This window comes from Oceanicola sp. 22II-s10i (genome assembly GCF_002210105.1).
In the GTDB taxonomy this organism is placed as follows: domain Bacteria; phylum Pseudomonadota; class Alphaproteobacteria; order Rhodobacterales; family Rhodobacteraceae; genus Pseudooceanicola.
This window is the reverse complement of the sequence record NZ_AQQU01000005.1, coordinates 168,167-361,052: the sequence shown is the minus strand read 5'-3', so window position 1 is coordinate 361,052 and position 192,886 is coordinate 168,167. Positions and strand designations below refer to the sequence as shown.

Genomic DNA, 192,886 nt, shown 5'->3' with positions numbered 1-192,886 from the left:
TCGCGATGGAAGAGAAGCTGCGCTTCGCCATCCGTGAAGGCGGCCGGACCGTCGGTTCGGGCGTTGTGTCGAAAATCCTGAAGTAAGGATTTTCGACCGGTGAGCGGCAGGTGAATTGGCGAAGCCAGATCACCGAGAGCTCACACGGCTGCATATAGGGCGCGGCCCCGGCCGCCCCTCCCGAGACCGGCACGCAAGAGCCGGGCGGGGGACACAGGACAGGGCCGTCCCGCAAGGGCGGCCCTTTTCGCATCCCCGGCCCGCACATATGAAACCCCTTGGCGTCCCCCCCGCCGCTTTCTATCTTCCCCCCCATGACAGAGCATGACGACCTGCCGGTCCTCGTCACCGGCGCCTCGGGCTACATCGCGCGCCACGTGCTGCGCGACCTCCTCGACAGCGGCCACCGGGTCCGCGCGTCCCTCCGGTCGTTGGACAAGGCGGACGAGGTGCGGGACGCCCTGCGCCCGGCCCTGTCCGACCCGGCCGCCGCCGACACGCGGCTCGACTTCGTCAGGCTGGACCTGACCCGTGACGATGGCTGGGCCGGGGCGCTGGCGGGCACCCGCGCGCTGATCCACACCGCCTCGCCCTTCCCGCTGAGCCAGCCCAAGGACCGCGACGACCTGATCCGGCCCGCCGTCGGCGGCACCGAGCGCGCGTTGCAGGCCGCCGCTGCGGCGGGCGTGACCCGCGTCGTGCTCACCTCGTCGATCGCCGCGATCATCACGCAGGACCCGCTGGACCGCGCGACGCCCCGGACCGAGGCGGACTGGACCGATCCCGATCATCCCGCCTGCACCGCCTACAGCGCGTCCAAGACGCTGGCCGAGCGCCGGGCATGGGACCTGGCCGGGGCGCATGGCCTCGACCTCACCACGGTGAACCCCGGCCTCGTCGTCGGCCCGCCGCTCGGGGGCCGCTACGGATCCTCCGTCTCGGTCGTCCGGCGCATCCTGTCGGCGAAGGATCCGGGACAGCCCCGGCTGATGGCGGACATCGTCCACGTCCGCGACGTGGCGCGCCTGCATGTGCTGGCGCTCGAGACGCCCGCAACCGCCGGGTCCCGGCTGATCGCCACCGGCGGCGCGATGTGGTTCGGCGAGATCGCCGGGGCACTGCGGGCCGCCTTCCCGGACCGGAAGATCAAGGCCCGCGAGGTGCCGGACTGGATGATCCGCTTCATCGGCCTGTTCGACGGCGCGGCGAAGTCGATTGTGCCGGTGCTGGGGGCCCGGATGTTCACGGACGCCGCAACCTCGGCCCGCCTGACCGGCATCGACTTCGTTCCCGCGCGCGAGGCCGTTATCGAAACCGCACAATGGCTGGTGGACAATGCCCAGGTCTGACGGGGGCGGCTGCCTCATGCTGGCGCATGCGCTGGACGGCGACACGCCCGGCGCCCGCCTGGACGAGGCCCGCGCCGTCAACGTGCTGCGCGACGACACGCTGGGCTGGGCGCATCTGTCGGCGGATCATCCCGACACGCCCGGATGGATCGCCGAAAACCTCGGCTACCTGGACGAGGCGGTGATCGAGGCGCTGACCGCTTCCGCCACACGGTCGCGGGCGATGCGGATCGGGAACGGCATCCTCGTCATCCTGCGTGGCGTGAACACCAACGAGGGGCGCGATCCCGAGGACATGGTCTCGGTCCGGGTCTGGGCCGATGCCAACCGGATCGTTACCCTGTCGCGGCAGCGTGTGAAGGCGCTCGGCGACATTTCCGACATGCTGGCGGCGGGCGACGGGCCGACGACCGCGGGTGAGTTCCTGTCACTGCTGGCCGCCCGGCTGAACGCCCGGCTGGAGCCGCTGGTCGCCCAACTCGACATCGAAACCGACGCGCTGGAGCCGCGCGTGGTCGGCACCCCGGACCACACCCTGCGCCAGCAGATCGTCGCGATGCGCCTGCAGGTGATCGAGCTGCGCCGCCACTCCGCGCCGCAGAAGGGCGCGCTTGAGGATATGGAGCAGTCCGATCTGCCCTTCTTCGACGAGGGCGACCGCCTGCACATCGCCGAGACACGGCAGAGCCTGACACGGCAGCTGGAAAACCTCGACGAGATGCGCGACAGCCTCGCCGTTCTGCGCGACGAGCTGTCGGGCCAGCTGTCGGACCGGCTGAACCGGCACATGTATTTCCTGTCGATCATCTCGGCGATCTTCCTGCCGCTCGGCTTTCTGACCGGTCTGCTGGGGATCAACGTCGGTGGCGTTCCGGGGGCGGGCAGCCCGGATGCCTTCTGGCTGTTCTGCGCGATGCTGGCGGTCATCATCGCCCTTCAGATCGCCATTCTGCGCTTCATGCGATGGCTGTGACGGAAACCCTGCGAAACCGGCCATCAACCCCCTTGATCTTGCGCGGCTGAGGCAATATCGAAACGCACGGCCTAGGGGTATAGCTCAGTTGGTAGAGCATCGGTCTCCAAAACCGAGGGTCGCGGGTTCGAGTCCTGCTGCCCCTGCCAGGTCGCCTTCTCCGTCAGTGTTGTCCGAACCACCTATCGCACCTGTCGCCTGACCGGTGCGCCGCTTGCCTATGCTAGCCGTCGCAGGCGCAGCCGATGCCCTTGCGGCAGGTCTTGTCCCGGCTGATGCAGCTGTCGCCGCAGGCCTTGCCTTTCCGGCAGGTCTTGCAACAGGCCGCGAGCAGGGCGTTCCTTGATGGCTCGGCCAGACGTTCCAGCCGTTCGATCAGGGTGGGCTGCTGGAGCGCCTGCGTGCCCGGCGGCACCGAAAACAGTGCGCCTGCGTCCGCGACACTCGTGGTTGCCAGCACGACGGCCAGCGCAATGGCGATGCTACGCACCGGATCCCTCCCGACTCCGTCCCCGCGAGAAGGTTAACGCGACATTTAGGCGGAATCCTGGCCAAATGCGCGGCGTCCTTCGCGGGCGTCGCGCGGCGGCCGAGGTCAGGACAGGTCCTTCAGCACCTGCCGGACAATCGCGATGTCTTCGGGGTTCGACAGGTTCGGCGCATGGCCGCAGTCGAATTCCGTCACGCCGGGGCGGGGGCCGCGCTGCTGCATCAGCTGCATGATCTCGGCGGGCAGGATGTCCGAGTCCCGGCCGCGGAAGACGTGGCAGGGCAGGGTGATGCGGGCGAAGCGGTCCCAGCTCGTCAGCTCCTCGCGCGAGGCGGTGAACTGGATGGTGATGCGCGGGTCGTAGTGCAGTGTCAGCCGGCCGTCCGACATGCGCCGGACCGAGGTCCGCGCCATCCGCCGCCAGAAGGCGTCCGATGCAGTGCCGAAGGGCTTGTAGACGGCGCGCAGCCATGTCTCGGCCTCGCTGACGAGCGAGAAGACCGGGGCGTCGCCGACATAGGTCACGATCCGCTCGATAGCGGGGGCGGGGACCTCGGGGCCGATGTCGTTGATCAGCAGGCAGGTCAGCCGGTCCGCATGGGGGCCCGAGGCCAGCCGCATGCCGATCAGCCCGCCCAGCGAGGTGCCGAGCCACGCCGCCCGGTCGAAGCCGTAGTGGTCCAGCAGATCGGCGGCGATCCCGGCGTAATACTCGACGGAATATTCCGCCTCGGGGTCCTGCGACCAGCTCGACAGGCCCCGCCCGATGGTGTCGGGGCAGATCACGAAATATTCGTCCGACAGCGCGGCGGCGAGTTCGTCGAAGTCGCGCCCGGTGCGGGCGAGGCCGTGCCACATCACCAGCGGAGGGGCGGAACGGTCGCCCCATTCGGTGACGTGGATCTCGTGATCCATCACCGGGACGAGGGTGAAGCGCGGACCCGTCATCGCCGTGCGCCCCCCGCCATCGCGGTCCCGGCGATCCCCTTGGGAAAGAAGTAGACCAGCAGGATGAAGATGATCCCGAGCCAGAACAGCCAGCGGTCCGCCGCCAGCAGTTCGGGCAGCACCGGGATACCGTGCAGCGCCTCGGAGGCCGCGCCCATCAGGTCGCGCAGATAGTATTGCGCGAGGATCAGCAGCACCGCCCCGATCACCGCACCCCACATCGTCCCCATGCCGCCGATCACCACCATCAGCAGGATGTCGATCATGATCGCGAAGGACAGCGAGGTGTCGGGCCCGGTGTATTTCAGCCAGACCGCGTAGATCGTCCCGGCGATCGAGGCGAAGGTGGCCGACAGGCAGAAGACGAAGGTCCGGTAGGCCACGACGCGATAGCCGATCGCCTCGGCCCGCGCCTCGTTCTCGCGGATCGCCTTGAGCACGGTGCCGAGCGGCGAGGCGGTGAAGCGCAGCATCAGCAGGAACAGGATCAGCGAGGTGACGAAGACGAAGTAATAGGCGGCCAGCTTGCCGTTGAACGCCACGCCCCAGAGCCGCAGGACCTTGCCGTCGGCATCGGTCAGGATCTTGGTCGCCGGCTTGAACAGGTCCGGCGCGCGGTAGGTGATGCCGTCCTCGCCCCCCGTCAGCTGCGACAGCTGCGAGGTCAGGACCAGCACGACCGAGGCGGCGGCCAGCGTGATCATGGCGAAGAAGATCGCCTTGACGCGCAGGCTCAGCAGGCCGATGGCCACGGCCATCACCAGAGACACCGCCACGCCCGCGATGCCGCCGAGGATCACGGGCGTCCAGCCCGGCCCCATCGACTTCAGCAGGATCGCCGCGCCATAGGCGCCAAAGCCGAAGAACATGGTGTGCGCGAAGCTGACGATCCCGGTGTAGCCGATCAGCAGGTCGTAGCTGGCGACCAGCACGATGAAGATGCAGATCCGCGCCGCGACTTCGAGCGAGCGGACATCCTGAAACAGGAACGGCGCGAAGAGCAGCAACGCCCCGATGGCGAGGACGGTGAGCTTGACGGCGTAGGTGCCGGTTGTCGGTGTCATCTCGGCCCCCTCACTTCACCGCCGGGCGCAGGCCGTTCGGCCGCCACAGCAGGATCGCCACCATCAGGATCATGTTCGACGCCAGCGCCATCTTGGGCGCGAGGAAGCCGAGGTAGTTGGACATCAGCCCCACGAGGATCGCGCCGAGCAGCGTGCCCTCGATGGACCCGAGGCCGCCGATGATGACCACGATGAAGACGATGATCATCAGCTCTCCGCCGAGCGAGGGGGTGATCAGCGTCTCGTAGCCCGCCCACATCGCCCCGCCGAGCGCGGCAAGCGCCGAGCCGACCATGAACACGCCGATGAACAGCCGGTCGACGCGGAAGCCGAGCGCCTCGACCATCTCGCGGTTCTCGACGCCCGCGCGGACCAGGAGGCCGATCCGGGTGCGGTTCAGCACGATGTAGAGCGCGATGAAGACGGCGAGACCCAGCAGGAAGGCGAAGGCGCGGTAGATCTCGATCGACACGTCGCCGATGATCCACGAGCCTTCGAGGAACCTGGGCCGGTAGACCGTGTAGGGCGAGCCGCCCCAGAAGGCGAGAATGGTCTGTTCCGCCACGATCATGGCGCCCATGGTGATCAGGATCTGGCGCAGGTGATCGCGGTAGACCGGGCGGATGATGACGGTTTCGAAGAACCATCCGGCGACGAGGCCGAATAGTATCGCCGCCAGCAGCGCCAGAACCAGCGCCAGCGTCTCAAGCGCGACGGAGTCGGAGGCGAGCCATCCCGACAGCCCCGCCAGCACCGTCGCGCCGACGAAGGCGCCGAAGCTGACGAAGGCGGAATGGCCGAAGTTCAGCACATCCATCAGGCCGAAGACGAGGCTCAGGCCCGAGGCCATCAGGAACACCATCATCCCCATGGCCAGCCCCGCCACCGTCAGCGTCACCCATGACGAGGGCGCGCCGATGAGCACGAAGGCCACGAGGGCGAGGGCGACCGGCAGCAGGTTCACGCCGCCGAGCCGGGTCAGTGTCTGGGTCAGTTGCGACATTCTCTCTCCCTCACACGGACAGGCTGAGCAGCCGGTCCTGCAGCGCCTTGTCCGCCGCGAAATCCGCCATCGTGCCGCGATGCACCACGCGGCCGTCGTCGATCACCGCCATGTCCCGCCCGAGGCTCTTGGCGAAGCGGAAGTTCTGTTCGACCAGCAGGATCGTGCTGTCCTGCGCGATCTCGCTGAACGCCTCGGCCATCGCGTCGACGATGGAGGGCGCGAGGCCCTTGGTCGGTTCGTCGATCAGGATCAGCTCGCGCGGCTCGATGATCGCGCGGGCGACCGACAGCATCTGCTTCTGCCCGCCCGACAGGCTCCAGGCCTGCTTGTCCCGGAACCGCTCAAGCGCCGGGAAGAGGCCATGGACCCACTTGAGCCGGTTGGCGTCGATCTTGCCGTTGGCGGTGGCGAGGATCAGGTTCTCGTCCACCGTCAGGGTGCCGAAGATGCCCATGTTCTCGGGCACGTAGGCGATGCCGAGCCGGGCGATGTCGGCGGTGTGCATCGCCGTGATGTCCTGCCCGCGGAAGGTGATCGAGCCGGGTGAGGGCCGCCACAGCCCCATGACCGAGCGCAGCGTCGTCGTCTTGCCCGCGCCGTTGCGGCCCAGCAGGACGAAGACACCGCCCTCGGGGACGTCGAAGGTGACGTCGTGCAGCACGGCATACTGGCCGATGTTGGTGCGGACGGCGTTCAGCGACAGCAGCGTCATTCCACGCCCTCCGAGGTGCCGAGATAGACGTCGCGGACGATCTGGCTGGACATGACCTCGGCGGGCGGGCCGTCGGCCAGCAACTCACCGTTGTGCAGCACGATGATCCGGTCGGCCAGTGCGCGCACGACGTCCATCTTGTGCTCGACCAGCAGGACGGTCTTGGTGGGGTCGGCCTTGATGCCGTGGATCAGCTCGAGCACGTCCGGCGCGTGGTCGAGGCTCATGCCCGCCGTCGGCTCGTCGAACATGTAGATGTCGGGCTCCATCGCCATCAGCAGCGCCACCTCCAGCTTGCGCTGGTCGCCGTGCGGCAGGTTGGCGGCGGTCTGGTGGGCCAGCGCGGTCAGGCGCGTCGCCTCGAGGTAGTGCTCGGCCTTGCGGGTCAGTTCGGTGAAGCGGCCCACGGGGCGCAGCATCCGCCAGCCCATGCCGGCGCGGGCCTGCACGGCCAGGCGGATGTTTTCCAGCACCGAAAGCTGCGGGAAGAGGTTGGTCAGCTGGAAGGCGCGTCCGATCCCCTGCCGTGCGCGGGCCGAGGGCGACATCCCGGTGATGTCCGTGCCGTCCTTGACGACGGAGCCCGAGGTCGCGGCAAGCTGGCCGGAGATCAGGTTGAAATAGGTGGTCTTGCCGGCGCCGTTCGGGCCGACGATGACGGTCAGTTCGCCGGGGCGGAAATCGCAGGACACGGCGTTGACCGCGACATGGCCGCCGAAGCGGATCGTCAGGTCGCGCGTGGTCAGGGAAGGAGCGGTCATCGGTGTCGCGCCTGTTTCGTCTGAGGGAGTGGGGGCCAGCCCCCACACTCCCGGCATATTTCCGGCAAGATGAAGGAGCGGGGGAGGCGCAGGCGGTCCGGCGTGGTGGCCGGACCGCGCCGGGGTCACTTGGAGTTGTCGCGACCGACGGGGATGTTCATCTCGTCAGCCGGGATGATGCGGACCTTTTCCGGGATCGCCCAGTCGACGCTGTCGTCGACCTTGATCTTGAAGTGCAGCATGTCCTGCAGCGCCTGATGGTCCTCGGGGCGGAAGGTCATGGTGCCCTTGGGCGTTTCCCACGACATGCCTTCCATGGTCGAGATCAGCGTCTCGGTCTCGTAATCCGGGGCCTCTTTCAGCGCCTTGACCACGGCGAGGGCGGCGGACATGCCACCGGCGGTGAAGAAGTCCGGCGGGCTGTCGAAGCGCTTCATGTGCTCGTCCACCAGCCACTTGTTCACCTCGTTGTCGAAGGCTTCGTAGTAGTAGTAGACCGCGCCTTCCATGCCGGGGAACCGCTTGTAGGTCGGCAGGACCGGCAGGATGTGGCCGCCCATCGAGATCTCGATGCCGTAGCGGCTCGGGTCCATCGCCTGGATCTTGCCGGGCGCGTCGCCGCCGCCCGCGATATAGATCAGGATGACCTTGCGGCCTTCCTTGTCCTTCAGCGCGTTGAACATGCGCTCGGCATAGGCGGTGAAGTCGGTGGTGCCCTGCGGCACGTATTCCTCGGTCACGACGGTCGCGCCGGTGCCTTCCAGCGCGGACTTGAAGGCGGTGATGCCATCACGGCCGAAGGCGTAGTCCTCGGCCAGCGTGGCCACGACGAGGTTCTCGTCCGGCTGCAGCGCCAGCGCCTGCGCCTGCATGTCCATCGACGAGTTGCGCGAGGTCTTGAAAACGTAGCGGTTCGAATCCGGACCGGTGAGGCTGTCGGCCACGGCGGGCTCGACGATCAGGATCTTCTCGTATTCCTCGGCGATCGGCAGCATGCCGACGGTCACGCCGGACGAGGTCGCGCCGACGGCCAGCAGCACCTCGTCGTCGCCATAGGCCTCGGCGAGCACGGCGCGGGCGACGTCGGGCTTGAACTGGGTGTCCTTGATGATGATCTCGATCGGACGGCCGTTGATCTCGTTCGTGCCGTCGGTGCCGTATTCGATCCCCATCTCGAACCCGGTCTGGGCCTGCTTGGAGAAGGCTTCGAAGGCGGAGCCGGACAGGCCGTGGATCAGGGCGATCTTGATCGGGTCCTGGGCCCATGCGGCCCCGGCGGTCACGAGGCCAATGGCGGCGGTCGCGACGAGTCGCTTGATGATATTCATGATATCCTCCCGTTATGGCAGGGCTATCGCCGTTGCACCCGTGCGTCGGGCTGCCCTACCTTGGCGCCAAGGATCACGTTACTCAGCCACCGGGGCAAGATAGTGGAAATACGTATAGACGAGGCCTTTGCGACCGGCGACTTCGCCGGGCTGGCCTATGCCTACGCCCCCGTCGGTCTGGTCATCACCGAGAACCGGGTCATCCGCGACTGCAACACTGCCTTCGCCGAGATGTTCGGCTATGCGCGCGACGATCTGCGCGACCAGGTCTTCGCCATGCTCTACCCGACGGACGAGGAGTTCGTGAACATCCGCGACCGTGGGGTCCGGCAGCTGCGCGAGACGAACACCTACTGGGACGAGCGCATCATGGCCAAGAAGTCGGGCGAGCTGTTCTGGGTCCGGGTGCGCGGCCATTCCTTCACCCCGGACGAGCCGCTGATGCGCGCGGTCTGGAGTTTCGCCGACCTGTCGGAAACCCGCCCCTACATCCCGCTGACCCGGCGCGAGCGCGAGATCATCTCGTATATCTCGGACGGGCTGACCAGCAAGGAGATCGCCAAGAAGCTGGAGATCTCGCACCGCACGGTCGAGGTCTACCGCGCGAAGCTGCTCAAGAAATTCGGGGTCAGCAATTCCGGCGGGCTGTTCCATTCGCTAGGCGGGATCGGCAGCGATCACGTGGTGTCGCGCAGCGGGGATTAGCGACATCGGTGTCGGATACGTGCCGGATGCACACAAAAGAGTCGGCCCGTGCGGCGCATGCCACAACTATGGGCAGAACGGGGTCGGTGCGCCGCGTATTTTCCGGGCATTGCGGCCAAATTTTCATCGCTATCTGCTCTGTGAATGGCACTATGGCCGGATGACGACATGCGCCCCCTGTCCGACCCCGCGCCGGGCGGGGTATCGCAGATGAATTCACACGACAGGAGACTCCCGTGTTCAACAGATTCCTCGCGACCTTCGCTGCCGCGTCCTTTGCCGTGTCCGCAACGGTGGGCGCCGCCTCGGCCCAGACCAGCATGCCCTTCGCGCTCGACTGGAAATTCGAAGGCCCCGCCGCCCCCTATTTCCTCGCCATCGACGACGGCCTGTTCGAGGCCGAGGGCCTGACGGTCGAGATTTCCGAGGGCAAAGGCTCGCTCGACGCCATCCCGAAGGTGGCGACCGGCGCCTATCCCATCGGTTTCGCGGACATCAACAGCCTGATGCGGTTCCTCGACCAGAACCCCGGCGCGCCGGTGACGGCGATCATGATGGTCTATGACAAGCCGCCCTTCGCCGTGGTGGGCCGCAAGTCGCTGGGCGTCGAGACGCCGAAGGACCTCGAAGGCAAGGTGCTGGGCGCACCGCCGCCGGACGGGGCCTGGGCGCAGTTCCCGATCTTTGCCGCCGAGAACGGCCTCGACATGTCGAAGATCACCGTGGAGCCCGTCGGCTTCCCGACCCGCGAGCCGATGCTGGCCGAGGGCAAGGTCGCATCCGTGACCGGCTTCTCGTTCTCCTCGACGCTGAACCTCAAGCGTCTCGGCGTGCCCGAGGATGACATCAGCGTCATCCTGATGGCCGACAACGGCGTCGCGCTCTACGGCAACGCGCTGATCGTGAACACCGACTTCGCCAAGGAAAACCCGGATGCGGTCAAGGGCTTCGTCAAGGCGATCGCCGCGGGCTGGAAAGGCGCCATCGCGGATCCCGCCAAGGCCGTCGAAGCGCTGATGAAGCGCAACCCGGCCGCCGATGCAGGGCTGGAAACTGAGCGGCTGCAGATGGCGATCGACGCCAACGTGCTGACCGACTACGTCAAGGAAAACGGCATGGGCGGCGTCGACGCCGAACGGATGACCAAGGCGATCGAACAGACCAAGTCGGTCTACGAGTTCCAGAACGAACCCGACGCGGCGCTCTACTTCGACAGCAGCTACCTGCCGACCGACGGCAGCGCGATGCTGCAGTAAGGCACAGGGCGCCGGCGGGTCACACCGCCGGCGCCGACGCTTCGCCATGACGAACCTCATCGAGATCAAGGGCGTCACGCACGCCTACCGCACCCCGCGCGGACCGCTGCCGGTCCTCGACAACCTCAACATCCAGGTGCCCGAGGGCGAATTTGCCGCCGTGGTCGGCCCGTCCGGTTGCGGCAAGTCCACGCTGACCCGGCTGGTCGCCGGTCTGATGAAGCCCGACACGGGCGAGGTCTGGCTGCATGGCGAACTGGTCAAAAGCCCCCGCAAGACGGTGGGCATGGCGTTCCAGAACCCGGTCATGCTGGAATGGCGCACGATCCTGCAGAACGTGATCCTGCCGCTGGAAATCGTCGCCCCGTCGATGCCGCGCGCCAAGCGCGAGGCGAGGGCGATGGAGCTGCTGGAACTGGTCGGCCTGAAGGGGTTCGAGAACAAGCGCCCGTCCGAACTCTCGGGCGGTATGCGCCAGCGCGCCTCGCTCTGCCGGGCCATCGTGCACAAGCCCGACGTGCTGATCATGGACGAGCCCTTTGGCGCGCTCGACGCCTTCACGCGCGAGGACCTTTGGCAGACGATGCACGCCCTGCGCGCGCAGGAGCCGTTCACGGCGGTGCTGATCACCCACGACCTGCGGGAAAGCGTCTATCTCGGCGATCAGGTGATCGTCCTGTCGGGCCGTCCCGCGACCACGCAATTCGTTCTGGACGTGAAGTATCCGGGCGGCGAGGGGCTGCGGAAGCTCGAGGGACTCTACACGCCCGCATGTTCCGACATGCTGGCCACGCTGCGCGAGCAGATCCAGATCGCGCAGGGGCGGCAGCCCGGACCGGCGGTGCACTGATGGATATGGCACGCAAGATCGGCATCCCCATCCTCGCCATCGTCCTGTTCCTGGCGTTCTGGGAATTCATCGTCTGGGTCAACGGCTGGCCGAACTACGTGATGGCCTCGCCTTCGGACCTGCCGGACGCCTACGTGCGGTTCTGGAACCTCTTCCTGATCGGGTCGTGGCAGACCCTGTGGCGGACCGTGGCGGGGCTGATCCTCGCCGTGATCTTCGGGATCGTGCTGGGGATGATCATGGGCTTTTCGCGCGTCGCGCGGGACGGGCTCTATCCCCTGCTCGTGGGCTTCAACGCGATCCCCAAGGCGACGCTGGTGCCCGTGCTGGCGCTGCTGTTCATCGGCGAGCACAACTTCAACACAGTGCTGATGGCCTTCCTGATCTCGTTCTTCCCGATCGCCGTCTCGGTCGGCATCGGCCTGTCGACGCTGGAGCCGGAGTATCGTGACATCCTGCGCTCGCTCGGGGCGTCCAAGGTCACGATCTTCTGGAAGATCGCGCTGCCCAAGACCCTGCCGGAGTTCTTCGGCGCGCTGAAGGTCTCGGTCACGCTGGCCTTCATCGGCACGAACCTGGTCGAGATCATCTCGCCCCACGGGCGTGGCCTCGGCGCGCTGTTCCTGTCCGGGCAGACCAACTCGAACTACCCGCTGATGTTCGCGGTCCTGATCGCGCTCGCCTTCCTCGGGATCGTTCTCTACTACGCCGTCGTCGCGCTGGAGCGCATCTTCGCCGGCTGGGCCGAACGCCCGCAGGGCTGACCGTTCCGTCCCGCCGCGCGCTGCGTGGCGGGGCCGGACAGGCCGCCCGGACCTGCCGCAAAAATCCGCATCCCACGGGGCCGTGACAGGCGAATATCGCCTTTCCGCCCTTGGTTCCCCCGTTTGCACCGCACTGGACCTGTCGGGCGGTGATCGACTCGCTTTGACTGGGCCCAAGCGGCCGGACTCCCGCCGTCGCAAGCAGAACAGGACCGACGAATGCCCACCAAGATCTACGCGGCCAAGAAGATCATCACCATGAGCCACACCCGCCCCGAAGCCACCCACGTGGCGGTCCGGGACGGCAAGATCCTCGGGGCGGGCACGCTGGAAGAGCTGGAACGCTGGGGCGACTACACGCTGGACGAAACCTTTGCCGACAAGGTGCTGATGCCCGGTTTCGTCGAGGGGCACGCGCATTCCAGCGCCGGGTCGGTCTGGGACGGTGCCTATCTGGGCTGGTTCGACCGGGTCGATCCGGACGGCAAGAAGTGGGTGGGGCTCAAGACCATCGACGGGGTGGTGCAGCGGCTGAAGGAAGCGGCGGCGGCCAAGCCGGACGAGCCCATCGTGATCGGCTGGGGGCTGGACCCGATCTACATGGACAACGTCCGCGTGACCCGCGACGACCTCGACCAGGCCTGTTCGGACCGGCCCATCGTGATCATGCACGCCTCGGGCCACATCATGAACATGAACACCTTCGCGCTGGAAAAGGCGGGGCTGCTCAAGCCCGGCCTGAACCATCCGGGCATTCCGCTGGGCGGCGACGGCCTGCCCATGGGCGAGCTGAAAAGCCCCGAGATCATGGGACCGGCGGGCGCCAAGGTCGGGTTCGACCGCGGCAAGGCGATCGAGGGATCGTCGGCTGGTCTGATCTCCTACGCGCGGCTCTGCGTGCGGGCGGGGGTGACGACGGCGACCGACCTCGCTCGGGCGCTGACCGAGGAATCCGTCGCGCAGGCGCTCAGGATCACCGGCGCGCCGGACTTTCCGCTGTGCCTCGTGCCGTTCCGCATCATGATGGGCCTGTCGCCCGAAGACCTCGTGAACTTCGTCGCCGGGATCAAGGCCAAGTCGACCGAGCGCTGCGATCTGGGCCGGATCAAGGTCGTCGCCGACGGCTCGATCCAGGGCTTCACCGCGCGGCTTCTGTGGCCCGGCTACCAGAACGGCGCGCCGAACGGGCAGTGGTATGTCGCGCCCGAGCAGATGGCCGAGATCTATGAACGCGCGCTGGCGGCGGGCGTGATGGTGCACACGCACACCAACGGCAACGAGGCGACGCAGCTGGCCATCGAGACGCTGGAGGCCGCGCTGAAGAAGGTGCCGAGCCCGGACAACCGCTTCACGCTCCAGCACTGCCAGCTGGCCACGCCCGCGCAGTTCCGCCGGATGGCCCGGCTGGGGATGTGCGTGAACCTCTTCGCGAACCACCACTACTACTGGGGCGACGAGCACTACAAATACACCGTCGGGCCGGAGCGGGCCGAGCGGATGAACGCCTGCCGCACCGCGCTGGACAGTGGTGTGCCGATGACGATCCACTCCGACGCGCCGGTCACGCCTCTGGGTCCGCTCTTCACCGCATGGGCCGCCGTCACGCGCCGCACTGCCTCTGGCCGGGTGCAGGGCGCGGGCGAGAAGATCACCGTGGCCGAGGCGCTTGAGGCGATCACCCTCGGGGCCGCTTTCACGCTGGGGATGGACCACCTGATCGGCTCCATCGAGGCGGGCAAGCGCGCCGATTTCGCGGTGCTGGAGGACGATCCCTTTGCCGTCGACCCAGAAAAGCTCAAGGACGTGGCCGTCTGGGGCACCGTGCAGGGCGGGCGGGTCTTCGCCGCAGCCGACATCTGATCCCTATCCCCGGCTTGCAACCGGGGGCATCGGCGGACACAGTTCACCCCGAGCCGTCCGCCTTTCCCATGCCGGGCGCGGCCTGCGCCCCGGCCACCCCGCCGAAAGGACCCCATCCGTGACGATCACCATCTACGCCGCCCGCAAGATCCTGACGATGAGCGATGCGCGCCCCGTGGCGACCCATGTGGCCGTGAAGGACGGCAAGATCCTCGGCGCAGGCACGCTCGAGGAACTGCAACGCTGGGGCGAGCACACGCTGGACGAAACCTTCGCCGACAAGGTGCTGATGCCCGGATTCGTCGAGGGCCACGCGCATTCGGGCGCGGGCTCGGTCTGGGACGGCACCTACCTCGGCTGGTTCGACCAGAAGGACCCGGACGGCAAGGTCTGGCACGGGCTGAAGACCACGGACGAGATCGTCGCGCGGCTGCAGGAGGCCGCGGCGACGGGCGAGGGGCCGGTCGTGGGCTGGGGGCTCGATCCGATCTACATGGACAACGTCCGCATCACCCGGCAGGACCTCGACCGCGCCACGACCGACCGGCCCATCGTGATCACTCACGCCTCGGGCCATATCATGAGCATGAACTCCAAGGCGCTGGAGATGGCGGGGCTGCTGAAGCAGGGGCTGAACCACCCGGCGATCCCGCTGGGCAAGGACGGCCTGCCCATGGGCGAGTTGCGCGGCCCCGAGGTGATGGCGCCCGCGGGCCAGAAGGTGGGTTACGACCGCAAGGCGCTGGAGGGGTCCGAGCGCGGGCTCAAGGCCTTCGGACGGCTCTGCGTGCGCGCGGGGGTCACGACCTCGACCGACCTCGCGCGGATCTATTCGCCGGACAAGGTCGACGTGATGCTCAAGACGACCGGGGCCAAGGACTTCCCGATCTGCCTCGTCCCGTTCCGGCATGGCCGCGACATGTCGCCCGCCGATCTGGTCGCCTTCATGAAGGAGGTGAAACCCAAGAGCACCGAGCGCTGCCAGCTTGGCAACATCAAGCTGCATGCCGACGGCTCGATCCAGGGCTTCACCGCGCGCCTGCGCTGGCCGCATTACCAGAACGGCGCGCCGAACGGGCTGTGGTATGTCGCGCCTGAACAACTGCTTGAGGTCTTCGAGCGCGCGCTGGAGGAGGACCTGCTGGTCCATATCCACACCAATGGCGACGAGGCGTCCGAGCTGGCCATCGACACGCTGGAAACCGCGCTCAAGAAAGTGCCGCGCCCCGACAACCGCTTCACGCTTCAGCACTGCCAGATGGCGACACCGGCGCAGTTCCGCAAGGCGGCCCGGCTGGGGATGTGCGTGAACCTGTTCGCGAACCACCACTATTACTGGGGCGACGAGCACTACAAATACACCGTCGGGCCCGAACGGGCGGAGCGGATGAACGCCTGCCGTACGGCGCTGGACAGCGGGGTGCCGATGACCATCCACTCCGACGCGCCGGTGACGCCGATCGGGCCGCTCTTCACCGCTTGGGCCGCCGTGACGCGGCTGACGGCCTCGGGCCGGGTGCAGGGCGAGGGCGAGAAGATCTCGGTGGCCGAGGCGCTGCATGCGATCACGCTCGGCGCGGCCTTCACGCTGAAGATGGACCACCTGATCGGCTCCATCGAGGCGGGAAAGCGTGCCGATTTCGCGGTGCTGGATGAGGACCCGACCGAGGTCGCGCCCGAGGCGCTGAAGGACGTCCCCGTCTGGGGCACCGTGCAGGGCGGTCGCATTTTCGCGGCGGAAACCATATGACCCCCGCGCTGCCCGTCACCGTCATCGGCGGCTATCTCGGCGCCGGGAAAACGACGCTGGTGAACCACCTGCTGCGGACCTCGGGCCTGCGGCTGGCGGTGCTGGTGAACGAGTTCGGCGCGCTGCCCATCGACAGCGACCTGATCGAGGCCGAGGGCGATGCGCTCGTCTCCATCGCCGGGGGCTGCGTCTGCTGCGAATACGGCGACGATCTGGTCGGCGCGGTGATGCAGGTCATGGCGCTTGAGCCCAAGCCGGATCACATCCTGCTGGAAAGCTCGGGCGTGGCGATCCCCGGCTCGATCCTCGCCTCGCTGCTGTTCGTGGACGGGCTGCGCGGCGACGGCGTGGTCGTCGTCGCGGATGCGGCCGAGATCATGAACACCGCCGGGAACCGCTACCTCGCCGACACGATCGAGCGGCAGCTGGCTGATGCGGACATCCTCGTGCTGAACAAGGCCGACCTGGTGGACGAGGCGGCGCTGGACAGCGTGCGCAACTGGCTGGGCGCGCAGGTGCCGGGGACGCGGATCCTGCCCGCCGTGCAGGGGCAGGTGCCCCATGACGCGCTATTGGGTTCCGTGCCCTTGCCACGGCGCGGGCACCGGATCAGCGGACACGCGGCGGGGCTGTTCTCCAGCGTGGTGCTGCATCCTTCCGGCCCGGTCGATCCGGTGGCGCTGGCCACCTCGCTGGCCGAGGGCGGGCATGGGCTGGTCCGCGCCAAGGGCTATGTCGCGAACGAGGCCGGAGGGCAGACACTGATCCAGGTGGTCGGCGCGCGCTGGACGGTGGAACCGGCAGAGCCGGGGCACCAGACGGGCGTGGTCTGCATCGGGCTGAAGAGCGGTTTCGATCCGGGGCGGCTGGACGGGCTGGGGCTGGTCGAGGCGGTCTGAGCGCAGGCCCCGCGCCACATTTTCGCCACAATTACCGAGCACTCACTCGCGTCAGTTGAGTCGTGTTTCAGTTGTCCACAGGTCCGGTTTTCCGGGCCTTTTTTATTGCGGATATCGGGGATTTATCATGCGGAAACTTATGGATTTTCTTGTCGACGAAGACGGCGCCGTCACGGTCGACTGGGTCGTGCTGACGGCACTGGTCGTCGGACTGGCGACGGCGGCCTTTGCCGGGATCGACGGCGGCGTCGTCGCGCTCACCGCCGCGATCCAGTCGTTCCTCGAGGGCATCGCCATCGGCGGCAGCTGACGCCGGTCGCTCAGGCTGCCTTCAGCTCCGGCAGCGGCGGCTCCAGCTCTCCGGCATAGTGGCAGGCGACCTTGTGGCCGCCGCCGAACCCGCGCAGCGCGGGTTTCTCGGCGCGGCACCGGTCCGTCGCGAAGGGGCAGCGCGCGGCAAAGCGGCAGCCGGGGGGCGGGGCGGTCGGGCTCGGGGGTTCGCCGCCCAGCAGGGGGCGTTTCGCCAGCGTCCCGCGCTCGTTCTCGGGCGAGAGGGCGGCGGACATCAGCGACCACGTGTAGGGATGCTTGGCCGAGGCGAAGAGCGACTTCGCCGGGGCGGTCTCGACAAACTCGCCGAGATACATCACCGCCACGTCGTCGCAGATGTACTGCACCACCGCCAGATCGTGCGAGATGAAGACGTAGGACAGGCCCATGTCGGCCTGCAACTGCCGCAGCAGGTTCAGGATCTGCGCCTGGATCGCGACGTCCAGCGCCGAGACCGGTTCGTCGCAGACGATCAGCTCGGGCCTGGATGCCAGCGCGCGGGCGATGCACAGGCGCTGGCGCTGGCCGCCCGAGAACTGGTGCGGGAACAGCCGCCCCGCCTCGCGGTGCAGGCCGACGGCGGTCAGCATGTCCTCGGCCACGCCGTCGCGGCCCCTGGCCTCGCCGATGTCCAGCAGATCCAGCGGTTCGCGGATCGCGGCGCGGGCCTTCTTGCGGGGGTTCAGGGACGAGAAGGGGTCCTGGAACACCATCTGGAACTTGCCGCGCACGTCGCGCAGGCTCTGGCCCTCCAGCCCCGATATCTGGTGTTCCTGCAAATAGACCGACCCGTCGGTGATCGGCACCAGCCGCATGATCGCCTGCGCGATGGTCGACTTGCCCGAGCCGCTTTCGCCGACGATGCCGAAGCTCGACCCGCGCCGGACGGTGAAGTCGACGCCGTCCACCGCATGCACGATCTTGCGCCCGCCGCCGGGGGCGCGGCCCACGTCGAAATGCACCTTCAGCGCGTTGACCCTGAGAATGTCGGTTCCGCTCATGCCAGTGCCTCCTCTTCGGCTTTCCAGCACATCGCCGTGTGCTGCGGCCCGACGATGACGTCTTTGGGCACGTTGGTGCGGCAGTAGCCGTCGGCGCGCGTGCAGCGCGGGGCGAAGCGGCAGCCGACGGGCATTTTGCCGAGCTGCGGGACCATGCCCGCGATCTCGCGCAGGGCCGCGCCGCCTTCGGCCGCCGAGGCGCCGAGGCGCAGGCGCGGGGTGCAGGACATCAGGCCGCTGGTGTAGGGGTGCGAGGGGCGGCGCAGGATCTCCGCCGCCGGGCCGCTTTCGATCCGCCAGCCGGCATAGAAGACGGCCACGTCATCCGCCATCTCGGCCACCGCGCCGAGGTCGTGGGTGATCAGCATGATCGCGGTGCCGGTTTCCTGCTGCAGCTCGCGCATCAGGGCGAAGATCTGGGCCTGAACGGTCACGTCGAGCGCCGTCGTCGGCTCGTCCGCGATGATCAGGCGCGGCTGGCAGGCCAGCGCCATGGCGATCATCACGCGCTGCCGCATCCCGCCGGAAAACTCGTGCGGATAGGAATTCAGCCGCGCCTCGGCGCCGGGGATCTGCACCGCCTTGAGCATCTCGATCGCCCGCTGCTCGGCCTTGCCGGTGTCGAGGCCCTGATGCTGGCGCACCGCCTCGGCGATCTGCTCGCCCACGGTGAAGACCGGGTTGAGCGAGGTCATCGGCTCCTGGAAGATCATCGAAATCTCGTTGCCGCGCAACTCGCGCATCCGGGCGTCAGGGACGTCGGTGATGTCTTCGCCGTCCAGCAGGATCTGGCCCGAGGTGATTTTGAACCCCGGCGGCAGCAGGCGCATGATCGCCAATGCGGTCATCGACTTGCCGCAGCCGGATTCGCCCACGACTCCCATCGTCGTGCCGCGCCGGATCGCCAGCGAGATGTCGTCGAGCACCTTGATCGGGCCGCTGTCGGTGGGCAGTTCGACCGTGAGGTTGCGGATTTCCAGAAAGGGCTGGGCGGTCATGCGCGTTTCCTCGCTCGGGGGTTCAGGGCGTCGTTGATGCCGTCGCCGATCAGCGAGATCGCGAGCACGGTGAGAAAGATCGCCACGCCGGGGCAGGTGACCGTCCACCATGCGTCCAGCAGGTAGTTCTGGTTCTGGCCGATGATCAGGCCCCAGGTCAGCTGGTTAGGATCGCCCAGCCCGAGGAAGCTGAGCCCGGCCTCGAACAGGATGGACGAGCCGGTGACCAACGCCGAGGCGACGATGATCGGCGGCAGCGAACCGGGCAGGATCACCCGGAACATCAGGTAGGCGTTGCCGGCCCCGGCCGCGCGGGCGGCCTTGACGTATTCGAGGTTGCCGATCCGCATGAACTCGGCCCGCGTCAGCCGCGCGACCTGCGCCCAGCCGACGATGCCGATGGCGAGGATGATGGTGAACAGGCTGGGGGCGAAGATCGTCACCAGCACCATCGCCAGCAGCAGCGAGGGCAGGACCTGGAAGAACTCGGTGAACTTCATCAGCGCGACATCGGTGCGGCCGCCGAAGAAGCCCGCGAAGGCGCCGACGAGGATGCCGATGACGATGGTCATGATGGCCGAGACCGCGCCGACGATCAGCGTCACCCGGCCCCCGACCAGCACGCCCGCAAGGATGTCGCGCCCGATGTAGTCGGTGCCGAGCGGCGTGCCGTCGCCGGGGGGCGACAGCGGGACCCAGACCATTTCCAGCGGGTCGACGCCATACATCGAGGGGCCGAAGACGGTGGCGAAGAGGATCGCCAGCAGCAGGATCAGCCCGCCGGCGGCCGATTTGTTGCGCAGGAAGATCTTCATCGTCTCGCGCATCGGGTGGTCGGGCTTGGCCGCGGGCGGCGGCGCGACCTCGGCTTGGGGCGGCAGGGTGTCGGTCATGGGGTCGCTCTTCATCATGCCTTGGCCCTCCGCATGCGGGGGTCGATCCGGCGATAGGCGATGTCGGTCAGCGCGTTGGCGATCATCACCAGCACGGCGGAAAACAGCAGGATCCCGAGCAGCGTGGGATAGTCGCGGCGCAGGATGGAATCATAGGCCAGCCGTCCGAGGCCGGGCCAGTTGAACACCGTCTCGACCAGAACGGCCCCGGCGAACAGCTGGCCGAACTGCAGGCCGATCATGGTGACGATCGGGATCAGGCCGTTCTTGAGGCCGTGTTTCCAGATCACCTTGTTCTCGGGCAGGCCCTTGGCGCGGGCGGTGCGGATGTAATCCTGCCCCAGCACCTCGATCATCGAGGTCCGGGCGAGGCGGCTGTAATAGGCGATGTAGATCGTCGCCAGCGTCACCGAGGGCAGCACGAGGTGATGCGCGATGTCGAGGTAGTAGCCGATCCCGTCAGGGCGCCGCATCGAATACATCCCCGAGACCGGGAAGATCGGCCAGATCGAGGCGAAGACGATCAGCAGCATCATCCCGATCCAGAACACCGGGGCCGAATAGCCGACCAGCGAGAACAGGGTGACGAGGTGGCTGCCCATCCCGTCGGGCTTCTTGGCCGACAGGGCGCCGGCGAAGGTGCCAAGCACCACCGCCACGACCAGCGCCGACAGGACCAGCAGGATCGTCGCGGGCATCCGTTGCAGCAGCAGGTCCAGCACGGGGGTGTTGAAGTAGTAGGAATACCCCAGATCGCCGGTCAGCACCTTGCCGAGATAGATGAACAGCTGCTCCAGCACGGGCCGGTCCAGCCCGTAGCTGGCGCGGAGCTGGGCGATCAGCTCTTCCGAGGCGCCGCCCATTTCGCCCACGATGACCTCGACCGGGTCACCGGGGGCGAGCTGTATGAGAAGGAAGTTGAGGATCACCACCGCCATCACCAGCAGAAAGGCTTCGAGAAGCCGGGTGAGGGTGGGCGTCATCTTGCGGAATATGTCCATCGGCGGGATCCTCCTGTTGCCTTCAGTCTCTGCCGGTCATCATTCCCAGCGGAGGTCGTCCATCGGCGACACGGCACCCCAGATCCCGTCGGGGATCCCGATCAGGCCCTTCTTGTAGACCGTGTTGTAGGGGATGACGTTCAGGAAGTAGATCGGGGTCTCGTCCACCACGATCTCCTGGAACTCGTCATAGAGCGCCTTGCGCTTTTCCTGGTCCGTCTCGGTCGCGGCGGCGGCCAGAAGCTCGTCCACCCGCGCGTTCTCGTACTGGCCGGTGTTCGACCAGATCACGCCGGGGCGGATGTTGGAGCTGACGTAGGTCCGGTTGACGCCGATCACCGGGTCGCCCCAGTTGAACACCTTGTCGATGGTCACGTCGTAATCGTAGTTGGAAATCCGCTTGGCCCATGTCGGGAAGTCGGGCGCGATGCGGATCTCGACGTTCACGCCGACCTTGCGCAGCTGAGACTTCATGTAGTCCAGCAGGTTGCGGCCCATCTCCTCAGACCCGTTGGTGGTGTCGGCGGTGATGGTAAAGCGCATCCCGTCCGCGCCAGGCATCAGCCCTGCCTCGTCCAGCAGCGCGTTGGCCTTGTCGATGTCGAGGTCGTAGTTCTCGACATTCGCGTTCGCCAGCGGCGAGCCGGGGACGATCGGGCCGGGCGCGACGGGGGCCTGACCCTGCAGCAGCACGTTGACGATGAAGTCGCGGTCGATGGCATAGTTGATCGCCTTGCGGACGCGCACGTCGTCCAGCGGGGCCTTCTTGGTGTTGTAGGCCAGCCAGTTGATCGGGCCGATGGCCTGACCCAGATCGCTCTCGATCACGAGGTCGGCATTGTCCGAGAGCCGCTTGAGGTCGCGCGGAGAGGACACGAAGGGCACCATGTCCACGTCGCCGCGTTCCAGCGCGAGGATCAGCGAGTTGCTGTCGGGGAAGATCTGGACGTAGATCTCGTCGAGATACGGTTTGCCCTCGATGAAGAAGTCCTCGTTCTTCGCCAGCTTGTAGTATTCGCCCTGCTTGTACTCGACGAACTTGAACGGCCCCGCGCCGACGGGGGCGAGGTTGGCGGGGTTCTGCTGGATGTCGCCGGCGTCCGCGCCATAGACGTGTTCCGGCAGGATCGGCATCAGCACCGGAGACATGGCCAGCAGCAGGGCCGGGTGCGGATGCGCGAGGTGGATGATGACGGTGGTGTCATCCGGCGCCTCGACCGACGCGACGGGTTCCAGCATCGTCTTGAACGGGTGGTTCGCCTTGATCGTCTCGATCGAGAACTTGACGTCCGAGGCGGTCAGCGGCTCGCCGTCGTGGAACTTCACGTCGTCGCGCAGGGTCAGGGTGACGGTCAGCCCGTCCTCCGAGGTTTCCCACGCGGTCGCGACGTAGGGCTCCGGCTCCCAGCTCTTGGAATAGCGCAGCGGCGAGGCGTAGATGTTGGACGAGGGCATGAAGGTGTAGACGCCCGACTGGATCGCACCGTTGAAGTGGCGCGGCACGCCGACCGAACCGACGATGAGCGAACCTTCGGCCAGTGCCGAGCCGGTCATCAGGGCCGACATGCAGGTCGCGGCAAGCAGGGATTTCCAGTGTTTCATTGGTCGTGTCTCCTGTTGGGTCTTTTCGTTGTCTGCGTGAGTGGTGGTGCGCTCAGCCCGCGATCGCGGCCATCCCCCGAGCGCCCGAGGCAAGGGCGGTGGCCAGCAGAACGAGCATGGCCAGACGCCGGAACCCGGCTTCGTTGGTCCGGGCAAAGACCCGTCCGCCCAGCCATGTGCCGGTCAGCATCAGGGGCAGGGCAAGGACGGCCATCGCGACGCTCTGCGCGGTGACCAGCCCGCCCCAGATCAGGCCGGGCATCGCCAGCAGCGACGTCGCGAAGAAGAAGATGATGAGCGAGGCGCGCGTGCGTTTCGCGGGCACGTCCGTCGTCAGGAAATAGGCGACGGCCGGGGGCCCCGGCATCGCCGCGAACCCGCCGAAGAGGCCCGCCACGGCCCCCGCGACGACCGCCGCGCGCATCGAGGGCGGGCGCGGCCCGCCGCCGGGGTTCAGCTTCAGCATCAGCAGCCCGGCGAGGATCAGCACCGCGATCGCGATCCGCGTGACGGTGGGGTCCAGCCACAGCAGCAACGCGACGCCGAAGGGGGTGCCTACGACGGCCCCCGCGATCAGCCGTTTGAGGATCGCGCTGTCCCACGTCCCGCGCAGCGTCACGCTGTCCTTCAGCCCGGCAAGGCTCTGGATCAGCACGGCCAGCGTCACCGCCTGCGCGGGCGGCAGGAACAGCGACATCGCGGGCACGGCGGCCAGGGCAAAGCCGAACCCCGTGATCCCCCTCAGGATCCCGGCGCAGAGCACCGAGAGGCAGACCAGACCGGCTTCGGGCCAGGGCAGGAGCGTCATGATGTGTCGGTCCCCCGGTCATCGCCCTCACATCGCCATCACGATGGTCTTCTTGCGGGTGAAGTGCTCCAGCATCGCCTCGAGCGACGCCTCTTTCCCGAGGCCGGAGTTGCCGAAGCCGCCGTAGCTGAGGTTCGGCTGGATGGTCAGGTTCTGGTTCACCTGCACGTAGCCCGCGTTCAGCCGCCGCGTGGCGTCCAGCGCGGTGGTCAGGCTGTCGGTCCAGACCGTCGCGGCCAGCCCGTAGGGCGATGCGTTGGCGGCGGCGATGACCGCTTCGTAGTCGGTCCATTTCTGGATCATGCAGACGGGGCCGAAGATCTCCTCGCGCGCGGCGGGGCTGTCCTCGGGGAGGTCCAGCAGCAAGGTCGGCTGCATGAAGAGGTCGGGCGCAAGGTGCGCGGCCTGGGGCAGGGTCCCGCAGCGGACGACCGTCGCGCCGGGGATCGCCTCGGCGATGCCGACATAGCGGTCGATCGTGGCCTTCTGGCGCGGGTTGATGATCGTCCCGATCTCGGTGGCCGGGTCCAGCGGATCGCCGATGACCATCGCGTCGAGCTTCGCCTTCAGCGCGCTGAGGAAGGCGTCGTAGAGGTCCGCGTGGACGTAGATGCGTGAGGCGGCCGTGCAGCTCTGCCCCTGCCGGGTGAAGCGCATGCCCGAGATTGCACCGGTCACGACCTTGTCCAGATCGGCGTCGGCGCAGACGATCATCGGGGATTTGCCGCCCAGTTCCAGCGAGACCGGCACGATCCGCTGCGCGCCCGCGCCATAGACGATGCGGCCCGCGGCCTCGGACCCGGTAAAGGTGATCTTGGCGATGTCGTGATGCGCGGTCAGCGCCGCGCCGCATTCCGGGCCGTCGCCGACGACGACGTTGACGGTGCCCGCGGGCAGGTGGCGGTTCAGGATGACGGCGCAGGCGAGGGTGGCGAAGGGCGCTTCCTCTGACGCCTTGATGACGACCGTGTTCCCCGCGACCAGCGCCGGGGCGATCTTGAGCATCGTCAGCACCAGCGGCACGTTCCAGGGCACGATGGCCCCCACGACACCCAGCGGTTCGCGGGTGGTGGTGGCGAAGACGGTCGGGTCGAAGGGCACCGTTTCGCCCTTCAGCTCGGACCCGAGGCCGCCGTAGAATTCCAGCAGGTCCGCCGCAACGGCCAGCTCGCCCCGGCATTCGGTGGCGATGGCCTTGCCCGTCTCGCGCGCCAGCAAACGCGCCAGCACCTCGGCCTCGGCGGTGATCGCGCGGCCCGCCTCGGCCACCATCTTGCCGCGCTTGCGGGCATTGGTCCCGGCCCATGCGGGCTGCGCGGCCTTCGCTGCTGCGACGGCGGCGTCGACCTCGGCCATGCCGGAGGCGGCGGCAGAGCCGAGCACCTTCATCAGCGCCGGTTCGAACACGTCGAGCGATGCGGCAGCGGTGGTCAGGTCCCCGCCGATCAGGTTGCGGTCGGCGAGAACGGCGAGCCAGTCCTCGGGCGTGGTGGCGTCCTCGGGACGCCGGGGAAGGGCGAGTGTCTTGTCCATGCCACCACCATGCGGCACCGCAGAAACGGCCATAGGTCCAGCCGCCGGGATTGGAGGGTTCCAGAGGGACCAGCCGCCCGGATCCCCCTGTTTCGTGATGCCCGCGGCCGTGACCTGCCTAATCCGCAGGCACATGCCGCCCATCCGTCAGGTGCCGCGCAGCGCGCGGACGGCGGCGGCGATTTCCGCGATTCCCGGCCCGATCAGTCGCTTGTCGATCGCGCTGAGGCCCAGACGGAAGAACCGCCCGCCAAGCTCGGGCGCGACGAAGGGATCGCCCTTTTCCACAAGCACCCCGCGTTCGGCGCTGGCGGCGATCAGGGCCGAGGCGTCGATGTCTGGCGGGCACTCCAGCCACAGGCTGGACCCGCCGATACTGGGGCTGAGGCGGAAGTCCGGCAGATCGCGGTGGACGGAGTCGATGGCTTCCTGCCTGCGGTGCGACAGGGCCTCGCGCAGGGCGCGGACCATGCCCTCGTAATGGCCGTTGGCCAGCAGGATCGCGGCGGTGCGCTGGTTGTTCAGGGGGGCCGAGCGGTGCATCAGCCGCCGCATCGCGCGGGCCTCGGCGATCAGCGGCGCGGGGCCGACGATGTAGCCGATCCGCACGCCGGGGGCGAGCACCTTGGACATCGTGCCGATGTAGATGACACGGCCGGAGCGGTCGATGGACTTGAGCGCCGGGGGCGTCTCGTCCGAACGGATCTCGCCCTCGTAGTCGTCCTCGAGGATCAGGAAATCGTCGCGTTCCGCCAGGTCCAGCAGCCGCGTGCGACGGTCGTTCGACAGCGTGACCATCGTCGGGCAGTGGTGCGCGGGGGTGACAAAGACGAGGCCCGCGCCCTTCAGTTTCGCCGCGGCGGCGTCGTCCAGCACCATGCCGTCGTCGTCCACGGGCATCCGCCGGATGTTGGCGCGGTGCGCGTCGAAGATGTTCAGCGCATCGGGATAGCCCGGATCCTCGACCGCAACGCTGTCGCCGGGGCGCAGGAGAAGCTGGGACAGCACGTAGATCCCGTGCTGGGAGCCGAGGGTGATCATCACCTCGTCGCGCCGGGCGAATATCCCGCGCTGCGGCAGGACGTGGCGGCAGAGCTGTTCCAGGAGCAGCGGATCGTCCTCGAGCGCGCGGTCGGACGCCCAGTAGTCGATGGCCGACCGTCCGAGCGCGTCACGCGAACAGGCGCGCCACTGGTCAATGGGGAACAGGTTCCGGTCCACCTGGCCGTAGACGAAAGGATACCTGTAGTCGTGCCAGTCCCACGGTTTCTCGATGTGCCGCATCTGGCTGGGCGCGAACTTCAGGTGCTTGGACCACGCCACCGAGGATCCGGTGGCGGCATGCGGCTCGGTCTCGGCCGGCAGGTCGCGGTGCAGGGTGCCGACGAAGAAGCCCATGCGTTCGCGGGATTCGAGGAACCCCTGCGACACCAGTTCCTCGTAGGCGGCGGTGACCGTGTTGCGCCCGATCCCGAGGCTCTTTGACAGGTGCCGTGTCGCCGGCATCCGCTGGCCGACAGCCAGCTTGCCGTCGAGGATCGCGTTGACCAGCGATTGACGGATCCATGCCTGCAGGGGCGTCCCCGGCGCGCGGGGCTGGAACAGGGCATTGTCTAGCATGACCCCAGCCTCGCATCGCCGGGGCCGGGGTCAATATGCTGCATCGCAGCGTCAGGTTTCGTGATGCATGTCGTCGCGTCCGCCGCCCGCCGCCGCCTGTTTATTGGGCAGGCGTGGCGGTCGGATGGGGCGGTCTCACGCCGCCGTGACCACCTCGGCGATGGCCGAGTCGATGGTGTCGACGATCCGGTCGATGTCGTCTGCCGTCGAGATCAGCGCGGGCGACAGGCACAGGGTGTTGTTGAAACCGGGGATCGAGCGGTTGGTCATCCCGATCAGGACGCCGCGCCGGTCGCAGGCGCCGACGACCTGCTGCACCAGACCTTCGGCCATCGGCTCCTTCGTCTTGCGGTCGGCCACCAGTTCGGCCCCGGCGAACAGCCCCAGCCCCCGGACGTCCCCCACGCAGGCGTGCTTTTCCTTGAGCCCTTCGAGACCCGCCATCAGCCGCGCGCCCATCTCCCTGGTGTTGGCCAGTAGGCCCTCGTCCTCGATGATGCGCATGTTCTCGATCGCCGCGGCGGGGCCTGCGGTGCAGCCGCCGAAGGTCGAGATGTCGCGGAAATGGTCCAGCGGGTCCGAGGCGTCCGAGCGGAACTGGTCGAACACGTCCTCGGTCGTGACGAGGCAGGCAATGGCGGCGTAGCCCGATGCGACGCCCTTGGCCATCGTCACCATGTCGGGCGTCACGCCGTAGTTCTGGTAACCGAACCATTCGCCGGTCCGGCCCACGCCGCAGACCACTTCGTCGATATGCAAAAGGACGTCGTACTTTTTGCAAATCTCCTGCACCCGCTCCCAGTAGCCCTTGGGCGGGACGATCACGCCGCCGCCGGCGGTTACGGGTTCGAGGCAGAGTGCACCCACGGTGTCGGGGCCTTCGCGCAGGATCACCTCCTCGATCGCGTCGGCGGCGCGCTGGCCGTAAGCCTCGCCGCTCAGGTCCCACTGGGCGCGGTATTCGAGGCAGTGCGGCACCTGCACGAAGCCGGGGGCAAAGGGCCCGTACTGCGCGACGCGCTGTTCCTGACCGCAGGCGGACAGGGCGCCGATGGTGGTGCCGTGGTAGTCGCGTTCGCGGAACAGGATCTTGGTCTTCTTGCCGCCATAGCGCTTGTGGGCGATCTGGCGGACCATCTTGAACGCCTTCTCGTTCGCCTCGGAACCGGAGTTGGTGTAGTAGACCCGGCTCATCCCCGGCATCTTGGCGATCAGGTTCTCGGCAAAGATCGCACCCGGCACCGACCCGGCGCTGCCCGCGAAGTAGTTCATCTTCACGACCTGATCGCGGATCGCGTCACCGATGCTTTCGCGTCCGTAGCCCACGTTGACGGTCCAGACCCCGCCCGACACGGCGTCGAGGAACTCGGTCCCGTGCTGGTCCCAGACCCGCATGCCGCGGCCCTCGACGATGATCCGCGGATCCTTGGTGTCGAAGGCGCGGTGCTGCATCAGGTGGTGCCACACATGCGCGCGGTCGGACTGGACCACGCCGCTCAGATCGTTGTCGTACATCGGGGACTCCTCGTCGCTGTCGTTGCACCCACAAAGCGGCGGACGCGACGTCAGGGACAGCGCCAGCCTGCCGGAAACGGGGGAACCAGAGCGGATAACGTTGCCTCGGTCCTGCGTGTCGTCGCATCGGCGGTTGGCCGAGAACCCATGACGACGTGCCCTGTCGCTGGTAGTTCCGCACCCGTCCGGGGCGCGGCGACATCACCTGCGGGGACAAGTGGCGGGCTTGACCGATATGGGATGCCATCCTCTGGCGGGGATGGTATGCAGGGCCTCATGAACACGCCGCTAGACCACGAAGCGATCCAGCCCGACACGCCGACCGCCATCGCGGAATGGGTGGCCGACGTGCTGCGCGACCGGATCGTCAAGGGCGTCTACCCCCCCGGTTCGCGGCTGGTGGAGCGCAAGATCTCGGCGGAACTCGACCTGTCCCGGACCCCGGTGCGCGAGGCGCTGAAGCTGCTGCATGCGGACGGTCTGATTTCCATCTCGCGCAACAAGGGCGCGCAGGTGCTGCAATACGGGGCCGACGAGGCGCTGGCGTTGTTCGAGATCATCGCGGCGATCGAGAGCCTTGCCGCCGAGCGGCTGGCGCGGACCATCGACGCGGCCACGCTGGACGAGATCGAGGAGATGCATGCGCGTATGCTCATGTATCACAAGGTCGGCAACCACACCGACTACTTCGACATGAACTCCGAGATCCACGACTTCATCGTCCAGCGCTGCGGGAATGAAATCGTCGAGGACACGCACCGCCGCCTGATCGCACGGGCGCGGCGGGGGCGGTATCTGGCGATCATGCGCCCCGACCGGCTGGAGCAGGCGGTCGGCGAGCACGAGACGCTGATGGAGGCGCTGCGGGCGCGTGATCCGGAGGCGGCGGCCAGGGTCTGGCGCCAGCACCTGACGCATACGGGTGAAACCGTCGCCTCGGTGCTGGCCGAAGAGGGCTGAGGCTCAGGCCGCGCGGGCACGGGCCCAGAGCTTTTCCGCCACCTTCTGGGCCTCGGCCACGACCGCGCCCATGTCCATCCGGGTCGGGCGGCGGTCGCGGACCAGCCATTCGCCCTCGACCATCACGTCGGTGACGTTCGCGGCGCTGCCCGAATGTGCGAGGATCCCGAAGCCATCGATCACCGGGCGCAGGTTCGGCGCGTCGGGGTCGAGCAGGATCAGGTCCGCCGGTCCGCCGACCTCGATCCGGCCCGTGGCCGCGTGGCCCTTCAGCGCGGCGGCGGGGGAGGTGGTGGCCCAGCCAAAGACCTCCGCCGCATCGAGGTCGAAGGACATGCCCGCCCGCCAGCGGGCCGAGGCGATGGCCATGCGCATCGCCTCGAACATGTCAGCGGATTTCGTGTCGGTGCAGATGGTGATCCGTGCGCCCGCGTCACGCAGCGCCTTGATCGGGGCGGCTGCGCCGAAGCTGGCGTTGCCGATGGGGGCATGGGCGACGATGCCCCGCGCCGCGCCGAAGCGGGCGATGTCGCTGTCGGACATGAAGATGCAATGCGCCGCGATCAGGTCGGCGTTCAGCAGGCCGAGGTCGTCGAGGAACTCGGTCGGGGTCAGTCCCTCGCGCGCCCGCAGCTGATCGACCTCCATCTGCGACTGGCTGAGGTGGGTGTGGACCTGCTTGCCCGACTGCGCCGCCAGTGCCGCGATTTCCCGGAACATGTCGCGCGAACAACTGTCGGGGGCATGGGGCGCGAGCATGGTCGTGATCCGCCCCCTGCCGTCCCATTTCGCCTGCACGTCCAACGCGGCTTTCAGCGTCGCCTCGCCCAATGCCGCGTCCCGTTCGAAGCGTCCCTGTGCCAGCGCGGCGGTGTCCATGTCCATCACCCGCCCGCCGATGATCGCGCGCAGGCCGAAGTCATCCGCCGCCTGCGCCAGCGCCTCGGGGCAGCGGTAGTAGTCCACGATGGTCGTGGCCCCGGCACAGAGCATCTCCATCACGCCGAGCCGGGACAGGGCGAGGCTGTCCTCGTCCGACAGCCAGTGTCCCTGCGGCACGCCGGGGGTGTAGGCAGGGGCAAAGCCCTTGTCCTCGACCATGCCGCGCACGATCATCAGCGGCGAGTGGTTGTGGCTGTTGACCAGCCCCGGCAGGCACAGCGCCCCACGCGCGTCGATCACCTCGTCGCCGGGCAGGGGAGACAGCGCATCGCCGATCTGCACGACTCGCCCCTCCTCGATCCGGATATCCGCGCCGAAGCGGACCGCTGAGTCGGGGGTGAGAAGGGTCACGTTTCTCAGATGGGATGCCATTTCAGTTTTCCTTCTGCCAAAGAACTGTGCAAACTGCCGTCATTCACGCCCGAATATCGGAAAGTTTAAGAAAACATGCACTCCAGAGTCGCTTCCGGGTCGCATGTCGGGGGTCGGATCGAGCTAATCCAGATGGCATTCCATTTGCAAGACGGCATCAGAACCGATCGGCATCACCTGAAACCGACCAACCGAACCGGACATGAGGACCATCATGAAACGCCAGTTTTCCGCCGGCATCTCCCGCCGCACCCTGCTCAAGACCTCCGCCTACGCCGCCGTCGGCACGCTCGCCGCGCCGTCGCTTCTGCGTGCATCCTCCTCGGAAATCGTGATCGGCTGCGCCGGGTCGCACACCGCGTGGATGGAACAGATCGTCGCCCCGCACATGAAGTCGGCCATCGGCGCGGACATCCTGTTCGAAGGCACCAAGTCCTCCGTCAACCTCGAGAAGATGGCGTCGAACAAGGACGCGCCCTACCTGTCCGTCGTGCAGATGGACGATCCCGTCATGATCCAGGCGGTCGAGGCCGAGCTGCTGACCCCGATCACCGCCGATGCCGTGCCGAACATGACCGACCTGCGCCCCGACGCGGTGCACATGGACGGCATGTGGTGCAACTACGTCCAGCCCTGGGCGGGCGTGGCCTACAACACCGACATGGCCGACGGCGTGCCGTCCTGGGCCGCGCTGTGGGACCCGGCGAATTCGGGGCAGGTCATCATCCCGTCGCTGCAGAACACCGAGGGCATGTGGACGCTTTTCGTCGCCGCGATGCTGGGGTCGGGCAAGCCGTTTGCCGAGGCGCAGTATGAAATCGACGCGGCCTTCGCCAAGCTCGAAGAGCTGAAACCGAACCTGCTGTCGGTCTATTCGACCATGAGCCAGGCCTTCAACCTGCTGGAGCAGGGCGAGATCTCCATGCTCGCCGGCAACTTCTCGTCCTACACCCTGCCGCGCAAGGCAGAGGGTGTGCCGGTCGATCTGGCCGCCCCCTCCGAAGGCATCTTCGCGATGCCGTCGGGCATCTGCCTGGTCAAGGGCGGGCCGAACCCGGAACTGGCGCAGGCCTACGTGAACGAGATGCTGGGCGAGACGATGCAGGCGGCGATCGCCGATTTCGCGACCTCCGTCCCCGCCAACACCAAGGTCAAGGCCGGGGCGGTGATCCCCGACGGCGTGGCGATCTACAGCCCCGACTGGGCCTTCGTCGCCAAGAACCGCCGCGACTGGATCGACCGCTTCGACAAGCTGATGGCGGTCTGAGACCCATGGGCATGACGGCGGAGAAAGCCCCGGCGGGGCGCCATTACCTTGACGTCTGGGGCGTGGCCAAGTCCTTCAAGGGCACGCGCGTCATGTCCGACATGAACTTCCGGGTGGAGCGGGGAGAGCTGGTGTCTCTTCTCGGTCCCTCGGGCTGCGGCAAGTCCACGCTGCTGCGGATCATCGCGGGTCTGCTGGACGCCGACGAAGGCTCGGTCGTGCTGGACGGGCGCGACATCACGCGCCAGCCCGCGCACAAGCGCAACATCTCGGTCGTGTTCCAGAACTACGCGCTGTTCCCGCACCTGACGGTGGCCGAGAACGTGGCCTTCGGCCTGCGCGCGCGGGGCATGGCCAAGGGCGCGACCGGCGCACCGGTGGCCGACGCGCTGGCGCTGGTGCGGATGACCGAGTTCGCCGACCGCCCGATCGCGGCGCTGTCCGGCGGCCAGCAACAGCGCGTCGCCGTGGCGCGGGCGCTGGTGGTGGGGCCGGACCTGCTGCTGCTGGACGAACCCTTCTCCGCCCTCGACCGCAAGCTGCGCGAGACGATGCAGGTGGAGCTGAAATCCCTGCTGCTGGACCGTGGCATTACGGCGATCTTCGTCACCCACGACCAGGAAGAGGCCATGGGCGTCTCGGACCGGATCGCGGTAATGAACGCCGGACGGATCGAACAGTTCGCCGATCCCTCGACACTCTATTCCCGTCCCGCCTCGCCCTTCGTGATGGATTTCGTCGGGCTCTCCACCCGGCTGGAGGCCGTGTCGAAGGGCAGGGACGGGGACCTGACCGTCTTCGACACCGCCTATGGCAAGGTCCGCGCGCAGGAGAACATTCCGGCGGGGACCAGGGCACTTGTCGGCGTGCGGCCCGAACTGGTGAAACCCGGCGAGGGCGAGAACCGGATCGCGACCACGCTGGCCGACGTGATGGTGCTGGGCTCCAAGACCGTGCTGCATGGCGGCGCGGGCGAGGTCGACCGCATCCTGTGCGAACTCCCCGGCATCCGGTCGGGCATGGCGCGGGGCGACAAGGTGGAACTCGGCTGGGCCGTCGGTGACACGCTGGTCTACGGGATGGCCTCATGACCTCGCGCATCGACCGCATTTCGCTGCTGGCGGTTCCGGGGCTGGCCTACCTTGCGGTGATCTACGCGCTGCCGCTGCTGATCCTGCTGGCCAAGTCGATCCGCACGCCCGACGGTATTTCATTCGCAGAATATGCCGCCTTCTTCTCGGACGACTACAACATGGGCGTCCTCTTGCGGACCTTGCGCGTCGCCGCGCTGACGACGCTGCTGGCGCTGCTGATCGCCTATCCGACCGCCTTCGCCATGAACCGCGCCAAGGGGCCGATGCTGACCGTCTTCCTTGTCGCGATGGTCCTGCCGATGTCGCTGGGCGTGGTGGTCAAGGCCTTCGCCTGGTCGATTCTGTTCCGCGCGAACGGGTTCATCAACACCTCGCTGCAATGGATCGGGCTGACGGAAAAACCCGTCCGGATGTTGTTCACCGAAACCGCGCTGGTGATCGGCGCGGCGAACGTGTTCCTGCCGTTCATGGTGCTGCCGATCTACGCCGTCGTCCGGCAACTGGACCAGCGCCTGCCCGAGGCCGCCGCCTCGCTCGGTGCGACGCCGTTCTTCCGGTTCTTCCACGTCACCCTGCCGCTGACCCTGCCGGGCGTCGTCGCGGGGTCCGCCTTTACCTTCTCGATGGCGATCTCGATGTATGTCATCCCCTCGCTGATCGTCGGCGAACGCCAGCAGACGCTGTCGATGCTCATCGCCCGAAGCTTCCTCTACCTCAGGAACGAGGCGCTCGGCTCCACCATCTCGGCCGTGCTGCTGGCCATCGCGATCATCGTGGTCGTGTTCTCCAGCTGGCTGGCCCGCAGGCTGGAGGCGCGGCAATGACCCAGACCGACCGCATCTTCCGCGTGCTGAGCTGGGTCATCGGCCTCGGCTGCGTGTTGTTCCTGATGCTGCCCATCGTCATCACGGTGGCCGCCTCTTTCACCTCGTCGCCGGTCTATACCCTGCCGCCGCCCGACTGGTCGCTGCGCTGGTATCAGTCGCTCGACCGTCGCTCGGGGCTCTGGGATGCGGTGGTGCTGTCGCTGAACCTCGCGCTCGTCTCGACCGCGATCTCGCTGGTGCTCGGCACACTCGCCTCCATCGGCGTGGTGCGCGGGAACTTCCGGGGGCGGGAGTGGGTGGCGACCTTCGCCGTCTCGCCGCTGATGATGCCGGGGCTGGTGGTGGGCGTGGCGCTCTTGCAGTTCTTCCGCGAGATCGGTCTGCGGGACGCCTACTGGTCGCTCCTGCTGGGCCATATCGTCATCACGCTGCCCTTCGTCATGCGGACGCTGCTGGCCTCGATGGGGGCGTTCGATTTCTCGATGATCGACGCCGCCCGGACGCTAGGGCTCAGCTATCCCCGCGCGATCATGAAGGTGCTGGTCCCGAACCTCGCGCCCGCCTACCTGACCTCGGGCCTTTTTGCCTTCCTCGCGTCGATGGACAACTACCCGATCTCGATCTTCCTGACAGATGCGCGGAACAAGACGCTGCCGATCAAGATGTTGCAGTATCTCGAGGAACAGCCCGATCCGTCGCTGGCGGCCATGTCGTCGGGCCTGATCCTGCTGGCGGTGATCGTGCTGCTGGTCGGGTCGCGGACCGTGGGCCTGAACAGGATGATCCAGGGATGACCGACCGCCGCGACCTCAAGGGCTACTTCGGGGCGGACCCCGCGCCCTGCTGGCCCGATGGCGCGCGGCTGGCCGTCTCCTTCGTCGTCAACGTGGAGGAGGGGGCGGAGCTGTCCATCGGCGACGGCGATCCGCGCAACGAACCCACCTACGAGATCCGCGAGGAGGTCGAGGGCGTGCCCGACCCCTGCATGGAAAGCCATTTCGCCTACGGCACCCGGCGCGGCCATGCCCGGATCGCGGAGGCCTTCGATCGCTACGGCGTCAGGGCGACCTATTCCACCTGCGGACGGGCGGCGGAGCGTTTGCCCTGGCTGATGCAGGACATCGCGAGCCGGGGGCACGAGGTGTCCTGCCACGGCTGGCTCTGGGAACGGCACGCGCATATGGACCGCGCGACCGAAGCGGCGGACATCGCCCGCACCCATGCGGCCATCGCCGCCGCCTGCGGCACCGCACCGGTCGGCTGGCATACGCGGTCGGCCTCGTCGGTCAACACCCGCGACCTGCTGATCGAACGGGGGGATTTCCTCTACGACAGCGACTGCTACGACGACGACACGCCCCGGATGCAGGGCGGGCACGTGATCCTGCCCTATGCATTCGACACCAACGACATGCGCTTCTCGCCCGGCGGCGGGTTCGTACAGGCGCGGGATTTCTCGGACTACGTGATCGGCGCCTTCGACCGGCTCTATGCCGAGGGCGCGACGGCGGCGCGGATGATGTCCATCGGCCTGCACCTGCGGATCATTGGGCGCCCCGGCCGCATCGCCGGGCTGGAGACGGTGCTGGCGCATATCGCCGGACATGAAGGCGTCTGGATTGCCCCCCGCCGCGACATCGCCGCTCACTGGGCGCAGGTGCATGGGGGCGGGGTATGAGCCTGATGGACCTCTCCGCCGTGGCGCTCGCCGCCGAGGTGCGCGCGGGCCGCGCGACACCCGAGGCAGCGGCGCGGGACGCGCTGGCGCGCATCGAGGCGCTGAACCCGGAGCTGAACGCGATCTGCGCGATGAACCCCGCGCTGATGGACGAAGCTGCGGCTGTCGCGGCGCGGCTGGTGGCGGGCGAGGACCTGCCGCTGGCGGGTGTGCCGGTCGTCATCAAGGACAACATCTGGGTGAAGGGCCTGACGATCACGCAGGGCTCGCGCCTGTTCGCGGAGTTCGTCGCGCCCGAGGATGCGCGGTGCGTGGCGCTCCTGCGGCAGGCGGGCGCTATGATCGTCGGCATCGCCACCTGTTCCGAGTTTGCCTGCAAGGGCGTCACCAACACCCCGCTGCACGGGCGGACGCTGAACCCGCTCGACACCACGCGGACCCCCGGCGGCTCCTCCGGCGGGCCGGTCGCGGCGGTGGCATCGCGCATGGTGCCGCTGGCCATCGGCACCGACGCGGGCGGGTCCAGCCGCCGGCCGCCTGCGCATACCGGTGTCGTGGGCTTCAAGCCGACGCAGGACCTCGTGCCATACGGGCCGGGGTTCGACGAACCCGTCTGGGGCATCTCCGCCATCTGCCCGATCGCGCGGGACGTGGCCGACGTGCGTCTGGCGATGTCGGTGCTGGCCGAGATGCCCGAGGGCGCGCCGCTGACAGACCTCGCCGCCTCGCCGGACTACGGGCTGGGGCAGCTGCTGGACGAGGACATGGCCGTGGCGTTCGATCAGGCCGTCGCGCGGATCAGGGTGGATGGCCTGAGAGTCACCGACGCCGCCCCCGACTGGCAGGGCCTGACCGGCGCGTCCGTCATGCCGCTGCAGTTCGCCGGTCTCGCCGCGCTCTTCGGCGAGGCACACGCCAAGACGCCGGACATATTCGACCCCGACCTCGCCGCCCAGATCGTTCAGGGCGCGGGGTTCACCGGCACCGATGTCGCCCGCGCGCATCACGCCTCGCACCGGATGCGCGAGATCCTGACCGCGTTCCTGTCCGAACACGACGCGATCCTCGTCCCGACGACCCCCTGCGCCGCGTGGCCGGTCGGCCAGCTTACCCCCGACACCATCGGCGGCGCGCCCTGTGCCCCGCGCGACCATGCCGCCTTCACCCCGCAGGCCAATCACGCGGGCTGTCCGGCCATCTCCATCCCCTGCGGCACGACCCGAGAAGGCCTGCCGCTCGGCCTGCAGATCGTCGCGGGCCGGGGGCGCGATGCCGCGCTGCTCGACCTTGCCGCGCGGGCCGAGGCCCTTCTGACCAAACGCCAACACCAAGAAGCAAGCTGATGCGCATTCTCCTTCTGAACCCCAACATGACCCAGGCCATGACCGACACGATGGCGGACATCGCCCGTGACGTCGTCGGCGACCGGGCCGAGATCGTGCCGCTGACCGCTGCCAAGGGCTTTCCCTACATCGCCTCGCGCGCCGAGGCGCAGATCGCGGGCGCCATCGCGCTGGAGATGATCGCCGAGAACCTCGACGGCATCGACGCCGTGGTCATCGCGGCCTTCGGTGACCCCAGCCTCGCCCCCGCGCGCGAGATCTTCGACCTGCCCATCGTCGGCATGGCCGAGGCGGCGGTGCTGTCTGCGGCGATGCTGGGCGAGCGGTTTTCGGTCGTCACCTTCACCCCGCTCATGACCCGCTGGTACGAGGACTGCATCAAGAGCACCGGCCTGGGGTCCCGCTTCACCGGCGTCAAGACGCCGGGGATGCAGGAGATCGACGTCGGCTCGGTCGCCAAGGACCTCAAGCCGGACCTGATCCGGCTGGCGAACAGGGCGGTGCTGGAGGACGGGGCGGACGTCGTCATCCTCGGCGGCGCGCCGCTGGCGGGTCTCGCGCAGCAGATCGCGGGCGAGGTGCCGGCCATCGTCATCGACCCGATCTCGGCGGCCGTGGCGCAGGCGATGGCGCTGGCGGCGATGAAACCGGTGTTCATGGAACGCGCCTGCAAGCCCGCCGCGAAATCCTCGGTCGGGTTGCCCAAGGCGCTGGCCGACACCATAGCGATGAAGGCGGGCGCATGAGCTTTGACACGATCATCCGGGGCGCGCGGGTCGTCACGCCGGGCGGGGTTTCCACCTGCGACATCGGGATCGAGGGCGGCGTCATCACCGCACTCGGCACAAGGCTGGACGGCGCGGCCGAGGTCATCGACGCCACGGGCCTGATCGCCATGCCCGGCGGGATCGACAGCCATGTCCATATTTCCCAGCCCTCGGGGCCGGGGATCGAGATGGCGGACGACTTCGCCTCGGCCACCCGCTCCGCCGTCGCCGGGGGCAATACGACCGTGCTGCCGTTCTGCCTGCCCGAGGATGGCCAGACCCTGCGCGAGGCGGTGGCGGACTATCACGCCAAGGCGGCGGGCAATTGCTTCTGCGACGTGTCGTTCCACCTGATCGTCAAGGAAACCGACCCGGTCACGCTGGGGCAGGACCTGCCCGCGCTGATCGCCGCCGGGCACACCAGCTTCAAGGTCTTCATGACCTACCAGGGCCTTGCCCTGAGCGACCGGCAGATCCTCGAGGTCATGGCCGTCGCGCGAGAGCAGAATGCGCTGGTCATGGTCCATGCCGAGAACGAGGACGCGATCGAGTTCCTGCGCGACAAGGCCGAGCGCGAGGGCCAGACCGGCCCGATGCATCATGCCCGCACCCGACCCGTGCCGGTGGAGCGCGAGGCGACGCACCGGGCGATCACGTTGGCCGAGATCGCGGATGTGCCGTTGACCATCGTGCACGTCTCGAACGGCGAGGCGCTGGACGAGATCCGGCGCGGTCGCCAGCGCGGCGCCAAGGTGTTCGCCGAAACCTGCCCGCAATACGTGACGCTGACCGCCGACGATCTGGACCGGGCCGGGTTCGAGGGGGCGAAATACGTCTGCTCGCCGCCGCCCCGCACGGCGGGCGAATGGGACGCGATCTGGTCCGGGATCACCGGCGGCGATTTCGAACTGTTCTCCTCCGATCACTGCCCGTTCCGCTTTGCCGACGAGGCCGGAAAGGACGCGCCGGGCGCGCGCAAGAGCTTCCGCAACATCCCGAACGGCATTCCGGGGGTCGAGACGCGCCTGCCGATCCTGTTCTCCGAAGGCGTGGTGAAGGGCCGGATCTCGCTCGAGAAATTCGCGGCGATCACGGCGACGAACCACGCCCGGCTCTACGGGCTGGAGCGGAAGGGCGCGATCATGGTCGGCAAGGACGCGGATATCGTCCTGTGGGATCCCGCGCTGTCCCGTCCGATCCGGCAGGCCGACCTGCACCATGGCGCGGACTACACCCCGTGGGAGGGCTTCGACATCACCGGCTGGCCGGTGCGGACGATCCTGCGCGGGCGGACGGTGATGCTGGACGGCGCGCCGCTGGCCGAGGCCACGGGCGGCCACATCGCCCGGACCGCGCCGGACGTGCTGCGCTAGGTCCGCTCGGGCAGCGCAAGCAGTGCCGCGACCTCGCGCGCCGCGCAACGCACCGGGTTGATCAATGGCACCGCCACGCGGGCGCGCAACCGCTCCGCCGCCGCGCCGAGCGGGCCGCCCCCGATGATGACACGCTGCGCGCCCGCCGCCACGGCCTGTCCGACAGCCCCGGCCAGCGCATCGTCGAGCCCGGACTCCGTCGCCATCAGCCCCAGCGGATCGCCCGCGGCGAAATGGTTGCCGAGGAACAGGCCGTGCCCGGTTTCGGGCAGCGTGTCATGGACGAGCGCCGTGATCTCGCGATCCAGCTCGGGCGTCGTGGTCGCCACGGCGAAGGGCAGGCCATCCCGCGCCGCCGCACGGATCGCCGCCGCGCCGATCCCGACCACGGGGCAGGGCAGCCGCAGGGCCAGCGGGCCCGCGCCGGGATCGCCGAAGCCCGAGACGATGACTGCGGCCGTGTCCGCGGGGACCTCGGTCGCGGCCACGGCACGGCCCGCGCGGATCAGCGAGGCCGGGTCGGCGATCAGCTCGGGCCCGCGACTGGCGGTGAGCCCGACTGGCGGCTCGGCCAGTTCCTCTGCCGCGATGGCGCACATCGCGACCGTGGCGCGGAGGCTGGTGTTGGGGTTGATCAGCAGGATGCGCGTCATGGAATTCCCCCTCTCGGATGCGAAACGGCAGGCGGGTGGGTCCGGGCGCCTGATAATGGGATGCCATTTGGAGTGCGCGTTTTCAATACGTATTGAGAGGTCATCGGCGCCGCGTCTGGCGATATCGTGAAATTGCATCCCATTTAAGCGAACGCCGGGGACCGTCTGTTCCGGGCGGCAAGGGCAGGGTGTCTTGACTCGCCTCCCGCCGCGCGGATCAATGCCCCTGTTCAACGGGAGACTGACATGACGACAGGCGGACGACGCGAGGACCGGCGGCTGGTGACGGGGACCGGGCGCTATACGGCGGACTGGCGGCTCGACGGCGAGGTGCATGGCGTCTTCGTCCGCTCGGACCACGCCCATGCCGTGATCGAAGGCATCGACACCGACACCGCGCGCGAGATGCCGGGCGTGCTGGCGGTGCTGACCGGCGCGGACCTCAAGGCGGCGGGCTATCGCCGCGCACCGGGCCGCATGCCGGTCGAGGGCGTGGACGGCCCGCTCAAGGCCGTCGACGTGCCGAGCCTGCCGATCGACCGTGTGCGCTACGTGGGCGAGCCGCTGGTGCTGGTCGTCGCCGAAACCGAGGCGCAGGCGCGCGATGCGGCCGAGACAGTGACGCTCGACCTCGACCCGCTGCCTGCCGTGGTGGGGGCCGCCGCCGCGCTGGAGGCGGGGGCCGCGCTGCTGCACGACGACATTCCCGGCAACCGTTGCTTCGAACATCGCTACGGCGACGACTCGGCGACCGAGGCGGCCTTCGCCGGGGCGGCCCACGTTGTGAGTGTTGCGCTTGAAGGCAACCGGCTGATCGGCAACCCGATGGAGCCCAAGGCCGTCCTCGCCGAATGGCGCGGCGACGAGGTGCACCTGTGGTCCGGCCACCAGGGTGTGACCGCGATCCGCCCCAGCTTCTGCGCGGCGACGGGGATGGATCCGGAAAAGGTCTTCGTCCACGCCGAGGACGTCGGCGGCGCGTTCGGCATCCGGGGCGACGCCTATCCCGAACACGCGGCGCTGGCGCTGGCGTCGAAGGAAATCGGGCGCCCGGTCCGCTGGGTGGCCAGCCGGTCGGAAACCATCGTGTCGGACATGCACGGCCGCGCGATCAGCATGACGGTCGAGCTGGCGCTGGACGCGGAGGGCAGCTTCCTCGGCATCCGCCACGACTGGTTGGTCGACTGCGGCGCGTTCCCGAGCGCGGCGGGGCCGATGACGCCGGTCGTGAACTCGGCGGCGATGGCCACGGGGGCCTACCGCATCCCGGCCATCTCGGGCCGGACGCGGGTCGCTGTCACGAATGCCGTCCCTGTGACCGCCTATCGCGGCGCCGCGCGGCCTGAAATGGCCTATGCGGTGGAACGCGCGGTGGACGAAGCGGCGCGCGTGTCCGGGATCGACCGGGTCGAACTGCGCCGCCGCAACATGCTGAAGGGCACGGATTTCCCCTATCGCCTGACCACCGCCGTCGTTCCGTCCGAATACGATTCCGGCGATTTCTCCACGCTGCTCGACACCGGCCTCTCCGCCGGTGGTTGGAACGGGTTCGACGCGCGCCGGGCCGAGGCCGCGTCACGCGGGAAACTGCGCGGCATCGGCTGCGCGCTGTTCATCGAACCGGCGGGCGGGGTCGCGCCTGTGGACGAGGTGCAGATCAGCTTCGACGGGTCGGGCAAGGTCTGGCTGGACCAGGTCTCGCAGGCGTCGGGCCAGGGATACGAGACGGTCTATCCGCGCCTCGTCGCCGGGGTGCTCGGCATCGACGAGGCGGATGTCTCGCTGCGCTTTCAGGATGGCGTCACGGTCGCGCTCAAGGGCGGCGGCGCCTTCGGATCGCGCTCGATGATGAGCCAGGGCTCGGTCTTTGACGAGGCCGCGCGGATCGTCATCCGCAAGGCCCGCGCCATCGCCGCCGAGATGCTGGAGGCGGAGGAGGACGCGATCGAGGCCGATGGCGGCGTCTACCGCGTGAAGGGGGCGAACCGCTCGGTCAGCCTGTCGGACATCGCCCGCGACAGGCCCGGTGCGCTGGACACGCGGGCTGAACTGCCGTCGCCCAAGTGCTTCCCCTCGGGCATGCATGTGGCCGAGGTCGAGATCGACCCCGAGACAGGCGCGCGCGAACTGGTGAACTACATCTCGGTCGACGACTGCGGCACGGTCATCGACGAGACGCTGGTGATCGGCCAGATCCACGGCGGTCTGGTGCAGGGGCTGGGGCAGGTGTTCGGGGAAAAGGTCAGCTACGACGAGGACGGCCAGCTGCTGACCGGGACCTTCATGGACTATGTCATGCCCCGCGCCGACATGCTGAAGAAGGTCGCGATCCTGCTGCGCGCCACCCCGTCGCCGTCGAACCGTCTGGGGGTCAAGGGCGTGGGTGAGGCCGGGACGGTCGGCTCGCTGCCCGCCGTGATGAACGCCGTCGCCGATGCGCTGGCCCAGAAGGGTGTGACCGGTTTCGACATGCCCGCGACGCCGGGCCGGTTGTGGCAGGCGCTGCAGTCGGCCTGAGGCATCATCCGTCGGTCCGGGGCGCCGTGTCGGCATTCGCCGTCGCGGCCTCCCGGAACCGCGCGATCAGCCCGCGGCGGGCAAGGTCGATGGCATCCGGCAGTCTGCGCCCTTGCGCCAGCGACACGGCGATCCCGGTGGCCAGCTGGCACCCGGTGCCGCGCAGGGCAACGGCGAAGCGTGGGCCGGTGAAGCGGATGACCTTGTCGGCGGACAGGTAGAGCCGGTCTTCGCAGGACTCCACGTCCTCCGCGTGGCCGCCTTTCACCAGCACAGCGCCACAGCCGCGGTCCATCAGCGCGCTGACCCGCGTGGCTTCGTCGGACGTAGAGGACAGGCCGAGGCAGGCGGCCAGAATCCCCAGTTCAGGCAGGTTCGGCGTCAGCAGGGTTGTGCGGGGCAGGAGGGTGTCGAACAGCGCGGCCACGCCGTCCGGGTCCAGCAACGCGCGGCCAGATGAGGCGGAAAGGACGGGATCCAGCACGAGGGGCGCGTCGGGGAGCGCCTCCGCCACCGCGCGGACGATCGCTGACTCGCCCAGCATCCCGATTTTTGCCGCGTCGACCGGACCCGCCGCGTGGACCTGTGCCGAGACGAGCGCCGAGGACATCCGGCGGACGTCCAGAACCGAAGCGTCCGTCTGCGCCGTCACCGCCGTCACCGCGACGCAGGGCTCAACTCCCATCCGGGCGGCCGTCGCCACGTCCCGCGCCAGCCCCGCGCCGCCACTGGAATCCGTTCCGCCTATGAGAAGGACGCGCGCCATCACCCCTCAGCGCAGATCGCGACGTCGGGGTGGCCGCGCCCGGCGAGGTCCCGCGCGGCCCGCCAAGCCCGCAGACCGGTGGCGCAGACGAAGACGACGCGCTGCGTGGTCTGGGGGTGCAGGGTTTCCGGCCCCGGCGCGGCGGGGTCGCGCAGGTCGATGACGATGTCGCCGGCGCCGGTTTCCGCCCGCGCCACGATCCGCGGCAGCGCTTGGTCCGGTTCCGGCGCGCCGTCGAAGCGGAAGGACGACACCCGCCAGGTCGTCAGGTCGATCGACAGCATCTGCCCGAGCGGCGTGGGCGCGTGTCTCAGCAGGACCGACAGCGCCATCTGCGCCTGCAACGCGCCGAGCGTGCCGACGAGCGGGCCCATGACGCCGGCGCTGGCGCAGGTCTGACCGGTCGGCGGCAGGTCGGGAAACACCGCCCGCAGGCTGGGGGCCGGGCCGCAGAGCCCGACGACATAGCCCTGCCGGGCGAGGCATGAGGCGCTGATCAGTGGCTTGCCCTGCGCGCGGCACTGATCCGACAGCGTGTAGCTGACCGCGAAACTGTCCGCCGCGTCGATCACCAGGTCGGCAGAGGCCACCTCGGCGGCCGCGTTGAGCGGATCGAGGCGGGCGACCAGCGGCTCGACCGTGCAGTCCGGGTTCAGCGCGCGCAGCGTCGCGGCGGCGGCGCGGGACTTGGACTGACCGATGTCGCCCATCCGGTAGAGCGTCTGGCGGTGCAGGTTGCTCTCCTCCACCACGTCCGGGTCGATGACACGCAGATGCCCGACGCCCGCGCCAGCCAGCAGCGGCAGCACATGCGCGCCCAGCCCCCCGGCCCCCACAACCAGCACCCGCGCGGCGGCAAGGGTGGCCTGACCCACGAGCCCCACCTCGGGCAGGCAGGTCTGCCTGTCATAGCGGCCCATCACGCGACCTCCCGCGTGGCGGCGATCCATTCGGCGCAGCGCGCCTCGGGGTCCGCCGCCTGCTGGATGTCCGTCACCACCGCCGCACTGTCCGCACCGGCGGCGAAGACCCCCGGCAGCCGTTCGGGCGTCAGTCCCCCGATCGCGACCAGCGGCACGCCACCCGCCGCCGCCTTCCAGCCCCGCACCCGCTCGAGGCCCTGCGGCCCCCATTTCATCTTCTTCAGCAGCGTCGGATAGACGGGCCCGAGCGCGACATAGGCCGGGTCGTGCGACAGCGCTCGGTCCAGTTCCGCCTCGTCATGGGTCGACAGGCCGACCCGCACGCCGCCCCGGTGCAGGGCCGCGAAATCGGCCGTGTCCATGTCCTCCTGCCCAAGGTGGACGAAGTCGCAGCCCATCTCCAGCGCGATCTGCCAGTAGTCGTTGACGACCAGTTCCGCGCCATGCGCCGCGCAGACCGACCGCGCACGGGCGATCTGGTCGCGGATGTCGGCCTCGGGCCGGTCCTTGATCCTCAGCTGCACCAGCTTCACGCCAAGGGGCACCAGCCGCGCCAGCCGCTCGGCGTCGCCCACGATCAGGTAGAAGGGATCGAGCCGCCTCATGCCAGGTCCGCCATGCCGAAAACGGGGGTGGAGGCCACGGCCATGTCCCGGCGCGGCATCAACCCGGCGCGATGCGCTTCCTGTCCCGCCTCGACCGCGCGGCCAAAAGCGCGGGCCATCGCGACCGGGTCCAGCGCCTTGGCGACCGCCGTGTTCAGCAGCACCGCGTCATAGCCCATCTCCATCGCCAGCGCCGCCTGCGACGGCGCGCCGATCCCGGCATCCACCACCAGCGGCACTTCGGGGAAATGCGCCCGCATCGACCGTAGCGCGTCGATGTGGCGAAGGCCCTGACCCGAGCCGATAGGCGCGCCCCAGGGCATCAGGACACGGCACCCGGCCTCGATCAGCTTTTCACCCACGATCAGGTCCTCGGTCGTGTAGGGGAAGACGTGGAAGCCCTCCCCGGTCAGGATCCGCGCCGCCTCGACCAGCGCGAAGGGATCGGGCTGGAGCGTGTCGGCATGGCCGATGACCTCCAGCTTGATCCAGTCGGTGCCGAAGACCTCGCGCGCCATCTGCGCGGTCGTCACCGCCTCGCGCACCGTGTGGCAGCCGGCGGTGTTGGGCAGGATGCGGCAGCCGCAATCCTTGAGGAAGTCACGGAACGCCCCGCCCGCCGCCCCTTCGCGGCGGAGCGAGACGGTCACCACCTCGGCCCCCGAAGCCGCGACGGCATCGCGCAGGATCTGCGGCGAGGGATATTGCGCCGTGCCCAGCATCAGGCGGCTGGTCAGGGGGACGCCGTAGAACATCGCTCAGCCCCCCTGCATCGGCGACAGGACCTCGACCTTGGCTCCGTCGCGCAGCGCCGTCCCCTCGCGCAGTCCGCGCGGGACGAATGCGCCGTCCACCGCCGTGGCCACGCTGGCGGCGTCGAAGGCCTGTTCCGCAAGCAGGGCCGCGAGGGTGTCGGCGGTGGTTTCCGTGAGTGTGCCGTTCAGTTCAATGCGCATGGGTCAGCTCCTCGGTCATCATCCGCGCAAGCTGCTGAGCCAGGATCGGGGCCATCAGGAAGCCGTGGCGGTACATGCCGTTCAGGTGAATGCGGTCGCCCGCGCGCCGGATCGCGGGGATGTTGTCGGGAAAGGCCGGGCGCAGGCCCGCACCGGTGGCGATCAGCTCGGCCTCGGCGAAGGCGGGGTGGACGGCGTAGGCCGCCGAAAGCAGCTCCATCACCGCCCGCGCCGTCACCTGGCCGGGGCGGGCGCTTTCGACCATCGTCGCGCCGACCATGTAGCGCCCCGCGCCGCGCGGGACGATGTAACAGGCAAAGCGGGGATGGATCAGGCGGACCGGGCGGGTCAGGGCGATGTCGGGGGCGGACAGCTCCAGCATCTCGCCGCGCACCGGGCGCAGGTCGGGCAGGTGCGGGGCGGCGGCCATGCCGGTGCAGTCCACGATCCGGCCCCGCGCCGGGCCGGTGTGAACGGCCACGCCGCGCGCCGCCAAACCCTCGCGCAACGCGCCGAGGGCGGCGACAGGGTCCATATGCGCCTCGTCACGGAAATGCAGGCCGCGTGCGAAACGGTCACCGAGCTCCGGCTCCAACGCGCCCGGCCGGACCCATCCGTGCCCCCGCGTCGCGCGGGCGTAGCGGTCGAGCTCGCCGGTGTCGCGTGGCGGGGCGACCACCAGCAGCCCGCGCCGTGTCACGTCCGGCACGCGCGCCGCCCACCAGTCGACGGCGGACTGGCCGCGCAGCACGATCTCCTCCGGCGCGGCCTCGCCTTCGGAGAAAGGCGCCAGCATCCCGCCCGCCAGCCGCGAGGCCGCGGGCGGGGCGTCGGCGGGGTCGATCACCTCGACCTCCAGCCCCGCCTCGGCCAGCGCCGTGGCGGCGCAGAGCCCCGCCACGCCGGTTCCGAGGACCGAGATCATTCCGCCGGGTCCGCGGGAACGTAGAGCTCCCCGCCCTCGCGGAACTTGGCGGCCATCCGCTCCATCCCCTTCTGCTTCTCCGCCTCGGCCCGGATGTCGTGCGAGATCCGCATGGAGCAGAATTTCGGCCCGCACATGGAGCAGAAATGCGCGACCTTGTGCGCCTCCTTGGGCATCGTCTCGTCGTGCATTTCCTGCGCGGTGTCGGGGTCGAGGCCGAGGTTGAACTGGTCCTGCCAGCGGAACTCGAAGCGCGCCCGGCTGAGCGCGTCGTCGCGCCGCTGCGCGCCCGGATGGCCCTTGGCCAGATCGGCGGCATGGGCGGCCAGCTTGTAGGTGATGACCCCGGTCTTCACGTCGTCCCGGTCGGGCAGGCCGAGGTGTTCCTTGGGCGTCACGTAGCAGAGCATCGCGGTCCCGAACCACCCGATCATCGCCGCGCCGATGGCGCTGGTGATGTGGTCGTAGCCCGGCGCGATGTCGGTGGTGAGCGGCCCGAGGGTGTAGAACGGCGCCTCGTGGCAGTGCTTGAGCTGCTCGTCCATGTTGGCCTTGATCTTGTGCATCGGCACGTGACCCGGCCCCTCGATCATCACCTGGCAATCCTTGGCCCATGCGATCTTGGTCAGCTCGCCAAGCGTGTGCAGCTCGGCGAACTGTGCCGCGTCATTGGCATCCGCGATGGAGCCGGGGCGCAGGCCGTCACCCAGCGAGAAGGACACGTCGTAGCGGCGGCAGATGTCGCAGATCTCGTCGAAATGCTCGTAGAGGAAGCTTTCGCGGTGATGGTGCAGGCACCACTTGGCCATGATTGACCCGCCGCGCGACACGATGCCGGTGACACGTTCGGCGGTCATCGGGATCATGTGCAGCCGGACGCCCGCGTGGATCGTGAAATAATCGACGCCCTGTTCCGCCTGTTCGATCAGCGTGTCGCGGTAGATCTCCCACGTCAGGTCCTCGGCCACGCCGCCGACCTTTTCCAGCGCCTGATACAGCGGGACCGTGCCGATCGGCACCGGCGCGTTGCGGATGATCCAGTCGCGGATGTTGTGGATGTTGCGACCGGTCGACAGGTCCATGACGGTGTCCGCGCCCCAGCGGATCGCCCAGACCATCTTTTCCACCTCTTCCTCCATGCTGGAGGTGACGGCGGAATTGCCGATGTTGGCGTTGATCTTCACCCGGAAGTTGCGGCCGATGATCATCGGCTCCAGCTCGCGGTGGTTGATGTTGGCGGGGATGATCGCGCGGCCCTCGGCGATCTCGCGGCGGACGAATTCGGGCGTCACGAGGTCGGGCAGGTCCGCGCCGAAGGGTTCGCCGTCGCGGGTGTGCGCGGCCAGGCGGCCCTCGTTCTCGCGGATCGCGACGAACTCCATCTCGGGCGTGACGATCCCGGCGCGGGCATAGGCCAGCTGGGTGACGGCGCGGTCGCCGGTGGCGCGCAGCGGGCGGCGGGCGACGGGGAAGGCGGGGGTCAGCCGGTCGCCGCTGACAAAGCCGTTGTCGGCGTCGGTGATGATGCGGCCGTCGTATTCCTCGATCTCGCCGCGCGACTGGAGCCAGCCGCCGCGCACCTCGGGCAGGCCCTGCGCGATGTCGATGGCGATGTCGGGATCGGTGTAGGGGCCCGAACTGTCGTAGACGGTCAGGGCGTCCTCGTTCGAGATCCCGATCTCGCGCATCGGGACGCGGATCTCGTGGGTGTCGCCGGTGGCGTAAACCTTGCGCGATGCGGGCAGGGGGCCGGTGGTGATGGCAGGGACGGTATCTTTCATGGCGGTCTCCTCTTGCGATGAGACCCAAGAGAGACTTTCGGCAGAAAGGGGCCGTCCGGCCCGGATGCATGCGCACAGGGCCATCTGGCCCGAAAGGACCGCTCTTCGTTGCGAAGTCTGCGGAAATGCCCTTCGGTCTTCCTACGCCAGTATCAACTGGGTCAGGTTCTAAGGGTCGCGTCACCGGAAAGTGCCCTACGGCACCGTCCTGTCAGCCTCTCAGTCCCCTTGGCGGGACTCCCCTGACGTGGCGGCATCATGTGCCCGGTGCGGGGGCATGTCAACGGGTGGCCTGCGGGCGCAGTGTTTCGGCTGACAGGTGCCGATGGTTCAGGCCGTGACGCGGTCGACCGCGGCGCCGAGGCGGTCGACGATGCGGTCGATCTGCTCCGCCGTGACGTTGTAGGGCGGCGCGACGAGGACGTGATCGCCCAAGGTCCCATCCGCCGTGCCCGAGCCCGGATAGACCAGCAGGCCGTTGTCCTTGGCGGCCTCGAAGACCCGCGCGGCCATGCCGTCGCTGGCGGGGAAGGGGCGCTTGCTGTCGCGGTGGGCCACCAGCTCGATGGCGTGGAACAGCCCGCGCCCCCGGATGTCGCCGACGGCGTCGTGCCCGGCGAACCGCTTCTCCATCCGCTGCCGCAACAGCGCGCCCATCACGCCGACCTGTCCGCCAAGCTGTTCCTCGCGGATGATTTCCTGCACCTTCAGCGCGGCGGCGCAGGCGACCGGGTGGGCCATGTAGGTGTGCCCGTTCACGAAACTGCGCCCCGCCGCGCTGAAGGCGTCGTGCACGGCGGCGGTGCACATGGCCGCCGCGATCGGCTGGTAGCCTCCGCCCAGACCCTTGCCCAAAGTCACGATGTCGGGCGCGATCCCCTCGGCCTCGAAGGCGAAGAACGGGCCGCAGCGATGCACGCCGCACATCACCTCGTCGACGATCAGCAGCACGCCGTGGCGGTCGCAGATCTCGCGGATGCGGGCGAAGTAGCCGGGCACCGGCGGCACCGCCCCGGTGGTCGCGCCGACGACCGTCTCGGCGAGGAAGGCGGACACCGTTTCGGGACCGAGGCGCTGGATCTCCGCCTCAAGGCTGTCGGCGGCGCGGCGGCCGTAGGCCTCGGGCGTCTCGCCGGGCAGGGCGTGGCGGTATTCGAAACAGGGCTCGACCAGATGCGCCTCGGTCAGCATCGGCAGGAACGGCTCGCGCCGCGCCGCATGGCCGCCGCGCCCGAGCGCGCCGAGCGTGTTTCCGTGATAGCTCTGACGCCGCGCGATGACGCGGAACCGCCCGGTGTCCCCGCGCGCGAGGTGATAGCCGCGCGCCATCTTGACCGCCGTCTCGACCGCCTCGGACCCGCTGCCCACGATGAACGCCTTGTCCAGCGGCGCGGTGGTCGCGGCGCAGAGCGTCGCCGCCAGCGCCTCGGCGGGTTCCGAGGTGAAGGCCCCGGTGTGGGCGTAGTCCACCGTCATGGCCTGCCGGGTCATCGCCTCGATCACGCGCGGATCGCCGTGACCGATGCAGCTGACCGCCGCGCCGCCCGAACCGTCGAGGTAGACCCGGCCCTCGGCATCGGTGATCTCGAGCCCCTTGGCGCTGACGGCGACAAGGGGCTTTTCGGGCGTGCGGTGAAAGACGTGGCTTTTCATCTTCGGTCCCTGACTGTCGGTGCGGATGGCCCGCGCGGGCGGGGCCCGGCGCATCGCACAGGTCACAGACAACGCACCGCGGCGGCGGGTTGGCAAGTCCTTCATGCATGCACCGGTCCGCGTGCCCCCTGGCGCGGCGATCACGAAACGGGCGGCATGAGCGGCAGAGCGCCCGCTGCCGCAAGGGCAACCGCGCGATGACGGTCTTGTTCGTTGTTCCGTCATCTCGCGGAGCTATAGATCAGAACCATGCTACTCCGCCCCGGAATCAGACCCGCCTACAGCCGCGCCGAACGCTTCAGCGACGGTGTCGTGCATGTCATGGGCGTGGCCCTTGCGCTGATCTCGGTGCCGCTGCTGATCGGCTTCACCGTCGCGGGCGGTGACGCGCGGATGGTCTGGGCCACGGGCATCTACGGCGCGACGCTGGTCGCCATGCTGACCTTCTCGGCGCTCTACAACATGATCGACAGCATCCGGTGGAAGGGTCTGCTGAAACGCTTCGACCACAGCGGGATCTACTTCAAGATCGCGGGCACCTACACGCCCTTCGTGCTGACCACCGGGGCGCAGCCGTCGACCCTGCTGGCCGGCCTCTGGGGCACCGCCGCGTTCGGCGCGTTCATGAAGTTCGTGGCGCCGAACCGCTACCGGCTGCTGGCCGTCGCGCTGTATCTCTGCATGGGCTGGGCGGTCATGGTGGCGGATCGCGGGCTGCTGGCGGAACTGTCCGGGCCGGTCCTGACGCTGATGCTGGCGGGTGGCATCGTCTACACGTTCGGCGTGGTGTTCTACCTCTTCGACCGGCTGCCGTTCCACTACACGATCTGGCACGTCTTCGTGCTGGTCGGCACCGGCTTGTTCTTCGCGGCGGTGTCGGTCCACACGCTCGGCGGCCTGGTCTGAGGCGCGCGCCTCCGGTTTCTCACAAGGATGTGGAGCTTTCGGGCACCGGACCGCTCGCGCCTTGGTCGCGGGCGCGGTCCCGCCTATCAAGGCCGGGATCCGTCCAGACCGCGAAAGAGGCACAGATGAGCAAGCTTTTCACCCCGATCGACCTGCGCGGCGTCCGCCTGCGGAACCGCATCGTGATCCCGCCGATGCACCAGTATGCGGCGGACGACGGCCACGTGTCGGACTGGACGATGATGAACGCGGGCCGGTTCGCGGCGGGCGGGCCGGGCCTGTTCTTTGTCGAAAGCACCAAGGTCGAACGGCGGGGCGCGGGAACCGTGGGCGATCTGGGCCTGTGGGACGACAAGTTCGTGCCCGGCATGACGCGGCTGGCCAGCTTCATCCGCCGGTGCGGCGCGGTGCCCGGCATCCAGCTGGGCCATTCCGGCCGCAAGGCCAAGCGGTTCCGCCCGTGGGAGGGCGGCCATGCCCTGACCGGGCCCGAGGCCGAGGACCCCACCTGGCGCATCGTCGGTCCGAGCGCCATCGCGCAGGGCAACGGCTACGAGACGCCCGAGGCGCCGGACACCGAAGGCGTCCGCCAGATGGTCGCCAACTGGGTCGCCGCTGCGGTGCGGGCGCGGGACGCGGGCTTTGACGTGCTCGAGATCCACGGCGCGCATGGCTACCTCGTGAACCAGTTCCTGTCGGACGTCGCCAACCAGCGGACCGACGAATATGGCGGCAGTTTCGAGAACCGGACCCGCTTTCTCTGCGAGATCGTCGAGGGCGTGCGCGGCATCTGGCCCGACGACAAGCCGCTGTTCGTGCGGCTGTCGGTCGAGGATCACGCCAACTGGACGGTCGAGGACAGCATCGCGCTCAGCAAGCGGCTGAAGGAACTGGGCGTCGACGTGGTCGACTGCTCCTCGGGCGGGATCGGGCGCACGCAGGGCGGGCCGCCGCTGGAGGTGGGCTATCAGGTGCCCTATGCCTCGGCGCTCAAGCGCGAGGCGGGGATCATGACGATGGCGGTCGGGCTGATCTTCGATCCCGAACATGCCGAGGAGATCCTCCAGACCGGCGACGCCGACCTGATCGCGGTCGGGCGCGGGGTGCAGAACGAACCGAACTGGCCGTTCCACGCCGCCGTGGCCCTGGGCGAAGAGGCGCCCTTCGACCTGCTGCCGGACCAGCAGAAATACTGGCTGGCGAACCGGGCCAAGCGCGGCTGGCGCTGAGCCCCGGCCCGGATCGCCCGCGCGGCCCGGTCAGGCGGCTGCGGCCGGACGGGCCGAAATCCCGGCGTGCCACCGCGCGAGGTTCTCGTGCGTCTCGGGGATCCGCTTCTTGACCGCGCGGGCGAAATCCACGGTCACGACGCCGAGGATGTCGGCGATCGAATAGTCCTCGCCCGCAAGGTAGGGGCTCTCCGCCAGCCGCGCCTCCAGCATGTCGTAGAAGCTGTCCAGCCGCCGGTGCCCGCGTTCGGCAAGGGCCGGGATCTGTTCGAAGTTGTGCGGACCGGGAATCGCTCGGTCCTTGAACCGGTCGACGCCGTTGCGCAGCGCCTCGGCCACGGCCATCAGCCCCTCAAGCTCCACCCGGCGGTGCCACATCTCGACCAGCGCGACCCCCATGGGGCCCGTGCCGAACAGCGGCGGTTCGGGGTTCAGCGCGTCGAGGTAACGGCAGATCGCGACGGATTCGCTCAGCCGCGTGCCGTCGTCCAGTTCCAGCAGCGGGATCGTGCGGCGCGCGTTGACCTGCGCGTAGTCCGCGCTGAGCTGTTCGTCGGTCATCATGTCGACCGGCACGTAGTCCAGCGCGACCCCCTTCTCGGCGGCGAAAAAGCGGACGCGTCGACAGTTCGGCGCGAATTTGAAGTCGTAAAGTTTCATGCCTGCTCCTCTCAGGTGACGTCGCGGGCCGTGGCCCTTGCGCCGATAGCGCCTGCTCCGGCCCGGTTTTGCAAGTCGGGAGGGGCCGGTCGGCCCTTGAAAGGGCGTTGAAAAAATATCTTGACTGAAACTATCAACTTAAAGATAACCCCACACGTCGGCGAGATATGGCCGACCCAACCGATGCCAGCCACGACGCAAGCTTCCGGATCTCAACCCGTAGGAGCCTGCCCGTGCACCATCCCCGTCCGACACGCAGCATACGTGCTGCGCTGCTTGCCACCGTGTTCTGCCCCGCCGCCGTTTTCGCGCAGGAGGGACCGGTCACGCTCGATCCGATCGTGGTCAATACCGACCGCGCGGGGGCCGAGGTGCTGGATGTGCCGTCGAACATCACGGTAATCGGCGCGGACGAGATCGAAGACCGGCAGATCTCGGATATCGAGGAACTCGTGCGCAGGCTGCCCGGCGTGACCGTGAACCGGCAGAGCTCGGGCGCCGACCCGTTCAGCACGCTCGGCGGTTTCACCATCCGGGGCGTCGGCGGCAACCGCGTGGCGGTGCAGGTCGACGGATCGCGCATGGCCGAGCGGATCATCGACGGGACGCGGGATTACGTCGACCTGAACTTCACCAAGCAGGCCGAGATCGTGCGCGGCCCGTCCTCGGTCCTGTGGGGGGCGGATGCGCTCGGCGGGCTTGTGGCGTTCGAAACGATCGACCCCGACGACCTGCTGATGGGCGAGGATCAGGCTGTCCGCGCGCGGGCGAAGTATGACAGCTACGACCGCAGCACAGGGGTGACGTTGAGCTTTGGCCAGCGCCTGTCGGACACCGTTTCGGTGCTGGCCGGCATCGCACGGGAAACCGGGCACGAGCCGGAGCTGTCGAACGCGCGGGACGACGGCGGCATCTATGGCTGTCCCCGGAATATCGCCTGGGGCGCGACGCCCTGCGGGTCCTTCGATCCGACCGACAGCACATCCACCCGCGGATTGCTGAAACTGGTCTGGACGCCCGACAGCCGCCACCGGCTGGAATTCAGCGCGGACGTGCTGGACCGGGACACCGATGTCGCCCAGAACGCGACGCTCGGTCCGGTCTATTCGTCCATCACGGGGGCCGCGACGGGCGAAGTGATCAACAAGAAGGACCGGCATCTCGACCTCTACCGCAACCGCTTCGGCGTGGAACACACATGGACCCCGGACGCCGGACCGTTCGACGAGGTCGTCACAACCTTCGCCTATACCCCGCACGGCTACCGCCGGACCGGGACGGAGCTGTCGACCTCGGCGGCGGGCGACAGCATCCGCACGCGGGACGAGCTGAAATTCTCCGAGGACTTCTTTGAACTCGACGTGCAGGCGACCGCCCGCTTTTCGACCGGAGCGGCGGATCACCGGCTGATCATCGGCTTCGACGGGGACATCGCCAGAACGGACTATTCCCGCCGGGACGTCGAAACCAACCTGACCACCGGCACCGTGACCGAGACGCGGGCGGGCGGGTTCAACTTTGCCAATGCCACCACGCGCCGCGCCGATGTCTATATCGAGGACCGGATCACCCTTGGCGGTGGCCGGTTCGAACTGACCCCCGGCCTGCGGTTCGCGACCTATCACATCGACCCCCGGCCCGACGGCGACTACCAGGCGGTGCCGGGGCAGGAGCCGCGGGTGCGCGAGGATCAGGCGCTGTTGAAGAGCCTCGGCGCGCTCTGGCGGCTGGACGACCGCTGGTCGGTCTGGGCGAAATACGGCGAGGGGTTCAAGATGCCGACCTCTCAGCAGTTGTTCACCTCGCTGCCCGGCACGTCCTTCGATCTGGTCCCGGCACCGAACCTGCGACCGGAAGAGGTCAAAAGCTATGAGCTTGGCCTGCGCTACGAGGAACAGCGCGGGTTCGTTGCGGTCAACGCCTTCCGTGCCGATTACACCGACTTCATCCAGAGCTTCTACAACCCGCCGGGCACCACCGACTACACCTATCGCAACATTTCCGAGGTCAGCGTCTGGGGGATCGAGGCCTCGGCCGGATGGGCGCTGAGCCGCGACACCTCGATGAGCCTGAGCGCCGCATGGCAGAAGGGCGAACAGCGCAGCAGCCCCACGGCGGCCAAGACGCCGCACACCCTGCCGCCGCTGACCGCGACCGTCGCGCTGGCCCACGAGATCCCGCAATACGGCCTGACGCTGGAAGGGGTCGGCACCTTTGCGGCGGCGGTCAAGGAAACGGCGAGCCCGACCGACTACAAGCCGGGCAGCTACGCCGTCTTCGATCTGCACGCCAAGTGGGAGGTGATCCCGGACGGCTTCCTCAACCTCGGCGTGAACAACGTCTTCGACACCCGCTATTTCACCGCCAACGCCGCCACCTATGGCGCGACGGCCAGCGCGAGCGTCGCCCGCACCAATCCGATCGAATTGCAGACCGGACCGGGTCGGACCTTCGCCGTCAGCTTCGACATGAGGTTCTAGATGCGTGTCACCCTCGGACGCATCCGGGCCCTGACCCGGCGCGCGGCCTTCGGACCGGGCGCCGGTGTGGGGTTCGCGCTGTTCGCCATCGTTCTGGTGCTGATACTCGTCGATCTCTGGGTCGACGTGCAGATGATCGCATGGACCCGCCGGTTCTATGACGCGCTGGAGCAGCTCGATGCGCATACCGCCATGCGGGAACTGGGCGTCTTCGGCATGCTGGTCACAGGCTCCGCCGCGATCTTTCTGGTCAGCGACTACCTGCGGAAACGGCTGTGGCTGCGCTGGCGGCAGAAGCTGACGGGCGATGCGCTGGATGCATGGACCGGGGGGCGGGCGTACTGGCACCTGCGCCCCGGACTGTCAGCCGAAACGGTGGACAACCCCGACCAGCGGGTGTCCGAGGATTGCGACCGCTACGTCGAACTGCTGCTGGAACTGACACTGGACCTCGTCGGACGGATCGCGGGAGTCGTGACCTATGTCGCCATCCTGTGGACGCTGTCGGATTTCGTGCTGCACTTCACAGCGCTCGGCTTCGACATCGAGATCCCGCGCTACATGGTGTGGCTGGCCTTTCTCTATGTCCTCGTATCCAGCGCGATCACGCACATGGTCGGCTGGCCGCTCAAGTCGCTCTACTTCAGCCACGAACGGCGCGAGGCGGATTTCCGGCACACCCTCGTCCAGCTGCGCGACAACGCGACCGAGATCGCGCAGGCGGGGGGCGAGGCGGCCGAGCGGCGGCGGCTGGACGCGCGGTTTCAGGGCATCCGGCACAACTGGTTGCGGCTGATCCGGCGCGAGCTGATCCTCGGGCTGTTCACGCGGCCCTACTACCAGACCGTCCTGCGCGTCCCGCTGTTCTTCGCGCTGCCCGCTTATTTCGCCGGGTCCGTCACCTTCGGCGGGCTGATGCAGCTGTCGAGCACCTTCAGCCGAGTCACGACGACCCTGTCGTGGTTCATCTTCAAATACCGCGATCTGGCCGAACTGGCCGCCGTCGCGCACCGGCTGGACGACCTGTTCCGCGTGACGGGCGATCCCGAACCCGTGGGCGGCGTCGCGGCGGCTGTCGACCGTGGGACAAGCGCGGACGACGCACTGCATGTCCGTGGTCTGCGGCTGGCCACGCCGCAGGGCCGCTGGCTGGCGCCGGTGCCCGACCGGACCATCCGCCGGGGCGAACGCATCTGGATCTCGGGTGCGTCGGGGCAGGGCAAGACGACGCTGCTGACCGCGCTGTCGGGCCTATGGCGCTACGGCGAGGGCCGGATCGAGACGCCGGAGGCGCCGATCTTTGTCCTGCCGCAGCGTCCTTACCTCTGCCCGGACGGTCTGGCCGCCGCCGCCTGTTATCCCTCCGGTCCCGATGATTTCGACCCCGCCCGCCTGCGTGCAGTGCTGGAACGGGTCGGCCTGTCGCATCGCCTCGGGGCGCTGGAGGCCGACAGCGAGGTCGCCCTCGAAGGGCTGTCGCTGGGCGAACGCCAGCGTCTGGCCCTGGCGCGGGTGCTGCTGCATCGCCCCGGCTGGCTGGTGCTGGACGAGGCGACCTCGGCGCTGGACGCGACGAGCGAGGCGAACCTTCTGGCGATCCTGCGCCGCGACCTGCCGACCGCAGCGATCCTCTGTGTCGCGCACCGAGAGCCTGTCGGGCTCGACCACACCGGAGTCTGGACCATCGGAGAGGTCCCACAAACCGAAAGGAAAACCGCATGACCGAGATCGAGAAAGGCCGCTGGCATCTGGAAGGCGCCGATCCGGCGCAGGTCCTCGGCCGGCTGGCGGGGCAGGAGAAGGTGATGATCGTCCTGCGCCACGCCGGCGCGACGCATGAACGCATCGGCGCCGTCGGCGCGGTGGCGGCGGACGGCGACCGCTTCGCCCTCGGCGGGCCGGTGCACACCGCGCGGGTCGATCCGGCGGCGGTGCGGCGGATCGTGCTGGACACCAGTTCCGAGATGCGGGGCAAGTTCTATCCCGCCATCGAGTTTCAGGAGGACGGCGACGAGGTCCTGTTCAGCGCCATCGCCATGGAAGGGGCCGAGGCCTTCGTGGCCGCCGTCGACACCGGCACGCGCGTCGAGATCGCGCCCAAGGAGCGACGCATGCCGTCGATGTCCGACGATACGGGCGACATGTCGGCGGATCCCGGTTTCGTCCTGCTCGACCGGCTGCGGGCCGGGGCGGCCGAGGTCGAGATCCGCATGACCCTCGACGGGCGCGAACAGTCGTGGCGGGGCCGGATCGAAGAGGTGCGCCCGGCCATGGGCTTTGCCAACGTGATGACCGGCGACTTCCACCTGCATCTCAAGGCCGGGGCCGTCGCGGACTGGCGCGAGACGCCCGAGGGCTGGGTCGCGCTGGATGCCGACGGCGCGCCGACCGGGCTGCAGGTCGCGGTGGTCCCGGCCACCCCGGCATGACCGCGCCGCACTGGTACCGGCCCGGCGGCGATGCCGTGGTCCCCCACGCCGTCGTGCTGGCCGAAATGGCCCGGGCGCCGGTGGTCCTGCTGGGCGAAACGCATGACCGGGCCGACATCCACCGCTGGCAGCTGCACGTCGCGGCGGGCCTGCTGGCGCGGCGCGAGGTGGTGCTGGGGTTCGAGATGTTCCCGGCCCGGCTCGACCCGGTGCTGGCCGACTGGGTCGCCGGGCGGCTGTCCGAAGAGGCGTTTCTGGAGCGTGCGGAATGGGGCGAGGTCTGGGGCTTTCCGGCCGAACTCTACCTGCCGCTGTTCCGGTTCTGCCGGGACACCGGGACCCGCATGATCGGCCTCAACTGCCGTCGGGGCCTCGTCCGCGAGGTCGGTAAGGGCGGTTGGGACAGCGTGCCCGAGGCGGATCGCGAGGGGCTGACACCCGCGCGCCCGTCGTCGGAGCCCTACCGCCGGTTCATCTTCGACCTCGCCCGTGGCGTCCCGCAGGAGCGGCGCGGCGCGGATGCCTTGTCGCCCGAGTTCACCCGCTTCATCCGCGCGCAGGAGGTCTGGGACCGCAGCTTTGCCACCCGCATCGCCGGGGCGGTCGAGGTGGGCGGACCGCTGGTCGTGGGGATCATCGGCAAGGGCCATCTGCAGTTCAGCGGCGGCGTGTCGTGGCAACTGGCCGATCTGGGCGTGACCGGGGCGATGGTCGCGGTTACCGAGCGGGCAGGGGCGGCGCATCTGGAAGAGGGGGCGGCGGACTATGTCGCGGTCCTGCCCGGCGGAGACGCATGAATATGAGGTCCGCGGGCAGGGGAAGCCCCGCCCGCCGACACGGGTTCAGAACGAGACCTTGAGCATACCGGACAGCTTGTGCTCGGCACTGCCCGAGGCGATGGCGCCGGAATACCCGATATTGAAGTCGGTCTTGGCCGACAGCTTGCCCGACACCCCCGCATGGATCACCAAAGCGTCGCGCGCCGCGGGCGCGCCGCGGATCGCGAAGGCCGAACCGCCCGCGAAGCTGTGGCTGGTTTCGGGCGTCACGTCGAGGAAGGCGTGCCGCCAGCCGATCCCGCCGTCGACCGTCACGCGCCCCGTGCCGCTCCCGAAGCTGGTGCCGCCGCGCAGGCCCAGCGTGGAATAGAGCTGGTCGTGACGGCTCCCCGCCACGGTGAGCGCCGCAGCGCCGCCGCTTTCGCCGCTGCCGTCGATGGCGGTGCGGACATAGGCGAGACCTGCGAAGGGCTCGACATAGCCGTCCTTGCCCTCCATCCGCCAGGCCGTTTCGGCGAAGACCTGCGTCGTTCGGCCGTTCATCGAGGAGGTCAGCCGGTCGCTGAAGCCGGTGAAGGCGGCGGTCCGCGTGACGTCAATGCTGTGCCACGACTGGCTGGCCCCGCCCGACAGGCTCAGCGCGCCCCAGCTGTGACGGCCGTAGACGCCCATGTGCCAGCTCTTGGTTGTCGAGGACGATGCGCGGGTGTCGCCGATCGACAGCTCGGACGCGCCGTAGCCGCCGAAGATCCCCATCGTCGTCTGCCCGTCCGCGACCAGCGGCAGGCCGAAGGTCAGGCCTGCCGACCGCGTGTCCGCCCGCGCCGCATTGCCGTCCGATCCGATATGCCCGTCCGAGCCGTAGACCTGCACCCATGCGCGCCGGCCCTCGTCGTTGCGGGCCGCCGACAGGGCGGCCTCGCGCAGGTGGCGGCTGTCCTCGGTCAGCGCGGTCGACAGGGTCGCGTGGATTTCGCCGGACAGCGCGTCGAGCGCGCGCGGCGCTTCGGCGGCGGACAGGCCCTGCACGGCGCTGAACAGCGTGCCGGACCCGAGCGAGCCGACCCCGTTCCCGGTCGAACACTGGTTGAACGTGTAACCCGGCAGGCAGAACCCGCCGCCGGGCGTCGTCAGCGCGACCGAGGTCAGGAAGACGTTATTCGGGTCGTAGCTGAGGGCGAAATCGAGAAAGGCGAAGTTCTCGTCCAGGGTGGTGAAGGTGCCCGTGACGCCCGCCGTTGCGTTGACCAGCGTGTAGCGCGTCCCGGCGGTGTAGGTGCTGCCGTCGTCGGTGCCGTTCGCCGCGCGGACCTGCACGGTGCCGCCGTTGATGATCGCCGCCCGCGTGCGCAGGATGTCGTTGTTGACGCCCGCGGTGGCGCCGCCGTCGTTCAGCTCGACCGCGAGGACGGAGCCCGAGGCAAAGGTTGCGCTGTCGGCGGTCAGCGTCCCGATCCGGTTCCCGGCGACCAGCGGGTCGCCCGCGCCGAGTGTGCCGCCCGCGCGGACATCGACGGCGCCCGCCAGCGTGCCGGTCCCGCCCAGTGTCCCGCCGCCCAGCACCAGCGTGTCGGTGTTGGTCAGCGCGCCGTTGGCGATCACGCGGCCTGCGTTGATCTCGAGCGCGCCGGTGCCCGATCCGGTGCCGTTGAAGACGGCGGTGCCGAGGTCGGTCTTTTCGATGTCGAAGGCCCCGGTGAAGCCGTTTGCGAAGGTGGTGACAATGCCCGCGCCTGCCGCCGTGCCGTCGCCGATCCGCAGGACCATGTCGTCGGTGATCGCAAGGTCCGCCCCCGCCAGGACATAGCCGTCCGCCGCGAACTGCAGTCCCGCGTCCACGGTCAGCGCCCCGGTCCCGAGGTCCAGCGTCACCGCGCCGCCCGGCGCGGCGAAGATCAGCAGCTGCCGGTCGTCATAGGCCCCGTTGGCGGTGCCGTTCAGGATCGTCCAGTTGGTGCCGGTCGCGGTCCAGGTGCCACTGCCGCCGTCGACCACGTTGTTCGCGGTGGTGTTGATGCCGTCCCAGAGGAAGCCCGCGGTGGCGGGCGGGGGCGGCGGGGCGTTGACCAGCAGGTTCACCTGGTTGGCGACGGAGGTTTGCACCGCCATGTCGCTGGCCGAAAACCCCGCCGGAAGCGTGCCGAGGTCGAGGCCGTTGTCGGTCAGCGGCCCGGTGAAGTTCATCAGCCGGTAGAGCCCCGGCCCGAAGCCGCCCGCATCCGCGAGGTTCAGCGTGCCGTCCAGTGTCAGGCTGAAACCGGTGCCGATGTTGATCAGGTCGCTGTCCACGCCGGCGACGCCGCCCGGCGCGCCCAGCTGGTAGTCGAGCTGCGCGCGCGCGGCCAGGAACAGGTCGCCGAACAGCGAAAGCGTGCCGGTCCCGTCGCTGCCGGGCGCGAGGCGGCCGTCGGTGACGACGGTGCGCGCGTTCAGCGATCCGGCCCCGGCCAGCGTGCCCCCGTTGGCGACCGTGGCGGTCGTCAGGGCCGCGGATTCGCCGAAGGTGGAATCGACTGTGAAGGTGCCGCCGGTGATCGCTAGTTCCCCACGGAACACCGGCAGGATCGCGGGATTGAACGGCGCATCGTAGATCGTGTCGCCCGCGATGTGACGGATGACGCCCTGCGACCCGCCGATCGTGGCCGACAGGCGATAGTCGGTCTCGGTGTGGTTCAGGATCATCTCGCCCGGCACGCCGCCGCCCGATGGATTCAGGCGCACTTCGTCCACGGCGAATGTGCCGAGCGCGCCGGCGGGGCCGCCTGCCGTGCCGCCCAGGTTGATGACGTTGGCCGGCCCGGTGCCGCCACCCGTGATGATCCGGGTCGCGGTGAAATCGCTGTCGATCAGCGTCAGGCTGTTGCCGGAAAAGAAGCTGCCCATCGTCAGGGCGCCGTTGATGGTGGCGGTGCCGCCCTCGACCTCGAGGGCGCCGGTGTTCATCACCAGCCCGCCGCCAAGGCTCAGCTCGCCACCGGTGCGCACCAGCACGCGGCGCGCCTCGCCAAAGCCGAGCCCGCTGTCCTGGGCTGAGGAGGAGACGACGCGCCCGCCGTTCTCGATCACCACGTCGGCCACGGGGGCACCGATGTTGCTGGAATTGATCGACAAGGACCCCTGCACGAGCAGTTCGCTGCCCGCGCCTGCGACCCGCAGGCTGACGTCCTGCCCGATCTGCCAGCTCGAAGCCGTGGTGGAGGCCAGGACGCCACCGTTCTCGACGGCGATCGAGGCGCCTGCGTTCGAGATGTTCAGGAACTGGATGTTCGCGCGTGCCCCGTCCGCGACGGTCAGGTCGCCGCCCGTCAGGTTCAGCGCGCTGTTCAGGTCGAACAGGCTGCCCGCGCCGCGCGCCTCGATCCGGCCGTTGTGCCCGAGGGTCGATCCGCTTGCCGCAGCCGCCTGGAATTCGGCGCCGTCGAGGATCCGCAGCGTACCGGTGCCCGAGGTTGTCGTTGCGCCGCTGACCCGCAGGCCGGCGTTGCCGAGCGTGTCCAGCCGCGACCCGGCACCGCTGATCGTGACGGTGCCGGTGCCGGCGAAGGGCCCGTCGCCGCAGGCCACGCACAGCGAACCCGCCGTCATCGCGCCGCCGTTGCGGATGTCGATCTCGGCCTGCGCGCCCGCGAGGTTTCCGACAGTCACGGTGCCGCCCGTTCCGCCCTGCGATATGTCCAGCAGCCCCTCGACGTTGACGCGGGCCGTCTGCCCGGTCCCGAGCGGGCCCGCGTTGTCGCCGACGATCAGTCGGCCCGACGCGCCGGCGAAGCCCAGTTGCAGCGTGCCGCCCGACCGGATGTCGAGCGTGGCGTCCTGCCGGCCACCCATCGAGAGCCCCCGGCTGACGAAGCTCTGCCCCGTCGTGACGACCGGCATGTTCCCGATGGCGTCGGTCGAATTGCCGACGGTGAAGGTCGTGCCGCCGGGCGGCGGCACCGGTGTCGATCCGTCCTGCCAGTTGCCGTCGACCGTCAGGTCGGAGCTGACCGCGCCCGTCCAGATTTCTTGTGCCATGACGCACGACGGCAAGGCGGCCAGGGCCGTCGTAACCGTAAGAAACGCCTGCAAAGACACCGCGTTGCGTGCCGCGAATGACCTGTGACCCATAACCCGTCCGACCCTGTCGCCTGTTGAAACGTCGCGCCTGTATAGGAGGCGCGGGCTCGGGGTGTCTTGGGCGGGACGGTTGGTGGATTTTACTCCGCTTCCTGCTCCGGCTCGTCCGTAGCATGCAGGGCGCTGCGCCGTGCGACGGCTAGTTCGCGCACCCGTTTCGGGGTATGCCCGTAGAGCTTCTTGAACGAGTTGTTGAAGTAGGAGATGTCGTTGAACCCGCTCGACAGGGCGACCTCGCTGATCGACCGGGTCTCGGCAAACTGGCTTTCCAGAATCCGTCGCGCCATATCCAGCCGCGCCAGCAGGACGAAGCGGGAAAAGCTTTCGCCCTGACCGTAGAACAGGTTCTGGATCTGGCGCGGCTTCAGGTTGTGACGCGGCGCCAGCCAGTCGAGCGTCAGCATGGGGAAACTCAGGTTCGCGCGGATGTCTTCCTTGATCGTGTCCAGCCGGATGTTCTGCCGCGCGGTGTCGACCTCGGGGGTTTCGGCATCCTGCAGGATCATCCGCAGCATGGACTGCATGTTGGCCGAGGCGAGGCGCGACAGGTTCGGCGCCAGCGCATCGACCTGACGACAGACGAGCTGCGCGTAGTCCGCCAGCAGGGTGACGGCGGCGGTACGGGCGACGCCTTCGGCGCGCAACCTGTCCAAGTCCAGCGACAGCGGCGCCAGCACCGCCTGCGGCATCGAGATCACGATGGACCTGACATGGCTGCAGGTGCCGCGGTAGGGCTCGTCGTTTGTCATGACCAGCGCCCGTCCGTCCGGCTCCAGCGCGAAGGCCCCCGAGGGGCCGGTGCGCTGCGGAAAGGTCATCAGCCCGGACCCCTGCAGCGGGATGTTCAGGGTCACATCGTCATTGCCGTCGGCGGCGATGTGATCCGGCCGACGGGTGGCCATCACGTTGTCCAGCGCGACATCCGTCACCAGCAGGTCGGGAAACATCAGCGCGCCGATCTCGATATGCGCGGGTCCGTCCGTCTGGGGATCGAGGTCGAAAAGGATGTTGCCCTGCACGAGGCTTCGGATCCGGTCAAAGTCCTGACGGTCCATGGAGCGCAGCGAAAGTCGGCCGGACATCGGCATGAGCATGGGCGGATACCTCTGGGCCGGAACACCGGACGTTCCGGGCTCCCTCGGGATACGCAATCGGTATTGCGGGCCGCGCGGTCCGGCAAGCCCTTATGAAAGCCCGGTCATGGACAGCCGCAGGGCGCGATGATTAACTGGGCCAGCAGGCGGGGAGGACGCTGTGACACGGGATATCCCTACTAGCATCGACGACACCGTCGCCTTGCTCCGGGGCCAGGACTATGTCTGTGGCCGCGACCTCGGGACGGTGGCGTTTCTGGCGCTCAAGCTCCGGCGGCCGCTGTTCCTCGAGGGCGAGGCGGGCGTGGGCAAGACCGAGATCGCCAAGGCTATCGCGGCGGCCCTCGGGCGGCGGCTGATCCGGCTGCAGTGCTACGAGGGGCTGGACGCGGCCTCGGCCATCTACGAATGGAACTTCTCGGCGCAGATGATCGCGATCCGCACCGCCGAGGCGACGCACACCGCCGACCGCAAGGCGCTGCGGGACGAGTTGTTCACGGATGAATACCTGATCCGACGCCCCCTGCTGGAGGCGCTGGAGCCGCATCCCGAGGGCCCGCCGGTGCTGCTGATCGACGAGGTCGACCGCACGGACGAGCCGTTCGAGGCGTTCCTGCTGGAGGCGCTGAGCGATTTCCAGGTCACGATCCCCGAGATCGGCACGATCCGCGCCGAGGAACCGCCGGTGGTCATCCTGACCTCGAACCGCACGCGCGAGGTGCACGACGCGCTCAAGCGGCGGTGCCTGTATCACTGGGTGGATTACCCGGATTTCGACACCGAGGTCGCGATCCTGCGGGCCCGCATTCCCGACTGCGCCGACGACCTGTCGCGCGAGGTGGTGGCCTTCGTCACCCGGCTGCGCAGCGAGGACCTGTTCAAGAAGCCCGGCGTGGCCGAGACGATCGACTGGGCACAATGCCTGATCGCGCTCGACGCGCTGACGCTCAGCCCGGAACTGGTGTCCAGCACGCTGGGGGCGCTGCTCAAGTATCAGGACGACATCGCGCGGATCGCCGGGTCCGAGGCGGCGCGGATTCTGGAAGAGGCGCGGCGTGGCCTCGCCGCCTGAACCAAAGATCGCGCCGGGCGGGCGGCTGGCCGAGAACGTGACGCATTTCGTCCATGCCCTGCGGCGGGCGGGGGTCAAGGTCGGCACATCGCAGCTGCACAATGCTCTGCAGGCGGTGCGGGTGGCCGGGTTCACGCAGCGCGAGGACTTCTACTGGGTTCTTCGTGCGACACTGATCACCCGGCCCGAGCATTTCGAGACCTTCCACCAGCTCTTCCGCATGTTCTGGCGCACGCCGGATTACATCGAGAAGATGATGGAGATCATGCTGCCCGTGCTGCAGACGATGTCCGCCGACAAGGGCCCGCCCAAGGCCGCCGAACGCCGGGCGCAGGAGGCGCTGGCGCAGGACCGGCCCGACCGCGACACCGTCCCGGCGCAGGAGCGTCAGAGCCTCGAACTCGACGCCTCGCTGAGCTGGAGCCGGGCGGAGCAGATACGCTCCAAGGACTTCGAGCAGATGACGGCAGACGAGATCACGACCGCCGCCGCCGCCATCCGCCGCCTCGTGCTGCCCGCGCCGCCGCTGCGGACCCGGCGCACGGTCTCCGCACCGCAGGGGCGGCGGCCCGACGTGGGCCGGATGCTGCGCCGGTCGATGCGCAAGGGGGGCGAGGTCGAGCGCCTGCTGCTGCGCCGTCCCGGCACCCGCCCGCCCGCGCTGGTGGTGCTGTGCGACGTGTCGGGGTCGATGTCCGTCTACAGCCGGATTATGATGCATTTCCTGCACGCCCTGACGTGGACGCCGAATTCCGGCTGGAGCCGCGTGCATGCCTTCACCTTCGGCACGCGGCTGACCAACGTCACGCGCGCGCTGGCGCACAAGGACGTGGATCAGGCACTGGCCGTGCTGGGCCGCGAGGTGGCGGACTGGGAAGGCGGCACGCGGATCGGCGCGGCGCTGCGCAGCTTCAACCGCGACTGGTCGCGCCGGGTGCTGGGGCAGGGGGCGGTGGTGATGCTGATCACCGACGGTCTGGAACGTGGCGATCTGGGTGAACTCGACCGCGAGGCCGAGCGTCTGTCGCTGTCCTGCCGCCGCCTGATCTGGCTGAACCCGCTGCTGCGGTGGGACGCCTTCGAGGCGCGGGCGGGGGGCATCCGGACATTGCTGCCGCATGTCGACAGCTTCCGCGCCTGCCACTCGCTGGACAGCATCGCCGACCTGACCCGAGCGCTCGCGACAGACCGGGGAATGCAGCCGGTCCGCTAAGTCGTTGGTTGCAAAGAATCGAAACAGGGAGTCTTATCCAGATACGTGCAATTTCGTCGCGGGGAGGGCGTCGATTTGGACTGGACCGGGGAGGACCGGGCGGCGTTCGCGCAGCGGCGCGCTGCGCCTGCCGCCATCATGGCAAGGGCCGCGAAGGCCGTTGATTCCGGCCGTGGCGCCGCGTTTCGCAATGCGACCGAAACACTTGGCGCGTCCGCCGGGGGACCGGGCTTCGGTCCGGTCGCGGCACGGCTCTCCTTCGATCCCGCGACACCGACAGACCGGCCCTTCCGGCCCTAGAAATTTCGAAGAACGCGGCCGCCAGAGCCGCTGATGGGAGGACTTTATGACCAAGGTAACCATGACCGTGAACGGCAGGAAGGTGAGCCGGGACGTTCCCGACGAAACCCTTCTGTCGCAGTTCCTGCGCGAGGAATTGCGCCTGACCGGCACCCACGTCGGCTGTGACACCACCCAGTGCGGCGCCTGCGTGGTGCATGTCGACGGCAAGGCGGTGAAGTCCTGCTCGGCGCTGGCCGTCGCGCTGGACGGCGCACAGGTGACGTCGATCGAGGGGCTGGCCACGAACGGCGAGCTGCACCCGATGCAGCGGGCCTTCAACGACAATCACGGTCTTCAGTGCGGCTTCTGCACCCCCGGCATGATCATGAGCAGCGTCAAGCTGGTCGAGACGGCCAAGGCGGCGGGCAAGACGCTGTCCGAGGCGGATATCCGGCAGGGGCTGGAGGGCAATATCTGCCGCTGCACCGGCTACCACAACATCGTCAAGGCGGTCGCGCAGGCCGCACAGGAAATGTGAGCGGGAGGAGCACGAGATGAACGCAGAAGTGGGAATCGGCGCCCGCGTGAAGCGCAAGGAAGACAAGCGCTTCATCACCGGCAAAGGCAAATACACCGACGACGTGAGGGTGGACAATCAGGCCTATGCGGCCTTCGTCCGGTCGCCCCATGCGCATGCGAAGATCAACGGGATCGACACCTCGGCCGCGCTCGAGATGGAAGGCGTGATCGACGTTCTGAACGGTCACCAGCTGACCGGCGACGGCATCGGCAACATCATCTGTGGCTGGGCGATCACGTCGAAGGACGGCAGCCCGATGAACATGGGCCCGTGGTCCGCGCTGGCGACCGACCGGGTCCGCTATGTCGGCGACGCGGTGGCCATCGTCATCGCGGAAACGCAGGCACTGGCCCGCATCGCGGCCGAGGCCGTCGCGGTGGATTACGAGGTGCTGCCCGCCGTGGCCGCATCGGTCAAGGCGCTGGCGGAGGGTGCGCCGCAGGTGCATGACAACGCGCCCGGCAACCTGATCTACGACTGGGAAATCGGCGACGCGGCGGCGACAGACGCGGCGCTGGCCGGAGCCAAGCACGTCACCGAGATCAGCCTGACCAACAACCGGCTGAGCCCGAACGCGATGGAGCCGCGCTCGGCCGTGGCGATCTTCGACACCTCCGAGGATCACTACACGCTCTACACCACCAGCCAGAACCCGCACGTGGCCCGTCTGGTGCTGTCGGCCTTCTACAACGTCGCACCCGAGCACAAGCTCAGGGTCATCGCGCCGGATGTGGGCGGCGGCTTCGGCTCCAAGATCTACATCTACCCCGAGGAGATCGCCTGTCTCTGGGCCTCGATGAAGACCGGGCAGTCGGTGAAATGGACCTCGGACCGGTCCGAGGCCTTCATGACCGACGCCCATGGCCGCGACCATGTCAGCACGGCCAAGATGGGGTTCGACGAGAACAACAGGATCGTCGGCTTCAAGATCGACACCATCGCCAACTTCGGCGCCTACATGTCGCTGTTCTCGTCGGCGGTGCCGACCTACCTCTACGCCACGCTGCTGTCGGGGCAGTACGACATCGCCAACATCCACTGCAACGTCCGGGCGGTCTACACCAACACCGTGCCGGTCGACGCCTATCGCGGCGCGGGGCGGCCCGAGGCCTGCTACCTCGTCGAGCGGGTTATGGAGACGGCGGCGCGTGAGCTGGGCGTCAGCCCGGCAGAGCTGCGGCAGGCGAACTTCGTCCGCAGCTTCCCGCACCAGACGCCGGTCATCATGAACTACGACATCGGCGATTTCGACGCGAACCTCGAACAGGCGATGGCGGCGGCGGATGTCGCGGGCTTCGCCGCCCGCAAGGAAGAGGCGAAGTCGCGCGGCAAGCTGCGGGGGCTGGGCTACAGCTCCTACATCGAGGCCTGCGGGATCGCGCCCTCGGCCGCTGTCGGGTCGCTCGGGGCCGGTGTCGGCCTGTGGGAATCCGCTGAGGTGCGGGTGAACCCGGTGGGCACGATCGAGATCCTGACCGGCTCGCACAGCCACGGGCAGGGGCACGAGACCACCTTCGCCCAGATCGTGGCGGAACGCTTCGGCCAGCCGATCGAGAACGTGTCGATCGTGCATGGTGACACCGACAAGGTGCAGTTCGGCATGGGCACCTACGGCTCGCGCTCCGGCGCGGTCGGGATGTCGGCCATCGTCAAGGCGATGGACAAGGTCGAGGCCAAGGTGAAGAAGATCGCGGCCCACGTGCTGGAAGCCAGCGAGGACGACATCGTCATCGAAGGCGGCGCGGTGAAGGTCGCGGGCACCGACAAGCAGATGCTGTGGCACGAGGTGGGCCTGGCCGCCTACACCGCCCACAACCTGCCGCCCGATCTGGAACCGGGGCTGAAGGAAAGCGCCTTCTACGATCCGGCCAACTTCACCTTCCCGGCGGGCACCTACATCTGCGAGGTCGAGGTCGATCCCGAAACGGGCGAGGTCGAGATCGTGCAGTTCACCGCCTCGGACGATTTCGGCACCATTATCAACCCCATGATCGTCGAGGGGCAGGTGCATGGCGGGATCGCGCAGGGCATCGGTCAGGCGCTGCACGAACAGGTCGTCTATGACGACGACGCGCAGCTGATCACCGGCAGCTACATGGACTACACCATGCCGCGCGCCGACGACCTGCCGTCCTACAGCGTGCACCATGCCTCGACGCCCTGCCCGAACAACCCGCTGGGGATCAAGGGCTGTGGCGAGGCGGGCGCGATCGGCTCGCCGCCGGCGGTCATCAACGCCATCACCGACGCCATCGGCAACAACAACCTCGCGATGCCCGCCACGCCCTCCGCGGTGTGGAAGGCGATCCACGCGGCCGGGTAAGGAGGAACACCCATGTATCCGACGAAATACCACAAGCCCGCGGACATCGACGCGGCGGTCGCGGCCCTCGGGTCGGGCGAGGATCCCAAGGTGCTGGCGGGCGGTCAGACTCTGATCGCCACGATGAAGCAGCACCTCGCCTCGCCCTCCGACCTGATCGACATCCGGGGGCTGGGCCTGTCGGGCATCAGCGCCTCGGGCGGCGGTGTCACCATCGGCGCGACCACGGTCCATGCCGAGGTCGCCGCCAGCAAGGACGTGCACCCGGCGCTCGCCAAGCTGGCGGGCGGGATCGGCGATCCGATGGTCCGCAACGCGGGCACCATCGGCGGGTCCATCGCCAACAACGACCCGGCGGCGGACTATCCCTCGGCGGTACTGGGCATGGGGGCCACGGTGGTGACGAACCGGCGCGAGATCGCGGCGGACGACTACTTCCAGGGCCTGTTCATGACGGCGCTGGAAGAGGGCGAGATCGTCACGGCGGTCAAGTTCCCGGCGGTTGAGAAGGCGGGCTATGCCAAGTTCAAGCAGCCCGCCTCGCGCTTCTGCCTGGTCGGCGTGTTCGTGGCCAAGACGGCGAACGGCGCGCGTGTCGCCGTGACCGGCGCGGGCGAGGACGGTGTCTTCCGCCACGCGGGGCTGGAGGCGGCGCTGTCGTCGAACTGGTCGCCGGATGCGGTGGCCGGGGTCGACGTGTCTGCCGATGGCCTGCTGTCGGACATCCACGGCGATGCCGAATACCGCGCCAACCTGATCCGGGTGATGGCCAAGCGGGCCGTCGCGGCCAGCTGATCCGTTAACCGGCAACACACGGCATCCGCCCCTTTCGGGGGCGGGTGCGACACCGCCGCGCTCAGGCGCGCCGGACCGGCTGCGGCAGGATCAGCGTCGCGGCCAGACCCGGCTCAGCGTCGTCCAGCGCCAGACCGCCGCCCGCCGCCTCGGCGATGCCGGCGGCGATCGACAGCCCAAGACCGCTGCCGCTTTCGTCCGCGCGTGCCGTGCGGCGCACCATCGCCGCGCGCTGCGCTTCCGGAATGCCGGGGCCGTCGTCGGCCACGGTCACGTGCACCGCACCGCCCCGCACGAGCGCCGAAAACGTGACGGCCCCGCGCGCATGCCGGGCCGCGTTTTCGGCCAGTGCGCCGATGGCCTCGGCCAGATCGCCCTCGTCGAGCGCCACGGCGGTGCCGCGCGGAATGGTCTGCCGCCACGCCAGCCGGGGTCCGTCCGGGGTCCGTTTCAGCACGGCGGCGACACGTTCTGCCACCTCGGCCGCATCGGATCGCGCGTCGGCGGATCGCGCGGCGGTCCGGGCGCGGGCCAGTTCGCGGTCCACGGTGCGGCGCATGGCGCGGGCGGTGTCCTCGATCGCGGCAGCCTGAGAGGCGGCCCCGGCGGCGCGCAGGCGTGCGGCCTCGCCCATCAGGGCCTGCAGCGGGGTCTTTAGCCCGTGGGCTAGGTCGGCGGCGCGGGTGCGGGCCCGTGCGGTCTCGGCCTCGCGCGCGGCCAGCAGGGCGTCGATCTCGGCCGCCACGGGGCGCACTTCGACCGGCCAGTCGGCGCCCAGCCGGTCCGCCGCACCGGCGCGCAGTGCCGCGACCCGTGCGCCGAGGCTGCCGAGCGGTCTGAGCCCGACCCAGAGCTGGGCCCAGCCCGCCGCGGTCAGGGTCAGGGCGAGCAGGACGAGATAGGGGGCGAGGTCGGTCAGGAAGGCGCGGCGCGCCGCCTCGAGCTCGCTCGCGTCCATCGCCACGGCGGCCCGCACCGATCCGCCGCCAAGCCGCACGGGCAGGGTAACCATCCGTTCGAGCACCAGAAGGGGCCGGTCCTGTGGTCCGGGCAGACTGTGGACATGCACGCCGCCGTCGTCGGGCCGGTCCTGCGGCAGCGCCAGCGCCGCGTCCCAGAGCGAGCGCGAGCGGTCGATGCCCGAGGCCGCCTCGACCTGCCAGTAGACGCCGCCGTAGGGCTGTTCGAAGCGGGGATCGGCGGGCGGTCGGGCGACGTCCAGCCCGTCCGCCCCCTGATCCAGACCCGCCAGAAGCTGATCCAGCTGCACCCCCATCTCGGCCACCGCGCGGCGTTCGACATGGGCGCCGAACAGCTGCGACAACCCGAACGCGGTCAGCCCGAGGGCCAGCAGGATCGCGAGGGCCCCGACGACGGCAAGGCGCAGGCGCAGGCTCATGTCTGCTCCAGGTAGTAGCCGAAACCGCGGCGGGTGCCGATCACGCCGGGGCCGAGCTTGCGCCGCAGCCGCGCGATGACGGCCTCCAGCGCGTTCGCCTCGCGCGCGTCGTCGTCGCCGTAAAGCTGTTCCAGCAGCTCGCCCGGCGGGACCGGCCGGTCGCGGTTCTGCATCAGGCAGGCCAGCAGGCGGTATTCCAGCGCGGACACCGGCACGGCCACGCCGTTCAGGGCGACCTCCATCCGGTTGGTGTCGAGGCTCAGCGCGCCGGCCTCCTGCACCGGGGCCGCGTGCCCGCCGGCGCGGCGGACGAGCGCGCGGGCGCGGGCCACCAGTTCCTCCATGCGGAAGGGTTTCGGCAGGTAGTCGTCGGCCCCGGCCTCGATCCCCTCGACCCGTTCCTGCCAGGTGCCGCGCGCGGTCAGCACCAGAACCGGCATCCTCCGCCCGTTCGCACGCCAGCGTTTCAGCACCGCCAGGCCGTCGAGACCCGGCAGGCCGAGGTCCAGAACCACGAGGTCGTAATCCTCGGTATCGCCAAGGAACCACGCATCGGTGCCGTCACCCGTGACCTCGACCCGGAATCCGGCGGCGGCGAGGGCGGCGCGCAGGTCTTCGGCGATACGGGGGTCGTCCTCGACCGCAAGGGCCCGCATGTCAGTCGTCGTCCTCTTCTGCCTCGATCTTGAGGATCGCGCCGGTCGCGGCGTCGAGCTCCATCTCGTAGAGCCGCCCGGTGTCGGTCACCATCTCCAGCTCGTATATCCAGCGGCCGTCGTCGCGGTCCAGTTCGACCTCGATCACCCGGCCGGGGCGCGCGGTTTCGGCGCGCTCCAGGATCTCGGACAGGGGCAGTATCTCGCCCGCCTGCAGGGCCCGGCGGGCGCGGTCGTGATCGTTGTCGTCCGCAAGGACGGGCAGGGCGAGGCAGCACAGGAGGAGGGCAAGGGGGCGCATGGGGTCATTCTCTATCGCAGCGAACCTGACGGCAAGCTGACGGCCCCGGTCAGGAGGGCGTCAGGCGAGTCGGGGCAGACAGGGGACACCGGCGGCCGATCGGGCCGCCCCGGACAAGGAGACACGACATGAAACGCCAAATCGTCCTGACCGCTGCTCTGGTCACCGCACTTTCCGCCCCCTTCGCCGTCGGGCAGGATCGCACCACCCCCGCGCCGGATCAGCCCGCCGCGCCGCCGCGCGCCGTGATGAGCATCGTCGAGATCGCGACGATGCTCGAAGGACAGGGCTACACCCTGCACGAGATCGAACTGGAGCGCGGTCTCTACGATGTCGAGATGACCGACGCGCGCGGCATGCGGGTCGAGGCGCTGCTGGACGCCGCCACGGGCGAGGTTCTGCCCTACCGCGACGATGACGACCGCCGTTATGGCCGGGACGACGACTGATGTCCGGCGCGTCGGACGGGGCCATGGTGCGGGTCTGGGATCCCCTGATCCGCGTGGGCCACTGGGTGCTGGTGGTGGCCTTCGCCACCGCCTACCTGACCGAGGGCGAGCCGGAATGGCTGCACACCTGGGCCGGCTACGCCATCGCCGGGACCGTCGCGCTGCGGATCCTCTGGGGGCTGGTCGGCCCCCGGCGGGCGCGGTTCACGGATTTCGTCACCGGGCCGGGGCGGGTTTTCGGATATCTGCGCGATCTGATCGCGGGCCGGGCGGAGCGTCACATCGGCCACAGCCCGGCGGGCGGGGCCATGACCGTCGCGCTGCTGGCGGCGCTGTCCGTCACGGCCGTGACCGGCATGGCGACGCTGGCGGTGGAAGAGGGGCGCGGCCCGCTGGCCGGGATCATCGCGCCGGAGACGCCGCGGGCCGTGACAACCGTGCGGTCTGAGGCGGACGAGCACCGGGAGGGGCATGACGAGGACGGGGATCTGCTCAAGGAGATCCACGAGGTGGCGGCGAATCTGACCCTGCTGCTGATCGTGCTCCACCTCGCCGGGGTGGCCTGGGCCAGCCGCGTGCATGGCGAGAACCTCGTGCGGGCGATGATCGACGGCCGCAAGCGCGCGGCGGACTGATCCGTCCGTTGACGGGGCGGTGCAAGAGAGACCGGCCGGACCGGAGGGGGACCTCCGGCCCGGCCTGTGCGTTCGGCAGGGCGGCCCGCCGGTTAGCTCTCAGGCTACCCCTCAAGCCATCAGCACAACCCCGTCCGAGGACGGATCGGCCCCGCCCGACCACCGCCCCTGCGCATCACGCATCACCGAGTGGACCTGCGCGAAGGTGTGGCTGCGGGCGTTGCGGACCACGGTATAGCCCCGCGCCTCCAGCCCGCGCTGCACGCGGCGGGGAATGCGGTTGACGATGTCGATGGCGTTCGACGTGGCTGAGATGCGCGGCGCCTGCACCGCCTCCTGCGCGGTCATGCCGAAGTCGATCATGTTCACCAGCGTCTGCATCACCGACCCCGCGATATGCGCGGCGCCCGGCGCGCCGACCACGATCTCGGGCCGCCCGTCGCGGAACACGATGGTCGGGCAGGCCGAGGTGTAGCGCCGCTTGCCCGGCGCGATGGAACCGGGCCTGCCCGGACGCGGGTCAAAGACCCCCATGGCCCCGTTGAACATGAACCCCATGCCGGGCACCGTCGCGCCCGACACCATGCCCAGCGAATGGGTCATGCCGATGGACATGCCGCGTTCGTCCATGATCGAGAAATGGGTGGTGTTCAGGGTTTCCGGCTCCAGCCGGTCGACGGGGAAGGTCTCGCCCGCGCGGATGCGGGCCGCGACCGCGTCGAAGACCTCGGGCGACAGGAAGACGTCCGGGTCGATATCGAAGAACTCCGGGTCGCCGAGCTGGCCGTCCTTCTGTGCCGTGGCGTAGCGCATCGCGCTGGAGATGAGCGAGATGTAATCGACCGAGTTGTGTTCCTGCGCGGACAGGTCGAACCGTTCGAGGATCCCCAGCATCAGCGCCAGCACCAGCCCGCCGCCGGGCGCGTAGTTGGTCGTCAGGTCCAGACCCCTATAGCGGGTGCGCACCGGTTCGCGTTCGACGACACGGTAATTCGCCAGATCCTCGAATGTGATCAGGGCGTCCTGCCTGCGGAACTCCTCGGCCATCTCGCGGGCGAGGTCGCCGCGGTAGAAATCCGCGACCCCGTGCCGGGCAAGGCGGTCCAGCGTGTCGGCGATGTCGGGGTTCTTCACCATCGACCCGACCGGCAGCGCGGAGCCGTCGGGGCGATAGTAGAGCCGTCGCCCGGTTTCCGAGAACCGCATCTTGTCGCGCTGCGCGGCCCGCCCCTGCGTGCCTTCGCCCACGAGGAAATTGAAGAAATGCGGCCGCACCGGGAAACCGCCACGGGCGTAGGCGATGGCGGGCTGCAGCAGCTCGGACCACGGCATGGAGCCGTAGCGGGCGTGGACCTCGCCCAGTCCGGCCATCGAGCCGGGGGTGGCGACCGCGCGCCACCCGAGTTCGTTCTCGTGGTTCTCGACCAGGAAACCCCAGCCGTCGCGCGTCTCGCCCGTCAGGCGGTTCGCCCACTGATCCGGGCGGGACGCGGCGGGGGCGGTGGCGTAGAAATCCAGGCAGGTGTGCGCGCCGTGGTCGGGGGCATAGACCTGCAGCGTGCCCCAGCCGCCGATGCCGCACATCGGCGGGTCCACCACGCCCTGCACCATGGCGCAGGCGACGGCCGCGTCGACGGCATTGCCGCCGGCTGCGAGGATCTCGGTGGCGGCGTCGACCGCTTCGGGTTCGGGGGCGCTGGCGGCTCCGTGCATGGCTGTCTCCTCTCCGGCTGGAAGGAGCGTAGGCCCGGCCCCCGCGCAGGACCGAGCTGCGGGGCGCATTTCGCACGCTGGTGGCGGGCGCGGGTCAGTCCGAAAGGTCTACCGTCTGCTTCAGCCGCCCGGTCACGCGGTCGTAGATATAGAGCCGCCCGGCCTCGCCCACGACCAGCACCATCCCCTCGGCCAGCGTCACGGCCCGCGCCGTATCGCCGTCGGGCAGGGTAATTTCGGCAGGAAGTGGCGGGGCGGTGTCGCGGAACCGGGTGACAATCAGTCCGATGATGAGTATCAGGCCCGCCAGCATCACGCCGGTGAGCACCGTCACCAGTCTGCGCAGGAACCGCAGGCTGGCCGGTTCCGGCCCGTCATCGTCGGAATTGGTCATGACTGACACCTTGATCTTCCGGATCGCCGCCGATCCGCCCGCCCGCCTTGATAAGGCGCTGGCCCGCGATGTGCCAGAGGAGGCGGTCCTGTCGCGCACCCGCCTCGCCCGGCTGATCGCCGAGGGCGCGGTGCTGGTCAATGGCACGCCCGTCACGGAATCCAAGGCCGTGGTCGCCGAGGGCGATCTGGTCCAGATCACGCTGGAAGAGGCCGCCGAGACCGAGATGGCGGCCGAGGACATCCCGCTCGACATCCGCTACGAGGACGAGGACCTGATCGTCCTGTTGAAGCCTGCTGGCATGGTGGTGCATCCCGCGCCCGGCGCGCCGAGGGGCACGCTGGTGAACGCGCTGCTGGCGCATTGCGGCGATCAGCTGATCGGTGTCGGCGGCGAGAAGCGGCCGGGGATCGTGCACCGGATCGACAAGGACACCAGCGGCCTGCTGGTGGTGGCGAAATCCGACCGCGCGCATCAGGGCCTGTCGGCGCAGTTCGCGGCGCATACGGCGGAACGGGCCTATCTGGCGGTCTGCCACGGCGTGCCGGATGCCGGCGATCCGCGCCTGCGCGGGATGCGGGGCGCCAGTTTCGAGCCGGGCGGGGTGCTCAAGATCACCACCCAGCTGGGGCGGCACCGCACGGACCGGCAGAAACAGGCGGTCTGCTGGGCCGGCGGGCGTCACGCCGTCACGCGGGTCCGGGTGGAGGAGGCGTTTTCCGACGCCGCTGCGCTGGTGGAATGCCGGCTGGAGACCGGGCGCACCCACCAGATCCGCGTGCACCTGGCCTATTGCGGGCACGGGCTGGTCGGCGATCCCGTCTATGGCGGCGACCGCCGTCTGTCCGCCAAGCTGATCGGCCAGACCGCCGCCGAAGCCGCCGCGCGCTTTCCCCGTCAGGCGCTGCACGCGGCGGTTCTGGGCTTTGTCCATCCCGCCAGCGGCGATGCACTGCGGTTCGAGGCGCCGATGCCCGCCGACATGCGGGTTCTGGTCTCGACCCTCCGCGCCGGGGCCGCTTAGCCCCGCGCCGCCCGGCGTGGGCGCGCGCCGAGGATCAGCCACAGCATCAGCGCGGTTTCGGCGATCAGGGGCACGAGGTAGGCGGGCTGCATGATGGCATTGACCTCGGGTGCGACGATCCGGGTCAGGCTACCCGTCAGATAGACCAGCCCGGCGGCGGCCAGTCCGGCGGCCAGCGGCCGGGGCGCCCCCGCCCGGTCCAGCAGATGTGCCATAATCAGCGTGTTCACGCCAAAGAAGATCAGCCCCAGATCGTAGCCCATGGCATGGGCATTCAGCGCGGGCAGTGGATCCCCGCCAGACGTCGCGGCGCGGGCGGCGGCGAAGAGCGTGAACAGTCCGCCCGAAATCATCGCCGCCTGAATCAGCCGCAGCGCGGTCGCCGTCAGGATCAGCCGGGGCGCCAGCCCGCGCAGCATCCGGTAGAAGGTCATCGCCAGCGCCACGTCGAATGCCACCATCGCGGCGTCGAGCAGGATCGACAGGCGGAACAACCCGATGTGCGCCGCGATGGCCTGCGCGGTCGCCGCCGCGTCGCTCCGGTCGATCAGGCTGCCGCGCAGGATACCCTCGGCGGTGATGCCGCACAGGATGATCCCGAGATACAGAAAGCCGGCCCGTCGGGCTCGGCTGGAGACGTCTTTCTGTGTGGCGTATGTCATGCGGCCCTCGCTTTCCGTCACTGGTCTGAAACCTGTTGTCATGTGACGAGGGCTTAAAGCATTCGGGTTTCCACGTTTACTGCCAGAATGCATATCAATGTCATGCGAAAATGCATGAGCTGCCCGCATGCGCTCCTGCAATCCGTCACGCTTCGCACATGCGCGTGAGGCGGATTCCCAAATGCAACGGACCGGCGGTATCAATGCGTTAAAGGATATGTGCGAGGTCTTGAACGACCGGGACCGCGTGCCTATCTGGATGTTAAGCCCATAAACATTGGGCCCCATGAAAACTGGGATATGAGACGAGAAGGACAGGGTGTGAGCAATTACGCAAATCTGCCGGCCCCGACGCCGGAAGGCGGCCTGAACCGCTACTTGCAGGAGATCCGGAAGTTTCCGCTTCTGGAACCCGAAGAAGAATACATGCTCGCCAAACGCTGGGTCGAGCAGGAGGACACTCAGGCGGCGCACCGGATGGTGACGTCGCACCTGCGGCTCGCCGCCAAGATCGCCATGGGCTATCGCGGCTACGGGCTGCCGCAGGCCGAGGTGATCTCCGAGGCGAACGTCGGCCTGATGCAGGCCGTGAAACGCTTCGACCCCGAAAAGGGCTTCCGCTTGGCGACCTATGCCATGTGGTGGATCCGCGCTTCGATCCAGGAATACATCCTGCGGTCATGGTCGCTGGTGAAGCTCGGCACGACCTCGGCGCAGAAGAAGCTGTTCTTCAACCTGCGCAAGGCCAAGGCCCGTATCGGCGCGCTGGAAGAGGGCGACCTGCACCCCGACAACGTCAAGCAGATCGCCAACGATCTGGGCGTGACCGAGGACGAGGTCATCAGCATGAACCGCCGGATGTCGGGCGGCGACGCCTCGCTGAACGCGCAGATCGGCGCGGAGGGCGAAGGGTCCATGCAGTGGCAGGACTGGCTGGAGGACGAAGACGCCAACCAGGCCGAAGACTATGCCGAGCGGGACGAGCTGGACGCCCGCCGCGAACTTCTGGTCGAGGCGATGTCGGTCCTGAACGACCGCGAGCGGGACATCCTCGCCAAGCGTCGGCTGAGCGAGGAGAACATCACGCTCGAGGATCTGTCGGCCGAATACGGCGTCAGCCGCGAGCGGATCCGCCAGATCGAGGTGCGGGCCTTCGAGAAGCTGCAGGAGCGGATGCGCGATCTTGCGGCGGAGAAGGGGATGCTGGCGGCCGTCTGAGGTCTTATGCCGGATTGGACATGCGACGCCCCTGCGGGAAACCGCGGGGGCATTGTCGTTTGGGAGAGCGTGGAGGATCGCGGCGGTCTGAATTTCGCTTGGGTGTTCGAACATACCGCACCTCGCCCCAGAAATGACGTAACCCAGCGTTAACCCGGCCTTTCAATATCTGTCCCAGGAATCAGACGAGGGCACCCGATATGGACCGACACCTGCTGATCGCCGGACAGGGCCGTGCCGGCAGCACGCTGTTCTACAACATGATGCGCCACGCGCTGCGCGGCTTTCACCTGCCGCCGAACGAGGCGCGGGCGATCCAGTGGCTGGCCCATCCCGGCAACGTCTGCACCAAGCGCCCCTTCGACATCTTCGAGGTTGAGCAGATCCTGCGCGCCGCGCAGGGCCGCAAGAAGGTCGACCTGATCGTCACACTGCGCGACCCGCGCGACATCCTGACCAGCCGGCACAGCCGGGTCGAAGGTGATTACTTCTACGGCGCGGACAAGTGCTACCACATCTACCCCGACCGCGCACCGACCCTGACCGCGCCGGGCTTTCTGCCGGTGCACAAGGCGATCCTCGACGTGGCGCGGGCGGGGCTGTTCCCCGAGGGCATCTTCTTCCTGAAATACGAAGACCTCGTCGCCCATCCCGACGCGGTGCAGGCCACGCTGGCCCGCGATCTGGACCTGAAATTCGAGGGTTCGTTCCGCGATTTCCACCGGCAGAAGATGTCCTACGAACTCGACCGGGCCATGAACGGCACGCGCGAACTGGAAACCACCCGGCAGGCCAAGTGGAAGCAGCCCGAGCACCGGGCCCGGATTGTCGACCAGTTCACCCGCTTCCCCGTCATGCACGACATCCTGATCTCGCTGGGTTACGAGGCCGACCGCCGGTGGTTCGATGACCTGCTGGCGCAGGACGCGGCGGCCTGACGGGCGGTGAGCCAGCGCAGGATCAGGTTTCATCTGCCGCCGGACTGGCTGAGGGGCGACCGGAGCGCGATGCTGCCATTCTACCGGCGGCTGTTCGACGGGCTGGCCGAGCGCGGGATCCCGCATGACGGCGTGCCGATGGACCGCGACCGGCTGGCGGATCAGGTCGGGGATGGCGACATCCACATCCTGAACCACGCGCGGTTTCCGCATCCATCCGTGCTGTCGGCGGGCGTGGCCTATGTCTATCCGTTCTGGCACCTCGATCCGCAGGGGATCCGGGCGTTTTCCTCGATCCGCGACAAGCCGTTCCGCCCCGCGCGGGTGGACGACACCGCCGCCAATGCCTTTTTCCGCCGCCTGCGCGACCGGCTGGTGACGGCGCGCACCTCGCGCTACGACCAGCCCGAGGCGGTGGAGGCGGTGCCCGAGGGCTGCATCGCCGTCTTCCTGCAGAGCGAGGGGCACCGGATCGTGGGCGAGACGCTGTGGCTCGACCGCTGGGCGATGCTGCGCGCCTGTCTGGAGAATGCGGAAGGGCGTCCGGTGGTCGTCAAGCCGCATCCGAGGGATTTCGACCCGGCCACCGGGGACACGCTGGAGGCTCTGCAGGCGGAGTTTCCGGCGCTGATCGTCAGCACCGCGAACATCCACGACATCCTCGCGGTGGCGGAACGGGTGGTGACGATCAACTCCGCCGTCGGGATCGAGGCCTATCTGCACCGCAAGCCGGTGATCCTGTGCGGCCAGACCGATTTCCAACACATCGCGGACGAGGCGGGGACGGTCGAAGACCTTGCCCGGCTGCTGCGGTCAGACGCCGTGCAGCGGCGCTATGCGAAATACCTCTACTGGTATTTCCATGAAAATTGCCTGAACGCCGGGGCGAAGGACCTGACGGACCGCTTTCTCGAAAGGGTGCGGGCGCTGGATTAGCGCAGCCGGTCCGACAGGACGCGAACGATGTTGCCGCCCATGACCTTGCCGATCTGCGCGTCGCTCAGCCCCTTGTCCATCAGCGCCTGCGTCAGCGCGGGCAGTTCGGACGTGTCGAACCCGGTGCCGACCGACCCGTCGTAGTCCGAGCCGAGCGAGACGTGATCCTCGCCCAGGACCTCGACCGCCTGCGCGATCATCGCCGCGATCCCCGCGGGCGTGACATCGCCGCAGGTCACGTCGCCCCAGTAGCCCATCCCGACCACGCCGCCGGTTTCGGCCACGCGCAGCATCAGCTCGTCCGGCAGGTTGCGCTTGACCGGGCAGAAGGAATGCAGGCCGCCGTGGCTGACGATGACCGGCATCTCGACCATGTCGAGCGTGTCGGACACCACCTGCGGGCTGGAATGGGCGAGGTCCAGCACCATGCCGCGTTCCGCGACCTCGCGCACCACCGCGCGGCCAAAGTCAGTCAGCCCGGCGTTCGAGGTCCCGTGCAGCGACCCGCCGAGGGCGTTGTCGAAGAAATGGTGCAGGCCGATGACGCGGTAGCCCGCCGCCTCCAGCCGGTCGAGGTTGGCCAGATCGCCCTCCAGCGCATGCGAGCCTTCGATCCCCAGCACGGCGCCGAGCGCGTTCGGATCGGCGCGATGCGCGTCCAGCGCGGTGTCGAGGTCTGCACGGGTCCGGATGATGGCGACATTGCCGTCGTCGGCGGCGAAATCGTGCAGCTTTTCCGCCTGATAGAGCGCGCGTTCGGTCAGGTCCTGCCAGGTCCGGACCGGCCACAGCGAGGCGATGGCCAGCAGCGTGATGTTGTCCATCGCGCCGGTTTCGTTCTCGTCGTAGTTCTGGCCCGCGGGGCTCTTCGTGACGGCGGTGAAGACCTGGATCGCCGATCCGCCCTCGCGCAGGCGCGGGAAATCGACCTGCCCGCGGTCGCCACGCTCGGTCAGGTCGCGTTTCCACAATAGGCTGTCGGCGTGCCAGTCGGCGACGGTCAGGTTGCCGTGCAGCGTCCGGGCGGCTTCAGATACGGGGTAGGGCGCGTGGGGTTCGACCGGGTTCCGGTCGCTTTCGACCTTGGCCGGGACGATCAGGGCGACACCGGCGACGGCGAGGATGGCGAGCCCGGCCAGACTGGCCAGCGATTTCGTGACGATGCCCATGAGGTCCTCCGGCCTGACGTCTGCGTCAAGCCTATGGGGCGCGGCGCCGCCGCACCACGGCGACGTGACGTCAGCGCGGGCGGCGCGGACGGCGGAGCGAGACCATCCGACGCCAGACCGGCACGACGTCCAGCGCGGCGATGGCGATGCCGAGGGGCAGCATCCAGAAGCCGAGGATCGGCAGGAAGCCGAGAAAGCCGCCGATGATCAGCAGGATGCCGAGGACCAGCCGCAGCCCCGGCGGGATCGACCTGCGGGCCTGCACCTGAAAGCGGCGGAGGCGGGTGCGGAACGAGTGTGCGGCGGGCATGGCGTCAGGCCGGAGGGGACAGGCGCTGGCAGGTCTGGGTCGCGCCGTCGATCTCGATCAGCATCCGGTCGGTCGCGGGGAAAGCGATCGGGAATTCCCAGCCCGCGCTGTCCGACAGCGCGGCGGTCAGCGGCGCGATGGCTGGGTCGCCGGGCGCAGAGACGCCGTCGCGGTTGAAGTCGATGATCCGGGCGGAACGCGGTGTCATGGTCAGCAGGCCGTTTGTCACGTTGATGTCGGACGTGGTCAACGCGCGGTAGTCGATCACCGTTCCTTCGGACGTCACGTGCATCTTGGCGTCCGAAACCCAGCGGGTCGCCGTGAAGGTGTCGGTGGATCGCTGCGACATGCGCACGCCGCCATCGTTCATGTCGACGGCGCAGGCCCACGTGCCCTCCCAAGCCTCGGCCGCCGCGACAGGCGTGGCCAGACCGATGGCGAGGAGGGCGGCGCGGATCAATCCTCCATCGCCTCCAGCTCGTCGATCATGCCCGAGATCATCGACAGGCCCTTGTCCCAAAACGCCGGATCGCTGGCGTCGAGGCCGAAGGGCGCGAGCAGTTCCTTGTGGTGCTTCGACCCGCCCGCCTTGAGCATGTCGAAATACTTGTCCTGGAAGCCGTCCGGGCTCTCCCGGTAGACCGCGTAGAGCGCGTTCACCAGGCCGTCGCCGAAGGCATAGGCGTAGACGTAGAAGGGCGAGTGGATGAAGTGCGGGATGTAGGCCCAGAAGGTTTCGTACCCGTCCATGAAGTCGAACGCTGGCCCGAGGCTTTCGGCCTGCACCGACATCCACAGCGCGTTGATGTCGTCGGGGGTCAGTTCCCCGCCGCGCCGTGCGGCGTGCAGCTTGCACTCGAAATCGTAGAAAGCGATCTGGCGCACGACCGTGTTGATCATGTCCTCGACCTTGCCGGCGAGCAGGGTCTTCTTCTCGCGGTTGTCCTTGGCGTTGTCGAGCAGGCGGCGGAAGGTCAGCATCTCGCCGAAGACCGATGCCGTTTCGGCCAGCGTGAGCGGCGTGGAGGACAGCATCTCGCCCTGACCGGCGGCCAGCACCTGGTGCACGCCGTGGCCCAGTTCGTGGGCCAGCGTCATCACGTCGCGCGGTTTGCCGAGGTAGTTCAGCATCACGTAGGGATGCACCTCGGTCACCGTCGGATGGGCGAAGGCGCCGGGGGCCTTGCCCGGTTTCACCGCCGCGTCGATCCAGCCCTTGTCAAAGAACGGCTCCGCGATCTCGCCCATGCGAGGGTCGAAGGCGTTGTAGGCGTTCATCACCGTCTCGCGCGCCTGTTGCCAGCCGATGGTGCGGGTGTCCTTGGTGGGCAGCGGTGCGTTTCGGTCCCAGACCTGCATCCGGTCGAGGCCCAGCCACTTGCGCTTCAGCTCGTAATAGCGGTGCGACAGCTTGGGGTAGGCGGCGACGACGGCATCGCGCAGCGCCTCGACCACCTCGGGCTCCACGTCGTTCGACAGGTGGCGCGCGGTCTGGGCCGTCGGCATCTTGCGCCAGCGGTCGATGATCTCCTTCTCCTTGGCCTGCGTGTTGTGGACGCGGGCGAAGGTGCGGATGTTGGCCTCGAACACGCGGGCCAGTTCATGGGCCGCCGACTCGCGCTTGGCGCGGTCCTGCTCGGTCAGCAGGTTCAGCGTGCCCTCGATGTTGAGATCCTCGCCGTCGACATTGAACTCGAGGCCCGCGATGGTCTCGTCGAACAGCTTTTCCCACGCATCGCCGGTCACGCCGAGGTCGTGCAGGAAGTGCTCCAGCTCGTCGGACAGCTGGTGCGGCTTCATCGCGCGGATGCGGTGGAAGACGGGCTTGTAGCGCGCCAGTTCCTCGTTCGCGACGAAGAGCGCGCCGAGGTGGTCATCGGGCAGGCGGTTCAGTTCGAGGGTGAAGAACACCAGCGGCGTGGTGTAGGTCGTCACCTTGTCCTGACAGTCGGACATGAACTTGGCGCGTCCGGCGTCGGTGGTGATCTGGTAATACCGCAGGCCCGCGTAGGACATGAGCCGCCCGGCAACGGTGCTGATCCGTTCGTTCCGCTTGACGCAGTCGAGGAAGGCATCGGCGTCCAGCGTGTCGAGCTTGCCCTCGTAATCCTCGGCGAAGCTGCGGCAGGCCTGTTCCAGCCAGTCGAGGTCCCGCTTGACCTCGGGCGCGTCGGGCGCGGGATAGAGGTCGGTCAGGTCCCATTCCGGCAGGTCGCCCAGATCCTTTCCGCCAGAGCCGGCATTGGCGTCGCGGAGCGGGAAGGGAAGGGTGAACATGCGGTGACTCCTGTTGTCGTGGTGCTGAACAGATATGCAGGGGGTGGCGCCGGGTTCAACCCTTGGCGCGCCCGGCCTAGCGCAGGCGGAGCTCGGAAATCGCCGTATCGGCCCATTTCCGACCGCGCTTGGCCGAGGTGATCGTCAGGGTCAGCCATGTCACCGCGTCAAAGCCGGTCAGGGCAAAGGTCTGCAGGCTGCCGTGGTCTACCAGCCGCAGATCCTGGCTCTTTCCGTTCGATCCGGTGACAGTCAGGATTTTGATCCGGCCGTTCTTGGCATGAAGGCTCGAGGATTTGGCATACCCGTTGACGATCTGCAATTCGCGGAAAGTTGTCGGTGCGTCGAGGTCAAACGCCAGGTATTCGCCTTCGCCTACGTCTGGATGGTTCTCGATCCATGCCGTCTCGAACTGTCCGTCGAACAGGTTGGCGGTGCCGTAAGTGATCGACTTGGAATCCGGCAGGACCGACGAGGCGCAGAGGGTGATGCCGCTGCCAAGCGAGCTGCAGATTTCGTCCGCGCGACGCATCCGCCCGGCGGGCAGCGGCGGCGGCGCGCCGATGCCGATGGCGGCGGGGGGCTGGGTGATACCAGAGGTTGCGGGCACCGGGGCTGACTGCCGGATCCAGTTGCCAAGCGCCCATCCCCGCTGGCCGTTCTCAAGTTCGACCATGTGCCACGGTCCATCCTGGTCGAGGATCCGCAGCTTTGTGCCTTCAAGCAGTTTCAGCAGGATGGTCGACTTGGTGTCGGGCGCGCTGCGCAGGGCGAGAAAGCCGTCGTCCTGCGGGTTCAGCCCCTGCACGGCATGGTCGAATGCGGGTGCCGGAGCCGCGCGCGGCGCGGGCGTCGTGGCGGTGACCGAGGCCATCGCGCTGGTGTCGGGCATGGCGCGCGGCTTCAGCCGGACACCCTTGCGCCCGTCGGTTTCCGCCGCGGTCGGCACAAGGAACAGCGGGTCGATGAGCGACGAGTTTTCCCACGGCACCTGCGTCCCGCCCGAGGCGTTCACGACATCCGCCCGGACCGCCCGCATCACGGCGTGGATGTCCTGCTCGGGCGTGGCGAGGTGGCGCAGCAGCGCCTCGGTGAAGGGAGAATTCCGGCCGCGCCCGTCCAGCGCGACGTTGCCGGGCTGGGTCGAAAAGGCGATGTAGCTGCCGACCCCGGCCTCGACCCGGCTGAGGCCGCGCGTCGCGCCGCCGTCCGCAGACCGGCTGGCGCCCGCGACGAGGAACGGGTTGTTGCGGCAGGCGTCGAGGATGACGATGCGGTTGCCGGCCCGCAGTTCCATCCCCCTCAGCACGGTCTGCAGGCGGATGGAGGACGAGGTGATCGCCAGTTCGTCGCCCTGTTCGGCATCGACGGGCATGAGCCAGTTCTCGGCCCCGATCTGCAGGCCATGGCCCGCGAAGTAGAACAGTGCCGTGTCGTCCGGCCCGAGCGCGCGGTTGAATTCGTCGATCAGCCGCAGGGTGTCGAGCCGTCCGAGGTCCAGCCCGTCGAACACCCGGAACCCATGCTGCCGCAGCATCCCGGCGATGTCGGCGGCGTCGTTTCCGGCATTCGGCAGCTGCTTGGCGTTCAGGTAGGCGCTGTTGCCGATGACCAGCGCCACACGCTCCTGCGCGGCAAGCGGGGCCGCGATCAGGCAAAGCAGCAGGGCGAAAAGGCGCAGCATCGAAATCTCCGGGTCGGCCGGGATGTTAGACCCGGCGGGGCGGCTCAGGCAACCGGCCTTGTCACCGCGCGGGATCGCGGTAGGCTCGCCCGGCATTCGAGGGAGGCAGAGATGAAATTCATTCGAGGGAGGCAGAGATGAAATTCCTACGTTACGGCGCGCCGGGCGCCGAGAAACCGGGCGTGCTGGACGCCGAGGGCCGTATCCGCGACCTGTCGGGCGTGGTGCCCGACCTGACCGGAGAGGTGCTGGCCAGCCCGCCCGAGATCGCGGTCGAAAGCCTGCCGCTGGTCGAGGGTGATCCGCGTCTGGGGATCCCCGTTGCGGGGGTGGGCAAGATGGTCTGCATCGGGCTGAACTATTCCGACCACGCCAAGGAGGCCGGCCTGCCTATCCCGTCCGAGCCCATCGTCTTCATGAAGGCGCTGTCGGCGCTGACCGGGCCGAACGACGACGTGGTCCTGCCGCGCGGCGCGCAGAAGGGCGACTGGGAGGTCGAACTGGGCGTCGTGATCGGCAAGCGGGCGAAATACGTCACCGAGGCCGAGGCGCTGGACCACGTGGCGGGCTACACCATCGTCAACGACGTGTCGGAACGGCACTTTCAGGCGGAACGCGGCGGCCAGTGGACCAAGGGCAAGAGCTGCGACACCTTCGGCCCCGTCGGCCCCTGGGTGGTGACGGCGGACGAGGTGCCGGACCCGCAGGCGCTGGCGCTGAGCTGTGACGTGAACGGCGAAAAGCGGCAGCGCGGGACGACCGCGTCGATGATTTTCCCGGTCGCGCATATCATCAGCTACCTGAGCCAGATGATGAGCCTCAATCCCGGCGACATCATCGCCACCGGCACCCCGCCCGGCGTCGGTTCGGGCATGAAGCCGCCGCAGTTCCTCAAGGCCGGCGACGTGATGGAACTGAGCGTCGAAGGCCTGGGCCGTCAGCGGCAGCGGGTTCTGGCGGACTGAACCCGCCCCCTCAAAAGCGATGCGCCCGGTCCCCAACGACCGGACGCATCATAAACCTCCCACGCAGATCAATTACGCGACGTGCGGCCTTCCCCTGAGTCAGGCAGCGTCGAGGCTTATCAAGGTGTCCAGCGACATCCGGGGATGTGCGAGGACGCCGAAATCTGCGATTTCGGTGAGGTGCGGGAACAGCGACATGAACAGCGCCAGCTTGTTCGGGCCCATGCCGTCCTGCAGGTAGTAACCCGGATGGTAGGTCTCGACCGGCAGGCCGTTGGCCCGGATCGTCGCGTGTTCGTCAAGGCAGATGTGGAACGTCTCGACCGGGGTCATCGGGCTGACCTCGAACACGCTGTCACCATCGACGAAATCGGTGACGGCGGTATAGGCATGGCCGCGCACATCATCGTCCTGAAGCGCGTCGGGGCGGTGCAGGATGCGTGCGCCGGGGCCGACCATCAGCTCGGTCGCCGGACGCTCATAGCCGAACCGGCCCGGCGTGACGCGGGTCAGCCGCGACTGCGCGGGATCCTCGACAGGAGCGGTCGAGACCATGGTCATCGACCCGATCCAGCGCACGGGTTGCGGGCCGTGTTCCAGCGTCTCGACCATCATGCCGGGGCGCAGGTCCTCGATCGCGCAGGGGCCGTCGGCGGTCTTGATGATCGTGCCGCGGGCGAAGGCGTTGAAGGCGTTCTCGAACTCGGACGTGGCCGGGGCGAGGTGCTCGGTCAGCTTTTCGCGGCCGGCGTCGTCCATGACGGACACCATGTAGCGGCGCATAAGCGGACCGCGGCGGCGGGCAGTTTGGAGAGTCGCGGCAAGGAGTTCCTTGCCCAGGTCGCGGGGCGGCATAGTCATGTGATTACCCAGTCCTTCGGGTGTCACATTCGCGCTGGCCCCCACCAGCAACGACGAACGGACAGTGTTCGTATCTGGGTAAGAATTTGCCGAAAAATGGGCGCAAAGTCAAAGATAACAGGGCATTGTCCACGGTCCGCGGATCAATCCCCAGTTGCGCTCCCGCTTAGTTGCGGTCAGCCGGAACAATGCGCCACATTCCGGCCACACTCGTGCCGAATCACCGGCGCTCTCGGGGCGGCGGGGCCACAGTCGGCCCCATGCCCATTTGTCTGTCGTCGGGGGTCAGGCGGCCTTGCGGACCGGCACCTGCCCCCGGCGCATGGCCAGCGGCCTGCGGCTGGAGCGTTCGAAGGGCAGGGCCGGGGTTTCGGTCCTGGAGGCTTCGATCACGGATTTCATCCAACGCTTCTGCTTGATCTTCATGGTGCTTCGCCCTTCTGAACTGGTTAACGCAGCCGCATTCTGTTCTGCGCGATGGTTCCAGTTTCCTTCCGGTTTGGGGCGGGCGAAGGGCGGAAAATGGCTAATTTCCGTGAATCGCGAGTTTTCGGAGGATGATCTTCGTGGCTCCGGGCCTTCGGGAAGGTCACGACAATTTTATTGATTTATATGGATAAAATCGCGTTCCCCTGAGATCCGTGCCACTTAATGAGGCGGGATCAAGGCGCAATCCGCCGCATCCCTGCCCGGATCGGCGTCAGAGCCTGATCGTCGAAATCAGCCGTCCGTAATCCGCTTCGCCGTTATGCGTTGTGCGGCGGTAGGAATAGAACCGGTCGGCATCGGCATAGGTGCAGTGCCGCATCCATTCGGCATGACCCACCCCGAAACTGCGCAACCGGTGCAGCCCGTAGGCCGGCAGGTCGAACATGTAGCGGTCGCCCGCGCCATTGGCGAAAAAGCGGGTATTGCCGGGATCCTCGTTGACGAAGGCGTCCAGAAACTCCGGTCCGACTTCGTAGGCTGCCTGGCTGATCGTCGGACCGATCACGGCCTTCACCCGCCCGCGTTCGGCGCCGAGCGTCTCCATCGCCTCGACCGTCGCCTCGAGCACGCCATCCAGCGCCCCGCGCCACCCGGCATGGGCGGCGCCGATCACCCCGGCCTCGGGATCGGCAAAGAGCACCGGCTGGCAGTCGGCGGTCAGCACCGACAGCACCAGGCCGGGCCGGTCGGTGACGATGCCGTCCGCTTCGGGCGCGGGGGTCCGGTCCGGGTCCGCGATCACGGCGCGGGCGGAATGGACCTGGCGCAGGCCGCGCATCGCTTCGGTGTCGGTGCCCATGGCCGAGGCCACGCGCGACCTGTTGATCGCCACGATTTCGGACTGGTCGGACGAACTCTGCCCGCAGTTCAGCCCGTGGAAGATTCCCGAGGATGCCCCGCCGCGACGGGTGAAGAACCCGTGTGTCACGGGGCCTAGCGCATCGGAGGTGATGATTTCCAAGGTCATGGACGATTCCCTGCAGCCTCGAACCCCGGCGGAGGGGCGGCCCGGCGCGGATAGAAGGCCAGTGCCTTGAAGAGACTCCCCATTTCGGCGGGGTGGGTCAAGCGGCGATGCGCGGCGATATGCGCGTCGCGCGCCGAGCCGGTCAGTCCTTCGGCAAGACGCTGCGCGCGGGCGGTGATGCCCAGACGTTCCAGCACCACGCCCTGCGGGGTCAGCAGGCTGTGCGCCGACGGGGTTGAGGTGGCCAGCGCCTCGAAATCGACATGGGCGGTCAGGTCCGCCTTGCCGGGATCGGCCAGCGGGTCGGCATGGCCGTGGCCGCGCATGGCCTGAAACGTGTCCCCAAGCGAGCGCCAGTCGCCATAGTCGAAGATCAGCGCCACGCCGCCGCGGGTCTCGATCCGTTGACCGATCTCGGCGGCGATGGCGGCGGCGGGGGCGCAGATCTCGACCACGTCGCCCTCGGCGGTATCTTCCAGCCGGTGCGCCAGTGCCGCGACGGGGGCTGAGGGACCCAGACCGAAGGTCAGGGCGTCATCGCGCAGGGCGATCATCACCTCGCGCCAGGCCGGACCGTCGCGGCGGAACTGGCGGACGGGCAGGGCGTCGAAGAATTCGTTCGCGACGAGGAACAGCGGCAGGTCGGGCATGTCGTCCATCCGGTCCACCCAGGACGGCGCATGGTCGCGCAGCGTGGCGGCCTGAACCGCCTGCAGTGCCGGGGAGGCCTCGATCAGGCACAGGCGCGCGGCGTCGTGGAAACCGGGCACCGCGCGGGTGGCGCGCAGAATGTCGGCCATCAGCGTCCCGCGCCCCGGTCCGGGTTCCGCCAGCAGGAACGGTGCCGGAGCACCCTGGTCCAGCCAGCTCTGCGCCAGCGCGAGGCCCAGCAATTCGCCGAACATCTGGCTGACCTCGGGCGCGGTGATAAAATCGCCCGCGGCCCCCAGCGGATCGCGCGTCGTATAGTAGCCCTCGGCCGGGTCGAGGAGGCAGGCGGTCATGTAGTCGGCCAGCGTGATCGGCCCCTGCGTGGCGATGCGGCGGTGCAGGCGCTCGGTCAGATTCATGCCGGAACCGGCCGCCTGCGCGCGGCGACGATGACGGCGAGGCCGATGGCGACCATCGGCAGGGACAGGATCTGGCCCATCGTCAGCCCGACCGTGTCGGTCAGGCGCAGGACATGGCCGAAGGGATTGTCGGGGGTGATGAACTGCGGATCGGCCAGTCGGAAGTATTCCACCACGAACCGCCCGAGCCCGTAGCCGGTCAGGAACATCCCCGTCACCAGCCAGCGCCGTTTCAGCGCACCGAAGCGCCAGACGGCAACGATCAGGATCAGCCCCAGCAGCAGCCCCTCCAGCCCCGCCTCGTAGAGCTGCGAGGGATGTCGCGCGCAGGGGCCGATGACGCCGGGACAATCCTGTGCCGCGGCGCCGGGAAAGATCACGCCCCACGGCGCATCGGTGGGGCGGCCCCATAGTTCGGCGTTGATGAAGTTGGCGATCCGCCCCAGCATCAGCCCGACCGGTGTGCCGAGCGCCAGAGCGTCGGCGGCTGACCCGAGGGGCACGTTCTGCGCACGGCACCACAAAAGGGTGGCCACGCAGACCCCGGCAAACCCGCCGTGAAACGCCATGCCGCCATTCCACAGCATCGGGATCTCGGCCGGGTGCGACAGGTAATAGCCGGGCTGGTATATGAAGACGAAGGCCAGCCGCCCGCCCGCGATGATACCGAGGATCAGCCAGAACATCAGGTCTTCGAGCTGCGTCCGCGTCATCGGCGGTGTTGCGGCGGGCCACAGCCCCGGCTGCGCCAGCGCGCGCCGGGCCAGCAGGTAGGCCAGCCCGATGCCCACGATATAGGACAGCGCATACCAGCGCAGGGCGAGCTCGAAGCCGAAGACCGTGATGGACACGATCTCGGGCGAGATGTCGGGGAATGGAATGGCAGCCTGCATGGCCGCATCTGTTGCCGCGGGCCGTGGTGAAGTCAACCTTGTCCCGCGCCCTCGGGGTCGCCATATATGTGCCAAGCAGAACGGGAGTTTCCGATGCAGACCCGGAACAAGTTCTTCGACGACATGTCGAAGCTGATGACCAATGCCATGGGCGTCGCCCAGGGTGCCAAGGACGAGGCCGAAACGGCCTTCAACTCGATGATCGACCGCTGGCTGGCCGATCGCAACCTCGTCACGCGCGAGGAGTTCGATGCCGTCCGCGCGATGGCCCAGAAGGCGCGCGAGGAGAACGCGGCGCTCGAAGCGCGGATCAAGGCGCTAGAGGCCAAGGCGGACTGACGCCCGTGCCGGGCGTCTGCGCGGCGCCACCTGACCCGTTCCCGCCGGATTGAGCGGATTTGGATTGCGACCCTTCGGAACACTGTTCCGGAGGGCGTATTCTTTGGCGCGGTGATATTGGGGTGCGCGTGTACGTTGCCCCCCGTTCTTTCAGTCAAGGCGGAAGGCCGCGGATAATGCCGGACAACCTCGGCAGGCATTGAAGGAAAGATGTAAATCCAGGGGTGGCGGCACTGCAAAGTCTCGTGACAGTGCAGAATGGCCCTCATAGCCGGTAGGTTACATTGCACGAATAGACAGTACGGTTGCCCGAGCGGCGGACCACGCGGCACCCTCTCCGGGTTACGTTGGGATCGGTTCGCCACCCCCCTTGAAAGAAGATCGGCAACCCCCCTCTCTCGCGACACATTGCTGTCGCCTTGCCTCGGGTCTTGTAGATCGCGCTTTGATAGGCGCTCTGCTGAGAAGTGCCGGAGCCGTTGTCAGTCACAATCATTTGCGCGGATACTGAAGTCGCGGCGCCCATTAATGTGGTCGCGGTGAGAAGGGCCATTGTGAACCGATCCATTTCGATATCCTCGCGTGAAGAAGAACTACGCTCGCGGAGCATTCGCGATGCGATTTGCCCTCGGACTTCCTGAAAGACGGGTCTCTCGAAGCCAGCCCCGGAGCGAACGCGCGGGACGCTTCCGAAGGCTGGCAGGTGAGTGTTCCGCGCGGGTGCCAAAGATCGTTCGAGGCGGAGCAGATGGTGCCTGATCTCCTCAACGACCAACGGGACCGAGGCGCGGAATATCTAAGGCAGTCCCTATCTGACAGTGATACGGACCGCGTCGCCGTGGATTTTGACTGTTTCCCGCCCCGGACGATCGGCGACGAAGATTGTCTCGTAGGCAGGGGTCCAGCCGCTACAGCTTCCGCTTTTCCGGACGCCCGGCTTACCGAAAACGATGTGTCCGGTGCTGAGAACACGGTTCAGGTCTGACTTGCTTTTCGCCAAGTCGGCCTTGCTGGGAAACGAGCCGCAATCACCGCGTCTGCCGTGAATGACCATTGCTTGCCCCACTTTGAGAGACACGGTCCTCTGAAATTTGATCCGGTTCGAACTGTCCGCCATCGAGAAGGTCGGGCTTCCAGTCACCATGAGGCCGCAGATCATCGCAATAGCGGACTTGTAGAAGAAATTCATCTTGTCACTTTCCTTTCCAGGGTCTGATGCCGCAACGAAATCGACTTCCAAGCGTCCCGTTTCCCAAGGATACGGACCGGTAAAGGGTGTCTGGGCCACCCGTCCGACCGGTTTCGCGGCTCACGCGAAAACGGTCGCGTGAAGCAGGAAGTCGGCCTCGCCTGTCCGACATTCGGCTCCAACATGTGGCAAGAGAAATTCCGGCGCATCCCCCCCAGGTGGGATGGGTGCTGACCTGAACTCATGGGCGGGGCAGCGGGCGGAGACAATGCATCCGATTGCCACGCGGTTGCCGCTACATGTCATCCGTGAAGCGACCGACATGTCACACGGCTCCGCCCTCCGTTCAAATGGACGTATCGGATGACCGATCCAGACCGGGGAGGCGCGAAACCCGCATTGCCCCGGCCAGACCCAGTGTCACGGCGGCAAGAATCCCGGGAAGCAGAAGGAAGGGCCAAACCGCCGATAGGTTGTCCTGATCGCCGAGGACGTTCAGGGAGACGGAGTTCAGGAACAACGCAAGGGCAACCGCAAGCTTGTTGGTCATCGTGAACGCCGCCGATGCCGTTCCTTCGACGGCGGCCGCAAGCCTGCGGGCGTGGGCTTCAGCCACGTCGGGTATCATCGCCCAGGGGCACATGCTGAGCGCTCCTGCGCCCGCGCCAGCGAAAGCTGCGGCAACGAGCAGTCCCTGCGTAAGGCCCGAGCCGACCGGCAGCGTCATGGCGATCGCAAGACCCGCAAGAAGAACGGCGATACCGACCATAAGGCACCGCAGCTTGCACAAGTGCCCCGCAAGCATCGACCAGAGCGGAAGGGAGCCGATAGTCGAACCGAACACAATGAGCAACACAAGCGACTGCCCTCCCGCCGACAGACCGGGCCCTCGGTCGAGCCAGAATGGCAAGATGGATTGCAGGGTTACCAGTGTCAGAACCGTTCCGGCGAAGAGCACCAAGGTCGGAACTGCCCCGTTCGTCCTGGCAAGGTCGACAAGCGTGACCCAAGGTTTCGGGCGTGGTTTGGCAGAAGATGTCTGTGCAGGCTCGCGGATCAGCACGAGGAAGGGAAGATAGGCCAGAACCGCGAGAGCCGCGAGCCCGAAGGCCGCTGCCATCCAAACCCTTGGTTCCGAAGCGGCAAGCGTCCCTCCGCCAGCTGAGGCAATGGCCCCAGGGAAGGCGACAGAAGCCACAAGGACACCGACGAACACGAATCCCATGTCTACACTGGCCTGTCCGGTGCGCGCATCGTAGCCGGTCACTACGGCGGGCAATAGCGCCAGCCTCGGCACCGAGACGCAGCTGTAGGCCAGCGCGAAGATCCCGAAGGCCAGTCCGGTCGCCATTGCCGCCGACCCCGGCGTGACGAACAGCGCAGGCACGATCCAAAGCGAGATAAAGCCGACCGCCGCGAAGGGTAGCGCCCAGCCGATCACCGGCTTGCGCGCCCGGCGATCCGCCCAGTCACCGATAATGGGGTCTAGGACCCCGTCGAGCACACGCCCGAAGATGAACGCGGCACCCGCAAGGAGCGGCGGGATATCGAGGATGGTCACCAGATAGAACAGCAACCAACCGTTGATCGTCGCGAATAGCAGCGACAGTGCTAGGTCCGGGCTACCGAATGCAAGACGCGTCTTCCACATCCTGCGGTCTATGCCCTGACGCCCGCGACCCGTTCCAGCACTCTCGTCAGGTGATCGTGATGAAAAAGCTGGCCCGTATTGGGATGGACGTGCAGGCATGCACCGGACAAACGGGTTGCCAGGTCCCGGATCAGGCCCAGCGGGTGGATCCTGTCCTGCGCGCCGTGGTGTAGATGAAGCGCCAGATCCGGCGGGACCCGATCCCAGCCGAGATCCCGCTGGAATAGGAAGTCGTGTCTGGCGGATGCGGCGGAGTCGAGCAGTGCGGTACGGAACCGGTCGGGTCCATGCGGCCCTGCGAGATCCTCCGCCACAATGGCAAGGTCAGCGGGGCTGTCAGCAAACTGTCGGCGTAAGAAATCCTCGAAAACACCGGGTCGACGCAGATGCGTTTCGATCTGTACGAGAATGGGATCCAGCAGGCCGGGGTTGCGCGCCGCAAGGGCAAGTACGCCCTTCGCAAGCCGGCGCGGTCCGCTCTCGGGCCGGCCCTCGCGCAGGCAGACACCCGCCACGTGAAGCGCCTCGACCGCATTCGGGGCCTTCGCGGCAAGTTCCAGCCCCACCCGCGACGCAGCGGCGAAGGCCAGAACTGTCGCGTATCCGCCGCACATCGCGCCAAGCGCCAGGAGAGCGCCATGCACCGCATGATCGAGATGCTGGCGATGGGGCAAGGGCTTGGTGCCCGGCGAACAGGTACCGTGACGCAACGGCCAGATCAGCCGGAGACCCAATCGCTCCATTTGGGAGATGTCTGTCGGACGGATGTCCGGTAGGGCCATCGGATGCAGCACCAGAACCGGCCGCCCTGTCGCCGGGCCCATGTCGATTACCGGAAACGTTCTGCCATCGGCAGTGGTCAGGCCGATCAACCGGGTGCCTACCGGTAGGAATTGGGATACATAGGACTGGATCGTACGGCTGATCGAAGGCCCTTTCGGTGCGACGTAGTGATCGAGTGCAAGCACCAACGCGGACGAGACTTGCCGACCCACGGTGGCCAGATCGTCGATCTGAAACGCCGCGCGAAGCTGCTGCGACTGTCGCTTGCGCGTCTCGACGCTGCGTCCATCGCGCTCCGCACTTTCCTTGAGACCGATGCCGACAAGGTGCAGACGCAACAGATGCCTCAGCGCGCCGGGCAAACTCAGGTCGGGAAAGTGTGCTGCAAGAAAGGCGGTAAACGCGTCATCGTTGATTCGAGCGACAAAGGCAGTCTTTCCCTCTATCAGCGGCGCGACCCGCACGATGAGGTCATTTCCCATGATGCCGAAAGCCACCGGCTCATCTTCACTGCCCAAAGCCGCCAGCACTTCGTCCAAACGCTGTTTGCGCGTGAAATTCTCGACGTCCTCCTGGTCAAGTGGCCGGAAGCTGCCTCGCACCTCAATCCAGACCTCCGGCTTCCAGGCCTCACGGCCGGCAACACTTTGATCCGGCGGCTCTGGCAGTACGGACAGGATATCTTCGACAGCGGCGACATCCTTCTCGCATTCGGAATCCGTAACCTTCAGACCGCTCAATGTTCCGGCCCAGACATCAGAGAAATTTAGCGTAATCGAAGCTGGTGCCCCTGATGGCCGTTCTGCACCGGCATCGGACCGGTCGCGCTCGAATATCCCCGATACCTCCAACCACCATAGTCAAGTTAGCCTTTGAATTCGTGTTCTAGTTCGGGCACCGCGTAGTGCTCTGGCTGGGTACCATATGGACTTGCCCGGAAAAAGTGGCGTGCACCAACTGCGGAGCCGGGAGCTGTTCTATGGGAAATGGAAGCGGACCGACGCCGGAATTTCGGCGGGAAGCGGTTAGGCTTGCGCTGACAAGCGGCCGGACACGGCGCGAGATCGCAGAAGATCTGGGCATCGGACTCTCAACGCTGACGCGATGGCTCAGTCGCGACAGGGATGCTGGTGAGTGGGCCTGGGGACACCTCTGAAGAGATCGTCCGGCTGGTACATACACCCCGTTCGCCCGACGCAGGCACGACCGCACCGTGCCCGTGCAACGCAATGTGCCTCAATTCAGGATACCCACAATTTATTGGGGTTATCCCCAATAAATTGCTTTACAGGCTTCACCGCACGCCTCACCATATCTTGTAAGGAGGCCGGGAAGTCCCCCAGCCTCTGGAGAAGGCACCTAGCGCTGGGGGGCGCTGTCGCTCTTCCGCGCTACACAACAATGAGGTGGCGCCATGGCCCTGTCCGAGCAGTATATCCAGGACGAGATTCATCCGATCGACATCGTCGAAACGCTGGCCGAACATCATGACTGGGATTTCGACCGGATCGGCGAGGACCAGATCGCCATGGCCGTCGAAGGCCAGTGGCGCACCTACTCCATCACCCTCGCATGGTCGAACTACGACGAAACCCTGCGCATGGTCTGCACATTCGAGATGGACCCGCCCGAGGACTCGATCCCGCGGCTCTACGAACTGCTCAACAATGTGAACGACCAGTGCTGGGCCGGCAGCTTCACCTGGTGGGCCGAGCAGAAGCTGATGGTCTATCGCTACGGCCTCGTCCTCGCCGGGGGGCAGACCGCCAGTGCGGAACAGATCGACACGCTGATCAACGCCGCCGTGCTCAGCTCGGAACGGTATTATCCGGCGTTCCAGCTGCTGGCCTGGGGTGATCGGACTCCCGCCGATGCGCTGCAGGTCGCCATTGCAGAGGCCTACGGCCGCGCGTAAACCTGAACCCCTGTCGAAGAGCAGGGGACAGAGATGGCATTCGAAGAGATTGAGCGTCGCGGCCTGGTGCTTCTGGGCTGCGGCAAGATGGGCGGGGCGATGCTGGCCGGATGGCTGGATCGGGGCCTGTCGCCCGCATCGGTCCACGTGATCGACCCCAAGCCCTCGGACTGGCTGAATGGCACCGGCGTCAACGTCAACGGCAGCCTTCCGGAGCATCCCGCGATCGCGCTGATCGCCGTCAAGCCGCAGATGATGGGCGACGCGCTGCCCGCGCTGGCGGCCATGGGCGGCGGCGAAACGCTGTTCGTCTCGATCGCCGCCGGCACGCCGATCGCGAGGTTCGAAGAGGTCTTCGGCAAAGCCTCCCCGATCGTCCGCGCCATGCCCAACACCCCGGCGGCTGTCGGTCGGGGGATCACCGCGATCATCGGCAACGCACGGGTCTCCGAGGCGGACCTCGCCCTGACCGAGGCGCTGCTGAGCGCGGTCGGGCAGGTCGTCCGGCTGGAGGTCGAGGGCCAGATGGATGCCGTGACCGCCGTGTCCGGCTCGGGCCCGGCCTACGTGTTCCACCTGATCGAAACGCTGGCGGCGGCGGGCGAGGCACAGGGCCTGGCGCCCGATCTCGCGCTGGCGCTGGCGCGGGCGACGGTCGCGGGGGCGGGCGCATTGGCGGAACAGTCGGACGAGACGCCGGGCCAGCTGCGCGTCAACGTCACCAGCCCCAACGGCACCACGCAGGCGGCTCTGGAGGTGCTTATGGACGCTCGGAACGGCTTCCCGGCGCTGCTGGACAGGGCCGTGGCGGCGGCGGCGCAGCGGTCGAAGGAACTGGCCAATGGCTGACATCAGCTTCGACGATTTCCTCAAGGTCGACATCCGGGCGGGCAAGGTGCTGAAGGCGGAACCGTTCCCCGAGGCGCGCAAACCGGCGATCAAGATGTGGATCGACTTCGGCCCCGAGATCGGCGAGCGGAAAAGCTCGGCGCAGGTGACGGCGCATTACACGCCGGAAAGCCTGATCGGGAAGACCGTGATCGGCGTCGTGAACTTCCCCCCGCGCCAGATCGGTCCCTTCATGTCCGAGGTTCTGGTTCTTGGCCTCGCCGATGCGGACGGCGCCATCGTGCTGCTGTCGCCGGACCACGACGTGCCGGCGGGGGAGCGGATGCAGTGACCCGCGTTCTGGTGACACGTCCGCTGCCGGCACGCGTTCTGGCCGAGGCGGAGAGGCATTTCGAGATCGAGGTGCGTGACGTGAACGGCCCGATGAAGCGGTCGCAGCTGCGCGCGGCGCTGGTGCTGCATGACGGGGTGCTGGCGACGCTTGGGGATGCTTTCGACGAACAGGCCTTTGCCGAATTCAACGCCCCCCGCTGCCGGATAATCGCCAACTTCGGCGTGGGCTACAATCACATCGACGTGGCGGCGGCACGCGGGGCCGGGATCGCGGTGACGAACACGCCCGGCGCGGTGACGGATGCGACGGCGGACGTTGCGATGACGCTGCTGCTGATGACCGCCCGCCGCGCGGGCGAGGGCGAGCGGCTGGTGCGTGCGGGCAAGTGGACCGGGTGGCATCCGACGCAGATGCTGGGGCGGCACGTGACCGGCAAGACGGTGGGGATCGTCGGCATGGGCCGGATCGGGCAGGCGGTGGCGCAACGGTGTCACTACGGCTTCGGGATGGATGTGCTCTATGCCAACCGCTCCGAGAAGGCGGTCGGTTTCCCGGCGCGGCAGGTCACGCTGGAGGCGCTGGCGCGGGCGGCGGATTTCGTCGTCGTCGCGGTGCCGGGCGGGGCCGATACGCGGCATCTGCTGGACGAGGCGTTCTTTGCCGCGATGCGGCCCGAGGCGATCTTCGTCAATATCGCGCGGGGCGACGTGGTGGACGAGGCGGCGCTGATCGCGGCGCTCAAGGCCGGTCGGATCGCCGGCGCGGGGCTGGATGTCTACGAGAACGAACCCACGGTGCCCGAGGCGCTGCGCAAGCTGGAGAATGTCAGCCTGCTGCCGCATCTGGGCACCGCGGCGCTGGAAGTACGCGAGGCCATGGGGCTGATGGCGGTCGAGAACCTGCGCGCCTTCTTTGCCGGCGAGACGCCGCCGAACCTCGTCAACTGAACGGCCCGCGCGGGCGAGGCGGGCGCGTCAGGGCCCGATGAGCGGTCAGGGCCTGGGCAGGTCGCCGGTTTCCTCGCGCCAGTGGCGGCGGCAGAGCGAGACATAGGTTTCATTGCCGCCGATCTGCACCTGTGCCCCCGCGCGCAGCGCGCGCCCGTCCGCGCCGCGCCGGACGACCATGGTGGCCTTGCGGCCGCAATGGCAGATCGTGCGCACCTCGCGCATCTCGTCGGCCAGCGCCAGCAGGGTGGCGGACCCCTCGAACAGGTTGCCGAGGAAGTCGACGCGCAGTCCGTAGCACATTACCGGCAGGTTCAGATCGTCGACCGCACGGGCCAGCTGCCAGACCTGATCGCGGGTCAGGAACTGTGCCTCGTCAACGAAGACGCAGGCGATCGGTCCGCGGTTCAGGCGCGCAGCGATGAGATCCGACAGATCATCCTCGGGCGCGAATGTGTCCGCCTCGGCGCCGATGCCGATGCGACTGGCGATCCGGCCCGCGCCGGCACGATTGTCCAGCCGGGCCGTCAGCAGGTGGGTCTCCATTCCCCGTTCGGCATAGTTGTGCGCGGCCTGCAGCAGGCTGGTCGACTTGCCGGCGTTCATTGTCGAGTAGTGGAAATAGAGCTTGGCCATGCTGCGCTCCGGTCGGATCACGCAACCGGGCGGAGGCCGCCCGGCTCTCTTCGTCTCGGGTCAGGCGTCCTGAAGCGCGCGGACGCCGATTTCCCCTTCTTGCCGCGCGACGATGGCGAGGCAGGCCGCCTGCGCCCCGGCGGCGGTGGTGTAGTAGGGAATCTTGTCATAGAGCGCGACGGACCGGATTTCCCGGCTGTCCTCGACCGACTGCGTGCCTTCGGTGGTGTTGAACACCAGCGCGACCTGCCCGTCCTTGAGCTGGTCGACGATGTTCGGACGGCCCTCGTAGACCTTGTTCACGACTTCGCAGTCGATGCCCGTTTCCTTGAGCCAGGCCGCGGTGCCGCGCGTGGCCACGATGGAGAACCCGAGATCGGCCAGGCTCTGCGCTGCGCCGCGCATCGCCGGGGTCTTGTCCTCGTCCCGGATCGAGATGAAGACGCGGCCCTCGGTCGGCAGATCGGTCCCCGCGCCAAGCTGCGCCTTGAGGAAGGCGCGGGCAAAGCTGCGGTCCGAACCCATGACCTCGCCGGTCGAACGCATTTCCGGGCCGAGGATCGTGTCCACGCCGGGGAAACGCGCGAAGGGCAGGACGGCCTCTTTCACCGCGAAGCTGTCGATGCGCGGGTCGACCAGGTCGAAGTTGTCCAGCATCTCGCCCGCCATGACGCGCGCGGCGATCGACGCGATCGGCGAATTCACCGCCTTGGCGACGAAGGGCACGGTGCGCGAGGCACGGGGGTTTACCTCGATCAGGTAGATCTCGCCGTCCTTGACCGCGAACTGCACGTTCATCAGGCCGACGACCCCCAGTTCCAGTGCCAGCGCGCGGGACTGGGTTTCCAGCTCGGCCACGATGTCGTCGGGCAGCGACCACGGCGGCAGCGAACAGGCGCTGTCGCCGGAATGGACGCCCGCCTCTTCGATGTGCTGCATGATGCCCGCGACATGCACGTTCGTCCCGTCGCAGAGCGCGTCCACGTCCACCTCGATCGCGCCGGACAGGTAGCTGTCCAGCAGCACCGGGCTGTCGCCCGACACGACCACGGCGTCGCGGATGTAGCGTTTCAGCCCGTCCATGTCGCGCACGATCTCCATCGCGCGGCCGCCCAGCACGTAGGAGGGGCGGATCACCAGCGGGAAACCGATTTCACCGGCGATTTCCAGCGCCTCGGCGTCGGAATGGGCGATGCCGTTGTGCGGCTGTTTCAGGCCCAGCCGGTTCACCAGGTCCTGGAACCGTTCGCGGTCCTCGGCCAGGTCGATGGCGTCGGGCGTGGTGCCGAGGATCGGGATCCCGGCCTCTTCCAGCGCATTGGCCAGCTTCAGCGGGGTCTGTCCGCCGAACTGGACGATGACGCCGTGCAGGGTCCCGCGCGACTGCTCGACGCGCATGATCTCCATCACGTGTTCGAAGGTCAGCGGTTCGAAATACAGCCGGTCCGAGGTGTCGTAGTCGGTCGACACCGTTTCCGGGTTGCAGTTGACCATGATGGTTTCATAGCCCGCACCGGTCAGCGCGAAACAGGCGTGGCAGCAGCAATAGTCGAACTCGATCCCCTGGCCGATCCGGTTGGGACCGCCGCCGAGGATGACGACCTTTTTCTTGTCCGAGGGACGGGATTCGCACTCCACCTCGCCCATGACGGGAACTTCGTAGGTGGAATACATGTAGGGCGTCTGCGCCTCGAACTCGGCGGCGCAGGTGTCGATCCGCTTGAACACCGCCGTCACGCCGAGGTTGTGGCGCGCGCGGCGCACGTTGGCCTCGTCCCGGCCGGTCAGCTTGCCGAGGCGGGCATCGGAGAAGCCCAGCATCTTGAGCCTGCGCAGCCCCTCTTCGGTGACGGGCAGGCCGTTGACGGACACCTCGGCCTCCATCCGCACGATTTCGCGGATGCGGGCCAGGAACCAGGGATCATAGGCGGTGGCTGCCGCGATCTCGTCATCCGTCAGCCCGTGGCGCATCGCCTGTGCGATCACGCGGATGCGGTCGGGGGTGGCCTCGGACAGCGCCTTGATCACGGCGGCCTTGTCCGGCGCACCGTCGATCTCGATCTCGTCGAACCCGGTCAGGCCGGTTTCCATCGACGCCAGCGCCTTCTGCAACGACTCGTGGAAGGTGCGACCGATGGCCATGACCTCGCCCACCGACTTCATCGCCGTGGTCAGGTGCGGCTTGGAACCGGGGAATTTCTCGAAGGCGAAACGCGGGATCTTGGTGACGACATAGTCGATGGTCGGCTCGAACGAGGCGGGTGTGACCTTGGTGATGTCGTTGTCCAGCTCGTCCAGCGTGTAGCCGACGGCCAGTTTCGCGGCGATCTTGGCGATCGGGAAGCCGGTGGCCTTGGACGCCAGAGCGGAGGAGCGCGACACGCGCGGGTTCATCTCGATCACGACCATGCGGCCGTCCTCGGGGTTGATCGCCCACTGGACGTTCGACCCGCCGGTTTCAACCCCGATCTCGCGCAGCACGGCGATGGAGCCGTTGCGCATCGCCTGGTATTCCTTGTCGGTCAGCGTCAGGGCAGGGGCCACGGTGATCGAGTCGCCGGTGTGCACGCCCATCGGATCGACGTTCTCGATCGAGCAGACGATGATCGCGTTGTCCGCCTTGTCGCGGACGACCTCCATCTCGAATTCCTTCCAGCCGAGGAGGGATTCGTCGACGAGGATCTGCGCGACGGGCGAGGCTTCCATGCCCGACCGGCAGTAGTATTCGTAATCGTCGCGGTTGTAGGCCACGCCGCCGCCGGTGCCGCCGAGGGTGAATGCGGGGCGGATGATCGCGGGCAGGCCGATGTCGTCCAGCGCGTCCATCGCGTCGCGCAGACCGGCGCGGATGTCGAACTTGCCGTTCTCAAGCTTGGGCGCGGTGACGATGGTGGCCTTGGGGTTCTCCAGCCCGATCCGGTCCATCGCCTCGCGGAACAGCTTGCGGTCCTCGGCCATCTCGATGGCTTCCTTGTTCGCGCCGATCAGTTCCACGTTGAACTTCTTCAGCACGCCCATCTCGTCCAGCTTGAGCGAGGTGTTCAGCCCGGTCTGCCCGCCCATGGTCGGCAGCAGCGCGTCGGGGCGTTCCTTTTCGATGATCTTTGCGACGATCTCGGGGGTGATCGGTTCGATATAGGTGGCGTCGGCCAGACCGGGGTCGGTCATGATCGTCGCGGGGTTCGAGTTCACAAGGATGACGCGATAGCCTTCCTCGCGCAGCGCCTTGCAGGCCTGTGCGCCGGAATAGTCGAATTCGCAGGCCTGTCCGATGACGATGGGCCCCGCGCCGATGATCATGATGGATCTGATATCGGTTCTCTTAGGCATGCCGCATCCCCCGGATCAAGTCGCGCAAATCGTCGTGGGGTATAGCCGCCGCATCCTTAAGCGCAAGGGGCGAGTTGGGAGATCCCGGTCAAGAATCCGGTCAGCGGCCGGTTGCCTCGGTGGCGACCGGCAGAGCCTGGCCGGCCGGAGGGCCGGTTGCGGCGCGGTCGGCGGCGGGCGCCATGCTGCGCCGCACCAGCGCCCAGACCGCCACGGCCATCGCCGCGCCTGCGATCAGGTCGACGAAATAGTGCCCGCCCCAGATCGGCGTGGCCGGAATCATCAGCGCCGCATAGAGGCAGGCCGGAACAAGCAGCGGCGTGCCGCGCGCGGCGAGGAGGATCAGCACCGCCATGGCCGTGTGGAGCGACGGAAAGGTGGTCAGCCCGACCAGTTTCTCCGCCCCGATCACCACGGGCCCGTCAGGCGCGCGCAGCAGCTCCAGCGCACGGACATGGTAGATGCCGGGGGTGAAGGCGTAGTCGGGAAAGGCCGCCATGTCCGGCACCAGCGCCGCGACCGCCGCGCGGGCGGGAAAGAAGGCGCCGACAAAGACTGAGATCAGCGAACAGATCACCAGCGCCTCGACCATCGCCCGCGCCCGGTCGCTGCGGCCCATGACCAGCAGGCCGAAGAGGCAGAGCCCGATGGCCGAGTTCAGGTAATCGTAGGCGGTGATCATCGGCATGTGCAGCCAGGGCTGGTCGTGGATCCAGCCGAAATAGGCCAGCCAGTCCAGCCCGAGCGCGCGGTCCGCCTTCGCCAGAACCCTGTCGGCATAGGGAAAGACGATCACCTTGGACGCATAGTCCAGATGCCGCAGGACGGTGATCAGCAGGTTGGCGAGGAACAGCGCCTCGGCCAGCGTGAATATCGCGGACATGGTCCGGTCCGACAGGGTCAGGCGTGGCCGCAGCCAGCGCAGCAGGAACCAGATCGCGGCCAGCTTCCACGTCGCGGTGATTCCGATCATCAGCTGATCCGGCGCGATCTCGGCACGTGTCAGGGCGGTCATGATCGCGACTGCGAGACCGGCCAGCAGCACCAGCGCGTAAATGTAAGGGCGACAAAGTCGCATAGAGGCCCCCTTTCGGTTGTCCTCCTGTCCGGGGCCTAAGCAGGAAATGGGCGCATTTTGCGGTCGCAATGTGGTCATTGACGGCCCCGTCTTTCCGGAGCCGTCAATCGCGTCTCACTGCATGGCGATGGCGCTGCTCGGGACGTTGACGACCAAACCTTCGGCGGTCAGCACCGGCCTCGTCTTGGTGTCCACGCAGATCCGCTGTGTGCAGATCAGGTTCCGCGTGACCCGCGTGATGTCGCCGATCATCATCCCGTCGTTGGTCAGCAGTGGCTCTCCGACGATGCTGGGTCCGCCGGTGCCGCTGGTCGATCCTCCGGTCGTCCCCCCTCCGGAGCCGGAGCCGGAGCCGCCGGTGTTCCCGGTCGATCCGGAGCCGCCACCGCTGCCGCTTCCACTGCCTGAGCCGGTTCCGGTCGTTCCGCCGAGATCGACGCTGGCGACAGACCCACCTCCGACGGTGGCCGAGCCATTCACGTCGGCAACCGAGCCGCCGCCGACGGTGGCGCCGACGTCCGCATCCGCGACAGAGCCGCCGCCGACGGTGGCGCCGACGTCCGCATCCGCGACGGACCCTCCGCCGACGGTGGCGCCGACGTCTGCATCAGCGACGGACCCTCCACCGACGGTCGCACCGACGTCGGCATCCGCGACGGAGCCTCCGCCAACGGTCGCACCGACGTCGGCATCCGCGACGGAGCCTCCGCCCAGTGACACGTCCGCGCCGACCGACACGCCGTTTTCGCCTCCGATGCCGACATCGGCGCCGATCCCGATCTCTGCCTGCGCGGCGCCCGCGGCGGCCGTGATGTAGAGTGTGGTGAGCAATGTGACAGTACGTGACATACGAGTACCTCCTCAGTCTCGTTGTCCCACCCAGTCTGACTGCACGTTCCCTAGGAACGAAAATCCGCAGGCAAAAGTTTCAATTTATCAGAATAATATTCCCCAAATACTCTCCCTTAAGTTGCTGTCACTCGATCCGCGGTGCCCGCCGGCGATGCGGATACAGTCCCACCTCGCCCCGGTTTGCGCCGGTCACCCGGACCGGCCCGGCGGTGCGGTGAACCTGCCGCATATGGCCATGACACCCGTTGTTCCCTTGACTTTGCCACCCCGGCGCGGTGTATCGGCGCGAACCTGAAATCCTGACCCGAAAGGGGCTATCATGCACGCCTATCGCAGCCACTCCTGCGCCGATCTGACCAAGTCCAACGTGGGCGACACCGTCCGCCTGTCCGGCTGGGTGCATCGGGTGCGCGATCATGGTGGCGTGCTGTTCATCGACCTGCGCGACCACTACGGCGTGACGCAGGTGCTGTGCGACAGCGACAGCCCGGTGTTTCACGAGGTCGAGAAGGTGCGTTCGGAATGGTGCATCCGCATCGACGGCACCGTGAAGGCCCGCGACGAAAGCCTGATCAACCCGAAGCTGCCGACCGGCGAGATCGAGGTCTACATCCGCGACATGGAAGTGCTGGGCGCCGCGAAGGAACTGCCGCTGCAGGTCTTCGGCGATCAGGAATATCCCGAGGAAACCCGCCTGCGGTATCGCTACCTCGACCTGCGCCGGGCCGAGATGCAGAAGAACATGACGCTGCGCTCGGACGTCGTCGCGTCGATGCGGAAACGGATGTGGGCGCAGGGCTTCCGCGAATACCAGACGCCGATCATCACCGCGTCGTCCCCCGAGGGCGCGCGCGACTTCCTCGTGCCGTCGCGCCTGCATCCGGGCAAGTTCTACGCCCTGCCGCAGGCCCCGCAGCAGTTCAAGCAGCTGCTGATGGTGTCGGGCTTCGACAAGTATTTCCAGATCGCGCCCTGTTTCCGCGACGAGGACCCGCGCGCCGACCGCTCGCCCACCGACTTCTACCAGCTGGACATGGAGATGAGCTTCGTCACCCAGCAGGACGTTTTCGACACCATCCAGCCGGTGCTGAAGGGCGTGTTCGAGGAATTCGGCGGCGGCCGGAAGGTCGATCAGGAATGGCCGCAGATCTCCTACGCCGAGGCGGCGCTGAAATACGGCACCGACAAGCCGGACCTCCGCAACCCGATCGAGATGCAGGTCGTGTCCGAGCATTTCGCGGGCTCCGGCTTCGCGATCTTCGCGAAACTGCTGGAGCAGGAAGGGACCGAGATCCGCGCCATCCCCGCGCCGACCGGCGGGTCGCGCAAGTTCTGCGACCGGATGAACTCCTTCGCGCAGCAGCAGGGGCTGCCGGGCATGGGCTATATCTTCTGGCGCGAGACGGACGGCCAGATGGAGGCCGCCGGCCCGCTCGCCAAGAACATCGGCCCCGAACGGACCGAGGCGATCCGCCAGCAGCTCGGCCTCGGTGTCGGCGACGCGGCGTTCTTCCTCGGCGGCAAGCCCAAGACCTTCGAACCCGTCGCGGGCCGCGCCCGGACGGTGATCGGGGACGAACTGGGTCTGACCGACAAGGACCGCTTCGCGTTTGCCTGGATCGTGGATTTCCCGATCTACGAACAGGATGCCGAAACCGGCAAGATCGACTTCGAGCACAACCCGTTCTCGATGCCGCAGGGCGGGCTGGACGCGCTCATGGGCGATCCGCTGGCGGTGAAGGGGTTCCAGTACGACCTCGCCTGCAACGGCTATGAACTGGTGTCCGGCGCGATCCGGAACCACAAGCCCGAGATCATGTTCAAGGCCTTCGAGATCGCGGGCTACCCGCGCGAAGAGGTCATCAAGCGGTTCGGCGGCATGGTCAATGCGTTCCAGTACGGCGCGCCCCCGCACGGCGGCTGCGCCACGGGGATCGACCGGGTCGTCATGCTGCTGGCGGACGAGGCCAATATCCGCGAGGTCATGCTGTTCCCGATGAACCAGCGGGCCGAGGACCTGATGATGGGCGCCCCGTCCGAGCCGCTGCCGGAGCAGCTGATGGAACTGTCGCTGCGGGTGATCCCGCAGGAGTGATCCGCACCGCCATTTCGGAATGAACAGCGGGCGTCCCGGCGGGGCGCCCGTTTTGCGTTTCGCGCAACCTCGGGTTCCGGGGCGGAAGGGGTTGAACCGCAAACGCGATCCATGCGAGGCGCGCGCCCCGACGCAACCCAAGCAACGGAGGGAGTGATGACCCTGACCATCCGCCACAACCGGGAGCGCGATCTGCAGCCGCTCTCGCACCTGCTGACCGACAGCGAGGAGCTGGCCCTCGTCAACCCGAACGCGGGCCACCCGTTCGATCCGCTGGAATGGCGCGAGAAGTGGCTGGGCGATCTGCATGACGAGAGTTTCTACATCCTCGATGCCGGAGGGCGCGAAGTGGGTTTCTTTGCCCTGCGGGTCGGGGCGGGCCCGGAAATCCGGCACCTGACCTATGTCTACGTCGCTGAAGAAGCGCGCGGCGGCGCGGGGGCCGAACTGGCCGGCTTCGTCGAACGCGCGGCCCGCGATCTGGGGGCGCTGACGATCACGCTGAAATGCGAGCTGGACAACGGCCCCGCGCTGAACGCCTATCTCTCGGCCGGGTACGAGGAGATGTCGCGCCGCGACGGGACGGCGACGATGCGGCTGGACCTGGACTGAGGGGACGGGCCCGCACCGGCCCGATCCCCGCCAAAATGCCGCCGTTCTTGCGGGCTATCCGCCATGCATGACCACGCGCAATTTAGTCAATCTGCAATCATTCAGATCCCGGCGGCGGCGTCGCCGTGCTTTGCATGCGGTTATCGCCCTGGCCATACCGGTTGCCGCAGCTTTTCTGGTGAGGGATCTGCCGCCGCTTGACCTCGACAGGGTGCTGAGACGCGTCGTGCCGGACAGCGTGCAGCCGCAGCAGCCGTCGCGGGCGCGTGGCGAGACGCTGAAGGGCCGGGTGACGCATGTCCGGGACGGCGACACGATCGAGGTGTCGGGCGTTCCGGTCCGTATCGCCAACCTGGACTGCGCCGAACGCGACACCCCGGCCGGGCGTGCGGCCACCCGCCGGATGCGGGCGCTTGTCGGGGGCGGTGAGCTGAATTGCAGGCTCGAAGGCCGCCGGTCGTGGGATCGCGAGGTCGGCACATGCGCTCTGGCGGACGGGCGGGATATCGGCGAGATGCTGATCGCGGACCGCACCTGCGCGCGCTGGCGGGGCTGAGCGCCCTTGTCATCCGCGCCGCTGTCGGGAAACCTGCGGCGCGGTGAAGGGGAGATGCGGATGTTCGGGAAGCTGACGGAGGCGGGGTTCGATCTGGCGGTGACGAACCATGCCTCGGCCATCCTGACCCATGATTTCTCGGAAGAGGCGGCGCGGCTGGTCGATATCCTGTCGGACTTCCGCATCTCGATGGCCGAATTGATCGGCGGCGGCGGCGGCGAGAGCGGGCAGACGCAGCGGCTGCGGCGCGCGCTGCACGGGGCGGGGTGGGGCAAGCACAGCTTTCACGTGCAGACGATCGTCGACGGGATCGAGCGAGAGGGGATCAGCCACGAGGTCGATCACGTGCGCTTCGCCGGTGCGGGGACGCTGGCGCTGGAGGTGGAGTGGAACAACAAGGACCCGTTCTTTGACCGCGATCTGGAGAATTTCCAGCGGCTGCATGCGCTGTCGGCGATTTCGGTCGGGGTGATCGTGACGCGGGGGGCCTCCATGCAGGACGGGTTCCGGGACAGGATCACGGCCTGGCTCAGGGATCACGACCTGTCGTCGGAGGGCGATCTGGAACGGCTCGGGATCGGGGACCGCACCGCGCGGCAGAAGGCGCGGGTGGCGGGGCAGGTGAGCCGGGGGGTGCCGTTTCACGAGGCCTTCGCTTCGTTCTTCGTGCAGGACAAGTTCGGGCCCTCGACGACGCACTGGACCAAGCTGGAGGACCGGGTGCGGCGCGGGGTGGGCAACCCCTGTCCGCTGGTGCTGATCGGGCTGCCGATGTCGGCTTTGTCGGATGCGCCGCCGGAGGGGCCGCGGGAGGATTTGCTGATCTGACGCGGGTTTGATCTGACGGAATGCCGCCTGCGGCGGCATGTGCCTTTCGGTGCGTTTCAGGGGCGCTGCCCCTCTTGCGCCTGCGGCGCAATTCACCCCGAAGTATTTGTAACCAGAAGAAGCAGGGGGGCGTTATTCCGCGGCGAGCGAGGAATTGTAGGCGTAGGTCTTCCAGCCGGGCTTGTAATCGGCGTCGGCCTGATTGCCCCAGACGGTCCAGTTCTCGCGCACACCGCGGCCGAAGAGTTCCAGGTAGGGACCCCAGGAGCAGCTTTCGATCAGGTCGTATTGCTCGTCCGGCTTGCGGGAATGTTCGCGCTTGCGGGTCTGCAGCATGTTGACCTGGCGGCGGCCGGCGTCGAGCGTGCGGGCGTTCTTGCCGCGGGTGCCGAACAGCAGCAGCTCGGTCACGTTGCGGAAGTAGAAGCCGACGCCGCGCCCGTCGGAGCCGCCGTCCTTGCGGATCTTGTGCCAGACGATGTTGGACTTGTATTCGAAACCCCAGGCCGAGAGCACCTGAAGCCCCTCGGGCAGGAGCGCGTTCGGAACCCACATGTAGCAATGCGCGCGATCGGCGAGGTGCTGTTCCACCGGCAGGGCGCAGATCTCGTCGAGCGTCATGGTCGGGTAGCGGCTGAGGCGCTTGTGTTCCGGGGCCACCTTGCCGGTGCGGTTGGTGAATCGCCACGGCGGATCGGCCATGACGGTGCCGAACCGGGCGCCATCGAGGAAATTCAGCAGGTCTTGCGAGGGTGAACCGGACATATCCAACATATAGCGCGCGCCGTCGCGGGGTGTCTATCGAAGTGTTTGGAACATAGCGTGAACGAGTCCGGTTAATCAAGCGTTGATGCCGGGGCGGTCAGGCGGCGTCCTCGTCGGCGGTCATCAACTGGGCGAGCAGGGCGGTCTTGAGGTCCTTTTCCAGCTCGTTCGCGCGGGCGATGTATTCCTCGTTCTTTGCGGTCGGGATGTCGGGATCCCAGAGCTCGGCCAGTTCGCGCATCGTGTGGCGGTCGTGGTGGTAGAACGTGGTTTCCGCCTCGGACGCCTCGTATTCGGTCAGGCCGATGTTCTCGAGCACGTAGCGCCCGGCACGGAGCGAGCTGTCGAACATCTCGCGCACGATGTCGTCCGCCCCGGCGCGGTAGAGCCGGTAGACATGGGTCCGGTCGCGTGCGCGGGCGACGATGTGCAGGTCGGGGCGCTGCTTGCGGGCATATTCGACGAGGCGGGTCACGTCGTTGGCATTGTCCATCGCGGCGACCAGCACGCGGGCCTTGTCCAGCCCCGCAGCGCGCAGGATGTCGGGGCGGGTGGGGTCGCCGAAATACCCCTTCATCCCGAAGCGGCGCATGATGTCGATCGTCTCGGGGTCGTGGTCCAGCACGACCGTGTTGAAGCCCGAGGACACGACCAGCCGGTTCACAACCTGGCCGAAGCGGCCGATGCCGGCGATGATGACCGGCCCGTCCTCGTCGATCTCGTCGGGTTCGGGCGTGGGCCCGCCCTCGGTCATGCGGCGCGACAGCAGGTCGTAGAGAATGAAGCCCAGCGGGGTCAGCAACATGGTGACGGCGATGGCCAGCAGGACGGTTTCGCTGATCCCCGGCGGCAGCACACCGGTCTGGCGCGAGAATGAGACGAGGACGAAGCCGAACTCCCCCGCCTGCGCGAGGGCGAGGGTGAAGAGGATCAGGTTCCGGCCCCTGAGCTTGAAGACCTGGCCGAGGGCGAAGAGGATCACGCCCTTGATCAGCATGATCGCGAGGGCAAGGCCGAGGATGGTGGCGGGGTCGCGGGTGAGCACCTCGAAGTCGATCCCCGCCCCGACGGTGATGAAGAAGAGCCCCAGCAGAAGTCCCTTGAAGGGCTCGATGTCGGTTTCCAGCTCGTGCCGGAATTCGCTGTTCGCCAGCACGACGCCGGCGAGGAAGGTGCCGAGCGCGGGCGAGAGGCCGACCAGCATCATCAGGAAGGCGATGCCCACCACGATCAGCAACGCCAGCGCGGTATACATCTCGCGCAGGCGAGCGGCGTGGATGTAGCGGAACACGGGCCGCGTCAGGTAGACGCCGGCGAGGATCACGATGGCCACCGCGGCGAGGGTGACGAGGGTGACGCCCCAGCCCGGCAGCCCCTCGACGATGGACATGGAGCTGTGTCCCGCCTCCTCGGCGTGACCGATGGAGCCGTCGGGCTGCAGCGCATGGCTGTTCGACAGGGCCAGCAGCGGCAGCAGCGCGAGGATCGGGATCACCGCGATGTCCTGCGTCAGCAGGACGGAGAAGGCGGACCGCCCCCCGTGGGTCTGCATCAGCCCCTTTTCGCTGAGCGTCTGCAGCACGATGGCAGTCGATGACAGCGCAAAGATCAGGCCGATGGCGAGCCCGGTCCGCCAGTCCATGCCGAAGGCGATGGCGGCCCCCATGATGACCAGTGTCGTCACGGTCACCTGAAGCCCGCCGAGGCCGATCAGCCGGTGTCGCATGTTCCACAGCGCGCGCGGTTCCAGCTCCAGCCCGATCAGGAAGAGCATCATCACCACGCCGAATTCGGCGAAGTGCTGGAGGTCCTCGGTCTCCTGCCCCACGAGGCCAAGGGCGGGGCCGATCGCGATCCCGGCGAGCAGATAGCCCAGCACCGAGCCGAGGCCGAGCCGAGCCGCGATCGGGACGGCGATCACCGCCGCCAGCAGGTAGATTGATGCCTGAAAGAGAAAGCCGTCCATATGTGCCCGTATTTGCGCCCCGCCTGCGTCAGCCTATCACGCGGGGACGGGCATGCCAGCGTCGAGGGCACCGAAAACCCCGCCGGATGTGCGGTAATTCACACGGGCGCGGAAATCCCTTCGGCCAGTCGGTCCGCGACGGGCTTAAGCGCGGCGTAGAACACCGAGTGGATCGGTGTCGGCACGCCGAACCTCTCGCCCAGCCGGACCACGTCGCCGGAGAGGTATTCATGCTCCAGCGGCTTGCCGCGCCGCAGGTCGTCGAGCATCGAGGCATGCATTTCGTAGGGCAGCTGTTCGACGAAGGCCCAGTTGTGCGCGACCGTATCCTCGGGCAGGTCCGGGACGGCGGCGCGGCCGACGGCATAGGCCTCGGCGGTGGCGTCGTAGAACAGCTTGCGCGACACCGGGTTCTCGCGCAGCGGGCCGATGTCGAGCCGGGTCAGCGCGGTGATCGAGGCGAGCGTGGACTGGCCGACGAACTTGGACCAGAGCTCGTGCATGATGTTGGGCGAAACGATCGGCGTCGTCCCCGAGGCGGCCATCGCCTGGGCCAGCCGGTCGCAGCGGGCGGAACCGCCGCCGCCGGGTTCGCCGAAGATAAGCCGGTCGAGCATCGCGGTGTGGCGGATGACGCCGGGCTCCGCGATCTCGCCGGGGGTGCGGGCGACGCCGGGGACGACATGCCCCGCCCCGATCACCGCGCCGAGGCGCTCCCAGGCCGAGATACCGTTCTGGCAGGTGACGACCATCGTTTCGGGCCCGACCATCGGGCGGATCGCCTGTGCCGCCGTTTCCACGTCGCCGTTCTTGACCATGAACATGACAACGTCGCAGACACCGACCTCGGCCGGGTCGCCGGTGGCGCGGATGTCGGGCAGATGCGCGTCGCCCTTTGGGCTGAGGATGCGCAGGCCGTTCGCCTGCATCGCGGCCAGATGCGCCCCGCGTGCGATCATCCAGACCTCGTGCCCGTCCGCCGCCAGCCTGCCGCCGAACAGCCCGCCAAGCGCGCCTGCGCCCATCACACCGATCTTCATCCCTTTGCCCTCCTGCCGCGCGGCCCCTCACATCGGCAGCGGCGCGTCTTCCTTGAACTGGTCCATCACGATCTGGCTCTGCACCCGCGTGACCGCCCGGTGCGGCAGCAGAACCTCGTGGATCAGTCTGTGCAGGGCACGCAGGTCGGCGCAATAGACCCGTAGCAGATAATCCGCCTCGCCGGTCAGGGTCCATGCGCTGACAATCTCGGGCCGGGTGGAGACGAGCCGCGCGAACTCGCGGCTCTGTTCGGGGCCGTGGGTGCCCAGCTGGACCTGCACGAAGGCCTGGATGGCCAGGCCGAGCCGCTCCGGATCGAGGCGCGCACGATAGCCCCGGATGATGCCGGTCTCCTCCAGCTTCTGCCGCCTGCGCCCGGCCTGGCTGGCCGAGAGGTTCAGCCGGTCGCCCAGATCCTGCGCGGTCAGGTGGGCGTCGGTCTGCAAGGCCGAAAGGAGTCGTTTGTCTGTCTCGTCGATCATGCGTGGTTTCCGCGTTTGGATGCCGGTTTGCGCGGGATTCCCGCGTCTCGGGCTCTATCCTGCCTCCAGAACGCGCGAATTTCCAGCGTGAACGGGCGTATCCTGATGCCAGACACCCAACACACAGGAGCAGACCATGGGACCCTTCCCCCACGACGCCCCGCAATCCACCATCACGCCCGAGAACCCCGCGGGGACCGACGGCTTCGAATTCGTCGAATTCGCGCATCCGGACCCCGAGGAACTGCGCACCCTGTTCGCCAAGATGGGCTACAAGAAGGTCGCCCGTCACCGCAGCAAGGATGTCGAGCTCTGGCAGCAGGGCGACATCACCTACATCGTGAATGCCGAGCCGGGCACCCACGCCGCCAGGTTCATCGAGGAACACGGCCCCTGCGCCCCCTCCATGGGCTGGCGCGTGGTCGACGCGCAGCACGCCTTCGACCACGCGGTCGCCAAGGGCGCGACACCCTATGAGGGTGACGGCAAGGTCATGGACGTGCCCGCCATCGTCGGCATCGGCGGCTCGCTGATCTACTTCATCGAGAACTACTACGACACCTCGCCCTACAACGAGGAATTCGAGTGGCTGGACCAGTCCAAGCCGCGCGGCGTGGGGTTCTACTACCTCGACCACCTGACCCACAACGTCCACAAGGGCAACATGGACACGTGGTTCCGGTTCTACGGCGACCTCTTCAACTTCCGCGAGATCCGCTTCTTCGACATCCAGGGCAAGTTCACCGGCCTCTATTCCCGCGCCCTGACCTCGCCCTGCGGTCGCATCCGGATCCCGATCAACGAGGACCGGGGCGAGGAGGGGCAGATCGTCGCCTACCTCAAGAAGTACAACGGCGAGGGCATTCAGCACATCGCGGTCGGGGCCGAGGACATCTACGCCGCCACCGACGCGATTGCCGAGAACGGCATCAAGTACATGCCCGGCCCGCCCGACGCTTATTACGAGATGAGCAAGGACCGCGTGCAGGGTCACGAGGAACCGATCGAGCGGATGAAAAAGCACGGCATCCTGATCGACGGCGAAGGCGTCGTGGACGGGGGCGAGACGAAGATCCTGCTGCAGATCTTCTCCAAGACCGTGATCGGGCCGATCTTCTTCGAATTCATCCAGCGCAAGGGCGACGACGGTTTCGGCGAGGGCAACTTCAAGGCGCTCTTCGAATCCATCGAGGCCGAACAGATCGCCAACGGAGAGATCGCCGCCGAATAGGGCGAACGGTCCCGTCTTCTTCTGGTCCAAAATACTTTCGGGGGGAACCGGACCTTCAGGTCCGGTGGGGGGCAGACAGCCCCCCTCTTTCGTCGGGGGCCCGCGTTACTGACGGGTCAGCGCACCTCAGGCCGCCGCGACACAAGCTGTCGGGGCGTTGCCCGTGATATCCCCGAAAGGTCAACCGGACCTTTCGCCTGCCGCCTTTGGCGTCAGGTCCGGGAAATCACCCCTTCGGCATGGTCAGTGTGAGGTTGCGGCCGCCCTTGGTGTAACGCAACTCGCCGTCGCCGATGGCCGACACGCGGCCGCCGTCGATGGCGTCGCCCACCTTCACCTTGCGATAGCGGCCATCCGACAGGCGCACCAGGGCACGGCGGCTGGAGGGCTGGCCGTAGACCCCGATAAGGTTGATCCGGTTCAGGTCGATCGCGTTGCGGATCGTCGCGGTCCGTGTGACCGAGGCGCTGGACGGGATGTTCGGCTGGACGGTCTGGCGCGGCGCGACCACCGCCACGGGCTGGATTGCCGCGGCCTGTGCGGCCGACACGGTTGCCGCGAAATTGCCCGGCCGGGCCGAGGGCCGGCGCGACGTGGCGATGGCCAGATCGGTGCCGGTGTCCGCCGCATCCTCCTGCGCCTCGGCTTCGGCCTGGGCCTCGGCCTGCTGGCGCGCCTCGGACAGGGCGGGACGCAGCCGGGGCCGCAGCGTCGCCAGTTCCGTCCGGGTGTAGCCGCCGAGGGTCGAGCGTTCGTTGCGTTCGGCCAGGTTGCCGGGCCGCAGGCGCGGGCGTTTCTGTGCCAGCGCGGCCACCTGCACCGGGGCGTCGTCACTCTGCGCCTCGGCGGGTCGCAGGGGCGGGCGGCGGGCGGGCTCTCCGGCAAATACGGTCACGCCGTCCGGGCTGACGGCGCCGTCCGGGGTGGCACGGACAAATCCTCGGTCGTCCAGGTCGAACACCGTCCCGGCGGGCGCGGGGTTCGCCTGGGTGCCGAGCCGCCGGTCGGTCCGTTCGCCCTCACCGAGCGGCAGGGCCACGGCGTCGACCGCGGTGATCGCGGGGTCGATCGAGGCGATGTAGAGATCGTCGAGCGACTCGCCCCGCGGGGCGGGCGGCTCGTAGGGGGCGCTCTGCCAGACGCCGGTGGCCGCATAGCGCGCCTCGGCCTCGGGGTCCGGCGCCTCGACCGCGGGGGGCAGGGCGCGGGGCGCTTCCTCGGGCACGCGCTGGCGCAGGGGCTGGGGCCTGACGCCGGCGTCCGGCATCAGGCGGCGCGGCAGGGCGGGCTCGGTCGGGTCGACGCGCGCCATCTGCAGGTCGCCGTCCTCTTCCTCTCCGTCCGTTCCGATCTCAAGCGCGGTCTCGCGCATGGTGTCGTCGCGGCCGAGCAGCCCGGCGAGGTCATCGCTCATGAAGACCGAGGCCCAGGCCGCGACACCGGCGAGGAACAGGATCAGCAGCGCGGTCAGCAGCAGGCCCAGGTAGCGCGGCCGGTCGATGACCTGCGACGGCCGCGCGCCGAATACTGTCATTCGCGCCGCTTCGGCTTCGCGGACAATGCGGTCGTCGCTGGGCCCGCGCCGGGCCGCGAGCTGTGCCTTCAGCGCGGCGGCGGCCTTGCCGACCGTGGCCTCGGGCAGCGGCGCGGTTTCCGGCGCTTCGGGCTCGGGCTCCGCATCGGTAGACCGGCGGCGGATGCGCGCCAGCAGCCCGCCTGTGGCCTTTGCCGCGGGTCGCGCGGGTTTCGGTTTCGGCTGCGGTTTCGGCTGCGGCTTGCCGCGCCGTTCGGCGATCCGCCGGACCACGCTGTGGGTCGATTCACCGGGACCGTCGTCGTCGGCCCCGTCTTCGAAGACTTCATTGCTGCGGGTCGGGGCCGAGCTGCGTGCGGTGAACGGCTCCGGCGCGGGCGGGGTCGGCGCGGCGTTTCGCTCCGGGGCGGGCGTCGCGGTCGCAACGGCCGGTGCCGGTGGCTGATCCGGTTGCGGCGTCAGGCGGCGCAGTGGCGGTTCGGACCGGCCGGCGTGGTCATCCGCGGCAGGGGGTGTCTGACCGCCCGGGCGGTCGGGCGCGGTGTCGCGGCTGGCCCCGGCCAAAGGCGGTGCCCCGGTGCCCGGATCGCGCAGCGCGCGGATGCTGGCGAAGGACGGCGCACGTTCGCCACCCTCCCGCGCGGCGCCAAGCCGCGGCACGAAGCGCGCGTCCGGCAGCGGACGCGACCGGTCCTCGGCGGGCGACGGCGGGCGCGAAATGGCGGGATCGCGGCGCGAGCCGAAGACGGGCATCGGCTGGGCCGGTGCCGGATCGGTCGAGGGCCCTGTGGCGGAGGGGGCCGACGGCGGCGTGGCGGCAGGTGCCGGAGTGGCCCGGCGCGAACCGAACGCGGGCATCGGCGGGATCTCGTCGTCCGCATCCTTCGTATCGGGCGGGGCAGCGACTTGCGGGTCCGCCGTCGCCGGCGGAGCGGCTGACACGGGGGCCGCCGGGATGGCGTCCGCGGGATCGGAGGGGGCCGTGTCCTCGGGCGCCGCGTCCTGCGGCGCGGGGTCCGGCACCGCGGGCGTCTCATCCGGGATGGTGGCGCGACCGACCGGCCGCAGGACCAGCAGGTCACGTTCAACCGATTCGCCGGGCGCCAGGATGTCCCCGGCCATCCGCGTCACGCCGAAATAGGGCTCGCCCGCGAAATCGGCACGGTCGGGCAGGGCGGCGAAACTGACCGGCACGAAGCCGTGATCGGCGGCAAAGCTTTCCGCCTCTTCCAGCGTTTCATACGCGACGGCGGCGATCTGGGTCGTGTCGCCCGAGACGGTGAACGTGTAGTTCAGCTCTTCCAGCTCGTAGGGCGTCGCCCCGTCCAGCGCCGCCTCGACCACCGCGCGGCGCTGCGCCTCGCCGACTCCGCCGGTGTCGATGGTCATGTAGCGGATCTGGTCGTTCGGCACGATCAGCTTGCAGCGCATCGGCGCCGGATCGAGCCGCCGCGCCTGTTCGCGCAGGTCCGCCAAAGCGCCGGACAGGTCCGCCGAATCGAGCGGCACCTCGCCCACCACCAGCCAGCCCGGAGTCCCCCTGTGATACAGGGTGATCCCGTCCATGGAGAGGGATAGCGCGAAGTTCGGTTTCATACGGGCCGGCTGCTGCTTGTGGGGACTCGCCCATATGGGCACGCCTCTTTAGGCGCACATCATATAGCACGAGAACCCCGAGGAAAAGGAAAACGCCGGGCGGGTTGCCGCCGCCCGGGACACCTTGGCGTTATCGCGACCGTTAGCCGGCCGCCTGTTTCAGCGCCTGATCGAGGTCCGCGATCAGGTCGTCGGCATCCTCGATCCCGATCGACACGCGCACCACGTCCGGACCCGCGCCCGCCGCCGTCTGCTGCTCGGGCGTCAGCTGGCGGTGCGTGGTCGAGGCGGAGTGGATCACCAGCGACCGCGTATCGCCGAGGTTCGCCACATGGCTGAACAGGTCGAGCGCGTTCACCAGCTTGACGCAGGCGTCGTAGCCCGCCTTGAGCCGGAAGGTGAAGAGACCGCCCGCGCCCTTGGGGCAGATGCGCGGCACGCGGTCAGCATAGCGCGAGGATTTCAGCCCGGCATAGGTCACTTCGGCCACCGCCGGATGGGTCTCCAGCCACTCGGCCACCTTGATCGCGTTGACGACGTGGCGCTCCATCCTCAGCGACAGGGTCTCGATCCCCATAAGGGTGTAGTGGGCGGCCTGCGGGTTCATCGTCATCCCGAGGTCACGCAGCCCGATGGCGATGGAGTGGAAGGTGAAGGACAGCGGGCCGAAGGTCTCGTGGAACTTGAGCCCGTGATAGGCGGGTTCCGGCTCGCTCAGCGAGGGGAACTTGCCCGAGGCGGTCCAGTCGAACTTGCCCGAGTCGACGATCACGCCGCCGGTGACGGTGCCGTTGCCGGTCAGGTACTTGGTGGCGGAATGCACCACCAGCGTCGCGCCGTGTTCGATGGGGCGGCAGAGGTAGGGCGTCGCGCTGGTGTTGTCGACGATCAGCGGCAGGCCCGCCTTGTCCGCGACTCCCGCGATAGCGTCCAGATCGGTGATGTAGCCGCCGGGGTTGGCGATGGATTCGCAGAACACCGCGCGGGTGTTGTCGTCGATGGCCGCCGCCACCGCGTCGAGGTCGTCGAAATCGACGAACTTGGCCGACCAGCCGAAGCGTTTGATCGTCTGGCTGAACTGCGTGATCGTCCCGCCGTATAGCCGCGAGGAGGCGACCACGTTGCAGCCCGGCCCCATCAGCGGGAACAGCGCCATGATCTGCGCCGCGTGCCCGGACGAGCAGCAGACGGCGCCCTGTCCACCCTCGAGCGTCGCGACGCGCTCGGCCAGAACGGCGACGGTCGGGTTGGTCAGGCGGGAATAGATGTAGCCCACTTCCTGCAGGTTGAAGAGTGCGGCAGCATGGTCCGCGTCGCGGAACACGTAGGCCGTGGTCTGGTAGATCGGGGTCTGGCGCGCGCCGGTCGCCGGGTCGGGGCGGGCGCCTGCATGCACTTGCAGGGTGTCGAATCCGTAGGTCATCGGGTGTCCTCTCCTTGTCCTCTGCGCCATGCCTAAGCGATCCGCTACCCCTGCGGCAACTCCCTGAGCGGCGGTGCCCGTCTTGCCATTCCCCGGTCGCGGGGCCAGTGTGCCGCCGTTCACCCGTCACCGACCGGAGAGTTCCGATGGACCTGCGCCCCTTCCACTTCGCCTTTCACGTCACCGATCTGGACGAGGCGCGCGCGTTCTACGGCGGCGTCCTCGGCGGCGAGGAGGGGCGGTCGACCGAGACATGGGTGGATTTCGGCCTGTTCGGGCATCAGCTCTCCCTGCATCTGGGCGAACCCTTCCCGAACGCGGCGACCGGCAAGGTCGGCGATCACATGGTGCCGATGCCGCATTTCGGCTTCGTCCTGCTGCTGGACGAATGGAAGGCGCTGGCCGAGCGGCTGAAGGCGGCAGGCGTGGCCTTCGTGCTGGAACCGCAGGTGCGGTTCGAGGGTCAGCCGGGCGAGCAGTGGACGATGTTCTTCCGCGACCCCTCGGGCAATCCGATCGAGGTCAAGGGCTTCCGCGACATGGCGGGCGTGCTGGCGCACTGACCCCTAGCGGGGCGCACGCGCCACGTCGTCCACCGTCTTGAGGCCCAGCAGGATCGCGGCGACGATCATCGCCGCCCCGCCGATGCGGTCGATCCAAAGCCGGGCGGGGGCCGCCATGCGGTCCGCCAGCCAGTGCGCCGCGCCGCCGTAGGCCAGCAGGAACGCGCCGTCGAGCGCGATGTAGGTCGCCGACAGGATCAGGAACTGCGGCCAGAACGGCAGGTCCGCCGCGATGAACTGCGGGAACAGGGCGGCAAAGAACACCACTGCCTTGGGATTGGCCGCCGAGGTGATGAACCCCTGCATCCACAGGCTGCGCAGGCTGGCGCGGGGGCGGGCCGCCTGTTCGCGCCCCGGACGCGCCAGCCACAGCTTGCGGGCGCCCAGCCACAGCAGATAGGCGACGCCCGCCAGCTTGATTGCCGTCAACGCGTGTTCGACCGCCAGCACCAGCGCGGCGAGGCCGAAGCCCGCGGCCAGCATCTGGAACAGGTTCGCGGTCAGGTCGCCCGCCGCCGTCATGCTGGAGCGTTTCAGCCCGTTGGACAGGCTGTTCGACAGCATCAGCAGGTGACTGGGGCCCGGCGTGATCATCAGAAGCAGCACGGTCGCGACATAGATCAGCCAGGTGTCGAGTGGCATCAGGGCCTCCGCCATCGGGGTCTCGGCCAGCTGAGCCTAGGCGGGCACCGGAGACCCGGCAAGCGCGATCAGTGGCTGACGGCACCCGAGAACAGGTTCACCACCAGCACGCCCGCCACAATCAACCCCATGCCGATCAGCGCGGGCGGGTCCAGCCGCTGGCCCTGCCAGAGCCACGCCACAAGCGCGATCAGCACGACGCCCAGCCCCGACCAGATCGCATAGACCACGCCGGTCGGCATCACCCGCATGACCACCGCCAGCAGCCCGAGGGCCACGGCATAGCCGATGGCCGAAACGACAATCGGTCCGGTCCGCGTCAGGCCGTTGGACAGCGACAGGGCGGTGGTCGCGATCACCTCGGACGCGATGGCAATGGCAAGCAGCAGATAGGCGAGGGGCAGGGACATCGGGATTCTCCTGAACGACTGCCGCCTTCTTCTCTGTCCGCGCGGCGGGCGCAATGCACAGACGTCATGTTCCGCTGTTCGCGGATCAGAGACGGAGCGTTCCCGTTAACGTGTCCAACATAGGATGGATGTATGTTGAAGCGGTGTCGGTTTCGACATACATTGCACCTATGTTGAATCCATGGAGTCGCCGAAATGGCCAAGGACGTCCTCGATCAAGAAACCAAGGTTAAGAAACCCGCCCGCGCCGGCCGGGGTGGCAAGGGCGCGCGGGCGGACAAGCCCGCCGGCGCCAGGGCGAAAGTCGCCGCGCCCAAGGTCAAGCCCGAGGCGGATGCCGATGTGGCCGAAAAGGCTGCCAAGAAGGGCGGCAAGGGCCCTGCCGATTTCCTCGAAACCGCCGTCCGCGTCGCCGCCCGCAAGGCCGCCCGCGACGAGGGGCTCGAGATGAACCACTTCCTGCAGAAAGCGGTCGAATCCTACCTGCTCGCCGCCAATGCCTTCGAGCCCGAGCTCAAGGACCGCATCACCGCCAAGCGCGAGATCATCGACACCGCCGTCGCAAAGGCGCGCGAGATCGACGCGGAAGGCGGCTTTGACGAGCATTTCATGCTGACCGTCATGCGCGCCCTGACCACCGACGCCCGGACCCGCTCGGTTTACGAGGCCGCCATCGGCGGTGCCGTGGACGACACGGCAGCCCCGCGCAGGGCGGGCGTCAACCAGCAGCTGGCCCGCGTCATCAAGGCCGCGGTCAATGCCAAGGCGCAGCGCAAGGGCAAGGGCAAGGGCAAGGGCCAGCTGGCCCGTGTGCAGGTCTCGGGCGAGGTCATCACCTCGTACACCCTGCTGGAAAAGCCCAAGGCCTGACCCGTCAAGGCCTGAGCCGTTTCCCTCCGGCCAGGACGAACCGCCCGCCGACATCCGGCGGGCGTTTTCGTCCGTGTCGCCGGATCAGCGCAACCAGTAGCCTTCGCGCTTGAGCTGGTTGCGGATCGCCTGTTCGCGCCGGGGCAGGTTGTCCCGGTCGAACAGCGCGCGCGCCTTCTCGCCCCGGTTCTGGTAGACCATGCGCTTGATCGGCTCGTACTGCTTCAGCGCCTTCTTGATCCGGTTGGGCGCCGTGACCTCCTCCAGCACCGCGACCGCCGCATCGCTTTCCCGCGCGTAGAGCAGCGGCAGCACGCGGTAGTGGCAGGACACGCTGCCGTCCAGCAGCCCCGCGGGCAGGGTTTCCCGCCCGCCGCCCAGCTTGTGGATCACCAGCGGCAGCGCGACCTGGTCCAGCCATGGATCGAGCGACTGGCACACCAGTTCCCTGGGCGCGTCATGGCGGATCGCCAGAGCGTAGTCGAGGAAGGTCTGGCCGAAGACACGCGGGCATTCGTAAAAGAAGAACCCCGCGTTGAAATACAGGTAGCGCTGCCAGTATTCGTCCGGCTGCGACAGGTCGAGCGAGCTGTCGTAGTCCAGCCCGAACTTGTCGTAGAGCGATTTCCAGATCGCGCCGTAGCCGGGCCCGTAAAGCTCGATCTTGGGCCACGTCCCCTCGCGCCGCATCGACGCGGTCGGGCGCGCGAAATCGAACGGGACCTCGCTGATCTCGCCGGTGATTAGCGTGTCGGTGTCGAAGAACACGAACGGTTCGCCCTCGGGCAGGGCCAGCAGGCCCTCGATCTTGTTGCCGTAGGGGTAGGACTTGCCGAAATGCCGGCTCTCGAAGGGCACGAACTCGGCCCCCAGCTCGGTCAGCAGGGTGCGGATCTCGGTGTTGTGGACGCCGGGGTTGCCATCCCAGAGCGGGCCGGGCTGCGGCTCCATCAGCAGCAGGCGGCCGGAGAAACCGGGGCTCTTCTCGCGCAGCGAGGCGGCAAAGATCAGCGCCTCGTATTGCAGCCGCCCCGACTGGACGACCACCGCGATGTTGAAAGGTTGGCTTTTGGGCGTGCCCCTTGCCATAGTGAGAACGGTCCGATGCTGAAATTACCTGGGCCGAGACATATCGAATTCACCGCCCTACGGACAGAACGGCGGGCCATATTTTGCCGACCGGGTGCCTTGTCGCCACAGGTTGCCGGACAGACAGGAGATTTCCGATGCTCACATGGATCCTCATCATGATCGCGGTGGCGTTCAACAGTGGCGCTGCGCCGGAAATGGCGGCGGAGGCACCGGTGACGGGGCCGGTCTACGAGGCGGAGCCGCAGGAGCCGACGGGCAAGTTCACCACCGCCGCCGAGATCAAGCAGATCATGACGCTGACCAAGGCCAACTGGATCGCGGTGCGGGAATACGACGGTCAGGATCTGGTCTACATCACGCAGATCCTGTCCTGGCGGTGCGGTCTTGTCGGGCTGCATTTCTCAGTCAACGGCGCGCCGCTGGAGCCGTGGGTCATGCCCGCCTGTCACGAAGGCACCGCCGCGCCGAACGCGATCACGGCGGATGACGGGCCCATTTACCGCACCTTCCCGCTGGGATCGGTGCAGAGCGTGTCGGTCGAGATCGTCTATGACGACCTGACCCGCGACAGCGCGGATTACGAGCGCAGCGCGGTGCTGATGCCCTGATCCGCCCCGCCGTGCGCGTCGAAATGGGCGCACATGGTGTCGAACAGCGCCTTGCGGACCTCCGGCGTGTCCATCATCACCTCGTGCTCGCCCGTCTCGACCAGTTCCAGGCGGCCGTTCGGCCAGCTTTCCATCCGCCGATGCACCGCCGGGACGTCGACGATCTTTTCGCGGGTGCCCAGGAAGGTGATGCAGGGATAGTCCGGCGCGGGCATCTGCGCCATCTCGGCGGTTTCCTTCAGCGCCTCGTGCAGCCAGCCGAGCGTCGGGCCCGCCAGCGCATATTCCGGGTGCGCGATGGTCTGGCGCCGCATGTAGTCGTACATCTCGGGATCGTTCGTCAGGCGATTGCCCTCGAACGGTTCGATCATCACATAGGCGTCCCGGACGGTGCCGGGGGCGTAGAGCTTGCCGAGCCCCATCCGCGTGCCCGCGGACGACAGCAACCGCGCGATTGTCCGGGTGGGTTCGCTCAGCGCGATGCCCCACATCGGGCCGGTGAAGGCGGCGGAGGCGACCGGCATGCCGTCGTAGAGGGACCGCAGGCCGATACAGCCGCCCATCGAGTGGCCCAGCAGGTGCCAGGGTTTCGGCAGCCGCCACATCTCGGCCGCGGCCAGCGCGCCCGCGACGTCCAGCTGGTAGTCCGAGAACCTGCCGACATGTCCCTGCAGGGGATTGTCCGTCATCCGGTCGCCGAACCCCTGTCCGCGCCAGTCGACGGCCAGCGTGGCATAGCCGCGCGCCGCGAAGTCGCCTGCGGCCCGGCCGTATTTCTCGATGTATTCGGTGCGGCCGGGGAACAGCAGAACCGTCCCCCGTGCCGCCGCCGCGTCGTCCAGCGGCCAAGCGCCAACCCGGATCCGCACGCCGTCGGCGGTGTGCACCCACACCGCCTTGCCGCCCGCCGGTCCGTCGTCGATGTCGGACCAGAACGGGGCCTCTTCGATTCTCAGCGTCAAGCGATCAGGCCAGTGCCGATCCGAGGGCCATCGCCTTGCCCATGTCGCCATCCACGGAGAGCTTGCCGGTCATGAAGGCCGTCGTGGGGTTCAGGTCGCCCGACAGCAGGCTCATGAAAGTGTCGCGATCGGCGGTCAGGGTGACGTCCGCATCCTCGTCCGCGACCCGCGCACCGGAGGAATCGACCATGATCGCGCCTTCGCCCTCGACCATGAATTTCGCCACGCCGTCAAAGCCGCCGCCGAGTTTCTCGTTCAGCTTTTCCGCCGCTGCGTTCAAATCTTCGCTCATTTCCGCCTTCCTCACTGAAATTTGCCGGAACGGGGCTTACATGCCTAATCCGGCAGGCTACACTGGAATAGTTATGGGCGTGGTTAATCACATTTACAAAACTGCCGTCGCGGCACTGGCTTCCCTGGTTCTGGTGACCGGGGGCGCGCTGGCGCAGGACGACTCGAACGCTTCCCTTCTAGACCGATTGAAGGGCGCCGATCCAGCCGATGCCAAGCGCATCGAGCGGGAAATCAGGATGGAGTGGGCGAAATCCGGCTCTCCGGCGATGGACCTGCTGCTGAAACGGGGCAGGGACGCACTGGAAGCGGGCGATGTGGACGTCGCCATCGGGCACCTGTCCGCGCTGACCGACCATGCGCCGGACTTTGCCGAAGGCTGGCACACCCGCGCGATGGTCTTCTTCCGGACCGAGGAATTCGGGCTGGCGCTCTACGATCTGGAGCAGACACTGGCCCTGAACCCCCAGCACTACGCCGCGATCTACGGGCTCGGCGTGGTGATGGAGAGCCTCGACAAGACCGACGAGGCGTTCCGGCTGTACGAGATGGTGCTCGACATCAATCCAAACCACGAGGAAGCGAAAGCGGCGGTCGAACGGCTCAGGACCCGCGTAAGCGGCACCGACATCTGAGGACCTGATGACAGCGCTGGCCGACCGGGGCAGGATCGCAGCGGTCCTCGGCCCCACCAACACCGGCAAGACGACCTACGCGATCGAGCGGATGCTGGGCCACCGCACGGGCGTCATCGGCCTGCCGCTGCGCCTGCTGGCGCGCGAGGTCTATGACCGCATCGTCGCCCTGCGCGGACCCTCGGTGGTGGCGCTGGTCACGGGCGAGGAGCGGATCGTCCCGCCCCGCACGCAATACTGGGTCTGCACGGTCGAGGCGATGCCCGAAGGGATGGGCGCGGATTTCCTGGCCATCGACGAAATCCAGCTCTGCGCCGATCCCGAGCGCGGCCATGTCTTCACCGACCGCCTGCTGCGCTCGCGCGGGCTGCACGAGACGCTGTTCCTCGGATCGGACACCATGCGGCCCGCCATCGCGGCGCTTGTGCCCAAGGTGCAGTTCATGCGGCGCGAGCGGATGTCCAGGCTGACCTATGCCGGGTCCAAGAAGATCAGCCGCATGCCGCCGCGCTCTGCCATCGTCGGGTTCTCGGTGGAAAACGTCTATGCCATCGCCGAACTGATCCGCCGCCAGAAGGGCGGGGCGGCGGTGGTGATGGGCGCGCTCAGCCCGCGCACCCGGAACGCGCAGGTGGAACTCTACCAGAGCGGCGATGTCGACTACCTCGTCGCCACCGATGCGATCGGGATGGGGCTGAACCTCGACATCGACCATGTCGCCTTTTCCGCCACGACGAAATTCGACGGCCGCCGGATGCGCCACCTCGCCCCCAACGAACTGGCCCAGATCGCGGGCCGGGCCGGGCGCGGGATGACCGACGGCACCTTCGGCGTGACCGGCGAGGCCGCGCCGCTGGAGGAGGAGGTCGTCGAGGCAATCGAGGACCACAGCTTTACCCCGCAGCGCAAGCTTCAGTGGCGGAATTCCGCCCTGAACTTCGGCTCCGTCGCCGGGCTTATCGCCTCGCTCGAGGCCGGGAACGACGACCCGAACCTCGTCCGCGCCCGCGAGGCGGACGACCTGATGGCGCTCAAATCCATGGCGGAGGCGCCCGAGGTTCAGGCGCGCACGACCAACGCGGCGGCGGTCAAGCTGCTCTGGGACGTCTGCCGGGTGCCGGATTTCCGGGGAATCAGCCATAATGAACATGCGGGCCTGCTGGAACGTCTGTTCGGCTTCCTGCATCAGGACGGATGCATCCCGGACGAATGGCTGGCCAGCCAGATCCGCCGCATCGACCGCGTGGATGGCGATATTGATGCCATTTCCAAGCGGCTCGCGTATATTCGGACCTGGACCTATGTTGCGCAGCGATCCGCTTGGGTCAGGGACGAAAGCCATTGGCGCGGCGAGACACGCGCTGTAGAAGACCGCCTGTCGGACGCTCTCCATGACCGTCTGACGCAGAGATTTGTCGACCGCCGCACCTCGGTGCTCCTGCGGCGTTTGAAGCAGAAGGAGGCCCTGGTGGCCGAAGTGAACGACAAGGGTGAAGTGACGGTCGAAGGCGAATTCGTCGGCCGTCTTGAAGGTTTCCGGTTCCGGCAGGACAAGTCCGCCGAAGGGCAGGAGGCGAAAGCGGTGGCGCAGGCCAGCGCGCAGGCGCTCGCGCCGCATTTCCACCTCAGGGCCGACCGGTTCTACAACGCGCCCGATACCGAGATCGACTTTACCGAACAGGGCGGCCTGATGTGGGGCACCGACGCGGTCGGCAAGCTGACTGCCGGGGCCGATCCGCTCAAGCCGCAGGTCGTGGCCTTCGTCGACGAGACGGCGGGCCCGGACGTGATGCAGAAGGTCCAGCGCCGCCTGCAGCATTTCATCGACCGCAAGATCGCGGCGCTGTTCGAGCCGCTTCTGGCGATGAGCCGGGACGAGGCGATGCAGGGCCTCGCCCGCGGCTTTGCCTTCCGTCTGGTCGAGGCGCTTGGTGTCATTCCGCGCGCCGACGTGGCCGATGATGTGAAGTCGCTGGATCAGGACGCCCGTGGCGCGCTGCGCAAGCATGGCGTCCGGTTCGGGCAGTTCACCGTCTTCATGCCGCTGCTGCTCAAGCCGGCGCCGACCCGTCTGCGGCTGGTGCTGTGGTCGCTGGCGCGCGGTCTGGACGAATTCCCCGAAGCGCCGCCGCCGGGTCTGGTGACGGTTCCCGCCGCCAAGGACGCGCCCGAGGGCTATCACGCGATGGCTGGCTACCGCGAGGCGGGCGAGCGGGCGATCCGCATCGACATGCTGGAACGGCTGGCCGACATGCTGCGGTCCGAGAACTCCCGTGCGGGGTTCGAGGCCAAGGCGGACATGCTGTCGATCACCGGCATGACGCTCGACCAGTTCGCCGACCTGATGCAGGGGCTGGGCTACAACGCCGAGAAGGGCGAGCGGGCGAAGGTGAAGGCCGAGCCTGCCGCCGCCCCGGCGCCCGAGGCTGAAAGCGTGGAAGCGGCATCCGAAGCGGCCGTGGCCGAGAGCTCGGCCGACGCGGATACCCCGGCGGAAGAGCCTGCCGCCGAGCCTGTGGTGGACGCCGCCGAGGCGCCCGAGCAAGCGGGCGAAGAGGCCCCCGTGGCGGAAGCGGCGAATGCGCCTGCGGAGCCTGCTGAGATGGAGGTGTTCTACACCTTCACCTGGGGCCGTCAGCGCCAGCAGGGCAGCGGGCGTCCGCGGCAGGACAGGGGCGAGCGCGGCGAGCGCGGCAAGGGCCGTGGCGAGGGCCAGAAGGCGCGTGGCGATCGTCCCGAGGGCAAGGGACGCGGTCCCAAGGGCAAGCCGCAGGGCAAGGGTCCGCGCCGCGAGCAGGGGGCCAAGACCTTCTCCTCCGCGCCCAAGAAATCGGGCAAGGACCGGATCGACCCGGACAACCCCTTCGCGGCGGCACTGATGGCGCTCAGGGACAAGTCCTGAGGCCAGGTATGAGCACCGATCCGCAAGAGGGCCGGGGCACAGCGAAAATTCGCATCGACAAATGGCTGTGGCAGGCGCGGTTCTTCAAGAGCCGCAGCCTCGCCGCGGGTGTCGTCTCGGCGGGCCATGTCCGCGTCAACGGGCAACGGGCGGCCAAGACATCCGCCGCCGTGGGGCCCGGCGACGTGCTGACATTCCCGCAGGGCGGGCGCATCCGGGTGATCCGCATCGGCGCGATCGGCGTGCGTCGAGGCCCCGCGACCGAGGCGCAGGCGCTCTACGAGGACCTCGAGCCGGGCCCGCCCGAGCCGAACGATAGTCCACCAATTCAGCGCGATGAGGGAAATGCGCGCCCCACGAAGCGGGATCGCAGGAAACTCGATCTTGATCGCCGCCGGGCGCTTGAATGATCGGGGCCTGCGGGTTAGCTACCCGGTGACTGCAAACTGCTCCGGCCTGCGCGCACCATGACCTATATCGTCAACGACAACTGCATCGCCTGCAAATACACCGACTGCGTCGAAGTCTGTCCGGTGGACTGCTTCTACGAAGGTGAGAACATGCTGGTGATCCATCCCGACGAGTGCATCGACTGCGGCGTCTGCGAGCCGGAATGCCCCGCCGACGCGATCCGTCCGGACACCGAGCCGGACATGGACAAGTGGGTGGAGTTCAACCGCAAGTATTCCGAGCTCTGGCCGGTCATCATCACCCGCAAGGATCCGCTACCCGAGGCGGAAGAGCGGGACGGCGAGGACGGCAAGCTGGAGAAATACTTCAGCGAGAAGCCGGGCGAGGGCGGCTGAGCCGATTCGCCGGTGATTCCGGCGGGTTTTCGCCGGGGAAGCCGATTATATGGGGCCGCTCTGTGGCCTTTTTCGAGCGAAAACGGGACGGTAGGTGGCGAGTCTCTTCCGCAGAGGCCCGATTCGTGGTATGGTCTACTTCGCCAATGACTGAAGCTGCCTGCCCCCAACAAACGCGGACGCTGCTGACCGCGTAGAGAAAATCCGAAGATACGTAACGACCGGCGTCCATGCCAGATGGCTTCGACGTCCAGCCGCTGCGTCGCCATTCGTGGCCGGACCTCAGGGGTGCGCACGAGGAAGGACTGTGTGACCAAGATGAAGAAGAACGAATTCCGTCCGAACGACTATGTTGTCTATCCCGCGCATGGCGTGGGTCAGATCGTTTCCATCGAGAAACAGGAAATCGCCGGCATCCAGCTGGAGCTTTTCGTGATTTCCTTCGAGAAGGACAAGATGACCCTGCGCGTGCCGACGAACAAGGCGACTGAAATCGGGATGCGTTCTCTGTCCAGCCCCGACGTGGTGTCCAAGGCGATGACCACGCTCAAGGGCAAGGCCAAGGTGAAGCGCGCGATGTGGTCGCGCCGGGCTCAGGAATACGAACAGAAGATCAACTCGGGCGACCTGATCGCGATTGCCGAAGTGGTGCGCGACCTGCACCGCAACGACGACCAGCGCGAGCAGTCGTATTCCGAGCGTCAGCTCTACGAAGCCGCGCTCGAGCGTCTGACCCGTGAAGTCGCCGCCGTGTCCGGCGGGGACGAGGTCGCCGCCGCCAAGCAGGTGGACGAAGTGCTGGTCGGCCGCGCCGCCTGAGCGTATCCGTTCCCGAAACCTTTTGACCGCGTCCGGTACCCCGGGCGCGGTTTTTTCATGCGGGGTGAAAGGGCGGGGACAAGTGCCTGAAAACCGGCGGGAAAGCGGGGTCGGCGCCGCGTCGGTATCACGTCGGTGTTCGGCAGGGGCCGGGGGCCGTGCGCGGATGGCGCGGGACAAGGGCAGGCTTGCCCGGCGTGGTGCGGGCGGTGAGGGGGCTTTGTCCGGCTGGGTGCTCTGCTTGACGAGGCGCGGAATCAAGGCGAAGCCGCCGCGCCTAGCGCCTGCCCGTCCCGGGGGCAGGCGCTTTGGGGGCCGCGCGATGACCTTTGGGTGAGGAGGGATGTGGCGGGGATAAAGCGCGCCGTTCGGGTGTTGCGTGCGCCTACCCACGGGCAGGCTTGCCCGGCCGGGGGGAGGCGGAGAGGGGCAAGGCCCCCCGGCTATTTCAACTGGCTGTCCTTCGACCCGCGCCGGTTGATCCCGCCACGCTGGGTGTGCTGGCCGTCACGCTCCTGCTGGCAGTCGATGCAGAGTTTCACCCCCGGCAGGGCGATGCGGCGGGCCTCGGGGATCTCCTCCTCGCATTCCGCGCAATGGGTCAGGCTTTCCCCGACCGGCGCGCGGCGCGCCTGCTGCATGCGTTTCAGCTCATCCGCGATGGATGCGTCGATCTGATCCTGAACCGCGCCGTCGCGCGACCAACCGCCCGCCATGAAAGCCTCCGTTCCGATGGGATCAGAATGTAGGTTGCGCGGGCGCGCAGGTCAAAGCCGGGATCAGAGAATGTCCAGCACAGCCTCGGGCGGCCGGCCGAGCGCGGCGCGGCCATTGGCAAAGACCACGGGGCGTTCGATCAGCCGGGGATGCGCCGCCATCGCGGCGAGGATCGCGTCCTCCGACGCCTCCTTCAGACCGAGCTCCTTGAACTCCGCCTCGCCCTTGCGGATCAGGCCGGAGGGCGCGAGGCCCAGCAGGTCGAGCGCCTGCGCCAGTTCCGCCGCCGAGGGCGCGTCGTCGAGATAGAGGCGCACGGTCGGTTCGATCCCGCGATCCTGCAGCAGGGCGAGGGTCTGGCGCGATTTGGAGCAGCGCGGGTTGTGCCAGATGGTGACGCTCACAGCCATTCCTCCCGCTGGCAGCCGACGGCCTGCGTGACGCTTTCGAACCCGTCCCGCGCCAGCAGCCGGTCGAGGCCGCGCGCGATGTCGGCCCCCAGTGACAGGCCCTTGTAGATCAGTGCGGTGTAGAGCTGGACCGCAGACGCGCCCGCGCAGATCTTGGCATAGGCGTCTTCGGCGCTGGCGATGCCGCCCACGCCGATCAGCGGCACCGTGCCGCCGGTCAGCTGCGACAGCCGGGCCAGCACGCGCGTGGATTTCTCGAACAGAGGCGCGCCGGACAGGCCGCCCGCGATCTCGGCGGCACCGGGGGTGCGCAGGCCGTCGCGGGACAGGGTCGTGTTGGTGGCGACGATGGCGTCGACGCCGGTGAGCGCGGCCACCTCGGCCACGTCGGCGAGGTCGGCGTCCGACAGGTCCGGCGCGATCTTGAGGAAGATCGGGATCTCGCGGATCAGCCCCGACCGGGCATGCATCACGCCCTTGAGCAGCGAGGTCAGCGCGGCCTTGCCCTGCAGGTCGCGCAGCTTCTCGGTGTTGGGCGAGGAGACGTTGACCGTCGCGAAGTCGAGGTAGTGACCACAGCGTTCCAGCACCTTGGCAAAGTCCTGCGCCCGGTCCTCGCTGTCCTTGTTCGCCCCGAGGTTCAGGCCGATCACCGCGTCGCGGGGACGGCGGGCGAGGCGTTCACGGACTGCCTCCATCCCGTCGTTGTTGAAGCCGAAGCGGTTGATCGCGGCGCGGTCGGCGGACAGGCGGAACAGGCGCGGTTTGGGGTTGCCGGGCTGCGGGCGGGGCGTGACGGCGCCCAGTTCGATGAAGCCGAAGCCCGCGCGGGAGAGGGGGGCCAGCGCCTCGGCGTTCTTGTCGAAGCCCGCGGCGAGGCCCACGGGGTTGGTCAGGTTCAGCCCGGCCACCGTGCAGCGCAGACGGGGCGATGAGACGAGCCCGGCCAGCGGCACGGCGCCGATGTTCAGCGCCTTGATGGCGAGGCGGTGGCCCTGTTCCGGGTCGATCCTGTGCAGCGCGGCGAGGCCTGCGCGTTCGATCAGCTTCATGCCATGTCGTCCGGGAAGATGTGACCAGAGGGCCCGAGGGGCAGGGGCCGCGACCAGAGTACGTCGGTCAGCCGCAGGTCGCGGTAGAGATGCGGGAAGAGCTGTCCGCCGCGCGACGGTTCCCACTTCAGGTCGGGCGCGAGGCTGTCGGGATCGAGGGCGAGCAGGACGAGGCCCTCTTCGCCCGCAAAATGCTTGGCGGCCGTTTCGGCAGCCTGTGCGGCGGTGGAGAAGTGGACATAGCCGTCGGCCACGTCGACCGGCGCGCCGGGGGTGGAGCCTGCGGATTCGAGCGCGGCCCATTCGGGGGCCCGGAATATCTTGTAGATCAGCATGGCCTCTCATGCCGTCGGCGCTGACACTTGGTCAAGCGGTGAGATCGTGGTTTGTGTTTTGACTTGCGCGGCGCTTGCGGGCAGCATCCGCGCGGACATTCCCTCGGAAAGGTTGCACCCATGTCGCTTCGCCTGTTTGCCGGTTCCGCAGCCCTTGCCCTGATCGCCGGGGCGGCTCATGCCGACTACACCCTCAAGATCCTGCATACCAACGACTTTCATTCCCGGTTCGAGCCGATCAGCAAGTACGACAGTGGCTGTTCCGAGGCGGACAACGGCGAGGGCAAGTGCTTTGGCGGCACGGCGCGCCTGGTAACGGCGATCGAGGCGGCGCGCCAAGGGAACACGATCCTTGTCGACGGCGGTGATCAGTTTCAGGGCACCCTGTTCTACACCTACTACAAGGGCAAGCTGGCCGCCGAGATGATGAACAAGCTCGGCTATGACGCGATGACCGTCGGCAACCACGAATTCGACGACGGCCCCGAGGTGCTGCGCGGCTTCATGGATGCGGTGAACTTCCCCGTCCTGATGTCCAACGCCGACGTCAGCCGCGAGCCGCTGCTGGCCGATGTGCTGATGAAGTCGACGATCATCGAGAAGGGCGGCGAGAAGATCGGCCTGATCGGCCTGACCCCGCATGACACCGACGAACTGGCCAGCCCCGGCCCGAACATCACCTTCACCGACCCGTCCGATGCGGTGCAGGGCGAGGTGGACAAGCTGATCGAGCAGGGGGTCAACAAGATCATCGTGCTCAGCCATTCGGGCTATGGTGTCGACAAGGAGGTCGCGGCGCGGACCACCGGGGTCGACGTGATCGTGGGCGGCCATACCAACACCCTGCTCGGCGGGATGGACGGGGCCGAGGGGCCCTATCCGACGATCATCGGCGAGACGGCGATCGTGTCGGCCTATGCCTACGGCAAGTTCCTGGGCGAGCTGAACGTGACCTTCGACGACGAGGGCCGGATCGTCGAGGCGGTCGGCGCGCCGATCGTGATGGACGGGGCCGTGGTCGAGGACGAGGCCACCAAGGCGCGGATCAAGGAAGCCGCCGCGCCGCTGGAGGAGATCCGCAACAAGGTTGTCGCCGAAACGGCCGAAGCCATCGACGGCGACAAGGGCAGCTGCCGCGCGGGCGAATGCACGATGGGCAACCTCGTGGCCGACGCGATGCTGGACCGGGTCAAGGATCAGGGCATCCAGATCGCATTCGCCAACGGCGGGGGCCTGCGCGCCTCGATCGACCAGGGCGAGGTGACGATGGGCGAGGTTCTGACGGTGCTGCCGTTCCAGAACACCCTGTCCACCTTCCAGGCGACGGGCCAGGTTGTGCTGGACGCGCTGGAGAACGGGCTGAGCCAGCTTGAGGAAGGCGCAGGGCGCTTCCCTCAGGTCGCGGGTCTGAAGTTCACCTATGACCCCGCCGCCGCGCCGGGCAGCCGCGTGGTGTCGGCCGAGGTTCAGACAGGCGACGCGTGGGAGCCGGTCGATCCCGCCAAGGTCTACGGCATCGTCACCAACAACTACGTCCGCAACGGCGGCGACGGCTACAAGATGTTCCGCGACGGGATGAACGCCTATGACTACGGCCCGGACCTGGCTGACGTGACGGCGGAGTACCTCGCCAAGAACTCGCCCTACACGCCCTATACGGACGGCCGCATCGCCACCAAGTGAGCGTTTGCGTAACCGCCTTTCCATGACACACTCGGGCCGCGGTAGTGATGCCGCGGCCCTGTGTTTTCCGAGGTGTCCATGACCGAACCGACCCGCGTTGCCGACCTGCCGCTGCTGGAACCCCGGACCGACAAGGCGATGGACGACCACGCCTATCTGGCCCTTGCGCTGAAACAGGGGCGGCTGGCGCGGGACCGCATGGGGCTGGTCTATTCACTGGGCTATGACCTGTTCCACCGCCTGCTGGACGAGGACATCACCCGCCAGATCGAAACCGAGGGCCTGCGCCTGCGCGGGATCACCAGCGGGCCGGGGTGGGAGTTCCTGTCGAACTCGCTGCTGACCTCGAACGGCGAGGCGCATCAGCGGCGGCGGACGCCCCTGGCGCGAACCTTTGCCTTTCCGATGATGCGGGCGCTGCGCCCCGAGGTCGCGGCGGCGGCGGAGGCCCTGATCGCGCCGCTGGCCATGCGGGACGAGGTCGACGTGCTGGCCGAGATCGCGGGCCCGTTCCCGGCGGGCGTGATCGCGCGGGTGCTGGGCGTGCCGGAAACGGACGTGCCGCGTTTCACGACGATGGTCTATTCCGCGATCCGTATCCTCGGCGCCCGGTCCGAGGACGTGCTGGCCGAGGCCGACGCCAGCATGGGCGAGCTGATCGCCTATGTCTCCGGTCTGATGGCCGCACGGCGCAGAAACCCGCTGGACGATTTCCTGACGCGTTTCCTTGCCACGGTCGATGACGGGCGGCTGTCCGAGGAGGAGATCCGCGTCACCATCGTCACGCTGATCCTCGGCGGATCGGACACCACGCGGGCCGCGATGGCCGCCACGCTGGCGCTGCTGCTGGATCATCCCGAGCAGTGGGAGCTGCTGAAGTCGGACCCCGAGACGTGGAAGGGCCCGGCGGTGGAGGAGGGGTTGCGCTACGAGCCCTCGGTCGGGTCCTTCGCGCGCGTGGCGGTGAAGCCCTTCGAGCTGGAAGGGACGCTGATCCCCGAGGGGACGGTGCTGATGCCGCTGCTGCTGCCCGCGATGCGCGATCCGAATGTCTATGCGGAGCCCGCGCGCTTCGACATCACCCGCACCGACCATCCGCGCCATTCGCCCGCCTTCGGCGGCGGCGCGCACCGCTGTCTGGGCGAGGCGCTGGCGCGGGTCGAGCTGGAGGAGGCGCTGGCGGCCTTCGCCCGGCACTGGCCGGATGCGAAAGTAGTGGGCGACCGCCCGAGGGTGCGCGGCCTGTCGGGCACGCGCGGGATCGACCGGCTGGTCGTTGCGCCACGGGGATAGAGGGTAAAGGAGCGATTCCCAGTGCACGATCAGGTAAGAGCAATCGTTCTGAACCGAGCGCGGGGATTCCTCAGCCTAGCCAATAAATCTGACCAATCGTTTGAAGAGATTGAGCCTGCGATTGTGCTTTATACCTTTGCTTGTGAACTTTCGCTGAAGGGATTGGGAGCAAGCTCCGGCCACGACTTGTTCGCGCTGTATCGAAATTTGAGTGAAGACCGAAAAGCTTGGTTGCAGGAGAAATATGCAGAGCGGACGGGCCTTCAGCTTTCGGAACAATTGACCCGACACGGGAAGTTGTTCGTCAATGTGAGGTATTATCACGAAGGCGGAGGGTTCGCTGTTAATTTGAAGCAACTCAAAGGTTTGACCGAGTTTCTGTGCGAGATGGGTCAGTTGGCGATACGCGAGCGAACAGACCAAGATTACACTGCCATGGAGCAAACAAAGGGTCCCTGATGAACGGAAGATGCACCTGCGGCGCGGTCCGCTACCGGATGGCGGACAGGCCGCTGCATGTCCACTGCTGCCACTGCACGTGGTGCCAGCGCGAGAGCGGCAGCGCCTTCGCGGTCAACGCGCTGATCGAGATGTCCTGTCTGGAGGTCGAGGGCAGGACCGAGGCCGTCGTCACCCCGACCAGCAGCAGGCGGGGGCAGATCGTCCACCGCTGCCCGACCTGCCAGGTCGCCTTGTGGAGCCATTACGGCATGGGACCGGCGATCGCCTTTGTCCGGGTCGGGACGCTGGAGACGCCCGCCGCATGTCCGCCGGACGTGCATATTTACACCGAAAGCAAACTGCCCTGGGTCACACTGCCCGAAGGCGTGCCTGCGTTGGAGGGGTTCTACAAGCTCAAGGACCAGTGGGCGGACTGGGCCTATGCCCGGTTCAAGGCCGCGCGCGAGGCGGCGGGCTGAATGACGGCGTCCGGATCGCTCCGGGCGCCGCCGCGTTCACTGCTGGACCGATTCCAGGTAGTAGACCAGCGACAGGATGCGGCCGCGGACCTCGATTTCCGCGCCGTAATCGCCCTTGGAGTCGCCGATCTCGGCCTTGAAGCGGTCGCCCCAGATCGGCATCGGCGAGCCGTGGCCGCGTACGCCCGAGCGCCCGTCGACGATGTGGACCACGGACAGCAGCGGGAAGACCCCGTCGTTGGCCTTGGCGATGCCGGTCAGGTCGGGGACCTGCACGGTCATCAGTTCCGCAAACTGGCCGCTGCCCTTGGCGTCGGTGCCGTGACAGATGGCGCAGCTGTGCATGAACTCCCTTTCCCCGATGGGCTCGGCGGCCAGGGCGGGGGTCGCCATGGCCAGTGTCAGCGCGACAGCCGCCGGCGCTGACCGGATACCGGTGATACTCATTACGTCTCCTCCTCTTACAGCCACGTGCGTGACGTGGAGGAAACATTCTCGATCCGGCATGCGAGCTCAGCCATGATCGAAATCAAGGCGCGATTCCCGGCGGCGGGGTCCTATTCGGCGGCCAGACCGTCCGTGAACTGGAGCCGCGCGAGGCGGGCGTAGAGGCCTTCCTGAGACACCAGCTGGTCGTGGGTGCCCTGCGCGACGATGCGGCCCTGGTCCATGACCACGATCCGGTCGGCTTTCTTCACGGTGGCGAGACGGTGCGCGACGATGATGGTCGTGCGGCCCTCGGCCAGCGTGTCGACGGCATCCTGCACCAGCCGTTCGGATTCGGCGTCGAGCGCCGAAGTCGCCTCGTCCAGCAGCAGCACCGGCGCGTCGCGCAGGATGGCGCGGGCGATGGCGATGCGCTGTTTCTGGCCACCCGACAGCATCACCCCGCGTTCGCCGAGCGGGCTGTCGTAGCCCTGCGGCAGACGGGTGATGAAGTCATGCGCCTCGGCGGCACGGGCGGCGGCCTCGACCTCGGCATCCGTGGCGTCGGGCCAGCCGAAGCGGATGTTGTCGCGGGCCGATGCGGCGAAGATCACCGGGTCCTGCGGCACCAGCGCCACCAGCTTGCGGAAGGCGCGGCGGTCGAGTGTGCTCAGCGCCGCACCGTCCAGCCGGACCTCGCCGCTGTCGGGATCGTAGAAGCGTTCGATCAGCTGGATCACGGTGGACTTGCCCGCGCCCGAGGGGCCGACCAGTGCGACCGTCTCGCCCGCGCGGATGGTCAGGTCGAAGTTCTCCAGCGCGGCGGCGTTCGGGCGGGCAGGGTAGCGGAAGGTGACGTCGTCGAAAACGATCTCGCCCCGGACAGGGGCGGGCAGGGCGACGGGCGCGGCGGGGTCGTTCACCTTGTCCTCGGCGGACATCAGTTCGACCAGGCGCTCGGTGGCCCCGGCGGCGCGTTGCAGTTCGCCCCAGATCTCGGACAGCGCGCCAACGGCCCCGGCGACCATGATCGCGTAGATGACGAACTGGACCAGCGCGCCGGTGCTCATCACCCCTTCGCGCACGTCGCGGGCGCCGATCCAGAGCACGCCGACGACCCCGGCGAAGATCAGGAAGATCACGATGGCGGTCATCAGCGACCGGGTCACGATCCGGCGCCACGCGGCGTTATAGCTCTGTTCCGTCACACGGTCGAACTCGGCGCGGCTGAGGTCCTCGTGGGTGTAGGCCTGCACGGTCTGCACCGACAGCAGCGCCTCGGACGCGCTGCCGGACGAGGCGGCGATCCAGTCCTGGTTCTCGCGCGACAGAGTGCGCAGGCGGCGGCCCAGCGTCATGATCGGCACGATCACCAGCGGCACGATCAGCAGGACGAGCGAGGTCAGCTTGGCCGAGGTGAAGAGCATCAGAACCATGCCGCCGAGAAAGATCATCATGTTCCGCAGCGCGATCGAGACGGAGGAGCCGATGACCGACTGCACCAGCGTGGTGTCGGTGGTGATCCGCGACAGCACCTCGCCGGTCATGACGTTGTCGTAGAACGACGGGCTCATCCCGATCATCCGGGCGAAGACCGCCTTGCGGATGTCGGCCACCACCCGTTCACCCAGCCGTGTGACCAGCGCGTAGCGCAGGCCGGTGCCGAGGGCGAGAAGGAAGGCAAAGACCAGCGCCGCGCCGAAATACTTGTCCAGCAGCTGCGTCGCACCGCCGCCGAAGTTGTCGACCACCCGGCGCACCGCCAGCGGCAGGATCAGCGAGATGCCGGCGGTCATCGTCAGGGCGACGAAGGCAAGGGAGAGCTGGCCGCGGTAGGGCTTGATGAAGGGCCAGAGCCGGGTCAGCACGCCCACCTGACGCGAGCTGGCGCGCTCGTTTCCGGCGCCGTTCGGTGCTTGGGTCGGTGGCCTGGCCATAAGGATTTCCTAACGTTTGCCCGCTAATTGGCCACAAGGCAGGCATTGGTCAAGGCGTCAACCGGACGCGGTCGTTTTACTATTGTGCTGCGTATGCAAAGTGGATTACGGCTGCCATTGTGCAGTTGCAGAATATCGGAGCCGCCATGCGTGACAAGTTTCTGGTCAAGACCCTGATCGTGTTCGCATTCTTTGCCGGTGCGTTCACCGCGCCCGTTCACAGTGCGCCCGAGTCCGACGACCGGGCCGACGTCTGGCTCGGCTTCCGCTAGGATCGTCGCGATCAGGAAAGAACGGCCCGCCGGACGCGGCCGTTCCTGGTTCAATCTTCACGTCAGTGATCCGCGACCTCAGTCGCCATGCCCCGGCGCCTTGCCCGACGGCGCGCGATAGGGCTTGGTCACGTCGCGCAGCCGCACTTCCAGGGCCTCGACCTTCAGCCGTATCGCGCCGTCCCCGGCCAGCGTCAGCGTCACCACGCCTCCGGGCGGTTCCGCGTCGGGGGTGTAGGTGATCGACAGCAGCGACAGGATCGTGTCGCCGTCGTTGCGGTCGATGCCCTGACTGGCGACACTGGTTACGTTCTCGGCCAGCAGCACCGCCTGCACACGCTCTGCGCCGTGCCGGTCGCGGCCCTGATCCTCCCACCGGAAGCGGTTCAGCAGCAGGGCAAAGCGATGCTCCCTGGGCCGCCAGAGCATTTCGGTCGCGGGAAAGACGGCATCCTGCGCGAGGGCCGAGAGGATCGTCAGATCGGTCTCGTCCATCGCGCCGAGGTTCAACGGATGTTCGGCCCCGTCCTCGAATCTGGCGTCGGCGGCCATCAGTCGGACACCCGTTCGATATGCGCGCCGACGGCCGAGAGCTTCTGCTCGACCTTCTCGTAGCCGCGGTCCAGATGGTAGACCCGGTTGACCACCGTCTCGCCCTCGGCGGCCAGCCCGGCGAGGATCAGCGACACCGAGGCGCGCAGGTCGGTCGCCATCACCGGCGCTCCCCGCAGACGCTCGACGCCCGTCACCTTGGCCGTCCCGCCATGCACCTCGATCCGCGCGCCCATGCGTTGCAGTTCGGGGGCGTGCATGAAGCGGTTCTCGAAGATTTTCTCCTCCAGCACCGACGTCCCCTCGGCGGTGCAGAGCAGCGCCATCATCTGTGCCTGCAGGTCGGTCGGGAAACCGGGGAAGGGCTCGGTCGTCACGTCCACGGCGTGCACACGGCCGTTCTTGCGGGCGACCTTGAGACCGGAGTCGGTTTCGCTGACGGAAATCGCCGCCGCGTCCAGCTTTTCACAGAACGCGCCGACGAGGTCCATGCGCCCGCCCAGCAGTTCGACCTCGCCGCCGCAGATCGCGGGGGCGAGCATGTAGGTGCCCAGTTCGATCCGGTCGACGACGACGGGATGCGTCGCGCCGCCCAGCCGGTCGACGCCCTGCACGGTGATGGTCGAGGTGCCTTCGCCCTCGATCTGCGCGCCCATGCGGCGCAGGCAGATGGCAAGGTCCACGATCTCGGGCTCGCGCGCGGCGTTCTTGATGACGGTGGTGCCCTTGGCCAGCGTCGCGGCCATCAGCGCGTTCTCGGTCGCGCCGACCGAGACGAGCGGAAATTCCACCACGCCGCCCTTGAGCCCGCCGGGCGCTTTGGCATGGACATAGCCGTCGCGCAGGTCCATCTCGGCGCCAAGAGCCTCCATCGCCCTGAGGTGCAGGTCGACGGGCCGGGCGCCGATGGCGCAGCCGCCGGGCAGCGAGACGACGGCATGTCCCTCGCGCGCCAGCATCGGGCCCAGCACGAGGATCGAGGCGCGCATCTTGCGGACGATGTCGTAATCGGCGGTGAGGTTCGACACCGAGTGGCTGGACATCGCCAGCACCTTGCCGCGCTGCATCGACGTGACCTCGGCCCCCAGCGACTGCAGCAGCTGCGTCATCGTCGCGATGTCCGACAGGCGCGGCGCGTTGGTCAGCGTCAGCGGTTCCTCGGACAACAGGGTGGCCGGCATCAGGGTCAGGCAGGCGTTCTTGGCCCCGGCGATCGGGATCTGCCCGTTCAGGGGGCCATTGCCCCGCACGACTATCCTATCCATCGCTGTCCTCTTCGCTGCTCTCTGACTTGGCCTCGTCGGCGCGGTCACGTGCCCTGGCCTGCGCCTTGCGGCGCGCCAGATTGGCCTTGAGCGCCTGTTTGAGGCGGTCCTCTCTGCTCTGGCCCGTGCCTGCCTTTTTGCTCATGGCAGAGATTTAAGTCTATCGGCGCCCCGCGTCCAGCGGTGCCGCGGGTGCGGGGGCATCATTGGCCTTCGGATTACCCGAAAAAAGCCGCAGCAAAGTTCTTGCACTCGCCCGCGCATTCGGTAAAAGGCCCCCACCTGACCGCCGCAGTAGCTCAGTGGTAGAGCGCACCCTTGGTAAGGGTGAGGTCGGGAGTTCAATCCTCCCCTGCGGCACCAGTTTTCCCATATTAAACAGAGATTTGCGGAAGTGCTGCGGACGCCCGGCCAAGCCTCGCCGCCGCTTGGGAAGCACCGGGGCAACACACTCAACGTTTCTTCTCTGGAGCTCAACCGCTCGAGAACGGGGAGATTCTAGGGTAGCGTTGCGAACGGACGGTGGCTCAGGTGTCAGATGAAGTAGACGAAGACGCTGGCGATTGCGTTGGTCTGCTTCGCTGATTCCGCTGCGGCAGAAGTTGCTCGATTGCCCGGAACCGTTGAGCAAGCCCGTCTGTATCTCGCAGCGGCTGCAATGGGCATCAACGTCGCCAATCTCGAAGGGACCCTAGAGGGGGCGCCGCTGTTTTGTCCGCCCGCCGATGTTGTGCTGGATGCAGCTAAGATGCAGGCTCTCGTAAACTCCATTCTCACCGGTGCTCAGGAGCCCGCATAGTTCATAGTTGCCGCAGTCGATGCGCTTAGGCGCGCCTTCCCATACGAGCGACCTTGATCGACCCAATCCTTCCTAAAACCCCATCCTCGGCATGGAGGTTGGACCCTCACTTTGCGGCGGAAGTCGTGTCGCGGGTCAACCAAGGCGGAGTCTCGCGCCGCTACTCGGGTGACATGAATTGTCGGGACTGGACGTTGCGGGCTTCGATCTCACCGGGCATCCGTCGGTAGGCTGTCGGAGGATTTCGCATGATCTGCTCGACCTCCCTTTGCGCCGCGAAGGCATGGGTATCGAGATCATAAGACTGGATCGCCCGCGTGATGCGCTCGGGGTCCCGGCTTGCAAGGTCCGGCGCGATCCTAGTGAATATCGAAGGCGGAAGCCGCCTCTGGAGGCCTGCCGTGAGGAGGCCCAGATAGGCGAGTGCCGAGGTCGCGCTTCCAGCATTGGCTCCGGGTGCGAAGCCTTCTAGGCTCTGTATCGCGTGCTGCAACTCGTGCAATGCGACGCGCGTTTGATCCTTCGCTTATCTCGACACCCAAATGTTCCCTTGGCCGGGAACGTCTCTGGGCAGATGCACCCCTTCCCAGCCCAAAGCCCGGGTATCGTCAATTCCCGCCCCGAGGTTTCCAAGCTCCGGATACACGGACTTCCTGGTTTCGCTCCACCAAGCCGAGGGCATCGTGCGCATGAAAAACAGCGCGGTCTACAATGCGCTTGATGTGGTCCTTGCTAAACCCAGGTCCCAGCTGTGTCGCGACCGCGCGACAAATGGACATTGTAGACGCATCGGGTCGAATTTGCTTTTCCCGAAGGAAAAGCACACCAATGACCAGATGAACGACAAGATCAATCGTAGGTGCGCCGGGTCGCTTTTCCCGTCTCGCTTCCTGTTCGGCTATCTTGCCCGTAAATGCCGACAAGCTGGTGAGAACGTGAAGGTCGATCATCTTGAGAATCTCGGGTGGGATCCGTTCCTCCATAATCCCAGTGGCAGTCATCTGCGCGACGAGATCGGCTTTCCAAGGCTCGTATATCTACTAGACGCTCTAATGTTGTTGTTTTCATCATTCCCACGCGATGGCGACAGGGTCTTGTTGGATAGCGATGCATTCAACTAGCATAGATCGTGATAAATCTTGCGAAACGACTGAAGGAGTTGGGTGTCCGCGGTGCGGCTCCACGCCATCGCGATAGTGAGTTCCGCGTCGAACCCTTCCACCTCATGGATTTCCAGCGTGGCGGGCAGATTGTCCCTGATCGACATCGGGTAGAGGGTCATACCCCGACCGGCGGCGACGCGCTGAAAGATCACGTGGACGTCCCAAGCCTCGTCGACGATGTAGGGCACGAGGTCTGCTTTTTCGCAGGCGACATCCAGGATCATCCGGAACGAGCGCCAGTTCTCGCGCAGGCCCATGACGAATTTCTCTTGTCGCAGACCGTCCAGAGTCGGGCGGCCGTGTCCGCGTGGGCAGATCACGCCGATCCGCGTGGTCCAGAGGCGGCTTTGCGAAATATCGTCATCCCTGACGCTCGGATGCGACAGCAGGAATCCCACGTCGATTTCGCCAGTCTTGAGCGACCGCATGTGCATTTCGATCTGGACCCGGGCCTGCCGTTCGTTGAACGCCTCGAGACCCGGCGAGAACTGCTGAGGCGCGGCAAGGGCGGAATACCCGACGATGATGTGACCCTTGGCATCCTCGTCATTCCGGCGTGCGGACCGGATCGCGCGCAGGAACTGCGCCACCACCTTGCGGGCATCGTCGACAAACATCCGACCGTTCTCTGTCAGGGAGATACCGCCGGGATGCCGGTCGAAAATTTTGTAGCCAAGGTCGGCCTCGGTATCCTGCACGCTCTTGGAAACCGCTGGTTGCGACACGTTGAGCGACATGGCCGCGCATCGGAATCCGCCGTGATCCGCCACCGCGAGCACGTAGCGCATATGGCGAATATCTATTCTTGTCAGCGACATAGAGGTTAAGTTGCCCGATAACCGAAGCCGATAGATTTCGGTTATCACGCTATGAAAAGTTACGATTTGTCAACCTAACGACAGGTCAGCGAATGTTCTCGTGGAGGCCGGGAAACCGGGCCGGGCATGTCCCATGTCGCCTTGAACGAACCGGCCGCAGCCGGGCGTCGGGCACGGGCAGAGCCGGGCGAGTGCGGCCCCTGGGAGGATAAAAATGACATTGAAAGTTTGGGGCATGCGCGCATGCCTTCTCGCCGGCTGCGTGGCCTTGGCATCCGGTTCGGCTCTGGCCGAGGAACTGCTGGCACCGGGCTTGCTCGACCCGACGACCGAGGACATGACCGCGGCTGGCGAATTCGCCAAGGAAGGGCCTTACACGATCGGCATGTCCTTCCCCGGACTGGGGAACACCTGGATCGTGCAGATGGTGCAGGAAACCAAGTACGAGGCAGCCAAGACCGAGTCGATCAAGGAATTCATCTTTACCGAGGCGGGCTGGGCGTCGGCCAAGCAGGTCTCGGACATGGAAGACCTGATCGCCCGCAAGGTCGATGCGATCATCGTCGCGCCGATGGCGCCTGCCACGGTCAAGAACCAGGTCGATGCGGCCATCGCGGCGGGCATTCTGGTGACGACCTACGGATCGTCCGAAGGCGTTCTGAACTCGGCGGTGGAACTGAACCTCGGTGGCAAGGCCTTCGGGCGTGCAGGGGGCGAATGGCTGAAGCAGAAGCTGGGCGGCAAGGGCACGATCTGGGCCTTCCGCGGCATCGCCGGGGTGAACGAGGAGACGCTGCGCTACGAAGGGCTGATGGAGGCGCTGGAAGGCTCCGACATCAAGATCGGCTCGGAGGTCTTCGGCGACTGGAACTACACCAAGGGCAAGCAGCTGTGCGAGAACCTCGTGCTGTCCGGGCAGCCCGTGGATGCGATCTGGTTCTCGGGTGCCGACATGACTCGCGCCTGCGTCGACGTGTTCAAGGACGTGGGCAAACCGCTGGTTCCGATGACCGGCGAGGGCAACAACGGCTTCCTGCGCATCTGGACCGAGAACGAGCTCGACTCCGTCGCGCCGATCTACACCCCCGGCATCGGGCCGGCGCTGGTGCGGGCGACCGTGGCGCTGCTCGAGGGCAAGCAGTTGAACAAGTCCTATTATTCGGATCCGGCGCCGATCACCAACGAGACGCTCAAGGACTATTACCGGCCTGACCTGAACGATGCGTTCTGGGTCACCTCGACCTATCCGGAAGACGAGATACTCAAGAACTTCGGCAAATAAGAGCAGTCGATGTCCAAGGACACTGAACAGGCGGTGTCCGGCCCGGAAAAGGCTTCTCCGGGCCGGACGCTTGTCGAATTTGCAGGAATATCCAAGCGGTTCGGGTCGACCGCCGCGTTGACGGAGGTTTCGCTCCGTGGCGGCCACGGCTCGGTCCATGCCGTGACGGGTGAGAACGGCGCGGGAAAGTCGACGCTGATGAACCTGCTGGCCGGGGTCCATCGCCCGGACGGCGGCACGCTGCGACTGCGTGGAGATGCGGTGACCCTCGGGTCGCCGCAGGACGCCCGGCGGCACGGCATCTCGACGATCTTTCAGGAACTGACGTTGCTGCCCAATCTGACCGTGGCCGAGAACATGTTCCTTGGCCGGGAACCGCTGCGGTTCGGCCTGATCGACCGGCGGGCAATGCGGCGGGCGGCGCAGGCCGCGCTGGACCGTCTGGACAGCCGCATTTCACCCGACACCTATTGCGCGGACCTGTCGGTCGGGGAACAGCAGATGGTCGAGATCGCCAAGGGGATCGCTGCCGAGGCCGAGATTTTCATCCTCGATGAACCGACCGCCGCGCTGAATGCGCCCGAGGTCGAAAAGCTGGCCCGTCTGATCGCTCAGCTCAGGGCGCAGGGCAAGCTGATCTTCTACATCAGCCACAGGCTGGATGAGATCTTCCGTTTTTGTGACGTCGTTTCGGTCCTGAAGGACGGGAAGCACGTGGCGACGCATCCGACGCAGGAGCTCGACCACGAACGTCTCGTGGCGCTGATGGTGGGGCGCGAAATCGGCACGCTCTACCCCGAGCGTCGTCCGCAACCGACCAAGCGGCAGCCGCGGCTGGTGGTGGAGGCGCTGGCGCCATCGGCGTTCGGGTGTGCGGTCTCGTTCCGTCTGTCCGTCGGAGAGATCCTTGGCCTCGCCGGGCTGGAAGGGCAGGGGCAGCGCGCGATCATCCGCGCCCTCGCGGGTATCGAGCCGCCGTCGGCCGGCACCGTGTCGAAAGCCGGCCGGAAGTCCGGTGATGTCGAACACCTGCCGGCATCGATCGTGGCCACCGCCCGCGCCGGCGTCGGGTTCATCCCGGAGGATCGCAAGATCGAAGGGCTCTACCTGCCGCTGTCGATCCGTCAGAACGTGGCGCTCGGGATGCTGCGCGATCAGTCGATCTGGCAGCGGGCGCGCATCAGCGGCAACGCGATCGAACAGCTGCTTGCCAAGATGCGGGTGGTTTCGGCGGGGTCGGGTCAGGCTGTAGGGGCGCTTTCGGGCGGCAACCAGCAGAAGGTGATGATCGGGCGCTGGCTGGCCTCGGGCGTGGATGTCCTGCTGATCGAGGAGCCGACGCGCGGGGTCGATGTCGGCGCCAAGGCTGAGATCTATGGCCTGCTGCGAGAATTCGCCGATGCCGGCGGGGCGGTGCTGATCACCTCGAGCGAACTGACCGAGGTGCTTGGCCTCTGCGACCGGATCCTCGCCGTGCGCGGTGGTGCGCTGGTCGCCGAGTTCACCGGCACCGAGGCGACAGAGGAACAGGTGATGCACGCCGCCCTGACCGGCGGCATCGAACAGGAGGCGGTGGCATGAGCATCCGGCAGATGATCCGCTTTCCGGGAAGATCGGGGCTGGGGCTGGTCGCCCTTGGCATCCCGGTGGTGATGTTCGTATTTTTGGGCTTCACAGCGCCCAATTTCGCGACCGTTCAGAACTATGCCAACGTCAATGCCCAGATTGCGGCGCTGCTGCTGGTCGCCCTCGGCCAGATGATCGTCGCGGTCTCGGGCGGGATCGACCTGTCGGTCGGATCGGTCCTCAGCCTGACCAGCGCGATCATCGTCTCTGTCGATCCGGCGCTGGCGGTGCCCGCCGCGCTGATGGCCGGGCTGTGCGTGGGCCTCGTCAACGGGATCGGCGTGACGGTCTTCGCGGTGCATCCGCTGATCATGACGCTGGCCAGCATGACCTTCCTTCAGGGGCTGGCCCTGCTGATCCTGCCCGTGCCCGGAGGCGACGTGCCGGACTACCTCGAGGCGCTGGTGCGGTTCACGTTCCTCGGTCTTCCGGCGGCTTTCTACTGGTGCGTGCTGGCGGTTGTCGCAACATGGGTTCTGACCAGCCGGACCCGGTTCGGACTGCGCATCTTTGCGGTCGGGGCGAATGATCTGAACGCGGCGCGGAACGGGGTCAACGTCACGATGCAACGGATCACCTGCTACGTGCTGTGTTCCTTCGGCGGGGTTCTCGCCGGTCTCTTCCTGTCGGCCCGCGTCGCCTCGGCCGAGCCTACGATGGGTGTGCAATACGGGCTGGAATCGGTCACGGCCATCGCGCTTGGCGGCGTGCTGCTGGCCGGCGGCATCGGCAGCGTGCCGGGCGTGATCGCGGGGACCGTCGCCCTTGGCCTGATGACCAACGGGATGAACCTGATCGGCGTTTCGCCCTTCATCCGGGCGGCGGCGACCGGCCTGCTGCTGTTGTCAGCGGTGAGCCTCCAGCCTCGCAAGACGATCGGCGCATGACGATGACGACGCGAGCCTTTTCGTCACGTCCAGGCGCGACCGATGCGCTCCGCTTCGTGCTGAACCTGCCGTTCGCCTATCTCGGCACGGCCCTGCTGTTGCTGTTCGCCTATTTCACACGGCCCATGCTGCTGTCGCCGCTTCTGCTGCTGTTGATCGTCCGGCAGGCCGCACCGCTTGGCATCGCGGTAATTGGCCAGTCGGTCTGCATGCGGGTGCTGTCGCTCGACCTGTCGATCGGCGGGGTGATCGTCGCGGTCAGCTATATCCTGACCAGCGGCGCGCTGCCCTATCCGCCGCCGGTGCTGATCGCGATCTGCATCCTCTTCGGCCTCGTGGTCGGGCTGGCCAACGCCTTTTTCATCACCCGCCTGCGCGCATCGTCGGTCATCGTCACGCTGGCCATGGCTATGATCCTGTCCGGCGTGGTCATTTCGCTTGGCCAGTTCTACGCCCCCGGCGATGCGCCCGAGGTACTGAAATTCATCGGACAGAAGCGGATCGGTATCGTCCCGATCGCCCTGCTGGTCTGGCTGGCACTGCTGATCCCCTTTGCGCTGTTCCTGCGGTTTTCGGTCTTCGGGCGCTATGTGGATGCGATCGGGTCGAACCCGAACGCCGCCTGGGTCTCGGGTATTCCCTATATCCGCGTCCTGACAGTCGTTCATGTCATGTCGAGCCTCTTCGCCGTGGCGAGCGGCTTGCTTCTGGTCGGCTTCGTCGGGGTCGGCAGCATGGATATCGGCAGCGATCTTGCCCTGAACTCCCTCGCCGCCGTGATCCTTGGCGGGGTCACCTTCGGGTCCGGGAAGGGGGGCGTTCTGGGGCCGGCGGTCGCAGCCTTCATGCTGACCTTCAGTTTCAACCTGCTGACATCACTCGGTCTGGGTGAGCCGGGCAAGCTGATGTTGCAGGGTGCCATCATCGCAGTCGCGGCAATGGCTTATGCCGTGCGAATGCAAAGGACCTGATCCCAGGGGAGGAAGACGATCATGACAAAGTACATGCCCGGAGCGGAGCCATTCGAATACCAGGGAAAGGACTGTTCGGTCCTCGTCCTGCACGGCTTCACCGGTTCGACGCAGAGCATGCGCCATCTTGGCCAGAGCCTGAACGAGGCATTCGGATTTCACGTTCTGGGCCCCTGCCTTGCGGGCCACGGCACTTCGCCCGACGAGATGGAGAAGACGGGATACCTCGACTGGATGGCCTCGGCCGATGTCGCGTTTCAGCAACTCGCGGCGCGGGGCGATCCGGTGTTCGTCACCGGGCTGTCCATGGGCGGGATGCTGACGCTAGGGCTGGCCGAAGCCTATGCCGGGACCATCGCCGGGGCCATTCCGATCAACGCCATCGCGGGTGAAAACGACGGCGGCCTGGCGGAACTGATCCTAGCGCCCGACGCACCGCAGCGCATCCCCGGCATCGGCTCGGACATCAAGGCGGAAGGGGTAGAGGAACTGGCCTATGCTGAGGTTCCTGTGAGTTGCCTACGCGAGGTCTATCTGGCGCAGGCCGCCGTCGGGGACCGTCTGGCCAGGATCACCTGTCCGCTGATGATCTTTCAATCGCGCGAAGACCACGTGGTGCATCCGATGAACGCGCACCGCGTCATGCGCAAGGTCGGGTCTTCGGATATCCGTCTGCAGTGGCTTGACGATTCCTACCACGTGGCGACGCTGGACAATGACAAGGACCTGATCGTCCGCAAGACAGGGGTTTTTATCGAAGAGATCCTGAAGGGGCTTAGTTGAATGCCAGAAGGTGGAATTCTTTGGCGGTCTCACGATGACAACGTCATTTACTCGATCGGTGCGATAGTCCGCGGCCGGTCTTATCCGGACATTCTCCGAAACTTCGATTGCTGCGGCGCGGCTTCCATAAAGCAGTTTTCGAAGCGTAGTGGAGCCTGATCCGATTGGGCAAGGTACGCAGGGCGGACCTTCCGGACCTTTGCTGCGCGTGCTCCATCCCCGCCACAACCGCGTGTGGGCCTGTCAGACAGGGCGGACAGCGGACCTGCGCTGCGTCCACCACAAACGACAGTGGTGCGCCTGAGGCGGACATGGCCGACGGCGCCCTGGTCGATCCGCCGGTGCTGAACGTCGTGCCGGGGGTACTTCGGGCCGGCGGCAACCCGGCGGTCGAGGCGCATATTGCGCTGGCGAGGGCGGCGAACTGATCAGGAAGGGCGGTCGGTAGCGTCCAGCCAGGCGCGAGTACTCTCGAGGATCTCGTCGCCGAGCCCGGGGTCATCACTCATCCGGGACAGGATCAGGGCCCCCACCATCGCCGACCAACTGCCGATGGCGGCCCGCCTGCGAGCGGCCTCGTCCTCTCCCTGCGTCGTCGTTGCAATCCGGTCGATCTGGGCGCGCAGAGCGCCGGTCATCTCGGCCCGCGCGGCGCCGGGGTGACGTGGCATCTCTCCAGCCAGCGCGGCAACCGGACAGCCGCCTGCCATGTCGTCGCGGTGTTGCGCCGTGAGATATCGGGCGGCCCGCTCGCCAAGCGTGGGATAGGTGCGCACGACCTCCTCAAGGGATTGCGCCATCGCCGCGGCAAAGAGGTCGTCCTTGGTCTTGAAATAGCCGTAGAACCCGCCGTGGGTCATGCCCGCAGCGCGCATCACCTCAGCCACCGTCACGGCATCGAACCCCTTCGCCCGGAAGAGTTTTCCCGCGGCCTCGACGATGGCGTCCCGGTTCGCCGCGACCTGTTTCCTGCTGACGCGCATGGTGCATCTCCCTTCGCCATTGACTCAATACATGATCACCATCATTAATGTCTATATCATGATGACCATCATGTATAACGCAGCATTACGGAACCGTCGCATGTCCCAAAGCACCCGCACCCTGATCACCGGCGCCTCTACCGGCATCGGCGCCATATATGCCGACAGGTTTGCCCGACGGGGGCAGGACCTTGTACTCGTGGCGCGCAACCTCGGCCGGATGGAGGCCCTCGCCGCGCGGCTGCGCGCCGACCACGGCATCATGGTCGAGATCGTCGTGGCAGACCTCTCGCAGCCCGAGGACACCAGCCGGGTGGCCGATCTGCTGCGCAGGGACAACAGCATCGGAACGCTCGTGAACAATGCCGGCACGGCCCTTGGCGGCACCTTCCCCGACCAGCCGGAGCGCGGCATCGCCGACCTCATCGCGCTGAACACCGGCGCCGTCACTCTGCTGGCCCATGCAGCTGCACAGCGGTTCGCTGCCGCCGGTGGCGGGGCCATCGTAAACCTTTCCTCTGTGGTCGGGCTTGCGCCGGAACTGGGGATGACTGTCTACGGCGCCACCAAGGCTTATGTCCTCTACCTGAGCCAGGCGCTGTCACTGGAGCTTGGGCCGAAGGGGGTCTACGTCCAGGCTGTCCTGCCCGCCGCGACCCGGACCGAGATCTGGTCCCATGCCGGTCGAGATGTGGACACCATGCAGGGGGTGATGGAGGTCGAACCGCTGGTCGATGCCGCGCTGGTCGGCTTCGACCGCCGCGAGACGGTGACGATCCCGCCGCTGCCCGACGATGGCCAGTGGACGACCTACAACACCGCGCGCCACATGATGCTGCCGAATTTCGGTCAGACGCATCCCGCCCTGCGCTACACTGACGTTGCCTGAGCCTGTCCGCGATGGCCGCCCTCGAGCCCCCCGCCGCCGCGCCGACCGGCGCCGACCGCCCGAACCTCGTCCTGGCGCTGGCCTGCGTTGGCACCATCCTCGCCACCCTCGACCTCTTCGTGGTTAGCGTGGCCCTGCCGAGCATCGGTCGGGCCTTCCCGGATGCCTCCCTGTCGGACCTGTCCTGGATCCTGAACAGCTATGCGATCGTCTACGCGGCACTGCTGGTATTCATGGGGCGCCTGGCCGAGCGGTTCCGGCGGGACCGCAGCTACCTGTCCGGGATCGCGCTCTTCACCCTCGGGTCTGCGGGCTGTGCGCTGTCAGTGAATGTGCCGATGATCCTGTCGTTCCGGGTGGTCGAGGCCATTGGCGCGGCGCTGATGACGCCGACCTCGCTCGGCCTCGTGCTGGCGGCGTTCGAACCGTCGCGGCGCAGCGGCGCGGCGCGCCTGTGGTCCGCCATCGGGGGTTTTGCCGGCGCCTTCGGCCCGGTCATCGGGGGCGTCCTGCTCATTTTCGGCTGGCAGTGGGTCTTCCTGGTCAACGTGCCGATCGGGTTGGTGGCCATCGTGATCGGGATGCGGGTCCTGCCCGCGATCCCCGGACAGGATGTACCTTGGCCCGACCTCATCGGCGCGCTGCTCGCAACGGCGGGCGTGGCGCTCTGGATCTTCGGGCTGATCACGGCCGGCACGCAGGGTTGGACGGCAACCGGCGCCTGGTCCGGGATGGCCGCGGGCCTCGTCCTGCTTGTGATCTTCGCCCTGCACTGCCTGCGCGCCAAGCGGCCGCTGATCGAGCCGGCACTGTTTCGGAACCGGACCTTCACCGCGGCGACCCTGGGGCTCCTGCCCTTCATGATCGCCTTCGGCGCCTTCCTGGTGTCGCGGGTGACATGGGAGCAGACGGCCTGGGGCTGGAGCCCGTTCCGGACCGGCCTGATCCTCGCCCCGGGCCGCTTCCTCGTGCCGCTGACCTCGATGTTCGTCGCGGGTCGCCTGATCGAGCGGATCGGCGCACCGGCCGTTATCTGCATGGGGCTGGCCACCTTCGCCTTGTCACAGGCGATCACAGCGCTCGGTTATGGACTGACGCCGTCGATCGCCGCCTCTCTGAGCGCGGCGGTGCTGTCCGGCATCGGCGTCGGCCTCGCGCTCCCGACCCTGATGGGGACAGGCGCAGGGGCTCTGCCCGCGGCATATTTCTCGACCGGGTCGGCGGTGCTGAACATGATCCGACAGGTCGGAATGGCCATGGGGATCGCCCTTCTGGTGGCCATCGCCGGGCAACCGGCCGCGACCGAGACCGCGCTGTCCGCGTTCCACATGGCCTGGTTGCTGATCGCCGCCTGTGCCCTGGTCGGTATGCTTCCCGTGCTTGGGATCGCCCGGCGCCGACCGGAGCAGCCCCTTGCCGGCTGATGCACGGTTTGCCCGCGGGCGAAAGCTGTGCCAGACGGAGCGAACGGCAACTCCCCGCCCTTTGTGCCCATGCCAGCCGCCTTGCTGCGCCGGGCATGAAGGGCTGTTCCGGGCCGGTCACGGACCTTGGCGCCAGGCCCAAGGTGGCTCGCGCGCTGGACCGTATTGCAGAGATCTGCGAATTCCCCAGCATTGCGGGCAGCGACAATGGCATGGATCTGACCTCGAACGCCAACTTGACATGGCAGGAGGAGCGTCGCGTCGATTGGCACTACATCGCGTCGGGTAAGGCAGTGCAAGACGGCTTCGTCGAGAGCTTCAACGGCCGCCTTCGCGACGAATTCTTGGGTAGACGGACGCGCTGTCGTTATGATGTTCCGCTCTGCCGGTCCTACTAATTAAAAGATCATTTGGAGTGGAGAAGGTTGGATGTCAGGCCCATCCTCTCCGCCACCTGCCCCCGCGAAAGCGTTCTGCCCGCTTGGTCGCGACTGGATTTTCCGTTGGTTTCGAGGGGTATGCAGGAGGGGCTGAGCACCATCTCCAGTGCCGTTGACCGAAAACTCGTTGTCTCAATCGGAAACGTTCCGGACCTGATGACTGGACGGTAGCGTCGCTAACAGCGGCGGCGATCATATCGAACCGTGCTCTTTCGACCCTTCCAGCCCGCGATGCAAACCCTCAATCCCTTGTCTTTCAGCCCTTCTCTTAACTCGTCTGCATCATAGTCGGGGTCGCCAAGGAGTCATTGTGCTTCTAGCGTATCGCATCATCCTAAACCATTGAAGTTAATAAATATAATCCCATTTGCGACGCGCCGATCATCGGCGCGCGGCCTGCCGTGGCTCTTCGGAAAGAAAGGTTGCGGGCGCTCCCATTGCGCTTCGGTAAGCCAGAAAAGGTTGCTCATGCTCGACGTCTCCATACGAAGGCTGGCTCATGACAACTGCCCGAAATCAGCGGGTTCTGACCCTGCTGCGTTCGTGTGACCATGAAACTCTCTGCACCCTGACAGGCCGACACGAATGCACAGGGCATACAGGTGACAAAAACTGACCCTCCGGAGAGGTTCCCTGAGTCGTTTGCCAGGCCGCTCTGTGTCAAACCCCTCAGGGAAACCAATGGTGGGAGTGACATGGCCAAGATCGAACTGACCACGCGGGGTGCCGTTGCCCGGCTGACCATTTCGCATCCGGAGCGTCTGAACGCGCTTACGCCGGAAATGCTCGACGAACTCTGCGAGGCGTTGGACCGGATCGAAGGCGAGCCCGCGCTCAGGGCGGTGATCCTGACCGGGGCAGGCGAAAAGGCCTTTGCCTCCGGCGGGGACATCTCGCGGTTCTCCGACACCCAGGCGTCGCCCGAGCGGATCCGCGAAGGCAGTGCGCGACGGGATCGCGCGTTCCGGCGGCTTGGCACATGTCCCAAGCCCGTTGTCGCGATGATCCGCGGCTACTGCATGGGCGGGGGTCTTGCCCTGGCGCTTCAGGCGGACCTGCGGTTCGCCTCTGAGGATGCGGTCTTCGGCATTCCGGCTGCGCGGCTCGGCATCGTCTACGGTGTCGGCGGCGTCGAGCGGCTGATGCAACTCGTAGGTCCTTCGCGCGCCAAGGACATCCTGTTCTCCGCCCGCCGGTTCGGTGCGGCCGAGGCGTTCCGGATCGGGCTGGTCGACAGGGTGCTTCCCGCGGCGGAGCTGGAAGAAGCGGTCACGGCCTATTGTGAAACTCTGGCCGAAAACGCGCCCATCTCGGTCGAGGCCAGCAAGGTGATGGTGACTCAGGCGCTGCTGCCCGAGGCCTCGCGCGACCACGCGCTCATGACGGAATTGCACCGGCGCTCGGCCGAAAGCGGCGATCTCGTCGAAGGCCGCACCGCCTTCATGGAGAAGCGCAAGCCGATGTTCCGGGGCGCATGAGATCAGCCGAGCGCGAAGCTCTGGAAGGGGGAGTCCGCCATGAGGTCGAAATCGACCGGGCGGAGCGTATCGTCATCCGCCCCTTCCATCGGCCCGGACACCTTGCGGCCTTCCTCGGCGATCCACCGGACGAAGCATCGGATGCCCGGCGAGGATCGCGCGTCCTCGGGCACGAGTGCGTAGAGATTCGGATAGGCCATGGCCGTGTCCGGAAAGGGCGAGATCAGCTCGCCGCTTTCCAGATACTGTTCCATCAGCACCTCGCTGAGCAGGGCGAAGCCTAGGCCGTTCACCGCCGCCTCGATCTGGACGAAGACGTGGTCGAACTTGATCCGGTTTGCATGCGGCGTCGGCGTCAGACCGTTGGCCGTGATCCAGCGGTCCCAGACACCGGCCTCGGTCCTGCCGTCGGTGACGAGGAGCGTGTGGTCCAGCACGTCCGACGGCTGTTCGACCCGGCAGCGCCGGAAAAGCTCCGGCGTGCCGACGAGCACGCGGCGATCCCGGAACAACGGACGACATTCGAAGCCGTCACGACGCATGGGATGGCGACGCAGGACGATGTCGTTGGTGGCGGCGACCTTGGCATAGGGCGCACGATTGGCAGAAATCGTGACTTCCACCGAAGGGTGCGCCGCCTGGAAGCCGGGCAGTCGGGGCACCAGCCAGTGCATCAGGAGGCTGGACGTGCCGGTTATGCGGACCTTCCGGGCGATGGCCGGTTCCCTCACACGCTGCGTGGCCTGCGACACGCGGTCGAGCACGGCGCCAAGCTCGGCCGCGTAGTACCGCGCAAGCTCCGTCGGGACCAGGTTCCGGCCACGCTGCTGGAACAGCTTCGCCCCGAAGTAATCCTCCAGCACCTTGACCTGCCGGCTGATCGCGCCGTGCGTGACGCCAAGCTCGGCAGCGGCGTCCTTGTGGTTGCCGAGGCGGACCACGGCCTCGAATCCCTTGATCGCATTGAGTGGCGGCAACTGGCGCATTGGCCGGATCTCCGTGTTTCCCGGACGGCACGGACAGTTGAGCAAACCTGCCATGTCCCGCGCCGGTCCCGGGGAAGAGGGTACTCGGCCCCGTGGTTGCGACAAGACCGGGCGGGGCATGAACAGGGACGTGGAAGAGGTGAGCGGAAAGATGACGGAACAGTTGGCGGCGGCTGAGGCCGGGCTCGGTGCATTTCAGGCCGGGGCGGAGCGGATCAGGACCGGGCCGGCCGGCCGGCAGATCGTCTGGCATTGCTGGGGCGAAGGGCAACCGGTGGTGTTCTTCCACGGCGCCTCGGGCTCGTGGCGGCACTGGATCCGGCAGGTCGAGGCGTTCCGGGGCCGCGCCCGGCTGATCGTCGCCGACCTTCCGGGGTTCGGGCTGTCGGACATGCCCGCGATGCCGCTCGACTTTCCCGCCATGGCGGCCGAGGTCGCGGCGGGGCTAGACCAGATCATCGGGTCAGAGGCCGTCTACGATCTCGTCGCCTTTTCCTACGGCGGGTCCATCACGGCGGAGATTCTGCAGCGCGATCCGGGGCGTCAGCGCCGCATTGCGCTCTGTGCGCCGGCGGGGTTCGGACGGCCCCTGATGCCGCAGATGCGCAAGGTCCGCGGGTTGGAGGGAGAGGCCCTGCGGCAGGCGCATCATGACAACCTCGGGTCCATCATGATCGCCGATCCGGCGCGGATCGACCCGATGGCGCTGTGCATCCAGATGCTCAACTCAGGCGAATCCCGGCTCCGCCTGAACGGGGTGGCCCGCACCGCCGACCTGGCCGAGGGGCTGGCCGCTTGCGGCTCCGACGTCACGCTCATCTGGGGCACGCGCGACGCCTTCATGCCCGAGGATCGGCTGGCGGAACGGATGGCGAGGGTGGCCGACAGGTGCCCGGATGTCCGCGTGTCCCTGATCGAAGGCGCCGGACACTGGGTGGCCTATGAGGCCGCCGGGCAGGTCAACGCGCTGCTCGAAAAGTCGCTTTTCGACTGTTGAGAAAAACTGCAACGACGGTCAGTTCCTGCACCTTGTTCGGTCCGACCATTCTCTCCACGCTGATCCGGAGCCGGGCCATTCCCGGTGGGAGGAGCACGACGTGGCGGACGATCACAGGACAACCGAAAGCGAGACAGCCACGGTCGCCGGGGCGCGGCGGCCTCTGGCGCGATTCCGGGTGCTCGACCTGACCCATGCGCGCGCCGGCCCCTTCGCCGTGCGCCAGCTTTCGGACTGGGGTGCGGACGTCCTGCGGATCGAACGCCGCGAGGTGGATCAGGCGGCGGGCGACCTGATCGGCGCGCGGGACAGCGGTGACTTCCAGAACCTGCACCGGGGCAAGCGTTCGGTCGGGCTGGACCTGAAGACCACCGAAGGGCGTGACATCTTCCTCCGGCTGGCGCGGGACGCGGACGTCATCATCGAGAACATGCGGACCGACGTGAAACATCGGCTCGGCGTCGATTACGAAGCGGTCCGGGCGGTGAATCCGGGGATCGTCTACGGCTCGATTTCGGGCTTCGGCCAGACCGGCCCCTATGCCGAGCGTGGCGGGGTGGATCAGATCGCGCAGGGTCTCGGCGGGCTGATGTCGGTGACGGGCGAGCCGGGCGGGCGGCCCCTGCGTGTCGGGATCGCGATTTCGGACCTCTGTGCGGGGCTCTTCCTGGCGCAGGGCATCCTGACCGCGCTGCTCGACCGCGAGGTGACGGGCAAAGGCGGCTGGGTGCAGACCTCGCTGCTGCAGGCGCAGGTGACGATGCTCGACAACCAGGCGATGCGCTGGCTGATGGACGGGCATGTCCCTGAAACCGCGGGCAACGACCATCCGACCGGCGTCCCGATGGGCACCTACCGCACCAGTGACGCCTGGATGAACATCGCGGCGTCCTCGCAACGGCTGTTCGCGCGGTTCTGCGGGGTCGCGGGGCTGGACTGGATGCTCGAGGACGACCGCTTCGCGACCGGCAAGGCGCGCCGCACCAATGCCGACGAACTCAAGCAGATCGTGGCCGAGGTGCTCGCCACCCGCACGGCCGAGGACTGGAGCGAGGCGCTGAATGCCGCGGGCGTGCCCTGCGGACCGGTCAAGAACATCCGCGAGGTGTTCGAGGATCCGCAGGTGCGGCACCTCGGGATCGCCCAGAAGGTGCAGCACCCGGAGCTGGGCGAGATCAGCCTGATCGGCAGCCCGGTCGACATCCTCGGGGCCTCGAAACGGATCGAACGACCCATCCCCGGAATCGGCGCGGACACCGAAGCCGTGCTGGCCGAGGCGGGGTTGAGCGCGGAGGAGATCGCGGATCTGCGCCGCAAGGAGGTGATCTGACCCCATGACGGGTCAGACGCATGCACGGCCCGCGGCACGCGGGCGCAAGGCGGTCGCCCGGCCGCACCGCGACCGGAGGGGACGCGGCGGCAGGGAACCGGAGACAATGGGAGGAGAGACCAAATGAAACGATTGATGGCACTGGCGACTGCCACCGTGCTGGCCCTGGCCCTGGGCCAGACGGCCACGGCACAGACGGCTGACGAGCTTTATGCAAAGGCCAAGGAAGAGGGCGAGGTGACATGGTATGTGTCGCAGTTCTCCACCGGGCTGGCGGAGGATCTGGGGCAGATCTTCTCGGAGAAATATCCGGGCATCTCCGTCAACGTGATCCGGGCCACCGGACAGGTGATCTATGCCCGCCTCGCGCAGGATGTCCGCGCGGGCGTGGCTCAGGCGGACGTCTTCAGCGGCACCGACCTCGGCCACCTGCACGAGCTGCGGGACCAGAAGATGCTGATGGAATTCACGCCGCCGGACGCGGACACGGTGCGCGCCCCGTTCAAGGACATGCAGCCGGGGTTCTGGTACGCGACGACGGCCAACCCGACGGTCATGGCCTACAACACCGAGCAGGTCAGCGCCGAGGAGGCGCCCAAGAACTGGACCGACCTCACCGATCCGAAATGGAAGGGCAAGGTCGCCGTGACGCACCCCGGCTTCTCGGGCGGCGCGGGGTCCTGGGCCGTTCTGATGAAGAAGCTCTACGGTGAGGAGTTCTTTACCGGTCTTCGCGACAACGACCCCTACATCGGCCGCTCGCTCATCGACCCGCCGACCGTGATCGCCGCGGGCGAGCGCGCAGTCGGGATCGCGGTGTTCTCGGTCGCCGCGCGCAACAAGATCGCCGGCAACCCGATCGAGATCATCTATCCCACCGACGGCTCCAAGCTCAGCCTCGGCGGCACGGCAGTCCTTGCGAACGCGCCGCATCCGAATGCCGCGCAGCTCTTCGTGAACTTCATCATCGGCAAGGAAGCCTCGGAGCGCATGGTCGAGAACGGCATGCTGCCGATCAGCTCGGCTGTGGAACCGCCCTCCGGCGTTCGCTCGCTGGAGGATATTCCGACGGCGGACCTGTCCGAGGACGAACTGGTGAAAGGCGTCCAGCCGATCATCGAGGAATGGCGCGACACCTTCGGCGGCTGACGCTTCCTCTCCGCGGGCCGCTCCGGCGGCCCGGCGAACGCGCCGCCCGGCCCGCCGCAGTGACCTGACCGCGGCGGCGGGCCACACAATTTTCACGAGGACCCAATGACCGACCAAGCCTCTGACTACGCCGCCGAGGCGGGCCAACAGCCCGACGGCTGGCTGCGCCGGTTCCGCAATCTCGAACCGATCAACCTGTTGTGGATCCTGCTGATCGCGATCCTCTGCGTCCTCGTGATCTGGCCGATCGGCTTCCTGCTGAAAGTCAGCTTCGAGGACCCGTCGACCGGCGCCTTCACGCTGCAGAACTATGTCGAGGCCTATGGTCGCTGGCGCTATCTCGAGGCGCTGATCAATTCCTGCCTGCTGGGGCTGTGCACCGCCGCGCTGTGCGTTGTCTTTGCCGTGCCGATGGCCTGGGCGGTGTCGCGCACCAACATGCCCGCCAAGTGGTTCGCTTGGGCCTCCGTCCTCGGTGCCTTCATCCTGCCGCCCTACCTGACGTCGATCGGATGGATCCTGATCGCCGGCCCGAACTCCGGCTGGCTGAACGAGGGCTGGCAGTGGCTGACCGGCTCGGAGACGCCGCTGTTCAACATCTATTCCTTCTTCGGCATGGTCCTGATGATCGCGCTGAACGCGTTCCCGTTCATCTTCCTCTTCACCAAGGCCGGGCTCGACATGATCTCGACCGAGATGGAGGAAGCCGCCGCGATCCTCGGCTCGCCCACCTGGTACACCTCGCTCAAGATCACGCTGCCGCTGGTCTGGCCGTCGATCCTGGGCGGGATCATCATCGTTTTTCTCGAATCCATCGCGCTCTTCGGCGTGCCCGCGATCCTTGGCATCCCGGCGCGGATCAATGTGGTCACGACGCAGCTCTTCCAGTTCTTCGGCTATCCCTTCCGCATGGAGGTGGCCGCCGCCTATTCGATGCCGCTGCTTCTCATCACCGTCTCGCTGATCTGGGTCCAGCGCCTGCTGCTGAACCGCAAGGGCTTCGTCACCCAGACCGGCAAGGGCGGCGAACGGCGCGAACTGGATATCGGTGCATGGAAATGGGTGCTGCTGGCATGGTGCGGCTTCGTCGGCCTGCTGGCGATGTACCTGCCGGGCTACACGATGGTCGTGGCCTCGTTCTCCGAGGCGTGGGGCAAGGGGCTGAACGCGTCCAACCTGACGCTGCAGAACTATTACGACGTCCTGTTCGTCTCCAAGCTGACACAGGAAGCGATCGTCAACTCCTTCCTGTTCGCCGGGCTCGCGGCCTTCGGCGCGCTCGGCCTCGCGCTCTGCGTGGCCTATATCGTCACCCGCAACCTGATCCCGTTCGCGAGCGTGCTCGCCTTCCTCTGCATGGCGCCCTTCGTCATTCCGGGGATTGTCCTCGCCATCGGCTTCTACGCGGCCTACGCCCCCCCGCCGCTCGGCCTCTACGGCACGGCCGCGATCATCGTCGTCGCCTTCATGGCCCGCTTCCTGCCGATCTCCTACGGCACGGCGGCGGCGGGGATGCGCTCGATCAACCCGGAGATGGAAGAGGCGGTCCGCGTGCTCGGCGGCGGACGCTTCACCGCGATCCGCCATGTCGTGGCCCCGCTGCTGAAGAAGACGCTCTTCGCGGGCTTCCTGCTGGTCTTCATCCCGGCCACGCGCGAGCTGTCGGCAGCGATCTTCCTGGTCGGCCCGAACACCCGCGTGATGTCCGTGCTGATCTTCGACATGACCGAGGAAGGCCGCTTCGAGGCGGTCGCGGCCATCGGCTGCATCATCCTGGTCACCACCACCTTCTTTGTCTGGCTGGGCTTCAAGCTGGTCGGACGCGACTTCATGATGAGGACACCCCGATGAGCAAGCTGGACCTGCGCGGCATCTCCAAGCACTACGGCGAGGCCGTGGCCGTCGACCAGATCGACCTGAGCATCGAAGAGGGAGAGTTCGTCTCGCTGCTCGGTCCGTCGGGCTGCGGCAAGACCACCACGCTGCGGATGATCGCCGGTTTCATCCGCCCGACAGGCGGCACGATCTCGATGGGCGACCGGGTGCTGTCCTCGGCCCAGACATCGCTGCCGCCGGAACGGCGCGACATGTCGATGATCTTCCAGTCCTACGCGATCTGGCCGAACATGACGGTGGCGCAGAACGTGGGCTTCGGGCTGAAGCTGAGGAAGCTGTCGAAACCCGAGATCGACCGGCAGGTGAAGGATATCCTTCGCATCACCCGCATGGACCACCTCGCCGACCGCTATCCCGCGGAACTGTCGGGCGGCCAGCAGCAGCGCGTGGCGCTGGCCCGCGCCATCGTCGTCCGTCCGGGTGTGTTGCTGCTCGACGAGCCGCTGTCGAACCTCGACGCCAACCTCCGCGAGGAGATGCGCTTCGAAATCCGCCGCCTGCACGACGAATTCGGCATCACCACGGTCTACGTCACCCATGACCAGGGCGAGGCAATGGTCGCCTCGGACCGGATCGCGGTGATGAACAACGGAAGGATCGAGCAGGTGGACACGCCCTTCGACCTCTACAACCATCCCCGCAGCCGTTTCGTGGCGGGTTTCATAGGGCGGACCAACCTCGTGGGCGCCACCCGCGTCAACGGCGGGCTCGATTTCGGCGGCTACAAGGTCGATGCGAAGTATTTCTCCGCCGAGGTGGGCAATCGCGAGGGGGAAATGGAATTCTCGGTCCGGCCGCAGCTCCTCCGGCTGATCGCCGAGCCCTCACAGGCCGTGCAGGGACGCCCCGTGGTGCCTTCCGTGATCGAGGAGCGGTCCTATCTGGGCGAGAACTGGGATTACGTCGTGCGGCCCGAGGGCGCGCGGCAGAGCCTAAGGGTCAGCGCGCTGCCTTCCGACCTTCACGATGTCGGCGCCCGTGTCTTCCTGGAATTCGATCCGGCCGGAATGGTCGTTCTTTAGGGGCGCGCGGTGCGGGCGCACGGGCCCCTGCCTGCGCGGATTTCGTCGATCATCGCCTGGGCCTGCGCGTTACGCAGGCCCAGCTTCACCCCGCCGATGTCGGGTTCGTGATGGATGTCGGGGATAAGGGGGTCATGACCACCGGCAGCGCTTCCGGGATGCCGGTGCAGACCACCGCAGATTTCATTGCGTGCCGGGCAAGCTGGCCCGCGTGCGGACGAGGACATCCGATAGACCGCTCTGGAAACAGGTGCCGTCCTGGTCCAGAAGCTCGAACCTGCGTCCCAGTTTTCCGGTGCGTCCCGAACGGCCCATTGACTTGCCGGTGATGGTCATCCGCAGGTGCAGCGTGGTGCCGATGACGATCGGCTTGTCGAAAGTCCAGTCATCGATCCCGGTCATCGCGACCACGCTGTCGTCGAAGATACCCATGGCGTGGATGAAGCCGAAGCAGATGGCGATGCCAAGCGGCCCGTGGACAATCCGCTCTCCGAACGGCGTGGTTGCCGCATAGGCGGCGTCGTTGTGGACCTTGTTCCAGTCACCCGAGACCATCGAGAAAATGGTCAGGTCGGATTCGGTGATCGTTCGCCCGCTGCTCTCGAAGACCTGACCTTCCTCGAAATCCTCGTAGTAGAGACTCGTCATGTCGCGCTCCGGTCCAGCGCTTCCTGGGCGCGGCGTTTGAGGACTTCCTTGCGGATTTTCAGGCCATTGGCGCTTTCGACCGTCGGGAAGGCGTCCAGTTCGACGATCGACAGCGGCACCTTGTAATGCGCGAGCCGCCCCGCGACATCGGCGATCGCCGCCTTTTCGTCGAAGGGGCCGTCGGTGATGACAAAGGCGAAGGGGCGGGTTCGGCCCTTTTCGGTGACGCCGACGACCTGCGCCTTCTCGACCCCCGGACAGGTCTCGATGGCTTCCTCGATCTCGGCCGGATCGGTCAGGAAACCCGACAGCCGCAGCACGTCGCCGTTGCGGCCGACATAGACGAAGCTGCCGTCCTCGCGCATCCGGCAGAGGTCCGAGGTGCTGACGTATCCTTCCGCGTCTATGGTCTTGGCCGTCGCTTCGGGGTTGCGGAAGTATCCGACGGCGTTGGTCGGGGCCAGAACCTCGAGGATGCCGGTCTCGCCCACCGACAGCAGCTTCCCGCTCTCCTGATCGCGGATGCGGATCTTCGCGTCGGGGTGGGCGGGGATGCCGCCGCCCAGCAACCGCTCCTCGATGGGCAGGCTGTCCGGCTGGCCGGAGAAGAGCGCGTTGACCTCGGACGCGCCGTAGAGCCCGTGCAGCGGCACACCGGCGCGGGCCATGTCGGCCAGATCCTTCTCGATGCCGGGCGTGAAGCGCGCGAAGCCGCCGTAACGTACCGAGGCATAGGCCGTGCGGTCGTGGTGCCAGATGCGGACGAACATGTCGTCGCTGCCGAACATGTGGGTGATCCGCTCGCGGTGCATCAGCTCGGCGGCGGCGGTTGTGGAATAGGCCTCGATCGTCACCACGCGGCCGCCCGTCCATAGCGTGATGAGCGAGGCAGTCAGCCCGAACACGCCGCAGAACGGCAGGACGGCGAGATAGGCCGATCCCTCGTCGAAGCCGAAGAACGGCGCGTTGCCGGTCATGTGGGCGTGGATGGTCCGATGGGTATGCGTGACCAGCTTGGCCGCGCTGGTGGTGCCGGAGGTGGTGAACAGGATCACCGGGTCGTCCAGTTCGGCCTGCATGTCCGGCACGGAGTCGGGCAGGGCAGCGGGGTCGAGTTCCGTGACAGGCCAGGGGCCGATGGCCTCCGGAACCGCGCCGCCCGGCAGGAAGACGGTCAGCGCTTTCAGGTCGGGCAGCGTGTCGGCGTCAAGCGACGCGATCTCGGCGGCAAAGTCGGTGTGGCCGTCGGGGCCGGGATACACCAGCATCGCGGCACCGGACTTCGACAGCAGGTGCTGAAGTTCGGCCTGCCGGTATCGCGGATTGACCGACACCAGCGTCGCACCGAGCCGGGCGCAGGCGAAGAAGAGACCCATCCAGACCGGGTGGTTCGGCAACCAGACGGCAACCCGATCGCCGCGGCCGATCCCGCGGTCCGCCAGCCAAGCGGCCAGCCGGCCCGCAAGCGCGTCGGTCTCGGCCACGGTGGTCCGGGTGTCATCCTGCTGGACGATGAAATCACGGTCGCCGTGGTCGCGGGCGAGATCGGCCAGAACGGCCCCGAGGGGCTGCGCGGCGGGACGTCGGGTGTCGGGCATCAGTAGAGCTCCATCAGCCGGTCGTTGCTCAATTCGGACGGGGTGCCGTGCCAGACCATCCGGCCCTGTTTCATCACCGCCACCCGGTCCGACACCTTCAGCGCCTCGCGGACGTTCTGTTCCACCAGCAGGATCGTCAGCCCCTCGGCCTGCTGCAGCGCACGGATCGGGCCCAGCAGGTCCTGGAACAGCTTCGGCGCCAGCCCGATGGACGGCTCGTCCATGATCAGCACGCGGGGCCGTTTCAGCAGCGCCCGCCCGATCGACACCATCTGTGCCTGTCCGCCCGACAGCGTGCCCGCGCGGCGGTGCAGGAACTCGCGGATCTGGGGCAGGACCCCCAGCACCCAGTCGACCCGCGCCGCGCGTTCTGCGCCCTTGATCTTCGCGGCGTCGAGCCCGAGGTCAAAGTTCTCGGCCACCGTCAGGCTTGGAAAGACGCCCTTGCCCTCCGGCACCAGCGCGACCTGCTCATGCGTCAGGCCGCCGCCATATCGCACGTTGCCCTGCATCCGGGGCAGCAGGCCGAACATGCACTTCAGCAGCGTCGACTTGCCCGCGCCATTGTGCCCGATCAGGCAAAGCACCTCGTTGGGGTTCAGCGACAGGTCGATGTCCTCGATCACCGCATGACCCTTGTAGCCCGCGTGCAGGCCCTGCACCTCGATAAGCGTCTCGGCCATCAGCGTTCTCCGAAATAGATGGAGGCGAGTTTCGGATCGTTCAGCACCACCTGCGGCGTGTCGTCGGCCAGCAGTTTCCCCCGGTCGAGAAAGGCGATCCGGTCCGAGATGCCGATAACGATGTCGAGGTTGTGTTCGATGATGCAGACGGTCACGCCGGTCTGCACCTCCTCGCGGATGATCCCAAGCAGGCGGTTGTAGCTTTGCGGATCGAGGCCCGAGGCGGGTTCGTCCAGCAGCCACAGCCGCCCCTGCGCGGCGATGATCCGCGCCAGCGACAGGAACTTGCGTTCGGCATAGGCCAGGTCGCTGGCCCGTGTGTTGCGCTTGTCGGTCAGGGCGCAGCGTTCGAGAATGCGGTCGATGAACTCGCGCCGCTCGGCCCGCTTCGCGGGGGTGGTGATGCGGGGCAGGGGCGACCGTTCGAAGGTCGTCATGATGTTCTCTTCCACCGTCATCTTCTCGAACAGCCGCAGGTCCTGAAAGGACCGCACCATGCCCAGCCGGGCCGCCTCGTGCGGCCTGATCTTGTCGATGCGCCGCCCCAGCCACGTGATGTGGCCGGTGTCGCGGGCCAGCTGCCCGGTGATGAGGTTGAAGAGCGTCGTCTTGCCCGCGCCGTTCGGCCCGACCAACGTCGTCACGATGCCGGCCCGCAGCTTCATCGACACGTCGTCGACCGCCTTGACGCCGCCGAAGCTGCGGCCGAGGCCGGCCAGCTCCATCAGGACTTCCTTGTCCTCGTGGGTTTCCTCGGGGGTATGGGTCTCGGTCATGGTCATTTCCCTCCGCTCCCCACGATGCCGCCGGGGCGGAACAGCATGAGCAGCGTCATGCCCGCGCCGTAGATGATCTGCTGGATCGCGCCGATCTCGGACTGCGGCAGGAAGTTCAGGTAGGTGATTGCGGACGGCAGGCTGAGCAGCACGATCGCGCCCACGATGGGGCCAAGCTGCGTGCCCGTTCCGCCGATGATCACCATCGCCATGATCAGCACCGAGGTGTCGAGCATGAAGCTTTCGACGTTGATGAACGCCAGGTAGCTCGCGTAGAGCGCGCCCACCATCCCCGCCAGTGCCGCCGAAATGGCGAGCGAGACGGTCTTGATGACCGGCACGTTCTTCCCGAACGCCGCAGCCGCGCTTTCACTGTCGCGGATCGCCCGCAGCGACCGGCCGAAGTTGGAATGCACCAGCAGGTGGAAGATCCCGATGGTGACGATCAGGGCGACGATGGTGACGATGACGAAGGACGTCGGGCGGAAAATCTCGGTCCCGAAGAGCGACACCGGGGGGATGCCGACCAGCCCGCCGATCCCGCCGGTGAACCCCTTCCACTCCGTGAAAAGAGTGACGGCGAGGATCTGGAGCCCCAGCGACGCGGCGACGAAGTATTCGCCCCGGACCCTGAGTGTCGGAATGGCCAGCAGCAGCGAAAGCACCGCCGACACGACCATCGCGGCAGGCAGGGTCACGAACATCGAACTGGTGTAGTTCAGCGCAATGAACCCGCCCGTGTAGGCGCCGAAGCCGAAGAAGACCGCGTGGGCGAGCGAGAAGATGCCCGCATAGCCCATGATGAAGTTCAGCGTGATCGCGAGGATCGAATAGACGCAGATCAGGACACCGAGATTGGCGAGATAGTTTTCCATGCCGCCCTCCTTCAGCGTGCCGCGCTCTTGCCCATCAGGCCCGAGGGGCGGGCGATGATCGCGGCAAAGAGGATGGCAAAGACGACGGCCTCGGACCATTGCGGCTCGAACCAGAGCAGCGACAGGTTTTCCGCAAGGCCGAAGATGAAGGCTGCGATCATGGTGCCGGGGATCGACCCGATGCCGCCGACGATGGTCGCGGCGAGCGAGATCAGCATGACATGGTGGCCGATGGCCGGGTTCAGCCCCGACGACATCGAGGTGAAGACAGCCGCCGGCACCACCAGCGCCGAGCCGATGGCGAAGGCCGCCGCCGACAGGTAGCGCGGGTTCAGGCCGAAGACGCGGACCAGCTCCGGATCGTCCGACAGGGCACGCAGGCCCTTGCCGGTGAACGTCGTGCGCAGGAAGAACCCGAGCGCGAGAAGGCAGATCAGCGCCACGACAAAGGCGATGCCCGCAAGCGGCGCGACATAGACCCCGTCGAGCACCTCTCTCGCCCGCGACAGGGGCGAGGTGATGGTGACGAAGCTGCGGCCGAAGAAGATGCCGATCAGGTTCTGCACCACGATCCCGATGCCGAAGGAGGCGACGAAGACCGTGAAGAACGAGCCTTCGTCGCGCTGGATCGGGCGGTAGATGAACCAGTCGATCGCGAGGCCGAAGGCGATCGCCCCCGCGAAGCTTGCAAGAAGGCCCGGAACGAAGCCGTAGCCCGCCGCCTCGACCGCGTAGAAGAGATACGCGGCAAGGGCGAAGGTCGCGCCGTGCGCGAAATGGAACACGCGGGTCGAGCCGAAGATCAGCGAGAAGCCGACGGCGGTGAGCGCATAGAGCGCGCCCGCCTGGAGGCCGGTGAGCGTGAGTTGCAGGGCAAGCATGACGTTCCGGGACCTGTTCTTACTGGATGTCGACGGTGGCGAGCGTTTTGGCCGCGCCGCCCTCGATCACCTTGACGTCGATCGGGAACAGCAGCGTGCCGTTGTCGAGGAACGACACGTTGCCGCCGACGAGGTCAAAGCTGCGCATCTCCTTGCGCTTGGCGAGCAGGTTGGCGCCGGTGATCTCCTTGCCCTCGGCCTCCAGGGCCTGCGCGAGGATCGCGAAAAGCATCGTCGCGTTGTAGTAGTTGACGTTGTAGGGCGCGGGGTCCTTGCCGAATTCGGCCTTGTAGTCCTCCACGAAGCGGGTGGTCATCGCGTCGCCGGTGTCGAGTTTGACCGCCTGCGCGGTGAAGATCGCGCCTTCGTTCTCCGGCAGGGCCATCGCGTCCGGCACGCCGTAGGCCGAGTAGGAAATCATCTGCGCGTCGACGCCGTTGTCGCGCAGCTGCTTGGCGATCTGCACCTGCTGCGCGCCGTAGCTTGCGATGTAGACGGCATCCGCACCGCTGGACCGCACCTTGGCCGCGAGGCCCGAGAACTGCTGCGCCGTCGGCGCCACGCTCATCTCGCTGACCAGCTCGCCGCCGACGTCTTCCAGAACGCTCTCGATCTCCTTCAGGATCGACGCGCCGAGCGGGTCGTCCACGTAGATCAGCGCGAATTTCGACTTGCCCATCTCCTTGACGGCATAGGGCACCGACGCGCGCACTTCGAGGTTGGCGAGCGGGATGACGTTCCAGAAGTAATCGCCCAGCTCGGCAAGGTCGGGGCCGACGCCGCCGCCGTTGACCATCACCACCTCGTTGCGGGTGCCGATCGGGGCGATCGCCTTGGACACGCCGGTGAAGGACGACAGGGTGAAGGGCACGTTCATGACGCTCACCAGCTTCTGCATCGCCACGACGGCGGGCTGGGGCAGGGCCTGGGTGTCCTCGTAGGCGATCGAGAGCTCGCCGCTCAGCATCTTGTCGGCGTTGATGTGCTTGACCGCCAGCTTGGCGCCCGACGACAGCACGTCACCGTAGACGGCGTTCGGGCCGCTGAACGGGAACAGCCCGCCGATGGTGATGTCTTCGGCGGATGCGGGGGCCGCGAAGGGCGCGGCCAGCGCGAAGAGCGCCGCTGCGGTGAACTTTCCGAAATGTCTCATTGGTCTTTCCTCCCTGGTGTATCGGTCACGTCTCGGACCAGAAGCCGTCGTAGTCCGGCGGCCTTTTCTCGGTGAAGGCGCTGAGGCCCTCCTGCCATTCCTCCTTCGGAAGGGCGGTCAGCGTGCGGTGCACCTGCGCCCAGTCCGTCGCGCCGAGCCGGCGCAGTTCACGCTTTACCGCCGCGATGGCGCCCGGAGGGGCGCCTTCGACGATGGATTGCGCGGTCGCGATGGCAGTGTCGCGCGGGTTCTCCTCCGTGACCGCGGTGACGAGGCCCAGAGTGTGACACTCTGCGGCGCTCAGCAACCTGCGTGTCAGGATGATGTCCATCGCCCGCCGCACACCCACCATTGCGGCGAGCTTCGGCAGCGCGGTGTTGGGGATCACGCCCAGCCCCGTTTCGGGCAGCGCAAAGCGGGTCGCCGCGTCGGCCACCACCAGATCGGCGCAGAGCGTCAGTTCGAACCCGCCGCCCATGACGTTGCCGTGCACGGCGGCGATCACCGGGCGGTCGTGCGCCTCGATCCGGGCGAACAGGTCCTCGGGTCCGGGGCCTGTCGGCGTCTCCTCCATCCAGGCCGCGCCCAGGAGGTCGGGGATGTTGGCCCCCGCGCAGAAGGATTTCGCGGCCGAGCAGATGACGACCGCGCGGGCCTGCATGACCTCTGCACTGTCGAAGGCGGCCAGCATGGCGGTGACGAGGGCGACGCTCAGCGGATTGTGCCGCCCGTCGCCGGACATCTCGATGACGGCCACGTGGCCCTCGGTCGTGACGGCGACGGTCATGCCGCGCCCTCCGGCGTGAAGTAGGGCAGGCGTCGGCCCTGCACCTCGGCGAAGGTGACATGGACGCGGTCGCCGCGCGCGATGGTGTCGCTGCCGACCAGCCGGGACAGCATCCGCGGACCTTCGTCGAGGTCGACGAGGACCACCACGTAAGGAAGTTGTCCGACCCAGTCCTGCCCGTGGAACGAGGTCAGCACGGTCGAATGGGACACCACGGTCGCCCGGCCCGACATCGCGGTCCACGTCAGGGCGTCACCGCCGCACTCGGGGCAGAAGCGGCGCGGCGGGTAGTGCAGCGCGTCGCAGGCCTCGCATTTCGGCAGGGCCAGTTCGCCCTTGTCCGCGTGGTCCCAGAAAGTCGCCGAGAAACCGGTCGGGTGGGGCATGGGGGCCCAGAGGTCTGCCTGATCGTTCATGCCGCCTCCAGGATCATCGCGCCGCAGACCGAGAAGACGCCGCCGTTACCGCTGACCAGCGCGCGGCGCGCGCCCTCGACCTGCCGTTTGCCGGCATCGCCCGACAGCTGGCGCACCGCCTCGACGATATGCAGCATGCCGCCGATATGCGCCTGGCTCAGCAGCCCGCCATGGGTGTTGAGCGGCCAGCGCCCGCCGAGCGACAGATCGCCCGACCGTGCCAGCGCCCCCGCCTCGCCGGGGCGGGCGAAGCCGAGCGCTTCGAGCGTGATCAGCACCGAGATGGTGAAGGCGTCGTGCAGGGCCAGCATGTCCATGTCCTCGGGCCCCATGCCCGCCGCCTCGAAGGCGCGCGCGCCGGCCTCTGCCATGCCGAGGTCGGCGATGTCGGGCAGGGCGGCTGCGGAATTGTGCGTCGTCTTCTGCGCCACGGCCCGCACCGCGACCTGCCGCGCGCCCAGCTTCCGCGCCCGGTCCGCGCGCATCAGCACCACCGCGCCCGCGCCGTCGGACACCAGCGAACAGTCGAACAGCCGCAGTGGCGTCGCGATCATCCGCGAGGCGAGGTAGTCCTCCTGCGTCATCGTCTTTGTCATCTGCGCGTTGTCGTTCAGCAGGGCATGCGCCCGCGTCACCGTCGCCACCGCGCCGAAATCCGCGTCCCCCGTCCCGTGCTCGTCGCGCCACGCCTGCGCCAGCAGCGCGTAGGGGATCACCATGCCCTGAACGCCGAAGGGTTCTTCCCATTCCTCGCCGCCCAGCAGGTTGTCCATCTTCAGGCCCTGAACGCCAACTGCGCGGCCGGTCAGGGCGTTCTCGCCGAAGGTGCAGACGGCGACCTCGCACTGACCGGATTCGATGGCCCAGATCGCGTTCTGGATCATCGTCATCCCGGTCACGGTGCCGCCGACGTCGATGGTGGCGCAATAGGTGGGCTTGACGCCCAGATACTCGGCCAGCGTCGTCGCGAACATCGACGAGGGCTGGACATAGGGGCCGAGGTTCAGCAGTCCGTCCACGTCGTGCAGCGCGAGGCCGGCGTCCTTCACCGCCCGGATCACCGCCTCGGCCTGCAGCTCGACCGAGGACAGGCCCGGCAGCTTGCCGACCCGCGTCTCGCCGATGCCGGCAAGGACGATGGCGTCGCGCCCGCTCATGCCAGCAGGGCCCTTGCGATGGTCAGCCGCTGGACTTCGGACGTGCCTTCGCCGATCCGCAGGCCACGCGCGTCGCGATAAATCCGCTCGACCGGCAGGTCGGCCATGAAACCGGCGCCGCCGAAGATCTGCAGCACCCGGTCGGCGATCCGTGTCAGCGCCTCGGTCGCATAAAGCTTGGCGCGCGACGACCAGACCGCCACATCCGCGTCATTCGCCGCATCCGCCGCCCGCAGGGCCAGCAAGCGCGAGGTTTCCAGATCGAGGTCGCAGTCGGCCAGCATCATCTGGATCGCCTGCTTTTCGCCGAGGGGCGCGCCGCCGATCTGACGCTCCTTCACATGCGGCAGCACCAGCTCCATCAGCCGCGCGGCCATGCCGTTGGCGCGGTTGGCGGACCAGCGGCGGTCGGTGTTCACCGTGGACATCATCACCGCCAGCCCCTGGCCCGGTTCGCCCAGAACGTTTTCGTCCGGCACTGTCACGTCCGACAGGCTGAAACCGGCAATCGGATAGCCGTGCCAGCCCAGCTTGCGGAAGGGAGCGTCCAGCGCCACCCCCGGCGTGTCGGCGGGAACCACGAAGGCCGTAAGGCGGCGCGACAGCCGTGCCTCGGGGTCTGTGGCGGCCAGGACGACGATGTAGTCTGCCGTCGTGCAATGCGAGATGAAGGTCTTGGACCCGTTCAGCACCCAGCCGTCGCCGCTGCGCACCGCGCGGGTGCGGATGGTGGACAGGTCGCTGCCGCCGCCGGGTTCGGTAAGCGCATAGGCCAGCGTCTTCTCGGCCTGCATCACCGGATCCAGCAGCCAGTCCCGCTGGTGGTCCGCCACGTGGATGAGGGACATCGGCTGGTGTCCGAAGGCCTCGGCCAGCGGCATCGAGGTGAGGCCCATCACTTCTTCGACCGCCGCGACGGCGCGCGGGCCGAGGCCGAGGCCGCCCAGGCTGTCGGGCATGTTGAAAGCGTAAAGACCGAGCGCAACCGCCTCGGCCCGCAGTTCGGCGATCAGCGCCTCGTCGATGTGATCGGCGCGATCCACGGCGTTCTCGTGCGGGCGCAGGCGGTCTTCGACGAAGCTGCGCGCCGTGCGGACGATCGCGGCGATCTCTTCTTCCGACTCGTTCAACGCGATCCCCTCCCGCTCGACGCAGCGCCAGTCGCGACTCGACCTGCGTGCTGCGACTGGGGCGACGCTAGCGCAGGGGCAAAGTGCATGCAATCATGTTTTCGCAACGCGAAATGTGCGTTATTTTCTCTGGATTGGCATCAGCTTTGCATGTAATCCTGTCGTCACGATTGTTACACCAGCGGAGGCTTCATGGCGGATCCGAAACTCAAGGCGGCGCTGTCCGGGCCCGGCTGCATCACTGCGCCGGGCGTCTACGACCTCGTGTCGGCCATCGCGGCCGACAAGGCCGGGTTCCCGGCGCTCTACATGTCCGGCTTCAGCGTCATCGCCTCGTCCCTCGGTCTGCCCGACGCGGGCATCGCGACCTATCGCGACATGCGCGACAGGGTAGAGCAGATCTGCACGCGGACCCGGACGCCCCTGATCGCCGATGCCGACACCGGCTACGGCGGGTTGCTGAACGTCAAGGCGACTGTCGAGGGCTATGAGAAGGCCGGCGCCTCGGCCATCCAGATCGAGGACCAGATCTTCCCGAAGAAATGCGGCCACACCCCGGACCGACAGGTCATCCCGCTGCCCGAAATGCTGCGCAAGATCGAGGTTGCGGTCGACACCCGCGCTTCGGACGATTTTCTGGTGATCGCGCGCACGGACGCCCGAACCAAGTATGGCCTGGACGAGGCCATCGCGCGCGGCCGTGCCTTCGCACAGGCGGGTGCCGACGTGGTCTTTGTCGAGAGCCCTCAGTCCGTCGAGGAACTGAAGCGCATCGGCGGCGAGATCGACGCGACCCTGCTGGTCAACGTCGTGCATGGCGGGCAGACGCCGGTCCTGCCTTTGGAGGACTACGCTGCCATGGGGTTTTCCGTCGCGATCTATCCGGTGACGGGCCTGCTGGCCGCCGCGCGCGCCGCGACTTCGGTATATGAAGGGCTGAAGGGCAACGGTATCCTCCCGCAGAGCGTTGAGCTCATGGAGTTCGGCGATTTCAATCGGCTGATCGGATTCGAAGAGGTCTGGGAGTTTGACCGACGCTGGGCGTGACGGAAAACCGGATGCAGAGACACCCGGCACGGTAGAAGGCCGCGGGTCTGACGTGATCGCGCGGATTCACCGGGCGATCCGGCAGCGGATCCTGTCGGGCGACCTGCCGCCCGGCACCCATCTGGCCGCGGCCGAGATCGCAGGCGAATTCCGCGTCAGCAGAACACCCGCGCGCGAGGCGCTTCTGCTGCTGGCCAGCCAGGGCTTCGTCGATGTCATTCCGAACCGTGGTGCCTACGTCAGGAACTGGTCCCGCGAGGACATCGAGGAGGTGTTCGACCTGCGCGCCCTTCTGGAGCCGCACGCCGCCGCGCGCGCAGCGTCGAGGGCCTCTGCCCAGGACGTCGCGGAGCTTGAGGCCCTGGCGAGCGAGATGGAGACGGCATCGCGCAGCCGGTCGGCGTCCGACCGCGACCGGCTCGCCGTGCTCAACGACCGCTTTCATCGCCGGATCGCAAGTATCGCGGGCGGGCCGAGGCTGGAACGTTTCATCAACGACACCTATGAACTGGTCCTGCAGGCCTGGACGTTCGGAACGTTCTCCGACGAGGACATGGCCCGCAGCATGATGCATCACCGCGATCTCATCTCCGCGTTCCGAACCGGGGATGCCGCACTGGCTCACGCGGTGATGGAGAGCCATATCCTCAACGCACGCAGACGATATGTCGACAGGCCGGAAGCCGGTATCGACTTCGCGGAAGACTAGCACGGGCTGGTTGCAAACTCTCTCAATGAGTCTCTGACATCGACCTGAGAGCAGCGGGAAACGGGAAAGCAGACACAGCGGTAGGGCCGATTTAGCGGCGAGGAAATGATGGACTTGTCCGGGTTTTTTGGCAGAGCGGTCGGTTCATTTCTCCAACCTGTCGCGTGGAGGCTATCGGGCTCTGGAAGTCGAACGGAGAGTGCCGCCTGACGGGATGGCAGAACCCGTCGCCGTGTCCGGCGTTCGCGTTTTCCGCCTGCCTTCGGGTTTGCCATGCGATCGGCCACATCAGGTCCGATCTGATGATCTTGAAGAACGTTTCGACCATGCCGTTGTCGTAGCAGATCGCCTTGCCACGCATGAAGATCAGGATACCGCGCCGTCGAGCTTCGGCCTGATAGTCAACGGAGCAGTAATGACGGCCGGATAGAGCCAGCCCTCAGGCCCGCGCCCAGTCGGCGAAGGAAAAAGCGGCACGGTTCAGGTCCCTTAAGAGCCCTCATCTGAGCGCATCGGGGCGACCGGTTCCGGGCGCCCGGAGCCGCCGACTTGGCCGCCGGAATTGCAATCCGATCCTTGCGCGCTAGGGTATTTAGCCGAAACCGAGGCAGAGCCAGCTCGCCGGGGATCGCCATTCCCGTATGAGGACATCACCCGTCCGCGAGCGGACAGGACGCCAATGCGTCCGTGTGATGCTGCCCGAGGAAAGGAAATGCCATGACCGACAAGAACCCCGACAAGGGCTTTGTTGCCCTGCTCGGATGGAGCCTGAACGCCATCGAAGCGGTGGACCGTTTCGACCGCAGATACGTGGTGGTCGCGCCGCCCTGGGCCGAGGACTACTGCCGTCAGAACGATATTCCGTTCGTGCCCTGGGACTTCGACCGGCTCAACGAACGGTCTCACGAGCTTGCTCTGACGCTCGAGGACATGGGCGTCGATGTCGCCATCCCGATCTTCGAGGAGACGGTCGAATGGGCCGGTGCGGTGAACGCCGTGTTGCTGAAGAACCCGCGCCTTCTGGGCCAGGCAATGCTGTTCCGTGACAAGTCGCTGATGAAGCGCCGGGCGCAACTGGGTGGTATCCGCGTGGGCGTCTTCGAGGAAGCCCATGACCGCGGGGACGTGATCCGCTTTCTGAAACGGGTCAACCAGACGCTGCTCAAGCTTGATGGCGACCCCAACGATCCGATTCACTTCAAGGCCTTCGACAAGTCCGGCACGGCCGGACACCGGGTGATCCGCACGCCGGAGGATGTCGACAACATTCCCGACGAAGAGTTCCCGGCCCTGCTGGAGAGTCATCTGGACGGCTGGGAATTCGCCGTGGAAGCCTGGATCAAGAACGGCAAGATCGAGTTCCTGAACATCTCCGAATACGTCACCCTGGGCTACTCGGTCTTCGTCCCGGCGACCCCTGAACTGGAGGCACACCGTGAGCGGATCACGGAGGAAATCGAGAAGCTGATCGAGGTCTTCGACATCGACTTCGGCTTCATTCACCCTGAATACTTCCTGACCAGCGACAACAAGCTCTACTTCGGCGAGGTTGCCTACCGTCCGCCGGGCTTCAACGCACTGGAGCTGATCGAACGGGCCTATGGCTTCAACGGTTATCAGGGACTGGTGCTGGCTTTCGATCCGAAGACCACGCAGGAGGAACTCGACGCCTTCTTCCCGAAAGAGGTGGTCGATGCGAAGGGCCATGCGGGCTGCTTTGGCGTCTATCCACGCCGCCGCGTCGTGAGCCGCCTGCAGGTGCCGGAAGAGACGGCCAACCATCCCTATTTCGAGTTCCACGAACTCTCGGACCCGCGTGAGCAGAAGGTGGCCAAACGGTCAGCATTCGGCACGCACTGGGGACTGGCCTATTTCTTCGGTGACAATGCGCATGACTTGAGGGACCTTCTCAAGAGGCAGGAAGAACTGGATTACTACGTCTGATGACCCTGACAGACGCGTCCGCCAAGGATGGGCAGACTGGCGCTGACGACGCCGCACTGGTCCGGCTCGCCAGCACGCTCGATATGGCGATCGAGCGGCTCGAGCGGGCCCGGCCCTTTGCGAAGTCCCGCCACCAGGGGCCGGTTCTCGACGTGCTGGGTCGCATCATCGCCCAGTCCGGCGGCTTGGGCGTGGTGCGTCAGCGCGCCCCCAGGATGGATGCCGCGGGCCTCTTCGCCGGGTCCGACTGGGACCGCCCCGAGGCGCTGCTGCCGCAACTCGTGGGCGGCACATTGGTGTCCGAGGATCCGGCGTTTCAGGCGCTGGAGGCGGCCAGTCTTGCCCGGTTTCTCGCCGTGGCGGACGGTGACGCCCGGCACGCCAACCTGCACCAGGAGGGGGCCCGCCATTTCCTGACGCAGGTCTTGGCTCTCAACCTCAGGGATCTGTTCGGCGCCCCGGACGAAGCCGCGAGGACACTCGGGGCGCGGCATGACCTCAAGCGCCGCGTCCTGAGCCACATCGCGGATCATGTCGGCCTCAGCGACGTGCTGAACGTCCTCGTCACGGAAATCTGGCGCCTGCTCGAGCAACGCTCGGTCCAGGTCGGGGTCGTCAAGGACATGATCGCCCAGATCGCGGTCGCGCTGAACGAGAAGGGCACGGAACCCGGCAGCACCCGCCTTGGCGCCGAACGGCTGGTCAGCGCGCTGTTCGGCCCGACCACCGCGTCGCGCGACGATCCGGGCCTCGAGATCTATATCGAGCGCATTTCCGTCGCCGACGAGAGCGGCCTCTCGCGCGAGGCCATGGGCTTTGCCCGCGCGATGCACGACACCGGGCTCGTCTCGGACTATCACGCCACCTTCCTGAGATGGGCGCTCGACTACGACGCCCGGCCGCTGATCCCCGAAGCCCTCGGCCTCGGCAGCACCGGTCTCGATTGCTGGCGTCACTACCGCGGACTGATCGAGAGACTCGTTCGCAGCGCTGTCTCGCCGGCCACGCCGCAGGCGGCCTACGGGCTTGCGATGATGCTCGACCGGGGCATCCTGCACCATGCTCCGATGACGCCCGCGCTGGAACGGCAGCTCACGCTGGGCCTCGGCGGTGCGGCCCGCGAACGCATCGCCCTGGGCTTCGGTCCGGCCGTGCCGCCGGAAACCTATCTCCTTGCCGGCGTCCTCCAGGTTCTGGGTCAGCCGCTCGGCGTCGGACAGGGCGCCAATCCGACCTGTCAGTCGGCGCGGGCCATCGCGATGTGGGCGCTGAATGATCCCGACTACCTGCTGCACCTCATCACCCAGGTCGCCGAATTCGACACGCTGCAGATGCAGTTCGAAGGGACGCCGATCAACTCTGCCGATCTGCCCGCCGGGCTGGCCGGGTCGGGACCCATCGACGCCGACCCCGTTTCGGTCCTGCTCGTCGCGCATCTCGACCGGATCTATGCCGAGATGGGACGCCTGTGCGCCGGACGTCCGGGCGATCCGCACACTTGGATCAACCCGCAGTTCCACGGCTGGTGGGTGTCGCGTGACTGTGCCGTCGCCGTCGACGTGGCGACCGGGAAACTGGCGGGCTACGACGACTTCCTGCGCCGCTTCTTCGGGGCTTATCATCCCGAGTACAATGGCGGCCGCCCCCTCGGCCATCCGCAGCCGGCCGGGATCGCGGTCACCGACGCGCAGCAGCGGTTCGTGGGCTGGCACGCGATCGCGATCCTGAGGGTGGCCGAGGATCAGTCCGGCGAGATGCGGGTCTATTTTTACAATCCGAACAACGACAGCGGCCAGGACTGGGGCAATGGCGTCGTGGTCTCGACCTCGGGCCACGGAGAGCGCTACGGCGAGGGCTCCCTCCCGTTCGACGCCTTCCTGTCACGCGTCTACCTCTTTCACGACGAACCCCTGCGGACCCAAGGCAGTCAAGATCTCCCGACCGAAGCCATCCGGGCGGTGCGCGATCAGGCGATCGCAAGCTGGGCTGCCGACAGGCAACCCGACGACTGAACGACCGCACCCGGTGTTCGCACAAATGGCTGATCCGGTGTCCGGGCGGAGCTGCCACGGCGGGTCCGGGGGTCATGCGCCGGGCCCCGACAGATACGGTCGGACCCGGCGCGCAGTGTCATGACCAGGGCGTCACGAGGTATTTCTCGCCGGTCTTCATGGCCCGGTAATCGGTGACGGCGTCCTTGGTCAGCATCTCGTCAAGATTGACGCGCGTCTTGTAGTGGCTGGCGAAGGTGGTCGTGAGGTTGTCCAGCACGCGCTTGCGCATCCGCGCGACGGTCTCGCGCCCGGCCATCTGCAGGAACGGGAACAGCAGCCAGCCGGACAGCGTCCAGCCGAAGCCATAGCTCGGCGACAGAATCGTCTGGCCGGTGTCGAGACGGCCGTAGATGAACATCCGCTTGGGCTGGTTCGAACCATAGCGGGAATACTCGGTCATCCGGCTGGCCGCGACCTGCTCCATCGCCTTGAAGACGGTGTCGACCATCTTGCCGCCGCCGATCGGATCGAAGCCATAGAAGGCGCCCGTGTCCTCGATCGCGGACCGTAGTTGCGTCGTGAAGTCGTCGTCAGAGGAGTTGACGATATGGGTCGAGCCAAGCCCCTTCAGCAGCGCGGCCTGGTCGTCCTTTCGAACGATGTTGACCAGTGCGATGCCGTCTTCCTTGCAGATGCGGGTCAGCATCTGGCCGAGGTTGGACACCCCGACCGTGTGCAGGATCGCGTCCTGTCCGTCCATTTTCGCGTTCTCGGCAAAACCGAGCGCGGTCATCGGGTTGACGAAGGCGCTGGCACCGTCCTCTGCCGTGTGGTCGCCCAGTGGCAGGCATGCCCCCGCCTCGACGATACAATACTGGCTGTAGGCATTGCCCGGCACACAGGCGACGCGCTGACCGACCAGCGCCTTGGCCGCGTCGCCGTCGCCGGCCTTCACGACCGTGCCCGCGCCTTCGTTGCCGGCGGGAAGCTTCAGCCCGTGACGCGCTTTCGATCCGGTGTTGAAGGGCTCGGGGACCTTTGCGACGAACTTGCCCGGCGAATAGCTGGCGTTTTCAAGGTCGGCCGCCCCGGCCAGGATGGCGAGGTCCGACGGATTGATCGGCGCCGCCTCGAGTTTCACGAGCACCTGGTTGCCGGTCGGATCGGGAAAGGACACCTCCTCGATCGCGACGGTCAGCGTGCCGTCTGCCTCCAGTGTCGTGAACAGTTGCTTGCCGGTTGTTGCCATTGCGGATCCTCCAGATTTCGGTGTCACGGGTTCGGCCGCCGGGGGCCGGAGCGCCGGTCCCGATCGCCTGCGCCGTGTCAGGTAGCGCCGACACTGCCCCAGACGAACGCCGAGTGCCATCGACACTTCGCATAACCATCGGGCACGCCGCCGGGGCGGATGACGAGGTCGGCCGATGCAATGTCATGCAGTCCGGTCAAATTGACGTAATGCGGCGCGGATTTTTCTTGTGCTCAGGGTAAGTTATCGGCAAAAGGCGGATTTTGCGGGCGCAGCATTCACGGCGCTCGTCTGACATTCTCGTGGATCATCCTTGGGCCGCTCACCGCTGCGCGCGATCCGTCGCGTCCTTCTGCAAATCCCCGCCGAAACGCGTGCGTCCGCACCGCCAGAATCTCGCAACTTATTGAAGGGACTGCTCCGGGTTGGCGGTTTTCTGCCCCCTGACCGGCGGGTCTCTGCGCCCCATCCGGTCCCGCATCTTGAATTCTGCAACGCAGCGTCCAGAATCAACCGACATGCCCCTGCATTTGTGTAGCCACCGACCATGACATCAGCGCCTCTGACCGTCCTTCCGTCCGGCCGTCCGGCAACCAGCCGCCGCAGGTTCCTGGGGGGTGCTGCCGCGGCGGCCGTCGTGTGTGCCACCTTGCCCCGCCGCGCCCGCGCGCAGGACGGCGAGCCGTTTTCCTTCGATGCCCTGACGGAACGGATGCGGCTGGAGTCGCTGTCCGATCCGCTGTCCGCGCCCACGGTGGACGGTTTCCTGACCGAGCTCGATTACGATGACTACCAGCGTATCCGCTTCCGTCAGGATCACGCGCGCTGGTCGGGCGACGGCAGCCGGTTCCGGGTCAACGCCTTTCACCCCGGCTGGCTGTTCCGCGAACTGGTGGCGGTGCACGAGGTGGTCGACGGCGTGGCGCGGCCGATGCGCTTTTCCACCGGCGACTTCGAATATTTCGACCCCAAGACCGGTGTGCCCGAGGCGTTCGACCTGCCCGGCGTCGCAGGGGTGCGGCTGCTGAACCCGCTCAACCGGGCGGACAAGTTCGACGAACTGCTGTCCTTCCTCGGCGCCAGCTACTTCCGTGCGCTTGGGCAGGACACGCTCTATGGCCTGTCCGCGCGGGGGCTGGCCGTGAACACCGGCCATTCCGATGGCGAGGAATTTCCCCGCTTCTCGGCCTTCTGGCTGGAACGGCCCGCGCCGGGCGCGCAGCGGGTCACGATCTATGCCGCCCTGAACAGCGCATCGGTCACCGGGGCCTACAGGTTCGTCGTGACACCGGGCACGGACACCGTGATGGAGGTCACCGCCCGGCTGTTCCTGCGCCGCGACGTGGCGCAACTGGGAATCGCGCCGCTGACCTCGATGTTCCTGTTCGGCGGCGGCGACCGCATGGGGTTCGACGACTACCGCCCGGCGGTGCATGACAGCGAGGCGCTGGTGGTCAACCTCGCCTCGGGCGAAACACTCTATCGTCCGCTCAAGAACCCGGCCCGGCTGGCGGGGTCCTATCTGGGAATGGAGAACCCGGTCAGTTTCGGGCTGGTCCAGCGGACGCGCGACTTCGACGAATATCTCGACGCGCAGGCGCATTACGAACGCCGTCCCTCGCTGATGGTCGAACCGATCGGGGACTGGGGCAAGGGCACCGTCCGGCTGATCGAGATTCCGTCCGAACTGGAGGGCAACGACAACATCGCGGCCTTCTGGACGCCCGAGGCGCCCGCCACGGCGGGCAGCCAGGTCGAAGTGGCCTATCGGCTGCACTGGGGCCGCGAACCGGCGGGCGACGGATCTTCGCTCCGCGCCAGAATTTTGCGCACGCGCGCCGGAAAAGGCGGCGTTTCGGGGGTGGACGGCGACTCGGGTCGGCGGAAATTCGTCATTGATTTCAAAGGTGGGCTGCTGAGGGAACTTCCGGCGGATGCCGAGGTTACCCCGGTTGTCAGCGCCACGCGCGGCAGGGTTTCCGAAACCGTCCTGTCGCGTATCGACGGGTCCGACGTCTGGCGGCTGGTGATCGAAGTGGAAGCCGAGGCGCGGGCCGCCGTCGAACTCAGGGCGCATCTTGCGGGGTTCGGAGACGTGCTGTCCGAAACATGGCTCTATCAGTGGGTGAAGGAATGACAGACCTGTCCAAGACCGCCTTTGATCGCGCCGTTGCCGTGGCGCAGACCGACTGGCTGCCGCCCGAGGCACCGCTTGCCATGCCGCGGCAGGTGCTGGAGCGCCCGGAGCACGGCACGCTGATGTCGTTGCTGGCCCGGCTGCTGATGCCGGTGAAACGGGTCTGACGCCATGAGGTTCCGCGCCGCCGATGCCCGCACGCGGGCGATCCGGACGCTGGCCATCGGCACGGCGCTGCTGCTCGCCGCCCTTGCGGCGGGGCTGATGATGGAGGCGACGTTCCAGGATGGCGTGCAGACGCTCGACATCCTGCGCGGCCTGCTGATGTTCGTGACAACCGGCTGGCTGGCGTGGGGCGCGATGCTGGCGGTGGCGGGTCTTTGGCCGATGAAAGCTGCCGCGCGGCCCCGGTTCGACCCGACGACCGGGCGGACCGTGGTGCTTGTGCCGATCTGCAACGAGGATCCGGTGGCGACCTTCGCCCGCGTCGCGGCGATCGACGCCTCGATCGCGCAGGCCGGGGTGACGGCGGACGTGGCGATCCTGTCGGACACCCGCGACGACATGGCCGCGCTGCGCGAACGCGAGGCCTTTGCGCGGCTTCTGGCCGTGACCGGGGGGCAGGGGCGCATCTTCTACCGCCGGCGCGAGGTGAACACCGGGCGCAAGGCCGGCAATATCGAAGAATTCATCCGCCGGTCGGGCGCCGCCTATGACTACGCGGTCATCCTTGACGCCGACAGCCTGATCGAAGGCGAAACGGTCCGCGCCATGATCGCGCGGATGCAGGCCGATCCGAACCTGGGCCTGTTGCAGACCCTGCCGCGGATCCTCGCCGCGCGGTCATTTCTCGGCCGCGCGCTGCAATTCTCGGCCGCGTTCCATTCGCCCGTCTTCACCCGTGGCCTTGCCCGGATGCAGGGGGCGACTGGTCCGTTCTGGGGCCACAACGCCATCGTCCGCGTCACGGCCTTCGCCGAGAGCTGCGGCCTGCCCGCGCTGACCGGGCGTCCGCCGTTCGGCGGGCATATCCTGAGCCACGATTATGTCGAGGCCGCCCTGCTGGCCCGCGCGGGCTGGACCGTGACCGTCGATCCGACGCTGGACGGATCCTATGAGGAAGGGCCGGAAAACGTGCTGTCCTATGCCAAGCGCGACCGCCGCTGGTGTCAGGGCAACCTGCAGCATACTCGCCTGCTGTTCGCACCGGGCTTCAGGGGCTGGAGCCGGTTCGTCTTTCTTCAGGGCATCCTCGCCTACGTGGTGTCGGCGCTCTGGGCGCTGTTTCTGGTGGTGTCCGTGCTGGCCACGATATTCGCGCCGGAACCAAACTACTTTCCCGACCGCTATCAGCTCTTCCCCGTTTTCCCCGACGACCGCACGCGCGAGATCACGGCGCTGTTTCTGGGGATCGTCGGCCTGCTGATCCTGCCCAAGCTTGCCATCGTGGCGGAGGCGGTGATGACCGGCCGCGCCCGTGGTTTCGGCGGTGCGGCGCGCACAGCGCGGTCCGTGCTGGCCGAAGTCGCGCTTACCTCGCTGCTGGCACCGGTGATGATGGTCTACCAGACCCGCGCAATCCTGCAGGTCCTGTCCGGGCAGGACGGCGGCTGGCCCGCCAATGCGCGCGCCGAAGGACGCATCGCGCTTGTCGCGGCGGTGCGGGCGGCGTTGTGGGTTTCCGCCACCGGGGCGGGAGTGCTGGCCGCCGTGTGGCACTTCGCGCCGGACCTCGTGCTGTGGCTGCTGCCCGTCGGGTTGCCGATGCTGGCCGCGCCCGTGCTGATCGCCGTCACCTCTCGGCCCTACGAGGGGGGCCTGTTCGCGGTCCCCGACCGGGCCGATCCGCCCGCGGTGTTCACCGCCTACCTTGCCGTCCTCGACGGATGGGCCGCCAGCGCGTCCGCCGGTGCGGATGCCGAAACCGGAGGTGCGTCCGATGTCGCGGCCTGAAACCGGAGCGAGGGGCCTGCCCGCCCGTGCCGCCGCCGCCGTCAAGGCGCGCGACCCGCGGCTGGACACGTTCCGCGGGCTGGCGCTGGTGATGATCCTGATCGACCACATGCCCGGCAACCCCTACGAGCAGTGGACCTACCGGACCTACGGTTTTTCCGACGCCGCCGAGGCGTTCTTCGTCCTGTCCGGCATCGCCGCCGGACTGGCCTATTCGCCGCGCTTCGCGCCGGACAAGCTGCAACGGGACGGGCTATGGCCCGCCACCTCGCCGCTGTGGAAACGCGCCTGGACGCTCTACCTCGTGCACCTGTTGCTGACGCTCTGGGCGATCGTGATCTTTTCCGGCGGGGCCGACCTGTTCGGCGATCCCGGCATGATGCAGCTGCACAACCTCGGGGCAGTCTTTGAAAACCCCGAGGAGATCTTCTTCGGCATCGCCACGCTTGGCCACCAGATCGGCTACGTCAACATCCTGTCGGTCTATGCGCTGCTGCTGCTGTTCGCCCCGTTGGCCATACTGGTCGCCATGCACCGTCCGGGCGTGGTGCTGGCGGCGTCGGCCGGGCTGTGGTTCGTGGCCGGGACGTGGAACATCAACCTGCAGAACTATCCCAATGGCGGGGTCTGGTTCTTCAACCCCCTGTCGTGGCAGCTGATCTTCGTGATCGGGCTGGTGATCGGAATCGCCATGCGCCGGGGCGAGCGGCTGGTGCCGGTGAACCGTGGCCTTTTCGTCGTGGCGCTCGGCTGGCTGGTGCTGGTGGCGGCATGGCGGCTGAACCCGACGCTGGGGGCGGCGCTGAACCACGGCATGTGGATGCTGGACCAGACCGGTCTGCCGTCGATCTTCTTCAGCCAGGACAAGACCAACCTTGGCCTGCCGCGCCTGCTGCACCTGCTGGCCATGGTCTATGTCCTGTCCTGCCTGCCTGCCGTGCGCAGGCTGTCGGCGCACACCCTCGCCGCGCCGCTGAGCCTGATGGGGCGTCACGGTCTGCTGGTGTTCAGCCTGTCGGTGGTGCTGGCGCTGGCCGGGCAGGTGGTCATGATGGGCTACCACGATGCCGCCTGGACGCTCTGGGGGCTGACCCCGCTGTGCGTGGCGGTGATGATCGCCGCCGCCTGGGTCGCGGATGGCAAGCGGAGGCGGGCGCAGGCCGCGCCCGCTCCGGCGGGGTTCGTCCCGGTCGGGGGGCTTGCCTCGGGCGCCCTGCCGCGCTGAGCGGGGCAGGGCGTGACGCGGGGCGGCTCAGGCCGTCCAGTAGAAGGCGAAATACCCCTCATCCTGACCGATCCCGAAGTCGCCGCGGAACCGCGCCTTGGCCCGCCGCACGAGGTCCTTTTCGGCGGCAACCCAGACATAGCGGCCGTCGCCCTCGGGCGGGGTCAGGTCCGACAGGTGATCCCAGAGCGCCTCGCCCCGGTCGCGCAGCACCCATGTCAGGGCGATCCCGTCGGGCCGGGGCATGTCGCAGATGTCCTCTGGCCCGCCGACCTCGATGAAAGCCTGACCGGTCCGGTCCGGCTCGGACCGGGCGAGGATCCGGCGGATCGCGGGCAGGGCGGTTTCATCCCCCGCGATCAGCAGGCGGTCGCCCGGCGGAAAGCGTCCGCTGCCGGGGCCGGTGATCCCGACCAGATCGCCGGGCTGCGCGCCACGCGCCCAGCCGGTGGCGCGCCCGCCGTCATGCTCGAACACGTCGAAGGTGAAACGTCCCGCCTCGATGTCGAACTCCACGAAGGTGTAGACTGCCCGGTGCAGAGCATCGTCGCCCTGCGGCCAGACGGTGCGGCCGGTGCCGTCGAGGCGGGGCCAGACCGGCGCGCGGTCCTCGGGCGGCAGCAGCAGCGAGAAGTGCATGCCCCGGCCCTCGGCCAGCCGCCGGGTGTCGTCGCAGTCCATCTCGACCCGCAGGAAATGCGGGGCGACGCGCCGGACGCTGCGGACAGTCGCCGTGCAGAAGTTCAGCGGCGGCGCATCGCGGCGGATATCGCCCTGCCATGTGGCGCGGTCGCCTGCGCCGGGCGCGACATGGTCGAGCAGATGGAGCACGAACTCCCTGATCTGCTGGAGCGCGATCGCATCCACCGCACCGATCCTGACCGACAGGTCGCCGCCGCTCAGGCCGCAGTCCACCTGCGCGGCCAGCAGCCGGACCTGCAGGTCGGTGCCGTTTTCGCTGACCTCGAGTTCGGCGGCGCGGGCATGGGCGGCCAGGTGCGGCAGGACATCGTCCGGCAGCGGGCCGGGGCAGAGGGCGGTCGCCTGTGCGGTAAAGCTCATGTCTGGTCTGCCTTTCCTTGGGGATGGGGGGTGCCCCTGGCATGTCGGCCAAGCGGCAGCATCATCGGTTTTCCGGTCACCGGGTCGGCCATGATCCGGGCCCTCAGGCCAAAGACCCGTTCGACCACCGCCTCCGTCAGCACGGTCTCCGGTGCCCCGGCGGCGGCGATCGCGCCCGCGTGCATGGCGACCAGATGATCCGCGTAGCGGGCGGCCATGTTCAGGTCGTGCAGGACCATCACGATGGTCGTGCCCCGGTCGCGGTTGAGGTCTTCGAGCAGGTCCAGCACCTCGATCTGGTGGGCGACGTCGAGGAAGGTGGTCGGCTCGTCCAGCAGCAGCAGGTCGGTGTCCTGCGCCAGCGCCATGGCGATCCAGACCCGCTGGCGCTGCCCGCCTGACAGGGCGTCGATGTCGCGGTCCGCCAGTTCGGCCGTCCGGGTCGCGTCCAGCGCCCGGGCCACCGCCTGATCGTCCGCCGCGCTCCAGCGCGACAGCGGACCGTGGTGGGGGTAGCGTCCGTGGCTGACCAGATCGGCGACGGTGATGCCGTCGGGCGCGACCGGCGATTGCGGCAGCAGGCCCAGACGGCGGGCCAGCGCCCGCGTCGACATCGACCGGATCGCGGTGCCGTCCAGCGTGACCGCCCCCTCGGCCGGGCGCAGCAGGCGTGACAGGCTGCGCAGCAGGGTGGACTTGCCGCAGGCATTGGCACCGACGATCGCGGTGATCCGACCCGGCGGCACGGTGAAGTCCAGTCCAGTGATGACCGGGTTCTGGCCATAGCCGGCCTCCAGACGCTGCGCGGCAAGAACGGGTGCGGTCATGTTCGGCCTCCTGCGGTCCGGTGCGCCCGGACGATCAGATAGATGAGGAACGGCGCCCCGAGCGCGCCGGTGACGACGCCGACCGGGTAGCGCCCGGGCAGCAGGTGCTGTCCCGCGAAATCGCCCAGCACCACCAGCAGCGCCCCGGTCAGGGCGGCAGGCACCAGCGGCGCGCGGCCCGGACCGGCGATGCGCAGGGCGATCGGGCCCGAGAGGAAGGCGACGAAGCTGACCGGCCCGGCCATCGCCGTCGCCACGGCGATCAGCCCGACGGCGGCCATGACGATCAGCGCCTTGTCGCGGGTCAGCGGCACCCCGAGCGCGGCGGCTGTGTCGTCGCCGAGGCGCATCGCCTCGAGCGTGCCGCGCCGGGCGATCAGCGTGCCGCCAAAGACCACCAGCGCGGCCAGCACGGGCAGCGCCTGATCGGCGGTCGCGCCGTTGACGCTGCCGGTCAGCCAGCGCAGGGCGTCCTGAAGCGTCCACGCGGGGGCGCGAGACAGGACATAGGCGATCATGCTGTCCAGCATCGCCGACAGCCCGATGCCGATCAGGATCAGCCGGGCGCCGGTGACGCCATCGCGCCATGACAGCAGGTAGATCAGCGCCGCGACGGCCAGTCCCGCCGTGACCGCCAGCACCGACACCGCCGCCCCGGACCAGCCCAGTACCACGATCCCCAGCACGGCGGCGGCGCTGGCCCCGGCGCTGATGCCGATGATGTCCGGGCTCGCCAGCGGATTGCGCAGCAGGGTCTGGAACACGATGCCGCCGAGGCCGAAGCTCATCCCCGCCAGCGCCGACAGCACCGCGCGGGGCAGGCGCAGGTCGCGGACGGCGAATGTGGCGCCCGGCACGTCCTGTCCGGCCAGCACCCGCAGCACGTCCAGCGGCGGCGTGACGGACCGGCCAACGGTCAGCGTCAGCGCGACGGCGGCGGCCAGCAGACCGGCCAGCAGCGCCGCGCGCCGCAGCCGGGTGCCCGCGCGGGCTCGGCGCAGGGCGGCGACGCGGGTGGCCGTCGGGGCGAGGGGCGGGGCGGCGGTGGTCACAGGTCCCTCGGGCGGCGCTGGCGGACGATCCAGATGAAGACCGGCGCGCCGACAAGGGCCGTGACGATCCCCACGTCCAGTTCCGAGGGCCGCGCGACGATCCGGCCCAGCACGTCGGCGAGGATCAGGAGCACCGCGCCGGTCAGGGCCGAGAACGGCAGCAGCCAGTGGTGATCGGGGCCGACCAGCAGGCGGCACAGATGCGGCACCACCAGCCCGACAAAGCCGATCGGCCCGCAGATCGCCGTGGTCGCCCCGCAGAGCAGCACCGCCCCGAGCGCGGCGGTGGCCCGTGCCCGCGCGACCCGCGCGCCCAGGCCCGCCGCGGTGTGGTCGCCAAGCGCCAGCAGGTTCAGGCTGCGGGCGGAGGTCAGGCTGAGGACCAGCCCCGCCAGCAGGAACGGCAGGCAGGGCACGATCGCCTCCCACGTCGCGCCGCCGATGCCGCCGATCTGCCAGGACCGGACGCCGCCCGCGATGTCGTTGCGGGGCAGGATGATGGCCGTGGTCAACGAGGTGGTGGCAATGGCCGTCGCCGCCCCGGCGAGCGCCAGCTTGAGCGGCGTGGCCCCGCCGGGGCCGAGCGATCCGATGACATAGACGAGGCAGGCCGCCAGTCCGGCGCCGAGGATCGCCGTCCACAGAAAGGCATGGAGCGTCGCCATGCCGAACCACGCCATCCCGATCACCACCGCCATCGCGGCCCCGGCATTGACCCCGAGGATGCCGGGATCGGCCAGCGGGTTGCGGGTGACGCCCTGCATCACCGCCCCGGCCAGCCCGAGCGCGGCCCCGGCCAGCGCGCCGAGCACGGTGCGCGGCACACGGACGGCGACGACGGCCTGGCCGATGGTGTCGGATCCGCCGCGCAGGCCGGCGGCGATGTCGCTCAGCCCGACCTCGCGCGTGCCCAGTCCGACCGAGAGCAGCGCCGAAAGGGCCAAGAGGCCCAGCACCGCCGCCAGCCAGCCGAGGCGGGTGCGGCGCGTCCGCCGGATCGCGCCGATGGCGGGCAGGGCGGCGGCGACCGTCATTCCGATTTCTGCGCTGCGTCGTCCAGCAGGGCGACGTAATCCTCGAGCACCCACGGGATCGACAGCGGGGTCGGATTCGCGGCGGTGCCGACCGGGTCGTTGCCGAGAAGGACGACCGCGCCGTTCTCGACCGTTTTCATGCGCGATGTCAGAAGGTTGCGCTTGACCGTGTCCATCAGGGCCCTGCCGCCGTAAGTGACGACGATGTCGACATCGGCGAAGGTGTCGATCCGCTCGGCGCTCATCTCGCCCGAGAAGCGCCCCGGCTCGGTCGCCTCCTGAACGCTCTGCGGAGAGGTCAGGCCGAGGTCGCTCAGGAACTTCACGCGGGTGTCGTTGGCGGAATAGAAGCGGATGACGCTCAGGTCGCGGACGTCGAGGTGGGTGACGAACATCGCGGTCTTGCCCGCGATCGCCGGATGCCGTTCGGTGACCTCGGCGATCTGCCCCTCGATCCGGGCGATCAGCGCATCCCCTTCGGCCGTCATCCCGAGCCCGAGCGCGTTCAGGCGGATCATGTCGCGCCAGTCGGTGGCCCAGGGCCCCGCGCGGTAGGGCACGACCGGGGCGATCCGGCTGAGGGTGTCGTAGTCGGACTGGGTCAGGCCGGAATAGGCGGCGAGGATCACGTCGGGACGGGTCGCGGCGACCGCTTCGAAGTCGATGCCGTCGCCTTCGTCGAACAGGACGGGCGTTTCGGCCCCCAGTTCCTCCAGCCGCTCCGCCACCCAGGGCAGCAGGCCGTCGCCGTCGTCGTCGCCGAAGTTCGCCCGCGCGAAGCCGACCGGCACGATCCCGAGCGCCAGCGGCACTTCGTGATTGGCCCATGCGACCGTGGCGACACGCTCGGGCCGGGCGGGGATCACTGTGGTGCCGAGGGCATGTTCGATGGTGACGGGAAAGTCCTGCCCGCGGGCCAGGGTCGCGGCAAGGGTCAGAACCACCACCGCCAGCAGGAGCGGGGAACGGATGACGGACAGGGGGGACATGGCGCGGCTCCCAGTTCTGAGGCAAAGGCGATTTTTTTAGTCGGCTTTCCATCTCGCCCCTCGCGCGTCAAGGTCGCGAGAGGGGGTAGATGGGAAAATCAGAGTTATTTTGTCAGATTTCCGCCGAATCCGACAAAAACAGTAAATTTATACAATACACCCCGCCGCCGATGTGTGATCTGCACTGCAATGGCCCGGACCCGCGGGGTGAGTCCCCGTGTCCGGCCCCGATGCCTTTCGGAAAGTGCGGTGCCCTGCGCCGGGTCCGACGGGCAGCCAGCCAGCAGCGGCCCGCGCCGGATTGCAACGCCAGCATCAACCAGAACAACAAACGTGGGACCGCAAAATGCCCTTTACTCACCCGACGCCCCGCCGCGTCGCCCTGCTTCTCGGATGCACCGCGCTGGTCGCGATGCCGGGCCTCGCACTCGCTCAGGACGCGGAGGGCTATGACGGCGACACCTACCGCCTGTCGCCGATCCTCGTGGACCAGAGCGTGCAGGCTGATGACGACGCCGAGTCGATCGTCGCAACCGAGCTGTGGACGGGCGGCAAGGTCGCGACCAGCATTCTGGACACCCCGGCTTCGGTATCGGTCGTTACTCAGAAGGAAATCGAGCAGCGCAATGCGGACACTGTCGAGGACGTGCTGGAATACAGCGCCGGGATCGTCACCGACTACTACGGCACCGACGACCGCAACGACTATTACCTCGTGCGCGGGTTCCAGGCCTCGACCTATCGCGACGGGCTGACGCTCGGGTCCATGCGCGGCGTCCGCGAGGAGCCTTTTGCCTACGAGCGGCTGGAGGTGATGAAGGGCGGCAACTCCACCCTGTTCGGCACCTCGGATCCGGGCGGCACGGTGAACTTCGTCACCAAGACCGCCAAGTTCCGGCGCTTTGGCGAGGTCTACGGCAGCTACGGCTCGCACAATCAGGCCGAGATCGGGCTGGACTTCGGCGACACGCTGGACGAGGCCGAGACGCTGGCCTACCGCGTCGTCGCCAAGGTGAAGAAGGGCGAGCTGGAATATCCCAATTCGCGCGACGACGAACAGTTCTTCCTCGGTAGCCTCGCCTGGGCGCCGACGGCCTATACCAAGCTGACCTTCACCGCCGACTACCTGAAACGCGAGGGCACCCCGAACAGCGGCGGCTATCCGCTGGACCGGCTCTATGACCGGGACCAGTTCTTCGGCGAGCCGGGTTTCAACTACCACGACGTGGAGCGGCTGACGCTCTCGGCCGGGCTGGAGCACGAGTTCGAGAACGGGCTGAGCCTGCGCGCGAACCTGCGCTACAGCGATCTGACGGACGATTTCGGCTACATCTACCTGTCCGACAACGCCGCCCGGACCGGCACCATGGTCGACCGCTGGTACTTCGGCACCGACAGCACGGCGGAAGAGCTGATCGGCAACGTCATCCTGCAGTACGACACCAGCTTCGGCGCCATCGACAGCAGCACGCTGGCGGGGGTGGAATTCCGGTCGGCCTCGACCTCGAGCTCGTCCATCTCGGGCATGCACACCCAGATCGACCTGTCCAACCCGGTCTACACCGGCGCGCCGACCGGCTTCACGCCTTACAGCGTGCAGGACAACGACTACACGACGCGGTCGATCTTCGTGCAGCAGAACCTGTCCTTCTCGGACCGGCTGGTGGCGACGGTGGGTGTCCGGCACGACTGGATGGAGATCACCAACGTCAACCGTTCGACCGGGACGGCGGTCCGCACCACGGGCGACTTCTCGGAAACCTCGTTCCGGGGCGCGCTGACCTACAAGGTGAACGACCAGCTTTCGACCTATGCCAGCTTCGTCCAGTCCGTGGCCCCGCCCTCCATCGGCACCCAGCCCGAACGCGGCGACCAGTACGAGCTTGGGGTGAAATACCAGCCGGCCGGGATGAATGCGCTATTCACCGCGTCGGTCTATCAGCTGACCAAGAAGAACGTGGTGGTGCCTGTCGTCCTGCCCAGCGGGGCCATCGAGCGCCAGACCATCGGGGAATCGCGCGTGCGCGGCTTCGAGGTCGAGGCCAAGGCGGAACTGGCGCAGAACCTCAGCCTGTCGGGGGCCTATGCCTATCAGATGTCGAACTACGTCCGGGGCAACGTCCGCGGCACGACCGTCGACGGCAACGAATTCGCAACCGTGCCGAACCACATGGGTTCGATCTGGCTGACCTACGAGGTGCCGGGCAACGGCGCGCGCGGGGACATGAGCTTTGGCGTCGGTGCGCGGATCATCGGGCCGTATTACTACAACGTCTACAACAACAACGGCCGCAGCAAGGTGCAGACCTATGTGGACCTCGCGGCCTCCTACGGGATCACGCGCGACACCGATCTGACGATCAATGTCAGCAACCTGTTCGACACCCAGTACGTCGTCGGACGCGGCACGGCGGACTACTACAACAACGGGCGCACCATCACGGCGGCGATCCGGCACAGCTGGTAAGCTGGCGGAGGCCCCGGTCCGGCGGGGCCGCTACCGCGCCGGGCGCATCGCCCCGGCGCGGTTGGCGCGGCGCCACGCGGCGGGGGTCGCGCCGACCGTCTGGCGGAACGCCTTGGTCAGGTGCGACTGGTCGGCGAACCCGAGGCGGTCCGCGATCTCGGCCACGCTCAGCGTCGTGTCGGTCAGCATCCGGCGGGTCATGTCGATCCGCCGCGCCTGTTGCCACTGGTGCGGCGACTGGCCGGTCGTGTTCCGGAACACCTGCGCGAACCAGCTTTCCGACAGGCCGACCGCCTCGGCCAGTTGGGCGGTGGTCCGGCGCCGCCCGCCGCCCGCCTCGAACCGCGCCTCGACCCGGCGCAACTGCGCGGCGGTCAGCCGGGCGTTGCCGGGATCGCTGTCCGGCGCCCCGGTGACCAGCAGCGCCGAGACCAGAGCGGCGGCGAGGCTCTCCGCATAGATGTCATGGCGTGCGGGCCGCCGGATTTCGTCGACCATCAACCGCGCGATCGCTTCCAGATCGCCGATGTCGTCCCGCGCGACGGTGCGGTCCAGCCGCTCGATCGCCGCGGCGCGGGGCATCGCGCGGCTCAGCAGGCGGAGCGCCCATCCGGTGTCGAGGTGAATGTCGAGATGTGAAAACGCGAGGGGTTGCGTGAACGAGGTCCGCAGCGGCAGGCCAGCGGGCACGAAGATCGCCCGCGCCATCGGTCGCCCGGCCCGTGGCGCGTCCACCTCGATCGAGCTGACATCGTCGAAAAAGATCGTCAGCCGGGGGTTCGCGGACAGGTAGTAGCCATGCCCGGCGGCATCGCCCCGCGCCTGCCAGTAGGCGGCCAGCAGGCCGTCGAACTGCCGCCAGACCACGGGCGATGTGCAGTGGATCTTCTCGGTCACACCGGTGAATTCGTGGGAATATCCCAAAAGCGCGCAGGCTCCGCAGAGTGGAACGGGCTGGCTGGCTAACGGCCCGCGCGCCCTGCGTGGGGCGCGCCGGAGGGCCCGGCTGGCTTCGGCGGCCGACCATAGGCCCGGCCTCCGCCGATGACAAGCGTGACGCGGGATGCGCCGGTCTGGCGGATGTTCAGCCTTTCTTAGCCGGTCGCTGCTAGATCCCGTCCGGCAAGCGAGGGCCAAGTCATGCGTCGCAACCAAGCCGCCCAGATCCTGCTGGTCGAGGACGATCCGTTCGATGTCCGCATCTTTCGCCGCACGCTGGACCGGTGCGGCGTGACCGTGCCGGTGACGGTTGCGGGCGACGGCGCGGCGGCGCTGGATATCCTGCGCGGCGACGCTGCCGACCCGCCGTTCCGACGACCGCACCTCGTGCTGCTGGACCTCAACCTGCCGGGCCTCGACGGGCATGGCTTCCTGCGCGCGCTCAGGGCCGACCCGGACCTGCATGACACGGTGGTTCTGGTGATGACCACCTCGGACGCGCCATCGGATCGCAGGCGGGTCTACGACCGCAACGTCGCCGGATACCTGATCAAGACCCCACGGCAGGAGGATGTGAACGATGCCATCGACTTCATCGGCCGGTTCGTCGATCTGGTCCGCCTTCCGACCCGGTAGACCGCTGCGGCTGGGGACGCAGGCCGCGCTCGGCATCGTGGCGATCGTGCTGTCCGGGGCACTTGCCGTGCTGGCCGCGGCCGCCTGGCTGATCGGCGGCCAGCTGACCGCCGATGTCGAGGACCGGATCGCCGCCCAGCTGTCCCGCACGCTGGCGGAAATCGCGGTTCGGGTGGACGTGGCGCAGGCCGATGCGGCGGCGCTCGCCGCGGGTCCGCTGGTCCGCGAGATGTTTGCCGCCGGCCCCGCCGAGGCCGACGCCGCGCGCCGCCGGATCGAGGCGCATATGGCCACCGTCCTGCGCGGTGCGCCCGATTACCTGCAGCTCCGCCTGCTGGACACCGCCGGGCATGAGGTCGTGCGCGTGGACCGGGGCCCCGACGGCCCCGTGGTGCGCGGGCGCGCCATGCTGCAGGACAAGTCGGGGCGCAACTACGTGGCGGTCCTGTCCCGGCTTGCCGCGGACGACACCTTTGTCGGGCAGGTCAGCCTGAATCGCGAAAACGGCGCCATCGAAAGGCCGCTGCGCCCCACGGCACGCGTGCTGGCGGCCGTGTTCGACGACTCCGGACATCGGGTGGGCGGGATCGTCATCAACCTGGATGCACGCGGTCTGCTGCCGCCCCGCCGCCTGGCCGAGACACGCTTCGTCATCGTCAATCAGGCCGGGGAATACCTGTTGCATCCGCTTGAGGAAAAGGAGTTTTCCGTCGAA

181 protein-coding genes, 2 tRNA genes, 3 pseudogenes and 1 riboswitch (1 of these 187 only partly in view) are annotated in these 192,886 nt (G+C 67.6%); of the genes and pseudogenes, 91 read left to right on the top strand and 95 right to left on the bottom strand.

Annotation, left to right across the window (positions count from 1 at the left end):
• The 4 genes from ATO6_RS25605 to ATO6_RS15170 form a co-directional block, all read left to right on the top strand.
• On the top strand, positions 1–86 hold an 86-nt coding region (locus ATO6_RS25605; RefSeq protein WP_141102013.1), incomplete at its 5' end, for a hypothetical protein.
• Positions 87–314: 228 nt separating this feature from the next.
• A complete protein-coding gene (locus ATO6_RS15180) occupies positions 315–1,349 on the top strand; it encodes an aldehyde reductase (RefSeq protein WP_088624851.1) in 1,035 nt (344 codons plus the stop codon).
• Complete coding sequence (locus tag ATO6_RS15175; protein ID WP_088624850.1) at positions 1,336–2,322, top strand: zinc transporter ZntB; 987 nt, start codon at positions 1,336–1,338, stop codon at positions 2,320–2,322. Before ATO6_RS15180 ends, ATO6_RS15175 begins: the two co-directional genes overlap by 14 nt.
• A gap of 73 nt (positions 2,323–2,395) precedes the next feature.
• Positions 2,396–2,471 (top strand) — tRNA-Trp (locus tag ATO6_RS15170).
• Positions 2,472–2,545: 74 nt separating this feature from the next.
• On the opposite strand, the gene ATO6_RS15165 is transcribed toward ATO6_RS15170, so the two are convergent.
• The 7 genes from ATO6_RS15165 to ATO6_RS15135 form a co-directional block, all read right to left on the bottom strand.
• On the bottom strand, positions 2,546–2,812 hold the full coding sequence (locus ATO6_RS15165) for a hypothetical protein (RefSeq protein WP_088624849.1): 267 nt from the start codon (positions 2,810–2,812) through the stop codon (positions 2,546–2,548).
• A gap of 105 nt (positions 2,813–2,917) precedes the next feature.
• On the bottom strand, positions 2,918–3,760 hold the full coding sequence (locus tag ATO6_RS15160) for an alpha/beta fold hydrolase (RefSeq protein ID WP_088624848.1): 843 nt from the start codon (positions 3,758–3,760) through the stop codon (positions 2,918–2,920).
• Entirely contained in the window at positions 3,757–4,824 is a 1,068-nt protein-coding gene (locus tag ATO6_RS15155) for a branched-chain amino acid ABC transporter permease (RefSeq protein WP_088624847.1), read from the bottom strand. The genes ATO6_RS15160 and ATO6_RS15155 overlap by 4 nt, the downstream gene beginning before the upstream one ends.
• A gap of 10 nt (positions 4,825–4,834) precedes the next feature.
• Complete coding sequence (locus ATO6_RS15150; RefSeq protein WP_088624846.1) at positions 4,835–5,827, bottom strand: branched-chain amino acid ABC transporter permease; 993 nt, start codon at positions 5,825–5,827, stop codon at positions 4,835–4,837.
• A 10-nt stretch (positions 5,828–5,837) separates the two neighbouring features.
• Entirely contained in the window at positions 5,838–6,542 is a 705-nt protein-coding gene (locus ATO6_RS15145; RefSeq protein ID WP_088624845.1) for an ABC transporter ATP-binding protein, read from the bottom strand.
• Entirely contained in the window at positions 6,539–7,303 is a 765-nt protein-coding gene (locus ATO6_RS15140) for an ABC transporter ATP-binding protein (RefSeq protein WP_088624844.1), read from the bottom strand. Before ATO6_RS15140 ends, ATO6_RS15145 begins: the two co-directional genes overlap by 4 nt.
• 125 nt (positions 7,304–7,428) lie before the next feature.
• Positions 7,429–8,631 carry a substrate-binding domain-containing protein gene (locus ATO6_RS15135; RefSeq protein ID WP_088624843.1) on the bottom strand — a complete coding sequence of 401 codons (1,203 nt, stop codon included), beginning with the start codon at positions 8,629–8,631 and terminating at the stop codon, positions 7,429–7,431.
• A gap of 102 nt (positions 8,632–8,733) precedes the next feature.
• Between ATO6_RS15135 and ATO6_RS15130 the strand changes: the two genes are divergently transcribed.
• The 8 genes from ATO6_RS15130 (at position 8,734) to ATO6_RS15095 (ending at position 17,025) form a co-directional block, all read left to right on the top strand.
• Entirely contained in the window at positions 8,734–9,336 is a 603-nt protein-coding gene (locus tag ATO6_RS15130; RefSeq protein ID WP_088624842.1) for a PAS and helix-turn-helix domain-containing protein, read from the top strand.
• 236 nt (positions 9,337–9,572) lie between these two features.
• The gene (locus ATO6_RS15125; protein WP_088624841.1) at positions 9,573–10,592 is read left to right on the top strand and encodes an ABC transporter substrate-binding protein; all 1,020 of its coding nucleotides are present in this window, start codon (positions 9,573–9,575) and stop codon (positions 10,590–10,592) included.
• Between the two features lie 46 nt (positions 10,593–10,638).
• Positions 10,639–11,442 carry an ABC transporter ATP-binding protein gene (locus ATO6_RS15120; protein WP_088624840.1) on the top strand — a complete coding sequence of 268 codons (804 nt, stop codon included), beginning with the start codon at positions 10,639–10,641 and terminating at the stop codon, positions 11,440–11,442.
• Complete coding sequence (locus tag ATO6_RS15115) at positions 11,442–12,206, top strand: ABC transporter permease (protein ID WP_088624839.1); 765 nt, start codon at positions 11,442–11,444, stop codon at positions 12,204–12,206. Before ATO6_RS15120 ends, ATO6_RS15115 begins: the two co-directional genes overlap by 1 nt.
• 219 nt (positions 12,207–12,425) lie before the next feature.
• Positions 12,426–14,066: an amidohydrolase gene (locus ATO6_RS15110; RefSeq protein WP_088624838.1), complete on the top strand. Its 1,641-nt coding sequence runs from the start codon at positions 12,426–12,428 to the stop codon at positions 14,064–14,066.
• A gap of 118 nt (positions 14,067–14,184) precedes the next feature.
• Positions 14,185–15,816: an amidohydrolase gene (locus ATO6_RS15105; RefSeq protein WP_254919165.1), complete on the top strand. Its 1,632-nt coding sequence runs from the start codon at positions 14,185–14,187 to the stop codon at positions 15,814–15,816.
• Complete coding sequence (locus ATO6_RS15100; RefSeq protein WP_088624837.1) at positions 15,813–16,715, top strand: GTP-binding protein; 903 nt, start codon at positions 15,813–15,815, stop codon at positions 16,713–16,715. Before ATO6_RS15105 ends, ATO6_RS15100 begins: the two co-directional genes overlap by 4 nt.
• 127 nt (positions 16,716–16,842) lie before the next feature.
• Positions 16,843–17,025: a hypothetical protein gene (locus ATO6_RS15095; RefSeq protein WP_088624836.1), complete on the top strand. Its 183-nt coding sequence runs from the start codon at positions 16,843–16,845 to the stop codon at positions 17,023–17,025.
• Positions 17,026–17,035: 10 nt separating this feature from the next.
• Here the strand turns inward: ATO6_RS15095 and ATO6_RS15090 are convergent, their stop codons facing one another.
• The 9 genes from ATO6_RS15090 to ATO6_RS15050 all read right to left on the bottom strand — a co-directional run bounded on the left by ATO6_RS15090 (position 17,036) and on the right by ATO6_RS15050 (position 28,016).
• Positions 17,036–18,046 carry an ABC transporter ATP-binding protein gene (locus ATO6_RS15090; RefSeq protein WP_088624835.1) on the bottom strand — a complete coding sequence of 337 codons (1,011 nt, stop codon included), beginning with the start codon at positions 18,044–18,046 and terminating at the stop codon, positions 17,036–17,038.
• Positions 18,043–19,044, bottom strand: a complete 1,002-nt coding sequence (locus ATO6_RS15085) for an ABC transporter ATP-binding protein (protein WP_088624834.1) — start codon at positions 19,042–19,044, stop codon at positions 18,043–18,045. The genes ATO6_RS15090 and ATO6_RS15085 overlap by 4 nt, the downstream gene beginning before the upstream one ends.
• Positions 19,041–19,955: an ABC transporter permease gene (locus ATO6_RS15080; RefSeq protein ID WP_088624833.1), complete on the bottom strand. Its 915-nt coding sequence runs from the start codon at positions 19,953–19,955 to the stop codon at positions 19,041–19,043. Before ATO6_RS15080 ends, ATO6_RS15085 begins: the two co-directional genes overlap by 4 nt.
• Positions 19,952–20,938 carry an ABC transporter permease gene (locus tag ATO6_RS15075; RefSeq protein ID WP_254919164.1) on the bottom strand — a complete coding sequence of 329 codons (987 nt, stop codon included), beginning with the start codon at positions 20,936–20,938 and terminating at the stop codon, positions 19,952–19,954. Before ATO6_RS15075 ends, ATO6_RS15080 begins: the two co-directional genes overlap by 4 nt.
• 39 nt (positions 20,939–20,977) lie before the next feature.
• On the bottom strand, positions 20,978–22,540 hold the full coding sequence (locus ATO6_RS15070; RefSeq protein ID WP_088624832.1) for an ABC transporter substrate-binding protein: 1,563 nt from the start codon (positions 22,538–22,540) through the stop codon (positions 20,978–20,980).
• Positions 22,541–22,592: 52 nt separating this feature from the next.
• Complete coding sequence (locus tag ATO6_RS15065) at positions 22,593–23,348, bottom strand: sulfite exporter TauE/SafE family protein (protein WP_088624831.1); 756 nt, start codon at positions 23,346–23,348, stop codon at positions 22,593–22,595.
• Between the two features lie 27 nt (positions 23,349–23,375).
• Complete coding sequence (locus tag ATO6_RS15060; protein WP_088624830.1) at positions 23,376–24,881, bottom strand: aldehyde dehydrogenase family protein; 1,506 nt, start codon at positions 24,879–24,881, stop codon at positions 23,376–23,378.
• Between the two features lie 147 nt (positions 24,882–25,028).
• A complete protein-coding gene (locus tag ATO6_RS15055) occupies positions 25,029–26,501 on the bottom strand; it encodes a PLP-dependent aminotransferase family protein (RefSeq protein ID WP_088624829.1) in 1,473 nt (490 codons plus the stop codon).
• Between the two features lie 135 nt (positions 26,502–26,636).
• Positions 26,637–28,016, bottom strand: coding sequence for an aspartate aminotransferase family protein (locus tag ATO6_RS15050; RefSeq protein ID WP_088624828.1), 1,380 nt, complete (start codon positions 28,014–28,016; stop codon positions 26,637–26,639).
• A gap of 276 nt (positions 28,017–28,292) precedes the next feature.
• Between ATO6_RS15050 and ATO6_RS15045 the strand changes: the two genes are divergently transcribed.
• The gene (locus ATO6_RS15045) at positions 28,293–28,976 is read left to right on the top strand and encodes a GntR family transcriptional regulator (RefSeq protein ID WP_088624879.1); all 684 of its coding nucleotides are present in this window, start codon (positions 28,293–28,295) and stop codon (positions 28,974–28,976) included.
• 3 nt (positions 28,977–28,979) lie between these two features.
• On the opposite strand, the gene ATO6_RS15040 is transcribed toward ATO6_RS15045, so the two are convergent.
• Positions 28,980–30,290 (bottom strand): amidohydrolase family protein, encoded by a 1,311-nt coding sequence (locus tag ATO6_RS15040; protein ID WP_088624827.1) that lies wholly within the window; start codon positions 30,288–30,290, stop codon positions 28,980–28,982.
• Positions 30,291–30,504: 214 nt separating this feature from the next.
• Between ATO6_RS15040 and ATO6_RS15035 the strand changes: the two genes are divergently transcribed.
• Genes ATO6_RS15035 through hydA form a run of 8 tightly spaced genes read left to right on the top strand, consistent with a single transcriptional unit; the run spans position 30,505 to position 38,639 of the window.
• Complete coding sequence (locus ATO6_RS15035) at positions 30,505–31,557, top strand: extracellular solute-binding protein (protein WP_254919163.1); 1,053 nt, start codon at positions 30,505–30,507, stop codon at positions 31,555–31,557.
• Between the two features lie 11 nt (positions 31,558–31,568).
• On the top strand, positions 31,569–32,648 hold the full coding sequence (locus ATO6_RS15030; RefSeq protein WP_088624877.1) for an ABC transporter ATP-binding protein: 1,080 nt from the start codon (positions 31,569–31,571) through the stop codon (positions 32,646–32,648).
• Positions 32,645–33,475: an ABC transporter permease gene (locus tag ATO6_RS15025; RefSeq protein ID WP_088624826.1), complete on the top strand. Its 831-nt coding sequence runs from the start codon at positions 32,645–32,647 to the stop codon at positions 33,473–33,475. Before ATO6_RS15030 ends, ATO6_RS15025 begins: the two co-directional genes overlap by 4 nt.
• The gene (locus ATO6_RS15020; RefSeq protein ID WP_088624825.1) at positions 33,472–34,272 is read left to right on the top strand and encodes an ABC transporter permease; all 801 of its coding nucleotides are present in this window, start codon (positions 33,472–33,474) and stop codon (positions 34,270–34,272) included. The genes ATO6_RS15025 and ATO6_RS15020 overlap by 4 nt, the downstream gene beginning before the upstream one ends.
• Positions 34,269–35,156: a polysaccharide deacetylase family protein gene (locus ATO6_RS15015; RefSeq protein ID WP_088624824.1), complete on the top strand. Its 888-nt coding sequence runs from the start codon at positions 34,269–34,271 to the stop codon at positions 35,154–35,156. Before ATO6_RS15020 ends, ATO6_RS15015 begins: the two co-directional genes overlap by 4 nt.
• Positions 35,153–36,499: an amidase gene (locus tag ATO6_RS15010; RefSeq protein WP_088624823.1), complete on the top strand. Its 1,347-nt coding sequence runs from the start codon at positions 35,153–35,155 to the stop codon at positions 36,497–36,499. Before ATO6_RS15015 ends, ATO6_RS15010 begins: the two co-directional genes overlap by 4 nt.
• Entirely contained in the window at positions 36,499–37,245 is a 747-nt protein-coding gene (locus ATO6_RS15005; protein WP_088624822.1) for an aspartate/glutamate racemase family protein, read from the top strand. Before ATO6_RS15010 ends, ATO6_RS15005 begins: the two co-directional genes overlap by 1 nt.
• The gene (gene hydA / locus ATO6_RS15000) at positions 37,242–38,639 is read left to right on the top strand and encodes a dihydropyrimidinase (protein ID WP_088624821.1); all 1,398 of its coding nucleotides are present in this window, start codon (positions 37,242–37,244) and stop codon (positions 38,637–38,639) included. Before ATO6_RS15005 ends, hydA begins: the two co-directional genes overlap by 4 nt.
• Here hydA and ATO6_RS14995 read toward each other — a convergent pair.
• Positions 38,636–39,292 (bottom strand): aspartate/glutamate racemase family protein, encoded by a 657-nt coding sequence (locus tag ATO6_RS14995; protein ID WP_088624820.1) that lies wholly within the window; start codon positions 39,290–39,292, stop codon positions 38,636–38,638. The two genes, hydA and ATO6_RS14995, sit on opposite strands and share 4 nt — an antisense overlap.
• Before the next feature lie 246 nt (positions 39,293–39,538).
• Here ATO6_RS14995 and ATO6_RS14990 point away from each other — a divergent pair, with 246 nt between their 5' ends.
• Entirely contained in the window at positions 39,539–41,809 is a 2,271-nt protein-coding gene (locus tag ATO6_RS14990; protein WP_088624819.1) for a xanthine dehydrogenase family protein molybdopterin-binding subunit, read from the top strand.
• A 4-nt stretch (positions 41,810–41,813) separates the two neighbouring features.
• On the opposite strand, the gene ATO6_RS14985 is transcribed toward ATO6_RS14990, so the two are convergent.
• The 8 genes from ATO6_RS14985 to ATO6_RS14950 form a co-directional block, all read right to left on the bottom strand.
• Entirely contained in the window at positions 41,814–42,575 is a 762-nt protein-coding gene (locus tag ATO6_RS14985; RefSeq protein ID WP_254919162.1) for a hydroxymethylpyrimidine/phosphomethylpyrimidine kinase, read from the bottom strand.
• Entirely contained in the window at positions 42,575–43,495 is a 921-nt protein-coding gene (locus ATO6_RS14980) for a HesA/MoeB/ThiF family protein (protein WP_088624817.1), read from the bottom strand. The genes ATO6_RS14985 and ATO6_RS14980 overlap by 1 nt, the downstream gene beginning before the upstream one ends.
• Positions 43,495–44,103 (bottom strand): thiamine phosphate synthase, encoded by a 609-nt coding sequence (locus tag ATO6_RS14975; RefSeq protein ID WP_088624816.1) that lies wholly within the window; start codon positions 44,101–44,103, stop codon positions 43,495–43,497. Before ATO6_RS14975 ends, ATO6_RS14980 begins: the two co-directional genes overlap by 1 nt.
• Entirely contained in the window at positions 44,100–44,858 is a 759-nt protein-coding gene (locus ATO6_RS14970) for a thiazole synthase (RefSeq protein ID WP_088624815.1), read from the bottom strand. Before ATO6_RS14970 ends, ATO6_RS14975 begins: the two co-directional genes overlap by 4 nt.
• A 3-nt stretch (positions 44,859–44,861) precedes the next feature.
• Positions 44,862–45,059 carry a sulfur carrier protein ThiS gene (gene thiS, locus ATO6_RS14965; RefSeq protein WP_088624814.1) on the bottom strand — a complete coding sequence of 66 codons (198 nt, stop codon included), beginning with the start codon at positions 45,057–45,059 and terminating at the stop codon, positions 44,862–44,864.
• Positions 45,049–45,984, bottom strand: a complete 936-nt coding sequence (locus ATO6_RS14960) for an FAD-dependent oxidoreductase (RefSeq protein WP_088624813.1) — start codon at positions 45,982–45,984, stop codon at positions 45,049–45,051. The genes thiS and ATO6_RS14960 overlap by 11 nt, the downstream gene beginning before the upstream one ends.
• Complete coding sequence (thiC, locus tag ATO6_RS14955; protein ID WP_088624812.1) at positions 45,981–47,765, bottom strand: phosphomethylpyrimidine synthase ThiC; 1,785 nt, start codon at positions 47,763–47,765, stop codon at positions 45,981–45,983. Before thiC ends, ATO6_RS14960 begins: the two co-directional genes overlap by 4 nt.
• Before the next feature lie 121 nt (positions 47,766–47,886).
• Positions 47,887–48,019: riboswitch (TPP riboswitch) on the bottom strand.
• Positions 48,020–48,095: 76 nt separating this feature from the next.
• The gene (locus tag ATO6_RS14950) at positions 48,096–49,418 is read right to left on the bottom strand and encodes an aspartate aminotransferase family protein (protein ID WP_088624876.1); all 1,323 of its coding nucleotides are present in this window, start codon (positions 49,416–49,418) and stop codon (positions 48,096–48,098) included.
• 249 nt (positions 49,419–49,667) lie between these two features.
• Here ATO6_RS14950 and ATO6_RS14945 point away from each other — a divergent pair, with 249 nt between their 5' ends.
• On the top strand, positions 49,668–50,324 hold the full coding sequence (locus tag ATO6_RS14945) for a hemolysin III family protein (protein ID WP_088624811.1): 657 nt from the start codon (positions 49,668–49,670) through the stop codon (positions 50,322–50,324).
• Positions 50,325–50,449: 125 nt separating this feature from the next.
• Complete coding sequence (locus ATO6_RS14940) at positions 50,450–51,553, top strand: NADH:flavin oxidoreductase/NADH oxidase (RefSeq protein WP_088624810.1); 1,104 nt, start codon at positions 50,450–50,452, stop codon at positions 51,551–51,553.
• A 30-nt stretch (positions 51,554–51,583) separates the two neighbouring features.
• Here the strand turns inward: ATO6_RS14940 and ATO6_RS14935 are convergent, their stop codons facing one another.
• Positions 51,584–52,213: a glutathione S-transferase family protein gene (locus ATO6_RS14935; RefSeq protein WP_088624809.1), complete on the bottom strand. Its 630-nt coding sequence runs from the start codon at positions 52,211–52,213 to the stop codon at positions 51,584–51,586.
• Positions 52,214–52,446: 233 nt separating this feature from the next.
• Between ATO6_RS14935 and ATO6_RS14930 the strand changes: the two genes are divergently transcribed.
• From ATO6_RS14930 to ATO6_RS14915, 4 genes are read left to right on the top strand one after another with little or no spacing between them, the layout of a single operon-like run.
• Positions 52,447–54,693 carry a TonB-dependent hemoglobin/transferrin/lactoferrin family receptor gene (locus ATO6_RS14930; protein ID WP_217899010.1) on the top strand — a complete coding sequence of 749 codons (2,247 nt, stop codon included), beginning with the start codon at positions 52,447–52,449 and terminating at the stop codon, positions 54,691–54,693.
• A complete protein-coding gene (locus tag ATO6_RS14925) occupies positions 54,694–56,415 on the top strand; it encodes an ABC transporter ATP-binding protein/permease (protein WP_088624807.1) in 1,722 nt (573 codons plus the stop codon).
• Positions 56,412–57,122 carry a hypothetical protein gene (locus tag ATO6_RS14920; RefSeq protein WP_088624806.1) on the top strand — a complete coding sequence of 237 codons (711 nt, stop codon included), beginning with the start codon at positions 56,412–56,414 and terminating at the stop codon, positions 57,120–57,122. The genes ATO6_RS14925 and ATO6_RS14920 overlap by 4 nt, the downstream gene beginning before the upstream one ends.
• Complete coding sequence (locus ATO6_RS14915) at positions 57,119–57,919, top strand: ChaN family lipoprotein (protein WP_088624805.1); 801 nt, start codon at positions 57,119–57,121, stop codon at positions 57,917–57,919. Before ATO6_RS14920 ends, ATO6_RS14915 begins: the two co-directional genes overlap by 4 nt.
• 45 nt (positions 57,920–57,964) lie before the next feature.
• On the opposite strand, the gene ATO6_RS14910 is transcribed toward ATO6_RS14915, so the two are convergent.
• The 3 genes from ATO6_RS14910 to ATO6_RS25600 form a co-directional block, all read right to left on the bottom strand.
• A complete protein-coding gene (locus ATO6_RS14910) occupies positions 57,965–61,915 on the bottom strand; it encodes an autotransporter domain-containing protein (protein WP_141102011.1) in 3,951 nt (1,316 codons plus the stop codon).
• Positions 61,916–62,097: 182 nt separating this feature from the next.
• On the bottom strand, positions 62,098–63,111 hold the full coding sequence (locus ATO6_RS14905) for an AraC family transcriptional regulator (protein WP_088624803.1): 1,014 nt from the start codon (positions 63,109–63,111) through the stop codon (positions 62,098–62,100).
• Entirely contained in the window at positions 63,053–63,205 is a 153-nt protein-coding gene (locus ATO6_RS25600) for a hypothetical protein (protein WP_141102012.1), read from the bottom strand. The genes ATO6_RS14905 and ATO6_RS25600 overlap by 59 nt, the downstream gene beginning before the upstream one ends.
• A 66-nt stretch (positions 63,206–63,271) precedes the next feature.
• Here ATO6_RS25600 and ATO6_RS14900 point away from each other — a divergent pair, with 66 nt between their 5' ends.
• From ATO6_RS14900 to ATO6_RS14875, 5 genes are all read left to right on the top strand, one after another.
• Positions 63,272–64,183 (top strand): MoxR family ATPase, encoded by a 912-nt coding sequence (locus tag ATO6_RS14900; RefSeq protein ID WP_088624802.1) that lies wholly within the window; start codon positions 63,272–63,274, stop codon positions 64,181–64,183.
• The gene (locus ATO6_RS14895; protein ID WP_254919161.1) at positions 64,167–65,396 is read left to right on the top strand and encodes a VWA domain-containing protein; all 1,230 of its coding nucleotides are present in this window, start codon (positions 64,167–64,169) and stop codon (positions 65,394–65,396) included. Before ATO6_RS14900 ends, ATO6_RS14895 begins: the two co-directional genes overlap by 17 nt.
• Before the next feature lie 346 nt (positions 65,397–65,742).
• The gene (locus tag ATO6_RS14885; protein WP_088624800.1) at positions 65,743–66,216 is read left to right on the top strand and encodes a (2Fe-2S)-binding protein; all 474 of its coding nucleotides are present in this window, start codon (positions 65,743–65,745) and stop codon (positions 66,214–66,216) included.
• A 16-nt stretch (positions 66,217–66,232) separates the two neighbouring features.
• The gene (locus ATO6_RS14880) at positions 66,233–68,581 is read left to right on the top strand and encodes a xanthine dehydrogenase family protein molybdopterin-binding subunit (protein ID WP_088624799.1); all 2,349 of its coding nucleotides are present in this window, start codon (positions 66,233–66,235) and stop codon (positions 68,579–68,581) included.
• A gap of 12 nt (positions 68,582–68,593) precedes the next feature.
• On the top strand, positions 68,594–69,376 hold the full coding sequence (locus ATO6_RS14875; RefSeq protein WP_088624798.1) for a xanthine dehydrogenase family protein subunit M: 783 nt from the start codon (positions 68,594–68,596) through the stop codon (positions 69,374–69,376).
• A 61-nt stretch (positions 69,377–69,437) separates the two neighbouring features.
• Here ATO6_RS14875 and ATO6_RS14870 read toward each other — a convergent pair whose 3' ends face one another.
• From ATO6_RS14870 to ATO6_RS14860, 3 genes are read right to left on the bottom strand one after another with little or no spacing between them, the layout of a single operon-like run.
• Positions 69,438–70,775: a sensor histidine kinase gene (locus tag ATO6_RS14870; RefSeq protein ID WP_088624797.1), complete on the bottom strand. Its 1,338-nt coding sequence runs from the start codon at positions 70,773–70,775 to the stop codon at positions 69,438–69,440.
• Positions 70,772–71,431, bottom strand: coding sequence for a response regulator transcription factor (locus ATO6_RS14865; protein WP_088624796.1), 660 nt, complete (start codon positions 71,429–71,431; stop codon positions 70,772–70,774). The genes ATO6_RS14870 and ATO6_RS14865 overlap by 4 nt, the downstream gene beginning before the upstream one ends.
• Position 71,432: 1 nt before the next feature.
• Complete coding sequence (locus ATO6_RS14860; protein WP_088624795.1) at positions 71,433–71,732, bottom strand: PepSY domain-containing protein; 300 nt, start codon at positions 71,730–71,732, stop codon at positions 71,433–71,435.
• Positions 71,733–71,860: 128 nt separating this feature from the next.
• On the opposite strand from ATO6_RS14860, the gene ATO6_RS14855 reads away from it, so the two are divergent.
• The gene (locus ATO6_RS14855; RefSeq protein ID WP_088624794.1) at positions 71,861–72,181 is read left to right on the top strand and encodes a PepSY domain-containing protein; all 321 of its coding nucleotides are present in this window, start codon (positions 71,861–71,863) and stop codon (positions 72,179–72,181) included.
• Positions 72,181–72,816: a cytochrome b/b6 domain-containing protein gene (locus ATO6_RS14850; RefSeq protein ID WP_254919160.1), complete on the top strand. Its 636-nt coding sequence runs from the start codon at positions 72,181–72,183 to the stop codon at positions 72,814–72,816. Before ATO6_RS14855 ends, ATO6_RS14850 begins: the two co-directional genes overlap by 1 nt.
• A 111-nt stretch (positions 72,817–72,927) precedes the next feature.
• Here the strand turns inward: ATO6_RS14850 and ATO6_RS14845 are convergent, their stop codons facing one another.
• Positions 72,928–74,529, bottom strand: a complete 1,602-nt coding sequence (locus ATO6_RS14845) for a gamma-glutamyltransferase family protein (RefSeq protein WP_088624793.1) — start codon at positions 74,527–74,529, stop codon at positions 72,928–72,930.
• Between the two features lie 94 nt (positions 74,530–74,623).
• Positions 74,624–74,923, bottom strand: a complete 300-nt coding sequence (locus ATO6_RS14840; RefSeq protein ID WP_088624792.1) for a DUF6476 family protein — start codon at positions 74,921–74,923, stop codon at positions 74,624–74,626.
• On the opposite strand from ATO6_RS14840, the gene ATO6_RS14835 reads away from it, so the two are divergent.
• Positions 74,922–75,947, top strand: a complete 1,026-nt coding sequence (locus ATO6_RS14835) for an RluA family pseudouridine synthase (RefSeq protein WP_088624791.1) — start codon at positions 74,922–74,924, stop codon at positions 75,945–75,947. The two genes, ATO6_RS14840 and ATO6_RS14835, sit on opposite strands and share 2 nt — an antisense overlap.
• Here the strand turns inward: ATO6_RS14835 and ATO6_RS14830 are convergent.
• Complete coding sequence (locus ATO6_RS14830) at positions 75,944–76,609, bottom strand: DUF4386 domain-containing protein (RefSeq protein WP_088624873.1); 666 nt, start codon at positions 76,607–76,609, stop codon at positions 75,944–75,946. The two genes, ATO6_RS14835 and ATO6_RS14830, sit on opposite strands and share 4 nt — an antisense overlap.
• A gap of 321 nt (positions 76,610–76,930) precedes the next feature.
• Between ATO6_RS14830 and rpoH the strand changes: the two genes are divergently transcribed.
• From rpoH to ATO6_RS14815, 3 genes are all read left to right on the top strand, one after another.
• Positions 76,931–77,827, top strand: coding sequence for an RNA polymerase sigma factor RpoH (rpoH, locus tag ATO6_RS14825; protein WP_088624790.1), 897 nt, complete (start codon positions 76,931–76,933; stop codon positions 77,825–77,827).
• Between the two features lie 200 nt (positions 77,828–78,027).
• A complete protein-coding gene (locus ATO6_RS14820; RefSeq protein WP_088624789.1) occupies positions 78,028–78,765 on the top strand; it encodes a hypothetical protein in 738 nt (245 codons plus the stop codon).
• A 6-nt stretch (positions 78,766–78,771) separates the two neighbouring features.
• Positions 78,772–79,701: a hypothetical protein gene (locus ATO6_RS14815; RefSeq protein ID WP_141102010.1), complete on the top strand. Its 930-nt coding sequence runs from the start codon at positions 78,772–78,774 to the stop codon at positions 79,699–79,701.
• On the opposite strand, the gene ATO6_RS14810 is transcribed toward ATO6_RS14815, so the two are convergent.
• The 5 genes from ATO6_RS14810 to ATO6_RS14790 all read right to left on the bottom strand — a co-directional run bounded on the left by ATO6_RS14810 (position 79,698) and on the right by ATO6_RS14790 (position 85,141).
• Entirely contained in the window at positions 79,698–80,870 is a 1,173-nt protein-coding gene (locus tag ATO6_RS14810) for a dipeptidase (RefSeq protein ID WP_088624787.1), read from the bottom strand. The genes ATO6_RS14815 and ATO6_RS14810 overlap by 4 nt on opposite strands.
• A gap of 70 nt (positions 80,871–80,940) precedes the next feature.
• Entirely contained in the window at positions 80,941–81,180 is a 240-nt protein-coding gene (locus ATO6_RS14805; RefSeq protein ID WP_088624786.1) for a hypothetical protein, read from the bottom strand.
• Positions 81,181–81,184: 4 nt separating this feature from the next.
• A complete protein-coding gene (locus ATO6_RS14800; protein WP_088624785.1) occupies positions 81,185–81,640 on the bottom strand; it encodes a hypothetical protein in 456 nt (151 codons plus the stop codon).
• Positions 81,637–83,457, bottom strand: a complete 1,821-nt coding sequence (locus tag ATO6_RS14795) for a M3 family oligoendopeptidase (protein WP_088624784.1) — start codon at positions 83,455–83,457, stop codon at positions 81,637–81,639. Before ATO6_RS14795 ends, ATO6_RS14800 begins: the two co-directional genes overlap by 4 nt.
• A 76-nt stretch (positions 83,458–83,533) precedes the next feature.
• The gene (locus tag ATO6_RS14790; RefSeq protein WP_176440953.1) at positions 83,534–85,141 is read right to left on the bottom strand and encodes a caspase family protein; all 1,608 of its coding nucleotides are present in this window, start codon (positions 85,139–85,141) and stop codon (positions 83,534–83,536) included.
• Positions 85,142–85,278: 137 nt separating this feature from the next.
• Here ATO6_RS14790 and ATO6_RS14785 point away from each other — a divergent pair, with 137 nt between their 5' ends.
• Entirely contained in the window at positions 85,279–86,106 is an 828-nt protein-coding gene (locus ATO6_RS14785) for a fumarylacetoacetate hydrolase family protein (RefSeq protein ID WP_088624782.1), read from the top strand.
• A gap of 99 nt (positions 86,107–86,205) precedes the next feature.
• On the opposite strand, the gene ATO6_RS14780 is transcribed toward ATO6_RS14785, so the two are convergent.
• The 5 genes from ATO6_RS14780 to lgt all read right to left on the bottom strand — a co-directional run bounded on the left by ATO6_RS14780 (position 86,206) and on the right by lgt (position 90,386).
• Positions 86,206–86,967, bottom strand: a complete 762-nt coding sequence (locus tag ATO6_RS14780; protein ID WP_088624781.1) for a Hint domain-containing protein — start codon at positions 86,965–86,967, stop codon at positions 86,206–86,208.
• 285 nt (positions 86,968–87,252) lie between these two features.
• Positions 87,253–87,393 (bottom strand): hypothetical protein, encoded by a 141-nt coding sequence (locus tag ATO6_RS25110; protein ID WP_176440952.1) that lies wholly within the window; start codon positions 87,391–87,393, stop codon positions 87,253–87,255.
• 274 nt (positions 87,394–87,667) lie between these two features.
• Positions 87,668–88,423 carry a peptidoglycan editing factor PgeF gene (gene pgeF, locus ATO6_RS14775; protein WP_088624780.1) on the bottom strand — a complete coding sequence of 252 codons (756 nt, stop codon included), beginning with the start codon at positions 88,421–88,423 and terminating at the stop codon, positions 87,668–87,670.
• Complete coding sequence (locus ATO6_RS14770) at positions 88,420–89,493, bottom strand: class I SAM-dependent methyltransferase (protein WP_088624779.1); 1,074 nt, start codon at positions 89,491–89,493, stop codon at positions 88,420–88,422. Before ATO6_RS14770 ends, pgeF begins: the two co-directional genes overlap by 4 nt.
• The gene (gene lgt, locus ATO6_RS14765; protein WP_088624778.1) at positions 89,490–90,386 is read right to left on the bottom strand and encodes a prolipoprotein diacylglyceryl transferase; all 897 of its coding nucleotides are present in this window, start codon (positions 90,384–90,386) and stop codon (positions 89,490–89,492) included. The genes ATO6_RS14770 and lgt overlap by 4 nt, the downstream gene beginning before the upstream one ends.
• A 93-nt stretch (positions 90,387–90,479) precedes the next feature.
• Here lgt and ATO6_RS14760 point away from each other — a divergent pair, with 93 nt between their 5' ends.
• Entirely contained in the window at positions 90,480–90,725 is a 246-nt protein-coding gene (locus ATO6_RS14760) for an accessory factor UbiK family protein (RefSeq protein ID WP_088624777.1), read from the top strand.
• An 808-nt stretch (positions 90,726–91,533) separates the two neighbouring features.
• Here ATO6_RS14760 and ATO6_RS14755 read toward each other — a convergent pair.
• The 3 genes from ATO6_RS14755 to ATO6_RS14745 all read right to left on the bottom strand — a co-directional run bounded on the left by ATO6_RS14755 (position 91,534) and on the right by ATO6_RS14745 (position 95,088).
• A complete protein-coding gene (locus tag ATO6_RS14755) occupies positions 91,534–91,965 on the bottom strand; it encodes a hypothetical protein (RefSeq protein ID WP_141102009.1) in 432 nt (143 codons plus the stop codon).
• A gap of 295 nt (positions 91,966–92,260) precedes the next feature.
• Positions 92,261–93,565 (bottom strand): MFS transporter, encoded by a 1,305-nt coding sequence (locus ATO6_RS14750; RefSeq protein ID WP_176440951.1) that lies wholly within the window; start codon positions 93,563–93,565, stop codon positions 92,261–92,263.
• 8 nt (positions 93,566–93,573) lie between these two features.
• Complete coding sequence (locus ATO6_RS14745; protein WP_088624774.1) at positions 93,574–95,088, bottom strand: alpha/beta hydrolase; 1,515 nt, start codon at positions 95,086–95,088, stop codon at positions 93,574–93,576.
• 239 nt (positions 95,089–95,327) lie between these two features.
• Here ATO6_RS14745 and ATO6_RS14740 point away from each other — a divergent pair.
• The 5 genes and pseudogenes from ATO6_RS14740 to ATO6_RS14720 form a co-directional block, all read left to right on the top strand.
• A pseudogene (locus ATO6_RS14740) lies at positions 95,328–95,459 on the top strand (transposase); the annotation flags it as partial.
• Between the two features lie 303 nt (positions 95,460–95,762).
• Positions 95,763–96,263 (top strand): YbjN domain-containing protein, encoded by a 501-nt coding sequence (locus ATO6_RS14735; protein ID WP_088624773.1) that lies wholly within the window; start codon positions 95,763–95,765, stop codon positions 96,261–96,263.
• 33 nt (positions 96,264–96,296) lie between these two features.
• On the top strand, positions 96,297–97,112 hold the full coding sequence (proC, locus tag ATO6_RS14730) for a pyrroline-5-carboxylate reductase (RefSeq protein ID WP_088624772.1): 816 nt from the start codon (positions 96,297–96,299) through the stop codon (positions 97,110–97,112).
• Positions 97,105–97,443, top strand: coding sequence for a tRNA-binding protein (locus ATO6_RS14725; RefSeq protein ID WP_088624771.1), 339 nt, complete (start codon positions 97,105–97,107; stop codon positions 97,441–97,443). The genes proC and ATO6_RS14725 overlap by 8 nt, the downstream gene beginning before the upstream one ends.
• Positions 97,440–98,393 carry a D-glycerate dehydrogenase gene (locus ATO6_RS14720; RefSeq protein ID WP_088624770.1) on the top strand — a complete coding sequence of 318 codons (954 nt, stop codon included), beginning with the start codon at positions 97,440–97,442 and terminating at the stop codon, positions 98,391–98,393. The genes ATO6_RS14725 and ATO6_RS14720 overlap by 4 nt, the downstream gene beginning before the upstream one ends.
• 45 nt (positions 98,394–98,438) lie before the next feature.
• Here ATO6_RS14720 and ATO6_RS14715 read toward each other — a convergent pair whose 3' ends face one another.
• From ATO6_RS14715 to ATO6_RS25105, 4 genes are all read right to left on the bottom strand, one after another.
• Positions 98,439–99,029: a thymidine kinase gene (locus tag ATO6_RS14715; RefSeq protein ID WP_088624769.1), complete on the bottom strand. Its 591-nt coding sequence runs from the start codon at positions 99,027–99,029 to the stop codon at positions 98,439–98,441.
• Between the two features lie 60 nt (positions 99,030–99,089).
• Positions 99,090–102,359, bottom strand: coding sequence for a carbamoyl-phosphate synthase large subunit (gene carB, locus ATO6_RS14710; RefSeq protein ID WP_088624768.1), 3,270 nt, complete (start codon positions 102,357–102,359; stop codon positions 99,090–99,092).
• Positions 102,360–102,459: 100 nt separating this feature from the next.
• Entirely contained in the window at positions 102,460–103,437 is a 978-nt protein-coding gene (locus ATO6_RS14705; protein WP_176440950.1) for a phosphatase PAP2 family protein, read from the bottom strand.
• 114 nt (positions 103,438–103,551) lie between these two features.
• Positions 103,552–104,286, bottom strand: coding sequence for a hypothetical protein (locus tag ATO6_RS25105; RefSeq protein ID WP_176440949.1), 735 nt, complete (start codon positions 104,284–104,286; stop codon positions 103,552–103,554).
• Positions 104,287–104,608: 322 nt separating this feature from the next.
• Here ATO6_RS25105 and aspS point away from each other — a divergent pair, with 322 nt between their 5' ends.
• The 4 genes from aspS to ATO6_RS14680 all read left to right on the top strand — a co-directional run bounded on the left by aspS (position 104,609) and on the right by ATO6_RS14680 (position 108,380).
• On the top strand, positions 104,609–106,384 hold the full coding sequence (gene aspS / locus ATO6_RS14695) for an aspartate--tRNA ligase (RefSeq protein ID WP_088624765.1): 1,776 nt from the start codon (positions 104,609–104,611) through the stop codon (positions 106,382–106,384).
• A 153-nt stretch (positions 106,385–106,537) separates the two neighbouring features.
• A complete protein-coding gene (locus tag ATO6_RS14690; RefSeq protein WP_088624764.1) occupies positions 106,538–106,996 on the top strand; it encodes a GNAT family N-acetyltransferase in 459 nt (152 codons plus the stop codon).
• A gap of 178 nt (positions 106,997–107,174) precedes the next feature.
• The gene (locus tag ATO6_RS14685) at positions 107,175–107,552 is read left to right on the top strand and encodes a thermonuclease family protein (RefSeq protein ID WP_141102008.1); all 378 of its coding nucleotides are present in this window, start codon (positions 107,175–107,177) and stop codon (positions 107,550–107,552) included.
• A gap of 60 nt (positions 107,553–107,612) precedes the next feature.
• A complete protein-coding gene (locus ATO6_RS14680; protein WP_088624762.1) occupies positions 107,613–108,380 on the top strand; it encodes a BglII/BstYI family type II restriction endonuclease in 768 nt (255 codons plus the stop codon).
• A gap of 132 nt (positions 108,381–108,512) precedes the next feature.
• Here the strand turns inward: ATO6_RS14680 and ATO6_RS14675 are convergent, their stop codons facing one another.
• The 4 genes from ATO6_RS14675 to ATO6_RS14660 form a co-directional block, all read right to left on the bottom strand.
• The gene (locus ATO6_RS14675) at positions 108,513–109,145 is read right to left on the bottom strand and encodes an MT-A70 family methyltransferase (protein ID WP_088624872.1); all 633 of its coding nucleotides are present in this window, start codon (positions 109,143–109,145) and stop codon (positions 108,513–108,515) included.
• A gap of 97 nt (positions 109,146–109,242) precedes the next feature.
• Complete coding sequence (locus ATO6_RS14670; RefSeq protein WP_088624761.1) at positions 109,243–111,111, bottom strand: monovalent cation:proton antiporter-2 (CPA2) family protein; 1,869 nt, start codon at positions 111,109–111,111, stop codon at positions 109,243–109,245.
• A 98-nt stretch (positions 111,112–111,209) separates the two neighbouring features.
• The gene (locus tag ATO6_RS14665) at positions 111,210–112,151 is read right to left on the bottom strand and encodes a ketopantoate reductase family protein (RefSeq protein ID WP_088624760.1); all 942 of its coding nucleotides are present in this window, start codon (positions 112,149–112,151) and stop codon (positions 111,210–111,212) included.
• Between the two features lie 27 nt (positions 112,152–112,178).
• A complete protein-coding gene (locus tag ATO6_RS14660) occupies positions 112,179–112,634 on the bottom strand; it encodes an Lrp/AsnC family transcriptional regulator (protein WP_088624759.1) in 456 nt (151 codons plus the stop codon).
• A gap of 136 nt (positions 112,635–112,770) precedes the next feature.
• On the opposite strand from ATO6_RS14660, the gene hppD reads away from it, so the two are divergent.
• Positions 112,771–113,865, top strand: a complete 1,095-nt coding sequence (gene hppD / locus ATO6_RS14655) for a 4-hydroxyphenylpyruvate dioxygenase (RefSeq protein ID WP_088624758.1) — start codon at positions 112,771–112,773, stop codon at positions 113,863–113,865.
• 226 nt (positions 113,866–114,091) lie between these two features.
• Here hppD and ATO6_RS14650 read toward each other — a convergent pair whose 3' ends face one another.
• Both ATO6_RS14650 and ATO6_RS14645 read right to left on the bottom strand, forming a co-directional pair.
• Positions 114,092–116,995: a hypothetical protein gene (locus tag ATO6_RS14650; protein ID WP_088624757.1), complete on the bottom strand. Its 2,904-nt coding sequence runs from the start codon at positions 116,993–116,995 to the stop codon at positions 114,092–114,094.
• Between the two features lie 142 nt (positions 116,996–117,137).
• Positions 117,138–118,418 (bottom strand): O-acetylhomoserine aminocarboxypropyltransferase/cysteine synthase family protein, encoded by a 1,281-nt coding sequence (locus tag ATO6_RS14645; protein ID WP_088624756.1) that lies wholly within the window; start codon positions 118,416–118,418, stop codon positions 117,138–117,140.
• Positions 118,419–118,564: 146 nt separating this feature from the next.
• Between ATO6_RS14645 and ATO6_RS14640 the strand changes: the two genes are divergently transcribed.
• A complete protein-coding gene (locus ATO6_RS14640; protein WP_088624755.1) occupies positions 118,565–118,981 on the top strand; it encodes a VOC family protein in 417 nt (138 codons plus the stop codon).
• 3 nt (positions 118,982–118,984) lie between these two features.
• On the opposite strand, the gene ATO6_RS14635 is transcribed toward ATO6_RS14640, so the two are convergent.
• Both ATO6_RS14635 and ATO6_RS14630 read right to left on the bottom strand, forming a co-directional pair.
• Positions 118,985–119,623 carry a LysE family translocator gene (locus ATO6_RS14635; protein ID WP_088624871.1) on the bottom strand — a complete coding sequence of 213 codons (639 nt, stop codon included), beginning with the start codon at positions 119,621–119,623 and terminating at the stop codon, positions 118,985–118,987.
• A 68-nt stretch (positions 119,624–119,691) separates the two neighbouring features.
• The gene (locus ATO6_RS14630; RefSeq protein ID WP_088624754.1) at positions 119,692–120,033 is read right to left on the bottom strand and encodes a multidrug efflux SMR transporter; all 342 of its coding nucleotides are present in this window, start codon (positions 120,031–120,033) and stop codon (positions 119,692–119,694) included.
• A 195-nt stretch (positions 120,034–120,228) separates the two neighbouring features.
• Between ATO6_RS14630 and ATO6_RS14625 the strand changes: the two genes are divergently transcribed.
• Positions 120,229–120,903, top strand: a complete 675-nt coding sequence (locus ATO6_RS14625) for a hypothetical protein (protein ID WP_088624753.1) — start codon at positions 120,229–120,231, stop codon at positions 120,901–120,903.
• A gap of 84 nt (positions 120,904–120,987) precedes the next feature.
• Here the strand turns inward: ATO6_RS14625 and ATO6_RS14620 are convergent, their stop codons facing one another.
• The gene (locus ATO6_RS14620) at positions 120,988–121,992 is read right to left on the bottom strand and encodes a hypothetical protein (RefSeq protein ID WP_088624752.1); all 1,005 of its coding nucleotides are present in this window, start codon (positions 121,990–121,992) and stop codon (positions 120,988–120,990) included.
• 137 nt (positions 121,993–122,129) lie between these two features.
• Between ATO6_RS14620 and ATO6_RS14615 the strand changes: the two genes are divergently transcribed.
• A complete protein-coding gene (locus tag ATO6_RS14615; RefSeq protein WP_254919159.1) occupies positions 122,130–122,603 on the top strand; it encodes a hypothetical protein in 474 nt (157 codons plus the stop codon).
• On the opposite strand, the gene ATO6_RS14610 is transcribed toward ATO6_RS14615, so the two are convergent.
• Positions 122,573–123,565 (bottom strand): alpha/beta hydrolase, encoded by a 993-nt coding sequence (locus ATO6_RS14610; protein ID WP_254919158.1) that lies wholly within the window; start codon positions 123,563–123,565, stop codon positions 122,573–122,575. The two genes, ATO6_RS14615 and ATO6_RS14610, sit on opposite strands and share 31 nt — an antisense overlap.
• 4 nt (positions 123,566–123,569) lie before the next feature.
• Positions 123,570–123,857, bottom strand: coding sequence for an SCP2 sterol-binding domain-containing protein (locus tag ATO6_RS14605; RefSeq protein ID WP_088624750.1), 288 nt, complete (start codon positions 123,855–123,857; stop codon positions 123,570–123,572).
• Between the two features lie 79 nt (positions 123,858–123,936).
• Between ATO6_RS14605 and ATO6_RS14600 the strand changes: the two genes are divergently transcribed.
• From ATO6_RS14600 to ATO6_RS14580, 5 genes are all read left to right on the top strand, one after another.
• Positions 123,937–124,491, top strand: a complete 555-nt coding sequence (locus ATO6_RS14600) for a tetratricopeptide repeat protein (protein WP_369597070.1) — start codon at positions 123,937–123,939, stop codon at positions 124,489–124,491.
• A 7-nt stretch (positions 124,492–124,498) separates the two neighbouring features.
• Positions 124,499–127,393 carry a helicase-related protein gene (locus ATO6_RS14595; RefSeq protein ID WP_088624748.1) on the top strand — a complete coding sequence of 965 codons (2,895 nt, stop codon included), beginning with the start codon at positions 124,499–124,501 and terminating at the stop codon, positions 127,391–127,393.
• An 8-nt stretch (positions 127,394–127,401) separates the two neighbouring features.
• On the top strand, positions 127,402–127,803 hold the full coding sequence (locus ATO6_RS14590) for an RNA-binding S4 domain-containing protein (protein WP_088624747.1): 402 nt from the start codon (positions 127,402–127,404) through the stop codon (positions 127,801–127,803).
• Between the two features lie 57 nt (positions 127,804–127,860).
• Positions 127,861–128,199: a ferredoxin FdxA gene (gene fdxA, locus ATO6_RS14585; protein ID WP_088624746.1), complete on the top strand. Its 339-nt coding sequence runs from the start codon at positions 127,861–127,863 to the stop codon at positions 128,197–128,199.
• 309 nt (positions 128,200–128,508) lie between these two features.
• Positions 128,509–129,018 (top strand): CarD family transcriptional regulator, encoded by a 510-nt coding sequence (locus tag ATO6_RS14580; RefSeq protein ID WP_088624745.1) that lies wholly within the window; start codon positions 128,509–128,511, stop codon positions 129,016–129,018.
• A 443-nt stretch (positions 129,019–129,461) separates the two neighbouring features.
• Here ATO6_RS14580 and ATO6_RS14575 read toward each other — a convergent pair whose 3' ends face one another.
• The 4 genes from ATO6_RS14575 to ATO6_RS14560 form a co-directional block, all read right to left on the bottom strand.
• Positions 129,462–129,734 carry a DksA/TraR family C4-type zinc finger protein gene (locus ATO6_RS14575; RefSeq protein ID WP_088624744.1) on the bottom strand — a complete coding sequence of 91 codons (273 nt, stop codon included), beginning with the start codon at positions 129,732–129,734 and terminating at the stop codon, positions 129,462–129,464.
• 63 nt (positions 129,735–129,797) lie between these two features.
• Positions 129,798–130,145, bottom strand: coding sequence for an arsenate reductase (glutaredoxin) (arsC, locus tag ATO6_RS14570; protein ID WP_176440947.1), 348 nt, complete (start codon positions 130,143–130,145; stop codon positions 129,798–129,800).
• Positions 130,136–131,197: a quinone-dependent dihydroorotate dehydrogenase gene (locus ATO6_RS14565; RefSeq protein ID WP_088624742.1), complete on the bottom strand. Its 1,062-nt coding sequence runs from the start codon at positions 131,195–131,197 to the stop codon at positions 130,136–130,138. Before ATO6_RS14565 ends, arsC begins: the two co-directional genes overlap by 10 nt.
• Positions 131,194–131,532: a DUF952 domain-containing protein gene (locus ATO6_RS14560; RefSeq protein ID WP_088624741.1), complete on the bottom strand. Its 339-nt coding sequence runs from the start codon at positions 131,530–131,532 to the stop codon at positions 131,194–131,196. Before ATO6_RS14560 ends, ATO6_RS14565 begins: the two co-directional genes overlap by 4 nt.
• 120 nt (positions 131,533–131,652) lie before the next feature.
• On the opposite strand from ATO6_RS14560, the gene ATO6_RS14555 reads away from it, so the two are divergent.
• The 4 genes from ATO6_RS14555 (at position 131,653) to ATO6_RS14540 (ending at position 135,428) form a co-directional block, all read left to right on the top strand.
• Positions 131,653–133,215, top strand: coding sequence for a bifunctional UDP-sugar hydrolase/5'-nucleotidase (locus ATO6_RS14555; RefSeq protein WP_088624740.1), 1,563 nt, complete (start codon positions 131,653–131,655; stop codon positions 133,213–133,215).
• 78 nt (positions 133,216–133,293) lie between these two features.
• Complete coding sequence (locus ATO6_RS14550) at positions 133,294–134,508, top strand: cytochrome P450 (RefSeq protein WP_141102007.1); 1,215 nt, start codon at positions 133,294–133,296, stop codon at positions 134,506–134,508.
• A 21-nt stretch (positions 134,509–134,529) separates the two neighbouring features.
• Positions 134,530–134,967 carry a hypothetical protein gene (locus tag ATO6_RS14545; RefSeq protein WP_088624738.1) on the top strand — a complete coding sequence of 146 codons (438 nt, stop codon included), beginning with the start codon at positions 134,530–134,532 and terminating at the stop codon, positions 134,965–134,967.
• Complete coding sequence (locus ATO6_RS14540; RefSeq protein ID WP_088624737.1) at positions 134,967–135,428, top strand: GFA family protein; 462 nt, start codon at positions 134,967–134,969, stop codon at positions 135,426–135,428. Before ATO6_RS14545 ends, ATO6_RS14540 begins: the two co-directional genes overlap by 1 nt.
• Positions 135,429–135,464: 36 nt before the next feature.
• Here ATO6_RS14540 and ATO6_RS14535 read toward each other — a convergent pair whose 3' ends face one another.
• Both ATO6_RS14535 and ATO6_RS14530 read right to left on the bottom strand, forming a co-directional pair.
• The gene (locus tag ATO6_RS14535) at positions 135,465–135,875 is read right to left on the bottom strand and encodes a cytochrome c (protein ID WP_088624736.1); all 411 of its coding nucleotides are present in this window, start codon (positions 135,873–135,875) and stop codon (positions 135,465–135,467) included.
• Between the two features lie 110 nt (positions 135,876–135,985).
• On the bottom strand, positions 135,986–137,791 hold the full coding sequence (locus tag ATO6_RS14530) for an ABC transporter transmembrane domain-containing protein (RefSeq protein WP_088624735.1): 1,806 nt from the start codon (positions 137,789–137,791) through the stop codon (positions 135,986–135,988).
• A 146-nt stretch (positions 137,792–137,937) separates the two neighbouring features.
• On the opposite strand from ATO6_RS14530, the gene ATO6_RS25470 reads away from it, so the two are divergent.
• The gene (locus ATO6_RS25470) at positions 137,938–138,063 is read left to right on the top strand and encodes a hypothetical protein (RefSeq protein ID WP_254919157.1); all 126 of its coding nucleotides are present in this window, start codon (positions 137,938–137,940) and stop codon (positions 138,061–138,063) included.
• 78 nt (positions 138,064–138,141) lie between these two features.
• Here ATO6_RS25470 and ATO6_RS14525 read toward each other — a convergent pair whose 3' ends face one another.
• Genes ATO6_RS14525 through ATO6_RS25100 form a run of 3 tightly spaced genes read right to left on the bottom strand, consistent with a single transcriptional unit; the run spans position 138,142 to position 140,025 of the window.
• Positions 138,142–138,615, bottom strand: a complete 474-nt coding sequence (locus ATO6_RS14525) for a DUF2948 family protein (RefSeq protein WP_088624734.1) — start codon at positions 138,613–138,615, stop codon at positions 138,142–138,144.
• Entirely contained in the window at positions 138,615–139,880 is a 1,266-nt protein-coding gene (gene murA / locus ATO6_RS14520; protein WP_088624733.1) for a UDP-N-acetylglucosamine 1-carboxyvinyltransferase, read from the bottom strand. The genes ATO6_RS14525 and murA overlap by 1 nt, the downstream gene beginning before the upstream one ends.
• Positions 139,873–140,025 carry a hypothetical protein gene (locus ATO6_RS25100; RefSeq protein WP_176440946.1) on the bottom strand — a complete coding sequence of 51 codons (153 nt, stop codon included), beginning with the start codon at positions 140,023–140,025 and terminating at the stop codon, positions 139,873–139,875. The genes murA and ATO6_RS25100 overlap by 8 nt, the downstream gene beginning before the upstream one ends.
• A 143-nt stretch (positions 140,026–140,168) precedes the next feature.
• Here ATO6_RS25100 and ATO6_RS14515 point away from each other — a divergent pair.
• Both ATO6_RS14515 and ATO6_RS14505 read left to right on the top strand, forming a co-directional pair.
• Positions 140,169–140,243 (top strand) — tRNA-Thr (locus ATO6_RS14515).
• A gap of 1,125 nt (positions 140,244–141,368) precedes the next feature.
• The gene (locus ATO6_RS14505; RefSeq protein WP_141102006.1) at positions 141,369–141,800 is read left to right on the top strand and encodes a hypothetical protein; all 432 of its coding nucleotides are present in this window, start codon (positions 141,369–141,371) and stop codon (positions 141,798–141,800) included.
• On the opposite strand, the gene ATO6_RS14500 is transcribed toward ATO6_RS14505, so the two are convergent.
• Positions 141,797–142,630 (bottom strand): LysR family transcriptional regulator, encoded by an 834-nt coding sequence (locus tag ATO6_RS14500; protein WP_176440945.1) that lies wholly within the window; start codon positions 142,628–142,630, stop codon positions 141,797–141,799. The genes ATO6_RS14505 and ATO6_RS14500 overlap by 4 nt on opposite strands.
• A gap of 244 nt (positions 142,631–142,874) precedes the next feature.
• On the opposite strand from ATO6_RS14500, the gene ATO6_RS14495 reads away from it, so the two are divergent.
• The 5 genes from ATO6_RS14495 to ATO6_RS14475 are packed head-to-tail and all read left to right on the top strand — an operon-like array spanning position 142,875 to position 148,209.
• On the top strand, positions 142,875–143,942 hold the full coding sequence (locus ATO6_RS14495) for an ABC transporter substrate-binding protein (protein WP_088624729.1): 1,068 nt from the start codon (positions 142,875–142,877) through the stop codon (positions 143,940–143,942).
• A gap of 9 nt (positions 143,943–143,951) precedes the next feature.
• Positions 143,952–145,523 (top strand): sugar ABC transporter ATP-binding protein, encoded by a 1,572-nt coding sequence (locus ATO6_RS14490; protein ID WP_088624728.1) that lies wholly within the window; start codon positions 143,952–143,954, stop codon positions 145,521–145,523.
• A complete protein-coding gene (locus tag ATO6_RS14485) occupies positions 145,520–146,455 on the top strand; it encodes an ABC transporter permease (RefSeq protein ID WP_088624727.1) in 936 nt (311 codons plus the stop codon). The genes ATO6_RS14490 and ATO6_RS14485 overlap by 4 nt, the downstream gene beginning before the upstream one ends.
• The gene (locus tag ATO6_RS14480) at positions 146,452–147,426 is read left to right on the top strand and encodes an ABC transporter permease (RefSeq protein WP_088624726.1); all 975 of its coding nucleotides are present in this window, start codon (positions 146,452–146,454) and stop codon (positions 147,424–147,426) included. The genes ATO6_RS14485 and ATO6_RS14480 overlap by 4 nt, the downstream gene beginning before the upstream one ends.
• 21 nt (positions 147,427–147,447) lie before the next feature.
• On the top strand, positions 147,448–148,209 hold the full coding sequence (locus ATO6_RS14475; RefSeq protein WP_088624725.1) for a carboxylesterase: 762 nt from the start codon (positions 147,448–147,450) through the stop codon (positions 148,207–148,209).
• 428 nt (positions 148,210–148,637) lie between these two features.
• Here the strand turns inward: ATO6_RS14475 and ATO6_RS14470 are convergent, their stop codons facing one another.
• A complete protein-coding gene (locus ATO6_RS14470; protein WP_088624724.1) occupies positions 148,638–149,192 on the bottom strand; it encodes a TetR/AcrR family transcriptional regulator in 555 nt (184 codons plus the stop codon).
• A gap of 100 nt (positions 149,193–149,292) precedes the next feature.
• Between ATO6_RS14470 and ATO6_RS14465 the strand changes: the two genes are divergently transcribed.
• The 3 genes and pseudogenes from ATO6_RS14465 to ATO6_RS25465 all read left to right on the top strand — a co-directional run.
• Positions 149,293–150,081 carry an SDR family oxidoreductase gene (locus ATO6_RS14465; protein ID WP_176440944.1) on the top strand — a complete coding sequence of 263 codons (789 nt, stop codon included), beginning with the start codon at positions 149,293–149,295 and terminating at the stop codon, positions 150,079–150,081.
• Between the two features lie 11 nt (positions 150,082–150,092).
• Positions 150,093–151,505, top strand: a complete 1,413-nt coding sequence (locus ATO6_RS14460) for an MFS transporter (protein ID WP_088624723.1) — start codon at positions 150,093–150,095, stop codon at positions 151,503–151,505.
• 200 nt (positions 151,506–151,705) lie between these two features.
• A pseudogene (locus ATO6_RS25465) lies at positions 151,706–151,852 on the top strand (integrase core domain-containing protein); the annotation flags it as partial.
• Positions 151,853–152,124: 272 nt separating this feature from the next.
• Here ATO6_RS25465 and ATO6_RS25460 read toward each other — a convergent pair.
• A pseudogene (locus ATO6_RS25460) lies at positions 152,125–152,415 on the bottom strand (hypothetical protein); the annotation flags it as partial.
• 225 nt (positions 152,416–152,640) lie between these two features.
• Here ATO6_RS25460 and ATO6_RS14445 point away from each other — a divergent pair.
• The gene (locus tag ATO6_RS14445; RefSeq protein ID WP_088624722.1) at positions 152,641–153,423 is read left to right on the top strand and encodes an enoyl-CoA hydratase; all 783 of its coding nucleotides are present in this window, start codon (positions 152,641–152,643) and stop codon (positions 153,421–153,423) included.
• 2 nt (positions 153,424–153,425) lie between these two features.
• Here ATO6_RS14445 and ATO6_RS14440 read toward each other — a convergent pair whose 3' ends face one another.
• Positions 153,426–154,409: a LysR substrate-binding domain-containing protein gene (locus ATO6_RS14440; RefSeq protein WP_176440942.1), complete on the bottom strand. Its 984-nt coding sequence runs from the start codon at positions 154,407–154,409 to the stop codon at positions 153,426–153,428.
• Positions 154,410–154,560: 151 nt separating this feature from the next.
• On the opposite strand from ATO6_RS14440, the gene ATO6_RS14435 reads away from it, so the two are divergent.
• From ATO6_RS14435 to ATO6_RS14415, 5 genes are all read left to right on the top strand, one after another.
• Complete coding sequence (locus tag ATO6_RS14435; protein WP_217899009.1) at positions 154,561–155,406, top strand: alpha/beta fold hydrolase; 846 nt, start codon at positions 154,561–154,563, stop codon at positions 155,404–155,406.
• A 100-nt stretch (positions 155,407–155,506) separates the two neighbouring features.
• Positions 155,507–156,736, top strand: a complete 1,230-nt coding sequence (locus ATO6_RS14430; RefSeq protein WP_217899008.1) for a CaiB/BaiF CoA-transferase family protein — start codon at positions 155,507–155,509, stop codon at positions 156,734–156,736.
• A gap of 123 nt (positions 156,737–156,859) precedes the next feature.
• Positions 156,860–157,885, top strand: coding sequence for an ABC transporter substrate-binding protein (locus ATO6_RS14425; protein WP_088624719.1), 1,026 nt, complete (start codon positions 156,860–156,862; stop codon positions 157,883–157,885).
• A gap of 105 nt (positions 157,886–157,990) precedes the next feature.
• Positions 157,991–159,736 carry an iron ABC transporter permease gene (locus ATO6_RS14420; protein ID WP_088624718.1) on the top strand — a complete coding sequence of 582 codons (1,746 nt, stop codon included), beginning with the start codon at positions 157,991–157,993 and terminating at the stop codon, positions 159,734–159,736.
• Entirely contained in the window at positions 159,733–160,803 is a 1,071-nt protein-coding gene (locus ATO6_RS14415) for an ABC transporter ATP-binding protein (protein WP_088624717.1), read from the top strand. The genes ATO6_RS14420 and ATO6_RS14415 overlap by 4 nt, the downstream gene beginning before the upstream one ends.
• Before the next feature lie 183 nt (positions 160,804–160,986).
• On the opposite strand, the gene ATO6_RS14410 is transcribed toward ATO6_RS14415, so the two are convergent.
• From ATO6_RS14410 to ATO6_RS14360, 11 genes are read right to left on the bottom strand one after another with little or no spacing between them, the layout of a single operon-like run.
• The gene (locus ATO6_RS14410; protein WP_088624716.1) at positions 160,987–161,451 is read right to left on the bottom strand and encodes a MaoC/PaaZ C-terminal domain-containing protein; all 465 of its coding nucleotides are present in this window, start codon (positions 161,449–161,451) and stop codon (positions 160,987–160,989) included.
• On the bottom strand, positions 161,448–163,049 hold the full coding sequence (locus tag ATO6_RS14405; RefSeq protein ID WP_088624715.1) for an AMP-binding protein: 1,602 nt from the start codon (positions 163,047–163,049) through the stop codon (positions 161,448–161,450). Before ATO6_RS14405 ends, ATO6_RS14410 begins: the two co-directional genes overlap by 4 nt.
• A complete protein-coding gene (locus tag ATO6_RS14400; RefSeq protein ID WP_088624714.1) occupies positions 163,049–163,732 on the bottom strand; it encodes an ABC transporter ATP-binding protein in 684 nt (227 codons plus the stop codon). Before ATO6_RS14400 ends, ATO6_RS14405 begins: the two co-directional genes overlap by 1 nt.
• Entirely contained in the window at positions 163,732–164,508 is a 777-nt protein-coding gene (locus ATO6_RS14395) for an ABC transporter ATP-binding protein (protein ID WP_088624866.1), read from the bottom strand. Before ATO6_RS14395 ends, ATO6_RS14400 begins: the two co-directional genes overlap by 1 nt.
• Before the next feature lie 2 nt (positions 164,509–164,510).
• Positions 164,511–165,383, bottom strand: a complete 873-nt coding sequence (locus tag ATO6_RS14390) for a branched-chain amino acid ABC transporter permease (RefSeq protein WP_088624713.1) — start codon at positions 165,381–165,383, stop codon at positions 164,511–164,513.
• Between the two features lie 11 nt (positions 165,384–165,394).
• Positions 165,395–166,264, bottom strand: coding sequence for a branched-chain amino acid ABC transporter permease (locus ATO6_RS14385; RefSeq protein WP_088624712.1), 870 nt, complete (start codon positions 166,262–166,264; stop codon positions 165,395–165,397).
• Between the two features lie 19 nt (positions 166,265–166,283).
• A complete protein-coding gene (locus tag ATO6_RS14380; RefSeq protein ID WP_088624711.1) occupies positions 166,284–167,417 on the bottom strand; it encodes an ABC transporter substrate-binding protein in 1,134 nt (377 codons plus the stop codon).
• A 25-nt stretch (positions 167,418–167,442) separates the two neighbouring features.
• Positions 167,443–168,204 (bottom strand): enoyl-CoA hydratase/isomerase family protein, encoded by a 762-nt coding sequence (locus ATO6_RS14375; RefSeq protein ID WP_088624710.1) that lies wholly within the window; start codon positions 168,202–168,204, stop codon positions 167,443–167,445.
• Positions 168,201–168,620 (bottom strand): Zn-ribbon domain-containing OB-fold protein, encoded by a 420-nt coding sequence (locus ATO6_RS14370; RefSeq protein ID WP_088624709.1) that lies wholly within the window; start codon positions 168,618–168,620, stop codon positions 168,201–168,203. Before ATO6_RS14370 ends, ATO6_RS14375 begins: the two co-directional genes overlap by 4 nt.
• Complete coding sequence (locus ATO6_RS14365; protein WP_088624708.1) at positions 168,617–169,777, bottom strand: thiolase family protein; 1,161 nt, start codon at positions 169,775–169,777, stop codon at positions 168,617–168,619. The genes ATO6_RS14370 and ATO6_RS14365 overlap by 4 nt, the downstream gene beginning before the upstream one ends.
• A complete protein-coding gene (locus ATO6_RS14360; protein WP_088624707.1) occupies positions 169,774–170,907 on the bottom strand; it encodes an acyl-CoA dehydrogenase family protein in 1,134 nt (377 codons plus the stop codon). Before ATO6_RS14360 ends, ATO6_RS14365 begins: the two co-directional genes overlap by 4 nt.
• Positions 170,908–171,099: 192 nt before the next feature.
• On the opposite strand from ATO6_RS14360, the gene ATO6_RS14355 reads away from it, so the two are divergent.
• The 4 genes from ATO6_RS14355 to ATO6_RS14340 all read left to right on the top strand — a co-directional run bounded on the left by ATO6_RS14355 (position 171,100) and on the right by ATO6_RS14340 (position 176,619).
• On the top strand, positions 171,100–171,954 hold the full coding sequence (locus ATO6_RS14355) for an oxaloacetate decarboxylase (protein WP_088624706.1): 855 nt from the start codon (positions 171,100–171,102) through the stop codon (positions 171,952–171,954).
• A complete protein-coding gene (locus ATO6_RS14350) occupies positions 171,935–172,663 on the top strand; it encodes a GntR family transcriptional regulator (protein WP_088624705.1) in 729 nt (242 codons plus the stop codon). The genes ATO6_RS14355 and ATO6_RS14350 overlap by 20 nt, the downstream gene beginning before the upstream one ends.
• A gap of 717 nt (positions 172,664–173,380) precedes the next feature.
• Positions 173,381–174,607, top strand: coding sequence for an acetyl-CoA carboxylase biotin carboxylase subunit family protein (locus ATO6_RS14345; RefSeq protein ID WP_088624704.1), 1,227 nt, complete (start codon positions 173,381–173,383; stop codon positions 174,605–174,607).
• Positions 174,607–176,619: a hypothetical protein gene (locus ATO6_RS14340; protein WP_088624703.1), complete on the top strand. Its 2,013-nt coding sequence runs from the start codon at positions 174,607–174,609 to the stop codon at positions 176,617–176,619. Before ATO6_RS14345 ends, ATO6_RS14340 begins: the two co-directional genes overlap by 1 nt.
• 118 nt (positions 176,620–176,737) lie before the next feature.
• Here ATO6_RS14340 and ATO6_RS14335 read toward each other — a convergent pair whose 3' ends face one another.
• Positions 176,738–177,850 carry a zinc-binding dehydrogenase gene (locus ATO6_RS14335; protein WP_088624702.1) on the bottom strand — a complete coding sequence of 371 codons (1,113 nt, stop codon included), beginning with the start codon at positions 177,848–177,850 and terminating at the stop codon, positions 176,738–176,740.
• A 637-nt stretch (positions 177,851–178,487) separates the two neighbouring features.
• Here ATO6_RS14335 and ATO6_RS14330 point away from each other — a divergent pair.
• From ATO6_RS14330 to ATO6_RS14320, 4 genes are read left to right on the top strand one after another with little or no spacing between them, the layout of a single operon-like run.
• Complete coding sequence (locus tag ATO6_RS14330; RefSeq protein WP_369597069.1) at positions 178,488–179,987, top strand: glucan biosynthesis protein; 1,500 nt, start codon at positions 178,488–178,490, stop codon at positions 179,985–179,987.
• Positions 179,984–180,154 carry a hypothetical protein gene (locus ATO6_RS25085; RefSeq protein WP_176440939.1) on the top strand — a complete coding sequence of 57 codons (171 nt, stop codon included), beginning with the start codon at positions 179,984–179,986 and terminating at the stop codon, positions 180,152–180,154. Before ATO6_RS14330 ends, ATO6_RS25085 begins: the two co-directional genes overlap by 4 nt.
• A gap of 4 nt (positions 180,155–180,158) precedes the next feature.
• Entirely contained in the window at positions 180,159–181,940 is a 1,782-nt protein-coding gene (mdoH, locus tag ATO6_RS14325) for a glucans biosynthesis glucosyltransferase MdoH (RefSeq protein WP_088624700.1), read from the top strand.
• Complete coding sequence (locus ATO6_RS14320) at positions 181,927–183,165, top strand: OpgC family protein (protein WP_088624865.1); 1,239 nt, start codon at positions 181,927–181,929, stop codon at positions 183,163–183,165. The genes mdoH and ATO6_RS14320 overlap by 14 nt, the downstream gene beginning before the upstream one ends.
• Positions 183,166–183,192: 27 nt before the next feature.
• Here the strand turns inward: ATO6_RS14320 and ATO6_RS14315 are convergent, their stop codons facing one another.
• From ATO6_RS14315 to ATO6_RS14295, 5 genes are all read right to left on the bottom strand, one after another.
• Positions 183,193–184,227, bottom strand: coding sequence for a siderophore-interacting protein (locus ATO6_RS14315; protein WP_088624699.1), 1,035 nt, complete (start codon positions 184,225–184,227; stop codon positions 183,193–183,195).
• Positions 184,224–185,054: an ABC transporter ATP-binding protein gene (locus ATO6_RS14310; protein ID WP_088624698.1), complete on the bottom strand. Its 831-nt coding sequence runs from the start codon at positions 185,052–185,054 to the stop codon at positions 184,224–184,226. Before ATO6_RS14310 ends, ATO6_RS14315 begins: the two co-directional genes overlap by 4 nt.
• Positions 185,051–186,028: an iron chelate uptake ABC transporter family permease subunit gene (locus ATO6_RS14305; RefSeq protein WP_254919166.1), complete on the bottom strand. Its 978-nt coding sequence runs from the start codon at positions 186,026–186,028 to the stop codon at positions 185,051–185,053. Before ATO6_RS14305 ends, ATO6_RS14310 begins: the two co-directional genes overlap by 4 nt.
• Before the next feature lie 74 nt (positions 186,029–186,102).
• Complete coding sequence (locus tag ATO6_RS14300; protein WP_088624697.1) at positions 186,103–187,140, bottom strand: iron ABC transporter permease; 1,038 nt, start codon at positions 187,138–187,140, stop codon at positions 186,103–186,105.
• On the bottom strand, positions 187,137–188,129 hold the full coding sequence (locus tag ATO6_RS14295) for an iron-siderophore ABC transporter substrate-binding protein (protein WP_088624696.1): 993 nt from the start codon (positions 188,127–188,129) through the stop codon (positions 187,137–187,139). Before ATO6_RS14295 ends, ATO6_RS14300 begins: the two co-directional genes overlap by 4 nt.
• 346 nt (positions 188,130–188,475) lie before the next feature.
• Between ATO6_RS14295 and ATO6_RS14290 the strand changes: the two genes are divergently transcribed.
• Complete coding sequence (locus ATO6_RS14290; RefSeq protein WP_088624695.1) at positions 188,476–190,596, top strand: TonB-dependent siderophore receptor; 2,121 nt, start codon at positions 188,476–188,478, stop codon at positions 190,594–190,596.
• Positions 190,597–190,626: 30 nt separating this feature from the next.
• Here ATO6_RS14290 and ATO6_RS14285 read toward each other — a convergent pair whose 3' ends face one another.
• Positions 190,627–191,493, bottom strand: a complete 867-nt coding sequence (locus tag ATO6_RS14285; protein ID WP_217899007.1) for a helix-turn-helix transcriptional regulator — start codon at positions 191,491–191,493, stop codon at positions 190,627–190,629.
• Between the two features lie 243 nt (positions 191,494–191,736).
• On the opposite strand from ATO6_RS14285, the gene ATO6_RS14280 reads away from it, so the two are divergent.
• Positions 191,737–192,171: a response regulator gene (locus ATO6_RS14280; protein ID WP_088624693.1), complete on the top strand. Its 435-nt coding sequence runs from the start codon at positions 191,737–191,739 to the stop codon at positions 192,169–192,171.
• Positions 192,116–192,886: the start of an ATP-binding protein gene (locus ATO6_RS14275; protein WP_088624692.1), read on the top strand. Its footprint extends 1,230 nt past the window's final position; only the first 771 of its 2,001 coding nucleotides appear in the window; its start codon is at positions 192,116–192,118; the stop codon falls past the right edge of the window. Before ATO6_RS14280 ends, ATO6_RS14275 begins: the two co-directional genes overlap by 56 nt.

Coding starts and splice junctions, on each gene's coding strand:
- ATO6_RS15180 (WP_088624851.1), top strand. CDS start 315: ATGACAGAGCATGACGACCTGCCGGTCCTCGTCACCGGCGCCTCGGGC.
- ATO6_RS15175 (WP_088624850.1), top strand. CDS start 1,336: ATGCCCAGGTCTGACGGGGGCGGCTGCCTCATGCTGGCGCATGCGCTG.
- ATO6_RS15160 (WP_088624848.1), bottom strand. CDS start 3,760: ATGACGGGTCCGCGCTTCACCCTCGTCCCGGTGATGGATCACGAGATC.
- ATO6_RS15155 (WP_088624847.1), bottom strand. CDS start 4,824: ATGACACCGACAACCGGCACCTACGCCGTCAAGCTCACCGTCCTCGCC.
- ATO6_RS15150 (WP_088624846.1), bottom strand. CDS start 5,827: ATGTCGCAACTGACCCAGACACTGACCCGGCTCGGCGGCGTGAACCTG.
- ATO6_RS15145 (WP_088624845.1), bottom strand. CDS start 6,542: ATGACGCTGCTGTCGCTGAACGCCGTCCGCACCAACATCGGCCAGTAT.
- ATO6_RS15140 (WP_088624844.1), bottom strand. CDS start 7,303: ATGACCGCTCCTTCCCTGACCACGCGCGACCTGACGATCCGCTTCGGC.
- ATO6_RS15135 (WP_088624843.1), bottom strand. CDS start 8,631: ATGAATATCATCAAGCGACTCGTCGCGACCGCCGCCATTGGCCTCGTG.
- ATO6_RS15120 (WP_088624840.1), top strand. CDS start 10,639: ATGACGAACCTCATCGAGATCAAGGGCGTCACGCACGCCTACCGCACC.
- ATO6_RS15115 (WP_088624839.1), top strand. CDS start 11,442: ATGGATATGGCACGCAAGATCGGCATCCCCATCCTCGCCATCGTCCTG.
- ATO6_RS15110 (WP_088624838.1), top strand. CDS start 12,426: ATGCCCACCAAGATCTACGCGGCCAAGAAGATCATCACCATGAGCCAC.
- ATO6_RS15100 (WP_088624837.1), top strand. CDS start 15,813: ATGACCCCCGCGCTGCCCGTCACCGTCATCGGCGGCTATCTCGGCGCC.
- ATO6_RS15095 (WP_088624836.1), top strand. CDS start 16,843: ATGCGGAAACTTATGGATTTTCTTGTCGACGAAGACGGCGCCGTCACG.
- ATO6_RS15090 (WP_088624835.1), bottom strand. CDS start 18,046: ATGAGCGGAACCGACATTCTCAGGGTCAACGCGCTGAAGGTGCATTTC.
- ATO6_RS15085 (WP_088624834.1), bottom strand. CDS start 19,044: ATGACCGCCCAGCCCTTTCTGGAAATCCGCAACCTCACGGTCGAACTG.
- ATO6_RS15080 (WP_088624833.1), bottom strand. CDS start 19,955: ATGATGAAGAGCGACCCCATGACCGACACCCTGCCGCCCCAAGCCGAG.
- ATO6_RS15075 (WP_254919164.1), bottom strand. CDS start 20,938: ATGGACATATTCCGCAAGATGACGCCCACCCTCACCCGGCTTCTCGAA.
- ATO6_RS15070 (WP_088624832.1), bottom strand. CDS start 22,540: ATGAAACACTGGAAATCCCTGCTTGCCGCGACCTGCATGTCGGCCCTG.
- ATO6_RS15065 (WP_088624831.1), bottom strand. CDS start 23,348: ATGACGCTCCTGCCCTGGCCCGAAGCCGGTCTGGTCTGCCTCTCGGTG.
- ATO6_RS15060 (WP_088624830.1), bottom strand. CDS start 24,881: ATGGACAAGACACTCGCCCTTCCCCGGCGTCCCGAGGACGCCACCACG.
- ATO6_RS15055 (WP_088624829.1), bottom strand. CDS start 26,501: ATGCTAGACAATGCCCTGTTCCAGCCCCGCGCGCCGGGGACGCCCCTG.
- ATO6_RS15050 (WP_088624828.1), bottom strand. CDS start 28,016: ATGTACGACAACGATCTGAGCGGCGTGGTCCAGTCCGACCGCGCGCAT.
- ATO6_RS15045 (WP_088624879.1), top strand. CDS start 28,293: ATGAACACGCCGCTAGACCACGAAGCGATCCAGCCCGACACGCCGACC.
- ATO6_RS15040 (WP_088624827.1), bottom strand. CDS start 30,290: ATGGCATCCCATCTGAGAAACGTGACCCTTCTCACCCCCGACTCAGCG.
- ATO6_RS15035 (WP_254919163.1), top strand. CDS start 30,505: ATGAAACGCCAGTTTTCCGCCGGCATCTCCCGCCGCACCCTGCTCAAG.
- ATO6_RS15030 (WP_088624877.1), top strand. CDS start 31,569: ATGACGGCGGAGAAAGCCCCGGCGGGGCGCCATTACCTTGACGTCTGG.
- ATO6_RS15025 (WP_088624826.1), top strand. CDS start 32,645: ATGACCTCGCGCATCGACCGCATTTCGCTGCTGGCGGTTCCGGGGCTG.
- ATO6_RS15020 (WP_088624825.1), top strand. CDS start 33,472: ATGACCCAGACCGACCGCATCTTCCGCGTGCTGAGCTGGGTCATCGGC.
- ATO6_RS15015 (WP_088624824.1), top strand. CDS start 34,269: ATGACCGACCGCCGCGACCTCAAGGGCTACTTCGGGGCGGACCCCGCG.
- ATO6_RS15010 (WP_088624823.1), top strand. CDS start 35,153: ATGAGCCTGATGGACCTCTCCGCCGTGGCGCTCGCCGCCGAGGTGCGC.
- ATO6_RS15005 (WP_088624822.1), top strand. CDS start 36,499: ATGCGCATTCTCCTTCTGAACCCCAACATGACCCAGGCCATGACCGAC.
- hydA (WP_088624821.1), top strand. CDS start 37,242: ATGAGCTTTGACACGATCATCCGGGGCGCGCGGGTCGTCACGCCGGGC.
- ATO6_RS14995 (WP_088624820.1), bottom strand. CDS start 39,292: ATGACGCGCATCCTGCTGATCAACCCCAACACCAGCCTCCGCGCCACG.
- ATO6_RS14990 (WP_088624819.1), top strand. CDS start 39,539: ATGACGACAGGCGGACGACGCGAGGACCGGCGGCTGGTGACGGGGACC.
- ATO6_RS14985 (WP_254919162.1), bottom strand. CDS start 42,575: ATGGCGCGCGTCCTTCTCATAGGCGGAACGGATTCCAGTGGCGGCGCG.
- ATO6_RS14980 (WP_088624817.1), bottom strand. CDS start 43,495: ATGGGCCGCTATGACAGGCAGACCTGCCTGCCCGAGGTGGGGCTCGTG.
- ATO6_RS14975 (WP_088624816.1), bottom strand. CDS start 44,103: ATGAGGCGGCTCGATCCCTTCTACCTGATCGTGGGCGACGCCGAGCGG.
- ATO6_RS14970 (WP_088624815.1), bottom strand. CDS start 44,858: ATGTTCTACGGCGTCCCCCTGACCAGCCGCCTGATGCTGGGCACGGCG.
- thiS (WP_088624814.1), bottom strand. CDS start 45,059: ATGCGCATTGAACTGAACGGCACACTCACGGAAACCACCGCCGACACC.
- ATO6_RS14960 (WP_088624813.1), bottom strand. CDS start 45,984: ATGATCTCGGTCCTCGGAACCGGCGTGGCGGGGCTCTGCGCCGCCACG.
- thiC (WP_088624812.1), bottom strand. CDS start 47,765: ATGAAAGATACCGTCCCTGCCATCACCACCGGCCCCCTGCCCGCATCG.
- ATO6_RS14950 (WP_088624876.1), bottom strand. CDS start 49,418: ATGAAAAGCCACGTCTTTCACCGCACGCCCGAAAAGCCCCTTGTCGCC.
- ATO6_RS14945 (WP_088624811.1), top strand. CDS start 49,668: ATGCTACTCCGCCCCGGAATCAGACCCGCCTACAGCCGCGCCGAACGC.
- ATO6_RS14940 (WP_088624810.1), top strand. CDS start 50,450: ATGAGCAAGCTTTTCACCCCGATCGACCTGCGCGGCGTCCGCCTGCGG.
- ATO6_RS14935 (WP_088624809.1), bottom strand. CDS start 52,213: ATGAAACTTTACGACTTCAAATTCGCGCCGAACTGTCGACGCGTCCGC.
- ATO6_RS14925 (WP_088624807.1), top strand. CDS start 54,694: ATGCGTGTCACCCTCGGACGCATCCGGGCCCTGACCCGGCGCGCGGCC.
- ATO6_RS14920 (WP_088624806.1), top strand. CDS start 56,412: ATGACCGAGATCGAGAAAGGCCGCTGGCATCTGGAAGGCGCCGATCCG.
- ATO6_RS14915 (WP_088624805.1), top strand. CDS start 57,119: ATGACCGCGCCGCACTGGTACCGGCCCGGCGGCGATGCCGTGGTCCCC.
- ATO6_RS14910 (WP_141102011.1), bottom strand. CDS start 61,915: ATGGCACAAGAAATCTGGACGGGCGCGGTCAGCTCCGACCTGACGGTC.
- ATO6_RS14905 (WP_088624803.1), bottom strand. CDS start 63,111: ATGCTCATGCCGATGTCCGGCCGACTTTCGCTGCGCTCCATGGACCGT.
- ATO6_RS14885 (WP_088624800.1), top strand. CDS start 65,743: ATGACCAAGGTAACCATGACCGTGAACGGCAGGAAGGTGAGCCGGGAC.
- ATO6_RS14880 (WP_088624799.1), top strand. CDS start 66,233: ATGAACGCAGAAGTGGGAATCGGCGCCCGCGTGAAGCGCAAGGAAGAC.
- ATO6_RS14875 (WP_088624798.1), top strand. CDS start 68,594: ATGTATCCGACGAAATACCACAAGCCCGCGGACATCGACGCGGCGGTC.
- ATO6_RS14870 (WP_088624797.1), bottom strand. CDS start 70,775: ATGAGCCTGCGCCTGCGCCTTGCCGTCGTCGGGGCCCTCGCGATCCTG.
- ATO6_RS14865 (WP_088624796.1), bottom strand. CDS start 71,431: ATGCGGGCCCTTGCGGTCGAGGACGACCCCCGTATCGCCGAAGACCTG.
- ATO6_RS14860 (WP_088624795.1), bottom strand. CDS start 71,732: ATGCGCCCCCTTGCCCTCCTCCTGTGCTGCCTCGCCCTGCCCGTCCTT.
- ATO6_RS14855 (WP_088624794.1), top strand. CDS start 71,861: ATGAAACGCCAAATCGTCCTGACCGCTGCTCTGGTCACCGCACTTTCC.
- ATO6_RS14850 (WP_254919160.1), top strand. CDS start 72,181: ATGTCCGGCGCGTCGGACGGGGCCATGGTGCGGGTCTGGGATCCCCTG.
- ATO6_RS14845 (WP_088624793.1), bottom strand. CDS start 74,529: ATGCACGGAGCCGCCAGCGCCCCCGAACCCGAAGCGGTCGACGCCGCC.
- ATO6_RS14835 (WP_088624791.1), top strand. CDS start 74,922: ATGACTGACACCTTGATCTTCCGGATCGCCGCCGATCCGCCCGCCCGC.
- ATO6_RS14840 (WP_088624792.1), bottom strand. CDS start 74,923: ATGACCAATTCCGACGATGACGGGCCGGAACCGGCCAGCCTGCGGTTC.
- ATO6_RS14830 (WP_088624873.1), bottom strand. CDS start 76,609: ATGACATACGCCACACAGAAAGACGTCTCCAGCCGAGCCCGACGGGCC.
- ATO6_RS14820 (WP_088624789.1), top strand. CDS start 78,028: ATGGACCGACACCTGCTGATCGCCGGACAGGGCCGTGCCGGCAGCACG.
- ATO6_RS14810 (WP_088624787.1), bottom strand. CDS start 80,870: ATGGGCATCGTCACGAAATCGCTGGCCAGTCTGGCCGGGCTCGCCATC.
- ATO6_RS14805 (WP_088624786.1), bottom strand. CDS start 81,180: ATGCCCGCCGCACACTCGTTCCGCACCCGCCTCCGCCGCTTTCAGGTG.
- ATO6_RS14795 (WP_088624784.1), bottom strand. CDS start 83,457: ATGTTCACCCTTCCCTTCCCGCTCCGCGACGCCAATGCCGGCTCTGGC.
- ATO6_RS14790 (WP_176440953.1), bottom strand. CDS start 85,141: ATGCTGCGCCTTTTCGCCCTGCTGCTTTGCCTGATCGCGGCCCCGCTT.
- ATO6_RS14785 (WP_088624782.1), top strand. CDS start 85,279: ATGAAATTCCTACGTTACGGCGCGCCGGGCGCCGAGAAACCGGGCGTG.
- ATO6_RS14780 (WP_088624781.1), bottom strand. CDS start 86,967: ATGACTATGCCGCCCCGCGACCTGGGCAAGGAACTCCTTGCCGCGACT.
- ATO6_RS25110 (WP_176440952.1), bottom strand. CDS start 87,393: ATGAAGATCAAGCAGAAGCGTTGGATGAAATCCGTGATCGAAGCCTCC.
- pgeF (WP_088624780.1), bottom strand. CDS start 88,423: ATGACCTTGGAAATCATCACCTCCGATGCGCTAGGCCCCGTGACACAC.
- ATO6_RS14770 (WP_088624779.1), bottom strand. CDS start 89,493: ATGAATCTGACCGAGCGCCTGCACCGCCGCATCGCCACGCAGGGGCCG.
- lgt (WP_088624778.1), bottom strand. CDS start 90,386: ATGCAGGCTGCCATTCCATTCCCCGACATCTCGCCCGAGATCGTGTCC.
- ATO6_RS14760 (WP_088624777.1), top strand. CDS start 90,480: ATGCAGACCCGGAACAAGTTCTTCGACGACATGTCGAAGCTGATGACC.
- ATO6_RS14750 (WP_176440951.1), bottom strand. CDS start 93,565: ATGTGGAAGACGCGTCTTGCATTCGGTAGCCCGGACCTAGCACTGTCG.
- ATO6_RS14735 (WP_088624773.1), top strand. CDS start 95,763: ATGGCCCTGTCCGAGCAGTATATCCAGGACGAGATTCATCCGATCGAC.
- proC (WP_088624772.1), top strand. CDS start 96,297: ATGGCATTCGAAGAGATTGAGCGTCGCGGCCTGGTGCTTCTGGGCTGC.
- ATO6_RS14725 (WP_088624771.1), top strand. CDS start 97,105: ATGGCTGACATCAGCTTCGACGATTTCCTCAAGGTCGACATCCGGGCG.
- ATO6_RS14715 (WP_088624769.1), bottom strand. CDS start 99,029: ATGGCCAAGCTCTATTTCCACTACTCGACAATGAACGCCGGCAAGTCG.
- carB (WP_088624768.1), bottom strand. CDS start 102,359: ATGCCTAAGAGAACCGATATCAGATCCATCATGATCATCGGCGCGGGG.
- ATO6_RS14705 (WP_176440950.1), bottom strand. CDS start 103,437: ATGCGACTTTGTCGCCCTTACATTTACGCGCTGGTGCTGCTGGCCGGT.
- ATO6_RS25105 (WP_176440949.1), bottom strand. CDS start 104,286: ATGTCACGTACTGTCACATTGCTCACCACACTCTACATCACGGCCGCC.
- aspS (WP_088624765.1), top strand. CDS start 104,609: ATGCACGCCTATCGCAGCCACTCCTGCGCCGATCTGACCAAGTCCAAC.
- ATO6_RS14680 (WP_088624762.1), top strand. CDS start 107,613: ATGTTCGGGAAGCTGACGGAGGCGGGGTTCGATCTGGCGGTGACGAAC.
- ATO6_RS14675 (WP_088624872.1), bottom strand. CDS start 109,145: ATGTCCGGTTCACCCTCGCAAGACCTGCTGAATTTCCTCGATGGCGCC.
- ATO6_RS14670 (WP_088624761.1), bottom strand. CDS start 111,111: ATGGACGGCTTTCTCTTTCAGGCATCAATCTACCTGCTGGCGGCGGTG.
- ATO6_RS14665 (WP_088624760.1), bottom strand. CDS start 112,151: ATGAAGATCGGTGTGATGGGCGCAGGCGCGCTTGGCGGGCTGTTCGGC.
- ATO6_RS14660 (WP_088624759.1), bottom strand. CDS start 112,634: ATGATCGACGAGACAGACAAACGACTCCTTTCGGCCTTGCAGACCGAC.
- hppD (WP_088624758.1), top strand. CDS start 112,771: ATGGGACCCTTCCCCCACGACGCCCCGCAATCCACCATCACGCCCGAG.
- ATO6_RS14650 (WP_088624757.1), bottom strand. CDS start 116,995: ATGAAACCGAACTTCGCGCTATCCCTCTCCATGGACGGGATCACCCTG.
- ATO6_RS14645 (WP_088624756.1), bottom strand. CDS start 118,418: ATGACCTACGGATTCGACACCCTGCAAGTGCATGCAGGCGCCCGCCCC.
- ATO6_RS14640 (WP_088624755.1), top strand. CDS start 118,565: ATGGACCTGCGCCCCTTCCACTTCGCCTTTCACGTCACCGATCTGGAC.
- ATO6_RS14635 (WP_088624871.1), bottom strand. CDS start 119,623: ATGCCACTCGACACCTGGCTGATCTATGTCGCGACCGTGCTGCTTCTG.
- ATO6_RS14630 (WP_088624754.1), bottom strand. CDS start 120,033: ATGTCCCTGCCCCTCGCCTATCTGCTGCTTGCCATTGCCATCGCGTCC.
- ATO6_RS14625 (WP_088624753.1), top strand. CDS start 120,229: ATGGCCAAGGACGTCCTCGATCAAGAAACCAAGGTTAAGAAACCCGCC.
- ATO6_RS14620 (WP_088624752.1), bottom strand. CDS start 121,992: ATGGCAAGGGGCACGCCCAAAAGCCAACCTTTCAACATCGCGGTGGTC.
- ATO6_RS14615 (WP_254919159.1), top strand. CDS start 122,130: ATGCTCACATGGATCCTCATCATGATCGCGGTGGCGTTCAACAGTGGC.
- ATO6_RS14605 (WP_088624750.1), bottom strand. CDS start 123,857: ATGAGCGAAGATTTGAACGCAGCGGCGGAAAAGCTGAACGAGAAACTC.
- ATO6_RS14595 (WP_088624748.1), top strand. CDS start 124,499: ATGACAGCGCTGGCCGACCGGGGCAGGATCGCAGCGGTCCTCGGCCCC.
- ATO6_RS14590 (WP_088624747.1), top strand. CDS start 127,402: ATGAGCACCGATCCGCAAGAGGGCCGGGGCACAGCGAAAATTCGCATC.
- fdxA (WP_088624746.1), top strand. CDS start 127,861: ATGACCTATATCGTCAACGACAACTGCATCGCCTGCAAATACACCGAC.
- ATO6_RS14575 (WP_088624744.1), bottom strand. CDS start 129,734: ATGGCGGGCGGTTGGTCGCGCGACGGCGCGGTTCAGGATCAGATCGAC.
- arsC (WP_176440947.1), bottom strand. CDS start 130,145: ATGGCTGTGAGCGTCACCATCTGGCACAACCCGCGCTGCTCCAAATCG.
- ATO6_RS14565 (WP_088624742.1), bottom strand. CDS start 131,197: ATGAAGCTGATCGAACGCGCAGGCCTCGCCGCGCTGCACAGGATCGAC.
- ATO6_RS14560 (WP_088624741.1), bottom strand. CDS start 131,532: ATGCTGATCTACAAGATATTCCGGGCCCCCGAATGGGCCGCGCTCGAA.
- ATO6_RS14555 (WP_088624740.1), top strand. CDS start 131,653: ATGTCGCTTCGCCTGTTTGCCGGTTCCGCAGCCCTTGCCCTGATCGCC.
- ATO6_RS14550 (WP_141102007.1), top strand. CDS start 133,294: ATGACCGAACCGACCCGCGTTGCCGACCTGCCGCTGCTGGAACCCCGG.
- ATO6_RS14540 (WP_088624737.1), top strand. CDS start 134,967: ATGAACGGAAGATGCACCTGCGGCGCGGTCCGCTACCGGATGGCGGAC.
- ATO6_RS14535 (WP_088624736.1), bottom strand. CDS start 135,875: ATGAGTATCACCGGTATCCGGTCAGCGCCGGCGGCTGTCGCGCTGACA.
- ATO6_RS14530 (WP_088624735.1), bottom strand. CDS start 137,791: ATGGCCAGGCCACCGACCCAAGCACCGAACGGCGCCGGAAACGAGCGC.
- ATO6_RS25470 (WP_254919157.1), top strand. CDS start 137,938: ATGCGTGACAAGTTTCTGGTCAAGACCCTGATCGTGTTCGCATTCTTT.
- ATO6_RS14525 (WP_088624734.1), bottom strand. CDS start 138,615: ATGGCCGCCGACGCCAGATTCGAGGACGGGGCCGAACATCCGTTGAAC.
- murA (WP_088624733.1), bottom strand. CDS start 139,880: ATGGATAGGATAGTCGTGCGGGGCAATGGCCCCCTGAACGGGCAGATC.
- ATO6_RS25100 (WP_176440946.1), bottom strand. CDS start 140,025: ATGAGCAAAAAGGCAGGCACGGGCCAGAGCAGAGAGGACCGCCTCAAA.
- ATO6_RS14505 (WP_141102006.1), top strand. CDS start 141,369: ATGAAAAACAGCGCGGTCTACAATGCGCTTGATGTGGTCCTTGCTAAA.
- ATO6_RS14500 (WP_176440945.1), bottom strand. CDS start 142,630: ATGCGCTACGTGCTCGCGGTGGCGGATCACGGCGGATTCCGATGCGCG.
- ATO6_RS14495 (WP_088624729.1), top strand. CDS start 142,875: ATGACATTGAAAGTTTGGGGCATGCGCGCATGCCTTCTCGCCGGCTGC.
- ATO6_RS14490 (WP_088624728.1), top strand. CDS start 143,952: ATGTCCAAGGACACTGAACAGGCGGTGTCCGGCCCGGAAAAGGCTTCT.
- ATO6_RS14485 (WP_088624727.1), top strand. CDS start 145,520: ATGAGCATCCGGCAGATGATCCGCTTTCCGGGAAGATCGGGGCTGGGG.
- ATO6_RS14480 (WP_088624726.1), top strand. CDS start 146,452: ATGACGATGACGACGCGAGCCTTTTCGTCACGTCCAGGCGCGACCGAT.
- ATO6_RS14475 (WP_088624725.1), top strand. CDS start 147,448: ATGACAAAGTACATGCCCGGAGCGGAGCCATTCGAATACCAGGGAAAG.
- ATO6_RS14470 (WP_088624724.1), bottom strand. CDS start 149,192: ATGCGCGTCAGCAGGAAACAGGTCGCGGCGAACCGGGACGCCATCGTC.
- ATO6_RS14465 (WP_176440944.1), top strand. CDS start 149,293: ATGTCCCAAAGCACCCGCACCCTGATCACCGGCGCCTCTACCGGCATC.
- ATO6_RS14460 (WP_088624723.1), top strand. CDS start 150,093: ATGGCCGCCCTCGAGCCCCCCGCCGCCGCGCCGACCGGCGCCGACCGC.
- ATO6_RS14445 (WP_088624722.1), top strand. CDS start 152,641: ATGGCCAAGATCGAACTGACCACGCGGGGTGCCGTTGCCCGGCTGACC.
- ATO6_RS14440 (WP_176440942.1), bottom strand. CDS start 154,409: ATGCGCCAGTTGCCGCCACTCAATGCGATCAAGGGATTCGAGGCCGTG.
- ATO6_RS14435 (WP_217899009.1), top strand. CDS start 154,561: ATGACGGAACAGTTGGCGGCGGCTGAGGCCGGGCTCGGTGCATTTCAG.
- ATO6_RS14425 (WP_088624719.1), top strand. CDS start 156,860: ATGAAACGATTGATGGCACTGGCGACTGCCACCGTGCTGGCCCTGGCC.
- ATO6_RS14420 (WP_088624718.1), top strand. CDS start 157,991: ATGACCGACCAAGCCTCTGACTACGCCGCCGAGGCGGGCCAACAGCCC.
- ATO6_RS14415 (WP_088624717.1), top strand. CDS start 159,733: ATGAGCAAGCTGGACCTGCGCGGCATCTCCAAGCACTACGGCGAGGCC.
- ATO6_RS14410 (WP_088624716.1), bottom strand. CDS start 161,451: ATGACGAGTCTCTACTACGAGGATTTCGAGGAAGGTCAGGTCTTCGAG.
- ATO6_RS14405 (WP_088624715.1), bottom strand. CDS start 163,049: ATGCCCGACACCCGACGTCCCGCCGCGCAGCCCCTCGGGGCCGTTCTG.
- ATO6_RS14400 (WP_088624714.1), bottom strand. CDS start 163,732: ATGGCCGAGACGCTTATCGAGGTGCAGGGCCTGCACGCGGGCTACAAG.
- ATO6_RS14395 (WP_088624866.1), bottom strand. CDS start 164,508: ATGACCGAGACCCATACCCCCGAGGAAACCCACGAGGACAAGGAAGTC.
- ATO6_RS14390 (WP_088624713.1), bottom strand. CDS start 165,383: ATGGAAAACTATCTCGCCAATCTCGGTGTCCTGATCTGCGTCTATTCG.
- ATO6_RS14385 (WP_088624712.1), bottom strand. CDS start 166,264: ATGCTTGCCCTGCAACTCACGCTCACCGGCCTCCAGGCGGGCGCGCTC.
- ATO6_RS14380 (WP_088624711.1), bottom strand. CDS start 167,417: ATGAGACATTTCGGAAAGTTCACCGCAGCGGCGCTCTTCGCGCTGGCC.
- ATO6_RS14375 (WP_088624710.1), bottom strand. CDS start 168,204: ATGACCGTCGCCGTCACGACCGAGGGCCACGTGGCCGTCATCGAGATG.
- ATO6_RS14370 (WP_088624709.1), bottom strand. CDS start 168,620: ATGAACGATCAGGCAGACCTCTGGGCCCCCATGCCCCACCCGACCGGT.
- ATO6_RS14365 (WP_088624708.1), bottom strand. CDS start 169,777: ATGAGCGGGCGCGACGCCATCGTCCTTGCCGGCATCGGCGAGACGCGG.
- ATO6_RS14355 (WP_088624706.1), top strand. CDS start 171,100: ATGGCGGATCCGAAACTCAAGGCGGCGCTGTCCGGGCCCGGCTGCATC.
- ATO6_RS14345 (WP_088624704.1), top strand. CDS start 173,381: ATGACCGACAAGAACCCCGACAAGGGCTTTGTTGCCCTGCTCGGATGG.
- ATO6_RS14340 (WP_088624703.1), top strand. CDS start 174,607: ATGACCCTGACAGACGCGTCCGCCAAGGATGGGCAGACTGGCGCTGAC.
- ATO6_RS14335 (WP_088624702.1), bottom strand. CDS start 177,850: ATGGCAACAACCGGCAAGCAACTGTTCACGACACTGGAGGCAGACGGC.
- ATO6_RS25085 (WP_176440939.1), top strand. CDS start 179,984: ATGACAGACCTGTCCAAGACCGCCTTTGATCGCGCCGTTGCCGTGGCG.
- mdoH (WP_088624700.1), top strand. CDS start 180,159: ATGAGGTTCCGCGCCGCCGATGCCCGCACGCGGGCGATCCGGACGCTG.
- ATO6_RS14320 (WP_088624865.1), top strand. CDS start 181,927: ATGTCGCGGCCTGAAACCGGAGCGAGGGGCCTGCCCGCCCGTGCCGCC.
- ATO6_RS14315 (WP_088624699.1), bottom strand. CDS start 184,227: ATGAGCTTTACCGCACAGGCGACCGCCCTCTGCCCCGGCCCGCTGCCG.
- ATO6_RS14310 (WP_088624698.1), bottom strand. CDS start 185,054: ATGACCGCACCCGTTCTTGCCGCGCAGCGTCTGGAGGCCGGCTATGGC.
- ATO6_RS14300 (WP_088624697.1), bottom strand. CDS start 187,140: ATGACGGTCGCCGCCGCCCTGCCCGCCATCGGCGCGATCCGGCGGACG.
- ATO6_RS14295 (WP_088624696.1), bottom strand. CDS start 188,129: ATGTCCCCCCTGTCCGTCATCCGTTCCCCGCTCCTGCTGGCGGTGGTG.
- ATO6_RS14290 (WP_088624695.1), top strand. CDS start 188,476: ATGCCCTTTACTCACCCGACGCCCCGCCGCGTCGCCCTGCTTCTCGGA.
- ATO6_RS14280 (WP_088624693.1), top strand. CDS start 191,737: ATGCGTCGCAACCAAGCCGCCCAGATCCTGCTGGTCGAGGACGATCCG.